General features: G+C 59.3%; 204 protein-coding genes and 6 pseudogenes (1 of these 210 only partly in view). 83 read left to right on the forward strand and 127 right to left on the reverse strand.

Annotated features, from left to right (window positions below):
- The first annotated feature begins 15 nt into the window (after positions 1-15).
- The 4 genes and pseudogenes from Q2T52_RS11205 to Q2T52_RS26830 all read left to right on the forward strand — a co-directional run bounded on the left by Q2T52_RS11205 (position 16) and on the right by Q2T52_RS26830 (position 4704).
- Positions 16-573, forward strand: coding sequence for a TRAP transporter small permease (locus Q2T52_RS11205; RefSeq protein WP_436799522.1), 558 nt, complete (start codon positions 16-18; stop codon positions 571-573).
- A gap of 4 nt (positions 574-577) precedes the next feature.
- A complete protein-coding gene (locus Q2T52_RS11210; protein ID WP_302076825.1) occupies positions 578-1876 on the forward strand; it encodes a TRAP transporter large permease in 1299 nt (432 codons plus the stop codon).
- Positions 1877-1898: 22 nt separating this feature from the next.
- A complete protein-coding gene (locus tag Q2T52_RS11215) occupies positions 1899-3611 on the forward strand; it encodes a thiamine pyrophosphate-requiring protein (protein ID WP_302076826.1) in 1713 nt (570 codons plus the stop codon).
- A gap of 95 nt (positions 3612-3706) precedes the next feature.
- A pseudogene (locus tag Q2T52_RS26830) lies at positions 3707-4704 on the forward strand (alpha-hydroxy-acid oxidizing protein).
- Between the two features lie 937 nt (positions 4705-5641).
- Here the strand turns inward: Q2T52_RS26830 and Q2T52_RS11240 are convergent.
- The 7 genes from Q2T52_RS11240 to Q2T52_RS11270 form a co-directional block, all read right to left on the reverse strand.
- Positions 5642-6925 carry an MFS transporter gene (locus Q2T52_RS11240; RefSeq protein WP_302076828.1) on the reverse strand — a complete coding sequence of 428 codons (1284 nt, stop codon included), beginning with the start codon at positions 6923-6925 and terminating at the stop codon, positions 5642-5644.
- 213 nt (positions 6926-7138) lie between these two features.
- Positions 7139-7480, reverse strand: a complete 342-nt coding sequence (locus Q2T52_RS11245; RefSeq protein ID WP_302076829.1) for a YciI family protein — start codon at positions 7478-7480, stop codon at positions 7139-7141.
- Positions 7477-8361 carry an intradiol ring-cleavage dioxygenase gene (locus Q2T52_RS11250; protein ID WP_436799534.1) on the reverse strand — a complete coding sequence of 295 codons (885 nt, stop codon included), beginning with the start codon at positions 8359-8361 and terminating at the stop codon, positions 7477-7479. The genes Q2T52_RS11245 and Q2T52_RS11250 overlap by 4 nt, the downstream gene beginning before the upstream one ends.
- Positions 8362-8393: 32 nt before the next feature.
- On the reverse strand, positions 8394-9449 hold the full coding sequence (locus Q2T52_RS11255) for a maleylacetate reductase (RefSeq protein ID WP_302076831.1): 1056 nt from the start codon (positions 9447-9449) through the stop codon (positions 8394-8396).
- 2 nt (positions 9450-9451) lie between these two features.
- Entirely contained in the window at positions 9452-10435 is a 984-nt protein-coding gene (gene tsdA, locus Q2T52_RS11260) for a gamma-resorcylate decarboxylase (RefSeq protein ID WP_302076832.1), read from the reverse strand.
- A gap of 32 nt (positions 10436-10467) precedes the next feature.
- On the reverse strand, positions 10468-11697 hold the full coding sequence (locus Q2T52_RS11265; RefSeq protein ID WP_302076833.1) for a flavin-dependent monooxygenase: 1230 nt from the start codon (positions 11695-11697) through the stop codon (positions 10468-10470).
- A gap of 19 nt (positions 11698-11716) precedes the next feature.
- On the reverse strand, positions 11717-12256 hold the full coding sequence (locus tag Q2T52_RS11270) for a flavin reductase family protein (RefSeq protein ID WP_302076834.1): 540 nt from the start codon (positions 12254-12256) through the stop codon (positions 11717-11719).
- Positions 12257-12445: 189 nt separating this feature from the next.
- Between Q2T52_RS11270 and Q2T52_RS11275 the strand changes: the two genes are divergently transcribed.
- The 3 genes and pseudogenes from Q2T52_RS11275 to Q2T52_RS11285 all read left to right on the forward strand — a co-directional run bounded on the left by Q2T52_RS11275 (position 12446) and on the right by Q2T52_RS11285 (position 13563).
- Positions 12446-12877: a MarR family winged helix-turn-helix transcriptional regulator gene (locus Q2T52_RS11275; RefSeq protein ID WP_302076835.1), complete on the forward strand. Its 432-nt coding sequence runs from the start codon at positions 12446-12448 to the stop codon at positions 12875-12877.
- Between the two features lie 89 nt (positions 12878-12966).
- A pseudogene (locus Q2T52_RS11280) lies at positions 12967-13332 on the forward strand (transposase); the annotation flags it as partial.
- A 105-nt stretch (positions 13333-13437) separates the two neighbouring features.
- On the forward strand, positions 13438-13563 hold the full coding sequence (locus Q2T52_RS11285; RefSeq protein ID WP_302076836.1) for a hypothetical protein: 126 nt from the start codon (positions 13438-13440) through the stop codon (positions 13561-13563).
- Between the two features lie 319 nt (positions 13564-13882).
- Here the strand turns inward: Q2T52_RS11285 and Q2T52_RS11290 are convergent, their stop codons facing one another.
- From Q2T52_RS11290 to Q2T52_RS11300, 3 genes and pseudogenes are all read right to left on the reverse strand, one after another.
- Positions 13883-14515, reverse strand: a complete 633-nt coding sequence (locus tag Q2T52_RS11290; RefSeq protein ID WP_302076837.1) for a Rossmann-fold NAD(P)-binding domain-containing protein — start codon at positions 14513-14515, stop codon at positions 13883-13885.
- A 121-nt stretch (positions 14516-14636) separates the two neighbouring features.
- Positions 14637-15374, reverse strand: a pseudogene (locus Q2T52_RS11295) (IS6 family transposase).
- Between the two features lie 48 nt (positions 15375-15422).
- Positions 15423-16097: a GntR family transcriptional regulator gene (locus Q2T52_RS11300; protein ID WP_302076838.1), complete on the reverse strand. Its 675-nt coding sequence runs from the start codon at positions 16095-16097 to the stop codon at positions 15423-15425.
- Between the two features lie 475 nt (positions 16098-16572).
- On the opposite strand from Q2T52_RS11300, the gene Q2T52_RS11305 reads away from it, so the two are divergent.
- The 5 genes from Q2T52_RS11305 (at position 16573) to Q2T52_RS11325 (ending at position 22032) form a co-directional block, all read left to right on the forward strand.
- Positions 16573-17673 (forward strand): ABC transporter ATP-binding protein, encoded by a 1101-nt coding sequence (locus Q2T52_RS11305; RefSeq protein ID WP_302076839.1) that lies wholly within the window; start codon positions 16573-16575, stop codon positions 17671-17673.
- 84 nt (positions 17674-17757) lie between these two features.
- Positions 17758-19035, forward strand: a complete 1278-nt coding sequence (locus tag Q2T52_RS11310; RefSeq protein WP_436799535.1) for an extracellular solute-binding protein — start codon at positions 17758-17760, stop codon at positions 19033-19035.
- Between the two features lie 5 nt (positions 19036-19040).
- Complete coding sequence (locus tag Q2T52_RS11315; protein ID WP_302076841.1) at positions 19041-19946, forward strand: carbohydrate ABC transporter permease; 906 nt, start codon at positions 19041-19043, stop codon at positions 19944-19946.
- Positions 19943-20866: a carbohydrate ABC transporter permease gene (locus Q2T52_RS11320; protein WP_302076842.1), complete on the forward strand. Its 924-nt coding sequence runs from the start codon at positions 19943-19945 to the stop codon at positions 20864-20866. The genes Q2T52_RS11315 and Q2T52_RS11320 overlap by 4 nt, the downstream gene beginning before the upstream one ends.
- Positions 20867-20946: 80 nt before the next feature.
- Positions 20947-22032, forward strand: coding sequence for a sialidase family protein (locus tag Q2T52_RS11325; RefSeq protein WP_302076843.1), 1086 nt, complete (start codon positions 20947-20949; stop codon positions 22030-22032).
- Here the strand turns inward: Q2T52_RS11325 and Q2T52_RS11330 are convergent.
- Positions 21981-22409 carry a transposase gene (locus Q2T52_RS11330; RefSeq protein WP_302076844.1) on the reverse strand — a complete coding sequence of 143 codons (429 nt, stop codon included), beginning with the start codon at positions 22407-22409 and terminating at the stop codon, positions 21981-21983. The two genes, Q2T52_RS11325 and Q2T52_RS11330, sit on opposite strands and share 52 nt — an antisense overlap.
- 63 nt (positions 22410-22472) lie before the next feature.
- Between Q2T52_RS11330 and Q2T52_RS11335 the strand changes: the two are divergent.
- A pseudogene (locus Q2T52_RS11335) lies at positions 22473-22731 on the forward strand (transposase domain-containing protein); the annotation flags it as partial.
- A gap of 50 nt (positions 22732-22781) precedes the next feature.
- Here Q2T52_RS11335 and Q2T52_RS11340 read toward each other — a convergent pair.
- The 12 genes and pseudogenes from Q2T52_RS11340 to Q2T52_RS11395 form a co-directional block, all read right to left on the reverse strand.
- Positions 22782-23144 carry a hypothetical protein gene (locus tag Q2T52_RS11340; protein ID WP_302076845.1) on the reverse strand — a complete coding sequence of 121 codons (363 nt, stop codon included), beginning with the start codon at positions 23142-23144 and terminating at the stop codon, positions 22782-22784.
- A gap of 460 nt (positions 23145-23604) precedes the next feature.
- A protein-coding gene (locus Q2T52_RS11345; RefSeq protein WP_302076846.1) for an IS3 family transposase occupies positions 23605-24817 on the reverse strand; the annotation gives its coding sequence in 2 pieces (ribosomal slippage) (positions 23605-24478 and positions 24477-24817; 1215 coding nt in all).
- Positions 24818-25034: 217 nt separating this feature from the next.
- Entirely contained in the window at positions 25035-25247 is a 213-nt protein-coding gene (locus Q2T52_RS11350; protein ID WP_302076847.1) for a hypothetical protein, read from the reverse strand.
- A gap of 73 nt (positions 25248-25320) precedes the next feature.
- A pseudogene (locus Q2T52_RS11355) lies at positions 25321-25599 on the reverse strand (transposase family protein); the annotation flags it as partial.
- A gap of 167 nt (positions 25600-25766) precedes the next feature.
- Complete coding sequence (locus Q2T52_RS11360; protein ID WP_302076848.1) at positions 25767-28124, reverse strand: penicillin acylase family protein; 2358 nt, start codon at positions 28122-28124, stop codon at positions 25767-25769.
- A 33-nt stretch (positions 28125-28157) separates the two neighbouring features.
- Positions 28158-29135, reverse strand: a complete 978-nt coding sequence (locus Q2T52_RS11365) for an ABC transporter ATP-binding protein (protein ID WP_302076849.1) — start codon at positions 29133-29135, stop codon at positions 28158-28160.
- Positions 29132-30127, reverse strand: a complete 996-nt coding sequence (locus Q2T52_RS11370) for an ABC transporter ATP-binding protein (protein ID WP_302076850.1) — start codon at positions 30125-30127, stop codon at positions 29132-29134. Before Q2T52_RS11370 ends, Q2T52_RS11365 begins: the two co-directional genes overlap by 4 nt.
- Positions 30128-30137: 10 nt before the next feature.
- Positions 30138-30923, reverse strand: a complete 786-nt coding sequence (locus tag Q2T52_RS11375; protein WP_302076851.1) for an SDR family NAD(P)-dependent oxidoreductase — start codon at positions 30921-30923, stop codon at positions 30138-30140.
- A gap of 27 nt (positions 30924-30950) precedes the next feature.
- The gene (locus tag Q2T52_RS11380; protein ID WP_302076852.1) at positions 30951-31808 is read right to left on the reverse strand and encodes an ABC transporter permease; all 858 of its coding nucleotides are present in this window, start codon (positions 31806-31808) and stop codon (positions 30951-30953) included.
- Between the two features lie 11 nt (positions 31809-31819).
- Positions 31820-32740 carry an ABC transporter permease gene (locus Q2T52_RS11385; RefSeq protein WP_302076853.1) on the reverse strand — a complete coding sequence of 307 codons (921 nt, stop codon included), beginning with the start codon at positions 32738-32740 and terminating at the stop codon, positions 31820-31822.
- A gap of 30 nt (positions 32741-32770) precedes the next feature.
- Positions 32771-34264 carry an ABC transporter substrate-binding protein gene (locus Q2T52_RS11390; protein ID WP_302076854.1) on the reverse strand — a complete coding sequence of 498 codons (1494 nt, stop codon included), beginning with the start codon at positions 34262-34264 and terminating at the stop codon, positions 32771-32773.
- 99 nt (positions 34265-34363) lie between these two features.
- The gene (locus Q2T52_RS11395; protein ID WP_302076855.1) at positions 34364-35287 is read right to left on the reverse strand and encodes a polysaccharide deacetylase family protein; all 924 of its coding nucleotides are present in this window, start codon (positions 35285-35287) and stop codon (positions 34364-34366) included.
- 106 nt (positions 35288-35393) lie between these two features.
- Here Q2T52_RS11395 and Q2T52_RS11400 point away from each other — a divergent pair, with 106 nt between their 5' ends.
- A complete protein-coding gene (locus Q2T52_RS11400) occupies positions 35394-36167 on the forward strand; it encodes an IclR family transcriptional regulator (protein WP_302076856.1) in 774 nt (257 codons plus the stop codon).
- Between the two features lie 598 nt (positions 36168-36765).
- Here the strand turns inward: Q2T52_RS11400 and aroQ (Q2T52_RS11405) are convergent.
- The 8 genes from aroQ (Q2T52_RS11405) to Q2T52_RS11440 all read right to left on the reverse strand — a co-directional run bounded on the left by aroQ (Q2T52_RS11405) (position 36766) and on the right by Q2T52_RS11440 (position 42761).
- Positions 36766-37221: a type II 3-dehydroquinate dehydratase gene (aroQ, locus tag Q2T52_RS11405; protein WP_302076857.1), complete on the reverse strand. Its 456-nt coding sequence runs from the start codon at positions 37219-37221 to the stop codon at positions 36766-36768.
- 28 nt (positions 37222-37249) lie between these two features.
- Positions 37250-38296, reverse strand: a complete 1047-nt coding sequence (locus Q2T52_RS11410; RefSeq protein ID WP_302076858.1) for a Gfo/Idh/MocA family protein — start codon at positions 38294-38296, stop codon at positions 37250-37252.
- A 27-nt stretch (positions 38297-38323) separates the two neighbouring features.
- On the reverse strand, positions 38324-39151 hold the full coding sequence (locus tag Q2T52_RS11415; RefSeq protein ID WP_302076859.1) for a shikimate dehydrogenase family protein: 828 nt from the start codon (positions 39149-39151) through the stop codon (positions 38324-38326).
- Positions 39152-39204: 53 nt separating this feature from the next.
- Positions 39205-39933 (reverse strand): amino acid ABC transporter ATP-binding protein, encoded by a 729-nt coding sequence (locus Q2T52_RS11420; RefSeq protein WP_302077265.1) that lies wholly within the window; start codon positions 39931-39933, stop codon positions 39205-39207.
- A 93-nt stretch (positions 39934-40026) separates the two neighbouring features.
- Positions 40027-40668: an amino acid ABC transporter permease gene (locus Q2T52_RS11425; protein WP_302076860.1), complete on the reverse strand. Its 642-nt coding sequence runs from the start codon at positions 40666-40668 to the stop codon at positions 40027-40029.
- 10 nt (positions 40669-40678) lie between these two features.
- The gene (locus tag Q2T52_RS11430; protein ID WP_302076861.1) at positions 40679-41347 is read right to left on the reverse strand and encodes an amino acid ABC transporter permease; all 669 of its coding nucleotides are present in this window, start codon (positions 41345-41347) and stop codon (positions 40679-40681) included.
- Complete coding sequence (gene aroQ, locus Q2T52_RS11435) at positions 41344-41817, reverse strand: type II 3-dehydroquinate dehydratase (RefSeq protein ID WP_302076862.1); 474 nt, start codon at positions 41815-41817, stop codon at positions 41344-41346. The genes Q2T52_RS11430 and aroQ (Q2T52_RS11435) overlap by 4 nt, the downstream gene beginning before the upstream one ends.
- Positions 41818-41930: 113 nt before the next feature.
- The gene (locus Q2T52_RS11440) at positions 41931-42761 is read right to left on the reverse strand and encodes a transporter substrate-binding domain-containing protein (RefSeq protein WP_302076863.1); all 831 of its coding nucleotides are present in this window, start codon (positions 42759-42761) and stop codon (positions 41931-41933) included.
- 202 nt (positions 42762-42963) lie between these two features.
- Here Q2T52_RS11440 and Q2T52_RS11445 point away from each other — a divergent pair, with 202 nt between their 5' ends.
- The 3 genes from Q2T52_RS11445 to Q2T52_RS11455 all read left to right on the forward strand — a co-directional run bounded on the left by Q2T52_RS11445 (position 42964) and on the right by Q2T52_RS11455 (position 46310).
- Positions 42964-44856 carry a bifunctional sugar phosphate isomerase/epimerase/4-hydroxyphenylpyruvate dioxygenase family protein gene (locus Q2T52_RS11445; protein ID WP_302076864.1) on the forward strand — a complete coding sequence of 631 codons (1893 nt, stop codon included), beginning with the start codon at positions 42964-42966 and terminating at the stop codon, positions 44854-44856.
- A gap of 80 nt (positions 44857-44936) precedes the next feature.
- Positions 44937-45608, forward strand: coding sequence for a GntR family transcriptional regulator (locus Q2T52_RS11450; RefSeq protein ID WP_302076865.1), 672 nt, complete (start codon positions 44937-44939; stop codon positions 45606-45608).
- A complete protein-coding gene (locus tag Q2T52_RS11455; RefSeq protein ID WP_302076866.1) occupies positions 45609-46310 on the forward strand; it encodes a GntR family transcriptional regulator in 702 nt (233 codons plus the stop codon).
- 78 nt (positions 46311-46388) lie between these two features.
- Here Q2T52_RS11455 and Q2T52_RS11460 read toward each other — a convergent pair whose 3' ends face one another.
- The 16 genes from Q2T52_RS11460 to Q2T52_RS11535 form a co-directional block, all read right to left on the reverse strand.
- Positions 46389-47108: a hypothetical protein gene (locus tag Q2T52_RS11460; RefSeq protein WP_302076867.1), complete on the reverse strand. Its 720-nt coding sequence runs from the start codon at positions 47106-47108 to the stop codon at positions 46389-46391.
- Positions 47105-48139: a zinc-dependent alcohol dehydrogenase gene (locus Q2T52_RS11465; protein WP_302076869.1), complete on the reverse strand. Its 1035-nt coding sequence runs from the start codon at positions 48137-48139 to the stop codon at positions 47105-47107. Before Q2T52_RS11465 ends, Q2T52_RS11460 begins: the two co-directional genes overlap by 4 nt.
- A 40-nt stretch (positions 48140-48179) precedes the next feature.
- Positions 48180-49031, reverse strand: coding sequence for an ABC transporter permease (locus tag Q2T52_RS11470; RefSeq protein WP_302076871.1), 852 nt, complete (start codon positions 49029-49031; stop codon positions 48180-48182).
- The gene (locus Q2T52_RS11475) at positions 49024-49791 is read right to left on the reverse strand and encodes an ABC transporter ATP-binding protein (protein WP_302076872.1); all 768 of its coding nucleotides are present in this window, start codon (positions 49789-49791) and stop codon (positions 49024-49026) included. The genes Q2T52_RS11470 and Q2T52_RS11475 overlap by 8 nt, the downstream gene beginning before the upstream one ends.
- 52 nt (positions 49792-49843) lie before the next feature.
- Positions 49844-50866 carry an ABC transporter substrate-binding protein gene (locus Q2T52_RS11480; protein WP_302076873.1) on the reverse strand — a complete coding sequence of 341 codons (1023 nt, stop codon included), beginning with the start codon at positions 50864-50866 and terminating at the stop codon, positions 49844-49846.
- Positions 50867-50999: 133 nt separating this feature from the next.
- Positions 51000-51956 carry a LysR family transcriptional regulator gene (locus Q2T52_RS11485; RefSeq protein ID WP_302076874.1) on the reverse strand — a complete coding sequence of 319 codons (957 nt, stop codon included), beginning with the start codon at positions 51954-51956 and terminating at the stop codon, positions 51000-51002.
- Positions 51940-52854 (reverse strand): alpha/beta fold hydrolase, encoded by a 915-nt coding sequence (locus tag Q2T52_RS11490; RefSeq protein ID WP_302076875.1) that lies wholly within the window; start codon positions 52852-52854, stop codon positions 51940-51942. The genes Q2T52_RS11485 and Q2T52_RS11490 overlap by 17 nt, the downstream gene beginning before the upstream one ends.
- 190 nt (positions 52855-53044) lie before the next feature.
- Positions 53045-54445: an FAD-binding oxidoreductase gene (locus tag Q2T52_RS11495; RefSeq protein ID WP_302076876.1), complete on the reverse strand. Its 1401-nt coding sequence runs from the start codon at positions 54443-54445 to the stop codon at positions 53045-53047.
- A 94-nt stretch (positions 54446-54539) separates the two neighbouring features.
- Complete coding sequence (locus tag Q2T52_RS11500; RefSeq protein ID WP_302076877.1) at positions 54540-55745, reverse strand: pyridoxal phosphate-dependent aminotransferase; 1206 nt, start codon at positions 55743-55745, stop codon at positions 54540-54542.
- A gap of 44 nt (positions 55746-55789) precedes the next feature.
- A complete protein-coding gene (locus tag Q2T52_RS11505) occupies positions 55790-57184 on the reverse strand; it encodes a M20 family metallopeptidase (RefSeq protein WP_302076878.1) in 1395 nt (464 codons plus the stop codon).
- A 30-nt stretch (positions 57185-57214) separates the two neighbouring features.
- Positions 57215-58366 (reverse strand): acetylornithine deacetylase, encoded by a 1152-nt coding sequence (gene argE / locus Q2T52_RS11510; protein WP_302076879.1) that lies wholly within the window; start codon positions 58364-58366, stop codon positions 57215-57217.
- A complete protein-coding gene (locus Q2T52_RS11515) occupies positions 58356-59378 on the reverse strand; it encodes an ABC transporter ATP-binding protein (RefSeq protein WP_302076880.1) in 1023 nt (340 codons plus the stop codon). The genes argE (Q2T52_RS11510) and Q2T52_RS11515 overlap by 11 nt, the downstream gene beginning before the upstream one ends.
- A gap of 4 nt (positions 59379-59382) precedes the next feature.
- On the reverse strand, positions 59383-60378 hold the full coding sequence (locus Q2T52_RS11520) for an ABC transporter ATP-binding protein (RefSeq protein WP_436799523.1): 996 nt from the start codon (positions 60376-60378) through the stop codon (positions 59383-59385).
- Complete coding sequence (locus Q2T52_RS11525; protein WP_302076881.1) at positions 60375-61298, reverse strand: ABC transporter permease; 924 nt, start codon at positions 61296-61298, stop codon at positions 60375-60377. Before Q2T52_RS11525 ends, Q2T52_RS11520 begins: the two co-directional genes overlap by 4 nt.
- A gap of 3 nt (positions 61299-61301) precedes the next feature.
- A complete protein-coding gene (locus Q2T52_RS11530; RefSeq protein WP_302076882.1) occupies positions 61302-62279 on the reverse strand; it encodes an ABC transporter permease in 978 nt (325 codons plus the stop codon).
- 72 nt (positions 62280-62351) lie between these two features.
- Positions 62352-63935: an ABC transporter substrate-binding protein gene (locus tag Q2T52_RS11535; RefSeq protein WP_302076883.1), complete on the reverse strand. Its 1584-nt coding sequence runs from the start codon at positions 63933-63935 to the stop codon at positions 62352-62354.
- Positions 63936-64050: 115 nt separating this feature from the next.
- Between Q2T52_RS11535 and Q2T52_RS11540 the strand changes: the two genes are divergently transcribed.
- From Q2T52_RS11540 to Q2T52_RS11550, 3 genes are all read left to right on the forward strand, one after another.
- Entirely contained in the window at positions 64051-64818 is a 768-nt protein-coding gene (locus Q2T52_RS11540) for an IclR family transcriptional regulator (protein ID WP_302076884.1), read from the forward strand.
- 265 nt (positions 64819-65083) lie between these two features.
- Positions 65084-67237 (forward strand): ferredoxin family protein, encoded by a 2154-nt coding sequence (locus Q2T52_RS11545; protein WP_302076885.1) that lies wholly within the window; start codon positions 65084-65086, stop codon positions 67235-67237.
- Between the two features lie 10 nt (positions 67238-67247).
- Positions 67248-68795: an indolepyruvate oxidoreductase subunit beta family protein gene (locus Q2T52_RS11550; RefSeq protein WP_302076886.1), complete on the forward strand. Its 1548-nt coding sequence runs from the start codon at positions 67248-67250 to the stop codon at positions 68793-68795.
- Positions 68796-68811: 16 nt separating this feature from the next.
- Here the strand turns inward: Q2T52_RS11550 and Q2T52_RS11555 are convergent, their stop codons facing one another.
- The 4 genes from Q2T52_RS11555 to Q2T52_RS11570 all read right to left on the reverse strand — a co-directional run bounded on the left by Q2T52_RS11555 (position 68812) and on the right by Q2T52_RS11570 (position 72171).
- On the reverse strand, positions 68812-69321 hold the full coding sequence (locus Q2T52_RS11555; RefSeq protein ID WP_302077267.1) for a MarR family winged helix-turn-helix transcriptional regulator: 510 nt from the start codon (positions 69319-69321) through the stop codon (positions 68812-68814).
- Positions 69322-69535: 214 nt separating this feature from the next.
- Positions 69536-70321 (reverse strand): cyclase family protein, encoded by a 786-nt coding sequence (locus tag Q2T52_RS11560; RefSeq protein ID WP_302076887.1) that lies wholly within the window; start codon positions 70319-70321, stop codon positions 69536-69538.
- A gap of 297 nt (positions 70322-70618) precedes the next feature.
- Entirely contained in the window at positions 70619-71293 is a 675-nt protein-coding gene (locus Q2T52_RS11565; protein WP_302076889.1) for an amino acid ABC transporter permease, read from the reverse strand.
- Positions 71294-71367: 74 nt separating this feature from the next.
- On the reverse strand, positions 71368-72171 hold the full coding sequence (locus Q2T52_RS11570; protein WP_302076891.1) for an ABC transporter substrate-binding protein: 804 nt from the start codon (positions 72169-72171) through the stop codon (positions 71368-71370).
- Between the two features lie 372 nt (positions 72172-72543).
- On the opposite strand from Q2T52_RS11570, the gene Q2T52_RS11575 reads away from it, so the two are divergent.
- The gene (locus tag Q2T52_RS11575) at positions 72544-73248 is read left to right on the forward strand and encodes a hypothetical protein (protein ID WP_302076892.1); all 705 of its coding nucleotides are present in this window, start codon (positions 72544-72546) and stop codon (positions 73246-73248) included.
- A 59-nt stretch (positions 73249-73307) separates the two neighbouring features.
- Here Q2T52_RS11575 and Q2T52_RS11580 read toward each other — a convergent pair whose 3' ends face one another.
- The 4 genes from Q2T52_RS11580 to Q2T52_RS11595 form a co-directional block, all read right to left on the reverse strand.
- On the reverse strand, positions 73308-75170 hold the full coding sequence (locus Q2T52_RS11580; RefSeq protein WP_302076893.1) for an ABC transporter ATP-binding protein: 1863 nt from the start codon (positions 75168-75170) through the stop codon (positions 73308-73310).
- On the reverse strand, positions 75170-76027 hold the full coding sequence (locus Q2T52_RS11585; protein WP_302076894.1) for an ABC transporter permease: 858 nt from the start codon (positions 76025-76027) through the stop codon (positions 75170-75172). Before Q2T52_RS11585 ends, Q2T52_RS11580 begins: the two co-directional genes overlap by 1 nt.
- Position 76028: 1 nt before the next feature.
- Entirely contained in the window at positions 76029-77045 is a 1017-nt protein-coding gene (locus Q2T52_RS11590; protein ID WP_302076895.1) for an ABC transporter permease, read from the reverse strand.
- 80 nt (positions 77046-77125) lie between these two features.
- Entirely contained in the window at positions 77126-78661 is a 1536-nt protein-coding gene (locus tag Q2T52_RS11595) for an ABC transporter substrate-binding protein (RefSeq protein ID WP_302076896.1), read from the reverse strand.
- A 404-nt stretch (positions 78662-79065) separates the two neighbouring features.
- Here Q2T52_RS11595 and Q2T52_RS11600 point away from each other — a divergent pair, with 404 nt between their 5' ends.
- The 6 genes from Q2T52_RS11600 to Q2T52_RS11625 are packed head-to-tail and all read left to right on the forward strand — an operon-like array spanning position 79066 to position 84786.
- Positions 79066-79494: a hypothetical protein gene (locus Q2T52_RS11600; protein ID WP_302076897.1), complete on the forward strand. Its 429-nt coding sequence runs from the start codon at positions 79066-79068 to the stop codon at positions 79492-79494.
- A 9-nt stretch (positions 79495-79503) separates the two neighbouring features.
- Entirely contained in the window at positions 79504-81117 is a 1614-nt protein-coding gene (locus Q2T52_RS11605; protein ID WP_302076898.1) for an AMP-binding protein, read from the forward strand.
- Between the two features lie 36 nt (positions 81118-81153).
- The gene (locus tag Q2T52_RS11610; protein WP_302076899.1) at positions 81154-81579 is read left to right on the forward strand and encodes an organic hydroperoxide resistance protein; all 426 of its coding nucleotides are present in this window, start codon (positions 81154-81156) and stop codon (positions 81577-81579) included.
- Positions 81579-82754, forward strand: a complete 1176-nt coding sequence (locus Q2T52_RS11615; RefSeq protein ID WP_302076900.1) for a thiolase family protein — start codon at positions 81579-81581, stop codon at positions 82752-82754. Before Q2T52_RS11610 ends, Q2T52_RS11615 begins: the two co-directional genes overlap by 1 nt.
- The gene (locus Q2T52_RS11620; RefSeq protein ID WP_302076901.1) at positions 82754-83998 is read left to right on the forward strand and encodes an SDR family NAD(P)-dependent oxidoreductase; all 1245 of its coding nucleotides are present in this window, start codon (positions 82754-82756) and stop codon (positions 83996-83998) included. Before Q2T52_RS11615 ends, Q2T52_RS11620 begins: the two co-directional genes overlap by 1 nt.
- Positions 83995-84786 (forward strand): cyclase family protein, encoded by a 792-nt coding sequence (locus Q2T52_RS11625; RefSeq protein ID WP_302076902.1) that lies wholly within the window; start codon positions 83995-83997, stop codon positions 84784-84786. The genes Q2T52_RS11620 and Q2T52_RS11625 overlap by 4 nt, the downstream gene beginning before the upstream one ends.
- On the opposite strand, the gene Q2T52_RS11630 is transcribed toward Q2T52_RS11625, so the two are convergent.
- Positions 84765-85295: a winged helix DNA-binding protein gene (locus Q2T52_RS11630; RefSeq protein ID WP_302076903.1), complete on the reverse strand. Its 531-nt coding sequence runs from the start codon at positions 85293-85295 to the stop codon at positions 84765-84767. The two genes, Q2T52_RS11625 and Q2T52_RS11630, sit on opposite strands and share 22 nt — an antisense overlap.
- Positions 85296-85398: 103 nt before the next feature.
- Between Q2T52_RS11630 and Q2T52_RS11635 the strand changes: the two genes are divergently transcribed.
- Positions 85399-86205 (forward strand): aspartate/glutamate racemase family protein, encoded by an 807-nt coding sequence (locus Q2T52_RS11635; RefSeq protein WP_302076904.1) that lies wholly within the window; start codon positions 85399-85401, stop codon positions 86203-86205.
- Between the two features lie 24 nt (positions 86206-86229).
- Here Q2T52_RS11635 and Q2T52_RS11640 read toward each other — a convergent pair whose 3' ends face one another.
- Positions 86230-87156, reverse strand: coding sequence for an NADP-dependent oxidoreductase (locus Q2T52_RS11640; RefSeq protein WP_302076905.1), 927 nt, complete (start codon positions 87154-87156; stop codon positions 86230-86232).
- Between the two features lie 19 nt (positions 87157-87175).
- Complete coding sequence (locus Q2T52_RS11645; RefSeq protein WP_302076906.1) at positions 87176-87931, reverse strand: HpcH/HpaI aldolase family protein; 756 nt, start codon at positions 87929-87931, stop codon at positions 87176-87178.
- Between the two features lie 177 nt (positions 87932-88108).
- On the opposite strand from Q2T52_RS11645, the gene Q2T52_RS11650 reads away from it, so the two are divergent.
- The 3 genes from Q2T52_RS11650 to Q2T52_RS11660 are packed head-to-tail and all read left to right on the forward strand — an operon-like array spanning position 88109 to position 90413.
- Positions 88109-88813, forward strand: a complete 705-nt coding sequence (locus Q2T52_RS11650) for a GntR family transcriptional regulator (protein WP_302076907.1) — start codon at positions 88109-88111, stop codon at positions 88811-88813.
- Positions 88813-89907 carry an LLM class flavin-dependent oxidoreductase gene (locus Q2T52_RS11655; RefSeq protein ID WP_302077268.1) on the forward strand — a complete coding sequence of 365 codons (1095 nt, stop codon included), beginning with the start codon at positions 88813-88815 and terminating at the stop codon, positions 89905-89907. Before Q2T52_RS11650 ends, Q2T52_RS11655 begins: the two co-directional genes overlap by 1 nt.
- Positions 89904-90413: a flavin reductase gene (locus Q2T52_RS11660; protein WP_302076908.1), complete on the forward strand. Its 510-nt coding sequence runs from the start codon at positions 89904-89906 to the stop codon at positions 90411-90413. The genes Q2T52_RS11655 and Q2T52_RS11660 overlap by 4 nt, the downstream gene beginning before the upstream one ends.
- Positions 90414-90521: 108 nt before the next feature.
- Here Q2T52_RS11660 and Q2T52_RS11665 read toward each other — a convergent pair whose 3' ends face one another.
- The 3 genes from Q2T52_RS11665 to gcvA form a co-directional block, all read right to left on the reverse strand.
- Positions 90522-91574, reverse strand: coding sequence for a D-2-hydroxyacid dehydrogenase (locus Q2T52_RS11665; RefSeq protein ID WP_302076909.1), 1053 nt, complete (start codon positions 91572-91574; stop codon positions 90522-90524).
- Between the two features lie 154 nt (positions 91575-91728).
- Positions 91729-92139, reverse strand: coding sequence for a VOC family protein (locus tag Q2T52_RS11670; RefSeq protein WP_302076910.1), 411 nt, complete (start codon positions 92137-92139; stop codon positions 91729-91731).
- A gap of 246 nt (positions 92140-92385) precedes the next feature.
- Positions 92386-93285 carry a transcriptional regulator GcvA gene (gcvA, locus tag Q2T52_RS11675; protein WP_302076911.1) on the reverse strand — a complete coding sequence of 300 codons (900 nt, stop codon included), beginning with the start codon at positions 93283-93285 and terminating at the stop codon, positions 92386-92388.
- Positions 93286-93491: 206 nt separating this feature from the next.
- On the opposite strand from gcvA, the gene Q2T52_RS11680 reads away from it, so the two are divergent.
- From Q2T52_RS11680 to Q2T52_RS11725, 10 genes are all read left to right on the forward strand, one after another.
- On the forward strand, positions 93492-94676 hold the full coding sequence (locus Q2T52_RS11680) for a hypothetical protein (RefSeq protein ID WP_302076912.1): 1185 nt from the start codon (positions 93492-93494) through the stop codon (positions 94674-94676).
- An 11-nt stretch (positions 94677-94687) separates the two neighbouring features.
- The gene (locus tag Q2T52_RS11685) at positions 94688-95770 is read left to right on the forward strand and encodes a ketopantoate reductase family protein (protein WP_302076913.1); all 1083 of its coding nucleotides are present in this window, start codon (positions 94688-94690) and stop codon (positions 95768-95770) included.
- Positions 95767-96876 carry a Gfo/Idh/MocA family protein gene (locus Q2T52_RS11690; protein WP_302076914.1) on the forward strand — a complete coding sequence of 370 codons (1110 nt, stop codon included), beginning with the start codon at positions 95767-95769 and terminating at the stop codon, positions 96874-96876. The genes Q2T52_RS11685 and Q2T52_RS11690 overlap by 4 nt, the downstream gene beginning before the upstream one ends.
- A gap of 4 nt (positions 96877-96880) precedes the next feature.
- Entirely contained in the window at positions 96881-98503 is a 1623-nt protein-coding gene (locus Q2T52_RS11695; RefSeq protein WP_302076915.1) for a DUF885 family protein, read from the forward strand.
- Positions 98500-99510: an ABC transporter ATP-binding protein gene (locus tag Q2T52_RS11700; protein WP_302076916.1), complete on the forward strand. Its 1011-nt coding sequence runs from the start codon at positions 98500-98502 to the stop codon at positions 99508-99510. The genes Q2T52_RS11695 and Q2T52_RS11700 overlap by 4 nt, the downstream gene beginning before the upstream one ends.
- Positions 99503-100486 carry an ABC transporter ATP-binding protein gene (locus Q2T52_RS11705; protein ID WP_302076917.1) on the forward strand — a complete coding sequence of 328 codons (984 nt, stop codon included), beginning with the start codon at positions 99503-99505 and terminating at the stop codon, positions 100484-100486. The genes Q2T52_RS11700 and Q2T52_RS11705 overlap by 8 nt, the downstream gene beginning before the upstream one ends.
- A 367-nt stretch (positions 100487-100853) precedes the next feature.
- Entirely contained in the window at positions 100854-102458 is a 1605-nt protein-coding gene (locus Q2T52_RS11710; protein WP_302076918.1) for an ABC transporter substrate-binding protein, read from the forward strand.
- 70 nt (positions 102459-102528) lie between these two features.
- Positions 102529-103482: an ABC transporter permease gene (locus Q2T52_RS11715; protein WP_302076919.1), complete on the forward strand. Its 954-nt coding sequence runs from the start codon at positions 102529-102531 to the stop codon at positions 103480-103482.
- Complete coding sequence (locus tag Q2T52_RS11720) at positions 103475-104371, forward strand: ABC transporter permease (protein WP_302076920.1); 897 nt, start codon at positions 103475-103477, stop codon at positions 104369-104371. Before Q2T52_RS11715 ends, Q2T52_RS11720 begins: the two co-directional genes overlap by 8 nt.
- Before the next feature lie 309 nt (positions 104372-104680).
- Positions 104681-105472 (forward strand): SDR family NAD(P)-dependent oxidoreductase, encoded by a 792-nt coding sequence (locus tag Q2T52_RS11725; RefSeq protein ID WP_302076922.1) that lies wholly within the window; start codon positions 104681-104683, stop codon positions 105470-105472.
- Here the strand turns inward: Q2T52_RS11725 and Q2T52_RS11730 are convergent.
- Positions 105469-108102, reverse strand: coding sequence for an ATP-binding protein (locus Q2T52_RS11730; protein WP_302076923.1), 2634 nt, complete (start codon positions 108100-108102; stop codon positions 105469-105471). The two genes, Q2T52_RS11725 and Q2T52_RS11730, sit on opposite strands and share 4 nt — an antisense overlap.
- Before the next feature lie 204 nt (positions 108103-108306).
- On the opposite strand from Q2T52_RS11730, the gene Q2T52_RS11735 reads away from it, so the two are divergent.
- From Q2T52_RS11735 to Q2T52_RS11745, 3 genes are all read left to right on the forward strand, one after another.
- Positions 108307-109239: an alpha/beta fold hydrolase gene (locus tag Q2T52_RS11735; RefSeq protein ID WP_302076924.1), complete on the forward strand. Its 933-nt coding sequence runs from the start codon at positions 108307-108309 to the stop codon at positions 109237-109239.
- 86 nt (positions 109240-109325) lie between these two features.
- Positions 109326-109937, forward strand: coding sequence for a hydrolase (locus tag Q2T52_RS11740; RefSeq protein ID WP_302076925.1), 612 nt, complete (start codon positions 109326-109328; stop codon positions 109935-109937).
- Positions 109938-109977: 40 nt separating this feature from the next.
- Complete coding sequence (locus Q2T52_RS11745) at positions 109978-110487, forward strand: hypothetical protein (RefSeq protein ID WP_302076926.1); 510 nt, start codon at positions 109978-109980, stop codon at positions 110485-110487.
- A gap of 64 nt (positions 110488-110551) precedes the next feature.
- Here Q2T52_RS11745 and Q2T52_RS11750 read toward each other — a convergent pair whose 3' ends face one another.
- On the reverse strand, positions 110552-111316 hold the full coding sequence (locus Q2T52_RS11750) for an SDR family oxidoreductase (protein ID WP_302076927.1): 765 nt from the start codon (positions 111314-111316) through the stop codon (positions 110552-110554).
- Positions 111317-111439: 123 nt separating this feature from the next.
- On the opposite strand from Q2T52_RS11750, the gene Q2T52_RS11755 reads away from it, so the two are divergent.
- Entirely contained in the window at positions 111440-112351 is a 912-nt protein-coding gene (locus Q2T52_RS11755; RefSeq protein ID WP_302077269.1) for a LysR family transcriptional regulator, read from the forward strand.
- Positions 112352-112764: 413 nt separating this feature from the next.
- Here the strand turns inward: Q2T52_RS11755 and Q2T52_RS11760 are convergent, their stop codons facing one another.
- The 12 genes from Q2T52_RS11760 to leuC form a co-directional block, all read right to left on the reverse strand.
- Entirely contained in the window at positions 112765-113373 is a 609-nt protein-coding gene (locus tag Q2T52_RS11760; RefSeq protein ID WP_302076928.1) for a cysteine hydrolase family protein, read from the reverse strand.
- Positions 113373-115445, reverse strand: coding sequence for a hydantoinase/oxoprolinase family protein (locus tag Q2T52_RS11765; protein ID WP_302076929.1), 2073 nt, complete (start codon positions 115443-115445; stop codon positions 113373-113375). The genes Q2T52_RS11760 and Q2T52_RS11765 overlap by 1 nt, the downstream gene beginning before the upstream one ends.
- Complete coding sequence (locus Q2T52_RS11770; RefSeq protein ID WP_302076930.1) at positions 115442-117178, reverse strand: hydantoinase B/oxoprolinase family protein; 1737 nt, start codon at positions 117176-117178, stop codon at positions 115442-115444. The genes Q2T52_RS11765 and Q2T52_RS11770 overlap by 4 nt, the downstream gene beginning before the upstream one ends.
- A complete protein-coding gene (locus Q2T52_RS11775; RefSeq protein ID WP_302076931.1) occupies positions 117175-118092 on the reverse strand; it encodes an isocitrate lyase/PEP mutase family protein in 918 nt (305 codons plus the stop codon). Before Q2T52_RS11775 ends, Q2T52_RS11770 begins: the two co-directional genes overlap by 4 nt.
- Positions 118093-118273: 181 nt before the next feature.
- Positions 118274-118972: an ABC transporter ATP-binding protein gene (locus Q2T52_RS11780; protein WP_302076932.1), complete on the reverse strand. Its 699-nt coding sequence runs from the start codon at positions 118970-118972 to the stop codon at positions 118274-118276.
- The gene (locus Q2T52_RS11785; protein ID WP_302077270.1) at positions 118965-119711 is read right to left on the reverse strand and encodes an ABC transporter ATP-binding protein; all 747 of its coding nucleotides are present in this window, start codon (positions 119709-119711) and stop codon (positions 118965-118967) included. Before Q2T52_RS11785 ends, Q2T52_RS11780 begins: the two co-directional genes overlap by 8 nt.
- Complete coding sequence (locus Q2T52_RS11790; RefSeq protein WP_302076933.1) at positions 119711-120679, reverse strand: branched-chain amino acid ABC transporter permease; 969 nt, start codon at positions 120677-120679, stop codon at positions 119711-119713. The genes Q2T52_RS11785 and Q2T52_RS11790 overlap by 1 nt, the downstream gene beginning before the upstream one ends.
- Positions 120676-121548, reverse strand: coding sequence for a branched-chain amino acid ABC transporter permease (locus Q2T52_RS11795; protein WP_302076934.1), 873 nt, complete (start codon positions 121546-121548; stop codon positions 120676-120678). The genes Q2T52_RS11790 and Q2T52_RS11795 overlap by 4 nt, the downstream gene beginning before the upstream one ends.
- 72 nt (positions 121549-121620) lie before the next feature.
- Positions 121621-122844: an ABC transporter substrate-binding protein gene (locus Q2T52_RS11800; RefSeq protein ID WP_302076935.1), complete on the reverse strand. Its 1224-nt coding sequence runs from the start codon at positions 122842-122844 to the stop codon at positions 121621-121623.
- Positions 122813-123697, reverse strand: a complete 885-nt coding sequence (locus tag Q2T52_RS11805; protein ID WP_302076936.1) for a GntR family transcriptional regulator — start codon at positions 123695-123697, stop codon at positions 122813-122815. Before Q2T52_RS11805 ends, Q2T52_RS11800 begins: the two co-directional genes overlap by 32 nt.
- Before the next feature lie 85 nt (positions 123698-123782).
- Positions 123783-124403 (reverse strand): 3-isopropylmalate dehydratase small subunit, encoded by a 621-nt coding sequence (leuD, locus tag Q2T52_RS11810; protein ID WP_302076938.1) that lies wholly within the window; start codon positions 124401-124403, stop codon positions 123783-123785.
- Positions 124404-125849, reverse strand: coding sequence for a 3-isopropylmalate dehydratase large subunit (leuC, locus tag Q2T52_RS11815; RefSeq protein WP_302076939.1), 1446 nt, complete (start codon positions 125847-125849; stop codon positions 124404-124406).
- 134 nt (positions 125850-125983) lie between these two features.
- Between leuC and Q2T52_RS11820 the strand changes: the two genes are divergently transcribed.
- Complete coding sequence (locus Q2T52_RS11820; protein ID WP_436799524.1) at positions 125984-127390, forward strand: FAD-dependent oxidoreductase; 1407 nt, start codon at positions 125984-125986, stop codon at positions 127388-127390.
- A gap of 20 nt (positions 127391-127410) precedes the next feature.
- Here the strand turns inward: Q2T52_RS11820 and Q2T52_RS11825 are convergent, their stop codons facing one another.
- From Q2T52_RS11825 to Q2T52_RS11850, 6 genes are all read right to left on the reverse strand, one after another.
- The gene (locus Q2T52_RS11825; protein ID WP_302076941.1) at positions 127411-127755 is read right to left on the reverse strand and encodes a hypothetical protein; all 345 of its coding nucleotides are present in this window, start codon (positions 127753-127755) and stop codon (positions 127411-127413) included.
- A gap of 104 nt (positions 127756-127859) precedes the next feature.
- Entirely contained in the window at positions 127860-129044 is a 1185-nt protein-coding gene (locus tag Q2T52_RS11830; protein WP_302076942.1) for a M20 aminoacylase family protein, read from the reverse strand.
- Positions 129045-129120: 76 nt separating this feature from the next.
- Positions 129121-129900 (reverse strand): amino acid ABC transporter ATP-binding protein, encoded by a 780-nt coding sequence (locus Q2T52_RS11835; RefSeq protein ID WP_302076943.1) that lies wholly within the window; start codon positions 129898-129900, stop codon positions 129121-129123.
- A complete protein-coding gene (locus tag Q2T52_RS11840) occupies positions 129897-130823 on the reverse strand; it encodes an amino acid ABC transporter permease (RefSeq protein ID WP_302076944.1) in 927 nt (308 codons plus the stop codon). The genes Q2T52_RS11835 and Q2T52_RS11840 overlap by 4 nt, the downstream gene beginning before the upstream one ends.
- A complete protein-coding gene (locus tag Q2T52_RS11845; protein WP_302076945.1) occupies positions 130820-131710 on the reverse strand; it encodes an ABC transporter substrate-binding protein in 891 nt (296 codons plus the stop codon). Before Q2T52_RS11845 ends, Q2T52_RS11840 begins: the two co-directional genes overlap by 4 nt.
- A 60-nt stretch (positions 131711-131770) precedes the next feature.
- Entirely contained in the window at positions 131771-132733 is a 963-nt protein-coding gene (locus Q2T52_RS11850; protein WP_302076946.1) for a substrate-binding domain-containing protein, read from the reverse strand.
- Between the two features lie 99 nt (positions 132734-132832).
- Between Q2T52_RS11850 and Q2T52_RS11855 the strand changes: the two genes are divergently transcribed.
- Positions 132833-134158 (forward strand): aminotransferase-like domain-containing protein, encoded by a 1326-nt coding sequence (locus Q2T52_RS11855; RefSeq protein ID WP_302076947.1) that lies wholly within the window; start codon positions 132833-132835, stop codon positions 134156-134158.
- Between the two features lie 91 nt (positions 134159-134249).
- Here Q2T52_RS11855 and Q2T52_RS11860 read toward each other — a convergent pair whose 3' ends face one another.
- A complete protein-coding gene (locus Q2T52_RS11860; RefSeq protein WP_302076948.1) occupies positions 134250-134978 on the reverse strand; it encodes a ribonuclease activity regulator RraA in 729 nt (242 codons plus the stop codon).
- A 16-nt stretch (positions 134979-134994) separates the two neighbouring features.
- Positions 134995-136725 (reverse strand): L-arabinonate dehydratase, encoded by a 1731-nt coding sequence (gene araD / locus Q2T52_RS11865; RefSeq protein ID WP_302076949.1) that lies wholly within the window; start codon positions 136723-136725, stop codon positions 134995-134997.
- A 212-nt stretch (positions 136726-136937) separates the two neighbouring features.
- On the opposite strand from araD (Q2T52_RS11865), the gene Q2T52_RS11870 reads away from it, so the two are divergent.
- Complete coding sequence (locus tag Q2T52_RS11870) at positions 136938-137687, forward strand: GntR family transcriptional regulator (RefSeq protein WP_302076950.1); 750 nt, start codon at positions 136938-136940, stop codon at positions 137685-137687.
- A gap of 122 nt (positions 137688-137809) precedes the next feature.
- On the opposite strand, the gene Q2T52_RS11875 is transcribed toward Q2T52_RS11870, so the two are convergent.
- The 4 genes from Q2T52_RS11875 to folE are packed head-to-tail and all read right to left on the reverse strand — an operon-like array spanning position 137810 to position 141951.
- Positions 137810-140233, reverse strand: coding sequence for a putative bifunctional diguanylate cyclase/phosphodiesterase (locus tag Q2T52_RS11875; RefSeq protein WP_302076951.1), 2424 nt, complete (start codon positions 140231-140233; stop codon positions 137810-137812).
- Between the two features lie 37 nt (positions 140234-140270).
- Positions 140271-140771: a putative pterin-binding protein gene (locus tag Q2T52_RS11880; protein WP_302076952.1), complete on the reverse strand. Its 501-nt coding sequence runs from the start codon at positions 140769-140771 to the stop codon at positions 140271-140273.
- Between the two features lie 51 nt (positions 140772-140822).
- Entirely contained in the window at positions 140823-141329 is a 507-nt protein-coding gene (locus Q2T52_RS11885) for a 6-pyruvoyl trahydropterin synthase family protein (RefSeq protein WP_302076953.1), read from the reverse strand.
- Between the two features lie 22 nt (positions 141330-141351).
- A complete protein-coding gene (gene folE, locus Q2T52_RS11890; RefSeq protein WP_302076954.1) occupies positions 141352-141951 on the reverse strand; it encodes a GTP cyclohydrolase I in 600 nt (199 codons plus the stop codon).
- Between the two features lie 845 nt (positions 141952-142796).
- On the opposite strand from folE, the gene Q2T52_RS11895 reads away from it, so the two are divergent.
- Both Q2T52_RS11895 and Q2T52_RS11900 read left to right on the forward strand, forming a co-directional pair.
- On the forward strand, positions 142797-143930 hold the full coding sequence (locus Q2T52_RS11895; protein ID WP_367187304.1) for a cyclic nucleotide-binding domain-containing protein: 1134 nt from the start codon (positions 142797-142799) through the stop codon (positions 143928-143930).
- Between the two features lie 285 nt (positions 143931-144215).
- Positions 144216-145706: an aldehyde dehydrogenase family protein gene (locus Q2T52_RS11900; protein ID WP_302076955.1), complete on the forward strand. Its 1491-nt coding sequence runs from the start codon at positions 144216-144218 to the stop codon at positions 145704-145706.
- Between the two features lie 403 nt (positions 145707-146109).
- On the opposite strand, the gene Q2T52_RS11905 is transcribed toward Q2T52_RS11900, so the two are convergent.
- Both Q2T52_RS11905 and Q2T52_RS11910 read right to left on the reverse strand, forming a co-directional pair.
- Positions 146110-147237 carry a glycosyltransferase gene (locus Q2T52_RS11905; protein WP_302076956.1) on the reverse strand — a complete coding sequence of 376 codons (1128 nt, stop codon included), beginning with the start codon at positions 147235-147237 and terminating at the stop codon, positions 146110-146112.
- Positions 147234-148628 carry a GumC family protein gene (locus Q2T52_RS11910; protein ID WP_302076957.1) on the reverse strand — a complete coding sequence of 465 codons (1395 nt, stop codon included), beginning with the start codon at positions 148626-148628 and terminating at the stop codon, positions 147234-147236. The genes Q2T52_RS11905 and Q2T52_RS11910 overlap by 4 nt, the downstream gene beginning before the upstream one ends.
- 233 nt (positions 148629-148861) lie before the next feature.
- Between Q2T52_RS11910 and Q2T52_RS11915 the strand changes: the two genes are divergently transcribed.
- A complete protein-coding gene (locus tag Q2T52_RS11915; protein ID WP_302076958.1) occupies positions 148862-150163 on the forward strand; it encodes a VpsF family polysaccharide biosynthesis protein in 1302 nt (433 codons plus the stop codon).
- Here the strand turns inward: Q2T52_RS11915 and Q2T52_RS11920 are convergent.
- Positions 150118-151551, reverse strand: a complete 1434-nt coding sequence (locus tag Q2T52_RS11920) for a glucosamine inositolphosphorylceramide transferase family protein (RefSeq protein WP_302076959.1) — start codon at positions 151549-151551, stop codon at positions 150118-150120. The genes Q2T52_RS11915 and Q2T52_RS11920 overlap by 46 nt on opposite strands.
- A 292-nt stretch (positions 151552-151843) precedes the next feature.
- On the opposite strand from Q2T52_RS11920, the gene Q2T52_RS11925 reads away from it, so the two are divergent.
- From Q2T52_RS11925 to Q2T52_RS11935, 3 genes are read left to right on the forward strand one after another with little or no spacing between them, the layout of a single operon-like run.
- Positions 151844-153115, forward strand: a complete 1272-nt coding sequence (locus tag Q2T52_RS11925) for a nucleotide sugar dehydrogenase (protein ID WP_302076960.1) — start codon at positions 151844-151846, stop codon at positions 153113-153115.
- Between the two features lie 47 nt (positions 153116-153162).
- Positions 153163-154392, forward strand: a complete 1230-nt coding sequence (locus Q2T52_RS11930) for a glycosyltransferase family 4 protein (protein ID WP_302076961.1) — start codon at positions 153163-153165, stop codon at positions 154390-154392.
- Positions 154393-154417: 25 nt separating this feature from the next.
- A complete protein-coding gene (locus Q2T52_RS11935; RefSeq protein ID WP_302076962.1) occupies positions 154418-156358 on the forward strand; it encodes a heparinase II/III family protein in 1941 nt (646 codons plus the stop codon).
- 16 nt (positions 156359-156374) lie between these two features.
- On the opposite strand, the gene Q2T52_RS11940 is transcribed toward Q2T52_RS11935, so the two are convergent.
- On the reverse strand, positions 156375-157826 hold the full coding sequence (locus tag Q2T52_RS11940) for a lipopolysaccharide biosynthesis protein (RefSeq protein ID WP_302076963.1): 1452 nt from the start codon (positions 157824-157826) through the stop codon (positions 156375-156377).
- 115 nt (positions 157827-157941) lie between these two features.
- Between Q2T52_RS11940 and Q2T52_RS11945 the strand changes: the two genes are divergently transcribed.
- The gene (locus Q2T52_RS11945) at positions 157942-159072 is read left to right on the forward strand and encodes a glycosyltransferase family 4 protein (RefSeq protein WP_302076964.1); all 1131 of its coding nucleotides are present in this window, start codon (positions 157942-157944) and stop codon (positions 159070-159072) included.
- Positions 159073-159081: 9 nt separating this feature from the next.
- The gene (locus Q2T52_RS11950) at positions 159082-160497 is read left to right on the forward strand and encodes a phenylacetate--CoA ligase family protein (RefSeq protein WP_302076966.1); all 1416 of its coding nucleotides are present in this window, start codon (positions 159082-159084) and stop codon (positions 160495-160497) included.
- Here the strand turns inward: Q2T52_RS11950 and Q2T52_RS11955 are convergent.
- On the reverse strand, positions 160491-161747 hold the full coding sequence (locus Q2T52_RS11955) for a glycoside hydrolase family 5 protein (RefSeq protein ID WP_302076967.1): 1257 nt from the start codon (positions 161745-161747) through the stop codon (positions 160491-160493). The genes Q2T52_RS11950 and Q2T52_RS11955 overlap by 7 nt on opposite strands.
- A 252-nt stretch (positions 161748-161999) precedes the next feature.
- Positions 162000-163325 (reverse strand): NAD(P)/FAD-dependent oxidoreductase, encoded by a 1326-nt coding sequence (locus tag Q2T52_RS11960; protein WP_302076968.1) that lies wholly within the window; start codon positions 163323-163325, stop codon positions 162000-162002.
- A gap of 228 nt (positions 163326-163553) precedes the next feature.
- Here Q2T52_RS11960 and Q2T52_RS11965 point away from each other — a divergent pair, with 228 nt between their 5' ends.
- On the forward strand, positions 163554-164036 hold the full coding sequence (locus Q2T52_RS11965; RefSeq protein WP_302077272.1) for an Lrp/AsnC family transcriptional regulator: 483 nt from the start codon (positions 163554-163556) through the stop codon (positions 164034-164036).
- Between the two features lie 17 nt (positions 164037-164053).
- Here Q2T52_RS11965 and Q2T52_RS11970 read toward each other — a convergent pair whose 3' ends face one another.
- The 6 genes from Q2T52_RS11970 to Q2T52_RS11995 all read right to left on the reverse strand — a co-directional run bounded on the left by Q2T52_RS11970 (position 164054) and on the right by Q2T52_RS11995 (position 171775).
- Positions 164054-165709 (reverse strand): ABC transporter ATP-binding protein, encoded by a 1656-nt coding sequence (locus Q2T52_RS11970; protein ID WP_302076969.1) that lies wholly within the window; start codon positions 165707-165709, stop codon positions 164054-164056.
- Position 165710: 1 nt separating this feature from the next.
- Positions 165711-166565 carry an ABC transporter permease gene (locus tag Q2T52_RS11975; protein WP_302076970.1) on the reverse strand — a complete coding sequence of 285 codons (855 nt, stop codon included), beginning with the start codon at positions 166563-166565 and terminating at the stop codon, positions 165711-165713.
- Positions 166565-167515, reverse strand: coding sequence for an ABC transporter permease (locus Q2T52_RS11980; RefSeq protein ID WP_302076971.1), 951 nt, complete (start codon positions 167513-167515; stop codon positions 166565-166567). The genes Q2T52_RS11975 and Q2T52_RS11980 overlap by 1 nt, the downstream gene beginning before the upstream one ends.
- A gap of 182 nt (positions 167516-167697) precedes the next feature.
- Positions 167698-169299: an ABC transporter substrate-binding protein gene (locus Q2T52_RS11985; RefSeq protein WP_302076972.1), complete on the reverse strand. Its 1602-nt coding sequence runs from the start codon at positions 169297-169299 to the stop codon at positions 167698-167700.
- A 227-nt stretch (positions 169300-169526) separates the two neighbouring features.
- A complete protein-coding gene (locus Q2T52_RS11990; RefSeq protein ID WP_302076973.1) occupies positions 169527-170900 on the reverse strand; it encodes an aspartate aminotransferase family protein in 1374 nt (457 codons plus the stop codon).
- A gap of 38 nt (positions 170901-170938) precedes the next feature.
- Positions 170939-171775 carry a GNAT family N-acetyltransferase gene (locus Q2T52_RS11995; protein ID WP_302076974.1) on the reverse strand — a complete coding sequence of 279 codons (837 nt, stop codon included), beginning with the start codon at positions 171773-171775 and terminating at the stop codon, positions 170939-170941.
- A 311-nt stretch (positions 171776-172086) separates the two neighbouring features.
- Between Q2T52_RS11995 and Q2T52_RS12000 the strand changes: the two genes are divergently transcribed.
- Positions 172087-172755: a haloacid dehalogenase type II gene (locus Q2T52_RS12000; protein ID WP_302076975.1), complete on the forward strand. Its 669-nt coding sequence runs from the start codon at positions 172087-172089 to the stop codon at positions 172753-172755.
- 16 nt (positions 172756-172771) lie between these two features.
- Positions 172772-174046: an NAD(P)/FAD-dependent oxidoreductase gene (locus tag Q2T52_RS12005; RefSeq protein ID WP_302076976.1), complete on the forward strand. Its 1275-nt coding sequence runs from the start codon at positions 172772-172774 to the stop codon at positions 174044-174046.
- 109 nt (positions 174047-174155) lie between these two features.
- Here Q2T52_RS12005 and Q2T52_RS12010 read toward each other — a convergent pair whose 3' ends face one another.
- From Q2T52_RS12010 to argE (Q2T52_RS12035), 6 genes are all read right to left on the reverse strand, one after another.
- Positions 174156-175613, reverse strand: a complete 1458-nt coding sequence (locus tag Q2T52_RS12010) for an NAD-dependent succinate-semialdehyde dehydrogenase (protein ID WP_302076977.1) — start codon at positions 175611-175613, stop codon at positions 174156-174158.
- Positions 175614-175623: 10 nt separating this feature from the next.
- On the reverse strand, positions 175624-176673 hold the full coding sequence (locus tag Q2T52_RS12015; RefSeq protein WP_302076978.1) for a tartrate dehydrogenase: 1050 nt from the start codon (positions 176671-176673) through the stop codon (positions 175624-175626).
- A 10-nt stretch (positions 176674-176683) separates the two neighbouring features.
- On the reverse strand, positions 176684-178147 hold the full coding sequence (locus Q2T52_RS12020; RefSeq protein WP_302076979.1) for an aldehyde dehydrogenase family protein: 1464 nt from the start codon (positions 178145-178147) through the stop codon (positions 176684-176686).
- A 168-nt stretch (positions 178148-178315) separates the two neighbouring features.
- Positions 178316-178669, reverse strand: a complete 354-nt coding sequence (locus tag Q2T52_RS12025; RefSeq protein ID WP_302076980.1) for a cupin domain-containing protein — start codon at positions 178667-178669, stop codon at positions 178316-178318.
- Positions 178670-178695: 26 nt separating this feature from the next.
- Positions 178696-179616 carry a 2-hydroxyacid dehydrogenase gene (locus tag Q2T52_RS12030; RefSeq protein WP_302076981.1) on the reverse strand — a complete coding sequence of 307 codons (921 nt, stop codon included), beginning with the start codon at positions 179614-179616 and terminating at the stop codon, positions 178696-178698.
- 12 nt (positions 179617-179628) lie between these two features.
- Positions 179629-180753 (reverse strand): acetylornithine deacetylase, encoded by a 1125-nt coding sequence (gene argE / locus Q2T52_RS12035; protein WP_302076982.1) that lies wholly within the window; start codon positions 180751-180753, stop codon positions 179629-179631.
- 233 nt (positions 180754-180986) lie between these two features.
- Between argE (Q2T52_RS12035) and Q2T52_RS12040 the strand changes: the two genes are divergently transcribed.
- Positions 180987-181877, forward strand: a complete 891-nt coding sequence (locus Q2T52_RS12040; protein WP_302077273.1) for a GNAT family N-acetyltransferase — start codon at positions 180987-180989, stop codon at positions 181875-181877.
- Positions 181878-182152: 275 nt separating this feature from the next.
- On the opposite strand, the gene Q2T52_RS12045 is transcribed toward Q2T52_RS12040, so the two are convergent.
- The 11 genes from Q2T52_RS12045 to Q2T52_RS12100 all read right to left on the reverse strand — a co-directional run bounded on the left by Q2T52_RS12045 (position 182153) and on the right by Q2T52_RS12100 (position 193031).
- Positions 182153-182905: an SDR family NAD(P)-dependent oxidoreductase gene (locus Q2T52_RS12045; RefSeq protein WP_302076983.1), complete on the reverse strand. Its 753-nt coding sequence runs from the start codon at positions 182903-182905 to the stop codon at positions 182153-182155.
- Between the two features lie 38 nt (positions 182906-182943).
- A complete protein-coding gene (locus Q2T52_RS12050) occupies positions 182944-183978 on the reverse strand; it encodes a transketolase family protein (RefSeq protein WP_436799525.1) in 1035 nt (344 codons plus the stop codon).
- Positions 183975-184829, reverse strand: coding sequence for a transketolase (locus Q2T52_RS12055; protein ID WP_302076984.1), 855 nt, complete (start codon positions 184827-184829; stop codon positions 183975-183977). Before Q2T52_RS12055 ends, Q2T52_RS12050 begins: the two co-directional genes overlap by 4 nt.
- 113 nt (positions 184830-184942) lie before the next feature.
- Positions 184943-185929 carry a LysR family transcriptional regulator gene (locus tag Q2T52_RS12060; protein ID WP_302076985.1) on the reverse strand — a complete coding sequence of 329 codons (987 nt, stop codon included), beginning with the start codon at positions 185927-185929 and terminating at the stop codon, positions 184943-184945.
- Positions 185930-186054: 125 nt separating this feature from the next.
- Positions 186055-186948 (reverse strand): amidohydrolase family protein, encoded by an 894-nt coding sequence (locus Q2T52_RS12065; RefSeq protein WP_302076986.1) that lies wholly within the window; start codon positions 186946-186948, stop codon positions 186055-186057.
- 77 nt (positions 186949-187025) lie between these two features.
- Positions 187026-187988 carry a substrate-binding domain-containing protein gene (locus tag Q2T52_RS12070; protein ID WP_302076987.1) on the reverse strand — a complete coding sequence of 321 codons (963 nt, stop codon included), beginning with the start codon at positions 187986-187988 and terminating at the stop codon, positions 187026-187028.
- 32 nt (positions 187989-188020) lie between these two features.
- A complete protein-coding gene (locus Q2T52_RS12075) occupies positions 188021-188992 on the reverse strand; it encodes an ABC transporter permease (RefSeq protein ID WP_302077275.1) in 972 nt (323 codons plus the stop codon).
- Positions 188993-189009: 17 nt separating this feature from the next.
- Positions 189010-190473 carry a sugar ABC transporter ATP-binding protein gene (locus Q2T52_RS12080; RefSeq protein WP_302076989.1) on the reverse strand — a complete coding sequence of 488 codons (1464 nt, stop codon included), beginning with the start codon at positions 190471-190473 and terminating at the stop codon, positions 189010-189012.
- A gap of 506 nt (positions 190474-190979) precedes the next feature.
- On the reverse strand, positions 190980-191708 hold the full coding sequence (locus Q2T52_RS12090) for a pyrimidine 5'-nucleotidase (protein WP_302076990.1): 729 nt from the start codon (positions 191706-191708) through the stop codon (positions 190980-190982).
- Positions 191709-191763: 55 nt separating this feature from the next.
- Positions 191764-192288, reverse strand: coding sequence for a GNAT family N-acetyltransferase (locus tag Q2T52_RS12095; protein WP_302076992.1), 525 nt, complete (start codon positions 192286-192288; stop codon positions 191764-191766).
- Entirely contained in the window at positions 192285-193031 is a 747-nt protein-coding gene (locus tag Q2T52_RS12100; RefSeq protein WP_302076994.1) for a TetR/AcrR family transcriptional regulator, read from the reverse strand. Before Q2T52_RS12100 ends, Q2T52_RS12095 begins: the two co-directional genes overlap by 4 nt.
- A gap of 317 nt (positions 193032-193348) precedes the next feature.
- On the opposite strand from Q2T52_RS12100, the gene Q2T52_RS12105 reads away from it, so the two are divergent.
- The 14 genes from Q2T52_RS12105 (at position 193349) to Q2T52_RS12170 (ending at position 208457) form a co-directional block, all read left to right on the forward strand.
- Entirely contained in the window at positions 193349-194548 is a 1200-nt protein-coding gene (locus Q2T52_RS12105; RefSeq protein ID WP_302076995.1) for an ABC transporter ATP-binding protein, read from the forward strand.
- Positions 194532-195449: a carbohydrate ABC transporter permease gene (locus Q2T52_RS12110; protein WP_302076996.1), complete on the forward strand. Its 918-nt coding sequence runs from the start codon at positions 194532-194534 to the stop codon at positions 195447-195449. The genes Q2T52_RS12105 and Q2T52_RS12110 overlap by 17 nt, the downstream gene beginning before the upstream one ends.
- The gene (locus Q2T52_RS12115; RefSeq protein WP_302076997.1) at positions 195449-196285 is read left to right on the forward strand and encodes a carbohydrate ABC transporter permease; all 837 of its coding nucleotides are present in this window, start codon (positions 195449-195451) and stop codon (positions 196283-196285) included. Before Q2T52_RS12110 ends, Q2T52_RS12115 begins: the two co-directional genes overlap by 1 nt.
- Before the next feature lie 89 nt (positions 196286-196374).
- Positions 196375-197661: an ABC transporter substrate-binding protein gene (locus Q2T52_RS12120; protein WP_302076998.1), complete on the forward strand. Its 1287-nt coding sequence runs from the start codon at positions 196375-196377 to the stop codon at positions 197659-197661.
- Positions 197662-197753: 92 nt separating this feature from the next.
- On the forward strand, positions 197754-198656 hold the full coding sequence (locus tag Q2T52_RS12125) for a CehA/McbA family metallohydrolase (RefSeq protein WP_302076999.1): 903 nt from the start codon (positions 197754-197756) through the stop codon (positions 198654-198656).
- Between the two features lie 467 nt (positions 198657-199123).
- Positions 199124-199897 (forward strand): DeoR/GlpR family DNA-binding transcription regulator, encoded by a 774-nt coding sequence (locus Q2T52_RS12130; RefSeq protein ID WP_302077000.1) that lies wholly within the window; start codon positions 199124-199126, stop codon positions 199895-199897.
- A gap of 50 nt (positions 199898-199947) precedes the next feature.
- A complete protein-coding gene (locus Q2T52_RS12135) occupies positions 199948-201513 on the forward strand; it encodes an ABC transporter substrate-binding protein (protein WP_302077001.1) in 1566 nt (521 codons plus the stop codon).
- 57 nt (positions 201514-201570) lie between these two features.
- The gene (locus Q2T52_RS12140) at positions 201571-202512 is read left to right on the forward strand and encodes an ABC transporter ATP-binding protein (protein ID WP_302077002.1); all 942 of its coding nucleotides are present in this window, start codon (positions 201571-201573) and stop codon (positions 202510-202512) included.
- The gene (locus Q2T52_RS12145; RefSeq protein ID WP_302077003.1) at positions 202509-203543 is read left to right on the forward strand and encodes an oligopeptide/dipeptide ABC transporter ATP-binding protein; all 1035 of its coding nucleotides are present in this window, start codon (positions 202509-202511) and stop codon (positions 203541-203543) included. The genes Q2T52_RS12140 and Q2T52_RS12145 overlap by 4 nt, the downstream gene beginning before the upstream one ends.
- Positions 203540-204457: an ABC transporter permease gene (locus Q2T52_RS12150; RefSeq protein WP_302077004.1), complete on the forward strand. Its 918-nt coding sequence runs from the start codon at positions 203540-203542 to the stop codon at positions 204455-204457. Before Q2T52_RS12145 ends, Q2T52_RS12150 begins: the two co-directional genes overlap by 4 nt.
- Position 204458: 1 nt before the next feature.
- Complete coding sequence (locus tag Q2T52_RS12155) at positions 204459-205337, forward strand: ABC transporter permease (protein ID WP_302077005.1); 879 nt, start codon at positions 204459-204461, stop codon at positions 205335-205337.
- A 16-nt stretch (positions 205338-205353) separates the two neighbouring features.
- On the forward strand, positions 205354-206154 hold the full coding sequence (locus Q2T52_RS12160; RefSeq protein WP_302077006.1) for a glycerophosphodiester phosphodiesterase: 801 nt from the start codon (positions 205354-205356) through the stop codon (positions 206152-206154).
- A gap of 185 nt (positions 206155-206339) precedes the next feature.
- Positions 206340-207353 carry a sterol desaturase family protein gene (locus Q2T52_RS12165; protein ID WP_302077007.1) on the forward strand — a complete coding sequence of 338 codons (1014 nt, stop codon included), beginning with the start codon at positions 206340-206342 and terminating at the stop codon, positions 207351-207353.
- 3 nt (positions 207354-207356) lie between these two features.
- A complete protein-coding gene (locus tag Q2T52_RS12170; protein WP_302077008.1) occupies positions 207357-208457 on the forward strand; it encodes a GNAT family N-acetyltransferase in 1101 nt (366 codons plus the stop codon).
- 402 nt (positions 208458-208859) lie between these two features.
- Here Q2T52_RS12170 and Q2T52_RS12175 read toward each other — a convergent pair whose 3' ends face one another.
- Positions 208860-209549 (reverse strand): GntR family transcriptional regulator, encoded by a 690-nt coding sequence (locus Q2T52_RS12175; RefSeq protein WP_302077009.1) that lies wholly within the window; start codon positions 209547-209549, stop codon positions 208860-208862.
- A 240-nt stretch (positions 209550-209789) separates the two neighbouring features.
- On the opposite strand from Q2T52_RS12175, the gene Q2T52_RS12180 reads away from it, so the two are divergent.
- The 9 genes and pseudogenes from Q2T52_RS12180 to Q2T52_RS26890 form a co-directional block, all read left to right on the forward strand.
- Positions 209790-211343, forward strand: a complete 1554-nt coding sequence (locus Q2T52_RS12180; RefSeq protein ID WP_436799526.1) for an ABC transporter substrate-binding protein — start codon at positions 209790-209792, stop codon at positions 211341-211343.
- Positions 211344-211484: 141 nt separating this feature from the next.
- Entirely contained in the window at positions 211485-212450 is a 966-nt protein-coding gene (locus Q2T52_RS12185) for an ABC transporter permease (protein WP_302077010.1), read from the forward strand.
- Between the two features lie 12 nt (positions 212451-212462).
- Positions 212463-213419: an ABC transporter permease gene (locus Q2T52_RS12190; protein ID WP_302077011.1), complete on the forward strand. Its 957-nt coding sequence runs from the start codon at positions 212463-212465 to the stop codon at positions 213417-213419.
- A gap of 9 nt (positions 213420-213428) precedes the next feature.
- Positions 213429-214622: an amidohydrolase family protein gene (locus tag Q2T52_RS12195; protein WP_302077012.1), complete on the forward strand. Its 1194-nt coding sequence runs from the start codon at positions 213429-213431 to the stop codon at positions 214620-214622.
- Entirely contained in the window at positions 214619-216124 is a 1506-nt protein-coding gene (locus tag Q2T52_RS12200; protein ID WP_302077013.1) for an amidohydrolase family protein, read from the forward strand. The genes Q2T52_RS12195 and Q2T52_RS12200 overlap by 4 nt, the downstream gene beginning before the upstream one ends.
- 20 nt (positions 216125-216144) lie before the next feature.
- A complete protein-coding gene (locus tag Q2T52_RS12205) occupies positions 216145-217134 on the forward strand; it encodes an ABC transporter ATP-binding protein (protein WP_302077277.1) in 990 nt (329 codons plus the stop codon).
- Complete coding sequence (locus tag Q2T52_RS12210) at positions 217131-218099, forward strand: ABC transporter ATP-binding protein (RefSeq protein ID WP_302077014.1); 969 nt, start codon at positions 217131-217133, stop codon at positions 218097-218099. The genes Q2T52_RS12205 and Q2T52_RS12210 overlap by 4 nt, the downstream gene beginning before the upstream one ends.
- Before the next feature lie 18 nt (positions 218100-218117).
- Positions 218118-218759, forward strand: a complete 642-nt coding sequence (locus Q2T52_RS12215) for a flavin reductase family protein (RefSeq protein ID WP_302077015.1) — start codon at positions 218118-218120, stop codon at positions 218757-218759.
- Between the two features lie 361 nt (positions 218760-219120).
- Positions 219121-219521 (forward strand): annotated as a pseudogene (locus tag Q2T52_RS26890) (hypothetical protein); the annotation flags it as partial.
- A gap of 25 nt (positions 219522-219546) precedes the next feature.
- Here the strand turns inward: Q2T52_RS26890 and glpK are convergent.
- From glpK to Q2T52_RS12265, 10 genes are all read right to left on the reverse strand, one after another.
- Complete coding sequence (gene glpK, locus Q2T52_RS12220) at positions 219547-221046, reverse strand: glycerol kinase GlpK (RefSeq protein ID WP_302077016.1); 1500 nt, start codon at positions 221044-221046, stop codon at positions 219547-219549.
- Positions 221047-221216: 170 nt separating this feature from the next.
- Complete coding sequence (locus Q2T52_RS12225) at positions 221217-221975, reverse strand: TSUP family transporter (protein ID WP_302077017.1); 759 nt, start codon at positions 221973-221975, stop codon at positions 221217-221219.
- A gap of 2 nt (positions 221976-221977) precedes the next feature.
- Positions 221978-223969, reverse strand: coding sequence for an alpha-glucosidase (locus Q2T52_RS12230; protein ID WP_302077018.1), 1992 nt, complete (start codon positions 223967-223969; stop codon positions 221978-221980).
- An 11-nt stretch (positions 223970-223980) separates the two neighbouring features.
- Positions 223981-224745, reverse strand: coding sequence for an SDR family NAD(P)-dependent oxidoreductase (locus Q2T52_RS12235; RefSeq protein WP_302077019.1), 765 nt, complete (start codon positions 224743-224745; stop codon positions 223981-223983).
- A gap of 8 nt (positions 224746-224753) precedes the next feature.
- On the reverse strand, positions 224754-225638 hold the full coding sequence (locus tag Q2T52_RS12240) for an SMP-30/gluconolactonase/LRE family protein (protein ID WP_302077020.1): 885 nt from the start codon (positions 225636-225638) through the stop codon (positions 224754-224756).
- A gap of 10 nt (positions 225639-225648) precedes the next feature.
- The gene (locus Q2T52_RS12245; protein ID WP_302077021.1) at positions 225649-226455 is read right to left on the reverse strand and encodes an HpcH/HpaI aldolase family protein; all 807 of its coding nucleotides are present in this window, start codon (positions 226453-226455) and stop codon (positions 225649-225651) included.
- A gap of 12 nt (positions 226456-226467) precedes the next feature.
- Entirely contained in the window at positions 226468-228204 is a 1737-nt protein-coding gene (araD, locus tag Q2T52_RS12250) for an L-arabinonate dehydratase (RefSeq protein WP_302077022.1), read from the reverse strand.
- A gap of 5 nt (positions 228205-228209) precedes the next feature.
- Entirely contained in the window at positions 228210-229058 is an 849-nt protein-coding gene (locus Q2T52_RS12255; RefSeq protein WP_302077023.1) for a carbohydrate ABC transporter permease, read from the reverse strand.
- Positions 229059-229063: 5 nt separating this feature from the next.
- Positions 229064-229933 carry a carbohydrate ABC transporter permease gene (locus Q2T52_RS12260; RefSeq protein ID WP_302077278.1) on the reverse strand — a complete coding sequence of 290 codons (870 nt, stop codon included), beginning with the start codon at positions 229931-229933 and terminating at the stop codon, positions 229064-229066.
- A 186-nt stretch (positions 229934-230119) separates the two neighbouring features.
- Positions 230120-230686, reverse strand: partial view of an ABC transporter substrate-binding protein gene (locus Q2T52_RS12265; RefSeq protein ID WP_302077024.1) — the 3' end only. 669 nt of this gene lie beyond the right edge of the window; 567 of the gene's 1236 nt are visible here — the last part of the coding sequence; its start codon lies beyond the right edge, outside the window; it ends in the stop codon at positions 230120-230122.

Genomic DNA, 230686 nt, shown 5'->3' on the forward strand with positions numbered 1-230686 from the left:
TGAGAGGAGGAACTCATGACAACCGAAACAGCCGAGGCGCCGCAACCCGGCCCGCCGCTGCCGAAAATGAATGCGATGGACAGCTTCATCGCGGGAATTGAATGGATTGCCGCCGGCTTTGTCGGTCTCGTCGCGGCCGACATCTTCATCTCCGTTATGCTTCGCTATTTCTTTTCCTACTCAATCCCCGACGGTTATGATTTCGGCCGCCTGTTTCTTGGCATCCTGATCTTCTGGGGCATTGCGGCGACAAGCTATCGCGGCGCTCACATCACCGTGGATCTGGTCTGGGAAAGCGTCGGGCCGAGGCTCAAGCGCTTCATAGACGTCTTTGCGACCCTGGTTTTGCTGCTCGTCGTTACCGTCCAGACAATCATGTTGTTCGATAAAGTCGCGCAGACCAAGGCGCAGAATGTGCTGACCTATGATCTGCAAATTCCGACCTGGCCCTTCTTTCTCGTTGCCTGGCTCGGTGATGTCGCCGCCGTGCTCCTGATCGCCGTGCGCACGTTCCGCCTCGTCTTCAATCCCAAGAGTGTGAACGAAGAGCACTCCACAGCTCCGGTGGAATAATCCCATGACACAGAATTTCGTTGCCGTTTCGGGCTTCGTCCTGCTGTTTGCTTTGATGCTGTTGCGCGTGCCGGTCGGCATGGCCATGGGTCTCGTCGGCGTCACCGGTTTCGGTCTTTTGGCAGGCTTCGGCCCTGCCTTGAAGCTGATCGGCCAGACCTCGATGCGCACGGTCACCGACTACACATTCGGCGTCATCCCGATGTTTTTGCTAATGGGTGCCTTCGTCACCAATTCCGGCATGAGCCGGGAGCTGTTTCGCGCGGCCAACACATTCATCGGGCACTTGCGCGGCGGACTGGGGCTTGCAACGATTGCCGCTTGCGCCGGCTTCGCGGCCATCTCGGGATCATCAGTCGCTACGGCGGCAACCTTCTCGACCGTCGCCTATCCGGAAATGCGCCGCTTCAACTACCCGCAATCCTTTGCCGCCGGCACGATCGCTGCCGGTGGAACGCTGGGCGCCATGTTCCCGCCATCGACCGTTCTCGTCGTCTACGGCATCATCACCGAGAAGGATATCAGCCGGCTTTTCATGGCCGGCATCGTTCCCGGTATCCTGGCAGTGCTGATGTACATGGTGACGATCATGGTTATCGGCATGGTGCGTCCGGACATGCTGCAGGTCGCTCCGAAAAGCAACTGGGCGGAGCGTGTGCGCGCCATCAAGGATGTCTGGGCACCGCTCTTGTTGTTCTTCTTCGTGATTGGCGGCCTCTATGGTGGCCTGTTTACCCCGACGGAAGCAGGTGGCGTCGGGGCCGGTGGCGCCTTCATCATCGGTCTGCTGCGCGGTAAGCTGAACCGCGAAAAGATCCTGATGTCGCTGCTGCAGGCGACCCGCACGGCGGCTGCCATCTTTACCGTGCTGATTGGGGCGTTGATATTCGGCTACTTCCTGACGATCACCGGCACGCCGCAAAAGATCACGGCCTTTCTGGGCGATCTCGGGCTTGGTCGCTATGGCGTGCTGCTCTTGATCCTGCTGATGTATCTCGTGCTCGGCTGCCTGATGGACGCCATGGCGATGATCATCCTCACCGTCCCGATCGTCTATCCGGTCATCGTGTCGCTGGGCTTCGACCCGATCTGGTTCGCAGTGATCATCGTGATGACCGTGGAGCTCGGCCTCATCCATCCCCCCGTCGGAATGAATGTGTTCGTGATCAAGAGCGTCGTTCCCGAGCTCACCTTTTCCAAAATCTTCAGGGGCGTTGCGCCCTTCATCGTCACCGACCTCGTGCGTCTCGGCCTGCTGATCGCCTTCCCGATCATTGCCACATGGCTGCCGAGCCATCTCTGATCCATTGCAAGCGAGCCAGACCATGACAAAATCTACAGGCGAACACATCACGGCGGGCGGCGCGATCCTTGCGCGGCTGAAGGCAGTGGGTGTCGATTACATCTTTGCCAATTCCGGCACGGATTTTCCGCCGATCATTGAGGGGCTCGCGGAGGCCTCTGCCAAACAGATCCCGCTGCCAAAGGCCATCGTCATTCCTCACGAAAACGCCGCCATGGGAATGGCCTATGGCTATTACCTGGCGACCGGCAAGGCACAGGCCGTGATGGCGCACACCAATGTTGGCCTCGCCAATTGCGCCATCGGTGCGATCAACGCCGCAACGGAGCATATTCCGATGCTGTTGTTTTCCGGCCGCACACCTGTCGTGGAGCAGGGCAGGCTCGGCGCCCGCACCGTTCCGATCGGCTGGGGGCAGGAGATGCGCGATCAAGCCGCCATGATCCGCGAGACGGTCAAATGGGACTATGAACTGAAATTTCCGGAACAGTCCGTTGATATCATCGATCGCGCCTATGCCATCGCCACCTCGACGCCGCGTGGCCCCGTCTATCTCAGCCTGCCGCGGGAAGTGCTGTGCGAGCCATGCCCTTCCGACGAGCTGGATGCGCCGCAGAAGATTGCCGCAACGACATCCGCGCCGCGTGCGGCCGATCTGGAGCAGGCCGCGAGGATGCTGAGCGAGGCAAAGCGTCCGTTGATCATCTGCCAGCGCGGCGCCGGAAGCGATGAAGGCTTTGCTGTACTATCCAAGTTCGCGCTGGATTGGGGCATTGCCGTCAACCAGTACTGGGCCATCCAACTCGGTGTGCCGACCGACCACCCGATGGCGGTCGGCATGGATCCGGCTGAATGGCTGGCTGCGGCGGATCTTGTGCTTGTGATCGACTGCCTCGCCCCGTGGTCGCCGGATATCCATACACTGGCAGAGGGCTGCAAGGTCATCCATATCGGACAAGACCCCCTCTATTCCCGTTTCCCTGTGCGCAATTTCCGCTGTGACCTAGCGCTTCCAGGCGATACGGCCGAGGTGATCATTGCGCTCGCGAAAGCAGCCTCCGGCTATCTCGGCGGGACCGCCGCCAGCCGCGACGCCCGGCGTGCCGATGTGGCAAACGCGGCGGCGAGCCGTCGGGTCGACGTGACCAGGCAGGCGGAGGCCGGCGATGGTGAACTGATGACCAAGGCCTTTGTCAGCCTCACGCTATCGAAAGCCATTGAGGGCTGCAACGCATCGATCCTTTCCGAGCTTGGAGCCCCGCTCGAACCGATGACGCTTCGGCAGCACGGTTCCTGGTTCCAAGAACCGCATTCGGGCGGCCTCGGCTGGTCATTTCCGACGGGGCTCGGCATGAAGCTTGCCGATCCCGACCGCCTGGTGATCGCCACCATGGGCGACGGATCCTACATGTTCTCCAATCCCGTTGCCTGCCACCAGATTGCCGAGGCGCTGGAAATCCCGCTTCTGGTTCTGGTGCTCAACAATCTGGAATGGGGCGCCGTGCGCCAGTCGGTGCTGGGCGTTTATCCGGACGGCTATGCGGCGAAATCAAACGCCATGCCACTGGTATCCCTCACCCCCACGCCTGACTTCACCCAGGTCGCTGCCGCCAGCCGGGCCTGGACTGCCAAGGTCGAGCGGGCCGATGATCTCCTGAACGTTCTTCAGGCCGCGATTACCCATGTGACCACGAAGAAAACTCAGGCACTCGTCGAAATCCGGATTGCACCCTGATAGTCCTGCGCAACGTGGAGGATTATCGCAGGGAGGCGCGGCGGAAATTGCCGCGCTTCGTGTTCGACTATCTCGATGGCGGAGCTGAGGACGAGGTGGCGCTCAGGGAGAACCGCGCCGCCTTCAAAGCCATCAAGTTGACACCCCGGCTGCTGAACGACGTCTCGGCCCCCGACCAGAGGGTGGATTGGTTCGGGCAGCGGCTGTCGACCCCGATGATTATCGCACCGACCGGGCTGAACGGCCTGTTCCACCGCCGGGGCGATATCGCGCTTGCGCGCGCCGGAGCTAAACTCGGTATTCCCTTTACGCTCTCCACGGCCTCGAATTGCTCGATCGAGGAGGTCGCATCAGCATGCGACGGCGATCTGTGGTTCCAGCTCTACGTCATGGACCGGACGATTGCAGATCAACTGGTAGACCGAGCCTTTGCCGCTGGCTATTCGCATCTGGTGCTGACCGTCGATGTACCCGTCGGCGGCAAGCGGGAGCGCGATGAACGCAACCGCTTCACCATGCCCTTTCGCTTCCGGCCGAAAACGCTGGCAGACATTGCTTCGCATCCGCGCTGGCTTTGGCAGGTCGCGCGTTATGGAGCGCCACCCATGGCAAACCTCGCCTCGACAAGCGCAACCGACCAGAACACCCAGGCTGCCTTGCTGTCACGCAAGATGGATGCCAGTTCAACTGGGATGACCTCAAACGCCTTCGCGACCGCTGGCCGCGTCGCCTTCTGGTCAAGGGGCTGCTGCATCCTGACGATGCTGAACGCGCGGTGTCGCTCGGGGTGGACGCCGTGGTGCTCTCCAATCACGGCGGACGCCAGCTTGACGCGGCCCCGGCGACGATCGATGTGCTTCCCACGTTCTCCGCTCTTCCAGCGCCAGTTATTCTCGACAGCGGCATTCGGCGGGGGAGCGATGTCGTCAAGGCGCTGTCGCTTGGTGCCAGGGCCGTCATGGTCAGCCGGGCTGCTCTTTACGGACTTGCGGTCGGCGGCGAGCAGGGCGTCATCGAGGTGTTGCAGCTTATCAAGAGCGAGATCAACCGGACCTTGGCTCTGATGGGACACAGCAGGATTACGACGATGTGATTTCAAGTTCGCTCGGCCGCATACGTTTTCGGTATGCTGTTTGGTGTGGAGATTTGAGTCGTGTTTCAGCGTCAGTCGATAAGGCGGTCGTCTGCCATGTCGATATGGAATGAGCCCGAAGCTGGCGATGGCCTGACCAAAACGTGCGCCAACAAGCAGGAACGTGGCAGGGATTATCAGAACCGTATGGCCTGTCGCACTCGTCCGCTCACGTGCATTGAGGGGCGCTCGTATGCCGGCTGCCATCCTCGCGTCAGACCGCGGCTCATTGCACCTTCGTGGAGCTCGAGTTGACTGCGGACAAATTTCAGATCTTCCAACAACGTAGCGATCGTCGCGCGGGCGTCGCCCTGATACGACGCCAGAGCATCCTCAATCTCGTCATGCTCTTGCATAGGTACGGCCTGTTCGCTGGCAGACATGGCGGGATGCCTCACGCGAAGCATGTGGAACGGACAATAAGGCGATAGACGCCGCACGAATGCGACGTTCGCTCCTATTATTATGTTCTTGCGTGAGCGAGAGGCCCCCAAGGGCGTCTTCAATGCCGCCCGAAATACGGTAATGCCACGTGCAGGACTTTCCGAAGTTCACGGTCAAGAATTCGAAAGACTTTTCCCGTGGCCCCTGGGCCTAAATACTGCGTCATGCCCGCAAGCAAAACAGTGACACAAGTGATTAGCGCCGAGCGCGGACGCAGGTTCGTGGCCGACCTACTCAAGCATGCCGATCATTGCAAACAAGTCGGCAATTCGCAGTCCTTGTAATCGAATCAATGACGCCGTTACATACTCCTTACCAATTGAGCAATTAGATCAAATTCCACGTATCGCTCTTGATCTGTAGAAACCGTCCGATCCAAAACTCGCCCGAGCGAATAGTCGCCCGAGCGAATAGTTGCCCGGGCGGAATCGCTCGATGACTGGATGATTAGATTTCAACCACGGTGATCACTGGCCGTGCGATAGAGCATGGTCAGCAAAGTCAGAAGCAGGCCGGCAAGAGCAACCACGGCGAAGATATAGAAATTCCATTCTGGGCTGAAGCCGCTTTGCAGTACTGCACCGCCGATCATCGGTCCGGCAATGCCGCCGAGGCGGCCGATGGCCAGCGAGAAGCCGAGGCCTGTTCCGCGGATTTCAACAGGATAGAGGCGGCCGACAAGGACGTTGGCGAGGATCTGCGTGCCGATCGTTCCGGCACCGGCTAGGGCGACAAGCAGATACATCACCGGCCCCTTGTTTATGGCAAGCGCCCAGATGGACAGCGCGCCGATCGCAAACAGAGCCGCAACCGCAGTTTTCACATGTCCCTTGTCGGCAAATTTTCCGGCGACGATGATGCCAATCGCCGCCCCCAGATTCAGCACGACGGAAAAGCTGAGTGCCGAACTGATATCGTACCCCATCTTATTCATGAGTGTCGGGAGCCAGTTGACCATGCCGAAGGTGAGCAGCAGGGAGCAAAAGTGAATGCCCCAGGCGTTCAAGGTGGACGCCAGACGGCCCTCGGTGAAAAGCGCACCGACCCCTCCTCGCACCACGGGACGGGGCGCGATGCGCGGCAGGCCATAGCTATCATTGATGGCATCAGCCTCCGACTGGCGGTTTTTGCTGACGAGCCATTCCGGAGATTCCGGGAGGGCACGCATGAGGAACGGCAAAAGCAGCAGAGGCAGGCCGCCGATGAGCATCATCGGGCGCCAACCATAGTTTTCCAGAAGCAGGATGCCGATGACGCCAGACAGCATGCCCCCGAAAAGATAACCCAGAAAGGTCAAAGAGTTGGCAAACGCCCGACGCGCAGGCGGCGAGAATTCCAGGACGAAGGCAGTCACTGTCGGCAAGAGCGCACCAAGCCCAAGGCCGGCGAAGAAACGGGTGATTTCGAATGTCAGGAAGTTGGGGGCAAGCGCCGACCCAATCATCATCACTGAGAAGCCCGCAAGGCTCAAAAGCACGATCTTTTTGCGGCCGATGCGGTCCGCCATGGTTCCGGCAAACAGCGCCCCCAGCAGCATCCCAACGAGCGTCAGGGCGGCAGCCCGACCAACCATGGCAGGGCTAAGCGACCAAGCGCCCTCTTTCAAAAGAGCTGGCGCAACAGCTCCATAGACGATCAAATCGTAACCGTCGAACAGGATCATAAGGCCGCAGGTGGCAATCACACCGGCGGGATTTTTTGATTGCGCCTGCGCGGCGCTTGCATAATTGATGGACATGTTCCTCCCTTTCCCGCACGAACGCACCCTTCGAAACTGAATGTGCCTCCTTGCTCGTGCGATGTCCTCTGCCGTGCCCAGCGCCCGCTACGTCGATGCAGACCCTCTCCTCCAGTCTGCACCGCTGTACCGCACGCCTTCGATTAGATGTTCCATCTGCAAAACTTGCAAATGCAATTTTTATGCTGCCAATCCGCTTGTTGTTTCTTTCCTTCAGTAAACCGCAAAGCCGGGCACAGCCACCAATGTCGGCGTCCAGCGAAGGAGACGTATGCGGTTGTAGATCCCGTGGACGACAAAGGGATCGCGCTCGCTGAAGTCGGCAAAGACCGACATTGATGGCGCTTCGCCAATGACGAGCGCAGCAGCATTGCCATCATCACCAGGCTGCGTCGGGCCGGACAAAAGGATCCTAAAGCCGTCTTTGTCCGATTGGCGTAGATGCAGCTTGTGCGCCTCGATCCACGTCGCGCGCCGGTCCGCCGCCTCTGGATCGCTTTCGGCAAAGCGAACGAACAGGCCTCTCTCCAATGCGGGTGCAGCGTTACTCTTCATGATGAGCGCGCCAGCACGAAATCGTGGGTCACAGACCAGAACCAGGAGCCGGCAAAGCCGAGTTCACGCGCCCGTTCTGCATCATCCACACGTTGGAAGTCAGCCAGCAAGCTTTCCTTCACGCCGAAAACGGCATCCGACCGAATGTAGGGGTCGTGGGGATCGAAGATATGCGTCACCAGGTTCGCATAGCCGGGGGCCGAGACGATGTAGTGAAGATGAGCGGGGCGATAAGGATGCCGCCCCATAGCACGCAACAATTGCCCTACGGGACCATCATCTGGGATCGGATAGAATTTTGGTTTCACCGCACGAAACCAGTAGCGGCCGTCATCTCCCGTCACAAAAACGCCGCGCAGATTGAAATCGGGCTGGATCCCCTTCTGCTGCACGTCATAGAAGCCTTCATCGTTTGCCTGCCAGACATCGATACGCGCCCCCTCGACCGGCTGACCATCCGGATCGAGAATGCGGCCTGTCACCAGCATGTCTTCGCCCTTGCCATCCCGGCAAATATTGGCGCCCATCGGCATTTCCGGGGCGTCTGCAACGTGGAAAGGTCCAAGAACGGTGGATTCCGAGGCGCCATTCGGTTTGCGATGATTGATAGCATCCACGAGCATGGAAACACCGAGGATGTCGGAAAACAGGATCCATTCCTGCCGCCATTCGTTGCAGATCTGGCCGGTTGCCGTTAGAAAGCGAATGGCATCAAGCCACTCGGCTTCGCTCGGCTCGATTTCCTTCACCGCCTCGTGAAGCTTGCGGATTACAACCTCCATGACCTGCTTCAGGCGCGCGTCCTTGCAGTCGTGCATACGGGCGATCACCGTCTCAGCGGAATGCTCTTCCGTGAAATATCCGTTTTCAGCAACGTGCATATTCATCGTTTCCTCCGTCCTTCGGTCTCTCGTCATTCCGGCCGTCGGCCAGAAAAGGCGCGTTGCAAAAGCGCTCGCAGCGGCGCAGCCTCAAGCGGGCGCGGACACCAGTAGGGATTGGCCATCGCAAGCTCCACCATGGGATCGAGGTCCGCCTCCTGCATGCCAAGATCGGCAAGACGCATCGGCGCGCCGAGGTTGGCCGAAAAGTCCCAGAGGCCGGTTCCTGCCCGACCGCCTACAAGAGCAGCAAGTGGCGCCAACAGCTCGGGCACAGCCTGTTCGACATAGGCGATGGTATGCGGCAGAAGCACCGCGTGGGTCTCCGCATGCGGCAGATCAAGGCTGCCACCCAGCGTGTGGCACAGCTTGTGATGCAGCGACATGCCGACATTACCCAGCACCGTGCCGCACAGCCATGAGCCGTAAAGCGCGGTTTCGCGAGCGTGGCTGTCTGTCGGCAATGCACGCAGAACCGGCAGAGCTTCGATCATGGCGCGCAAACCTTCGCGTGCCATCAAGGTGCTGACGGGATTGCGATCCTGCGCATAAAGCCCTTCCGCGGCGTGCGCCATGGCATTCAAACCACTGGTGAGGCTGATGCCAATAGGCAGGCTATAGGTCAGTTCAGGATCGTAAATGACAACCTCGGGCAGGATTTCCGGCCCGCGCAGTGTCGTCTTGAGACCATTTTCCGTTTGCCCGAGGATCGGCGTGACCTCGGACCCTGCATAGGTTGTTGGAAGGACGATCTGCGGTGCCCCCGTGCGTAACGCGATGGCCTTGCCCAGTCCGGTCGTCGATCCGCCACCTAGCGAAACGACACAATCTGCCTTCGTCTGGCGATAGCAGTCGACCGCATGCTCCGTGACCTCAACAGGTGTGTGCATCACCGCACCAGCAAAGATACCAACGGCAAGATCACCAAGTTGCGCAGAGAGTGTCTTGGCTTCAGCCTCCTGCTGCGGTGTTGCCAAAACGAGCGCCTGCGAGAGACCCAGACGGCGGATTTCATCCGCTGTCTGAGCAATCTTCCCCGCACCGAATACGATGCGGGAGGCAAGGGTCGTGCAGACGAAAGCATCCATGGTCATTGCCCGTCGAGCTTGAACAGCCGCCTGGCATTGGTGCGGCCGATCTTGAGACGATCGGCCTCGGCAATGGTGGTCACATCGAACCAGTCCGCCGCGTGATCGATGTTTTCGAATGGCCAGTCGGTGGAGAAGAGAATGCGGTCTGCACCGATTTCCAGAATGGCATCGATCAGTGTTTGGGTACGGAAGTTGCCGGAGGTGGTGATGTGGAAGTTCTCGTTAAAGTAATCCACGAAACGACGCTTGGCGGGATAGCGTGGCGGCACCTTCACCCAGGCGTTGCGATGGTCGATACGCCACATCATGTAGGGCAGCCCTTCTCCCATATGCCCCAGAATGATGTTAAGGCGTGGATGTTCGTCGAACAGGCCGGATGCCATGAGGCGCAGCGCATGAACCGCCGTTTCCTGCGCAAAAGCCCAGGTGGGGCCGAGCAGCCAGGGATGGCCGTCATAGATGCGCGCGTCCTGCGGCAACGGATTGCGCGGGTGCAGATAGAAAGGCACGTCGAGTTTCGCGACCTCGCCCCAGAAGGAACGATATTGCGGGAGGTCGTAATAGAGCGGCGTCTGGCCATCGCCATCCTGGCTGAAGCCGTTGACCAGGGCACCGACGAAGCCGAGGTCCTTTACGCAGCGGTTCAACTCCTCGGCAGCCGCGTCTGGATCCTGTAGTGGCAGTGCGGCAAAGGCGAGGAAACGATCTGGGCGCTTGGCGCATTCTTCTGCCAGAACGTCGTTGGCCCGCTTTGCGATTTCGATGGCGCGTTTGCGATCGGGAATGGCCTGTACAGCTGGCGCATTGAGCGACAGGATCATGGTTTCGATACCGTGCGCATCCATGAGCTTAAGACGTGTGTCTTGAATATCGAGCAGTCGGTGCGACAGTTCCGTCCAGTAGTCGCCGGGCACGAAGCCGGCAGAATCCTGCAATGTTTCGGGAATTGCGAAATGCTCTTCGAGAGCGACTTTGCCTTGCATTGTCGTTTGCTTTCTGTGTCTGAAGAAAATGGTCAGTACTGACCCTTGGGCTCGAGCCCCAGCAGGCTCTGGCCGATCATTGTGCCGACAGCATCCCAGTTCATGCTGATGTGACGGCCAACCGCATTGGCATCGCGCCAGGCCCGCTGAACAGGATTGGCAAGGTCCAGGCCAACACCACCGGTCGAGTCATTGAGCGCTTGCACTGCGCGTAGCGCCAAAGATACCGCAAAGGACTGGCCGCGACGGCTGAGCAGCCGATCTTCGACGCGGAACTCGGTCCTACCCTCGACCCGGGCCTGAGCGAGAGCTTGTGCACGCGCGACATCTCGGAGCAGAATTTCGCGTCCGGCATCGACGCTCGCTGCCGCTTCCGCAACGCGCAACTGGATCGTCGGAAATTCGGCCATCCGGTTGTTGCCGCCTGCTACTGCGCCGCGCGTAACCCGTCCACCGACGTGCTCGATGTAGGAGGAAAGCGCTCCCTCGGCCGCCCCGACGCCGGCAGCGGCCAGACAAGAGGGAATTCCAGTCAGCAAAGGCATGTTGAACAACCCTTGATCGGCATAAAGCCGCCCGCCCGCTGTCTTTCCACTTGTGGCATCCGGGAAGGTCAGGATGCGGTGTTCGGGTACGAAGACTTGGTCAAGCACAAGGGTCTTCGAACCCGTCCCGGCCAGTCCAACCACATGCCACGTATCCTTGATCGAGTAAGCGCTCGCGGGAACCAGGAGGAATGCGGGCGTCGGCTTTCCTTCTCCCGTCGCAGGAAGAATGGCTGCGCAGAGCGCCCATTGCGCATTCTCGCAACCGGAAGCGAAAGCCCAATCGCCGGTCAGTCGATAGCCACCGGGCACCGCTTCGGCCATACGGACAGGAGCATAGGAGCCGCAGATAAGAGCATCAGGGTTTTCGTTCCAGACATCCACCTGAGCCTGATGCGGAAACATGGCGAGCAGCCATTGATGCGCTGATAGCAGACCCGCAACCCAACCCGTGGAAGCACAGGCGGCTGCGACCTCGATGTTGGCCTCGACGAGTTCGGCAAAATCGCCAGCCATGCCGCCGAAGGCCCTCGGCTTTACGATGTCGAAGTATCCAATGGCGCGAAGGGCATCGATATGCTCTGCGGGAACGCGACGCGTTTCCTCTGTGTGACGGGCATTGGCGCGAAATCGCTCGACAAGGGATGCGACCCGCTCAGGAAGGCGGGCATGGGTTCTTAGTTGCGCCGGCTGCGGCGCATGGCTCATATCGTTCATCTTTTCCTCCCGGGACGTTTCAGGCGGTCAAAACCGCAGGGCTCGATGCGCAATACTGTGCATTTTCGTAGAGAAGCGGCCGTGTTGATTCCTGCACTTCCGCAGAAATGACCTGACCAATAAAGACCGTGTGTGTGCCGTAGGGCATGGCGGCAACCCGACGGCAGGCGATAGCGGCATGTGCGTTGGGCAAATAGAGAACGCCATTTTCATGCCTCCTCCAATTGCAGCCTGCAAAACGCTCCTCAGGGGCGACCTTGCCGCTGAATGCATCCGAAATGGCAACCTGATCCTGCGTCAGGACATTGACGACGAAATCCGGGCGACCGAGCAAAAGCTCGTGCAAAAGCGACCGATTGTTGAGGCAGACGAGCAGTGATGGCGGATCCATCGAAACTGATGTGACCGCAGTCACCGTCATTCCGTGATCGCGCCCGTCGCCGGCGCCACAGGACGTTATGACCGTCACCGTGGCAGGGAATCGCCGCATTGTCGTACGAAAGCTTTGCCCCACGCCTGCGGGCGTGGAGGCGTTAACCTCAATGGCTGTGGCTGTCATGAGATCCTCCCAAATCCTGAAATTGATATTTGTTGCTTCCACAATGGTTGTCAATGCAAATGTTTCCTATGCAATGAAATAGTCCTCCTGTCCGCAAATGTTGCTGGAGCAACAATTGAAAACGAACCAGTCAGCCGCTACAGCCGTAAGGCTCATGAGATTGCCTGCCATGTGACGAGGAGTTGCGTCGTGCCCTATCAGTTCACCGACTCGGTGCCCTACCTGCTCAACTGGGTGGGCGTGCGGCTCGGGGAGCGTTTCTCGCTCCGCCTTGCCTCGTACGACATAACACTTCCCATGTACCGCGTCCTTGCGACCTTGCGACAGCATGAAAGCAAGATGCTGACGGAACTGTCCGAGATGGTGTCAGTCGAAATCTCCACACTGTCACGTCTGGTCGGTGTTCTTGTACGACGAGACCTCGTCACGAGAGTACGACCGGAAGACAATGCTCGCATTGTCCAGATTGCTCTGACGGAAAAGGGCGCGGAACTGGCCGACGAACTTATGCCGATCGCTGCCATGTTCGAGAAGACCGCCATAGAAGGGTTGAAGCCCGAGGAAATCAAAATGTTCAAGACGTTTCTGCGCCATATCGGGCGCAATATTGGAAGCTTGTAATCGGTGACGCGCTGAAGAGCGTTGGTGCACGGATCCTTCATCTGCGGTGGCGTAGTTGGCTGGGCCAGAAACAGCGCGACTGACTTAACGTGCCTTTCAAGTACAACGCTTGCCGCCGTCATCGTACCGGCAAGAGGAAGTTCAAAGTGACGAGCTGGGCAGAATACGAAGTAGGCCTTCGTCGGCGTGGCAGCCTGACCCTATGGATGACGCCGGAGGCGCTATCGTCATGGCCAGCGCCGAAGCGGACGGCGCGCGGTGGACACCCGCGCTACTCCGATCTGGTGATCGCAACTGCCCTGACGTTTGGGCCTGTGTTCGGTCTTCGACTGCGTCAGACGGAGGGCTCTTTGACCTACTTGCTGAAGCTGATTGGGCGTGATCTCGCCGCTCCCGACAGCGCAATCCTGAGTTGTATTGCAAATAAACCAAGAGCGCCGAACAGGCGCCCAGATAGGGGCATCCCTCGGGAAAGTCCAGAATATACCGAGCGCAAGGAGGCTGGCCGGGCGCTGATGAAGGAGATACTTGCGCTTCTACAATAGCAGCAAGAAGGCGAGGTGCATCTGGGAACGATCGGCGGCTTCGACCTCGCCTTCACGGTAACTACGCTTGGCGGCTTCTACGAGGAACAGCGCCAGTATCGCCGGCGGCTCGAAGACGCCGAGCGGCGATTGGTTTCCTAGCGTCCCGAGACGGGGGCGCTTTCGCGTTCGCAGACGACCTCCAGGAAAAGCAGCTGAGGCTGCGGGTAATCGAGGCTCAACTGCCGGCAGATCTAGACGATGCGACCGTCGCGGCAGCTGCATAGCTGCGTTGCGCAGTAAATGTTTTCCAGTTGATCAAAATTCAGACATAACGCCTCCAGCTGATGCACATGGCGGTCACCTCCCAGTTCCGTCGCAGCAGCTGTTCCCCTCTGGAGATTTTAGATCTCCACACTTCATGGGCCGCGGCTTTTGCCGGCGGCCCTTTTTTTGTTCTTCGTCGAGATCTAACCCGGCATTATCTTTGCGAGCTCCAAGTCAGGAAGGTCTCCGGTTTGGGGGCCTCTGTCCGCGCCTTCTCGATCAGCGGTATGAGGGTGTCGTTGACGAAGTCTTCCATTGTCGTGGGCAGCGCAGGCCGATCATCGCGGAACTTGACCCGCCCATCGTTCAGAGCTGCCGTGGTGTTCTTGTCATAGACCCACCGATCTAACGTCCCAAACCTCTCCCTGAATACCCTCTCGACCTCGCGATTGGTCGGATCGACGAAGCGATAGTCCACCTCTCGGCCGAGCGCCCGGCCGACGATCGCGGCGATTTCTGCCATCGTGTAATCGATGCCCAGCTGCTTGACCGACCGATGCTGGTCAGTCGGCGCGTCGAACTCCTTCGCTGCGAAATCGGAGAGGTCTGGAATAGAAACCCAAGGCGCTTTGACATCGGGGGCAAGTGTAAAGCCGATCCTGTCGTGCTGCGCGGTCGCATCCGCCCACCTGGACAGGTCCTCCATGAACCAGCCGCCCTGAAGATGCACCAGATTGATGTCGTGTAACCGGTTGAGGATCTGATTGAGGATATGGAAGCCTTGGAAATGACCAGTGTTTCCGCTGACCTCCGACCCCATTGCGGTCAGGCTAACGGCAAATTTCACCGGGGAATCCCGAAGTGCGTCGAAGAAGCGAAGCGCTACCGCAGGATAGTGCCCATGAAAGTCCTCCGCCGGTGATGTCACGTTGTTCGGGAGAGGTCAGGCGAAGGGTTTGCGGCTAAAATCAAGCAACCGCGTCGGTCGCAGCCTTCCACTGCACCATTGCGCGGATACGATGGAGGTGAGTGGCAAGGGCGGAGTGCTTGTGGTGTGGCGGGACGAAGTGATTTCTGATTGCTGAAAAGACCGAAATGAAACGTTGCAATCCGCCGGCCGATGGAAAGCCTAGCATCACCCGCTCTCGCTTTCGCAGAGATAGATGTGACTCTTCCGAGCGATTGTTCAGTCCTTTGCGCGACCGATGTTCAACGGTAGGCATCACGTCGCGCTTTGCCGCTCGTTCTAAGCGCGGCTTGTCGGCGATAATCCGCTTCGGCGCGAGGCTTGCTTATTCAGCAGCCGGACCAGTACTCGCTTGGCAGCCTTTGTATTGCTACGCGCCTCAAGGATTTCGTAGTCTTGGTCGACCGCTCGCCAAAGCCAGTGCTTCCGGTCGCCAATGGTGATCACCACCTCGTCCAGATGTCAGATATCCTTTCGCGACGGACGTTTTCTGCGTAGTTGCATGACATAGGCTGCACCGAATTTGTGGCCCCAGCGCCAAATCGTTTCATAGGAGACGACGATGTCGCGCTCCAACAGCATCTCCTCGACCAACCGCCAGCTAAGGGGAAACCGGAAATAAAGCCACACGGCATGGGCGATGATCTGCGGTGGAAAACGGTGGTTCTTGTAACTGATCGTCGAGGTGTTCATCGCGCCTGATTAGCCTGCAACAGCTAAGCCACCAACAACGTGACATCACCCATCCAAGCCATAGAGCTCCTGCACATGGCCGACCCTGCCCGGCTCAGAACTCGATCGCTCTTTCGCGTGCGTTCATGATGTGCCGATCCATGGCATCCGCCGCCCGGTGCGGATCACGAGATCTGATGGCTTCGATAACGGCGAGATGGTCTGCAAAGGCGGCGGGAAGAACCCATTCCGAAAGGCTGATCTTGTCCAATTTGATCAGCCGCATGCGGATCGCATTGACCGCATAGGCCTGGATCAGCAGGTCGTTCTGCGTTGCCTTGATGAGCAGCGTGTGAAAGCCGTCATCGATCTTCTGGCCGGCATCGAAAACCTGCGCGGTTGGCCTTTCCTTGACCTCCTGCAGGATTGAGAGATGCAAGGCCTTCTGCTCATCCAGGACCGTGTCGGGCAGTCGGCGGACAGCGCTCAGCACGGCTTCGCGCTCCAGCGCCATGCGCAGTTGAAAGGCCTGGCGGATCATCGGAAGATCGATCTGCGTGATCTGAATGCCTCGCTGGGGCATGACGGTCAGCAATCTCTCGAATTGCAGGCGGGGCAGCAATTCGCGAAGCGCCCCGATCGAGAGGCCAAGAAGCGCAACCAATTCCCGTTGCGAGACGAACTGCCCCGGACGCAGGCGACCATCGAACAAGGCCTCACGAAAACGATCATACGCGACCTGCTTGACGGATCTGAGTTCCGGATCATTGCCCGTTGTGCTGTCGCTCATCTCATCCCCGTGCCATCCAGTCGAACGGTCGCCATGCCATGTCTTCCCCCGCTTGTACAAGTCGTCCCGACAAAGCTGGCCACTCGTTTCATCTGATCAATCAGTCATCCATTCATTGATATAGTCAACCTCGAAATCAGAAGTCAAACCGGACGCTGATCAGAAGACGGCGGACGGTGCCCGGGATTCGCGTCTCTTTCCTCACGCGGGTCAGCAACGCGCGAAGTGCGCCAATTTTCCGGGTCCCCATCTGTCATCACATTGAAGTCTCAAGCGTTAGGCGACATACGCCACGCGAGGGTCAAGATAGTGTTCGCTTCGAAGCGATCTCTAAGTTAGCGAAAACTCATACAATCAGACCGTCGATGAATGATACAATAAGGGGTTTACAAGTGCCGGAATGGGAGTCAAATTCCCTTCGCTGCCTTGTCCACGTCACTACAGGCCGGCTTGACATTGCGCTTGGAGGGTCTTGGTGAGCGGACTTGAACTCGTCGGTGTAAGCAAGAGCTATCAGTCGCAGTCCATCCTGACGGATGTATCGCTTTCGATCGAGAGGGGCGAATTCGCGGTATTCGTCGGGCCGTCCGGGTGCGGCAAGTCCACCCTGCTGCGGCTGATTGCTGGCCTTGACCCGGTCACACAGGGCCAGATCAGTATCGACGGTCAGGATGTCAGCCATGCAGCAGCGGGGCGCCGCAGCGTGGCAATGGTTTTCCAGAGCTATGCGCTCTATCCCCATATGAGCGTATTTGAAAACATTGCCTTTCCCCTGCAGATGGCGCGGCTAAGCAAGTCCGATGTCAAGCAGGCTGTCCAGAAGGCGGCTGAGATCGTCAAGCTGGACGGGCGATTGGGCGACAAGCCCGCAAAGCTCTCGGGCGGTCAGCGACAGCGCGTGGCCATTGCCCGTGCGATTGTCCGCCAGCCAGCTGTCTTTCTGATGGATGAACCGCTTTCCAACCTGGATGCCGCCCTGCGCGCAGAGATGCGGATGGAGCTGACGCAGTTGCATCGGCGTCTTGGGACCACCATGGTTTATGTGACGCATGACCAGCTCGAGGCCATGACGATGGCCGACCGGATTGTCGTTCTGAATGGGGGGCGCGTGGAGCAGGTCGGTCCGCCGATGGAGCTCTACCACCATCCCAGCAACACTTTTGTCGCGCGGTTCATCGGCTCGCCGCCTATGAATCTTGTTCCGTGCAAGGTGACGGAAAGCGACGCAGCCCGTGTGAGGGTGTCGTGCGAAGCGGTCGGCGATCTTGTCCTGCCTTTTTCAGGAGAGCGGCTGAAGGCGGGAGACCACTGTGTGATCGGCATCCGACCGGAGGCCTTCAGGATCGGTCCTCCGGACAGTCGTGAATTTTTCTCGTTCCAGCTCGTGCCGCAGGTTTTGGAGCGCCTGGGCGTACACTTGATCGCCCATGCCCAGCTTAGTGCGCAATCGGTGACTTGCCTGTTTGATGGAGACCCCACGGTGATCGTCGGGCAGCCGATGACCGTGCACGTGGCCGCGCATCAGGTCCGGATTTTTGATGACACGGGAGCCGCACGCACGCCCATTTCTGGATGATAGCACCTGCGACCGCCACATAGTTCCATAATAATGAGGGAGAACATGGCAATGACCACAGGCAATGCAAACAGCATGACAGGCATGAAAACATCGCGACGGCGGTTTCTCGCCGGCGTGGCGGCAGGCGGACTGACACTCTCCGTTCCAGGACTTCGGCAGGCGTCGGCTCAATCCACATCGGGTGATCTGGTTTTCTGGTCGCAGCTCGCAGGAAGCAAGAAGGCCGCCGGAGACGATCTGGAAGCGGGCTTTACAAAGGCCTTTCCGTCGATCGCGCTGAAAAGTTCTCTTTATGCAGATCCGTCCCAGCTGAACGAAAAGCTGCTGACGGCCATCAGCGGCAACACACCTCCCGATCTCTTCGTACAGCATTGGGATTACACGCTGAATTACGGTTCCGGCGGCAAGCTCTTGGCGATGACCGATACGGTTGCCGCTTTCGGTGCCGGCGCTCTGGATGAGGGATTGCTCGCCTACAGTTCTGCAGGGGGGCCGCTCATATCAGTACCTCTTTACGGCACGTCGCGGGGGCTCGGATTCAACAAGGCGCTTGCCCAGGCTGCCGGTCTCGATCCGGCCTCTCCTCCGAAGACCTGGGAAGAGATCCGTCATTGGGCAATGGCGATGACCAAGCGGACCGGTTCGCTGTTGCAATGTGCGGGCTTCAATCTCTTCTATAACGATCTCGGCAGTTTTGAACTTTTTACCCTCTTCCTGCAAAGTGCGGGTGGCTCCATGCTGAGCGACGATCTGAAGGCGCCCGCCTTCAACGGCCCCGCCGGTCTGAAGGCGCTGCAGTTCCTGCGGGATCTGGTTCTGGTCGACAAGGTGACCGATGTGGGCTTTGGTCTTGGGACCGGGGCGGCCGCCGACCCCTTCACCCAGAAGCGCGCCGGGCTGATCGTTGCCGGCAATTACAACATCAACAATTCGCTGAAGGCCGGCATCGATTTCGGGGCATCCGCCGTGCCCTTGGAAAAGGGTGGCGGCTATACATCCTATCTCGACCCTTTCTGTTTTGCGGTACCTGCTGCGGCAAGCGGGCGCGCCCAGGCGCTGGAATTCATCAAATTTGCGCTCTCCGAGGCCGAGCAGGTCAAGTTCGCTCTCGCCAGCAAGAATGTTCCCGCTCTGAAGGCGGCCCAGCGCGATCCCGCCGTCCAGGCGGATCCCCTGCTCGCGCGCTTTGTCGAGTTCGCCAAATATGCGCCGACAAAAGTCCCGGCCCTTCCGGTCTATTCGCGCATCGTTCCCATCGTTGCCCGTGCCGTCCTGGAAACCATGTATGGGCGCAAGGAAGCTGAAGCGGCACTGGCGCAGGCGGATGTGGAAGTCCGCGCGGTTCTGAAGGGAGCCTGATCCTCATGACAGCGCCCCAGCCGCAGGTGTCCTCGCGAACGCATCGTTCCCAGTCCACCAGAAACTGGGGCGCATTTGCCTTCCTGGCGCCGGCCCTGCTGATCCTCTTTCTCACGCTCGTCTTGCCGGGACTTCTGACCCTTGGCATGAGTGTGACAGACGTGTCCTTTCTCAGGCCCACCAGTTTCGTCGGTGCGGCGAACTATCTGAAGCTGCTGAGCGATCCGCATTTTCGCGATGCCATGGGCAATACTCTCTATTATACGGTCGGAGTCACCTTTCCTACCATGGCGGTCGGGCTGCTTGCGGCCGTTGCGCTCAACCGGAATTTTCCAGGCAGGATCGCTTTCCGGACGATTTTCTATTTGCCCGTCCTCACCTCGCTGATCGCCGCCTCCGTGGTGTGGATGTATATCTATGAACCCTATTCCGGTCTGCTCAATGGTGTGCTGGTAAAGCTGGGGCTTGATCCTCAGCCCTGGCTGCAAAGCCCGGGGCTTGCCATGCCCGCCCTGATTTTGATGGCGATCTGGCGTGACTTCGGCACGGCCATGATCATCTATCTCGCCGGCCTGCAGGATATTCCGAAGGATATTTACGAAGCGGCGCGTCTGGACGGTGCAGGGCGGCGTGATATCCTGTTGCGCATCACCATCCCCATGCTGTCGTCGGTCAGCTTCTATCTGATGATCATCCTGATCGTTCAGACCTTCCAGGTCTTCGGTGCAATCTATGTGATGACCGGCGGCGGTCCGCTCGGTTCGACGTCTACGGTCGTGTTCCAGATGTACCAGACGGCCTTTGCCTATGCCGATTTCGGCTATGCGGCGGCCATGTCGACGGTGCTCTTTCTGTGCATCCTGCTGTTTTCCATTCTTGGAACACGTCTGATGCCAAGGAGCCGCGCATGACCGGGCCAAATTCAGGCACTCCGTTGCGGGCCGGTTCCAACAGCAGCAACCTTCGCATAGGTCCGATCCTCGAATCTCTGATCGGCTATGCCACGCTGCTGTTTTTTGCACTCCTCTGCATTGCTCCCTTCATCTGGATGATCGGCACCTCCTTCAAGGCCGATGCAGAACTCTACGAATTCCCGCCGTCTTTCCTGCCGGCCAGCCTGCAGTGGCAAAACTACCTCGATGCCATCCACTCGCCAAACGCACTGCGACAATTGATCAACAGCCTGATTTATGCCTGTGGCTCGACGCTCTGTAACCTCGTCTTCTGTTCGCTTGCCGGCTACGCGCTTGCCCGTCTGCAGTTTCCCGGCAGGACAGTGATCTTTGCCGCCGTCGTCGGACTGTTGATGGTGCCGGCACAGAGCCAGATCGTGCCGGTATTCCTGATCGTCCAGAAAATACCATTTGCAGGCGGAAATAACTGGCTCGGGCAGGGCGGTACGGGCCTTCTCAATACCTATTGGGGGATGATACTTCCCTCGGCTGCGACACCCTTCGGTATCTTCCTGATGCGCCAGTTCTTCACGCGGATCCCGATGGAATATGAAGAGGCGGCGAGACTGGACGGCGCCGGTACCTTCATGATCTTCTGGCGGGTCATCCTGCCGCTTGCACGTCCGTCCATGGCCGTCCTCGGTATTCTGAGTTTCCAGGCTGCCTGGAACGACTTCATCTGGCCGCTGATCCTCACCTCCTCCCGCGATATGGCAACCTTGCAGCTTGGCCTGCAATTGCTGCAGACGGGACCCGACGCGCGCTGGAACGTCGTCATGGCAATGGCGACACTGATCACCCTGCCGGTGATTCTGGTCTACATCGTCGTCCAGCAATTTGTGGTGGATGGCGGCGTGTCTACGGGGATCAAGGGTTAGGAAAATCAACGCACTGCGGATTGCCTCCGCCGTGGCGGGACATCCATCGTTTCACGGATCAAATAAAGGTCACCAGCATCATGGAGCACGTCGAAATCTATCGCCGCGAAGGTGAGTATCCCGCATGGCCAGCCAATTACGGTCTGTGGGCATGGGGAAGGGAAATTGTGGCGGTTTTCTCGCTGGGCTTTCGCGGTGCGCAGGAAGGTCTGCATGCAAGGGACATGAACCGCCCGTTCATCGGCAAGCAGGCGCGCAGCCTTGACGGTGGCCGCACATGGACGGACGAGCCGTTCAAAGGCGTCATTCCAGGCGGTACCAGCCTTTCCGGCGATGAACATGTTGTTCCGGCACTCCAGTGCCAGCCGAACATCGTACCGGCAAGGGACTTGCCGCCGCTTGACGAGCCGATCGATTTCACGGATCCCGAGACGGTGGTGATGTGCGCCCGCACCGGGCTGGTTGAAGGTGCGATCAGCTGGTTCTACGTGAGCCGCGATCGGGCGCGAAGCTGGAGCGGTCCGTTCCGGCTCGGTGATTTCGGCCAGAAAGGGGTTTCGGCCCGGACCGATATCGTTCCCCTGTCCCAGCATGAAGCCCTGTTCTTCCTCACCGCGGTCAAATCCAACGGCCAGGAAGGCCGCGTGTTCTGCGCACGCACGGTCGATGGCGGCCGGACTTTCACGATGCATTCCTTCATCGGCGAGGAGCCGGAAGGTTATGCGATCATGCCAGCCTCGCTGCACCTCTCGAACGGGGACATTCTTTCGATGGTCCGGTGCGCTGGCCGGGTCAACGGCGAGCGGCGGGCATGGATCGAGCAGTATCGCTCCAGCGACGGGGGCCTCAGCTGGCAATATGAAGGACACAGCGTTTCCAACACGGGCTATGGTGGCAATCCGCCAACACTAAACGGTCTTCCCGATGGCCGGCTTCTGCTGGTGTATGGCTATCGCGATGCGCCATTCGGCATCCGTGCCCGGGTCGGCGATTCCCTCGGTCATGGCTGGGGTGATGAAATCATTCTGCGAGACGACGGTGGCATGTCGGATCTCGGCTATCCCCGCACGGTAGTCCTCGAAGACGGCTCCGCTCTGACGGTCTACTATTTCAACTACGGGCCAGACACTGATCGCACCATCTCGGGCACCCTATTTAGACCATAGTCTACTGAATCTGAAGTCCGTTCATTGTCTTTTGGCGGAAGCGCCTTGACGGATGCGAGGATCTGGTCCAGCGATTTGGGCCGCTGGTATGGGATTGGGCTGAACCGCGCCGGGTTTGCCGGAGACCCCAACTCGTAAGAAGTAGGGTCTATGACAAGCAAATTGCCCTGCCGCGCCATCGTCCGCCAGGTGGAGAGGCTGTTGGCTCGCAATCCATATCCCTGGGCAACTTCCTTGACCGTCGCGCCAAGCCTAAAGCTTTCCGAAACGATCTTTGCCTTGGTCTCATCAGACCAATGTCGGTGAACCTCACGTCCAGGCTTTCTGGTTGTGAGAAACTCCAATGAGGTCTCCGTGGGGAAACTCCCGTTGTTCATCCATGGAAACCTCGATCACAAATCAGGCGGCAACGAGCGACGTGGGAATGGAACGGCGGATACGCAGAACTACAGACTTGGCTGATCTATCACCGTGCCCGTGTCGCGACGAAGTCTCCACTCGGCGAGGCGTTGGCCTACATCGCCAAATACTGGGATGGTCTGAAGCTCTTCCTGACCGACGGCCGCATCGAGGTCGACAACTATCGCCTCGCTGATCGAAACCTGCGAACTCAATGCCGTCGATCCGCTTGGCTACATGACCGCCACGCTCACCGCCAACGGTCACAAGCAGAATCGCGTCGATGAGCTTTTGCCTTGAAATCACCAGGGCTTATGTCGCAAGTGCCGCCAATGAAGGCTTATGTCTAATCAGCCATTGGCTCCGGCGCGAATAATCCCAGAGATTTCCGGCTTTTGTGCGTCCAAAAACATATACGCTCGACCCAACAGTGCCTGCTTTCCAAACGTGTCGAATTTGTTCGGGCCCAATGGAGTGATAAGAACTTCCGATGGCGTGAGGCCATCTAAATGGCGGGCTTCGATCTCCGACCAATGAGCGTGTGCTACGTCATGTAACACAACGTTTAGAGCGGGATGGTTGTACTGGACCAAGATATTTCCATCGTCCATCGGTGTCGGATTCATATCAGGATGAGAGCTGAGGATATCGGACAAGACTTTTAATGAAACTTCGGCTGCCTCTTTTTCTGTGAGTCCTTCGTCCAAAAGCACACAAGTTCCGTTATGGAACACAACGAAGTCTTTGCGCCGATCTAGATAATAGGAAATCCGTGCCTATGACTCGGTCAAGAGGCTGGGAAAACGATGGATGCCAAGAAGGCACTGGCGGAAAGGACGCTTCGGGCGTCTCAGCTTTCTTTTTTTCGAGCCCAGGAAGCCAAGAAGCACTGCTAGGAATGAGCGTATTGTCACCTGTTCTATTCACCATCATCACTGAGTGAGCAAGCTTGCCAAAGGCCTTGCATCAGGCCGCGACGCTCGCCGTCGTAGGTCTCGCCGATACCAACAGGTATAAAGATAACGCCACCACAAAACTACTATGATCGCGATTCGCGCAAAGTCGCCACAGTTCTCCATGGCTGATGGGCATTTTGCTATCGATTCCGAAACCTTGGCGCAGGTGTGATTGGCACACCGCTTGGAGTGCCCCTCGTTTCACCGGACATGTCGGCTAGTTTGATTTAGCCCTGATGAACTGCCGTGGAGAAGCCATCTTGAGCGCGGAATGGGGATGGATTTCGTTATAGTCCTCGATCCATCCGTCGATGAGCCGGAGCGCTGTTTCGGCGTCCGGTAGTGCTGAGACGCGGATATAGTCCCGCTTCAGGGTTTTGACGAAGGCCTCCGACATGCCGTTCGACTGCGGACTGGCCACCGGCGTGAAGCAAGGCGTCAGATTGAGCGCCTGGGCAAACAGCCTCGTGTCCCTCGCGGTGTAAGCCGAGCCATTGTCCGAGAGATGCTCTATTGCGTGCGGGGCTCTCGTTGCTGCGAAGCGCTTCTGGACCGCCTCCAGCATCATGTCGCGCACGTCCGAGCCGGAGATGCCCGCGTTGGCGACCGCCGTCCAGGCGATGATCTCGCGGTCGAAGGCGTCGATGATGAAGGCGAGACGAATGACCTTGCCATTCCAGCAGGTGAATTCTAGCCCGTCCGAGCACCAGCGCAGGTTCGAGCGCATGACCATCACCTTACCGTCGTGGAGGCGGCCCTTGCGAACGGCCGTGTGCTTCTCCAGCAGCATGGCGTGGTTGCCCATGATGCGATGAACCCGTTTGGCGTTGACGACAGGCTTATCGGCGGCTCGCCTCTCGCGATTGAGGAGAGCTGCGATCCGCCGATAGCCATAGTTTGGCCTTTGATCCACCAGCCTGCGGATGATGGGCAAGAGCTCTGCATCCTCGGCCTTGTGATAGGAGCGACGCGGCTTCGATCTGCCTTTGAGCCGCTCGATGAGGTTGGAACGGGATACGCCCAGCGTGTCGGCGACGGTCTTCATCGGGAACCGTCCTTCGGCAACAAGATCGGCCGCGATATCCGTTTTTTGAGTCTGCTTTGGACAAGGCTTCGCGGAGGGTTTCGACCTCCATCGTCTTGCGGCCGAGCATGCGCTCCAGCTCGCGAACACGATCCTCCAGCTTCTTCACTTCCGAATTGCCGACAACCGGCTCGTCAGAATCCACGGCTGCAGCACCTTTCTCACTCAAGAGCCTGCGCCAGCGGTAAAGCAGATTGGGCGCGACGCCATGGCGGCGAGCGGCCGAAGACACCGTCTCGCCTGGTTCGAAACTCTTCTCGATGATTGTCAGCTTCTGCTCGGTTGTCCACCGTCTACGGCGGACATCACCCGTCAGCAATTCAACATGTCGATACTCGTTAGACATAAGCCTGTCCTCAAGCCTGCGCTTGAGCCTTTCTGCTTATGCCGAATGTCCGGTCGAAATGGGGGGGCAGTTCACCGCTTACGGTGAAAGCCTTTTACAGTGCCAGTTCGCTAGTGATATTTAAGTTGCGATCAGGTTGGTCGCGCGCGTTGGTGTTGGCGCACAGATCACTGAGACCGCGGAGTTTTTGGGCCTCGGCTATGACGTAGCTGGTCTGCTATTTCATCCGACTATCGGCGGTAATCGCAGTGATGACTCGGTATCGCTGACCCGGGTGATCACTGCCCAGCGCATTGGCGCGGGGTAGCATGGCCACCGCCGCGGCAGGACCAAAATTGGTAACGGCGTCGTGGGTCGAACTGCCATCATAAGCGCCATCGGCCTTGAACTGCATGATCGGCATTTCGATCCAGTCGAGCAGCGGCGCCACTTGGGAAGCGCCCCCGGGGCATCATAAACTTAGCGGTACCGCGACCGGCGGAAATGATCGGCTTCGCGGATGGTCATACCGGGATTATTTTCCCCCACAAGCTTTTTGGGGCCGTCCGCAGTCTGCGATGGTGGCTGGCGGAAATGTTGCGTCTTGGGACGTGGAAGATGTTGAAAAATGGATCGTGAATGGAGATGAAGCGCTGCAATTGTCGCTGTGACCTGAAGCGCTTCATGTTCCGCGCAGGTCGTCAGGTCGGCTTATGCGAATTCCCGACTCGATTGCTGAGGCCTTTGTGTGAACGGCGCTCGACCCCGGGCATGACGTCTCGTTTTGCGGCCTCATAAGATCGCTTGCCTGCGGCATCATGTCCGGAGTGGCTACTTGCTTACACCTCCGCCAAACAGATCAAAGCGCTACAATGCAGAACACCCTACGAAGCAATTGGCAAGGCGGGTCAGGTGTGTAGAGCGGTAACCACTGCACCTGTTCCGTTCCTGGGTATGCGCTGATTTGAAATTACCACTTGGGAGTGAGCGCAATATAATGCGCAGTCTCGGTTTTGATGCGATCGGCACTGAAGAGTAATGGCACATATTCTCCTTCAGACCACGGTGCAGCCAGATCTCTATAATGGACCGAGCGCGGATCACCCGACTGTCCGGGCGCATTGATGCAGACACTGTTGTCCCAATCGCCGACATCCATGACGAGGCGCACGGAAGCGCCGGAATTGACGCCGAAATCACCAACGCGGTAGGCCGCATGCATCGGCGTGGAACGGCTGCCGCCAACCGAGAGCGGGCCAACATTCCATGCGCCGCGGGCCTCCGTCTTAATCCGGTCCGTCGCGTGTTCGAACAGGGCCTGATGCAGATCCCCCCAGCGCCATGCTTCGGGATCGGTCCCGAGCCGGCGCTCGCAATCGGCAAAACCGGCAGAAAGGGTCGAGAGCAGCAGGGTGTCACGCTCCGATGCCGGCCAATGCGCGCCCGGTTCGGCCAGAAGCGACAGCATGCGGTCGACATCGCCGGGCAGCAGTAATTGCCGCACGACCGGATCGGGTGCAAAACGTGCTAGAAGGCCGGGGCGAAGATGCTTCATCCACCAGACTTCGAAGAGCAGCGCCGGTGCGCTTGCTGATTCCAGCCGGTAATTCCAACCATCGAGGAGCGCAGAAGCTTGCGAATGCACGGCATCGAGCGCATGCGTTTTGGTGATCTCTCCCAGAAGACCGCAGATGATGCCTGCAGGCCGGGAATAGACGTCTGTCTGCAGATCCATCGAAGCCTTCAGCGTGTGCTGCGGATCATTGGCCAGAACGGTTTTGATCCGCTCCGCGCGGCTGACCTCGGCCCATTCATGGCCGATCGATGGAGCAGCCGGATCGCGATCTTTCGGCAGGTTCATCTCATTGGCGGAGGCGACAAACCCTTCCGCCGGATTGTATTTGCGCGGCAGCTGGTCGGGGGGCAAAAAGCCGTCCCATTCGTAATTGCCGTCGCCGGGTACGGGCAGCAAACCCTGCCAGTTATGCCGCACTGGCGTAAAGCCAGCGGTAAACCAGCCGATATCGCCGGTCACATCGGCGCTGACATGGTTGACCGAAGGCGTGCCCCAGGACCCGAGCGTTTCGGCAAACTCTTTGACCGAGCCGCTGCGCATGTAGGACAGGCTGCCGAGATAGGCGGCCGAACCGGGTGAAAGCCAGACCGAGCGCATGGCGATGACAAGCCGCTTTTCCGGGTTTTCATGCAGGATCGGGCCATGGCGGGTGAAGGACAAGGTCAGCCTCTGGTCGGGATGACCCTTGACGCCAAAGCTCTCTTCGATCCGCTGGATCGTCTCGTATCCCTCGCAATAACGATAGTATTCCGGGTCGCCGTCCTTCGTCTCGTAGACATAGACGTCTTCCTGGTCGGCACCAAAAATTGTTAGGCCGAAGGCGTTGCGGTCGTTATGACCGAGCGAGATGCCGGGCGCGGTCGGCTCGCCGGTGCCGATCGCATTGAAGCCGGGGGCTTCGAGATGGACAAGGTAACGCAGCGAAGGGACGGCATGGGCACGGTGCGGATCGCTGGCGAGGATAGGGCGGCCGGTTTGCGTGCGTGAACCATGGACGGCCCAGTTATTGGAGCCTTGTTCGGCGACGGCCTGGACAATGTCGCCAAGATCGGTGACTTCGGTCCATTTCCAGACATCGTTGATACCGGCGGCAAGGCGAGCCTTGTCGAAGGTCACAGCGGCGGTTGCGAGCTTGAACAGGCGTGTCGCGGCCATCGGGATATCGGCAAGCACGATGCCCTCGGCGGGTTCCGGTGTTACCGGCGGGTCGAGTTCGAAGCGCAGGAGATCGGTTTCGGCATCGGTGCGGGCCATGATATTGGCGCGCAAAATTTCCGACAGGCCGTTGCGGGTCAGCGCATGGCTGCGGATGCGCACGACATCCGATGGCTGCCAGCGGGCCGGCTTCGTGCAGAAGACCGCAAATTCCGGCGGCAGGCGGGAAGGTTCGGCTTCGCAAAGCGCGATATAGGCGTTGATGCCGGCTGCAAAAGCGGTGCAGATCTCCTCTGTGTCCGGCGCGTACGAAACCCATTCGAACGCCATGTCGCCGCGGTAGAGGAAATGCCGGGCGGCATGGTCCTGCGCAAGATAGCCGGGACCGAAATCGGCGGCTAGCAGGCCGAGGCCGCGCTTGCGCCAGAGGTCGAGCTGCCAGAGCCGGTCGCGGGCGGCATTAAAGCCCTGCAGGAAGAACAGGTCCTTTTCATTCTCCGCCCGGATGTGCGGAATGCCCCAGCGGTCGACGCGGATTTCTGCCGCGGCATCGAGACCCGCAAGTTCGATCGTTTCGTTGACGGGTGCATCGCTCATGGCAGTCTCTTTTCGTTGCGGCGTCTTGGTCGTTCAGGCGTGATGGCAGGCCACACGGGCGCCGTCGTCCCGCACAGTCAGTTCTGGCCGCTCTCGGCCGCAGATTTCTGTCGCTAGCGGACAGCGGGTATGGAAGGCGCAGCCGGAGGGAATCATGGCCGGGCTCGGCAGTTCTCCGCCGAGGATAAGGCGTTCCTTGGAGCGCTGCACCTCCGGATCGGCCTCCGGCACGGCCGACATCAGAGCTTTTGTGTAGGGATGTTTCGGATTGGCGAAGAACGTGTCGCGGTCGGCGATTTCCACGAACCGGCCGAGATACATGACGACGACACGGTCGCAGATATGCCGAACGACACCGAGATCGTGGGACACGAACAGATAGGAGACGCCGGTGCGCTTTTGCAGCGCCACAAGCAGGTTCAAAATCTGGGCGCGCACCGAAACGTCGAGCGCCGAAACCGGCTCGTCGCAGATCACGAGATCCGGTTCGAGCGCCAAAGCGCGCGCGATCACCACGCGCTGCCGCTGACCGCCGGAAAACTGGTGCGGATAACGATCCGCATGTTCGGGCCGTAGGCCCACCTGCTGTAGAAGTGCGCCCACGCGTTCCTTCAGCGCCTTGCCCTTGGCGACGCCGCGCACGATCAACGGCTCGCCAATCGTGGCTCCGATCGTCGACCGCGGGTCTAGCGACAGAGCCGGATCCTGAAAGATCATCTGCACCTTGCGGCGGATGTCGTTCAGCTTTTTGCGGTCGGCGCCGACCACTTCCTCGCCGCCGATTTTGACGCTGCCGGCGACCGGCTGCTGCAGGCCGACGATCGTGTTGGACAGCGTGGATTTTCCGCAGCCGGATTCCCCGACCAGCGCCACCGTCTCGCCACGCACGATATCGAGCGTGACGCCATTGACGGCCTTCACGACCGCACCGGTCTTGCCGAAGAGGCCGCCATTGCCACCGAAATGCACGGCGACATCACGGATTTCGAGAACGTGCTTTTGCTCGCTCATGCCCCCACCTCGCGGATTTCCGCCATGCGGTCGATATGCCAGCAGGCGGAGCGGTGACCGTCGCCGCAATCGAAGAGCGGCGGGGCCTGGCTGCGACACTTGTCGGTCGAGAGGGGACAGCGGTCATGGAAGCGGCAACCGACACCGAATTCGCTCGGTGTTGGCACCATTCCCTCGATCGTCGCAAGGTCCGCCTTTGGCGCATGATCGAGTTTCGGAACGCTCGCAAGGAGAAGCGCCGTATAGGGATGCTTTGGTTCGCGGAAGAGCGTATGGACCGGGGCGATTTCTGCCATCCGGCCGGCATACATGACGGCCACGTCATCGGCGATATCTGCCACGACGCCCATATCATGGGTGATCAGCACGATTGCCGTGCCGCGTTCGGCGACCAGCTTTTTCATCAGGTCGAGGATCTGCGCCTGGATGGTGACGTCGAGTGCCGTTGTCGGCTCGTCGGCCACCAGCACGCGCGGGCCGCAGATCAGAGCGATCGAGATCATGATGCGCTGGCACATGCCGCCGGAAAGTTCGAACGGATATTGGTGCAGACGCCGGTCCGGATCGGGAATGCCGACATCGACCAGCATCTGCCGCGCCTTTTCGAACGCTTCTGCCTTCGAGGCACCGTGGTGAGCGCGAAACGCCTCGGCGATCTGCGTGCCGACCGTCGAGAGCGGATCGAGCGAGGCGCTCGGTTCCTGGAAGATGATGGAAATGTCCTTGCCGCGGGCCTTGCGGAACTGCCGTTCCGTGAGGCGCGCGAGATCGGTGTTTTCCAACATGATGCGGCCGACGGTGCGTTTGGCGGCGGGCGGCAGAAGGCCGAGCATGGCATAGGAGGTGAGCGACTTGCCGCAGCCGGATTCACCCACCAGCGCCATCACTCTGCCGGGGGCGACGGTGAATGAGACGTCGTCGACGACATGGGCGCCAGCGATATCGATAGTCAGGCTGTCAACGGTCAGAAGCGGGCTTGGCGAAACCTCCATCAAGTCCTCCTCAACCGGCCTTAGCAGCGTCGCGCTCTGGGCGCTTGTAAGTGCCGATCGAATTGCCGCCATCGACGGCAAGCGTCGCGCCGGTGATGAAACCGGCCTTTTCGGAGCAGAGATAGGCGATTGCCGCCGGTGCATCCATCGGCCCACTGGAACGGCCGAGCGGGATGTTCTTCAGCATGTTGGTGACGTAATCGTCCGAAAGCTCGCTGACCTCGCTGCCCGGCGCAAAGCCCGGCTCGACGACATTCACGCGGATGCCATATTCCGCGAGCTCCATAGCAAACCCCTTGGACAGCCGGTCGATGGCGGTTTTTGAGGTGCAATAGGGCACCCCGTTCTGCGTCATCTTTCGCGAGGCGCCGGAGGAAATGTTGACGATCGAGCCGGCCTTGCCTTCGGCAATCATCAGCTTGGCCATTTCGCGGGAAATTAGGAAAGGGGCGCGCAAATTGACGCCGAAGACGCGGTCCCAGTCGGCAATATCCATGTCGAGCAGGCTGAAGCGGGTATAGATGCCGGCATTGTTGACGAGAATGTCCGGCGCCTTCCACTCGCGCTTCACCAGATCGACAAGCTCCAGCATCGAGGCATCGCTGGTCAGCTCTGTCGCGTGCAGCAGAAGCTTGGAGCGGTCGAGGCCGAGTTCGCTTACCGCCTTTTCAAGTCCGTCCATGCGGACGTCGCTGAGACACAGGCGGGCGCCTTCCTTGGCAAAATAGGCAGCGATCCAGCGGCCGAAAATACCGGCGGCCCCGGTAATGACGATGGTCTTGTTCTCAAATTCCATGATGAAAGCCTCGAAATTGCGGAGAAATCAGCGGCTGCGGGAACGCGGATCGAGCTGGTCGCGCAACCAGTCACCGAGCACGTTGACTGAAAAGACGAGAAGGAAAAGACAGGCACCGGGAAAGGCGACGATCCACCAGGCGCGCTCGATATATTCGCGCCCGACGCTCATGATCGCACCCCAGCTTGCAGCCGGCGGCTGGATGCCGAGGCCGAGGAAGGAGAGGCCCGCCTCCATCAGGATCATCAGGCCGAATTCCGCCGTCGCCACGATAAGGATCGGGCCGGCGATATTCGGCAGGATATGGCGGAAAAGGATGCGGGCAGCCCCAGCACCGGCCAGTTCCGACGCCTTAATGAAGGGCAGATTGGCGACCTGCAGGGTCTGGGCATAGGCGACACGCGTATACCGCGGCCAGCGGGTGAGGCCGAGAACCAGAACGAGTTTCAGAAAGCCCGGTCCGAGCACGGCGACTGTCAGCACGGCAAGCAGAATGGCCGGGATCGACATCATGATATCGACCAGCCGCATGATGACGATCTCGACCGCGCCGCGGAACCAGCCGGCGACCATGCCGAGCGTCACGCCGACCAAGGTCGAGACGACGACGGAAAGGCTGGCGACACCCAACGAAACGCCGGCGCCATAAAGTGTGCGCGACAGGAGATCGCGGCCGAGATCGTCGGTGCCGAACCAGTAAGTGATGCCGCCGCGTTCGAAACCCGGCGGTTTCAGACGGCCGAGCAAGTTCTGTTTCGACGGATCGACCGGCGCCACGTAAGGCGCCAGGATGGCGAGCACGACGATGATCGTCAGGATGAGACAGACGATCATGACGGAAATCGGCACGCGGCGTAGGCGGGTGGTCAGGAGAGCGTTGTTCATGAAATTCTCTCCTATCGGGCTAGACGGATGCGCGGATCGACCAGCGCATAAACGAAGTCGGCGGCGACCGATGTCAGCACGTAGACGAAGGAAATCAAAAGCACGATCACCTGCACGACGAGGAAGTCGCGCGACTGGATCGACTGGATGGCAAGCTGGCCGATGCCCGGCCAGGCGAAGACTGTCTCGACGATGACGGCGCCCGCAAGCAGATTACCGATCTCAAGCGCCGCGATGGTGATGACCGGGATTGCCGCATTGCGAAGGACATGGCGCGTGACGACCGAGCCCATGGAAAGGCCGCGGGCACGGCCGGCCCGCACGTAATCCTTGCCGAGTTCGTCGATGATCGAGATGCGGGTCATGCGCGCGAAGGTCGACATGGAGAGCGCCCCAAGAGCGACTGAGGGCATGATCAGTGAGGCAAAATCGCCCGAGCCTGAAGTCGGCAGCCAGCGCAGGGTTACGGCGAAAACGAAGATCAGCAGGATGCCGGAGAGAAAAGTCGGCACGCTCTGGCCGGTGACGACGATTGCCGTCAGCACTCGTTCCAGCCAGCCTCCTCGGCGGGTTGCCATCATGATGCCAGCCGGAATGCCGATGCCGACCGCAACGACGATCGCCCCACCGGCCAGCATCATCGTATAGGGCACGCGCGACATGACGATATCGATCGCCGGAATGCGCTGCACGACGGACTGGCCGAAATCGAAGCGGATAAGTCCGCCGAGGTAATTCAGATATTGCACCCAGAGCGGCTGGTCGAAACCGAGCTGATGGCGCAGTTCGGTAATCATTTGGGCAGAGGCATCCGGCGGCACGAGCAGAAGCGTCGGGTCGCCGGAAAAGTGCATGACGACGAACACGATGGTAAGCACGCCGAAAATCGCAATGACAGCCTGAATCAGTCGCTGGACGGCATATGTCAACATCGTATTCGATCCGCCTTTGTCCATTCGCGCTTACTGTTGCCAGCTCATGTCGGTGACGAACATCGCCTCGTTGGCGGTGGGCGTCCAGTTGAGCTTGGCGTTGGCGCCATAGATCGCAAAAGCCTGGTAGAGGCCGATGCCGGGCACGTCGTCCTTCAGGATCTGGTAGGCCTGTTCATACTTGGCCAACCGCTCGTTCTTGTCGAGCGTCACGCGGGCGCCGTCGACGAGAGCGTCATATTGCGGGTTCTTGTACTTGGCCCAGATGCTGCCGCTGCGGAACAGGGGGAAGATGATGCCGTCCGCATCCTGGCAGGCGCAGGACCAGGCGCCGAAGGCCATGCTGCCGGCATTGGCCGGTTCGCCCTGGCGGCGCTTGAGGAAGGTCGCCTGATCGCTCGACGCGATTTCGACATTGAGGCCGACTTCGTTGATCATCTGCTGGATGGCTTCGATCGTCGCGCGGTTATAGGCGGGCGAGGTCAAGAATTCGAGCTTGGCACCTTCTGCACCGGCTGCCTTGACGAGGGCCTTTGCCTTTTTCGGATCGTAGGCGTAACCTTCGACCTTGTCAGTGTAACCGAAGATCGGCTTGGCGCCGACGATATTGACCGGGTTGCCGTAACCAGCCAGCAAGGCATCGACCAGCGCGCTGCGGTCGATAGCGTAGGCAATCGCCTGACGGACGCGGACATCCTTGGTCGGGCCTGCCTCGGCGTTGATATAGAGGTAACCGACGCGTTCGGTCGGAGCCGACAGAACCTTGATCGCGGTTTCGCTCTTCATGCTGGCGGCCTGGTCAGGCGTGACGCCGCTGATCAGATCAGCCTTGCCGGTCTTCAGGTCGGCGAGGCGGGTGGAGGCGTCCGGCACGGTGCGGAAGGCCACCTTGGCGAAAGGCGGCTTGACGCGCCAGTAGTTGCCATAGGCTTCTAGCTCGGTCTGAACGCCCTTCTGCCAGTTGGCGAGTTTGTAAGGCCCGGAGCCGAGCGGTTTGGCGTTGAATTCCTGGTCGCCGACCTTTTCGACATAGGCTTTTGGCACGATCGAGAGCTTGACGAGCTGGGCGAGCAGCGCCGGATAGGCGGACTTGGTCGTCATCGTCACCTTGTTCGTACCAGTGACTTCAGCCTTGGCGATCTGGTCGAACTGGGTGAGCTGTGGGCTCTTCAGCCTAGGGTCGATGATGCGGTTGATCGAGAAGGCGACGTCTTCGGCGGTCAGCTTGCTGCCGTCCTGGAAGGTCACGTCATCATGAATCTCGAACTCGATCGTCTTGTCGTCCGTATATTTCCACGACTTGGCGATCTGCGGCACGATCTCGCCGGCCGGATTGCGGGTCAGAAGATTGTCAAAGATATTGCGGTAGATGCTGTAGCTGTTGGTGTCCCACTGCAGGTGAGGATCGAGCGTCGCGGCATCGCCGGAGAGATCGATCGTCAGCGCGTCCTTGGACTGTGCAAAAGCGGCAGACGATGCAAGCGTCAGAAAAACCGCGGCGATGGATGTTAATCTTACAGACATGTCCCTTACCCTCATTGTTGTTTGTGCTGATTAAATATCTGAAGACAAATAGAAATCGGCGCCTGCAGCCTCCCATGGCACGGGCGCCCGGATCTTCGATCAAGACTTGAAGAGTTCGGCCTCCTCGGCGCAGTAGCGGGCAAGCTCCGCATGCGTGGTGAACCAGACATCGCCCTTGGATTGGGCGAGCTTGATGATCTCTTCGAGAATGAAGATGCGCGAGCGGTGGCCGATATGATGCGGGTGCATGGTCAGTTGGAAAAGCCCGCCTTCTTCATAGGAAGCTTCCAACTCGCGGGAAAATATGTCGAAGACCATGGCCGGGCCGCCATAGGGGCGGGTGCCCGTCATCCGGTCCATCGCCACATAAGGCGCGTCATCGCGGATCCATTCGACCGGGATTTCGACGATACCGGTCGGCTCACCATCTTCCAGCAGTTCGTAAGGCTCGTCATCGGCCATCAGGGAGGAGTCGTAGAGAAGGCCCATTTCGCGGGCGATTTTTAGTGTATAGGGGCTGAAATCCCATGATGCGGTGCGCATGCCGACCGGGCGCACGCCGGAAAGCCGCTCCAGCTCGTCGGCCGCGCGCAATGCCAGATCGCGTTCCGTCCCTTCGTCGAGGCGGGAGTTGAATTCGTGGATCCAGCTGTGGATCGCCAGTTCGTGGCCGGCGGAAATGACGGTCTTCACTTCTTCCGGATTGATCATGGCCGACACGGCCGGCATGAAAAACGAGGCCGGTACGCCGTATTTCTCAAGCAGGCGCAGGATGCGCGGCGAGCCGGCGCGGGCGCCGTACTGACCCTGGCTCATTTTGCCGAAGGAGACGCCGCCATTGCGCAGTTCCACCGTCTCATGATCCGAATCAAAGGAGATTGCCACTGCCATGCGCGCGCCGTTTTTCCATTTTGCGGGTCGAAGCGAGCGGCCTGCGCGCACTTTCTGTACCTTCTGCTGCCAAACAGTATTTGGCCAGGTCCAGGGTTCGGAGATATTGTTTTGCGTATTGGCTGCGTTCATGGAAACATTCGCCCTTTCGGCATGCTGTCTTGGGTTGTGGCTAGTTTCTGGGCAGAATTGTTATGAGCCGAACCGGTAGTCAGCAATGGGGGTTTCGTTCACATATATGAACTCCGAGATAAAGAGCGCAGGACGCATTCTCGATTTGCTGGAATATCTCGCCACTCAGCGGGATGCCGTTTCTCTGGCTGACATTGTCCACAGCCTGTCCTTCCCGAAAAGCAGTGCTCACGGTCTCGTGCAGACGTTGGTCGCGCGTGGACATGTGGTTTGCGACTCTTCCGGCCGTTATGTGCTGGTCGAGGCGAGCCGACACGGCTTTCCCTTCCGGCGGCATGAGGAGCCGCTCGTGCTGACCGCACGCCCCTTCATGGAAAAGCTGCGCGATGAATCGGGCGAGACGATCATTCTGGCGACCATGAACGCCCATTGCGACATCCGAAGGCTCGCAAAATGCGTCAGCCGACAGGGCGTGCGTTACGATATCAACCTGGATGCGGCGATCGCGGCCTATTGCACCGCGACCGGCAGGGTCCTGCTTGCCCATGCCTCGAAGGACGCGCTGGACAATTATCTGGAGCGAGTCCAGTTCCTCTCCTACACGCGCTACACGGTGACAGATCCTGCCGTCATTCGCGACATGCTGGCGCGGGTGCGCCGAGATGGTTATGCGATCAACGACCAAGAATTCGTCACCGGATCGACGGGCATCGCCGCGCCCGTTTTTGAAGCCAATGGAAGCATAACGGCAGCGCTCAACCTCGGTGCCCCGACGATCCGTTATCTCGATCGACGCGAAGCGATGCTGCTGATGCTACGCAGTGCAGCCGACGAGATAAGCCGCGCTTTAGGTTATCGTAGAAATGAGACAGTAAGGTAACGCGATTTGCTCCTCGTTTGGGGGAGGGCGCAGCAATCGCTCGCAGATCATTAGTTATTGGTTTGAGATAGCCGCCAATGCGAGAACTGCCACCGACGGGAAAACGCAAAGCCGATTGAAGTTGGCATTTCTACGCCAGAGGAGCGCGAGGTGGCGCAGCAGCTTTTTGATCTGACAGCTGATCTGCCAGGCCTCGCCGACAGGGATGCCGAGTTCAAGCCGCCGGATGTCTGGTTTTGGCCTCATGCGCTCATTGCTCGGTGGAATATTCCGAGCCGCTGCCCTTGAGTTACGTGAAATCTCGGGCTTTGGGAATGCGCTCGGGATAAGATCTTGATCTTCGAATTGAGACGCTGAAGGGGAAGGCTTGGAGTTTTCAGTGAAACCTGATCCGGATAGCGGGTTCGATATGGTTCAAGAGCATCGGGCATTACTTTGGGCGCCTATGGAGAGGATCGCCTTATTGCCGTACTGGACGCTAAGGGTATTGTCCGCGTCGGATCCTGCTGATGACTTTCTCGCGCCGCGCTGCCTCTGAGATTGTAATCAGCACAGCCGTGCTTCATCGCTCAGCCTCCCGACATCCGCTGATTTTGCTCTATGAAGGCATTTTCTGCTGCAGCCTCAGGAGCGACGCAACCCTTCTGACGGCCAACTCGTAGCCTTCGATGCCAAGCCCCGCAATCACGCCATCGGCGCGAAGGGAAACATAGGAGTGGTGGCGAAAGCTCTCACGCTTGTGGACATTGGAGATGTGCACTTCGATCACCGGCCCCTCGAAGGCGTTGAGAGCATCCAGTATCGCGACGGACGTATGCGTGAAGGCAGCCGGATTGATGACGATGCCGTGCCCCTCGTCCCGCGCCTCGTGGATCCAGTCGATGATCTCGTATTCCCGATTGCTCTGGTGAAAGCGGATGTCGTGGCCTAGTTCGCTTGCGAGCGCACGGCAGGCGTTCTCAACATCCTGCAGCGTTTCATGTCCGTAGATGTGCGGTTGCCGTTTGCCGAGCAGATTGAGGTTTGGGCCGTTCAGGATGTAGACCGTGCTCATTGCCGTTTTCCTTGATGTAATTGCTGGTTCACCCCAGCATGTCCGCTACGTTGATGATCCGGCCCTCTTTGCCGGCTTTGGTGATGGCAAGGATGGTTGCCAGCGTCAGCATTCCATCCCTCACTGAAACAATCGGCTCCGCCTTGCCTTCGATAACATCGAGAAAATGATGCAGCTGATTTTCATAGGCGCGGCTACCATCGAGCGTGATGTGCTGACGCAGGAGAGGGTGCTGCCAATGGCTGTTTTCATTTTCGTGTCGCCAGAAATCCATGAGTGGAAGGGCAAGCGATGCTTTCGTTCCCGCAAATACGTAGGTGTTCTCGGGTTGGTGCGGAAAATACAGGGCCTGGCCGGCGGCCGTATCCCAGTTGTAGGGCGAAACGGCGGTGTCGCTCATGAGCAGCGTGCCGAGAGCACCATTGGTGAATTTCACGCTGATGCTTGCCGTGTCCTCCACCTCGAATGACCTGACCTCGTTGGACGAGAAAGCCATGACACTTTCGATCTCGCCGCAGATAAAGCGCAGGCAATCGATATCATGGATGAGGTTGATGAGAAGCGGGCCGCCCCCGGGCTGGCGTCGCCAGGCCGCGTCGAAATAGTTCGTTGGCTTATCCGTCAGCCACATTGCGTTGACAGCCACGAGGCGACCAAGCGCACCTTCGTTCATAAGTTGCCGGGCCTTGGCAATGTCGGGACTGTGCCGGCGCTGGTGACCTACCAGAACGGGCACACCCTTGCGCTCGACGGCTTCCGTCAACTGCATCGCTGCTTCCAGGGTGTCGGCAACCGGCTTTTCGACAAGACTTGGAATGCCGCGTTCGATGCAAGCCATGGCCGCCTCTGCATGAAAGGCGTTCGGCAAGGCGATGATCACGCCATCGGGCTTTGTTGCATCGAGCATTTCCCGCACATCGAAAAAATAGCGGGTGCCATATTCATCAGCCAGAACCTTTCCGGCCTCGGAGATATCGGCGACTGCTTCCAGCTGCACTCGAGGATTGGAGCTGATGAGTTTTGCATGCTCGCGACCAATCAGGCCTGCGCCAATCAAGGCAATCTTCAGTACCATCTTCGGTCCTCCCCGGATCCAGAAAATTCACACCCGCGCGATTTCGCGAAGATGCTCTGCGGTTGTCGTCGGAAAGCCGAAAAACTCGAGATAGGCAGGGATCTGCTCAAACAGCATGTCGATGCCGATCTGGAACTCGCATTCGCGGGCGCGGACCGCTGCAAGAAAAGGAGTAATTTCTTGGCTTAGGACGACTTCACCAACGAAAGCGGAGGGAGAGACCCTGTTTACGTCGAACGGAAGCGGATCGTCATCCCGCATACCGAGTGGTGTCGCATTAACGACGATATCGTAGCCGTCAGGGTCGGTTACACCGGTGACAACCGTAAGGTCGGGGTAATGATGACGGAGGCGTTGCGCGAGATCGTTCATCATGGGGGGATGAGCGTCATGAATGGCCAATTCCGCGATGCCGGCTTGTGCCAGCGACGCGGCAATGGCGGATCCTACACCGCCAGCACCGGCCATGATGGCGCGTTTGCCCTTGATGACGCGTCCTCGACGCAGGACACCGCGCACAAAGCCCTCACCGTCGAACATGTCTCCGATCAATCTTCCATCAGCACTGAGCCGAACGGCGTTGCAGGCACCGGCGACCGAAGCGCTCTTGGAAATCTCGTCAAGGAGCCCGGTCGTGACGATCTTGTGCGGCATGGTGATAAGCGCGCCGTGGATGTTGGAAAGCTTGAATAACAGCGGAAGGAAGGAGGCGTAGTCTTCCGCGCGACACCCCATGGGCACGACGGCCGCGTCTATGCCGGTCTCTTCGAAGTAGGGGTTGTAGATCAGCGGCGCCTTGAACGTATGGGTGGGATAGCCAAGATGCGCGATGAGTTTCGTGTTGCCGTTGATCATCGGCTTCACCTTCCATGAGATGACAATTCAGGCGGCGGCCAGCAAGACGCTGGTCAGTGTCCAAGGATTTCGCCCAGAAACTTGCGCGTGCGTTCGTGCTTGGGATTGGAAAAGAATTCGGCAGGCGGCGCTTCCTCGACGACGGCGCCGCTTGCCATGAAGATGACGCGGTCGGCCACCTGCCGGGCAAAGCCCATTTCGTGTGTAACGCAGATCATCGTCATGCCTTCCTCGGCAAGTCCGATCATCGTATCCAACACCTCTTTCACCATTTCCGGGTCGAGCGCGGAGGTCGGCTCGTCAAACAGCATGACCTGCGGGCGCATGCACAGCGCGCGGGCGATCGCGACGCGCTGTTGCTGGCCACCGGACAGTTGCGCCGGATATTTATCCGCCTGTTCTGCGATCTTGACCCGCTCCAGAAGTTGCCGCGCGCGGCCTTCCGCTTCTTGCCTGCTGAGCTTCAGCGCCCGTAGAGGCGCGAGCATGCAGTTCTCCAGCACTGTCAGGTGCGGAAAGAGGTTGAACTGCTGGAATACCATGCCGACTTCCCGGCGCACCGCATCAATGGTCTTTGCCTGATGACCAAGGACAGTGCCGCTCACGCGGATCTCGCCCTTCTGGTAGGTTTCAAGGTGATTGATGCAGCGGATCAGCGTGGACTTGCCACTGCCGGATGGGCCGCACAGAACGATCTTCTCGCCTTTTGCAACGGAGATGTTGATGTCCTTCAGCGCTTGAAAGGCGCCATACCACTTTTCCACGCCGGTCATGCTGATCATGGGGTGAGTGTTGCCTGCGGTGGTCGCGATGTCGTTCATGAAAAGAACTCCGTATGGCTCTGCAGGGAGAAGAAGAGGCTGGAAAACATGGCGCTACCTCGCAGATGCCGCGAACTTGCGTTCGAGATAGGCGCCGTAGATCGTCAGCGGGCAGCACATGATGAAGTAGAGCATGCCGACGATGCCGAAGACGGTCAGTGGCTGGAAGATCTGATTGGAGATGATGTTGCCCGCGCGGGTAAGCTCGGTGAAACCGACGATCGAGGCGAGCGATGTACCCTTGATGAGCTGCACGAGGAAGCCGATCGTGGCAGGCAGCGATATGCGCAGCGCTTGCGGCAGGAGGACGTCCTTCATCCGCGAGCTGTAACTGAGCGCGAGTGCCTTCGACGCTTCGGTCTGCCCGCGCGGGACAGCCTCGATGCCGCCGCGCCAGATTTCGCCCAGATAGGCGCTGGCGTGAAGGGTGAGGCCCACGGCCACAGCCGCCCAAGCATCCATCTTGATGCCGATCAGCGCAAGGCCATAATAGACCACGAACAGCTGCATCAGGAGCGGTGTTCCCTGGAAGAGCGCTATATAGCCGGCGGTCGCGCGCTCGATGGGGCGCATGCCCGATGTCCGCAGCAGCGCAATAACAAGTCCCGCCAGGCAGCCACAGACGAAGCCGATGGCAGAAAGCGCAACCGTCCACTTCAAGCCAATGAGAAGGAAGAGAAATTCATCGCGTCCCATGCTCACGCCCTCATTTGACCGGATAGGCAAAGTACCGGGCGGAGAAGAGCGCGAAGAGGCGCATCATCAGCCAGGAGATCACCAGGTAGAAGATCGTAACGGTGAAGTAGACTTCGAAGCTTCGGAAGCTATCCGACTCGATCCGCTGGGATACCGACGTCAGTTCGTAAGCGGAGATTGCTGATGCAATGCTGGTTGTCAGTGTCAGCAGTACAAACTGGCTGGTCAGCGAGGGAAAGATTGCTCTCAGCGCCGGCTTCAGGATGATAAGGCGGAAGACCTGACCCTTGTGAAGACCAAGCGCCAGCCCTGCCTCCATCTGCCCCTTCGAGATGGATTGGACGCCGCCACGGATGATTTCAATGGCATAGGCACCACCATTGATGCCGAGCGCAATGATGGCGGTCGGCGTTGGGTCCAGCCGTATGCCAGTCAGGGGCAGGGCGAAATAGATGAAGAAGATCTGCACGAGGAACGGCGTGTTGCGGATCAATTCGACGAAGACGATGACCAGCCAGCGCAAGGGGGCAATCTTCGATTGCCGGAGAACGACCCCGCCGATGCCGATGACCGTTGCGAGCAGCATGCCGCAGATGGCCAGCGTAAAGGTGCCAAGGCAGGCCGTCAAAAGACTTGGCAGGCCCTCGATGACCGGAGTGAAATCAAGCGTATAGTTCATGACGCCTCCTGTCGCAGCGTGTCCGTGCGAGCAGCGCTTGCCATATCGGCCATGGCCTCGATCGCCAGTTCGTAGCCACGGGCGCCGAAGCCAATCATGATGCCTGTCGCAACACGGGAGATGAGGGAACTGTGGTAGATGCTCTCCCGGGCGTGGACATTGGATATGTGCAGCTCGATTTTCGGCCCATCGAACATCTTCAACGCATCCAGCAATGCGACCGAGGTGAAAGTGTAGCCAGCCGGATTGATGATAATGCCGCAGGCTTGGCTGCGGGCCTGATGAACGGATTCGATCAGCTCACCCTCGAAATTGGTCTGGCGAAAATCGATCTCGAAGCCGAGCCTGGCCGCACGCGCGACGCAGTTCCTGTGGATGTCGGACAGAGTCGTGGTGCCATAGATCGCGGGCTCACGCTCTCCCAAGAGGTTGAGATTGGGGCCGTTCAGCACGAAGATCGTCTTGCTCATGGTGATGCTCCGAAGTCAGAAAACGAAGGCAGCGGGCCGCGGGTCTGCATTGCCGACACCGCTTCACCCGGTGTCGGCTTGCAGAACTGCTCGGCAAAGGCCGGACCGTTAGGTCACTGCGCCGCGAACGGGATGCCTTCGAGACTTTGCGGGAATTCGGGCACAGGAACTTTCATCCACTTGTCGTAGATGGTCTTCAATTCGCCGTTGGCCTTGATCTTGTCGATAAAGGTGTTCAGCGCGGCATTCAGTTCCTTTTCGCCGAGACGGGTGCAGGCACCGTTGTAAAGCTTCTGAAACTCCAGCTTGTTTTCAAACTTGCCCGGTGCCGCTTTCTCTACGCGGTCCATGTAGAAAATGTTGCCGCCCAGCGCCTCGGCCTGACCGGAAATCAAAGCCTGGACGCTTGCTGCATCACCATCGTATCGGCGAATGGTTGCCGATGCCGGCGCATTCTTGGTGACCTGCGTATCCTGGGCCGCGCCCTTGGCAACCGAGATGGTCATGTTGGCCATGTCTTCATTGGTCTTGATCGACTTGGCCTTAGGGCCGATCAGAACAATGGCGTTTGCATTATAGGGCTTGGAAAATTGGACGGCCTTTGCGCGGTCGGGCAGCATCGCCATTGTGGCAAACAGCACGTCCACGCGACCGGAGGTCAATGCCGGGATACGGTTGTTCACTTCGAGCGGTACGAACTCGACGGTCACGCCAAGCTCCTTGGCAAACAATGTCGCCATGTCGGCGTCAAAGCCGTCCTGCTTGCCAGCGCTGGTGACAAATCCCCACGGAGGATTGTCACCCTGGATGCCGACGATCAGCTTGCCACGCGCTTTGATCTCCTGGGGCGTAATCGCAGCGGCCGATCCTGCAAATGACGCTGCAGCCAAGAGAGCCGCTGCTCCCATCAAGGCACGACGACGCGTAAACTCCAATCCGAACATGTTGCTCCTCCTAGCGTGTTCAGCCAGCACTCCCGTTGCTGTCGTCATAGAACTGCCACGGACAAGCGCATCGATCAACATAGAATTTTGAAAATCTATGGCATAAATGATTTCAGCATTGAATTTGACGTGCGGTATCCGGATTCGATATGCTCGGATTGCCGCAGCCGGTGCCAAGGCTGATGCTCAGGGAGGAGCGTGCATGAAAACATCGATCGCTACCGTATCCATCAGCGGCGAACTGCCGGAGAAACTTGCAGCAATCGCCGCTGCGGGGTTTGACGGTGTGGAGATCTTCGAGAACGACTTCCTCGCCTTTGATGGCAGCCCTAAAGATGTAGGTCGGATGGTGCGAGACCTCGGACTTGAGATTACTCTGTTCCAGCCGTTTCGCGATTTCGAGGGCATGCCTGCTTCCCATCGACAACGGACGTTTGATCGCGCAGAGCTCAAGTTTGACATCATGCAGGAACTCGGCACGGATCTTGTGCTTGTCTGCTCCAATGTATCGCCGGTCTCCCTGGGCGGGGTCGATCGTGCGGCCGCCGATTTCCATGAGCTTGGCGAAAGGGCGGCCAAGCGAGGATTGCGCGTGGGATTCGAAGCGCTCGCCTGGGGGCGCCATATCAATGACCATCGCGATGCTTGGGAAATCGTAAGGCGCGCCGATCATCAGAATGTCGGCTTGATCCTTGACAGTTTCCACAGCCTTTCCCGCAAGATAGACATCAATTCGATCCGGTCCATCCCGAAAGACAAGATCTTCATCGTTCAGTTGGCGGATGCACCGTTGATCGACATGGACTTGCTTTACTGGTCGCGCCACTTCCGAAACATGCCGGGTGAAGGAGACCTTCCCGTCACGGCTTTCACGGCAGCCATCGCGCAAACCGGTTATGATGGCTATTTCTCCTTGGAAATCTTCAACGACCAATTCCGCGGCGGATCCACCCGCTCCATTGCGGCAGACGGTCATCGTTCGCTGATTTACCTGGGCGATCAGGTAAGGCGGGTGCCGGGCGCCGAGGGTTTGACTGTCCCCGCGATGCCGGATCGCACCACCGTTGAGGGCGTCGCCTTCGTCGAATTTTCTGCCGATCAGGAGGACGCGCGGAATCTCGTCGCAATTCTCAAGACGCTGGGGTTCAGGAAAACAAAGATCCACCGAACAAAAAAGGTCGAACTTTTCGAGCAGGGCGACATCCGTCTTCTGGTCAACACGGAGGACAGCGGCTTCGCCAATACATCCTTCGCCGTGCACGGCACCTCGGCCTATGCAGTTGCATTAGCGGTAGACGATGCTGAAAAGGCGTTGGTGCGGGCGATTGCGCTGGGTGCGGAACCCTTCGGCCAACCGGTTGCCGAGGGGGAGGTGGAGATACCGGCTATCCGCGGTGTCGGCGGTGGCCTGATTTATCTGATCGATCATAAGAGTGACCTTGGTCGGTTTTCGGAAATCGATTTCCGACCGTCTGAAGAGGCCGATCACGCTGTCGTCTCTGCGCATTTGCAGCGCGTCGATCATATCGCCCAGACGGTTGCCTATGATGAAATGTTGACATGGCTGCTCTTCTACGCCTCGATATTCGAGGCTCATAAAACGCCGATGGTCGATATCATCGATCCCTCGGGGGTGGTGCGAAGCCAGGTTGTCGAGAACAATAGTGGCGCCTTGCGTATCACGCTGAACGGTGCGGAGAACCGACGCACGCTCGCGGGGCATTTCATCGCGGAAAAATTCGGCTCGGGTGTACAGCATCTTGCCTTCGAAACCCCTGATATTTTTGCCACGGCGGCTGCCCTGCGCGAAAACGGCTTCCGGGCACTGCCGATTTCGGCAAACTATTATGGTGATGTTGAAGCCCGCTTCGGTCTTGACCCGGAGCTCAGTGAGCGTCTGAAGGCGGAAAACATTCTTTACGACCGAGATGACGGCGGCGAGTATTTTCAGCTCTATAGCGGCACCTTCGGTGAAGGGTTCTTCTTCGAGATTGTCCAGCGAACCGGATATCGCGGCTATGGTGCGCCCAATGCCATATTCCGCATTGCTGCCCTGAAGAAGCAGATGCGCCCTGAAGGCATACCTACAGTATAACTTTGGGGATGCACGGGTTGGTGTTGAAGTCCCCGCCAGTGCTGTTACATAGGACGATTTCCAAAACATCCGAGATATCCGTGGTTTCCAAAAATCTTTCAGAGTCGGTCGCCGAGGTCAGCTATAAGCGCATTCGCGCCGACATCATTTTTGGTCGGTTGGCCCCGTCGCAAAAGCTGAAGCTGGAAAACATGAAGGAGACCTACGACACGAGCGTCAGCACGCTGCGGGAGATCCTCAACCGCTTGTCTTCTGAAGGCCTGGTCGTGGCGGAAGGGCAACGGGGCTTCGAGGTCGCACCGATCTCCGAATCTGATCTTCGCGAAATCGCAGCCCTCCGTCTTCTTCTGGAGACACATGCGCTGGAGCAGTCCTTCGCGCGTGGAGATGTCGACTGGGAGGCACGCCTCGTTTCAGCCCATTACAAGCTATCCCGCATGGAGAGCGTGATGGCGAGCGGCGATACAAGCGAGGCTGAGACATGGAAGCGATATGACTGGGAATTTCATCAGGCACTGATTTCCGCCTGCGGCTCAAGGCTTTTGATGGACACTCATTCCGGTGTTTTCGACAAGTACCTGCGTTACCAGATGGTCGCCCTGTCTTATCGTGGTGATATCGCCGCCAAGGAGCATCAACAACTGCTGGACGCTGCACTGAGGCGGGATGAGAAGACGGCGAAATTGATATTGATAGAGCATATCCAAGGCGGGGTGGAGCATGCCCTGACCCGTAATCGCTTGGGAAAATAGATGGCGAGGGGCACGCAAGAAAGAGCGGCGGATGCCGTGCCGGAGCGGACGGGCGAAACGATCGGCGATGTCGTCTTCCGTCGGGTGAGGGCGGATATCATTGCCGGCGTTCTTGCGCCCGGCAGCAAGATCAAGCTTGAGCAGGCAAAGGAGCGCTATTCCATCAGCGTCTCCTCCTTGCGAGAAATCCTCAGCCGCCTGACGGCTGAAAATCTGGTGAGGGCCGAAGGCCAAAAGGGTTTTGAAGTCAGCCCCGCATCCGAGCAGGAATTGCGAGAGCTTGCCGATCTGCGCATCGTACTTGAGGTCCATGCCATGGAGCGAGCCTTTGCTGCCGGTGATCTGGAATGGGAGGGGCGGGTGGTGGCGGCGCACCACAAACTGGCGGCTGCGGAGCGCAGTATTCTCTCAGGTGATGCTTCGCGCACTGTCGATTGGGTGCGCTCTGATTGGGAGTTCCATCGCTCCATCGTTTCGGCCTGCCATTCAGAATCCTTGATGATGAACCTCTCCTCGGTCTTCGATCGCTTCCTGCGTTACCACCTCCTCGCCAAAAGCTTCCGCGGGCAGGCTGTCGCCGATGATCATCGCGCGCTTTTCGAATTTGCGCTGGCTAGGGATTCGAAAGGGGCAAAAGAGATCATCCACCGGCACGTCATGAGCGGCGTGGAGCATATCCTTAAAGAGATGAGGCTGGCATAAGAATCGTGCTTCCGCTCTTCGGGAGAAAACAGCTGGAAAATTCTAGGAGGCGCCAAACTCACTCGTCACTGAGGGGCTTCAGAATCGCGATCTGAGAGCCGGTGACGCGGTCAGCAGTTCGCGATTGGGAGAGAATTTTGCAGCGTCATACGTCACTAAGAGCGTGAATATGCCGTCACGAAGGCAGCTCTGAGGCTTGAGGGCGGTGGTCGCCGCATCGCTTACTGCGTCGTAGACCATTTCCAGTCCCGCGCGGGTGGTCCCTTCGACCATCACGACAACATTCAGACAATTCGGATCGGTGATGTCCGTCTGCTCGAACACCTCGTATCGCTGATTAGGCTCAGCAAGGCCGATGCTGTATCCGAGGATGCGGCCGGATGAGGCCATTTGCTCCAAAGCGGCTGCCAACGCTTTTGATCTCGAAGCAGCGTCTTTTCGTCCAACCGCGTATACTTGGGCGATAAGGCTTCCGCCTAGGCCGCATCCGCCACTGGCGAAATCGCTTGCCGGGATGCGTAGGACGTTCAGGAAATGCCGACGCATGGACAGCGACCAGTCTGTCGGCCGCCGCACAAGATCGAGATAAGACGGCTGATCCAGAACCTGCAGGGTTTCCAGGGCGTAAAGGGTAAAATAGCGATTGTCCGGCTGCGCAAAATCTGCGTATCGCCGGGCCCATAGCATTCCCGGCGTCGTCAATCGCTCGGGCACATGCTCATAGGTGTGCCAGGCCTCATATTCATCAGTCAATGTCGCGGGGTAATCGTTCCAAAGGGCAAGGAAAGCACCGCTCATGACGGTTCACCGATCTGCAATAGGACTTTCGAAGCAATGCGCTGATGCGAGACTTCAAATCCTTCCAGTGCGGCGTGAAGCGGAAACCGGTGCGATATCAGCTTGCGCATGACATCCTGATTGTCGTTCAAAAATGCAATTACGGTATCCCAGTCAGCCGGGCTGGCACGATAGGAACCTCGGATCTGCTGATGCATGCGCACAAGCTGCGTCAGGTTCACCTCTGCCGGACGCGGATGGATGCCAACGATGGTGAAAATGCCCCGCTTCTTGAGAAAGGGAAGTGTCGCATTGACAAGGGCCGGCACCCCAGCCGCCTCGATGATGGCGTCGAACGGCTCATGTTCCGCAAGCGCCTGTTCGATCGGCGTGTCCTTGCCGTCGATCAGGAACTCGAAGCCGAGGTCGCGCAACAGCTCCAGTCTCGGGTGGTCATCGCGCCCTGCAACAACGACCTTTGCGCCGCGACTGCGGGCAAGAATGGCAATGCCTTGTCCAATGAACCCAGGGCCAAGCACGAGGATCGACTGGCCCTCGCGAACCTCGGCCGTATTGACTGCCTCAAGGCAGACGGTCATCGGTTCCGTCAGTGCTGCAACATCCATGCCGAGGCTGTCTGGGAGAGCGTGGCAGTTGCCAGCGGGGGCGCAGACCCGTTCTGCGAAAGCACCGCTTCGTCCAATGCCGATCCCTTTGCGGTTGGTGCAATCGTCCTCCCGCCCCGCAAGGCAAGCAGCACAATGACCACATGTGGTGGATGGACGGACCGTGACACGTTGGCCGATAAGGTGATGCGAAACTTCGGCGCCGACCTGTTCGATCACGCCGGAAAATTCATGGCCGAGCGTAACGGGCATGGCCTTCTGCATGCTCTCATAACCCGGCGTCCAGGCTGCAATATGCAGGTCAGTGCCGCAAATTCCGGCGGCCGCCACCCTGATCAACACCTCGTTTGAAGAGGGTGCCGACGGAATTTCGACCTCACGAAACTCAAGACCGGCTTCAGGACGCACCTTCTGCAGTGCCAACATTGTCTTGCCTCCCGCGGATTGACTTAAAGATGGCGCAGCGTCAGCCACGCCATGCCAGAAAGCGCCGTTCGATCAGCCCGATCACATAGCTGACAATGAGACCCATGACCGAGAGGATGGTCACGCCGGCAAAGAGCTTCTCAAGATCGTAAAGCGAACCGGCCTCGAGGATGTAGGATCCAACGCCATATTGCGCGCCGAGCATTTCCGCTGCGACCAGCAGAATGATGGCAATCGATATCGATACCCGCAGGCCGGACAGGATGGCCGGAAACGCGCCAGGAAGTACAATTTTACGGACGATCGACCACCATGAAAGACCGAAGCTCTGCCCCATGCGGATCAGCGAGCGATCCACATTGTCGACAGCGCCGTAGGTCGCGACGACGGTTGGTGTGAATGTGCCAAACGCGATCAGCATGTATTTCGACATTTCATCAATGCCGAACCATATGACAAACAACGGAAGAAGCGCAATTTTCGGGATTGGAAACAATGCAGCAACCAGCGGCACAAGGCCGGCACGCACATAACTGAACAGGCCAATCATGACGCCAATCACGATACCTAAGGAAATCCCAAGGCAACCTCCGATAAACAGACGCTGCAATGAAGGCAGCAGATGCTTCCACAATAGCCCGGTGTTCCAGAGCTGAATGAAGGTCTCGACGACGGCTGAAGGTCGCGGCAGGGTCAGGTTGGAGATGATGCCAGTGCGTGTGCCGATCTCGGCAAGTGCAATCAGGATAATGAACAGCAGGATCGCGATTCCGCGGACCGGGGTTGGCGCAAATCCGCCGCCACGAAACTGAACGGCGCGCACCGCATTCTGCGACGCATTATCCGTGTTGCCCTTGATCGGAAGAGGCGAATTTGAAGTCAGATCAGACATCGACCAGCTCCTTGTCGGCGGCCATGGCTTCCTCCCTCATCAGGGCCCACAGTTGTTTCTGCTTTTCCTCAAGCAGCGGATCACCAAGCTCCCGTTCACTCAGAGGGATATCGATATCCACAATTTCGCGAATTCGCCCGGGTCGGCGAGAAAGGACCACCACCCGGTGACCCAGCCGTACGGCCTCGTTGAGGTTGTGGGTCACGTAGACGGAGGTAAAGGGCTGTCGCGTCCAGAGCGCCACAAGGTCGTCCATCAGGAGTTCGCGGGTCTGGCTATCAAGCGCAGACAGGGGCTCGTCCATCAGCATCACCGCCGGGCGCACGGCAAGAGCCCGGCTGATGGCAACGCGCTGGCGCATGCCGCCAGACAGCTGCTTGGGCAGCGCCTTTCGAAAATCCGAAAGGCGGGTGCGCTCCAGAACATCGGTGACGATGTCATTCATCTCGCCGCTGCTCAAACCATGATCTTCGAGCACCAGCTTGATGTTGCCTTCGACGGTACGCCACGGCAGCAGCGCAAAGTGCTGAAAGACATAGGTAAGTGGGTTCAAAGACCCCGCAGGCGGATTTCCGACCTGCAACACCTGCCCGGACGTCGGACGCTCAAGTCCGCCCAAAAAGCGGAGGAGCGTCGACTTCCCGCAGCCTGACGGACCGATAAGACAGATGATCTGGCCCTGCGGAATGTCGAGCGAAATGTCCTTCAGGACCTCGACTGAACCATAATAATGGCTGATGTTATCGACTTTGAGGTCCATGGGAGCCCTTCGAATGGGGGCGGATTTTGCCTCCCCATGCTGATGTGATCATTCAGATCGTCTTGACGTAGGATGTGTCGAACAACTGTTCGTTCGTGACGGCATCTTTGACCATGCCTTCAGTCTTCATCCATTCAACCTGTTCGGTGCAGCTTGCGACCGAAAGCGCCAGATCCTTATTGATGCGCATGGCACCGTCGATCAGGTTCTGCTTGGCTTCCTCGAACGGGCTGTCGCTTTCAACATATTTATGAACGATGCGGGCGAGCTTTTCACGGCTCTCATCATCGGTGGTCTTATCGACAAAAGCGGCATTGTAGTCAGCAATAGCGCGGGAGTAGGCCTTGACGAAGGCTTCCGTCATCGCCCGTTCGTCCGTCGCATTCTTTGTCGAGGTGAAGGCTGTCGTGACCTGGTAATTCGGTGCGTAGTCGGAGACCAGTCCGATCTGTTTCGCTGCACCATCATGTATCAGTTTCTTGGCAACGTTTGCTTGGATCGCCCAAGCATCGATCTGCCCCGACGAGATTGCACCGACAATGGCGCCAAGCTTCTGCAGCGGGCGCAATTGTATCTCGGACATCGCGATATTGTTGGCCTTGGCAATCTTGTAGGCCATGAAATGGAAGGAGGAACCTGCCGTCGTGATCCCGAAGCTCTTGCCTGCAAGCTTCGAGGCATTCGTAAGGCCTGCCTCGTAAGCCTTGTTGGACGCCAGAATGACGGAGCCAACCGTTCCCTTTTCCTCCGTCAAGGCACCGCCAATAATCTTGATGGCACCTTTCTGTGCGAGGCTGACAAGGCCGCCGGTGATCGACGTGACGCCGAAATCTGCGTCTCTGGATGCGATGGCAACCGACATCGGTTGAGCTGCTTCAAAGAACTTTAGCTCGATATCAAGCCCTGCTTCCTTGAAGTATCCTCGCTCAAAGGCGATAAAACTCGGCGCATGGCTGGCGAGATGAAGAACGGCCAGATTACGGGTCGTAGCGCGGGCAGGGATGCCGAACGCTGCAGCGGCGCCGGTTGCGCCCATGCCAATAAGCGCCTGACGGCGTGTCAAAGAAAAATTCACGGCTTGCCTCCAATCCTCAACGCCTCCTCCGGCGTCACAGAACCTCTTTGACATCCGTAAGGCGGGAAAACAACGAACAATAGTGATGCTTCTTATGCCCTGAGGGCATGAGAGGAAAGACAAATTCCAGCGATCACACAAGCTTGGGGAGGGTCGCCAATTTGCCGTTGAGGATCTCGACGAGTTTTCGCAGGTTCGCAGAATGGGGACGCTGCCGGTTCCATAAAACGGACACCTCAAATCGCGGCGCGTGCTCGATTGGCAGGATCACCAAATTGTCCCCCACCGGCCCCAGCGTCGTCAGATAGTCAACCAGAACGATTCCCATTTCTTCATTGGCAAGTGCGAGGGCCGTGTCCGAAAATCGCGCAACAGCTCTGATCTGAACATTGACGCCTGCACGAGACAGAAAGCGGTCGACCACTCTTTGATGTGCGCCGCCCGGCTCAAAAGAGATGAAATCGACGCCCTCCAGATCATCAGCCTGAATCATGTTGCATGCCGCGAGCGGGTGTTTCCTCGGGATGGCTGCAACGAGATCGGCCTGCCCCACTTGCTCCATCACCACCAACGGATGATTCGGTGATGTGATGGTCACAACGCCTTCACCGCGGCCGCTGAGGAGATAATCTTCGATCTGATTAACCGAGAGAACGTCAAAAAACAGCTCGATGCCTTTGACCTCGATGGAGAGCTGCTTAAGCGCCTGTGGCACCAAAGCTCTGGCCACACTTGCCGTCGCACCGACCCGAAAGACCGCCGTTTCACCGCGAGCAATGCGACTGATCTGAGCACCGATCCCTGAAATCTGACGTATCAACGGATCGATCTCAGCGTAGATCTCCAGAGCCTCTGATGTGGGGACGAGGCGGTTGCGGTCCCTGGCAAAGAGCGCGATCCCCAACAGGTCCTCCATCCGGCGGATGGTACGGCTCAGGGACGGTTGTGACACCGCCAGAACCTTCGAGGCGGCGGTAATCGAGCGGGTCTGCATCACGGTGTGGAATATCTCAATCTGCCTCAGACTGAGCAGCGCCTCTGCCGTGGCCCGGCCGGCATCCTTCTCGTGCCCCTCAGGCTGACGGTGCATGCCACACCCTCCGTAAAAAGGGCAGGAGTATCTCAAGGATCTCCCCAGGCGCGGTTTCCGGCAGCATGTGCCCGCCTTCAAGGCCCTTGCCCGAGACGTCGTTCGCCCAATCTGCCCAGATATCAAGGGGCTCCCGCCCTCCGCCGTAGCGACGGCCCGCCTCCCAGAACACGAGCACCGGAACCGTGATCTTGCGCCGCTTGGCACGGTCAACCAGATCGTCCGCTTCATCCACCGTCGCGCCTGCCCGATAATCCTCGCAAATCGCGTGACGCACGGAAGGGTCGTCAAAGGCAATGCGATAGTCTTCAATCGCTAACGGATGTAATCGCGCGATGCCCTGCGCCATTTTGTTGAGGCTCGAATCGAGGATCATGCGCGGATTGCCAGACAATAATGTTTCCGCCAACGGCTCTGGCTGCGCCAGCGCAAACCAGTGCCACGCGCCCATGCCAAAGGCCTTGCTGGAGCCCTCCCACATTTCCGGCGTTGGCACAACCGTCACTGAAACATAGGCTGTCACCGCCTCTGGGAAGTCGAGGGCCAGCCTGTACCCCACCCGGCCACCGCGGTCATGACCGACCACGGCATAATGGTGATGACCCAGTTCCCGCATCATGGCATGCAGCTGGTTGCCCATCCATCGCTTCGACCCGCTGCCCGTTGAGGTTTGCAACACCCTGCTCCATCCGTAACCTGGGAGATCAGGCACCACAACCGTGTGGGAGCTGAGAAGATGCGGTGCGATCCTATGCCAGGCTGAGCGCGTTTCCGGGTATCCGTGAAGCAAAAGTACGGGTGGGCCGGAGCCGCCAACGAGCACTGCGAAATCTGTTTGAGGCAGCGTGACGCGCCGTTCCTCAAAGCCACTAAAGAGTGAGTTGGCGAGGCGCTTCATGGCACGATATCCTCCGTTTGACTTGCTTCCTCCGGATTTCGGAGAGCCTTCGTCTTGCTATGTCGCTCCAAATGCCTTGTTTTTCTACAGCCTTCTTCGTCGGGAATTTGTTGGGCGTAATGTTGCCACGCGACCCGTTGAGAGGGCGCGTTGGGGGGCGGTTCCTTAATGCCGATTCTTTATTGCTGCCTCAGTATTCGCTGCCGGGAAGAACCTTGCCCGTGTTGAGGACATTATGAGGGTCCAGCGCGTGCTTGATCTTCCCCATTAACGCAAGTTCTTCCGGCGTTCGGGAGAGCTTGAGGTAGGGTTTCTTCACGAGACCAATGCCGTGCTCGGCGGAGATCGTGCCACCTTCCTTGGCGACGAGGTCGAACACAAGTTCGGTAATTGCCTTGTACGGCTGGTTCGTGCCTGCAGACGGGATGTTGCAGACGAAATGCAGGTTGCTGTCACCGATATGGCCATAGCTGAGACCGATCGCGTCCGGCCATCGCTCGCTCACCGCGGCCTCGACCGCTTCGACCAGCCGTCCGGCTGCACTGGTCGGCACCCCGACGTCGAAGGCCGTCGTCGGTCCCATCAGCTTTCCATATTCGGAGACGCTTTCCCGCACCGCCCAGAGATCACGCGCTTCCCGATTGGAGGCTGGAAGGATCGCATCAGAAACCCATCCCTTCTCCAGTGCTTCACCGAGCACGGTCTCCAGCAGCATCCTGTTGTCCTCTGCGTTTCGACCGCCGTTCTCGATGAGCACATAGATGCCGTGTTGTTCGCTGAAGGCGCGGCGAAGGCTCGGCAGACGACCCGTCATGAAGTCATAGAAGCTGGGCCACATGACTTCGAACGAGGTGAGCGCGGCGCCGAGATGCTGCCGCGCACTTTTCAGCAGTTCGAGCATGGACGGAAAATCGGGGCAGCCACAAAAGGCGGTGGCGAGATCGGCGGGCTTTGCCTGCAGGCGCAGGACTGCGCGGGTGATCACGCCCAGCGTTCCTTCCGAGCCGATGAACAGTTGCTTGAGGTCATAGCCGGCATTGTTCTTCAGCATCTTGTTGAGCGATGTGATGATCGTGCCGTCCGGCAGCACGACTTCCATACCGAGCACGTGTTCGCGCGCCATGCCGAAGCGGATAACGCGGTTGCCACCGGCATTGGTCGAGAGGTTGCCGCCGATCAGGCAGGAATCGCGGGCGCCAAGATCGAGTCCGAGGAACAGCCCGGCATCTTCTGCAGTCCTTTGTGCGACGCCGAGCGGGACGCCGGCCTGCACCGTCATCGTCGCCATCACGGTGTCGATCTCCTCGATCGCGTTCATGCGGTCGAGCGACAGCGCCACGCCGCCTTCGATGGGCCTTGCCCCACCGGCAAGACCCGTCAGGCCACCCTGCGGCGTCACTGGCACCTTGTGCTGATGGCACAGACGCAGTGTCTTGGACACATGCTCCGTTGTTCGCGCACGCACCAGTGCCAGCGGCCTGACAGGCGTCATGCCGGACCAGTCGTTGTGATACCGTGCAGGGATGTCATCACCGAAGAACACGTCAGGACCCAGCTCGTTCTTCAGGCTTTCCAGGAAGTCATGCGTCATGGTCGTCTTCTCCCGAATTCCGACGAAGTTGATGCTGGGATCGTTCAGTAATATCTAATTACCGGCTGCAATCTGGCTGCAGCCGGCGTGAAGACTAACGCAGAGCCTCGACCATGCGGTCAACGGCGGTCTTCAAACGTTCCTGGTCGCGGAAGACGCAAAGCCGGATAAAGCCCGCAGACGAACTGCCGAACAGATGCCCCGGGGCGAGGCCGACACGCGCCTTCTCCAGTATCATCGAGCAGGCTTCGCGCGCATCCGGCACGCCCGCCAGTCCGAAGAAGGCATACATGCCGCCCTTGGGCTTTTCCGGAAGCGTGATGGAATTGATCTGCGACAGGCCATCATAGACGATATCGAGACCTGTCTTTATACGCTGACGGATATCGGCCACCAGCGGCTCGCCCTGTTCGAGGGCTGCAACCGCTCCCGCCTGGATCATCGCTGCCGTGCCGCTGTTGATATACTGGGTCATCGCGGCGATCTGGTCCGCCACGCTGTTCGGGTGCGTCAGCCAGCCGACGCGCCAGCCGGTCATCGCCCAGGCCTTGGAGAAGCTGTTGATGGTCATCACGCGGTCTTCGTCGTCGGCAATGGGCATCATCGACGGCGCCACGTCGCCGTTGAAATAGATGCGGCCATAGACCTCGTCGGAGATGATCCAGATGCCGGTGCGGCGGCTGAATTCGAGCAGCGCCGCCATTTCTTCCGCACTGGCGGTCCAGCCGGTCGGGTTGGAGGGTGTCGACAGGAAGATGGCGCGGGTGCGGGCGTCGCAGGCGGCAAACAGCCGGTCGAGATCGAGCTTCCAGTCCTTGTCGAAATCCAGCGCCACCGGGCGCGGTTCGGCACCCAGCAGGTGGATGGCATTATGGATGTTCGGCCATTGCGGCGCGACATAGACGACATTCGTGCCGACTTCTGCAATCAGGGCCAGTGCGATGTAAAGCGCCTGCATGCCGCCGGGCGCCACCGTCGAGCGGGTCATGGCGATTGGCTTGCCATAAAGGCGTGATTGGTAATCGCTGATCGCCGTCTTCAGACGGTCGGCGCCACGCATGTCCGGCACGTAGAAGGTCTCGCCATCGTCTAGCGACTTTTTGGCGGCGTCCCGGATGAAGGAGGGCGTTATCATGTCGCCTTCGCCATACCAGAGCGCGATGACATCTTCGAGCGACCGTGCCCGCACAGCCATGGCTGCAATGTTTTCCGTATGCAGGTCCTTGATCTGGTCACGAATGCCGCTGAAGGCGGTCAGCGCCTGGTGTTTGGCCACGATCTTGTTGTCCATCAAAGACATGTTCTTCTCCCTAGTCTTGTTGTCTGCCCGCTGTGGGACATTGTTCATGTGTTTGGTTGTCCGAGGTCGTGGTACAGCCCTGCCATGATGGCGAGTCCCTCGCGGACGATCGAGACAGGCAGGTGCTCGTTGGCGGCATGCTGCAGGCAACCCGGATAGGAATGCGGTATCCACACGGTCGGCAGGCCGAGCTGGTCCGAAAAAATGTTGTTGGGCAGTGAGCCGCCGAGGTTCGGCAGGATGGCTGGCGCTTGGCCGGTGGTTGCCTCGATTGAAGCTGCCACACGTTTCACCCATGGGTGATCCGGATCCAGGCGGCTTGCGGGGAAGATCGCGTCGGAGGGGTCGGTCACGACGACGCGGTCATAGCCTGCCTCCTTCAGAACGCGTCGCACAGCCGGCACCACGGCCTTGTAGTCAACGTTGACCGGAAACCGCAGCTGCATGCGCGCCCGGGCGCGCGGTGGTATGGCATAGAGCGGCTGAGCAAGGTTGCCGCATTCCATTTCCATCACCTCGAAGGATGACCAGGCAAACACTTTTTCCTCCGCCGAAAGACCAGGTTCGCCCCACCAGTCTTCGATCGCAGGATCTCCGGCGGCAGGCTCGATATGGCAACGCGACAAGGCATCGCGCACATTCTGCGGGATGTGGCCCGGTGCCATTTCCGGCACCTTGATCTGTCCGGTACGGCTGACGAGTTCGGTGATCGCGTGGCAAAGCTCAATGCCGGGATTGGCGAGCAGCCCGCCCCAGTTGCCCGAATGCTGGAAATCTTCGCGTGCATTCACTTCCATGTGGAAAGAAAGGCCGCCGCGTGCGCCAAGAAAGATCGTCGGCTGGTTCAGCGCCAGTCGCGGCCCATCGGAGGCGATCAGGACGTCGGCTTTCAGTAGGTTGCTGTTGCGGGCGCAGACCGTATCTAGCCCCGGCGAGCCGGATTCCTCGCCCATCTCAATCAGGTATTTGAGGTTGAAGCCTAGCGCGCCGCGCACCGCCAGCACGGACTCGATGGCCGCCATGTTGATCGAATGCTGGCCCTTGTTGTCGGCGGTGCCGCGACCATACCAAAGGCCGTCGCGTTCGGTCATCTCGAAGGGCGAAAGTCCCTGCGCCCATTTCCCATCGAGACCGGCAACGACGTCGCCATGGCCGTATTGCAGGATCGTGAGGAAAGACGGGTCCTCGATACGTTCGGCGAGCAGGAAGGGGCCGGGCGCCGCCTCGTCCTCCAGCAGGCGTGTGGTAAAGCCCATGCGGGCGAAATGCGGCTGCATCTCATCTGTCAGGTAGCGCACAAGATCAGGCTTGTGATCGGCTAGGCGGCTGGCTGAGGGAATGGCGACGCGCCGACGCATCACGGCTTCGAACGTGCCGTCCTTAAGTTGCCCGATGGCCTTCGCAATTGCCTCCTGTCGGGTCGAGGTCACGGCGTTCATTGCATTCTCCATGTCAGTCTTCTCGTGTCATCAATCATCGCAGCAGCTTTCGGCAAGGCGGTCGAGGAAGGTGACGCAGCGCTCCAGTTCGGCGATCTCGATTCCCTCGTCCGGCTGGTGCGCGTCGGCGATGTCTCCGGGGCCGATAACGAAGGAGGGCGTGCCGTTGATCTGGAAGATGCCGGCCTCGGTGCCATAGGAGACATAGCGGGGAGCTGGCCTATCCAGGAGGTCGAGGAGCTGCCGCGTCTGTGTTTCGGCTTCGGGCTTCAGACCGGGAATGCGCGCCTGAACCTCGATCGAAATGCCGCAATCCGGGTCAACCGCTTTCATAGCCGGCTCGATCACCTCGCGCGCATAGCGCTTGATACGCTCCAGCACGGCAAGATCATCCTCGCCGGGAATGATGCGCATTTCCCAGAAGAAATCACAGGCCTCGGCGACGATATTGCCGTGCAGGCCGCCCTTGATCTGGTTGACCTGGATCGTCGAATAGGGTGGATCAAGGCCGTCGAACTGTGGCCCGCTGCGCATATCAGCACGGATACGGTTGATCTCGCCGATCAATTCGGCGGCCGCCATGACGGCATTGACGTAGCGATCGGGCTGCGACGAATGGCCCGGCTTGCCGCGGACCCGCGCCCAACCGATCAGGCCGCCCTTGTGCGCCGAAACGAGATCCATGCTCGTTGGTTCGCCTATGATCGCCATGCGGGGGGCAAGCTTGCTCTTGCCGATCCACTCGGCCATGTCGCCGACGCCGGTGCAGCCCACCTCCTCGTCATAGGAAAAGGCCAGATGGACGGGGCGTTTCAACGGGCGTGCAGCGATGCCGTGCAGAGCGGACAGGCAGCAGGCCAGAAACCCCTTCATGTCCGTTGCGCCCCGGCCGATGACCCGCGAGCCGCTCGTCCTTAGGATCCAGGGATCGCCCGTCCAGGCCTGACCGGCGGTCGGGACGACATCGGTATGGCCGCTGAACACAATGCCCCCCGGCGCATCTGGACCGATGGAGACGAGTAGGCTTGCCTTGTTCCCTTCGGCATTTGGGAAGCGCCGCAGCCTTGTCCCGAAAGGAGAAACAACCGCTTCGATGTGGTCCAGCAGGGCGAGATTGGATTCGGCGCTGACGGTTGGGAAGGCGACAAGTTGGGCAAGTTGGCGGGTCAGGTCAGACGACATGATTCAACTCCTGAGCCTTCAGTTCCTCGGCAAAATGGCAGGCGGAGAAACGCATCTCTCCCGTTTCGCGCAGCATTGGTCGTTCAGCGGAACACAACTCCCGCGCCATTCCACAGCGCGGGTGAAAATGGCAGCCGGACGGTGGATGCAGTGGCGAGGGCATCTCGCCCTTGATGGCCGTAAACGCGCGCTTCTTGGGTTCGAGAGTCGGGATCTCCTTGAGGAGCGCGCGCGTATAGGGATGATGCGGATTGGCAAACAGAGCCTCGGTCTCCGCCAGTTCCACGATGCGGCCGAGATACATGACGGCAATGCGATCGCAGAAGTTCTCGATCATGCCGAGATCGTGGCTGACGAAGATGTAGGTGAGATCGAGATCGCGCTTCAGCTCGACGAACAAATTGAGGATCTGCGCCTGGATCGAAACGTCGAGCGCGGCCGTCGATTCATCGCAGACGAGAATGCGCGGCTTGACGGCAAGCGCCCGGGCAATGCCGATGCGCGCCCGCTGGCCGCCGGAAAACTGATGCGGATAGAGGTCACGGCTGGCAGGGTCGAGACCGACGCGGCGCATCAGATCGCAGACATAGGCGAGCATGTCGCCCGCCCGTATGATGCCATGCACGACGGCGGCTTCCCCGATGATCTCCATCACCCGCTTGCGTGGATTGAGCGATGCCGTTGCATCCTGGAACACCATCTGGATCGACAGGCTTGCCTTGCGGCGTTCCGCTTCCGACATGGTGGCAACATCCCGGCCTTCGAGCAGGATGCGGCCTTCGGAGGGCCGCAGGATGCCGGAAATGATGCGGGCGAGGGTAGACTTGCCGCAGCCGGATTCACCGACCAGGCCGACGATTTCCCCCGGGCGGACGTCCAGGTTGACGTCGTCTACCGCGCGGACGACCTGCTCGGAATTCTGTCGGGTGAGCATGTCGGCGATGCGCTGGGCGAAATCCGGTGTATTGCGGAACTGGCGGGACACAGCGTCGAGTTTCAGGATCGGCTGCATGATCTTACGCCTCCTGTCGTGGATGATGGCAGCGCAGGAAGCGGCCAGACGGATCATGGAGGATCGGCGGAAGCTCTGCCGAGCAGATCTCGGTTTTGGCCGGACAGCGCGGGTGGAAGGCGCAGCCGGAGGGCATGTTGGCGAGGTTGGGTGTGGAACCGGGAATTTGCGCCAGCGGTTGACCGCGGCGATTACGGCTTGGAACCGAGGCGATCAGTCCGGCGGTATAATGGTGGCGCGGCGCCGTCAGCACTTCGGCGACCGTTCCGGATTCCACGATCCGCCCTGCATACATCACGGCGATACGGTCAGCGAGGCCGGCAACGACGGAGAGATCGTGCGTAATCCAGACGAGCGCCGTACCATTTTCGGCTGCCAGCTTCTGAACCTCACCGAGGATCTGCGCCTGGATGGTGACATCGAGCGCCGTTGTCGGCTCGTCGGCAATCAGCACGGCTGGGCGATGCAGGAGCGCGATGGCAATGGCGACGCGCTGGCGCATGCCACCGGAAAATTGATGGGGATAGGCCTCCAGCCGCGATTCCGGCGAGGGTATGCCGACCGCCCTCAGGGCCTCGATGGCCCGCACGCGCGCGGCGGCGGGCGAAATCTTCTCATGTGCCGTGATGGCTTCCATGATCTGCGTGTCGATGCGCAGCACCGGATTGAGCGTGGAGATCGGGTCCTGAAAGATCATCGCGATGCGGCTGCCACGGAGGCCTCGCATGGCCTTGTCGCCGATGCCGGCTATGTCGCGTCCTTCCAGCGCCACCCGGCCGCCCGATATCCGCCCGGGCGGATCGATCAGGCCCATGGCGGCAAGACCCGTCACCGACTTGCCCGAACCGGATTCGCCGACAACACCCAGAACCTCGCCGGGATTGACGTGGAAGCTGACATCATTGATCGCCGTCACCAGCCCCTTGCGGGTTTTGAAGGTGACGCTGAGATTTTCGACCGACAGCGCCGGCACCTGATGTGTCTTTTGAAGCTGTATCAATGGGTGAACCTCGGATTGAGCACCGCCCGCAGGCGGTCGCCAACCAGGTTGATCGATACGACGATCAGAACCAGGGCAATGCCGGGGTAGGTGGAGATCCAGTAGTTGCCGGAGAGCAGAAAGCTATAGCCGGTGGCAATCAGCATGCCGAGCGATGGCTGAGTTACGGGAACGCCGACGCCCAGATAGGAGAGTGTCGATTCGAGCGTGATGGCGTGCGCCACCTGTACCGTGGAGACGACGATCAATGGCGGAATGCAGTTGGGTAGCATATGCCGCACAAGGATCCGCCATTGCGGCATTTCAAGACAGCGGGCAGCGGCAATATAGTCCTTGTTCTTTTCGACCAGCGCGGAGGCGCGCACGGTTCGGGCGTAGTAGGCCCATTGCACGAAGACCAGCGACAGCACGACCTTGTCGAGACCCCGTCCGAAGACAGTCAAAAGGACGAGCGCAATCAGGATCGAGGGGAAGGATAGTTGCAGGTCAACAATGCGCATGATCAGTGCATCGAAGCGCCCGCCGATATAGGCGGAGAGAACGCCGATCAAAGCTCCGATCACGCTGGCGATCAGGACGGAGGCGATGCCGACCCCGAGCGAGACGCGCATGCCGTACATGATGGTCGACAGCATGTCGCGGCCCTGATCATCGGTGCCGAGCCAGGCGGTTGCGCCGTTGCCGAGCGCCGAGCCGGGCGGCAGCATGTTGTCCATGATGTCGAGCTGCATCAAATCATACGGGTTTTGCGGCGCAATCAGCGGTGCGAGAAGCGCGATTGCGACCAGCGTGATCAGGACAGCAAGTCCGATGGCCGCTTCCGGGCTCGCCACGAGATCGCGAACTTGACGCAGCAGCAGGCGCTCGCCTTTGGCAACGGGCGGCAAGGTCAGCGGTGTAGTGGGGGTGATTTCGCTCATGGCTTACTCGTTCGGGCCGCTGAGCCTGACACGCGGATCGAGCGCGACATACAGGAAATCGACGATGAGATTGATGACGACAAAGATCACAGTGGTGACCATGAGGTAGGCGACGACCACAGGTCGATCGAGGCGGTTGATCGACTCGATCAGAAGCTTGCCCATGCCGGGATAGGCGAACACCGTTTCGATGACGACGGTGAAGGCAATCATCGCGCCGAACTCCATGCCGAGAATGGTGACAACAGGGATCATCATGTTCTTCAAGAGGTGCAGCCGGATAATACGGAATCTGCTCAAGCCCTTGGCGCGGGCAAAACGGATGTATTCCTGCGTGATGATCTCACGGGTGCCCGCTTCGCAGAGTCGGACCACGAGAGATGCCTTGTAGAGCGCCAGGGTGAGGGCAGGGAGGATGAGATGGCGCCAGCCTTCGACCGAGAAGATCGACAGCTCCATGCCAAGGACATTCGTCGTGGGTCCGCGTCCTCCGGCCGGCAGCCAGCCGAGATAGACGGCGAAGAACAGGATCAGCATCAGGCCAATCCAGAAATTCGGCAGCGAAAAGCCGAAGATCGATGTCGACATGATCGCCCGGCCGGCGATCGAGTTCGGCCGCAAACCGGCGATGACGCCGAGCGGGACGCCGATCAGCACTGAAAAGACAAGCGCCAGCACCGCCAGTTCGATGGTCGCGGGCAATCGTTCGCCGATCACGGCCAAGGCCGATTTGCCGTAGACGAAGGAGGCGCCGAGATCGCCGTGCAAAGCATTGCCGATGAAGGTGGCAAACTGGACGGGCAGCGATTTGTCCAGCCCGAAACGGACGGCCAGCGCTGCCCGCTCCGCCTGATCCGCATCCGGACTGGCCAGCATGTCGACCGGGCTTCCGAGCGCGAAGACCGCGAAAAATACCAGCACAGCCATGGTGAACAGCACCAGCACAGACTGTCCCAGTCGGCGTATCAGATAGGCGATCATTTGTTTCTGGTCCGGTATAGGTGTCGCAGAATGCCCGCAGCCAATTCGGCGGCGGGCTCGCAGGAGGCGCGGTTACGGAGCCGGCTCGAAGGTAAAGGCCGAGGTCCGCTCATCCATGCGCGGAATGATCTTGATGCCCTTCTTTGCCGCCCAGGTCATGCCCTGGAAGTAAAGCGGCACGATCGCCATGTCATCGACGACCGTATGAACGGCAGCCTTGAGCATGTCGTTGCGCTTGGCATCATCCATTTCCGAGGTAAGCGCGATGAGCTGCTCGGTGAGCTTCGGATTGCAGTAGTTGCTCCAGTTGACGACGCCCCAGCCGCGCGCCTTGTCCGGGCAGGCCACCATCATGCGAATGCCAGAAGATGCTTCGGCCGTCTGCACGCCCCAGCCCATCATGACAGCGGAGAACTCGCCCTTGTTGCCCTTTGTATTGATGGCGGAGAAGGGAACCGCGTCCACATCCGTCTTGATGTTGACGCGGGTCAGCATCTGAGCGATCGCCTGGGCGACGCGGGCGTCATTCAGGAGGCGGTTGTTCGGCGTGCCGAGCGTCAGGGCAAAGCCGTTTGGATAGCCTGCCTCGGCCAGTAGCTTCTTGGCGCCTTCTGGATTGTAGGGCACCGTTTCCAGTGTGGGATCAAAGCCCATCATCTGGTCGGTGGCCAGATTGTTGGTCGGATAGGCAAGGCCCATCATCAGGCGCTCGCTGATCGCCTTGCGGTCGATTGCCATGTTGATGGCGCGGCGGACGCGGACATCCTGCAGCGGGTTCTTGCCGTTGTCTGCCTTGACGCCCGGTGAGCTTTCGCGGCCGCTGTCCAAAAAGAGGAAGATCAGCCGGTGGCTTTTCTTGGCGGCGTAGACCAGATCGGGATTGGCCTTGACCTTCTCGATATCGGGCGTCGGAACGTTTTCGATGGCATTAACGTCACCTGAAAGCAGCGCTGTCATGCGAGCGCCGTCATTCGGCATGAAGCGTATGGTCACGCTGTCCCAGGCCGGCTTGCCACCCCAGAAGCCATCAAAGCGCTTCATCACCACACGGTCGTCCGGGGTATAGCTGACGAACTGGTAGGGACCGGTGCCGATCATGTGCTCGGGTGTGGCGAATTTGTCGCTGGTGACGCCTTGGCTCGCCTTCTTGCTGACCATGAAGATCGATGTCAGGTCTGCCGGCAGCAGCGGATAGGGTGTGGAAGTGGTGATGCGGATGGTCTGCGGATCAATGATCTCTGTCTTGGTGATCGAACCGGTATAGATCTTGAAGGAGGAGGGGCTGTTCTCGATTGTCCCGGGGCGGGCGAGAGAAAAGGCGACATCTTCGGCGGTGAAGTCGCTGCCGTCCTGGAACTTCGCCTTGCGAAGTTTGAACTCCCAGGTCGTGTCATTGATCTTCTTCCAGCTTTCCGCCAGGTCCGGCACGATCCGGCTGTCCGGGTCCATCTGGGTCAGCGTCTCGAACATATTGCGTGCGACCGCAATATTTTGGCTGGCATTGTGGAAATGCGGATCCATTGAGGTCGCCGACGAACTATAGGCGAGTTTCAGTTCCGCTGCCCATGCGCTAGCCGTTGGCAGGAGTGCCGTCAAAACAAGAGCGGTCGTGAAACGACGTATGGATAGGCGAGGCGATTTCGCTGCTGCTTGCATGGTCTGTTCCCTTATTGATTTAGATCTTTCTTTGTCCACTGTAGTGGACATGTGATCTTTATAAGGTAATTTAGAGGTCAAAATTTCGGGCATGTCAAGGCGAGGGTATTTGCAAATGCATATGAGGGCGCGCGGAACGGATCGTTTGCTCGACGTGCTGGATCTGCTGGCGGCGCAGCAACGCCCCACCACGCGCAATTCGATTGCGGCAGCACTCGGCGCCCCCCGCTCGACCGTCTACAGCATCATCGACACATTGCTCGCCCGTGGTTTTCTCGACCAGACTGAGCCGGAGGGGCTAATCGTGCCGGGGCGTCTCTGCGGATTGCTGGGACAGGTCTATGATCGCAGCGCCCCGCTGGCGCGGCAGGCAAAGGAGGTTGTCACCGATCTTGCGAAAGCGACCGGGGAAGTGAGTGAACTCGATGTCCTGCAGGATTGGAAACAGTTGATCCTGATTTCTCGGACCGGCCGCGGACACGGCTATCGTACAGCCGTTGAAGGCTCCCGCTTTCCGCTCCCGGCAACCGCGGCGGCGCGCTTCCTGCTGGACGGTTATAGCCTCGATGACCTGAGACGTTCGATCCCGGCCGAGGATTACGTCTCGCCGACCGGCCGCACCTCAACGCCGGAAATTCTCCATCAGGAAGTGGCCGAGGCTCGCCGCCAGGGCCACTGGGTGACAAAGGGGCTCGTTGATCCCTATGTTGCCTGTGTGACCGCGCCGGTTCGCAGCTGCGAGGGCCGCTGCATCGCCGTCATCTGCCTCGTTGTGCCGCTGCAGGAAATCGACCGGCGGGAGGCCGAATATGTCGCCGCCACCACACAAGCGGCGGCAAAACTGAGCAGCGATTGCGCGCTTCTGGAAAATCCCGCCTTCTGATCGACTCTTGTTATCAACGCGGCCGGAAGTAGGCTTTTCGTCCTTTGCAAGAGCGGGCGCCGCCGACTTGCGAGCACGTTCGCGGCGCCATGGCTGTTCTTCCATATATTCGCGGGCGCCAAAGAGTCGTCCGCGACAGGGCCGACGCTTCGACAGTGCCAGTGTTTGATGCATCTGCGCCGATTCCGAATTGACAAATGTCGCGCGGCAAAAATATGCTTTTGCAAATGATTACGGTAAGCCGAAAAGGCAAAGGGGAACGACCATGGCCGAGCGATCGTTTGCGCGGGAAGTCGAGGATCTGAAACTCGGCGAGGGAGAGATCTTCCGGGGCGAGGGTATTCTTGCCATCACCAAGGCCCTGCTGCAGTCGGGCGTATCATATGTCGGCGGGTATCAGGGGTCGCCCATCTCGCATCTGATGGATGTCCTGGCCGACGCCAAGGAGATCATGGAGGATCTCGGCGTCCATTTCGAAACCTCCGCTTCGGAAGCGGCGGCGGCGGCGATGTTGTCGGCATCCGTCATGTATCCCGTCCGCGGTGCAGTGACGTGGAAATCGACAGCAGGCACCAATGTTGCCTCCGATGCCCTGTCCAACCTGTCTTCGGGCGGTGTCAATGGTGGCGCTCTGATCATCCTCGGAGAGGATTTCGGCGAAGGTTCCTCCATCATGCAGGAGCGCAGCCATGCCTTTGCGATGAAGTCGCAGATGTGGCTGCTTGATCCGCGCCCTAACCTGCCTTCCATGGTGCAGGCAGTTGAGGACGGCTTCCAGCTCTCGGAAGCCTCCAATACGCCGGTCATGCTGCAGGTGCGCATCCGAGCCTGTCACGTGCATGGTCAGTTCGTCGCCAAGGACAACAAGCGGCCTGAGTTCACATTGCGCCAGGCGCTTGAAAATCCGGTTCGCGACGTCAACCGCATCGTGCTGCCGCCGGCCAATTTTGCGCAGGATAAGGATAAGCTGGAGCGCCGCTGGCCGGCTGCCATCAATTTCATCAAGGAGCGAAAGCTCAACGAGTTCTTCGGGCCTGATGAGGGTGAGATCGGCATCATCACACTGGGCGGGCTCTATAACGGCGTCATGCGCAGCCTGCAGCAGCTGGGCCTTGCGGATGTCTACGGCAATTCGTCCGTGCCGATCTACGTGATGAACGTCGCCTATCCCACAATCGATGAAGAGGTCGTCGATTTCTGCCTCGGCAAGAAGGCCGTGATCATGATTGAGGAGGGCGCGCCCGAATATATCGAACAATCGCTGCATACGCTGATGCGCCGCCGGGACATCCAGACGCGCCTCCACGGCAAGGATATCCTGCCACGCGGTGGCGAGTATACGGCGCCGGTCATGCTGAAGGGGCTGACAACCTTCATCGAGATGTATAATCGCCTTCTGCTCGGCAATCAGCCACCCGTGCCCGACCCGACGCCGGTTCTCAATGATCCCAAGGTAAAGGCCCTGGCTGACGTGGTGCCGGCACGGCCCGCGGGTTTTTGCACCGGCTGTCCGGAACGGCCGATCTTTGCGGCCATGAAGCTGGTCGAGAAGGAACTCGGCGAACATCACGTCTCTGCCGATATCGGCTGCCACCTGTTTTCGATCCTGCCCCCGTTCAATATCGGCGGCACGACGATGGGTTATGGTCTGGGTCCGGCGTCTGCTTCCGCCTTCAATGTCGATGCGGACAAGCGCTCGATCGCTGTCATGGGCGATGGCGGCTTCTGGCATAACGGCCTGGCGACTTCTGTTGGCAATGCTGTGTTCAACAAGCAGAATGGCGTCATCCTTGTTGTCGACAACTACTATTCAGCAGCGACCGGTGGGCAGGACATCCTGTCATCGCGGGCCATCAATCCCAACCGCAAGACGAACAATTCCATTGTGGATGCGGTGAAGGGGATCGGCGCCACCTGGGTGCGCCAGATCGACCGGACCTATGATGTCGCAAAAATGCGCGACACGCTGAAAGAGGCGCTGACCACTGACGAGACGGGGCCGAAGATCATCGTCGCCTCGTCGGAATGCATGCTGAACAAGCAGCGTCGGGTGAGGCCGCAATTCGCCAAGGCGGTGAAGGATGGCAAGCGCATGATCAAGGAGCGCTTCGGCGTGGATGAGGATGTTTGCACCGGCGATCACGCCTGCATCCGCCTCTCCGGCTGTCCGTCGCTTTCGGTCAAGCATACCGATGATCCGCTGAAGGATGATCCTGTGGCGGCCATCGACAATTCCTGCGTCGGCTGTGGCAATTGCGGCGAGGTGTCGGAGGCGGCCGTGCTCTGTCCGTCCTTCTACCGGGCGGATGTCATCCACAACCCGACCGGCTGGGACAAATTCCTCGCCAAGCTTCGCGCTTCTGTCATCGGCTGGCTGCAGGCGCGCCGTGCCGCTGGCCGCATTGTCTTTGCAGATTGAGGGGTTGACGATGAACGAGACCGTGAATCCCAAAACCTTGCTGGTTTCAGACAAGCCGCTGACACTCGCCATCATGGCCATGGGCGGTCAGGGCGGTGGCGTGCTCTCTGACTGGATCGTCGGGCTTGCCGAGGCGCAGGGCTGGATGGCGCAGTCGACCTCTGTGCCGGGCGTTGCCCAGCGGACGGGTGCCACGATCTACTATATCGAGATGCTGCCGGCCCGGGGCGGTGTGTCGCCGATCTTCTCGCTGATGCCGACGCCGGGCGATGTGGATGTCGTGCTGGCCTCCGAACTGATGGAGGCGGGCCGTTCCGTTCTGCGCGGTCTGGTGACGCCCGACCGGACGACGCTGATTGCCTCCACGCATCGATCCTTTGCCGTTGGCGAAAAGGAAAAGCCCGGCGACGGCATCGGCGATCCCACGGTGGTGGTCGGCGCAACCGATTTTGCCGCTAAGCGCACCATCGCCTTTGACATGGAGACCCTCGCCACAAAGAACGGCAGCGTCATTTCCGCGTCGATGTTCGGCGCTCTGGCAGGCGCCGGTGTCCTGCCTTTTGCGAAGGAGGCCTTCGAGGCGACGATCCGTGGCGGCGGCAAGGGCGTGGAGCCCAGCCTGCGTGCCTTCAACGCTTCCTTCGAGCGGGCGCAATCAAAGCCACGAGATGAGGTGAGTGCGACACCCGTCAAACGGTATGATGCCCTCCCGGAATCCGCCGCCCACCCAGACCTCGATCGATTGGTTCATCGCCTGCGTGCCGAGTTTCCCGAAGTCGCCTGGCCGCTGCTGTTTGCGGGTATCAAGAAGCTCACCGATTTTCAGGATGCTGCCTATGCCGGCGAATATCTCGATCGGGTCGGCAAACTCTACGCTCTGGACAGGACGCACGGCGGCGAAGCCAAGGATTTTGCCTTCACTGTTCAATCGGCAAAATATGTGGCTGTCGCCATGGCCTATGACGATGTCATCCGGGTAGCGGACCTCAAGACGCGGGGCAGCCGCTTTAATCGTGTTGCCAAGGAAGTCGGGGTCAAGGATGGCCAGATCCTCTACATGACGGAATATATGCATCCGCGCATGGAAGAGATCTGCGGCATGATGCCGAACGGGCTTGGGCGCTGGATCGAAAGCCGTCCATCGCTATTTGCCTGGCTGGACCGGCGCATCAACAAAGGGCGACGGGTGCAGACGGGCACACTGTTCTGGTTCCTGACGCTCTATTCGATCGCCGGGCTGCGCCGCATCCGCCGAGGGACGCTACGGCATGCCCAGGAGATCGAGCATCGCGAGGCCTGGTTGAGTGCGGCCGTAGCTCAGCTGGCGCGCAATTACGATCTTGCAGTCGAAGTGATCAACAACCGCCGCCTGGTGAAGGGTTACTCCGATACCCACGCGCGCGGACTGTCGAAATTTGACCGGGTGATGTCTGCGCTTCCGTTGCTTCAGGATCGTGCCGACGGAGCCGCCTGGATGAAGCGGCTGAGGCAAGCGGCGCTGCTCGATGAGAGCGGAATTGCACTCGATGGTGCGTTGAAGACGGTCGCGACGTTGTAAGCGCTTCGCCCCGTATTCAAATCTCGTGCTTGCGGATGTTGACGAGGATCTTGTGCAGGATGCCGGTAAAAGTCCGGTATTCGTCCTCGTCGATCGCATCGAACATCCGCAGCATGGAATCATACATCGTCGGCCAGAAGGTGGCGAAGGCGGTGCGACCTTCCTCCGTGATCGTGACGTCGCGGATACGCATGTCTTCTGCCCGCGGCGTGCGGCGGATATAGCCCTGCTCCTCCAGGGAATCGAGCGTGCGGCTCATGGTCGATTGCTCGATGACTGCAAAGACGGAGAGTTCGTTGATGGTCAGCGAGTCGGAAACGCTGAGGACGGCAAGGGTCCGCATCTTCGCCGTTGTCAGGTCGTATTCCCGCAGCTCTTCCGCCAGGTTGGCGTTCCAGCGCGCGATGATCCGGTTCATCAGATAGGGTGCGAAATGGTTGAGTCCGATCTCGCCCAGTGTCGGGCGATCGGGTTCGCCACCGTCCTTCGGTCTCCGCAACACGATACCTGAAAATCGCTCTGCCATGTAGCCTCTGTCGGTGGGATGACGGCTGACCCGCGAATACCCTCTGGTGATGGTCATCCAGGCTGCCGAACACCGGTCCTGCTTGTCTTGCGCGCTGGTTAACAGAGGATGCGAAGGGTCGCCAGAGAAAAGCATTGCCTATTTCGCAATGCGGTCGCCCGGGCGTCACCGGCCCACGCTCTTAGAGGCGGACCGGTGAGGTGTTGATTTGCTATCAGCCAGTGATCAGCGCGAGCGCCCGGACCGGAGAGCCCGTACCCTTGACGAACTTCAGCGGAGCGGCAATCAGGATTGCGCCCTTGGGCGGCAGCTGATCAAGGTTCGACAGCGACGCAAGGCCGTATTTGTTGTTCTTGTGCATCAGGTTGTGCGCCGGGAAGGGCGGGTTCATACCGCCAGCGGAACCGGCGTCGGTGCCTATGGTTTCCTGGCCCCAGCCGATAATGCCCTTGGACAAGAGATACTCGATAGCTTCCGCGGTCGGGCCCGGCGAATGCGGTCCGTTTTCGTCGGCGTTGAGGAAGGTCTCGGTCGAGCCATTGCGCTTGTACCAGTCAGAGCGCATCAGAACCCAGGTTCCGGCCTCGATCTCGCCGTGTTCGGCCTCCCACTCCTTGATGCTCTCAACGGTCAGCAGATAGTCGGGATTTTCCGCAGCTTCCTTGGAGCGGTCGATGACATTGACGGGTGCCACGAAATTCTGCGGCGGGATGGTATCCGTCGTATTGTTTGGATTGTCCTTGCCGGTGATCCAGTGACAGGGTGCATCAAAATGGGTGCCGGTATGCTCGCCAAGCTCCAGCCAGTTCCAGGCCCAGAATGGACCATCCTCGTTATACTCGGAAATGGTATGGACCGCGACCTTGGGCGTGTTCTTGCCGAATTGTGGCGGAAGGTACAGAACCGGCGTGTCTGGTCCGAGCGGAGCCGTCAGGTCAACGACCTTGACGGAGCCGGTGAGAAGGGCGGAGGCGAGCGTGGCGAGTGTTGGTGATGACATGGGCCGGGTTCCCTTATGTTGGCCAGTTTTCGTGAGCTGGGCGACGACCGGTTTCCTCTCCGGAGATCGCGTAGCGTGAGACGAGCGTATTGAAGAAAATATGGATATGCAAGCAATTCTCGGCATGCCGATAACGCAATTCCTCACCTCGCGGCGGCGTCGTTCCGGCGTCGATATTCCTAATCAAAGCGCGCCTTTCTGTGCGGCCGAGCTAACTCCACGGCATGCCGAGATTGTCCGCGCGCTTGATCGTTTCCAGGTGTTGTATGCGTTTGAATTTATGCGCGAGGAGATGCTTTACCGCGTTCTTTCCTTGCTGAATTTCCGCTCCAGCAGACCGACCAGCCGCACCATCGGCCAGAGGAAGGCAATGTAGATGAGAGCCGCGCCAAGCAGCGGCGTCGGGTTAGCGTAGAGCGCTTGAGCGTCCAGCCCCTCCTTCATGAGCTCGGCAAGGGCGACCGTTGAGGCAAGTGAGGTATCCTTGAACATAGAAACGCAGTTGTTGGTCGTCGGTGGGATGACGACGCGGATTGCCTGCGGCAGGATGACCTTGCGCAGCGTGACGACAAAGGGCAGGCCGAGCGCCGCGGCTGCCTCGAACTGCCCCTTGCCGATCCCTTCTATGCCGGAGCGGAAGACCTCCGCCATGTAGGCGGCCATGACGATGCCGAAGGCCATGATCGCGCAGGTCCATGAGGACAGGCGGATGCCGACGAAGGGGAGCGCAAAGTAGATGATCATCAACACGACGAGCATGGGCGTGGCGCGCAGGATGTCGATGTAGAACACAGCGAGATAGCGCACCGGCTTTGGCCCGTAGAGCCTGAACAGGCCGATCAATAGGCCGGCTGGAATGCCGACGCCAATGCCGGCAAAACCGAGGAGGAACGTGTTGATCACGCCACGTAGCAGTGCCGGAAAGGCGCTGCCAAAGACCTCGAGGTTGAAAAATGTGTCGAGGAGAGTCATGCCACTGGCCTTTGGATTGCATCCGTCGTGCACCCGGCGCCGGGTGATGACCGGCGCCGGTTCGCATTAAGGCCTCAGGGTTTCGGCAGTGGCTGTTCGACGGCAGAGGCAGAGCCAGCGGCGGGATCCGTGCCGAACCACTTCTTGTGAATGGCTGCCAGAGTACCGTCCTTCTTCATGGCCGTGATGGCGTCATTGGCCTTGATCAGCAGCGGATGATCCTTGGTCATCATCAGACCGTACTGTTCTCCGGTCTTGATGCGCACCTTAACGGCAAGATCTTTCATCTTGAGGAAGGCATATTCCATGCCGGGAACGTCGCTGACCGCCGCATCGGCACGACCAGAGGACAGATCCATCAGCATGTCCTGCTGGGCGTTATAGCTCTTGATGTCGCTAATGCCGTACTTGGCCTTGTTGTCCTTGGCCCATTTGTCGCCCGTCGATCCTGCGAGCACGCCGACGACTTTGCCTTTCAAGTCTTCAAGCGTGGCAATCTTGGCTTCCCTACGGGTGGCGACGCCCATGTCGGCGTCATAATAGGCCTGCGTGAAGGACTGGCTGCCGAGCCGTTCCTTGGTGATGGTGATCGAGGAGATCGCCACGTCGATCCGCTTGGAGGCGGTGGCGGCAAACAGTGCCTGGAAGCCAAGATCGGAAATATCGACGGTCATACCGAGACGTTTGGCGACTTCGGTTGCGATATCCACCTCGAAGCCCTCAAACGTGCCGCTGGCATTCTTGTATTCAAATGGCGGATTGCTGGGATAGGAGCCGATCACGAGCGCGGCTGCGGATGCCAGGCCGGTGGAGGCCAAGGACAAAACCAACGTTGCAGTCATGCTCATCAGGGTGCGGCGAAAAATCTGTCTGGCCATCGTTTCTGTTCCCTCTGTTTTTGTGGTGCGCATAGTGTTTGCGCCCGCTCAATTGTTCGGTCTGGTTGTCATTGAACTGTGTACGGGGTCGATGCGACGGCTCCTCCCAAAAGCGGTCGCCGTGGTGGATGTATCACCATGAGCGACATGTCAGCATTGACGATGGTGAGGCAAAATCGGCAAGGCTTCAAGCGAAAAGTTTGAAGCTTAAATGATAGCAGGCACGCGGCCGGTGGTACGAAATAGTTTATGTTTAAACTTGTTTTCCGGGCGGAGCGGACGGATAGTAGCATCTCATTTGCCGAGCGGATGTGAGCGCTGCCTCGACGGTGCGCTTGCAGGTGTCGGCCATCATAGAAGCTGGGAGCATACATGCGTTTCGCCTATCTTGCATTCTTCGAAAATCCCGAGGGTGGCCAACTTGCCGTGAGCGCTGCGGACGTCGAGACGGTCTCTGAAATCATCAAGCTGACACCCGGCCTGACCGGGGCCAATCTCTACACGCCGGAAACGACGCAGGACCTTTATAACCCAACGGAAGAGGCGCCAATTTTCGGCATGCAGCTCTATTTCGATGAGCTGTCTGCGCTGGAAGACGCGATGGCGCCCGCCGGGCATCTGCGCCAGTTGGCTGCCAGTGGTGTGCTGTCGAGCATTCGCGGTGCAAAGGCCACGCAACAGGCCATGTATGTTCGGCATTTTCCTGTGGATGATGCGGCGCTGGACATCGCCGCAAACGGCAATCCCTGCTCTTACGTCGTCCATTACGCGGGCCCGGCTCAGGATCTGAATGTGTGGATGCATCATTACGTCACGCATCATCCGCAGGTGATGCGGACCTTCCCGGGCATTCGCGGCATTGAGGTTCTGTCACGCGTTGATTGGACAGGTTTCCTGCCTTGGGAGCGGGTCAATCACATGCAGCGAAATCGGGTGATGTTCGACAGTCAGGCCGCGCTGACCGCGGCGCTGCAATCGCCGGCGCGCATTGCCATGCGAGAAGACTTCAAGACCTTCCCGCCATTCGAAGGCGGCAATTCACATTTCCCCATGGAGACACACATCATCCGCCCGTAGCAGTGCATCTGCGAAAAGGCCTGCCGCGTCACCTGCACGGCAGGCTTCACTTTGCGCCGTCAGTCGATCTGATACCCTGCTTCCGCCAGCACTGGTGACCACTCCGTCATGACATCATCAGGAGGAACGGCGGCCAACAGGCTTCGCGTATAGGGATGCTGAGGCGCAGCAAAGACAGTCTCTGTCCTGCCGCTTTCAACCACTTCGCCGCGGTACATTACGAGCACCCGGTCACAAAGATAGCGAACGACCGAGAGGTCGTGGCTGATGAACAGCATGGAAAAACCGTGCTCGTCGCGAAGCTTCAGCAGGAGGTCGAGCAATTGCGCCTGCACCGACACATCAAGCCCGGAGACGATCTCGTCTGCGACCAGGATTTTCGGCAGCGTACAAAGCGCCCGGGCAATATTCACACGCTGCTTCTGGCCGCCTGAAAGCTGTGAGGGAAAGCGCGAAGCGGCGTCGGGGGGCAGGCCTATCTCCTTCAGGAGTTCGGCGGCGCGGTCCATGCGTTCTCGCGTGCTGTTGTTGAGGCCCGTCGCCTCATTTGCCTGGGTGACAATGCTGCCGATGCGCCGCCGTGGGTTGAGCGCCGATTGCGGGTCCTGAAAGACCATCTGGATATTGTCCCGGCGGTAGGCCCGGTCTGGGGCATTGTTTGCCGTGACATCACGACCGGCCAGCGAAATTTTGCCGGATGTCGGCGTATCGAGGCCGACGACGAGGCGGGCGAGCGAGCTCTTGCCGCTGCCGCTTTCGCCGACAATGCCGACGAATTCTCCTTCACCCAGCGTGAAATCGACATTGCTGACAGCCTTGAAGGTCCCGCGCTTGGCGAAGGGGCTCCAATTGGTCGTGTAGGCTTTGGTGACCTTTTCGCCAGAGAGATGCATTTTGCCGGCCTCGATCTCGCGCGCCGCCACGGCTGGCGGCGGAACGATGTCCGGTGTCGCTTCCGGGCGAATGCAGGCGGCGATGTGATTGGCCCCTATGGATGCGAAAGGCGGCTCGGCCAGCGTGCAGGCTTCGACAGCATTGGGACAGCGCGAGGCGAAACGGCAGCCTTTGAGATCCTTCAAGACGCGAAGTCCCGGCATGCGTTCCGGCAGGATGAACAGGCCCCGGCGCTCGCCAGTGATCGTCGGATTGGCGAGCTGGAGACAGCGGGTATAGGGGTGCGCCGGTGCTGAAAACAATGCCTTTGCCGGGCCGATTTCTGCCGGTCTACCCGCATAGAGCACCATGATTTCGTCGCTGATCTGTGAGGCGAGACGCAGGTCGTGGGTGATGAAAATGACCGCTGTCCCATCACGCTTCTGCATTTCCGCAATCAGCTTGACGATGCGCGCCTGAATGGTCACGTCGAGTGCCGTCGTTGGCTCGTCGGCAATGAGCAGGCGGGGCCTGCTGGCAAAGGCCATGGCGATCAGAATGCGCTGGCACATGCCGCCGGACAGTTGATGCGGATACTTGTCGAGCAGGCCGGCCCCGTGCGGCAGGTGCACCGCGTCGAATTCCTTCAAGGCTCGCTCGCGCCAGTGTTCGCCGGGAGCCAGCCCGATGCGCAACAGGTGCTCCTTCATTTGCTGGCCGACGCTCAGCACCGGGTTGAGCCCGGACAAGGGCTCTTGCGGAATGAAGGCGATCTCGCGACCCAGCAATTGCCGCCTGCGGCCGGCCGGCATGGTCACCAGGTCCTCGCCGTCAAACTTCAGTGTTCCCTGCGTCACGGCAAAACCGTTGGGAAGATACTGTGAAATCGTCCGGCCGATCATCGATTTGCCGGCGCCGGATTCACCGACAAGGCCGAGAATCTTGCCGGGCTGCAAGGTGAAGTTCAGATCGGTCAGAACGGGGAAGCGTTCCTTCCCGCCCAGCGACTCCACCGACAGACCTTGCGCGGCGAGAATGGGATTGCTCATCAGGTACGCTCCGTCTGGGTCAGTCGCGTGTCGAGGGTGCGCCGTAGCCCGTCTCCGAGGATGTTGAAGCCGAAGACGGCGATGAAGATCGCGAAAATGGGGGCGATGAGGTTGAAGGGGGCTTCGTAGATGTTCTGGCGGGCATCTGCGATCATCTGTCCCCAGGCCGGCGTTTCCGAGCCGACGCTCATGCCGACGAAGGAAAGCACCGCCTCGACAATGACCGCGACACCCATTTCGAGGCTCATGAGCGTGATCAGCAGCGGCAGCGTACCGGGCAGGATCTCGCGTGTGATCGTTCGCCAGTGCGAGAAGCCGACGAGTTGGGCGGCCGCCACATAATCGCGCCGGCGCAACACAATCACCTCGCTTCGCAGCACGCGGCAGAAGCGCGTCCAGTCGACGAGAATGATGGCGAGTACCACATTGCGTAGACCGGTACCGAGGCCGACCATCAGGATCAGCGACAGGATGACCGGCGGGAAAGATAGCCAGATTTCCACCACGCGACCAATCAGCCAGTCGACCCAGCCGCCGAAATAGCCGGCGATATGCGCCAGGATGGCGCCGATCACCATGGCTCCGATGGCGGCGGAAAATGCGACGGTCAAGGCCACGCGCGTTCCGAAGATCAGGCGAGAGAGAATGCAGCGACCGAGGCTGTCCGTTCCGAGCGGAAACATGGGATCAGCACCTGCGCTCCATAACGGCGGCGTCAGAATGCTGAGCAGGTTCTGTTCGTTGGGGTCATTGGGCGCGAGATAGGGTGCGAAGATTGCAACGCAGCTCAGCACGAACAGGATGACGAGGCCGGTCTGAACGCGACCGGATTTCAGCCAAAGCGGAATTGGTCGCATGTTAGCGTGCCCTCAGTTTCGGGTTGAGGATCAGGTAGAGGCTGTCGACGATAATGCTGATGACAAGGACCGCGACGCAGTAGGTGAGACCGGCACCTTGAATGATGGGCAGATCCGCATTGCGGATGGCATCGACCATCAGATTGCCCATGCCCGGATACGAGTAGATGATTTCCACCAGCAGCGTACCGCCGAACAGGAAGCCGAATTGGACGCCCATGAGGCTCAGCGTCGGCAGGATGGCGTTCTTCAGCGCATGGCGGATGAGAATCCGTGCCTCCGAGAGGCCGCGCAGCCGTGCCTGATGAATGTAATCGTCTTGGTAGGCATCCATGAGGCTCGATCGCAGCACGCGCATCAGCGACGGCGAAAGCGCAATACCAAGCGCGAGGCAGGGCAGGATCATGTGTTCGAGCGCGTTGAAGAAGCTTGAGAACTTGCCGGTGATCAGGCTGTCCAGCAGGAGAAACCCGGTCACAACCGGGCGCTCGAAACCGGGGCTGAGCCGCCCGGTGAAGGGAAGCACTTCAAAGAAGACGCCGAAGATCAACAGCAGGAACAGGCTCCATAGGAATTCTGGCAAAGAAAGCAGCAGGATGGACGCGAAGTCCATCACGGCTTCGGCGCGGGTGCCGCGCACATAGAAAAGGAGGAGGCCACCGGCCAGTCCGAAGACGGTCGCGACCACCATGGCGATCACGGCAAGCTCGATTGTGGCGGGCAGGGTAGAACCGATCAGCGACGTCACGTCCTGGCGAAAATGGATGGAACGACCGATGTCGCCGTGCAGCAGTTTGCCGAGCCAGATGCTGTATTGATCATAGAGAGGACGATCGAGGCCCATTTCGCGGCGCATCGCCTCGACTTCCTGCACGGTTGCATTCGGCGGTAGCGACATGGCAGCAGGATCGACTGGAAGGATGCGCAGGATGCAGAACAGCAGGGCCGAGACGACAAACAGGATGGGGATCGCGGTGAAGATGCGTTTCACCATGAGCCGGGCAATGGTCGCAAACATGCGCATGCCTCATTCTAGAATTTCGAGGGGTGTGGGTCCGGCAAGATGTCGAACCCTGAATGCCAAGGGAGAGGCCCGCGTCAGGTCCAGGACATGGTGCTGCCAAGCACCCAGGCATTGCCATATTTGACGTAAGACAGGTTCTTCTTGCGAACCAGCGTCTGGACACTCTGCAGGATCGGGATATTGGCGCCGGTGTCGACGATTTCCTTCGCGAGCGCCTTGTAGCCGGCAATGCGCTTTTCGTAGACGGGCTCTACGAACAGCTGCAAGATCTTGTCGCCGATTTCCTGCCCCTTCCAGGCGCCAAACGGCATCTTCGGATTCATCAGGTAGCCGGAGAAGATTTCGGGGTCGCCGGTGGCGTTGTCGAAGCTGTAGAGGGTTGCCTCGGGCAGTTTACCACCGCGGTTCAATTCGAAATATTTCGAATATTCGATCTGCTCGAGTTCGACCTTGAGACCGACCTTCTGCCACATCTGGATCAGCGCGCGCGCGATATCGAAGTCGCTCGGAAACTGGCCGTTGGTGGCGGCAAGCTTGAAGGTTGCGGGCTTTTCCGCCGTGTAGCCGGCATCCGCCAGCAGCTTCTTGGCCAGCGCCGGATCATAGCTGAACTTGTAGTCGTCGATATAGCCGGGCGTGCCAGGGGTGGCCGGGATCGACAATGGCACGGCTGCACCGCCGTAAAACGCCTTTGAGAGGGCTGCCTTGTCGATTGCGTGATGGGCGGCGAGGCGAACGGCCTTGTCTGCAAAGCCCATATCATTGCGCATCTGCAGAAGGATCAACCGGGTGAAGGGGTTGATCTCCGCCACCAGCCCATCCGTCTTGCCCAAGCGTTCTGCCTCGCGCACAGGAATGTTGACGGTGAGGTCCACCTGGCCGGACTGGATGGCCGCAGTGCGTGCGGATGGGTCCTTGATAATGTCGATCGTGACGCGCTTGATCTTTGGCTTGGCGCCGAAATAGTCGTCGTTGCGCTCCAGCACGATGCGCGAATTCATCTGGTAGTCGACGAGCTTGTATGGGCCGGTGCCGACGGGCTTCTTGCCGAACTCTTCCGCTCCAACAGCCTCGATGTATTTCTTCGGCACCAGATAGCTTCCGAGGAAGGCGAGCCATTGCGGTGCGGTCGGCGTCGGCGCGGAAAATTTCATGACGCCTGACGTCCGAGACAGGATCTCGATATCGGTCAGGGTGCGCCAGGAGTTGGCGATATCGAGCTTCAGGCCGGATTTGACGCGGTCGACGAAGGTGTATTTGAAATCCTCCATCGTCATCGGATCGCCATTGTGGAACTTCACATCACTTCGGATCTCGAAGGGTAGCGAAAGCCCATCCGGCTTCAGCTCCCACTTCGTGATGAGATTGGGGATCAGCTTCAGATCCGGCGACTGGTCGAGCGGCTGGTCGAAGACCATCTTGAAAAGCGGCTGCGCGTCAGGAACGAAGCGCACATTGGGGTCCCATGTCGGCACGTCGCTCGGCCAGCCGATGGTGACGTTATCGGTGCCTTCTGCAAAGGCGAAGCTGGCCTGCGACAGAACGGAGCCGCTGACGGCGGCAAGCCCAAGCATCTGCAGGAGATTTCTGCGGTCGAGTTCAAAAGTCATGACGATCCCTCTGGTTCGTCCGTCGGCGCATAGCCGAGGGACCTGCGGCGGTTTTTAGAAAACGCGGGCCTGCATTCCTGCCAGGGGCTTTTGATCGTGTGGTTTCGCGCCGTTCTTTGCGGCGTCCCCTTAACAATTGGCAGAATGGTAAAACGGGGTATGGATTACTTCAAGCCTAAAATTTCATGTTGTGAAAATTCGATCATGGCCCGGAGGTCGCAACGGAAAAGCGCGCAAATGCGGGGCTTTCCACCATTTCGGGTTGTGTGCCCGTTTCCATCAGATGCCATGCTGGTGCAAATTTTCCTGACCGGAGCAAATACGTATTGACGTTCTTTCAGAATATTTTACGCTTAAATCACCTTTAAGGCAAAACCGCTTCCGACAGCGACAAAGGGCGTGTCATGATCGATCCCCATTGCCATTCCAGCAGCATCCTGGTGGAGCGTCCCGCCAAGGTCGCCTTCGGACTGATGGCTGATGGGGTGGAGCAGGGCCGCTGGGCCTGGGGTAGCGCGGAACGGATCGAGGTCGAACCTGGCCTTTATCGCGGGACATCAATCTTTACCGGCAAGCACACCTTCGTTCGTCTGCATGTCGATCACAGCCGTTTCCAGGTGGATTACGAGGTGGGACCGTCTCCTGAAGCCATGCTCTTCCGCAACATGTCGCGGGTGCTGCCGGGCGAGATGTTGCGCATGGCCGAGGGGAGTTGCGTCGTCTCGCTGATCACATGGCGGCTTGCAACGCAGACTGATGCCGAATGGAACCAGACCGGGACGATCCACGAGGCGGAGATGTTTCTGATCAAGGGCCTGCTCGAACGGAATTAGGAGCAAGACATGCATTCGCCCTATCTGCTTTTTGAACATCAGGCGTCCGTTCGTCCGCATGCGCCGCTGCTGATCGCGCCACGCAGTGCTGCTTTAGCCTATGCGCCGGATGGATTCCGGTATTCCTATGGCGATGTCTTTCAAAAAGTGACACGACTGAAAGCAGCCTTTGCCGATGCCGGTTACGGGCTCGGCTCGCGGGTGGCGTTGCTGCTTGAAAACCGTCCGGTCTTTTTCGACTATTGGCTGGCTCTGAACGCGATCGGTGCTTCCATCGTACCGATCAATCCCGATCTTCGCCGCGATGAACTTCTCTTTCAGCTCGACATGGCTGACGTGACGCTGATGGTTGTTGTCGCGGAGCGGTTGTCCGAGCTGCAGGATGTGAAGTCAGGCGTCGTCACTGTTATAGCTGAAGGGGAAGACATTCCGTCCTCTCCTGTTCCACGCAGTGCGGTGCATGGCGGGCCGGATGCCGAATGCGCGCTGCTTTTTACGTCGGGCAGCACGGGCAAGCCGAAGGGCTGCATTCTCTCCAACCTCTATTTCGTCACCGTCGCTGAGTGGTACACGGCGCAAGGCGGCGTTGCGACGATGACCGAAGGATCCGAAGTGGCGCTGACCCCGCTTCCGATGTTTCATATGAATGCTCTCGGCTGCACGGCCGTCGGCATGATGATGATCGGCGGCGCCGTCGTGCCGCTCGACAGATTTCATTCCAGCACCTGGTGGGCTTCGATCGCGGATTCCGGCGCCACCGTCATTCATTGCCTCGGCGTGATCCCGGCAATCCTGCTGCAATTGCCGGTGAGTGAGACCGAGCGAGCGCATCGGGTCAAGTATGCGCTGGGACCGGGCGTCGATGCGCGCCACAAGATCGAGTTCGAAGAGCGCTATGGCATCCCGATTGTCGAAGCCTGGGCAATGACGGAAACCGGGGGAGGGGCTGTCACCACCACTGCCGCGGATGATTATACGCCGGGCCTGCGCTGCATCGGTCGCCCGCGGGCCAGCATGGAGTACCGCCTTGTCGACGATGCCGGCAAAGAGGTCGAGCCGGGCACGCCGGGCGAACTTCTTGTCCGGGCGGCGGGTGCGGATCCCAGGCATGGATTTTTCAGCGGCTATCTGAAAGACGAGGCGGCGACGCAGGAAGCTTGGGAGGGTGGCTGGTTCCATACGGGCGATATCGTCTATGCCGATGCGCAGGGACTGCTCTACTTCTTTGACCGCAAGAAAAGCATCGTACGCCGCAGTGGCGAAAACATCGCTGTGCTTGAAGTCGAGGCGGCACTGGCAAAGGACTCTGCCGTAAAAGCCTGCGCCGTGACCCCGGTGCCGGATGACTTTCGGGGCGAGGAGGTGTTTGCTTTCGTCGTTGCACAGGAAGGCGTTGCGGTGGAAGCGGAGGCGGATCTTGCGCGCAGGCTGATCGAGGCGGCCGGCCGTCACATCGCCTATCACAAGCTGCCCGGCTACATCGCCTTCGTCGACCAACTGCCGGTGAGTTCAACGCAGAAGCTGCAGCGCGGCGAAATCAAGCGCATGGCAGCCGAGGCCGTTGCGGACGGCACGGCCATCGATTTGCGTAAGTTGAAGGCGACTATTCGCAAGACCGGCTGATGCAGGAATAACCACAATCCGACATGTGAGGATGGCATGACACCTGAGAAAATCCTGTATGAGACCTCCGTCACGGCTCAGGGCGGTCGCGAAGGCCGCGCCGAAAGCGAGGATGGAAAGTTTGCAGTCACATTGTCCGTGCCCAAAGGGCTGGGTGGCCCGGGCGGCGACGGGACCAATCCCGAACAATTGTTTGCCGCCGGCTATGCCGCCTGCTTCCTGGGCGCGGTAAAGCTGGTAGCGCGCACAAACAAGATCGCGCTGCCGGAGAATGTGACGATCACCGCCAAGGTGGGGATAGGACCGGTTCCCGTCGGTTATGCGCTTGCCGTCGAACTCGTGGCATCGCTGCCGGGTATTGATCGCACCGTCGCCGAAGAAATCGTCGCCGGTGCGCATGAACGTTGCCCCTATTCCAATGCGACACGTGGCAATGTCGACGTCAAGCTGACGGTTGCCTGATGGTTTCTCCTCGCGCGCGGCAGAATTATGATGGCGTCGTGCTGGCGGTTCCGGTAACGGTGCCCTATCAGCGCTATTCCATCGAGACCGCGCATTGGTGGATGGGCCGGGCGCTGCGTGCGCTGGCGGACGGAGCCGGTATCAGCCACCGCGACTTCGACGGATTTTCCACCGCAAGCTTTACCATGGGGCCCGATACGGCGATTGCGCTCACCCAGCATTTCGGGATCTCGCCGCGCTGGATCGATCATATCGCTTTGGGCGGGGCCGCCGGGATCGTGGCGATCCGCCGGGCAGCACGGGCGGTCCAGGCCGGTGATGCCGAGATCGTCGCCTGCGTGGCGGCCGACACCAACCAGGTGGATACGTTTCGCAAGACGGTCGCAAACTTTTCGCGGTTCGCTCAAGACGCTTCCTATCCCTACGGTGCGGGCGGGCCGAATGCCAGCTTTGCCCTGATCGCGCGCCATTACATGGATCGATACGGCGCGACACGCGAGGATTTCGGCAAGCTGTGCGTGGCCCAGCGCGAGAATGCCCTGAAAAGCTCGCACGCGCTTATGAAGAAGCCGCTGACGCTTGAGCAATACATGTCGGCCCGTGCCATTGCCGAACCCTTCCATCTTTTCGATTGTGTGATGCCTTGCGCGGGGGCCGAAGGCTTTCTCGTCATGCGCGAAGACAGCGCGCGCGGGCTTGGGCTGCCGTTCGTGCGGCTTCTTTCGGCGATCGAGCGGCACAATGCCTTCCCCGATGATCCTGTGCAGGAGCGTGGCGGCTGGCTTATGGATCGCGACGAGCTTTATGGGATGGCAGGCGCCCGCCCGGAGCAGATGGATTTCGTGCAGACCTATGACGACTATGCCATCATCTCGATGATGCAGTTCGAAGGGCTTGGCTTTTGCGGTATAGGCGACGGGCCGCAGTTCGTTCGGCAGCACACATTCACCACGGATGGTTCCTTTCCGCACAATACCTCCGGGGGCCAGCTGTCGGCGGGTCAGGCCGGTGCGGCGGGTGGACATCTCGGCATCACCGAAGCGATGCGCCAGCTGATGGGCATTGCCGGCGGCACACAGGTCAAGGATGCGAAGCTCGGTCTCGTCTCCGGCTTTGGCATGATCAATTACGACCGTGGACTTGCGTCTGCGGCGGCAATCCTCGCGAGGGCCTGATGACGGAACATGGGCCCAAACGGCATGCAAAGAACCCGCTTCAGAGGACGCGCCTGCCATTGTTGCCGCCATCGGCGCGCAGCCGCAGGGCGCATGGGTTGACGCTTGCCGCTGCCTCCGGGCGCTTCATGCTGCAATGCTGCGCGGAATGTGGTCGCTATGCCTATCCTGCGCGGGACGCCTGCCCCCATTGCTTGTCAGAGGATCTGCCGTTTCGCGATGCGCCGCCGCGTGGTGAACTTCTGTCGGAAACCACGATTCAGGTCACGAGCGATCCCTATTTTCGCGACCACATGCCCTTCCGCTCCGGCCTGGTAAAGCTGGATTGCGGACCGGTTGCCGTAGTTGGCCTTCATCGCGCCTGTGGCGGTCCCGGAAGCCAGCTCGAGCTTTCGCTGCAGATCGACCGGGCGGGACAGGCCGTCTTGTTTGCCAAGCCTTTGCTGGAGACACCTGACATGGAAAACGATCCCCAGTGGCGAGAGCTGACGGCCCATCCGAAGGACCGGCGCGTGCTGATCTCCGATGGCCGCAGTCCGGTTGCACTGCCCTTGGCGAAGGCACTTGCAAGGGCCGGCGCCAGCAAGATCTTTGTCGGCGTTTTCGATCGCTGGAAGCCGTTTGAGACGGAAGTCGCATTTGACGCGATCGACGGCGTTGAATGCGTCGATCTCGATCTGACAAGCGAACGCTCGGTACAGGATCTTGCGCGCGATATCGGCGCGAAGGTGGAGATCCTGGTCAACACCGCAGATCACGTGCGTCCTTCCCACCTCTTCGATGCCGGTTTGACCAACTCTGCGCGGGAGGCGATGGACGTGACAGTCATGGGTCTGATGCGCCTTGCACAAGCCTTTGGGCCGATCATGCGAGTACGCGGTGCCGATGGGTTTGCGGGCGCCGTCGCCTGGGTCAATGTCCTGTCGGTCCATGGCCTCAGCAGTCAACCGAAGTTTGGCGTCCAGTCCGCGGCGCATGCGGCCTGTCTTTCCCTGTCCCATTGGTTGCGGGGGGAACTGCGCCAGGGCGGCATTCGCGTGATCAACAGCTTTTGCGGCCCGCTCGATACGGAATGGTACCAGACCGTGCCACCACCCAAAGTCGATCCGCGATCTCTCGCCGATGCGATTGTGGACGGTCTGATCCGCGGTCTTGAAGACATCTATGTCGGCGATGTCGCCAAGGATATCGAGGCGCGCCTGTTCGATAATCCGAAGGCGGTCGAGCGGGAGGCAGGCCGATGAGCGGCTATATTCTCGGTGCATTGGCGGCTGCACTGGCCCACGGTTCGGTTCGCGTCGTCGATCTGACGCTCACCCTGTCGCCCGACTTTCCAACCATCGTCATGCCGCCGGAGCTTGGTCAATCGGCACCATTTCGCATGGAGCGGATATCGCATTACGATGTGAAGGGCCCGGCCTGGTACTGGAATAATATCTCCTTCGGCGAGCATACGGGCACGCATTTCGATGCGCCGATACACTGGTTTACCGGCCGTGATCTGCCGCTGAATTCGGTCGATACCCTGCCACCAGCGGATATGATTGGGCCGGCCTGCGTGATCGATTGTTCGAAACAGGCAGACGAGGACGCTGATTTTCTGCTGGGCATTGACCATATTCTCGCCTGGGAGCAAGTTCATGGGCGCATCCCTCAGCGTTCCTGGGTTCTGCTTCGCACGGACTGGTCGAAGAAATCAGGCGCAGCCTATGCCAATCTGCAGTCCGATGGCGCTCATACCCCGGGGCCAGAGGTTGAAGGGATACGTTTTCTTGTCGAAGAGCGTGGCATCCTCGGCTTCGGCACCGAAACGATCGGCACCGATGCCGGCCAGGCAGGCCATTTTTCGCCACCCTATCCCGCACATCACTATTTGCACGGGAATGGGCGCTACGGCCTGCAATGCCTTGCCAATCTCGACCTTCTGCCGCCGACCGGTGCGCTGATCTTCGCTGCGCCGCTCAAGATCCAGAACGGCTCGGGTAGTCCGCTTCGCGTGCTGGCGCTGGTTCAGGAGCGCTCGACGGGATGAGAACCGCTTGCCACGCGCCTGGCTGCGGTATCGTAGAAGCTCGTCAGCAATTCGAGCATTTCCGTCGTTTCCCCCAGCCCTTTTTCCGCACGGTCCATTTTCTGAATCAGCGAGATGAGCAAGTCGCGGCGCAGCGAACGATAATCCTGGGTCAATTTGCTGCCCTTGCGCGTCGGCGTATAGAGCGTGTCTTTCCGCGACCGTCCTTTGACGCGCTCTATGCATTGCAGCCCTTGAAGCTTCTTGATCGCGTATTGGATATTGGCGGTGTCGTCGCGACCGAGCAGGCGCGAAATTTCGCCGAGGCCCTTCGGTTTGTTGCGGTAGCGGATGGTATGAAGCACCGCCGTGTCGAGCCCGCTCAGGCTTGCTCCCGCCAGTTCACTCGAACATTCGGATTGCCAGCGCAGGAAGGCCGCCGAGATGCGCCAAAGTGACCACTCGAATTCCGTCAGCGCCGCCTCGGACAATTCCAGGGCTGGGTCCGCTTTCGGGTTTTCGGGCGTCAAGGAACTCATGCTGTTCTCCGCAGTCGTTTTGTAATGCGATTAAAGCTGTAAATTGTCGTCCTGACGAGAGCAAACTCCAAACCAATTGAGCGACGAGGGTCCTATGCGCATCTTCTGGCAAAGCTTTATCGATGCGACCGCGAGTGCCGCTTACATGACGCGGCTCTCCGACTATTTGAACGGGATCGCTGAGCCGGGAACGGTGGTGGATGTTTTCGGCATCAGCCCTCCGGATCGACATTTTGGTCGGCTGGCGGAGTTCCGTTGCGCCGCGATTGCCATCGACAATGGGCTTGAGGCGGCCAGCCGTGGATATGACGCTGTCGTCATCGGTCATTTCCAGGATCCAGGTCTCTATGAGCTGAAGTCGGCTGTGACGATCCCGGTCGTCGGCGCCGGCGAGGTGTGCATGCATTATGCCGCGCGTCTGGGGCGGCGCTTAGCGCTGGTGACGTTGGACGACGTATTTCAGGCCTGGCACTACGAGCAGGCGGATCTGTATGGCCTCGGCAGCCGCGTTCGGCATGTCGTTGGAATGAACTGTACACCGGCGGATTTCAGCGCGGCCTTCGCCGGTGACAGTACGGCGCGTGAACGGATGTTGGCCGATTTTACCGCCTGCGCCGAGCCGTTGGTGCGCGACGGAGCCGACGTCGTGGTGCCCGCCGGTGTGCTGCCGGGACTGCTGGTGGGCGGGGAATTCGGGTTCAAGATCTTGCATGCGCCTGTTGTCAACACGGCGGCTGTCACCCTGAAGACTGCGGAAATGGATGTCCGCCTTCGGGCGATGAATGGAATCGAAGTGAGCCGCGGTCCGTTCTGTTCGCTTGCGAACGAGCACGCGATCGAAGATTTTCGAAGCTTCATCACACATGGGCGAGGGGCGCCGCTCTTTCCCTCTGATGTCTGATCTTTGCCGTTCTCTTCCGAACGATCACATCGTCAGAATGAGGCGCCCACGCGAGATCTCGCCACGCTCCATCAGGCGGTGGGCTTCGGCCGCTTCGTCCAGCGGCAGGGTCCGGGCCACTTGCGGCCGCAAAACGCCGGCTTCCGCGAGATCCATCATCGATTGCAGTGCAACCTTGTCATCTGTCACCATGGCACGTGTTACCGAGACCCCGAACTCTGCACCCCGGTCGATGATCGGGTCCGCGACGAGCCAGACAAGGCGACCGCCTTTTTTCAGGGTCATATAGGATTTGTCGTGAACCGCGCCGCCCATCAGGTCGAAAACCACGTCCTGCTCGCGGACGAGTTCGGAAAAATCCTGGCGATCATAAGCAATGACCCGATCTGCACCGAGGCCTCGAACATAGTCTTCGTTTGACGACCGGCAGGTGGTGGTTACCTGGGCGCCCAGGTGATGGCAGAGTTGGATCAGCAGCCCGCCGACCGCACCGGCGCCGGCGTGGACGAGAACCTTTTCGCCGGATTGCACCGCTGCGGTTTTGATGGCGATCCAGGTGCTCAGTCCGGCATTGGTCAATGCTGCCGCTTCCATCATGGAAAGACGAGAGGCGATTTTGACGGCATGTGAGCAGTCCACGGCAATCATCTCGGCATAGCCGCCCTGGGCAAAGACGCCCGCCATGACAGACACGCGGTCGCCGATCGAAAATTCGGTCGTTCCGTCGCCCACGGAAATGACGGTACCGGCGCCATCGCGGCCGGGCACGCTTGGCATGGGCAGGGTGAAGTGGTTTTTGAGGAGGCCAGCGCGTAGCTTCCAATCGAACGGGGTGACGCTCGCCGCCTCCAGCCGCACGAGGATCTGGCCCGGGCCTGCAACCGGGTCCGGCAGATCGACACAATGCATGACATCGGCTGATCCATGTTCGCTGTACTGAATGGCTTTCATGGGCCGATATCCTCCACTCTCAGGCGTTGCGTGCCGTTGCGATGCCTGCGGCGAGGCTTGCGCCAAGAAACATCGTGTCGCTGGCTAGCAGGTAGAAGCTGATCCCCGCGTCAGACCACTTGCCGATGTCATCGGGAGAGGGGCGGAAGAGGCCGACGGTTTTTCCCGCCTTTCTGGCCGCCGCGGCAATCGTCAGAATTGCGTCTTCGACGCGCGGTGCGCCATTAGGCCCAAGCGCATTGAGCGACACGGACAGGTCGCCGGGCCCAATGAAGATCACATCGATCCCTTCGACGGCAACAATTTCCTCGACATTGGTCAGCCCTTCCGCGGTCTCGATTTGTACCGCGAGAACCAAATCCTCATTGGCGCTCTTCAGATAGTCGGGAATGCGGTAGCCGTAGCCGGCCGCACGGCCTGGGCCAACGCCCCGCTCGCCAAGTGGAGGATAACGGGTTGCCGCGACAGCGGCCTTCGCCTGTGCGGCAGTCGAGACGCGCGGCACCAGAACGCCTGCCGCACCGGCATCCAGCACGCCGGCAACCGATTCCGGGGCATGGCCGGGCACGCGGACCATTGCCGGAACCCGGTGCACATCGGCGGCGCGGATCAGGTTTTCGATGAGCTCCCGGCCGATCTGTCCATGCTCGGCGTCGATGCAAAGGAAATCGGGTCCGGCGGCCGCGGTCACCTCGATCGCGACAGGGTGGGGAATGGCCGCAAAGGTGCCGATCAGGCGTGTGTGTTGAAGGCACTTCTCACGAAAACTGCTCATCGCCCCTCTTCCTACGATATGCGAGGCGTCATGCGCCCGAAGAATTACTTTAGGCCTAAGATGAAATTTGGATCAAGCGCTTTAAACGGTATACGGAAAACCGCTATTTTCGCCGACTAATAAACTTTAAGCTTGAAATACGCCAAAATCCGTATACCGTTTATGCAGGAGGCGGTGATGCAGAAGCCCAGCGACAACCTCGTCGAAACCATCTATGCCGAGCTCAGGCTGCGGCTGCAGCGCAGTGATGTAAGCCCGTCGGATCGCCTGGTGGATACCGAGATTGCCGGCCGCTACGGTGTCTCGCGGGTGCCGGCGCGTGAGGCCTTGTTGCGGCTTGTGGCGGAAGGATATTTGGTCGGAACGACGCGCGGGTTTGCACTGCGCCAGCTGTCGCTTGAGGATATTGCCGATCTGTTCGAGATGCGGCGGCAACTGGAGCCAAGGGCGGCGGCGAACGCTGCCCGCGACATGACGCCTGACATCGAAGCCGAATTGACAGACGCGATGACCCGCATCGAGGCCGCTTTGGCGGATGGCGATCTGCGCGTTCTGATGGACGCCAATGTCGATTTTCGCAATGCCTGGCTGAATGCGGTGCGCAATCGGCACATGGCAGACACGGTGGCGCGGTTCATGAACTATTTCCAATCGGTGCGGCTCGACAGTTTCACCGACAAGGACATGCTGAAGCAGTACATCGATGGCCTGAGCCGCATTCATGCAGCCTTTGTTGCGCGCGATCCGGTCCGCATCGCCGAATACATGACCCTCTATATGTTTGCCGCGGAACAGGCATTTCTTGCCGTGCGGCAACGACAATTGACAGAGTCCGAGACGGCGCGTCCGTCCCGCCGGAAGAAAGACAAGCAGGGAAGATGATCATGAAGCCGCATCCTCTGAAGGGACCGAACGCACTCAAGCTCGGCATTTTCTCACCCAATGCCGATGGTGGCCTTGCCATCACCGATGTGCCTGAACGCTGGCAGGCCCGCTGGCAGGACAATCTCAACGCCGCCCAGATCGCCGATCGCGGCGGGCTCGATTTCCTGCTGCCGATTGCGCGCTGGAAAGGTTTTGGCGGCAAGAACCGCGTGCGTGAATGGTCCTATGAGACCTTCACCTGGGCAGCGGGTCTCGCTTCGGTGACAGAGCGCATTGCGCTGTTCATGACCGTGCATGTGCCGCTCATTCATCCGCTCTATGCGGCCAAGTCTCTGGCGACGGTGGATCATATCAGCGGTGGTCGTGCCGGTCTCAACATCGTCTGCGGCTGGAACCCCAAGGAATTCGGCATGTTCGGCGTGCCGTTGGTCGAGAAGGGTTATGACCAGGCAGCCGAATGGCTCGACATTGTCGAGCGCGCCTACGCATCCGATGCGCCGTTTGACTTTGATGGCACCTATTACAAGCTGAAGGACGTGGTGAGCCGTCCGGCAAGCCTGCAGTCGCCGCGGCCGGTGACGATGAATGCGGCCTTTGGCGGCCCCGGGCGCGACTTTGCGGCGAAGAACTGCGATTACCTGTTCACCACCTTCACCGAGATTGCCGAGGCAGGAAAGCACGTCGAGGATATTTGTGCGCGCGCAGAGGCTCAGGATCGCGAAGTGGGCGCCTATACGGTCTGCCACGTCGTGTGCCGTGAGACACAGCAGGAAGCTGAAGAGTATTACGAGCGCTACGCCGTGACGCTTGCAGACCATGAGGCGGTCGATGCGCATATGGCCGGCAAGAAGGAGTTTTCCCAGTCACATGACCGCGACAGCTATGATCGCTATCGCAAGCGGTTTGCCGGCGGCGCCGGCGGCTATCCTTTGGTCGGTACGCCGGAAAAGATCGTGGAAGACATGATCGCCATTTCGCAGCAGGGATATGCGGGGATCGCCATGTCCTTCGTGAACTATACCTATGAACTGCCCTTCTTCTGCGACCGGGTTTTGCCGCTTCTCAAGCAGGCGGGGCTGCGGACCGAATGACACCCGAACTGACCCCGGAAGAAGCAGAGGCGATGCGGCTTGCTTTTCGCCAGGGCATGTCGCAGTTGGCGGCGGCAGTCCATGTGGTGACGACCGATGGTTCCGCAGGGATCGCTGGCTTCACGGCGTCCGCAGTCTGCAGCGTCAGCGACAGCCCACCGACATTGCTGGTCTGTCTCAACAGGTCGAGTTCAGTCGCTACCGTGTTCGAACAGAACCGCGTGCTCTGCGTCAATACACTCACGCATCAGCACGAGGCGCTGTCACGCGCATTTGGCGGTACAACATCGCAGACCGAGCGTTTTGCGGCCGGAAAATGGGTAACCGCTGCAACCGGTGCACCACGTCTAGTTGACGCCCTCGTTTCATTTGATTGCGAGGTGGTCAATATCGTAGAAGCGGGCAGCCATTGGGTGCTTCTCAGTCGCATTGTCGATATTGCGCATGGCAATGCAGATCAGGCGGCGCTCGTTTACTTCCGGCGCCGCTATGCAGCCATTTTGTAACAATCGGTCAAATGAATGAAGGAAACTACAGATATCGTATTTTGTGCAGGATGTTGATGACGGTAACCGCTTTGAAGTCCTCACTGGAGCTGATCAGAGCTTGATGCATCAGTAGCCGCGCTCCCGGTCATAGAGATTGCGAAGTGGCTGTCCCGCAGCGAAGCGCCCGAGATTGTCCAGAAAGATGTCAACGATGCGCGTGTTCTCGAGATGAACCGTGCTGGCTGAGTGAGGTGAAATCAGCACGTTCGGCAGGTCCCAGAGCGGGCTTTCATTCGGCAAGGGCTCGACGGCAAAGACGTCCAGAGCTGCGCCCTTGAGATGGCCGGAGGCCAAAGCCTCGATCATCGCCGCCTCATCGATCACGTGGCCACGCGAGATATTGACGATGACGGTGCCCGGCTTCATCGCCTGGATCTCGGCGGCGCCGATCATTCCGCGTGTTTCTTCGGTCAGCGGGCAGCAGAGGATGACGGCATCGACCTCAGGCAGTACGCTCTTGATATCACGCTGGTCGATCACACGGCTGACGCCATCCGGCGCCACGACATCGGAGCGGCGACGGGTGCCCCATACCTCCACACCAAAACGCGAACAGTCCTGCGCGATGGTTGCGCCGAGCGAACCAAGTCCGACCACCAGAGCGCGCGCGCCTTCCAGTCCTTGCGCGGTGTATCTCTCATAGCGATGCGCCTGCTTTTCCGCATTCAGATAGGGGACGTCCCTGAAGAAATAGAGCAATCCCAGCATGGCGAATTCTGCCAGGGGGCGCGCATGCACGCCCGATGCCGTTGTGAAGAGAATATCGCTTTTGTCGAGGCCCGTGCGACGCAGAAACTCGCCAATGCCGGAGCTGGTGGCCTGTACCCAGCGCAAGTTCGGTGCATTTACCGGCATTCCTGCGGCATCCAAGCGGTCGAAATCGAAGAAGATATCGGCGCGCTTCAGGCATTCCGCCCAGCGTGCCTTCTGGCCTTCGTCGAAATTGCGCGGCTCGCCTCCGTGATCGGCAACGTAGCGAGGTTTGGCCAGCAATTCCGGCTCATGGATCACGTCGAATCGATTCGGGTCGAAAGCCTTGATCCGTGCAACATGTTCATCCTCGAGCGGCGACGCGATCAGGATGGTCAGTTTACCGGCGGGATCAGGCAGAGCATTCATGTCTTTCTCGCTTATGGATTCGGCAGAGGATATCGGAATATGAGCCGTGCGGCGTTCTGCGACAGCCGCGCACAAACCTCCCATGGGCGTTACTTCATCGCCCGCGGTATACAGCCGTGATACAATGCGTCTTTAAGCCCGCTAGCTCTGCCGATCAGTGTTCGAACAGGCCGTCCGGGTTCTTGAACGATTTGAATTCAAGCGCGTTTCCAGCAGGATCCTTGATGAAGAACGTTCCCTGTTCGCCAGGTTCGCCCTGAAATCGCACCTTGGGTTCGAGAACGAAGGGCCAATTTGCCCCTCGAAGACGGTCAATCAGTTCGTTCCAGGTATTCCAAGGCAAAACGGCACCGAAATGATGCAGGGGTACGAGATCGCTTCCGACCTTCGAAGTCGCTGGAGACTTGGGATCACTGTTGAGATGGGCCGAGATCTGGTGGCTAAAAAAGTCGAAATCAATCCAGTTTTCGGCTTCGCGGCCTACCTTGCAGCCGATGAGCTCGCCGTAGAAACGGCGCGCCGTCTCTTTGTCATCGATTGCAAACGCCATATGAAACGGGATCATGCGGACCCTTCCGGAAATCTAGTAGATGCCTCTTAAGGCCTTGGGTGGTTTCCAGACTACCGGCTCTCCATCCCCCTGCAAGATGCATAAATATCGCCGATTGATGACCTGAAGGAATGCACCAGTGGCAAATTGCAGCCGCACCCTTCGCTGAACGCATTGTAATTGGAGCCGATCGATCGGAGGTTCCTCACACTCCATCGATTGCTTTTCGTCGCTCCCGTCCTCTGTGGCGAGCGCGAACCCTCACGCCATTTCGCCGATCTGCTCGAGCATCCACCGCCGGAAGATCTTTACGCGGCTCAGTTCGGATTTGGCCGCAGAAGACACAAGGTAATAGGCGCCGGGTCCGGAAATCCTGGCCGGGAAAGGTGCGACAAGCGCCCCGGATTTCAGCTCGTCCTGAATGAGGTAGCTCGGAAGGAGAGCGACCCCGAGGCCGGAAATTGCTGCCTGAATGATCATGAAGAAATGTTCCAGGCTCGGTCCCCATTTCACCACATCGCGCGGCGCACCGACAGAACGAAACCAATGATCCCAGCCGCTCGGCCGGGTGGAGTGGCGGATCAGCGGATGGTGCCTCAGCGCCGCATAGTCCGTCAGTGGAAATGCGCCCGTCATCACCTTCGGGCTGCAGACAACGACGATTTCCTCCGACATCAGCGGGTCGATGATGGCGTCAGGCCAGTTGCCGTGGCCGAAGCGGATGGCAACATCGATCCGCTCCTTGGTAAAGTCGAGGTCGCCATCGCTGGAAATGATGTTGAGGGAGATGTCGGGATTTTTCTCCTGGAACGATGGCAGCCTTGGAAGCAGCCAGCGGGTTCCGAATGTGGGCAGCATGCCGATCGACAACGTACCCTTGCCGCGCGCTGAATCAATCAACTCGACCGTCCCGGCCTCAACGAGGTCTAAAGCTTCGTGTATGAGCTTGCTGTAGAACCTTCCTTCATCCGTCAGCTCGATATGGCGGCTTTGTCGCGTGAAGAGAGGCAATTGCAGATAGTCTTCCAGGCTTCGCACCAGGCGGCTGGCAGCGCTTTGCGTAACATTGAGCTCCTCGGCTGCACGGGTAAAACTCCCGTAGCGTGCGACCGCCTCAAAAGTCCTCAATGCGTTCAGGGAAGGCAAAAGGCGGCGGGGCATATCTATCCATTCGGAAAACTCATCCCTTCGCAATTTTTATGCGCCTTGCGCCCGCCTGGCAAGCGGATAGCCTTTCGTTATCTAAGCAATTGAGCACGTACCCAGATGACATCATCTCACCGAGCCTTGGCGATTGATGACAAGCCCTCCCAAAATCGAAACGGCATGCGTGGTCAAACTGCCCGCACGGCAAAAGGTGAACAGCAATGAATTCCTTTGAGATCGGACGCGAGCTGACAGCGGTGACGATGGGGATCGATGCCTTCGAGCGCGGCAAGGCACGGGGGCAAAGTCTGCTCGATGGTGAGGGGCTTGTTCCGATCTACATGGGCTCGGACATTATCGGTCCGCGGATCTATGAAGACTGGGAGAGTTGCCGGGCAGATCTGACAGCACTGGATGAGGCAATCGAGGACCTTCCGGAAGGCGCTCGCAAGGTATTCCTGAAAGACATGGTGATGTCCTTGCAGGTGGCGACGCGTCTGTTTTCCGGGCTGACGCCAAGTTTCGAGGAGAAGGTGGAAGTTCTAGTCGGCGCGCAGAAGGGCCGGGAGCCGGAATCGGTCATTCACGCCGCCACCAGCAATCTTGATCGACTGCTGGCGAGCAGCGGCTTCGTCACCGGTACGCTGAAGCAGCGCGTCCATGCCTGGGAGGAAGCGCGCGCCATCCCGGTGGAGAAGATAGAGACCGTCTTTCGCGAATTGATGACGGAAGCGAAAGCCCGAACTGACCGTATGATATTCGATACCGGCAGTTATGATATGACCCTCAACCCCGTTCGGGATACCCATTATACGGCGCGCTGCGGCTTCAATGCTGGCAAGATGGACCTGAACCTCGACATTCGCTTCACCCGCGCAGCGTTGAAGCATCTTGTCTGCCATGAGGTTTTTCCCGGCCATTCTACCCAGCTTCTCTATACGCGGGCGGAGGTCGATGCCGGTCGCGCCCCCGCCGATGCACTGCTGATCACGGCCAACGCCGTGACAGGCTGTGTTCAGGAGGGGATTGGCGACCAGGGCGTCCACCTCATCGATTTCATCGAAGATGCGGACGACATGATCCACATGGAGCTTCGCCGCCTGCGCAGCGCTTCCCAGACCAGTGCCGCCTGGATGTTGATGGTGGAGGGGCTTCCCGCCGATCAGGTGGCAGACTTCCTGCGAAATGTGGCGATCGGCCAGGAGGCATGGATCACGGGGCGGCTGCGGATGGCCGCGCATCCCTTCCGCGGCCCGTTCATTTCGTCCTACTTCGCCGGCAATGAAAGCGTACGTCGGGTGCGTGAACGTGTCACCGCGGAGCAGTGGCCGGAATTTCTCGTTCAGCTCTATGGGCGTGCCAACAGCCCGGCCAGCCTCGAAATGTTCCCGCAAACAGCCAATTGAGGAGAGGGGCCATGAAGATCACCGTGATTGGAGCTGGGGCTATCGGTGGCCTGGCGGGCGCGCACATGGCAAAGGCCGGTCATGACGTGCTGCTGGTGGACCCATGGAGCGAACATGTCGACGCGCTGAACCAGAGCGGGCTTCGGATTGATGGGGTGCGCGGAGACATGCGCATCCCCGTCAAGGCGGCGACACCAGATCAGCTCTCCGGTGATCTTGGAACGGTGTTGATCGCCACCAAGTCGCAGCACACGCTGGAAGCTCTCAAGCAAATCATCCCGCTGCTGAGGCCGGACAGTCTCGTGGTGTCCTATCAGAACGGCTTCAACGAGCCGGGCATGATCGACATGTTGAACGAGCACGGGTTGCCGGGGGAGCGGATGGTCATGGGTTCCATCCCCAACTACGGCGGAGCGCTGGTCGATCCGGGTTATATCGAGTTCGTCCATGAGGGCGCGATCCAGCTGGGGGAAATGAACGGTCAGATGACGCCGCGGCTGAAAGAGCTGGGCGATGCCCTGACGGCGCTGACGGAAGTGCAGTATTCGGATCGCATCTGGGGGCAGATCTGGGCCAAGGAGGTCTATTCCGCGCAGGTGGTATTTTCGGCTCTCGCCGATGCGCCGTTGCGCACCACGCTCGGTGTCGAGAAATATGCGCGCACCGCCGGGGCCGTTGTGAAGGAGGCGCTCGAGATCGCCGACGCCAACGGCATCGATGTGCAGGCTTTCGACTTCTTCGACCCCGCCAACTATCGCGTGAAGACGCCCGAAGATACGCAGAAGCTGCTTGCGAACATCAACCATGCGATCTGGCTTCTCAAGAAGGACCAGGACAACAAACCCCAGCATGACTTCAAGAAGAAGGGTTCCGGCATCTGGTGGGACATCGTCTACCGCAAGCGTCCGTCCGAAACCCGCGCCTTTGCCGGCAAGCTGATCGAATATGGCAAGACGGTCGGTGCCGACACGCGCCTGAACGAGAAGCTGACGAGCATGATCTACGAAATCGAAGACGGGAAGCGGGAACTCGGCTTTCACAACTTCGATGAACTCGCTGCCTACGCTCACTCCATTGGAAAGACATTGCCATGACCAAAAAATTGGGCGTCGGCCTGATCGGTGCACATACCTGGGCGAACAAGGCCCATCTCCCCGGATACCATGCACATGAACGCGTGGATCTTGTTGCCGTTTGCGACGTCGATCCGGAACGGGCCAAGGCGATGGCCGAAAAATTCGGGGCGCGGAAAGTCTATGTCGACGCAAATGAGATGATCGCCGATCCCGAGGTGGAGATGGTCGATGTCTGTACGCCGACCCATACGCATCTGCCGCTCAGCCTGGCAGCGATTGCCGCCGGCAAACACGTGCTTTCGGAAAAACCGCTGCATACGGAAGCCGGCCCGGCATTTGATGCCTCGGCCAAGGCCGATGCCAAGGGCGTACGCACCAAGCTCGGCTTCACCTTTCGTTATTCCCCGGCGATCCGCCAGATCAAGACTTGGATCGACGATGGCACACTCGGCGAAATCTATCACATCCACGGCTTCGAGCAGAATTCGCAGTGGCTGGATCCGAATGTGCCGCTGCGGCAGATCGCGCCGGGCATGGCCCGCGACAAGCTGATCCCATCCTCGATCATCGGCTATGGCTCGCACCTGATCGACCTGATGCGTTGGCTGGGCGGCGAGTTCCAGTCGGTGACATCGACCATGAAGAACTTCGTGCCGGCGCGTGTGGTGCGCGGCGAAGAAGGCATCCAGAAGATTCCGGTCGAAGATGGTACGGTGGCGCTGGTCGAATATGCCAATGGCACGCAGGGTCTGCTGCAGACGAGCTATATCGCTGTCGGCAATTATCCGGGCGTCGAGCTTCGGGTTTACGGCTCCAAGGGCGCAGCCGTTGCGCGGCTGATCTCCGAATTTGGGGTCGCCGAAACGCTCAAGTTCGCGACAGCGGACTCCGTGGAGTTCAAGCCGGTCGAGATCGGGCAGGAAGCGCTGCCGCCGGGCACGTCGCTGAACACGCCCTGGCCGGAGCTCTACTATCGCAATCTGGTCCGCTTCTTCGTCGATGAAATCCTCGAAGATCGCCCGCAGGAATGCACCTTCTTCGACGGCGCCAAGAGCCAGGAGATCGTCGATGCGATCATCAAGGCGCATTTCGAGCGACGCTGGGTGGATGTCGGGCAGGGATGAGGTGATGGCGGTTCCCTACGATCCCGGACTTGTCGACGCGTTTCTGGCGCTGCACTTTGCTTATCGTCCGGTTGACGCCACCTTCATGGGAGACAGACGACACGATCACCGTCTGCCGCCTGCCAAGGCAGAGACAGAGGCGGAGGAATTGGCTGAACTGGCGGCTTTGAAAGCGCGGCTTGAAGAGACTGAGGAGCCGGAGGATCTCGGCCAACGGCTCGACCGCCGTCTGATGCTGAGCGAAATCGTCATCCGCGAACGGGCTGCAGACACCTGGTCGCGCTTTGACAATCCTGCCTGGTTCAGCGGCGAAGCCGCCTTTTCGATTGTCTCATTGCTGCTGCCGCAATCGGCGCCCGTGCGGGAGGATGCCCTGCTGGCGCGCCTGGGGAAAATCCAAGGCTTTTTAAGCGACTCAGCAGAGCGCTTGAAGGACAAGTCTGTGCCGTCAGCCTGGAGCGCGCGCGCCCTTCGCGAATGTCGGGCAATGGCAGGTTTCCTTCGCGAAGACATCACTCTTCATGAAGCCTTCGCCAAGAGTTGGTCCGAGCCGGCGGCGCGTGCGGCGGACGCGTTTGACGCGTTTGCGCAAACGCTTGGGCGACATGCTGACCGGCCAGCGCGATGCGGCGAGGCCTATATGGCCGAGCTGATGCAAACCCTGCATGGCCTTGATCTGTCGCCGCGTCAGGCGGTTGCTCTTGCTGAAGATGCGTTCCTGCGGCTGGGGCGCGAGTTGGAAGAGATGGCTGCGGCCATCGATCCGTCCAAAACTGCCGAGCAGCTGATAGGTGAGCTCCTGCAGAACCGCCCCGCTTCCGCTGAGGACGCATTCGAAAGTTATCGGGCCTGGGATATCAAGGCGCGCGAAATGGGCCGCACGCTTGTCACACCCGCCGAAGATTATGGCCTGGACTATCGTCTGCAGGCACCCTGCTTTCGCCGGCTGGCAGGCAGTCTCTACTTTTTGTTTTACCGATCTCCGCCAGGCCTCAATCCCGGTACCGGCAGCGTCTATTGGGTCACGCCTCCGGGAGACGACGCGGAGGCATATCTCGCCGCCAACGCGAAAGCCGTCGTCAAAACGGTGCACAGCGTCCATCATGGCAGCATTGGCCACCATACGCAGAATGCAAGGGCGAGAATGGCTGCCTCGCGACTGGCTCGAATTGCCGGAACGGATTGCGCCCTTGGTTTGGCTTTCCTTGGTTCCGGTACACTGATTGAGGGCTGGGCCTGCTACTGCGTCGATCTTCTCGCAGAAGCAGATGGCTTCTATACCCCGCAGGAACTTCTGCTTCTCAAGCAGTCAGAGCGGCGCAACGCCGCCAGTGTGATGGTCGACATCAAGTTGCATCTGGGAGACTGGACGATCGACGAAGCCGCCGCCTTCTATCGTGATCGGGCTGGGTTTGCGCCGGCGCGGGTCCAGAACGAAGTCGTCCGAAATTCGATGCTGCCGGGATCACGCCTGATGTACTGGCTGGGCGTTGAAGGCATCAAGGCCCTGCGTGCACGTTGGCCGGGTGAAACCAAAGATTTCCACGATACCCTGCTGAGCTACGGCCATCTGCCATTGGCCTGGATCGGTGAGGAAATGCAGCGGGCGGGGCTTCTGAGGACATGACGGACCCACTCCTCGACATCCGCCATCTCACCACGGAGTTCCAGACGGAAAGCGGCACGGTCCGCGCTTTGAAAGGTGTCGATCTCACGGTCGAATCGGGGCAGACGGTTGCGCTTGTCGGGGAGAGTGGATCGGGCAAATCCGTGACGAGCCTCTCTGTCATGCGACTGCTTGCGAGGTCCGGCGCGTCCATCAACGGCGAGATCCGCTTCCGCAGGCGTGACGGCGTGGTTATCGACTTGGCGGGCGAGAGTGAAGCCGGCATGCGGCGCGTGCGTGGCAACGAGATCTCGATGATCTTCCAGGAGCCGATGACGAGCCTCAATCCCACCGTAAAAGTGGGTGCACAGATTGCCGAGGCAGCGCGGCTGCATTTGAAGGTCGATCGTCGCGAAGCGCAGCGCCGGGCCATCGACATGCTTGCGCTCGTGGAGATACCGGATCCCGAACTGCGGGCTGAAATTTACCCGCACCAATTATCGGGCGGTATGCGCCAGCGCGTGATGATCGCCATGGCCCTTATCTGTCGCCCGGCGCTGCTGATTGCCGATGAGCCGACGACAGCGCTCGATGTGACGGTGCAGTTGCAGATACTGTCGCTGATCCGCCGGTTGCAGAAGGAGATCGGCATGGGCGTGCTGTTTATCACCCATAATCTCGGGGTCGTGGCAGAACTCGCCGATCGCGTCGCCGTCATGTATGCGGGCCGCGTCGTCGAGCAGGCGGAAACGAGCGAGATCTTCAAACGTCCGAGCCACCCCTATACGCGCGGTCTGCTCTCGAGCATGCCCGTCATCGATTATGAAGCGCGAGAAAGAGGCCAGCTTCCGCGGCTGCGGGAAATCCCCGGCAGCGTGCCAGATCCTGCGGTCCCGCCACCCGGCTGCGCATTCGAGCCGCGGTGCTCCTGGCGCCTTGAAGCTTGCAGGGCTGAGGTGCCGCCCTTGTTCGATGTTGGCGGCACGCATCGCTCGCGATGCCTTAGATGGAGTGACCTCGATGGCTGAACCGCTGCTTGAGGTCCGGGACCTGAAGGTTCACTTTGCCGCCCGCGGCAAGGGAAGGGATGCCTCCGTCAAGGCGGTCGATGGCGTCAGTCTGACGGTCGGTGCGGGTGAAGTCGTTGGGCTGGTGGGTGAATCCGGTTCGGGCAAATCCACTCTCGGCCGGGCGATCCTGCGGCTGATCGACCCCACGCACGGTTCCGTCCGTTTCGAAGGGACAGAGGTGACGACGCTTTCGCCCAATGCCCTGAAGGCAATGCGCAGTCGCATGCAGATCATCTTCCAGGACCCGTATGCCAGCCTCAACCCTCGCATGAGCGTCGGGCAGATCATTGGCGAGGCGCTTTACCTGCATGGCATCGGCTCCAGGCAGGATCGCCCCCAGCGCATAGGCGACATACTGGAAAAGGTAGGCCTGCACCGCTCGGCTGCCGCGCGCTTCCCGCATGAGTTTTCCGGCGGGCAAAGGCAGCGTATCGGGATTGCGCGGGCTCTTGCCGTCAATCCGCGCTTTATCCTGGCGGATGAACCGGTATCCGCGCTCGATGTCTCCATCCAGGCACAGATCATCAACCTTCTGCAGGATCTTCGCAAAGAGCTTGGCCTTTCGCTGCTGTTCATCGGGCATGACCTGTCGGTGATCGAATATCTGTGCGACCGCGTGGTGGTGCTTTATCTTGGGCGGGTCATGGAGATGGGGACAGCGGAGGAACTCTATCGCGCTCCCCGCCATCCCTATACGAGGGCGCTGCTCGATGCCGCACCCGTGATCGACCCCAGCAAGCGGCGCGACCGGATCGCATTGAAAGGCGACCTGCCGAGCCCAGTCGATCCGCCATCGGGATGCGTGTTCCGCACGCGCTGCCCATTTGCCGTGTCCGAATGCGCGTCACGAGTGCCGGACCTGCGATCCTTTTCCGCCAGCCATTCGGTCGCCTGCATACGTGCTGACGAACTGCAGTTGAGGGTGGAAGCATGAGTTTTGCGACACACAAATGCGAGAATTTCGCCGATTGTCCAAAGGGGAGGGAAGGCTGACACTGTTGGGATGAGATGCATCCAGATTGCAGCGAGCGGCAAGCGGGAATGTTTTGCTTCTTTCTTTGGGAGGAGGCGGCCGACCAGCGATGGGCTCCAGGCAACATCATAAAATGCTGATCAATGCGCACTTGGTATCGCTGGCTCACAGGGCGGCTGCCATTCAGGAAACTGCGATAACGATCCCGAGATTAGGACATGAGACGCCAGCTGCGCATCTCGTCGACTGACCCTCGGGCTATTGAGAGCCGGAACAACCGGCCGCGACGCATGTGAAAATCGTCATCATACGTTCAAGGGGAACGACAATGAAATTGACACGCCGAGCTACCCTGCAGACCTTCATCGCTGGTTCTGCCGCCTTTGCCACCCTGAGAGCCTTTCCCGCCGCGGCGCAAGCCAAAGGCGGAACGCTGAGGGTTGGGCTGACCTATGAAATCGACACCATGAATGTCTATTCGACCGGGTTTCTGGGCGATGCCCAGGCAGCTGTCGTGGAAGGACTGCTGGCGCCCGATACACACGCCAAATACGTGCCCGTGCTGGCGACGGAAGTGCCGACGGTTCAAAACGGCGGTATCGTGCTTTCGCCCGACGGCAAGACGATGAAGATCACCTACAAGCTGCGTCCGAACGTCAAGTGGCATGATGGCAAGCCCTTCACATCCGCAGACGTGAAATTCACCTGGGAAGCCGTCAAGGACCCCAAGTTCATCGCGGAATCCAAGGATGGCTCCTCCCAGGTTGAGAGCATCGAAACGCCTGACGATCTGACCGTCATCGTCAATTACAATACGGTGCTGCCGACTTTTGCTTCGACGCTGTTCACCTTTGGCATCATGCCGAAGCACCAGATCGAGGGTACCGATATCAACACGTCGAGCTACAACGAAATGCCGATCGGCACCGGCCCCTTCAAGGTGAAGGAATTCAAGCGCGGTCAGTATTGCGCCACCGAACGGTTCGACGATTACTGGCGCAAGGCACCGAACGGTGACAAGCTTCCCTATCTCGATGGCATCGTCTTCAAGATGATCAAGGACAGCAACACGCTGATCACGCAGCTGAAGTCCGGTGAAGTCGATCTCGTCGTGCAGACGCCGTACAACCAGGCCAAGCAGGTTGAAGGCATTGCCGCAATCGAGATCGTCAAGGGGCAGCTCCTTTCGTGGCAGCACCTGGATTTCAACTTCAAGCGCAAGTCTTTGGCCGACCCTGCGGTGCGCAAGGCGATTGCCCATGGCATCAACCGCCAGGTCCTGATCAAGGCTCAGGGTGGTTTCCCTGAACCGATCAAGTCGCCAGTCGTCCCTGTGTTTGACTTCTACGATCCGAATACGCCGGACTATGCTTATGATGTCGAAAAGGCCAAGAAGATCCTGGACGATGCCGGCTATAAGGCGGGCTCTGACGGCGTCCGTGAGAAGGATGGAGAAAAGCTGTCCTACTCCTTCGTCATCCAGGCCGGTCGCGCCGATGACGAGCTTGCACAACAGGTTATCATCGCGCAGTTGAAAGCCATCGGCATCGAGGCCAAGGCCGATAACAAGACCGGCGTTGCTTTCCGTGATGCACGCTACAAGGGCGGGTATGACCTTCTCTATAGCCGCTGGATTACCTCCGCGGATCCGGTCTACTCCGTCTTCTGGGGAACGGGCGGTGCCAATAATGGCCAGTCCTATTCCAACCCGACGCTCGATGCGGCATTCAAGAAGTTTGAAGCCTCTTTCGATCCGGCGGTTCGAAAGGCAGCGGCTGCCGAGTTCCAGAAGATCCTTGCGGAGGATCTGCCGTCCATTCCGCTGACGACCAATGTTGCCGTCATTGCCAAGTCGAAGAAGCTCAAGAATTTTGTGCCCAACCCGACAAATATGACCAACTTCGTCGATACCAGCGCATGGTATATGGCTTGATGGACATGAAGGACGACATCCCCTGCCGGCAGCACCGGCGGGGGGCCTTGCCGCGACCGGGAACGTCATCATGAGCCTCAGCTATATCATCCGGCGCGTGCTCGGTACGATCCCGCTTCTGTTCGGCATTTCGCTGATCCTGTTTGCAATCATCCATTTTGCACCGGGAGGTCCGCTCGATGTCTACGCCGACAACCCCTCGGTCAGCAAGGAAGCGCTGGAGCAGATCGCCAAGGCCTACGGCCTCGACCAGCCGGTGCATGTGCAATACGTGCTCTGGCTGAAATCGATGGTCATAGGCGACTGGGGGTATTCGATCCGCACTGGGCGACCGGTCCTGACCGATATCGTCGAACGCTTGCCTCCGACGCTCGAGCTCGGGGGGCTGGCGCTTGTGGTGTCGCTGTTGCTGGCGGTGCCGCTCGGCGTACTGGGTGCCGTCCGCCGCGGCACCAAGGTCGATGGAACCGTAACGATTGCCTCCTTCATCGGCATCTCCACGCCTGTGTTCTGGCTGGCACTTCTGCTGCAGCTCGCCTTCTCCGTCTGGCTCGGCTGGCTGCCATCGGCGGGCTACCAGTCCATCGGCAACGGCAGCTTCCTTGATCGTCTCAGCCACATCGTGTTGCCGGCCAGTGTGCTCTCGCTTGCCACCATCGCCAGCTGGAGCCGCTTCATCCGCGCCGGCATGGCCGATGTCCTGAACCAGGATTATATCCGCACCGCCTATGCCAAAGGCCAGACGTCGTTTGGTGTGATCTTCTTCCATGCCTTGCGCAATGCCATGATCCCGGCCGTCACGGTGATTGCCGTGGATTTCGGAACGGTGATTTCCGGCGCCGTGATCACCGAGACCGTGTTTGCCTGGCCTGGCATCGGCCAGCTTTTCATGGAAAGCATGAACGGGCGAGACTATCCAATGCTGATGGGCCTCATGATGATGGGGTCGGTTGGCATTATCATCGCCAATCTGGTGGCGGACCTGACGTATACGGCGCTTGATCCGAGAATCCGCTATGCATGAAGCTTCCATTACCCAGCCAATCACATCGAATGCACTAGTGCGGCCTCCGCAAAGCTACGGGCGCAGGGCACTGAAACGCTTCCTGAAGCGTAGGCTGGCAGTGATTGGCCTGGTGTTTCTCGTGTTGATGGCGGCCGTTGTGCTGCTGGGGCCGATGCTGTCACACTACGCCTTTGACGAACAGGATTTCGAGATCATTGGCGAACCGGGGGCGATCACCGGCGCCCACTGGCTCGGCACGGACGAACTCGGCCGCGATGCCCTGACACGGTTGATGTATGGCGGGCGGATCTCGCTTTGCGTCGGCCTTGCCGGTGCCGTGCTTTCCACCATCGTCGGCACGCTGGTCGGTGCGGCCTCCGGCTTTTACCGGGGCTGGACGGATACGATTCTCATGCGGTTCACCGATGTGATGATGTCGATCCCGACGCTGCCGATGATCCTGCTTTTGTCCGGCATGTTCCGGCCCGAACCCTGGCTGCTGGTGGTGATTGTCGGGGTACTTATATGGATGGGTACGGCGCGCTTGGTGCGCAGTCAGTTCCTGAGCCTGAGGGAGCGCGAATTCGTGGAGGCGGCCCGCGCTTTGGGAGCAGGCAATCTGCGGCTTATGTTCCGCCATATCCTTCCAAATGCCGTGGGTCCGATTACGGTTGCGGCCACATTGGCAGTCGGCAGTGCGATCATGCTGGAATCGGCACTGTCCTTTCTGGGTTTCGGAATTCAGCCACCGGTACCGACCTGGGGCAATATGCTCAACAGCGCCAGTTCGTGGATCACGGTTGCGCCGTGGCTCGCCTTCCCACCCGGCCTTTGTATTCTTGTCACCGTTCTGTCGGTGAATTTTCTGGGTGACGGTCTGCGTGATGCGCTTGAGCCAAGGGATTGAATTTAGCGAGCTTCTTCCATCTCGGTATTGGCGCGCAGCCTAACCTTGATCAGCCCTGCCTTCGCAGGTTCTTCTGGAACTCAACAACCGGCTGTTCGGTAGACCTCCCAGGTGGATAATTTCCTTTGGTTCCAGAGGAAGCGATCAACGCACATTGAACTTTTCAGAAAAATTTCAGCCTGCGCTCAGGACTTTGACGGCCACCCTCATCAGGATGGTTGCGGATCGAGGATAATACGCGCCGGGTAAATCGAGATCGACCTCGAGGGCCCCTCGGTCATCCTGCCTCCTCAAGATGGATGAAACAGCATGGACCTGAAACTTCAAGGAAAGTCCGTCATTGTGACGGGTGCCACTGGCGGCATTGGACTGGAAATCGCCCGCACATTCTCAAAGGAAGGTGCGACTGTCACCATTCCGGGGCGCTCGCAGAAGAAACTCGATGCGGCAATCGCCGATATCCTGGCATCCGGCGGAGCCGGCGTCAGCGGCGTGCTGGCCGATCCGGCGACAGAAGCGGGCGCCGCAGCCCTGGTTGCCGCCGTGCCGCAGATTGATGTGCTTGTGAACAATCTCGGCATCTACGAGCCGAAGTCCTTCCAGGACATCAGCGATGCCGAGTGGCGGCACATGTTCGAAGTGAATGTCATGAGTGGTGTCAGGCTGTCGCGCGCCTATATGCCGGGCATGCTTGAGCGCAACTGGGGCCGTATCGTCTTCATCTCCAGCGAATCCGGCCTGATGACACCAGGGGAAATGGTTCATTACGGCATGACGAAGACGGCGCAGCTTGCCGTCGCTCGCGGCCTCGCCATCACGGCCAAGGGAACCGGCGTCACGGTCAATTCCGTGATGCCCGGGCCCACCCGCTCCGATGGCATTTTCGATTTCCTGCGGGGCATATCCACAGATCCGAATGCGACGACAGATGAACTCGAAGCCGACTTCTTCCGGTATCATCGGCCAAGTTCGCTCCTGCAAAGGCTTATTCACCCAGAAGAGATCGCAAGCCTCGTTGCCTATGTCGCAAGCCCTCTCGCGTCGGCCACGAACGGAGCAGCGCTTCGCGTCGACGGTGGGGTGACACCGACAATCGTCTAAAGCGTTGCTCGCAGGCGCTCCTGCCAGAGAAGAGCACCTTGCCGCTCCGCCAGACTGCACGCGTCGTCCCAGATCGAACGCGCGTCCAGCAGCACTCCCGGCCCTCGCCGCGACAAGGCGAGGCCCTTCAACCGCAGAAGTTCCGGCAGGCACCACAACTCCTTCGTCCGGCCGGCACGATCAATGGCCTCGTTGAGGATCGTAAGCGCCGCCATCGCGTCACCGGCCGAAAGGTGAGCCCTGGCAAGCTCACCCATCAGACCGCTGTGATACATGGAAAAGGGCACATCCCGGCTCTCGGCGAGCGCCGACTGCAGCTTGATGATACCGCTTTTGAGCGAGCCGGTTCGGGTTTCCAGGCAGGCTCGATAGGCCTCGGACCAAGTCATCCACACTGACAGTCGGTGAGCCTTGGAAACCTCCACGAGTTCCTGGCTATAGAGCGCTGCCGCCTCAAGATGCCCCTGGTCAAGCGCCAGCGGGATCGATGCTTGCGCAAGCGCGTGGCAGATCGAATAGGTATGATCAAGTTCCACCGCGCGTTCGATCGCCTGCCTCGCCACGTCGAGAGCACGCACGGCATCGTTTCTCAGCCAGAGGACGCGCGCATAAAATGCCAGACCTGCGACCTGCTGATCAAAATGGTATCGGCTGGTCGGCAAGTTGCCGGTCGGTTCCTCATAGCCGCCGAGGAACTCCTCCAGTTCTTCTTGTGCCAAATGCTGTTCGCCGACGAGATGATGAATGGAGCCCCGCACACGGCAAGCAATCAGACTGTCGATCCTGCTCCCCGAGGCGGCGGTGACGTTCGTCAGTTCTGCCATGCAGCGCAGTGCATCGTCGTTCAGCCCCGCATTGACGCTCGCGACCCCTAGAGCCCAAAGCGATCTGGTTTGCGCACCACCATCACCGATCCGCCGCGCCTCCGCCAGACCCTGCTGAAGAACCTCTCGCGTCGAGGGCGTCGAGCCGCTGACATAGAGAAGTGCGCAGCCACGCGCGACCGCCAGCTTGACCAGTTCATGCGAAAGATCCGGATGATCCAGAACATGACGACTGGCCTCGTCGGCAAACTCCAGCAACTCGGTGACCAGGGACAAATGCAGCCAAAGGGGTTCGGCAGCGACAACAAGACGGACGGCTGTCACTGCATCATTTCCCTCGCCCAGCGACCATTCCAGGGCCTGCCGGAGGCCGGGCAGGTGCGGCCTGTAGCGTGCGAGCCATTCCACGGTCGTCAGCTTTGCAATATCTGCCTCCAGACGCCCGAAGATCCCCAGCATAAGAGCGGCCTGCCGGGACGCCACGGCGGCATATTCACCGGCATCATCGAGACGTGCGCGCGCAAACTGACGCATGGGTTCAAGCAGATGAAACAGGCTGCCCTGCTCCGTCGCCTCGACGGTCAGCAGGGATTTGGCAACCAGCGAGGACAGAACGTTCACCAGCTTGCCCCTCGGCATGGCGGTGACTGCCGCCGCCGCCTCGGCTGTAAACTGCCCGGATAGCAGGCCAAGCGCCCTGAACACCATCTGCTCCGGCGGTGTCAAAAGCCTGTAACTCCATTCGATGGTCGCCTCCATCGTCTGCTGCCGCGGAGCCGCTGCGCGGCGAGAAACGCCGAGAATGGACAGGGAGGTCGCAAGTTCACGCAACACCTCTCGCACGCCCAATGTGCGTGCTGCCGCTGCGGCCATTTCGATGGCCAGAGGAATGCCATCGACCCGGCGGCAGATCTCGACCAGTTGCGACAGCTCCCTCTGGAGCACCAAGGGACCGCCAGCGGCGAGGAGACGTTGCACGAAAAGCTGAACCGCCGTGGACGAAAGACACTCCTGCAGCGGCGCCCCCTCTCTCGGCAGGCCAAGTGCCGGAATGCCGATGATACGCTCGCCGTCGACCTCCAGCGCCTGCCTGCTCGTTGCCAGAATGCGGACGCCCGGACACCCCGACAGCAGCTCAAGCGCTATTGCAGCCACAGCGTCCAGAAGATGTTCGCAGTTATCCAGCAAAATAAGACATGTCTTGCCGGATAGGGCCTGCACGAGAGACCGAACATCACCCGGATCGCTCAGATTGACGTCCAAAACACCGGCGATCGCGGGACTAATAAACCGCTCACTGTCGACGGGGGCAAGTTCCACCATCCAGACGCCATCCGGGAACTGCTCAAGCACGGCCGAAGCCGCGACCCGCGAGAGCCTGGATTTTCCAAAGCCGCCGGGGCCGATCAGCGTGACAAGCCGATGCTGGTTGAGCGACGCGCAAATTTCGGTCTTGAGGTCATCCCGAGCCACAAGACTGGAAAGATCCGGTTTAAGGTTGGTCGGCGGCGGCAGGCGCGACGCTTCCACATCCACAAGACAATAGCCCCTCCCCGCCACGGTCTTGATCAGGTTCCGGTCGCTGCCGAGGGAGCGCCTCAGGGCGTGAATCTGAGCCTCGATGGCATTGTCATTGACAAAGCGCCCCTCCCAGACACGCTCGATCAACGTGTCCTTTGTGACGATCGCACCTTTTGCCTCCACCAAGGCAACGAGAACATCGAAAGCACGACCGCCGAGCGAAATGACGTCATGGCCGTTGACCAGACATCGGCGCTCCCGGTCGATCGCATAACGGCCAAACATCGGAACGACCATCTCCATCGGTTAGCGCAGCAGTTGCCAATGCGGCTTGTTTTTCAGAAGTTTTAAGATCCTCATAAGGACTTCAACCTCCGGCACCGTCAAGATGCACCCGCACCCGGAAGATGAACCGCGTTCTGGGGCATAGCTTTACCCATCACAGGCGCGCAGTTCACGCACGGAAATTTTGCTGCCAGGAGTTGATAAATGAAGTTGCCTTCCATCCTCGCGCTCGGCGCCACGCTCGGCGCCACGCTCGTTGCCGCTCCAGCATTTGCGGATGTTGAGCCGTTCCCGAAAGACTTCCAGACGAAGATGATCAAGGTGGAAGACGCCGAGCTTTACGTACGCGTCGGGGGGCAAGGGCCGGCAGTCGTCCTACTGCATGGATATGGCGAGACGGGAGACATGTGGGCTCCCTTGGCCGCACGTCTCGCCGCCAGGCATACGGTGATCGTCCCGGACCTGCGGGGCATGGGTCTGTCGTCGCATCCCAAGGGCGGCTTCGACAAGGCAAATCAGGGGCATGACATCACGTCCGTTGTTGATGCACTGCATGTCGACCAGTTCGATCTTGTCACCCACGACATCGGGAACATGGTGGGTTTCGCACTTGCCACGCAAATTCCCAAACGCGTGACAAGCTTTACGCTGATGGATGCGCCGGTCCCCGGGGTTGGCCCCTGGGAGGAGATCCTCAAGAACCCGCTGCTCTGGCATTTTCGCTTTGGCGGCCCGGACATGGAGCGGCTCGTCGCGGGACGTGAACGGATCTACCTGGACCGGTTCTGGAATGAATTCTCCGCCGATCCGAAGCGCTTCGATGAGGCCTCGCGAAAGCACTATGCCAAACTCTACGCCCGGCCTGGCGCGATGCATTCCGGCTTTGCGCAATTCGCGGCCTTCGACCAGGACGCCATCGACAACAGGACATGGCTGGCCAAGGGCGAAAAGCTGCCCATGCCGGTGCTCGCCATTGGCGGTGAGAAATCTTTCGGAACAATGATGGCCACGGTCATGCAGCCGGCCGCGTCCAATGTCCAAGGCGCGGTGATCAAGGCCTCCGGCCACTGGCTGATGGAGGAACAACCGAAAGCCACAGTCGATGTCATCGAAAAATTCATCGACAGCAAGAAGTGACGGCAGCCAAGCCAGCTTCGTCCCAACCGGCCACGCCCTGGCTGCATGAGCGCGTTTCCGAATTCTCTTACAGAAAGGTCCTGCCCATGACCTCGCCTGCCAAAATCCGCAATCCGGTGGAAGATCATATGCTCACACCGGAAAATGCCGCCCTCGTCATCATCGATTTCCAGCCCGTGCAGGTCGCTTCCGTTGTGACGATGGAACGCCGGCAGCTCGTTGCCAACGTTGTGGCGGTCGCAAGGACCGCAAAACTTTACGGACTGCCGATCGTCCTTTCGACCGTGAATGTGGAAACCGGGCGCAACCAGCCGACCATTCATCAGCTCAGGGAAGTCCTTCCCGATGCTGTGGCGATCGACAGGACATCGATCAATGCCTGGGAGGACACAGAGTTCGCAGATGCCGTGCGCGCCACCGGGCGCCGCAAGCTGATCATGGTGGCACTCTGGACTGAAGTCTGTCTGGTCTTTCCCGCTCTCGACGCGCTGAAAGAGGGTTTCGAGGTTTATCCGATCGTCGATGCCGTTGCAGGAACCTCTCATGAAGCGCATGCTGCAGGTCTTGATCGGATCCTGCAGGCAGGGGCCAAGCCGATCAGCTGGATACAACTTGCCTGCGAACTGCAGCGAGATTGGGCGCGGGAAGCCACTGTGCCCGGCTTCGCCGAAATCGTCTTCGCAGCAATCCATCCGTAATGACCAACGCATCATCAAGTCATGGCTCGAGGGGGTTCACATGTCTGCAGTCCTGGTGCTTACTCTTTTTCATGTACTGATCAGTCTTGTTGCCGTTGTCGCAGGTGTCGTCCTTATCCGCCGCCTGATCGAAAACGGTGATGATCGCATTCTGGCCCAGTGGTTCCTGGTCACGATCGCGGTGACGCTCGTGACCGGCTTCCTGTTTCCGTTCAACGGGATTACGCCGGCGATCAATGTCGGCATCCTGTGTACGGTCATCCTCATGGTGACGCTCTATGCCCGCTACCGGGGAAGACTGGCTGGCTTCTGGCGGCCCGTCTATGTGGCGGGTGTCACGCTCCTGATGTTCTTCAACACACTGGTGCTGATCATCCAGTCGTTTCAGAAGATCGGGCCCTTGCACGCGCTGGCGCCGCTGGGCAACGAGCCTGCGATCTTGGCCTGTCAGGTCATCCTTCTGCTCGTCTCTCTGGCTGCCGGCATTTTTGCGGTATGGAGGTTTCGTCCGTCCTTGTCGGTCCCCGGCGCCACGTTTCCGTCGGCCTGATAAGGCTTGCCGGCTGAACGGATAGGCGGACGACAGCCATCGCCCGCCTATCTGGCTCAAAAGTTCAGGTCCGCGTGATCGATGTGCCGCCATCCACCAGCGATGCGGTGCCGGTGACGAAGCTCGCATCGTCGGAGGCAAGATACAGCACGGATTTCGCAATTTCCTCGGCCGTTGCAACCCGCTTCAGCGCATGCAGCGCGGTGATGAAGGCCTGCTTTTCCGGCGTGTCGTTCATTTCCCGGTACATATCCGTGTCGACTGCTCCGGGCAGGATAGAATTGACGCGGATGTTCTTCGAACCGAATTCGGCAGCCAACGCTTGCGTGAGTCCAATCAAGCCAGACTTGCTGGCGGAATAGGCTGCGACTCCGGGGAAGGAATAGCTGTAGCCGACAAAGGTCGAGGTAAAGATCATCGAGCCCGCGCCATTCTTCTCCATCGCGGCTGCCTGGTGCTTGGCTGCGAGGAACGACGCTGTCAGGTTGATGGCCAGCGTATCGGCAAAACCGTGTTCTGAAACACCTGTCGTCGGCCCGGCTTCGCCCAGAGTGCCGGCATTGTTGAAGGCGATGTCGAGCTTTCCATAGCGCTCGACAGCGGTCGCCACCAGGCGCCGATGATAGTCTTCCTCACGAACGTCTCCGGCGACCGCAATCGCCTGGCCGCCTGCGGCCTCGATCTCGGCAACGAGTGTGTCGAGTTCCGCCTGTCGGCGGGCACCGACCACCACCTTCGCTCCCTCGGCAGCAAAGAGCTTTGCCGTTGCCCTGCCAATGCCGGAACTTGCGCCAGTGACGATGGTAACCTTGTTCTTCAGCCGTGTCATTTTCTTTGTCTCCATTCGGGAGCAGCACCTGCCGCTCCGTTCGATGGACTGAAGATGGCACCTTGCCATTGTTCGGATTAGGCGGCAGATATTGGAACTGAAATCCGGAGATGCGGAACGATGCTGATGCGAACGGAAGGGATTGTGACCTTTGTGGCCGTTGTGGAATGCGGCTCCATCAGCGAAGCCGCACGGCGGCTGAGGCTATCAAAATCGGTCGTCAGCGAGCGGCTTGCCGAACTTGAGAAGACCCTCGGCGGCATGCTTCTGCAAAGGACCACCCGGAAGCTCACCTTGACCGAAAGCGGCCAAGCCTTTCTAGAGCGTGCACGCCGTATTGCCCAGGAAATGGAAGCGGCGGCAGAAGAGATGTCGGAGCGACGGGGTGAGATTGCAGGCCCCTTGCGCATCGCAGCTCCCGTCACCTTCGGCCGAATGCATCTTGGCCCCGCGCTCTATCCGTTTTTGGTTCAGCACCCAAACCTTGAACTCACGCTTGATATCGACGATCGCAGGGTGGACCCGGCCGCCGACGGCTACGACGCCATCATTCGCCATGGTCCCATATCCGAGTCACGCCTGATCGCCTGGAAGCTGGCACGAAGCCGCCGGATGCTGACTGCCTCAGTCGACTACCTCACGCGGTTCGGCACGCCTCGCACACTGCAGGATCTCGAAAATCACAGGGGCATATTCTATACAAACCGCGGGATTGCCGACTGGCGATTTCAGACGACCAGGGGCAATGTCATTGTGCGGGCAAAGCTCGGCCTTGCGATCAACAATGGCGACATGATGCGCGACGCCGCGATAGCGGGCCTCGGTCTGGCGCTCTTGCCGGCATTCATCGCCGGCCCCGCCATCCGGGATGGATTGCTGCAGGAAGTAGAGGTCGATCACAAGCCGGAACCGGAATTCATCTTCATGGCCCATCCGCAGGGGCGCAAGCCACCTGCAAAGCTGCGCGCCATCGCCGATCACCTGAAAACCGCGTTTGGCAATCCGCCCTATTGGGATCCTCAGGCGGAAAATTGAGTATCGAGCCTCAACGGCCGGGTATGTGCGGACGCCATACTCCAAAAGGTTGTGTCCAGCCGGATATGACATCATACATAGCCAGAGATTGTGGTGGAGCAGGCCCAAGTGACGCTCGGCCTCGGTCGTGAGCCGAGCTTCGGCGATCGGTTGCGTTGCCGGTCATGAGCGCTTGAAGAAGCCAGCATTGCCAAAGGCAAGGGTTCACCTCTGATACCAAGTGTCGACGATAGGCACCGATTGCTTGGGAGCGAAGACCTTCATCCAGAACCGGCACTTTGCTGTTCGGATTGAGGGAACGGAATTCCCGTGCTTCTATTCGCCTTTGCCGACGTTTAGCTGCTTCAGTTCATAGGGCAGGCCCGGTTCTTGCAAGGCAATCGCGACCTTGGCATTATTTGTGACAGAGCAGATCAACGCGCCAACTCGTTCTTTACCTCCGCAATGGTCGCGACCCGGCAGACAGGCTTCAGCGCGGCAATTGCGGTGTCATGCACCTCGGGCGAAAAGGCGGCGCAGCCGTCTGAGAGAACCGTCACGTCGAAATCGCGCACATGTGCATCCCGGACCGTCGAGGCGACACCGCCATTGGTGACGATGCCGCAGATGATGACCTTGCGGATATCGCATTTGCGGAGCACCCACTCCAGCCGCGTCATGTAGAAGGCGGAATAGGCGACCTTTTCGATGCTGATATCGGCGGGTGCCAGCCTGTCCACCAGACGGTGCCCCCAGGAGCCCGGCGCGAAATCGCCCTTTGCCAGGAAGGGCCTCAGCGTCTTCAGATGCGGGGAGATCAGCGGTTCGCCGCCCTTCAGCGGCACCAGCGTGAACTGGGTCGAGATGATCCAGCCACCGGCCGCCCGGATCTGCTCGGCAAGCGGTGCCAGCCGTTCTGGTAGCGCCGCAATCTCTGGAGATGTCTGACCCGCTCGGCCATAGGCGCCTTGCGGGTCGAGAAAATCATTCTGGAGATCAACGATCAGGAGCCCGGTCTGGGCCGCAGAAATATGCTCTTCCATCAACGCCTCTCGATGATGACATTGCCAAGTTCATCCACCCGCGCAGTCAGATCCGGATCGACAAGCACCGTGGCATCCGGCTGTTCGAGGATGGCCGGACCATTGATCAGGGCGCCAACCGGCAATTCCAGGCGGGCATAGATGGCTGTGTCGTGCCAAGCTCCGTCAAACCAGACCGGACGGCTGCCGCGCGCTGCCTTTTCCACTGAGCATTCTGCATCAGGTGCAAGCGCCTTCAGGCTGAAATGCGGGCGACGGCCGATTGCGGCGGTGCGCAGGTTGACAATCTTCGCCTTCAATCCGGGCAGAAGCCGGCTGAAGGAGGCACGATAGGCGGTATCGAAGGCGTCCTGCACGAGTTGGCGGGTGACACCCGTGGACCCGTTGGCAATCGAGAGCGGCAGCGGCACGGAGACGGTATGGGTCTGGCCGACATAATGCATGTCGAGTTCGAACAGGATGTCGACGCGGTCCATCTGAAGGCCGGCCTCATGCACGATACGACCTGCAGCTTCCGCCTCCGCAACCATGCGTGCGTCAAGCACGGCTTCATCCAGGGCATCCACCGTGAGGTTCACCGTCTGCACCTGATCATGTCTGATATCGGCGATCACGCAGCCGAGTGCCGAGGTGACACCCGGATACCGCGGCACGAGTGCCGCCTGCAGGCCAACATCCTTGATCAGCGCACCCGCATGCAGCGCGCCGCCGCCGCCGAAGGGCACGGCCACGAACTTTGCCGGGTCGTGCCCACGTTCGATGGAGACAAGGCGGATGGCCCCCGCCATGCGTCCGTCAGCCACGCGCACGATCGCTTCCGCCGCTTCCATGACGCCGAGGCCACATGGCCCAGCCACATGCTCCGCGATGGCAGCCTTTGCGGCTTCGACGTCCAGCCGCGACAGCTTGCCGCCGATCGGACGTTCGGCATTGATACGGCCGAGAACGATGTTGGCGTCCGTCAGGGTCGGGCGGGTATTGCCCTGTCCGTAGGCGACCGGACCGGGACGGGAGCCTGCGCTTTCCGGCCCGACCTGCAAGAGGCCACCGGCATCGACATGCGCAATCGAGCCGCCGCCAGCGCCGATCGTGGTGATCTCGATCATCGGCGTGCGGACGACAAGACCGAAATCGATCGTGGTCTGGGCGGCAAGCGAGGTCTGCCCGTCAACGACCAGCGACACGTCGAAAGAGGTGCCGCCGAGATCGCCGGTGATGATGTTGGGATAGCCTGCCGCCTTGGAGATCGCCGCTGCTGCAATAACGCCCGCAGCCGGGCCGGATAGTGCGGTTCGCACCGGCAACCGGCTGGCGGTTTCGGTCGACATGACACCGCCATTTGACTGAACGATATGGAAGGGACCGGCAAAGGCCTCGCCTTTCAGTGCATCCTGCAGCTTGCCGAGATAGCCGCCCACGACGGGTTGGAGATAGGCATTCAGTGCCGTGGTGGAGGTTCGTTCGAACTCGCGGATTTCCGGCAGGATCTGCGCCGACGAGGCGAGATTGCCATTCGGCCAGACGGAGCGCGCCGCCTCCAACGCTGCCAGTTCATTGGCGGGATTGGCATAGGCATTGATGAAGCAGATGGCGAGCGCCTCGGCACCAGCGGCGAGCGCTTTCAGCGCCGCAGCGCGAACTTCCTCGGGATCGAGCGCCTCTCGCACCGTTCCGTCCGCAAGCACGCGCTCGCTGACCTCGAAACGCATGTCGCGTTCAATGACGGGAATGAAATCCCCCCACAGGCCCCAGGTGTTCAGACGGTCGCGGCGGCGCATTTCAAGCACGTCGCGGAAGCCCTTTGTGGTGATCAGCGCGGTTCTCGCACCCTTGCGCTCCAGAAGCGCATTCGTGCCGACGGTCGTGCCGTGCACGATGGAGCCGAGATCGGCAATGGCGCCGAAGGATTTCAGCCCTTCGATGAAACCGACCGCTTCGTCACCACGATTGGAGGACACTTTCGCGGTGCGAAATTTGCCGGTCGCCTCTTCATAGTAGAAGAGATCGGTAAACGTGCCGCCGACATCGACGCCGACGACCGCGCCGTTCAAGCTCTTGATATGGCTGTTCATGCGGCTTTTCCTTCACGTAAGATATTGGTCGCCGTCACATCGACCTGTCCGTCCTTGTCGATCTCGACGCCATAGACTTTCCGGGCATTCTCGCGGTTGACGAAGCCGAGGCGGACGTCGCGCGCAACCTTTTCCGGTGCGCGGGTCAGCGGATTGCCGTAGCCGCCGCCGCCAGGCGATTCGATGCGCACCTTCTGGCCGGCGCGAACCCGAACGTCTGTAACCTTGGAGGCGAGCGGCGGCGAGCGCTCGCCATCCTCGCTCTCCCAGGTGAAGCGGTTGAGGCCGCCTTCCATGCCTCCGGCAACGCCCGGCGGGGCATAGACACCGCGTTCCCCCAAGAGAAACACGTCGGCATCGGTCAGCGTCTCGACTTCATAGACGGAGCCAACGCCGCCGCGATGGTAGCCTGCACCAGCGGAATCCGGCCGCAAGGCCCATTGCGTGAAGACGACGGGATAGGAGGCTTCCAGGATTTCCGCGGGCGGAATGGTCGCCATCGAAATCGGGTTGTTGGCGTGGTTCAATCCGTCGCTTTCCGGATTGCCGCCGAGCCCACCGCCGAAGAAGGAGAACATCACATAGCGGGAGCCGTCGCCGCGGTAGCCTGCGATCGACAGCGCATTGATCGTGCCGAAGGGCGCCGCTGTTGCGCGGGAAGGATCGGCCTTGGCAAGCGCACCAAACACGACACCGATGACGCGCAGGATGGTTTCCGTGTAACCGCCGACCGGCTTCGGCGGCTTCACGCCGAGCAGTGTCGTTTCGGGGATCACGAAGGTGATCGGGCGCAGGCAGCCGGCATTGGCCGGCACGGACGTGAAGACGTGTTTCAGCGCCACGTAGCAGCAGGCGGCAGCGGTCGAATAGGCGATGTTGAGCGGACCGGCGCAAGGGGCGGACGAGCGCGAGAAATCGAGCACCATCTCATCGCCATTGATGGTGAGATCAAGTGCGATGGTGAGGCGTTCCGGCGTGATGCCGTCATTGTCGAGGTAATCCTCGAAACTGTAGGTGCCGTCCGGTAGCGCCCGGATGGCATCGCGCATCATGGCGTCAGCGCGATCAGAGAAGACATCGAAGGCCTGCGCGACCGTCTTGTCGCCATAGGCATCGAGCAGTTCCGATAGCCGCCGCTCGCCGAGATCAAGCGCGTTCAGTTGCCCGTTCAGGTCGCCGTAATTGGAGGTGGGCACGCGGGAATTGGCGGCCAGAATGTCGAGGAGGTCGCGGTTCATGACGCCCTTTGACACCAGCTTGACCGGCGGGATGCGGACGCCTTCCTGGAAGCTTTCGGTAGCCTTGGCGTTGAATCCACCAGGCACGTTGCCGCCGATGTCCAGCCAGTGGCCGACAGAGGCGATCCAGCAATAGAGCGTGCCGCCGCGAAACACCGGGCGTACCAGGCGGAAGTCGTTCAGATGCGTGCCGCCGGCATAGGGGTCATTGAAGATGTAGGTGTCGCCGGGGTTGAGGTCGCCATCGACGGCGACCTTGTCGATCACGGCCTTCACGGCGAATGCCATGGCACCCACGAAGATCGGCAGGCCGCGGGTACCCTGCACCAGCGTTGCACCGGTCTCGGCATGATAGAGGCCGTGGCATGCATCGCGGGCTTCGGCAATGATCGGATTGAAGGCGGAGCGGTAGAGCGTGGCGTCCATCTCGTCGGCAATCTGCTCCAGACGGCCGTTCAGGATGGTGAGCGTGACGGGATCAAGAGCGCTTTTCATGCGGCGTCGTCTTTCGTGTTGCCCTTGGAGGATGGAGATGGACGAGCTGCGTCGAACTGTTCGTAGCGGCGGCCAAGGTCCAGCATTTGCGGCGTGCCAATGAGATCGTTCAGCATGCCGAAATCGAACATCCGGCTGGAGAAGGGGGCATTGGTGCCGTGCTCGTGCAGCGATGCGTAATAGTCCTGCGCGGTGCGGGCCAGCGCGCGCACAATGCCACCGGGGAAGATCACGATGCTGTAGCCCATCTGGCCCAACTCGGCGGCGGAGAACATCGGCGTATTGCCGCCTTCCACCATGTTGGCCAACAGCGGGCGACGACCGGCAAGGGCGGTGCTGACGGCGGTCAGTTGCTCGGCGGAGCGCGGCGCTTCGACAAATAGTATGTCGGCGCCTGCCTCGGCATAAAGCGCGGCGCGGTCGATCGCTGCCTCCAGTCCTTCGATGGCGACTGCGTCGGTGCGTGCGATGATCAGGGTGTCCTCGGAGGCTCGCGCATCGACAGCCGCCTTCACCTTGCCGGCCATTTCCTGGGCTGAGACGATGCTCTTATCCTGTAGATGGCCGCAGCGCTTCGGCAGCGTCTGGTCTTCCAGCTGGATGGCGCTGGCACCGGCCCGTTCAAAGGTCTTCACGGTGCGCTGCACGTTGAGCGCGTTGCCGTAACCATTGTCGGCGTCGACAATCAGTGGCGTTTCCACCCGCTGGCGAACGAGGCTGATGACATCAGCGACTTCGGTCATGGAAACGAGCCCGATATCCGGTCGACCGAGCCGGGTGTAGGCAATCGCGGCGCCTGAAAGATAGAGCGCGGAAAAGCCGGCATCCGTGGCGATCGATGCCGTCAGCGCATCGAAGACGCCGGGTGCGACGATCGTTCGGCCATCCGAGAGATGTTTTTTGAGAGGCGTCATGTTCTGTCCTTCATCGCGAGAGCAACGGCAAAGCGTTGCGATCCGGCGGATTGGTCGCGGCCGCGTTTGTCGCGACGGCGGGCGGTGTCGGCATCCGGTCTTTGTCGCGTTGCCAAACTTCGGCGACGCGATCGGAATGGCGGTGCAAGGAAAGGGGCTTGAGGGGTGTCATCCGTCTTCCTCAAAGCCCGAGGTAAGCGCGCTTGAGATCCGGATCGGCTGCGATATCCGCTGCGGAACCGGACATGGTGACGAGCCCGTTTTCGATGATGTAGGCCCGGTGGGCGATCTCCAGCGACTGGACCACGTTCTGCTCGACCAGCATGATCGGCAGTCCATCGGCGTTCAGTCGCTTGATCAGTTCGAACATTTCCTCGACCAGCAGCGGCGAGAGGCCGAGTGAGGGTTCGTCGAGGATCAGGAGCTTCGGTTCAGCCATCATGCCGCGACCGATCGCCAGCATTTGCTGTTCGCCGCCGGAGAGCGTGCCGGCCATCTGCGTCATGCGCTGCCGCAGCTTGGGAAAGGTCTCGTAAACCCGCTCCATGTTGCGGGCACGGCTGGCGCGTCCGCGCCGGTAGCTTCCCAGCTCCAGATTTTCCTGGATACTCATGTTGGGGAAGATCTTGCGACCCTCCGGCACATGGATAAGCCCCGCTTCAACGGCTGCGATCGGCGAGCCGCCGAGCGGCTTTCCGTCAAAGGTGATGGAGCCGGAGGTCAGCGCAAGAAGGCCTGATAGCGCCTTGTTGAGCGTCGTCTTGCCGACGCCGTTGGCGCCGAGGACGGCGACGATCTCGCCCTGGCCCACCGAAAGGTCGATGCCGCGCAGCACTTCCACGCCGCCATAGCCGGTGCGGATACTCTTGACGTCAAGCATGGGCGCCTCCGAGATTGGCGATGCGGGCGGCGGCGCCCTTGCCGAGATAGGCCTCGATGACACCAGCATCATTGCAAACGGCTGCAGGCGATCCCTCTGCAATCATCTGGCCCTGCGCCAGCACATAGACCTCCTCACAAAGGTTCATTACCGCCTGCATGACATGTTCGATCATGAAGATGGTGACGCCGTCGTCGCGGATGGCGCGGATGACCGGGATGATGTCGCGTATTTCCGATGGGTTGAGACCGGCCAGCACTTCGTCGAGCAGCAGAAGCTTGGGTTCGGTCGCCAACGCGCGGGCCAGTTCCAGCCGCTTGCGGCCTGCCACTGTCAGGTTCGAGGCCGGCTGTTCCAGTTCCCCGCCAAGTCCGACCCGTTCGGCGACCGCCCGGGCTTTGGCAATGGCGTCGTCTGTGTGGGGGTGGCGCAGATAGCTGCCAACTGTGATATTCTCCAGCACGTTCAATCCTTGGAAGGGCTGGACGATCTGGAAGGTGCGGGCAATGCCGAGCTGCGCACGTTGATGCGGCTTGAGGCGCGTGATGTCGTTTCCCTGCCAGAGCACCTGTCCACCGGTCGGCTGCAGGAAGCCTGCAATCACGGCAAACATCGTGGTCTTGCCGGCGCCATTGGGGCCAATCAGACCCGTGATCGACCCTTTCCGAACGGCAAGGGAGGCTTGGTCCACGGCGGTCAGGCCGCCGAAACGCATGGTGATGGTTTCCGTCCTGAGCATCATGCGGCGATCCTCCGTGCAAGACCCGGAGCAAAACGGCGCAGCAGGCCAAGTACGCCTCCAGAGGCGAAGGCGACGACGCCGATCAGCACGACGGCAAACACCATCAGGTCGATGCCGGGCGTTCGTCCGGCGAAACTCTTGGTCAGTTCACCCAGCCCGTGCAATGTGACGGTGCCGATCAGGGGTCCGAGCACCAGTCCGCGCCCGCCTACCAGTGGTGCCAGAAGAGCTTCGATCGAGATCCACACGCCGAAGCCGATATTGGCATCGATGTAGAGAAAGTTCTGCACGTAGAGAACGCCGGCAGCCGCCGTCATGGCGCCGGAGAGGCTGATTGCCTTCAACTTGACGGCCAGCACATCGACGCCCAACGCCCGTGCGGCATCCTCGTTTTCACGCACCGCCACCAGCTGGGCGCCAAACCGCGAACCGGCAATGGCACGGCTGATGACGAGCCCGACAAACACGAAAGCGAGTGCCAGCCATAGGAAGGAGGCCCGACTTTCGAACTGCATGTTGGCAAGACCCGGTTTCAGCTTGAGCAGCAGGCCGGCCGCTCCCCCGGTCCATTCGGAGGCATTGGCGAGAATGCGCATGAGTTCCGCGAAAGCGAGCGTGATCAGGGCGAAATAGGAACCGCGCAGGCCGGCCCGGAAGCTCAGGAAGCCGAGAATGAAGCCGGCGCCAGCCCCTGCCACCAGCGCCAGGATGAACGCAACCCAGGCATTGATGCCGAAATGGAACTGCAGCATCGCCGCTGTGTAGCAGCCGATGCCGAAGAAGAATGCATGGCCGAAGGAGGTCTGACCGGCAACGCCGCCCAGAATGTTCCAGCCTTGCGCAGCCAAGGTGATGATCAGCGCCATCGCCATGAAGTTGGCGAGGGCGTTGGAGGAAAAGACCAGCGGCACCAGCGCGAGCGCTGCGGTGACCAGTATGATGGGAATATAATTGTTTAGCTTCATGCCTTTGCTCCGAACAGGCCGGTCGGCTTCAGGAGCAGAACCAGGATGAAGATGATGAAGATGCCGATCTGGCCAAGGCTTTCGCCGAGGAGCAGGCCGCTCAGGCTTTCCACCAGGCCGATCAGCAGGCCGCCGATCATGGCGCCTGGAATTGAGCCCATGCCGCCGAGGACGACGATGGTGAAAGCGATGTTGACGAAGGCGCCGCCGATCCGCGGGTTGACATAAAAGGTCGGCATCAAAAGGCCTGCCGCGACGGCCAGCGCCGCACAGCCCAGACCGAACGTCAGTGCGTAGACATGGCCGACATCAATGCCCATCAGGCTCGCGCCCAGTTTCTCGCGCGCAACGGCGCGGATCGCCTTGCCGGCATCCGTGCGGCTCATGATGAACCAGAGCAGGGCGGTGACGATGAGCGATCCCGCAAAGCCGACGAGACGCGGAGAGGAAATCAGGAAGGGACCGGCTTCGACGATCGAAAACGCGAAGTCGGAGTTGATCGAGCGCGTATCAGAGCCGAAACCTGCCAGCAGCGCATTTTCGATGAAGATTGAAATGCCAAGCGTGATCAACAGGATGTTGCCGTCTTCGCCTTTGGCGGCCGGGCCTATGATCAGCCGCTGAACGCCATAGCCGAGGCAGAAGAAGACCGTTGCCAGCACGAGAATGGAAAGATAGGGGTCGATGCCGAAGAGCGTCTTCAGGCCCCAGACGGCGAACATGGCGCTGGCCAAAATCGCCCCATGGGCAAAGTTGATGATGTGGAGCACGCCGTAGACGAGCGTCAGCCCGAGCGCGATCAGCGCGTAGATCGCGCCGGTCAGCAATCCGTTGATAACAGCCTCGATGAGGATGGTGGGGGAATACATTTTCCAGTCCGAGCGGTTGCGTTGCAGGTGGGCAGATCCCGCGTAAACGGGATCCGCCGCGGATCGGCAACCTCAGCGATTGGCTGGGAATATCGGCTTCGCGTCGGAAAAGTCCGTGGGATAGACGACCTTGATCTGACCCTTCTGGACCTGCGTCGAAACAGGCGCCGCACCCATGTTCTGCCCGTTGACGAACTTGGTCTCGCCATAGGGCATCAGGTGATCCTTGAAGGTCGAGGTGTTGAGCGCCTCAATGACCTTGCCGCGGTCTGCCGCACCCGCCCGTTCCAGCGCATCCGCCAGGAGCGCGACGGAGGAATAGTTGAGCGGAATGTTGTAGTTGTACGGTTTGCCGACCGCTTCCACGCGCGCCTGGACGGCCTTGGAGCGCTCGTTGCGCGGATCGTACCAGTGATTGCAATCCATCACGCCTTCTGCGGCTTCCGGGAATTCCGCCACGAAGCGGCGGTTGGATGCCGCGCCGTTCAGGACCGAGTAAACGGCCTTCGGGCGTACGCGCTGCTGCTGCATGGTGCGGGCGAGCAGGACCGTTTCGCCGTAATAGGTGCTCGGGATGATGAGATCGGGATTGAGGCTGCGCAGTCGCAGCGTGACGTTGGAGAGATCGCGCGAGGGCGTCGGTACGGCAATCTGTTCCAGGATCTCGAAGCCGTATTTCGGTAGTTCGGTTGCCATCAGCTTGGCAAGGCCGGTTCCGAAAAGGCCGTCTTCATGTACCAGTGCTACGGTCTTTGCCGGCTTGCCGGCAGCTTCGTTGATGCGCACGAGGTTCTGGATTGCTGCCGCGGTGCAGATGGAAAAGCCCGGTGCAAAGCGGAATGTGTTCTTCAATCCGCGTCCGGTGATCTGGTCGGAGACGCCAACATCGACCAGGTACGGCAGGTCGTAACGGGAGGCTGCCTGCGAGGCGGCAAGGCAGATGGGGCTTGCAAAGCCGCCGACGATCGCAACGACACCCTCCTCCTGCATGCGCTCGACTTCCTGCGTGCCCGCTTCCGGCGTGGAGCGGGCGTCGCCGAAGACCATCTGCAGCTTCGCACCGCCGAGCGACTTGATGCCGCCGGCCTTGTTGATGTCTTCGATTGCAAGTTCTGCACCGAGGCGGCCATATTCGCCATCCTGGGCCAGCGCCCCGGTCACCGGCTGAAGAATTCCGACCTTGATCGGAGCAGGTTCTGCGGCCCGGAGCACGGCGGGGGCAGAGAGTGTTGCAAGGGCTGCAGCGCCGCCTTTGAGGACGGTTCTACGGTTCAGATGGGTCTCGACCAGTTTCATTTTTTGTTCTCCTCTTGAGGGGTGGCCGCTTCTGGCGGGCATTCTTCTTTTCGTTATTTTCGTTGGCCTCGGTCAGGCCGCGGCTGTCGGCCGCCGTCCAGCGGCGCGCTCCGTGGTCGCCTGTACGGGCAAGTTCCATGTGGAAGGAATAGCGGTCGGGGCGATAGAGCGCCTGCAGATGCTCGATCCCGCGCCCTGACGCCTCATAGACCACGCGCGTCATGGAAAGGAGCGCAGCCCCGATCTCGACATCAAGAGCTGCAGCGACATCGGGACTTGCCAGTGTCGCACCAATGATCTGCTGGGCCTTGTCGGCGACGAGGCCGGAGCGCTCCAGAAGCTCGAGCAGCGGCGTGGAAGCCAGATCGGCTTCCGAGTAGGAAATGCCGATGCGCTCCGGAACATGGGTCACGAGGTACGAAAAGGGCTGGCCATCGATCAGACGCACGCGGATCGAGCGTTGCAGCCTTTCGCCTGGTTCCAGTTTCAATTCCTCGGCAAGCGTCGGGGTCGCGTTGACATAGGAAAAGGCGATCAGGCGCACACCCGTCTTGCGGCCCATCTCGACCAGATGAGTCAGCGCGTTGGCGAGATCCGCCACAACCGGCATGCGAGTCTGCCCACCGCTGACAAAGGTGCCGGAGCCCGGCCTGCGTTCGATCATGCCGTCGCTTGCCAGCTTGTCGAGCGCACGGCGCACGGTCACCCGCGAGACCCGATGTTCCTGCGCCAGCTGCGGCTCGCTCGGCAGCTTCGCCGAATCCGGAACCTCACCGCTCAGGATCTGTTCCCGGAGCAGGAGGTAGAGCCGGTGGGCCTTCATAGGCTCTGCAGTCGCGGCGGTTCGAGTCATCGTTTGTCTTTCCTGAAAGACATTTATCTGTCCTATAAAAGATACAGATTTTGGTCTTGTCAAACGATTTTCGAGATTCCCGATTTCATGACGCGCGCACGCTCGGTACAAGCCAGGGACGGGCGCTGGAATCTTTTGCCTGAAAGGCTTCGATCGTGGCCGCGTGGCTCAGCGTCAGGTCGATATCGTCCCAGCCGTTCAGCAGTTTCGTGCGCCAGACGGGATCGACACGGAAGGGGATGACGAGGTTTGCCGCCCGGATCTCGCAGGCCTCGAGATCGACACGAGCGGTGCCGTCGCCGTCTTCAAGTCCGGCAAGCAGCGCCTCGCAATCTTCCTCGGATACGGTTGCCGGCAGAAGCCCGTTGTTGACGGCATTGCTGGCGAAGATATCGCCGAAGGATGGCGCGATGACGCAGGCAAAGCCGTAATCCACGAGCGCATAGACCGCCGCCTCTCGCGAGGAGCCGCTGCCGAAATTGCGCCGCGTCACCAAAACGCGGGCGCCCGCCCACCGCGACGCATTGAGCGGGAAATCCGGCTTCGGTTGGCCACTCTCGTCGAAGCGCAGGTCGTGGAGCAGGTAGTCCCCATAACCATCGGCACGCGAGCGCTTCATGAAGCGCGCCGGAATGAGCTGATCCGTGTCGATGCCGGAAAGCGGCAGTGGACAGGCGATCGCATCGAGAATTCTGAAGGCTTCCATTTATCGATCTCCCGTCAGGCCGATTTCGCGACCGGCAAGCAGCGGGCGCATATCGGTCAAATGTCCCGTGACAGCAGCCGCCGCGGCCATGGCTGGCGACATGAGATGCGTGCGACTTCCCGGCCCCTGGCGTCCACGGAAATTGCGATTGGTGGTCGAGGCGCAGCGTTCGGCAGGCGGCACCAGATCACCATTCATGCCGACGCACATCGAACAGCCTGCGTCGACCCATTCGAGCCCTGCCTCCATGAAGATGCGATGCAAGCCTTCTTCCTCCGCCTGTCGCTTGACGAGCGCAGAACCCGGCGACACCAGGCCCGGCACCCGAGCCTTGCGACCAGCCAGGACTGCCGCCGCGGCGCGCAGATCCTCGATGCGGCTGTTGGTGCAGGAGCCGATGAACACGCGATCGACGGCGATTTCGGTGAGCGGCTGGCCGGCGCGGATCCCCATATAGTCCAGCGCTTCCCGAACATGGGCCGCCCGTGCCGGATCGCTCATCCGATCTGGGTCGGGTGCATTCGCGGTAATGGGCGCGGCATCCTCCGGGCTGATCCCCCAGGTGACGATCGGCGCAATCTCGGCTGCATCCAGCACGACCTCACGGTCGAAGACCGCATCTGGATCGCCAGCCAGTGCCATCCAGTTGTCGACACTGCGCTGAAATTCGTCGCCGACCGGCGCGTACGGCCGATCCTTGATGTAGGCGAAAGTGGTTTCATCCGGCGCAATCATGCCGCAACGCCCACCGGCTTCGATGGAGAGGTTGCACAGGGTAAGCCGGCCTTCCATTGAGAGGGCGCGAACTGCGCTTCCGGCATATTCGATCGCATGGCCCGCTGCACCGTCTGCGCCGATGGCTGCAATGATCGACAGGGCCATGTCCTTGGCGAATACGCCGAGCGCAAGCTGTCCCTCAACGCGAATGCGCATGCGCTTCGGCTTCTTCTGCCAGAGCGTTTGGGTCATCAGCACATGCGCGACTTCAGAAGCACCGATGCCGAAGGCGATCGCACCGAAAGCACCGTGCGTTGCGGTGTGGCTGTCGCCACAGACGATGGTGAGGCCGGGCAGCGTCAATCCCTGCTCGGGACCCACCACATGCACGATGCCCTGTGCGGGATCATTGAGGTCGAAAAGGCGAAGGCCATGCGCAGCTGTGTTGTCGCGCAACTGGCGGATCATCTTTGCGATTGCCGGGTCGATCGCGCCGAGATCCCGCGTCCTTGTGGGCACGTAATGATCTTCGATGCCGAAGGTGAGATCTGGCCGCGCAATGCGCGCACCGCGGGCCTTCAACTTGTCGAAGGCGTGGAATGAACCTTCATGCAGCAAATGCCTGTCGATGAAGAGGAGACATTGCCCGTCTTCCCGGGCGGTGACGACGTGCTGATCAAAGACCTTGTCGAACAGGGTGCGCGGACCCGACGCAGCTGAATGAACCATTCCTGTCTTCCTTAATGGGTGACCGGATTTAGGCATGGGCCAGACCAAAAATCAAATGTTGTTTTAAAAATAATACAGCTTATTGTTCTCGAAAAATGGCAGATAACTGTCTGGTGCGGGGAATGGAGTCAGTCGTGTCTCAATGTGTTCGACTTGCGGGAAAAACCTTCGACTATCGTGTGCCACTCATCGTGATCGGTGCCGGTGCGGCGGGTCTTGTGGCCGCCTTATCCGCCCACGAGGCAGGTGAGGAGGTTCTTGTCCTGGAGCGCGATCCGCTGCCGCGCGGATCGACCGCGCTGTCGGCCGGGCTCATTCCAGCCGCTGCGACGCGCTGGCAGGCCGCGGCGGGTATTTCCGACACACCGGAATTGTTCAGCGGAGATATTCTTCGAAAGGCACATGGAGAGCCAGATCCCGCGATCGTGGATCATGTCACCCGCCTTGCCGGGCCGACGCTCGAATGGCTTTCAGACCGTCACGGGCTGAATTTTTCGGTGATCGAGGATTTCAGCTATCCCGGCCACTCCGCACGTCGCATGCATGGCCTTGCCTCCCGCTCCGGTGAAGAACTGATCGATGCGCTGCGTGCGGCAACCGAAGCCTGCGACATTCCGGTGATCTGCGACGCCCATGTCACGACGCTCTTCGCCGATGATGAAGACAGGGTTCTTGGCTTGGCGTTTGCGCGACCCGACGGAAGCGTCGAGGAGATCGGTTGTGATCGATTGATCCTTGCCTGCAATGGCTATGGCGGCAACCGAACACTTGTCGCCGCCCATATCCCATCGCTGTCAGAGGCGACCTATTTCGGTCATGCGGGCAATCAGGGCGATGCGCTGCTGTGGGGCGAGGCGCTTGGAGCGGCAACCCGACATTTGAATGGCCATCAAGGGCATGGTTCGGTTGCGCATCCCGCCGGTATCCTGATTTCCTGGGCCACGATCACCGAAGGCGGCTTCCAGGTGAATCTTCTGGGCGAGCGATTTTCCAACGAGGGAAAGGGTTATTCGGAACAGGCGGCGGAGGTGCTGCGGCAGCCGGAGGGTATCGCCTGGTCGGTGTTTGATGCGCGCATTGCCGACATCACCCGACAGTTCGAGGACTTTCGCCGTGCCGAGGCGATGGGTGCAATCGTGACTGCGCAAAGCCTGGAAGATCTGGCCGTCCGCATGAACGTCCCCCCGGACGCATTCCGCCGCACATTCGAGCAAGTGGAGGCATCCAAGCGGAATGAAATGATGGATCCGTTCGGTCGTGATTTCGATGGATCGCAACAATTGACCGAACCCTTATGCGCCGTGCGCGTAACGGGAGCGCTGTTTCACACACAGGGTGGACTGGTGATCGACACGAAGGCCCGTGTTCTGCGTGCCGACGGCACGGCACTGCCGAACCTTTATGCAGCAGGCGGAGCAGCCTGTGGTGTTTCCGGCAATGATGCGTCCGGCTACCTTTCCGGCAATGGCCTGCTGACGGCAGTGACGCTGGGAAGAACGGCAGGGCTAAGCTTGTCGCGCTCTATTGGCGAAGGCAAATAATGCACAGCAATTGCGGATGATCATCGCAGCCACACGCCCAGCAAGAGTGCCAACCCGACAACGAAGACCGCCAGCACTGGAACGAGGGCCGGGAGGCTTGGCTTACGGTTCCTGGTCCCTTTGAAGGACGAGCCCATCGCGACATCGAAATTCCTCGACTGCTGTTGCAAGCCGTCCTTTCTTTGAGTTTCGATCGCTGTCTCAACCTGTTCGGATGACATCGGCACACCACCTGCCTCGGCGTCGGTTTCGAGCGGAGCCAAAGCAGGATCAAAGCCGGGGCGCTTATCTCCTGTCAGGCCTCGCTGGATGTCACCTCTGATTTGCGCAGCGTTCGGCGTGGCGTTGTCTCTATTGCCTGACATGATGTGAAACTCCTTTCGACACCAACTTGTGGTGCCGAAGCAAGTTCCCACCTTTTGCTGGGTGCAGGTTCGTGCGTCAGGAAATCGCGTAAGTCATAGCGGCATCAATCCGCTTGAAGAAACTTCTCCGCCAGCCGCGCCCACATGGCGGCACCGACCGTCAGACTGCCGTCCGCGAAATCGTACTTCGGGCTGTGCAGGATCGCGGAGTTCATGCCGTTGCCAAGGCGCAGGAAGCTGCCGGGCTTATGCTCCAGGAAGTAGGCAAAATCCTCGCTGCCGGGGATCAGCGGGCAGGTTGCGACCTTGTCCGCGCCGATCAGTTCTTCTGCGACGATGCGGGCAAAGGCGGTTTCCGCTTCCGAATTCACGACAACCGGATAGCCGTGGTCATAGTCGATGTCGATGGAGGCATCATAGCCTTCGGCGACGGACTGGGCGAGTTTCGTGATGCGCGTTTTCAGCAAGTCGCGGATATTGGGTTCGAAGCAACGCACGCTGAGCGCCAGCTTTGCGTATTCCGGGATGACGTTGACAGCCTCACCGGCATGAATCGTGCCGACTGTCACCACCGCAGTCTGGGTCGGATCGATGTTACGGGAAACGACTGTCTGCAGTGCCACGACCAGATTGCAGGCAACGACGATCGGATCGATCGTCAGATGCGGGCGGGATGCATGGCCGCCTTTCCCCTTGATGGTGATGTTGACCACATCCGACGACGCCATGATCGGACCGGATCGTAACAGGATCGTTCCCTCCGGTGCGCCCGGGTGATTGTGCAGGCCAAAGATCGCATCGACAGGAAAGCGTTCGAACAGGCCGTCCTCGATCATCAATTGAGCACCGCTGGGGCGTCCGTTCTCTTCCGCTGGCTGAAAGATCAACGTGACGGTGCCATCGAAACGGCGGGTGCGGGCCAGATATTCGGCAGTACCCAGTAGCACCGTGGTGTGGCCGTCGTGACCACAGGCATGCATCTTGCCCGGTGTCTTGCTGGCATAGGGCAGGCCGGTCTCTTCTAGGATCGGCAGGGCATCCATGTCGGCGCGAATGCCGATGCTCTTCTTGCCCGTGCCATTGGTAAGTGTCGCAACGACGCCATGTCCGCCCACATTGCGGGTCACCGTATAGCCCCAGGCTTCCAGCTTGTCGGCCACGAAACGGGCGGTTTGCGCCTCTTCCTTCGAAAGCTCGGGATGGGCGTGCAGATATTGACGCGTCGCCTTTAGTTCCGCCTCCATAGCTTCGAAGTCGGAAACGCGGGCGAATTGATTGTCGTGGAGCATGGCTGTCTTCCGGCTGAGAGAAAAGAACGCCGGCGGTGAGGCCGGCGTCAAGGTGGGGAGGAAACCAGATGTCCGCTTACAGGAAGCGTGACAGGAAGGCCTGTGTACGGGGATGTTGCGGGTTGCCGATGACGTCTTCCGGCTTGCCCATCTCGATGATGTGACCGCCATCCATGAAGACGACGCGATCGGCTGCCTCTCGGGCAAAACCAATCTCGTGGGTGACGACGATCATGGTGAGGCCTTGCTTTGCGAGATCTCGCATGGTTGCGAGCACTTCGCCGACGAGCTCCGGATCGAGCGCGGATGTCGGCTCGTCGAACAGCATCAGCTTCGGCTTGATAGCAAGGGCGCGGGCAATCGCAACGCGCTGCTGTTGTCCGCCGGAAAGCTGCCGCGGATAGTTCTCGGCCTTTTCCGAAAGGCCAACTCGTTCCAGAAGGCGCATGGCATTGGCGATGGCGTCCTTACGGCTTTCGCCGTGAATGCCGATCGGGGCCTCGATGATGTTCTGCAGCACCGTCATATGCGGGTAGAGATTGAACTGCTGAAACACCATGCCGATCTTGCGGCGCTGTCTGGCGATGCCGTTCGGCGAGAGTTTTTCGAGCCGTCCCTTGCGCAGCGCATAGCCGATCTGCTCGCCGTCTACCTGGATGTAGCCCCTCTGGATGGCTTCCAGATGATTGATGCAGCGAAGAAAGGTGGATTTGCCGGAGCCTGATGGCCCAAGGATCACCACCACCTCGCCGGGCATGACATCCAGATCAATGCCCTTCAACACTTCCAGCTGATCGAAGGATTTGTGGACATTGCGCGCTTCCACGAGCGGCTTTTGGGATTGGGAAGCGGTCAATGGCTTGCCTCCTCGGTCACGGCAGCGGGTTTGACTGCGCCGGCATTGCGGCGGTCGCTGCGGCCGTAATAGGCTTCGATATAGCTCTGGCCGATGTTGAGGACAGTTGTGATCAGCAGATACCAGATGACCGCGACAAGCAGCATCGGGATGATTTCGAAGGTGCGGTTATAGATCGACTGCACCGAGTAGAGCAGGTCGGCCATGGCAATGACGCTGACGAGCGAGGTTGCCTTGATCATGCTGATCAACTGGTTGCCGGTTGGCGGCACAATCGAGCGCATGGCCTGCGGGATGATGATGCGCCACAGCGCGCGAGCCCGCGTCATGCCGAAGGCCTGAGCGGTTTCAGACTGGCCGCGATCGACCGAGAGAAGCCCGCCGCGAATGATTTCCGCCATGTAAGCCGCTTCGTTGAGTGCCAGCCCCACGATTGCCGCCGTCATCGGGGTGATGACCGAGTTGGTGTCCCAACTCATGAGTGTGGGGCCAAAGGGAATGGAGAGCGACAGCCGTGGAAACAGCGTCGACATGTTGTACCAGAAGATCAGTTGCACCAGCAGCGGCGTGCCCCGAAAGAACCAGATGAACAACGAAGCGAAAGAGCTGGCAAGCCGGTCACTGGACATGCGGGCAATCGCAATCAGGAGCCCAAATACAACGCCCAGGATCATGCCGATGACGGTGAGGCCCAGGCTGACATAGAGACCGCTGATCACGACGGGATCGAAGAAGTACTTGGCGACAACAGGCCAGCCGAAGTTTTCGTTATTGGCAACGATCCAGGCAAAGTTCGCGACCACGAGAATGACGACCACCCAGAGCATCAGCCGTCCCGTCTGAAACGGAGTGTGGGCAGTGGCCACATCGCGGAATTCCGCACCGCCCGAAGGCGGTGCATTCGAGGCGGTGCGATCACTCATTTCGGCAGCTGGCCCCCGAGGTTGATGCCGGGCTGCTTGATCATGTTGTTCTCAAGTCCCCACTTCTTCATGATGGCCGCATAGGTGCCGTTGTCCATCAGCACCTTGATCGTGTCGTTCAGAAGCGGGCCAAGCTCTGAACCCTTCTGCACTACGGCACCCTGGAAGAGATCTTCAAAGCCGTTCTTCTGGCCGACGCCCGTGAGTTCAAGCTGGCCGTTGGCTTGGGCGACGAAATAGGTCAGTGGGGCCTGGGAGGAGAAGAACGCATCAGCGCGTTTGGAACGGACAGCGAGGATTGAGCTTGGCTGATCCGTGTAGGACTGGATTTCGATGGGTTTCTTGCCGTCGGTCTTGCACTTTTCCGCCTGCACCTGAATGACGCGTTCCGCCGAACCGCCAGACATCACGGCGATGCGGTTGCCACAGGCGGTATCGAGAGAGGTAATGCCCTGCGGGTTACCCTTCTGGACCGCAAATACGACGAATTCCTGAACCCAGTCCACGAAATCGTTAGCCTCTTCACGGCTCTTGAAATCGCCGACCGGTCCGATGGCGAACTGGTACCGGCCGGCATTGATGCCGGTCAGTTCCGCCGGCAGGCCGCCGACCGTCGCGTGTTCGATCTTAATGCCGAGAAGCTGGGCGATGGCCTGAGACAGGTCCTCGCTGGCGCCTTCCATCTTCGTGCCCGTCACGATTTCGTAAGGCGGGAACGAGCCGTTGTTGACGGAGATCATCTTGCCTTCGGTACGGATCTTTTCCGGCAGACGGGCGCGAAGCTGCTCGTTCACGGTCTGCTTCGGAATGGCTGCATCTTGGGCAAGAGCGTGGCCGCCGACCAACAAGCTCATCAATGCGGCGGAGGCAATCAGTTTGGCATTCATGTGCTGTTCCCTTTTTCTATGCCTGAATTGTCGTGTCCCGGTTCTGGGGCGAGGATAGGGTCAGTGTTTCCCCGCCTGCACGGGGAAGAGGTCCGCAGGCGTCAGTCGCCGGCTCAGGATCTTCTGTTCGTAAAGTTCGGTGGCGAAATCGGAAATCATCGTCTCGTTTTCGGCAAGCCCGCTGACATTCCAGTTCGGCGGCAAATCGGAGGCGCAGCGGCGCAACTCATCGATCATCCAGGGCGTCGTGTCGGCGTATTTCTCACGCTTATCGAGCCACAAGCGCTGAGACTCATCGATCAGCGAACTGACTTCATCCATGATCCAGGGATGTTCCTTGACGAGTTCAGCCTTGAAGCCAATCAGGTGCATGCCCGGAACGTAACCGACATCGTTGAAGTAGGCGACTTCCGAGGCGCGGTAGTCGTCCAGCACCTGCCGGAAGGGCGACTCCTGATCGAAAAAGCCCTTGGGCATGAAGGGTGTGAAGACGGCATCAAGGCCACCATCCAGCAGAAGGTCCACCATAGGGCGCTCGCCGGGTGCAGCCTCGATACGGCCGGGTCGTCCGAAACCATCGAGGCGATCGGTGATCGGGTGGGCTTCTGTCAGGCGGCCAGCATACCACATGGCATCCTCGACGCCGACCCCTTCGCGGCGGAGTGCGGCGCGGGTCCAAGTATTTCCGGAGTCGCGCCAGCCGGTCACACCGATCTTCTTGCCTGCGAGGTCCGAAAGCGTGCGGATTGGGCTCGTCTTCGCAGTAATGATGCAGCGATGACGAAAGCCGCGCATGATGAAGTTGGGAATGCCGACAACACTGTCGTCTCCGTCATGGCGCAGTTGCGCATAACGGCTGAAGGACATTTCTGCTGCGTCATGCGCTTCGTCCTTGGCAATGTTGGCGACTAGCGTTCCGACCCGGTCCACTTCTATGTCCAGGCGAGGGGAGGCGACGTCTCCCAGAACCAGAGGGGTCATATAATCCCAGTCACGCAAGGCAAGGCGCAGTTTCAGAGGCATTTTCGGTGCTCACTACAATGTCGATGAATGGAAATTAAATGTTCATCCATACGCTGACAAATGTTATTACGTTATTGAACATTTATAGGTGGCATAAAAATGGGCGATATTGCGAGTGCGAACTGGCTTGCCAAAAAAATCACCAATCGAACGCAGCGGGGAATCGCCTTGGAGACCAGCGCCCTCGTACGGGCGGGTGTGTTGCCAGTTGGCTCACGGCTGCCGCCGATCCGTGATCTCGCCTATGAACTGAAGGTGAGCCCAGCCACCATCTCCGAAGCATGGAGCGAACTCAGGCGACAGAAGATCATCACCGGTCGCGGGCGAAACGGCACCTGGGTGAGTGGCGAGCGCTTCGTGGCAAAGCCGGAGCGTTTGGCGAGCTCCGGTAATTATGCGGCGGGGGTTCTCGACCTTTCCATGGCCGTACCTGACGTCACGCTGTTGCCACCGCTCGGCAGGGCCCTCGCCTATGGAGCTACGATCAGTGACCTCAACAGTTACGAGCGAAGCCGCATCGTGCCGGAACTGCGCGATGCGGTCGAGGAGACCTGGCCCTACGTACCCGAAGCCTTTCTGGCCACAAATGGTGGGTATAATGCCGTCTATGCAACAGTGCGCGCGTTGCTGCTGCCGGGTTCTGTGGTAGCCGTCGAGCATCCAACAGCAATGCGCATTCTCGATATTCTCGAAGATCTGGGCGTTCGGATCGTGCCTGTCGTTTCGGATCAGGAAGGACCGACTCCCGAGAGCCTGCGCCAGGCTTTGGCCGAACGCCCGGCGGCCTTTCTCTTCCAGTCGCGCCTGCATTCCGTCACGGGGCGAACGGTCAGCGCTGAGCGAATGAAGGCATTGGGTGACCTACTTGCGGAGAGCGACACATTGATCATTGAGGATGACGGTATCGCCGACATTTCCTCTGCAACACCGACCTCCTTAGGCGGACGCTTTCCGGACCGGACGGTGCGAATTTTGTCTTATTCGAAGACGCTTGGGCCGGATCTCCGGCTTGCCGTTCTCTCAAGCTCGCTGTCGATCGTCGAGCAGATCCAGTCCTATCGTGCCTTCAGCGCCGGCTGGACAAGTCGCCTGCTGCAGGGTGCCGTCGCCTGGCTGCTTAAGGATGCTGAGACCACGGATCTTGTGGCGAGGGCGCGGGAAATCTATCAGTTGCGGCGAAACCGCCTGGCCGAAGCATTGTCCAGTCGTGGTGTCGAAACAGAAGCTGGCAGCGGATTGTGCCTTTGGGTCCCCGTGGAGTCTGAGCCGTTTGCCATGGTTACGCTGGCTGCTCGCAATATCGCTGTGGTGCCGGGAGCCAAGTTTTCTGTCCTGCCAAGCCACCATCTGCGTGTGGCAACCAGCAGGCTAACCGACCGTTGCGAAGAAGCGGCGGATGCCATTGCCCTTGCCCACCGGATGTAGATAATCCGCACTTGTCTTTGCTGGCCACCCGGACCATACGATCCGGGTGAGCGTAGATTATATGATTTTGTGCCGGAAGCAGCACGTTTAACTAGCGACCGTTCTTCTCACGCCAAGCCTTGTACATCTCCTGATATTCATCCTTGGTGCCGGGGTAGAGCCCGATGATCCCCGCTCCAGCCTTGACCTGCTCCAGCACAAAATCCTCGTAGCTTTCCATGCCCGTGCATTCCTCGGCGATCTCTTCCGCCAGATGAGCGGGGATGACCATCACGCCATCACCGTCGCCGACCAGAACATCGCCGGGAAAGACGGCGACATCACCGCAGGAAATCGGCACGTTGATGTCGATTGCCTCATGCAGCGTCAGATTGGTCGGAGCTGATGGCTTGGCGTAATAGGCGGGCATGTCGAGCGCGCCGATGCCTTCGGCATCACGGAAACCGCCATCGGATACGACACCGGCAGCGCCACGCAGAGCCAGCCTTGTGATCAGGATCGAACCTGCCGTGGCAGCGCGCGTATCCTTGCGCGCGTCCATGACCAGCACGTGACCGGCCGGGCAGGTCTCGATGGCAACGCGCTGCTTGTGATCCGGGTTACGGAACACGGTGATCGGGTTCCGATCCTCGCGGGCGACGATGTAGCGCAGGGTAAAGGCCTGACCGACCATGGTTTCGCGCTTTGGCGCCACCGGAACCACGCCCTGAATGAACTGGTTGCGAAGCCCTCGCTTGTAAAGTGCCGTCGCGATAGAGGCGGTGGAGATCTTCTTGAACTTGGCGCGGGTAGCGTCTGAAAGAACGTAATCGGTCGTCATAGGAAGAGCCTCTGAATTAGTAGATGTCGGGTTCGCCGGCCGTTTTGCCGAAGTCGCTCTGCAGGAAGTCGAAGTCGCAGCCCTGATCGGCCTGGGTCACGTGGCGGGAGAACAGCCAGCCCCATCCGCGTTGGAACCGGGGTTCCGGAGCCTTCCAGGCCGCCTTGCGCGCCGCCAACTCTTCGTCGCTGACCAGCATGTCCAGGTTGCGGTTCGGAAGATCGAGACGGACGATGTCACCGGTCTTTAGAAGAGCAAGCGGCCCACCGATGAAACTTTCCGGCGAGACATGCAGCACGCAGGCTCCATAGGATGTTCCAGACATGCGGGCGTCCGAAATGCGCAGCATGTCGCGGTGGCCTTGTTTGATCAGCGCCTTCGGGATCGGCAGCATGCCCCATTCGGGGAAGCCGGGCCCTCCGAGCGGTCCGGCATTGCGCAGAACCATGACATGGTCAGGGGTAATATCCAGGTTTTCGTCGTCCACGGCCTTCTTCATCTCGGGATAGCTGTCGAAGACGAGCGCTGGTCCTTGATGGATATGGTATTTTGGATCGCAGGCGGCCGGCTTTATGACGGCACCATCGGGGCAGAGATTGCCGCGCAGCACGGCGAGCGAACCTTCCTCATAGACCGGGTTGGAGAGTGGCCGGATGACGTCGTGGTTATAGACCTGCGCGCCTTCCAGGTTTTCGCCCATGGTCTTGCCCGTCACCGTCAACGCCGTGCAATCCAACCGCTCCCGGATCTGGTGCATCAACGCACGCAAACCGCCAGCATAATAGAAATCCTCCATCAGGTAATCTTTGCCGGAGGGGCGGACATTGGCGATCAGTGGTGTGACGCGACCCAGCGCGTCGAGGTCGTCAAGCGTCAGGGGCACGCCGGCGCGACGGGCAATGGCGATTAGATGAACGACGGCATTGGTGGAACAGCCGGTGGCCATGGCCACGATCGCGGCATTGCGACAAGCCGCTTCCGTCACGATCTGGTCGGGTGTCAGATCCTCCCACACCATCTCGACAATGCGGCGGCCACAGGCAGAGGCCATGCGCTGGTGACCGGAATCGACGGCCGGTATCGAGGAGGCACCCGGCAGCGTCAGACCGAGCGCATCGGCAATGGCTGTCATGGTGCTGGCGGTCCCCATGGTCATGCAGGTGCCGGCCGAGCGGGCAATGCCACCCTGGATGCCGATCCATTCGGCCTCGGACAGATTACCGGCGCGGCGCTCGTCCCAGTACTTCCAGGCGTCGGAGCCTGAGCCCAGGATCTTGCCGGCATAATTGCCGCGGATCATCGGTCCGGCCGGCAGATAGATCATCGGCACACCGGCCGAGATCGCGCCCATGACAAGACCGGGCGTGGTCTTGTCGCAACCGCCCATCAGAACGACGCCATCGAGCGGATGCGAGCGGATCATTTCCTCCGTCTCCATCGCCAGCATATTGCGGTAGAGCATCGAGGTCGGCTTGGTGTTGCTCTCGTCCACGGAGAGCGACGGCATCTGCACCGGGAAGCCACCCGCCTGCAGCACGCCGCGCTTCACTTCCTTTACCCGTTCCGGAAAATGGGCGTGGCAGGAGTTCAGCTCCGACCAGGTGTCGAGGATGCCGATGATCGGCTTGTCGCGAAAATCCTCCTCGTCATAGCCAAGCTGCATCATACGCGAGCGGTGGCCAAAACTTCTGAGGTCATCCGGCGCGAACCACCGGGCTGATCTCAATTGGTCTTTTGTCTTTGTCATGTCCGTGTTCCGAATCTAAGCACCGCCGGTGGCTAAGCCAATTCCCTGTCGAGGAGTGGGCGGCGGATAGCATCCTCCAGGAGCCATGTGCGAACTGCTAGATCGCCAAAGATGTCGCGCCCCTCCTGCGCCGGGACATTGATACACTAAAACATCAGTGCATCAATGATGAAAAGCTGCTAGGAGAATTCGGTCTCAATCGGAGTGTTCGAATGGCGGTTAAAGCCGGTCCTCTTGTCCTGGATAGATCGCGACAGGTCGCGGTTCAGGTCTATGAGATCCTGAAGGAGCGGATTCTCTCCGTTTCACTGGAGCCGGGTGCGGTGCTGTCCAGGTCGGTACTGCAGGAGGAATTCGGTGTCAGCCAAACTCCGGTGCGTGATGCGCTTCTGCGTCTCCAAGAGGACGGGCTGGTCGATATCTTTCCCCAATATGCAACGCGGGTGTCCCGCATCGACGTCAACCATGCGCGACAAGCTCAGTTTCTGCGGCTTTCAGTCGAGCTTGAGGCGATACGTCGTTTGTCTTTGCAGGCGCCAAAGGAAACCGCGGACGCGATGGAGATGGTGCTGCGGCAGCAGGAGGCCGTGGCGGATCAAAGCACTTACGACAGGTTTGATAGCCTGGACCGCGAGTTCCACCGTATTCTTTATGAAGGCAGCGGCAACTCTCTCCTCTGGAGGGTAATTCGGGACCAGAGCGGTCATTTGGACAGGCTGCGGCGGCTCAATCTTCCAATGCCTGGCAAGATGATCTCCCTTCTGGCGGATCATCGTCGTATTATAGATGCGATCCGGCTGGGGGACGTCGAAGCAGCAGCCAAGGCGCTCCGGGTGCATCTTTCCGGTACGCTCTCAATCATTGATGTGATCAGGGAAAAATATCCGGATTTCGTGCAGGACGGGATGCCCCTGAGTTCGGGATTGGTAATGCACGGGGACAGATCGATTTCGGCGAAATAACGATATCGACTCCGCTATCCCGACGCTTGAGTGAATGCGAAACTCACGTGATTGCCAGCTTGGAATTAGCCGGCGCATATATAAGCAGTTGCCGCGCGCCACTCTCTGAACTAAGCGTATTGTTATGCTGCGGACACATGCGGTCTGTCGGGCCCAGACGGTGCGTTGAGAGGCATAGGACGGCCAATCAGGTATCCCTGAACGAGTTCGCATCCGATGGACGCTAGCAGGTCGAGTTGGGCTTGCGTTTCAACGCCCTCGGCGGTGGTGCCCATTTTGAGGATGCCGCACAGGCGCACGATAGCTTCGACGATAGCTAGACAGTCTGGGTTGTCGTTGATTTCGTCAATGAATGACTTGTCTATCTTTACCTTATCGAACGGGAAGTTCCGCAGGTAACTGAGAGACGAGTAGCCTGTTCCGAAATCGTCCAAGGCCAGACACACGCCGAACCTTTTCAGTTCCGTCAGAATTTTGAGGGTATCTGCATTATCGCCCACGAGTGCGGACTCGGTGAGTTCGAGAATGAGCCGCGACGGTGCCAATCCGGAACTCTCCAGCGCACCTTCCACGGTCCGTGCGATGTGGCCATACTTCAACTGCACGGTCGAAACGTTGACGGAAATGCTGACTGTGTCCGACCAATTTGCCGCGTCACTGCAGGCACGACGCAGAACCCATTCCCCAATGGCTGTAATGAGGCCAATTTCCTCGGCCATCGGAATGAAGATCGCTGGCGAAATATATCCTCGAACAGGATGCAGCCATCGTACAAGTGCCTCATAACCAATTGTCTTACCAGACGAAATCTCAGCAATTGGCTGATAGAAGACTTCGAGTTGATCCTTGGCCAAGGCTTGACGCAGGTCGAGTTCCATCGCCAGCCGCATCTCTTCGCTCTGATCCATCTTGGGTTCGTAGAAGCAATACATTCCCTGCCGGTTTGCCTTCGCCCGGTACAGAGCAAGATCAGCATTTTTCAAAAGTTGCTGCGGATCGATGCCGTCAAGCGGCGCAAGCGTCATCCCGATGCTGCAACCCAGTGGAATTTCGCGCCCTTGCACAATGAACGGTTTCGATAGCGCCTCCATGACGCGCTCGGCGAAGGCCGCCATGTCGCCGCTATCGCGTACTCCGCGCCTTAGGATTGCGAATTCGTCACCGCCAAAGCGTGATACGGTATCGTGTTGATCTGCGCACAGTCGAAGACGATCGGCCATAATCTGCAGCACTTTGTCGCCGGCATCATGGCCAAGGTTATCGTTCACGGCCTTGAAGCTATTGAGATCCAGCCACAACAACCCAAACTGCACCTCGTTGCGATCGTCCATCTTTGACAAGGCATCCTGCAATACCTCGATAAAGGTTGCTCGGTTCGGCAAATCGGTGAGAACATCGAAACGTGCCATGTACTCGACACGCGCTTCGACGCGACGCCGTTCGGTGACATCCTCAAACGTCGCGATCCATCCGCCGTTCGGGAGACGTTCGCAAAGTGACAGCAAAGTTCTGCCATCTTCGCAGTTGTGGAGAAAGCGGGTTGCGCCGCCTTCGGTGGCATGTTCGGCTGTGGCCCGCATGACGGCTTGGAAAACACGAATGGATTCGGCAAATTTGCTTTGGATGCCATCCCTTAGTTCGACGAAGCTGATGCCGATTCTCAGGTCGTCGCGTTCAAGCTCCATAATTTCGCAAAAACGTGAGTTACAGACGTCAAGCCGGCCCGCGCTGTCGAGCATAAGGAGCCCGTGGCTCATATTGTTCAATGCGGCATCAAAACGATCGTTTTGCGTACGCAACTGAATGTCTCGAATCAGCAAAGTCTGGTTTTGGATTTTGAGATCGGTGTTGCGTGCTTCAAGGTCGGCCTGCGCTTTTACGAGTTCATCACGAGAGACGCGCAAGTCGCCTGTCAGTAGTTCCAGTGCGCGAGAGGCTTTGTTGGCCAGACGATTTTGATAGACAAGGAATACAATCAACCCCAAGCCGCAGGCGATGAGGCCGCCAACCATGTCAATGAACAAAATCTGCAGGCTTTTCAGCGTGAGTTGGTGCTCGACGAGCGTGTCGCTTGTGTAGGTATAGGCCGCAGACGCCAAGTTCGGCGCGCGCCGATCAAGCGGATCAATCAGTTTCACTATTTCGACCGATACCTTCGGATCCGCAATGGAAGGCATCAGGCCATCAATCTTTCGGACAGTCTTGTCCAGATCGTCCACGAACTTCCGTCTTTGCGGATCGGCGTCAAGAAAGCTCTGCAGGGCCGCAGATTTTAAAGTCTCGATCCGGTTGACAAGGATGTCCAATCGCAGCTGGACTTCGTCTTCATCCACATCTCGGTTACCAGAGCTGAAGGCTGTCACCCGCTGAGCGAAGCGGGTGATCTCGACGGACGCCTGACTGGTGATCCAGGCAATGTTGTAATTGGAAAGCTGCTGCGTCTCGTTTTGATGCTCGCGAATGAGAATAATAACGTAGATCGCCAGGGTGAAGAAGACAACGACGAGGCCAATAAGGAGAGATCTAATGACTCGGTTTGGCCCCATAACGCCCACCTCCGCGTGCCTGTCTGGGACAGTATTATTATTTTACAGTCATTCGGGCAACTTGCCAGGCAGATCGCTTGTAGTATAACTGGCTCTGCAATTCAGGGTCGCTGTCGTAAGGGTAGACAATGAACAACGGCCCCTTGTCGCGCACCGGCATGTACTCCCCGTCACGTTTCATTGCCAGGATGACGCGAAATCGCTTGAAGTCCTCAATCGGAATTTCGGTCGAGTAGTCGTTCAAAGCTTGAACGACTAGCGTCTTGCCGGTGGCGCCGACATGATCGAGCACACGCGACATCAGCGGCCCTTCGAACTTGACGGGGCCAGTATACCAGGGACATTTCGTCTCAAAGGATTCAACGCCAAGCGCTTCAAGACCTGCTCGATCAAACGTCGCGGTTCCATCGACGGTATTCTTGCTGATCAAGCCATCAATGGTCAGGATGGGTTTCGACTGGGAATGTGCGGTGCCGCTGAGGAAGAGGCCCGCAGCTCCGAGGAGGCCGACATTGAGTGTGCGCCGTGTGATCTTCATCTTTTCAGTCCTTTATACAAACGGAACCGGGGGAGGTGAGGCGGCCGGCAATTATCGCGAGACGGAAAAAATCGCCGAATTGCCACCGTGCTCGCTGACCTCGACGGACTCCAGCCATACGCGCCCTTTCGTCTCACGCTCTATCAGTGCTGCGACATATTCATAACAAAACCGTGCAGTCTGTTCGCAGCCCACCGCCGGAAGGATGCGCAAGTCGACGAGCCCCTTTTTTTCGAGTTCCACGAATGTGGCTAGTTCGGGATCATCTTCCGACACAACAAGCGTGTGATCAAATTGTGCGTGAAGCCATTTACGCACTTCCTTCAAGCCCCCGAAATCATAGCACCAATTGTGCTGATCAAGTTCGTATGTTGCGAATACGAACTTGAACGCTAGCGCGTAGCCGTGCAGCAATTTGCAGTGTGAATGTTCCGCGCGCCATTGGCGAAAGCAGCAGGACAGCCCTTCTGAGTGGTCGTACGTTTTCGTTGACCGATAAATCGCAGACGGTGAACCTCGCAAAGGTGCGGTCAGGTCAGCCATGGTCATCTGGCGCATGCCTTGTATCCCTGGATATTCTTCATCGTTGCAATCCAACGCATTCCTGCAAGAACTCGTTCTTGAGGTCACGGTCTTCTGCCATGCTTCCATAATAGCTTGTGGTAACCATTCGCGCATTATGGCTTGCGCGCACACCGCGATGCGTCTTGCACATATGAACTGCCGATATGCGGATTGCGAGGCCGCGTGGCGCCGTGGCTTCGACAATATGGCGTTCGATCTGTTTGACTAGCTCTTCTTGGATCTGGAACCGCGAAGAGAAGTAGTCGACCAGTCGATCGTACTTGGAGAGACCGATGATCTTTCCATCCGGCGAGGGAACAATGCCGATGTAGCACTCGCCATAGATTGGCATCAAGTGGTGCGCGCAGGTCGATCTTACTTCAATCGGCCCTGTTACGATGAGCTGATCACACTTCTCGACATTCTCAAATTCCGTGATTGCCGGTGGCGCTACGAAGCGACCATGCAGAATTTCCTCGACAAACATCTTTGCGACGCGCGTCGGCGTGTCGCGCATATTGTGATCGTTACGATGGTCGATCTGGAGGACGTCGAACAGTTCCTCAAGCTTCTTGGCAGCCTCCTCCATCACCTTGGCGCGCTCTGCCTTGGTCAAGAACCCCTCCACGGCTTCGTTACCAAAACGGGACGCATTTGCCCGCGGCTCAACCCGCCCGCTCTTCATTGCTTGACCCGACATCATCATGCTCCGGTGAAATACATAGCACAAATCACATACAACTGTTTTCATTTCGTTAAATGATTGAGGATGAATGAATCTCTCGGGGTGCTTAATTAACCATCCTTAATCGGGCCTTGTCATCAGGAACCTGAAGACCGAGTCTCCCTCCATATGTCAGCCTTACTAAACGCCGTTTTTTTTAGAGAGAGAACAGACCTACTTCCGTTACGAGCCTTCTCGCTAATAGCGGCCTGCCAACACACTCCTCGCCTGGTCGCCGCGGCAAACGCGCTCAGTGTGACAAACTCACAGTGAACTTACTTCCGTTAGTTTGGGAAAATATTAGCGTGACAGCAATTTCGTGGCCGATTTGGGAGTGTAAAGCGCTCAGGCCGCGCTCAGCTCATTCTTCGCAGTAGGTGGGACTGTCTCTGATCGACTTAGTCAATAACGTCGGGGTCCAGCTGGTCGGCATGTTGTTGCTGTTCACAGGCGCGAATTGGATCCTCTTCCAGAACCTTAGGGTCCTACGGTTGCTAAACCGTGCCATCCTGTTTGCTTGTCTGAGCGTTTTCCTATTTGCCCATGGCAGCACACCCTTTGCGCCTGCCGCGGTCGCGCCGATGTCGGTCGATACGATCGCACTGTCGGTCGCAAAGGCTGCCTGGTGGCTGGTCGGTTCTGCCTGCTTGGTGGGCCTTGTCCGTATCTTCCTGATCTTCGAGCGTAAGCCGCGCGAGGCCCGTCTTCTGCAGGATCTGGTCGTCGCACTGATTTATGTGGGAGCTTTCCTTTCGGGCATCTCCTACGTACTCAGCGTGCCTGTTGGCACTCTCGTTGCAACCTCCGGCGTCTTTGCCATCATTTTGGGGCTGGCGCTGCAGAGCACCCTAAGTGACGTTTTCTCCGGCATTGCCCTCAATATCGGTAGGCCGTATTCGGTTGGAGACTGGATCGTTGTCGACGACGGTTCCGAGGGGCGTGTGGTTGAGACCAATTGGCGCGCGACCTACCTGATCAACGGCGCCAATGATCTGGTCACGATTCCGAACAGCAGTCTTGCAAAGGCCAAGTTGGTCAATCGCAGCAGCCCCGATGTCAGCCATGGCGTCTCCGTTAAACTGAGATTGGCGGTCCTAACAACTCCAGCCGCGGCCGTTGACTTGATGGAGACGGCATTGAAGGGCGCCAACTTCATTCTCAAAACTCCCTCTCCATTCGTGAAAATTTGTAGCATTGATGCACAGGCGATCGAACTCGAACTGAGTTTCAGGATCGCCAGTTTGAGCGATGGGGTAAGGGCGAACAACGAGGTCTTTGATCTCGCCTTTCGTCATGCCAAAGCTCAGGGAGTGAAATTGGCAGACGCGGCGGGTTCGGCTGCTGCCTCCGCGGAAGGCAGCAGCGCATCGCAAACACCGCATCCCAGTACGGCATGGCGGCTGCTGAACTCTCTGCCTCTTTTGGTGTCTCTGACGGAGGACGAGAAAGAAGCGCTGAGCTCTGCGATGGTGCGGCGGACCTTTCGCAAGGGCGAGGTGCTTGTCCGTCAGGGCGACATCATGAAGAGCATCCTCATCCTGCGTTCTGGCATCGTCTCCATCAATCGCGAAGGTTCGGAATTGATGCGACTTTCGCCCGGCGACTGGCTCGGCGAAGGCGGCTTGTTGACCGGTACTGAAGAGAAGGGAAACATCACCGCTTTGACCCCATTGGTCGTCTATGAAATTGGGCAGGACGCCATTGCTTCACTTCTGAAAGATCGGCCTGCGATCGCTGACGAAATGAGTACGATCCTCTCGCGGCGACTGATCGAGGAGAAACTGCGTCTTTCGCCCCAAGACGCCACAAAACCTCAGATTTCGTTGGCTGCGAAGATAAGGCAACTTTTCAACGTTCAGGATCTTGCATAGAGCATTGGCGCTGCCCTCAAACTCCTGCGTGTGTCGTCACAACATCCCACGAAGTTGCCTAACGGCATTGATCGAAGAAAGCAGATTCTGCAGTCATTTGCTTGGTCTTGACGGAAGATACGGCTGCCGTTTGTTCTGTTTTATCCGAAGTGAAAAGCGCATAATCTTGATGTATGGCCAAATGAACATCGAAGATCCTTGACCGGAATTGCATTGTGGATGTCGCGCGGGTCGAATGACTGTCCAACGCATGCCACCCGGTATTTCGAGAAAGAGGAGTGTCTCGTGAGCTTGGCCTTTTCCCGACCCTTGCACCTTGAAATTGCGCCCCTCCTACTGGAGCGTAGCAGGACAGTATTCATTGATGGCGAATGGTTGAGCGGCAAGGGGAGCACTCCGATCCAAGCGATTGATCCGTCAACCAGCATGGCTTTTGCCCGGTTTGCACCAGCCTCCCTCGAACAGGTTGCTGCCGCTGCCGAGGCGGCCTCGAAAGCCTTCCTATCCTGGCGACGAAGCAGCGGCATTGAGAGAGGTCGTTTTCTGAGATCTTTCGCCAGTGGGCTCCGGGATAGGAAGCCCGATCTGGTAAACCTCCAGATGCTCAACAATGGAAAGCCAAGGATTGAAGCGGAAATCGACATAGACGATGCCGCAGGGACTTTCGATTACTACGCAGAACTCGCCGAAACTCTGGATGACGAACGGAGCAAGCCGGTCATTCTGGGCCATGATGGGTTCGATGGTGCGACGTACTTCGAGCCAATCGGCCCGGTTGGGCTGATTGTGGCCTGGAATTTTCCGCTGGTTACCACTGCATGGAAACTCGCGCCGGCCTTGGCGGCCGGCTGCACAGCTGTTCTAAAACCATCTGAATTTACCTCTCTGGCGGAGCTCGTGTATGGCGATATTGCTGCTGAAATCGGGTTGCCAGCGGGTGTGCTGAATATCATCCCGGGTGCTGGTGATATCGGCGCGGCGCTATGTGCTAATCAGCGTTTGCGCAAAATTTCCTTCACCGGGTCGAACGCCACTGGCGCCCAAGTGATGGCGGCCGCGGCGAAACGAACCATTCCGGTGGCCCTTGAGCTCGGCGGAAAGTCGCCGATTATCATCCTTGAGGATGCCGACATTTCGCAGGCCGTGGAAATCGCCGCTGCGGGCATATTTTACAACTGTGGCCAGATGTGCTCCGCAACATCAAGGCTCTTGGTTTCGAGTAAAATTGCTGATCGCTTTACCGATGCTTTGGTTGCAAAGACAAAGGCGATCGTGGTTGGTGGGCATGATATGCCCGAAGCACAAATGGGTCCGCTGACGACGGAGGCACAGTTCACAAAGGTTAAGACCACGTTTGAGACGGCGCGCAGCACCGATCTGCATTGCCTTACCGGAGGAGAAGTGCGCGAGGCGAGGGGAGGCTTTTTTGTAGAGCCGACTGTCTACAGGGACGTACCTGTGGAGCATCCCATTTGGCGCGAAGAGATCTTTGGGCCCGTTTTGGCGATAAACGAATTCGGCAGCACAGAAGAGGCAATACTCATGTCGAACGATACGGAGTTCGGCCTTGCGGCAACTGTGGTCGGAAGTGATCCTGACGAGGCCAACGCCGTTGCGGAGCAACTGGATGCCGGACACGTGTGGGTTAATTGTCCGCAGATTATCTTTCCCAATACGGCTTGGGGTGGCTTTAAGGCGAGTGGAATTGGTCGAGAGCTCGGGCCCTGGGGGCTGGATGCCTACCGCGCAGTCAAGCACCTAACGCGCGCCACCTAGCTATACCGGATAGGACAAGATTGGGCCGGCGCCACGGTTCGCAATGACCTTGTCTACCGGATTGATTATGTGTCTCAAACGTTTGCTCCACTCATCACGAAGCATTCGCTTTCGCTCCGTCACTCGTTAAGGAAGCACCGAACCAACGGGCTAGAGCATATCCGGCAAACTCGGGATCATTCTGACGGAGCGATTTTGTGACGAGATCAAGCCGAGATAAGAAAGGCATATCCCTTGATACGGTCGAGTGGCTCGGCGCCGATATCGGTGCAAAAGCGTCTGTCCTTGCGGGTTTCCGATTGGCGGACGCCCGATGCTGGAGCATCGAACTTCACCCGTTTCACCACCGGATCGTACGCGCCAATCGAGAAACAGAATTGACCCGGTGTTTGCCGGAAATGCTCTAACCGCGCACATTGAAACAAAGGCGTTCGTACTGTTCACCAATGGCAGTGATATCGAAGTCACGTGCGCGTGCTTTGAGCGCCTCGCGATCATGAGATGCTTCAATTGCTCTATCGATTGCCTTTGCCAGTGCGTCTGCATCACCCACGGGCACAAGTTCGCCAAACTTGCCATGATCCAGAATTTCGCGTGGCCCATAAGGCGCGTCCGTGGAAACCACGGACAATCCAAATGTCATGGCTTCGACCAGTGCGTTACCGAAACCTTCTGTTCTGGAAGACAGAACGAATATGTCCCCGCATGCATAGCAGGCAGCTGGATCGTTGACATAGCCGGCAAAGAGAACCCGATCAGATATGCCCAAAGAGTAAGCGAGGCTCTCTAGGTTCGAAAGTAGAGGACCCTCACCAAACACCACAAGTTTCGCCGCCCTTGAAGGGGCTAGCCTGCTGAAGGCCCGGAGCAGAGTTTGATGATCCTTGACTGAGACCAATCGACCAAGCGTGATGATGACCGGGCCAGCGCCGAAGGCTGCCAGTGCGGCTTCCCATGCGTAAGGCTCGGGGTTCAGTCGCGCGTGACAAGTGACGGGGTTATGGATGACAACCACGTTGCCTGGATCGAAGCCCCGTTTCACAAGGTCGCGTCCAATACCCGCTGAGACGCCGATCGCCCTGGTTGCCCGTTTTATCGTGAGCCGATCAAATAACTTGATCACCTTATAAGCCAGCCCACGCACTTGCAGTTCGGCAGCCGCATGATAGGACGGAAAAAACAAGGCCCGCGATCCTGCAGCAAGCAGGGAGATTGCAGTCAGCGCATTGGCGAACTCCAAGTATGCGAAGACAGCATCCGGACTTTCGCGACGCAAGAACAAACCGGTTTTCAGGACCCCCAGTAGCGTCCGGATCTTGCCGAACTTGCCATGATGCGCTGCGAGATCCAGGCTTACCAATCGGACCTTGTGATCCACCATGTCTGCATTAGGACCGTCCTTGTTCCAGACCAACAATGTCACCTTGTGGCCTCGGCGCGCCATCTCGTTCGCCATCAGAACACAGACTCTTTCTGCGCCGCCTCCGATCAGCGCGGGGACATGAAAGACAAGATGGCGGGACGGCTTCACTCTTCGACTCGAGTAACGGATTTGGAGTTGATGTCGCCGTAGAGTCCGCGGATGAGGGAAAGGCCGATCCCGATAATCAGGCCGAGCACTGCACCAACCACGAACAGTAAAGGAGTGCCGGGGGGCCAGGAACGACCGCTTGGCGGCAATGGTGCGGTAACGACTTTGACGGTATCCGTCGTAATCATCTCGCGCTCAGAAATCTGGCGAACCCGCACAAGGAAATTTTCGTAAATCTCCGTTCTTGCCTGCGCTTGTCGTTGAAGATCCCGCAGTTCGACCTGCGATTGTGCATCGTTGAACGTCGATTTCTCGAGGTCAGCCATGTTTGAACTGAGGCTTTTCAATGCCTGATTGGCTCGGTCCAGCTCTGTGCGCGCGGTGTTGGTCGCACGTTGAAGCTCGTTCTTGATTTGCTCGCGAACCGAGTTCAATTCGCTTTGCGTGCGCGCAATCGACGGGTGACGTAAGCCGTAAACCATCTGCAGTGAGCTTAGCTGTTGTTCAAGAGCGCCCGCCCTCAACTTCAGTTCCCTGAGGCTGTCGGATGTCACCGGTATCGTCGCTGCGGCACTGTCGCTTGCGTGAAGCAGCGTATTGTAATTCGTCTGAGCTTCGATGACTCTGTTACGCGCCGCCAGGATTTGGGCGTTGGTTTGAGACATGGTTTGCACGCTGACGAGCTGTCCGTTCTCCCCGGTTGCCAGGCCATGGGAGCGCTTGTAGGTTTCAACAGCTTCTTCGGCCGCCAGTGCGTCTTTCTTCAGGTCAGTAAGACGATCATCGAGCGCCTTTGCAGCTCTGCTTGCCGTCTCCGATTCCGTATTCGCCAATTCTGCATTGAAAGCCTCAATGATCGCCTTGGCAATTGCTATCGCTTTATCGACCGATTGGGCGGTGACGGAAAGTCTGACGATGAAGGACCGGTCATCTAAATCTAGGGAAATCTTCGTCTGCAACACCTTGAGAGCGGCAAGATTGACATCCGGCGCTGTTCGCGGGCTGCTGCTTCCTAAAAGTGATGAAATGAACCCCTGGCTTGCGGGTTTGTAAAATTCCGGGTCCTCTCCGAGCTTGAGGTTTTGCACCACGCGCATCAGCACGTTACCTGAGGTCATAAGGCGCGCACGATTGGAAACTGCTAGCCTTTGCCCCTCACCTTGCTGCGTTGGTTGCGCATAAAGATCATTGTTGATCACCTGCATATTCACAGGGCCAACCATCACATCCGTGCTGACAGAGTAGTAGCGGGGCGCAAGCAGGCCATAGGCCGCTGCCGCAAATGCGCATAATAAGCTGATTACAATGGTAAACTTGAAACCGGACTTCAACCACACGAAAATGCGACGCAGGTCAACTTCCAGAAAATCGCCAACCCGTTCAATGGTCACGGGTGTGTCCTGTCCATGGGTTCTTATGTCTGGGGCGCCTGTGGGATTGGCGCCTGTCTCATAGTTGAGCAAGGAGGAAGCGTGCGGTTTTCGCACTATCGGATCTCCCTTGTGGACAGACATGGAGTTAACGCCTTATTTTCCTTGATGCGGTACCTTAAGTCCATGAGGTTAATGTCGTACTTATGGATGCGTGAGAAACCGGCCATGCATTTGCGACCGAGTGGCGCGATATGACCAAGGATCGGATCCTATCGGCAAACCGTAAGACCGCCACCGAACTCGCTCTCTTTCTTGCGACGATCGTGGCCCTTCTGTTGCGTCTTTTTGTCCCCAATTTGCTACTCGATCTGTTCGTGAGCTACACAAGCGATGGGGGATTGTTTCTGGTGAAGTTTCACCTGGCCGCCTATGCGATTGTGCTTGCATTGTTTGTAGCGCTCTTTACCCGTCCTTTTGTTTTGGAAGGCACAGATATTTCCCTTTTTGGAAATATCCTTTTCTGCAGCGGTCTTATCGTTTTGCTGACCGCTTTTATCGTGGCAACAAACGGGTTCGGTGCCACAGGGTTTCTCATAGATACCTATCTTGTCGCAATGCTCGCCGGCTTGCTTTTGCTGACACAGCGTCGGCAAGCCCGCCATAAAGTTGGCGAGATCATCTTGATCGTCATGATCCTGAGTGCCTTTCTTGGCATTGCCGAACTCCTGCTGCAAAAGCGTCTTATGCCCTTCGTCGAAGGCGAGCCGGTTTTCCGTCCGACTGGGTTGACCGGCCATCCCCTCTCTCTAGGCGCACAAACCGTCCTTGCCATGGGCTTTGTGCCTCTGACGAGATGGCGGCTTTGGCTGAAGATTGTGATGAGCATAATGCTCTTCATCGGACTTGCGGCATCTGGTGCTCGCCTTGCAACACTTGCAGGCGCGTTTCAAATTATACTCCTTCTTGCCTATTCACCCTGGACTGGCTTGTCGAAAGTTCAGCAAATAAAGGCAAAAATATTCGCTCTTCTATTTGTCATGGTACTGGGCTTGATGGTGATCGCGGGCCTGTTCGCCGCAGGCTTTCTCAGCCGGTTCGGAACTAATCTTTTCGATGATAACTTTATGGCCCGCGTTAGAATTTATCAGGTGTTCAGTCTGGTCAGCTGGCAAGATATTTTTACGGGTATGGATGCGCCGACCCTGCTCGCCTTGGTCCGCACCAGGCTTGATCTGCCCTACATAGAAAGCGCGCCGGTTTTCATCATTCTAACTTTGGGCCTGCCTGCAGCCGTTGGCTTTACCTACATTGTCGTAAAATACTTCAACGCTCTTTTGGCGGGTGTCCCAGTTCAAGCAAAGATAGCCGGCATCATGTATATCGTGGTGAACCTATCGAATAACGGTCTTGCAACGAAAAGCCCGGACATCATTTTTCTGACTGTCTTGATCATCGCATTCCGACGCGTCGCTCCAGCGGTCCAGATGCGAAGCGGCTTGACGGGACCTCACCACGTACTGTCGACGACCTCGAGTAGGCCGCAGCGATTATAGGTGTGAATGCCCTTTTTCGACCAAGCTGAACCAGGTTGGATTTGGATGACATTTCCGAGAATGACGTTCTCATCATCAAGGCACAGGATTTCACGCATCCCAAGTCCGCCACCATACACCTCGCTTCCGTCCTGCACTGGCAAAAATAAGCGCTCATCCTCTTGAATGACGTGGCCTCCCGGACGCGCACCGCTCTTGTCGATCAGGATCGGGTTAAGCTTATGCGGCAACCAGGGGCCCTTCAACTGTGTCGCGCTGAAGACGACAAGCGTATCGGAGGCGCTGCCTTTACCGATCTTCTCGGTTGCAAACATCCAGTAGCGACCATCACGCCTGACCAGGGTTGCGTCGTTGATGTTGTGGTCGCGGATCAAGACGCAGTCTCGTACCCACCGATCCGGGAATTTTTCCGCCCTGTACAATACGACTTCATGAATGCTCCCCGACTCCGGGATCATGAATATTGAACCTTCGTCCTCGAAAACATTGGGATAGGAGAGGTGATGGTCTTCGCGAAGTATAACGCGAGGCGGTGACAAGGATCCGTCCTCTCCCAGCTCTGTAACGCTTATCACGCCTTTTCCTTCCTGATAGGGAAATTCTTCGAGAAAGACGTAGGTGCGGCCCATGTACTCGAATGGGAAGGGGTCTGCGTAAAATCGCGCTCCATCGTCCCCCAATTCGTTGAAAAGCGTTGGCACCGTATCTGGAGCATGGCTTGTCAATGTCGCTCCGTTCGTGAGCCGCCAGGCGGTTTTCCAGTAAAACGGTCTTCGATTTCGGGAAAGCTGCCCACCAATCCGCCGGAAGGCGGCATCGGCAAAGTCATGGATATAGCGCAACAGGAATGACGGATTCTGTACGCGGTTGGGAGCATGAACAATTGTCTCGCTATGCCCGGCCGAAAGCCTGACAACGGCGGAAAGTAAAATCGTCTCGACAGCAGCATTAAGCTCGTCTCTTGTCTTAGACAGATAAGCCTGCCTTGTCATCATCGGGCGCCCGGAAGCTATAGCTCGTCCGTCAAGAAGCACGACCACGTCCGCATGGCGAGACTTGGTTTTGACGCTGGCCAAGGCCGTTGCAAAATCAGTATGGCCGTTAATCTCGATCGTCATTCTCGGAATGTCCGTCCGACTGACTTCATTCGTCAAGTCAATGATGAGATCGGGCTGGAATGCTGCTGCAGGTTCCTTGCTGACGATGTTTTGATCTTGGCTCCACAATATCTTGTCTTCCAAAGCCAGAATGAACCTGGCCAATGGGCTGCCGTGTGGCGCCGTCAGGCTCCGCTCTAGATGAATGCTATGACCGACCGCCTCCAGACGCTCTTTCACGGTGATCAACGAGCCGTTTAATCCCTCTCTCACTTTCAGAAGTATCTTCATCGAATCCTTAGCCCATCGCGCAAAATTCTAACAGTATTTCAGTATCTTGCTAACGGAGCTTGATCCGAGTATGTCTCTCAACGTGGCCAATTTAAAATTGTGTCCACCGTAGATTGAAATTATCCATATCTCTCGCAGCGATTTGCTCGATAGATTTCACTGTTAGGCGACCATATAGGTCATCGATTAGAGTGGATTATGATGTTCATCACACACTTCACAATCGAATTATGGCACGCGACAGCGAAACACAGAGATCAGGTTTCGTGAGCTTGCGTTGAATGAGGCTGTGATGAAGGTAGCAGTTTTTGGTCTGGGCTACGTCGGCTTTACCGCCATGTGCTGCATCGCTACCGAGGGGCATGTTGTTGTCGGCTTCGACGTCAGCGAAAAGAAGGTTCTGGGCATTCGTTCCGGGCAGCCCCCCATCATTGAAGATGGGCTTGAAGAACTGCTGCAAGCCGGACTCGCCAAAGGCTTAATCTCCGCACATACCAAGATTGGCAACCGTCTTGATGACATAGACTTGGCGATCGTCTGCGTAGGAACCCCGAGCGCTCCCGACGGCTCTCACAACATGACCTATATCGCTGAGGTTTCTCGCCAGATTGCGACAGCCTTGAAATCGGGTTGCCGAAACGCGCCTCTTGTCGTTGCTTACCGATCGACAATCCGGCCGGGCTCGATCGAAGGTCTCATCGCTCCAATTTTCCGTGCTGAATTGGGGAGCGATTTCGATAGTCTGGTCGATATTGTCTATCACCCCGAATTCTTGCGAGAGGGGTCTGCAGTCCAGGATTATTTCAACCCTCCTAAGATTGTCGTCGGAACTTCGAACGGACAACCCAACGAGTGCCTGGCCGAGCTGAACAGGAACATCGTTGCTCCGACTTTCGTCGTAGACTATGGCGAAGCAGAGATTACAAAGTTCGTTGATAACACCTGGCATGCCGTCAAGGTAGCCTTCGCCAATGAGGTGGGGCGCGTCTGCCTTCAACTCGGGCTCAGTGCATCCACGGTCAGTGAGATCTTTCTCTCAGACACCAAGCTCAATATTTCGAGCTATTACTTGCGGCCGGGAGGCGCGTTTGGCGGATCATGCCTGCCTAAGGACGTCAGGGCTTTCCAATATATTGCAGACGACTGTGGTGCTCACACCCATTTGGTCAACTCCCTTCTGCGGTCAAATGATGAGCACAAAACCCGCCTTTACCAACATGCGGCCAAAGGTCTGAAGCCAGGAGCAAAGATTCTCCTTGTCGGGCTCGCATTCAAGGCCCATACCGACGACCTACGCGAGAGCCCAAATGTGGACATCGCGCGAGCATTTCTGCGCGATGGCTTCGCGCTGGAAGTTTTCGATCCCGCAATCGACGCCAAGAAGCTGGTCGGCGCCAATCTGGGTTACGCGTATACGCAAATTCCCACCCTATCGAAGCTGCTCGTCGACAAGGCCACTGCGGAAACTAATCCCTATGACCGTATTGTTGTCACCAACGCTACCAGCAAGCTGCTTGATCTTTCGGGCAAGGAAAATATCGTCGACATCGGCCAATTGGCCTGAGCAGACGCGTAGTGTTTGCTTCCAACGAAGGGCGCGGTAAGATGAACATGAACAAGTCTCTTGAGACTAGCTCTGGCTCTGGATCGGCTTTGAAGGGTCGCAAAGTCCTGATCATTGTTGAAAATCTGCCCGTCCCATTTGATCGGCGCGTTTGGCAGGAGGCACGCGCTCTGCAGACGTCCGGCGCGCAGGTGTCTATCATTTGCCCGGTAGGAAAGGGGTATACAGAGCGCTACCAGCTGCTTGAGGGGATCCACATCTATCGCCATCCCATGCCGCACGAAGCGCATGGCGCTATCGGTTATCTGATGGAATATGCGGCAGCACTGTTTTGGGAAACCGTGCTCTCGTGGAAGGTGCTCTTCAAGCACGGCTTTGACACGCTGCATGGATGTAATCCTCCGGATCTTATCTTTCTGATTGCCTGGCAGTTCAAGCTTCTGCGCAAACGCTACATTTTCGATCATCACGACATCAACCCGGAATTATTCGAAGCAAAGTTTGGCAAGAGGGGGCTGTTCTGGCATTTGCTGCGCGTTTGCGAATGGCTGACGTTCAAGACTGCCGACGTTGTGATTTCCACCAACGAAAGCTATCGCAAGATTGCCATAGAACGTGGCCGTAAAAGACCGGAGGATGTCTTTGTCGTTCGCAGTGGGCCGGATCTAAAGCGGGTAAAAGCTGTCGAGGTAAATCCTTCCCTGAAGAAGGGCCGTAGCTACCTTGTTGGTTATCTGGGTGTCATGGGTGACCAAGAGGGCATTGATCTGCTTCTGGAAGCGGTTGCACATCTGGTGCATGTGAAAGGGCGGCAGGATATCCATTTCGCCCTTGTGGGAGGCGGTCCCGCGCTGGAAAATCTGAAGCACCTCGCCGAAGGTCTTCGAGTTGCCAATTACGTCACTTTTACGGGGCGTGCACCAGATAGTCTTCTATTCGAAGTGCTGTCGACGTCGGACGTTTGCGTCAATCCCGATCGCGTCAACCCGATGAACGACAAGTCGACTATGAACAAGATCCTCGAATACATGGCCATTGGAAAGCCAATTGTGCAGTTTGAAGTAACCGAAGGCCGCTATAGCGCCCAAGCAGCTTCGCTTTACGCAAAGGCCAATGACCCGATCGACTTTGCCACAAAGATTGAGGAATTGCTGTCCGATCCCGCAAAGCGCGCGTACATGGGCGACTTCGGTAAACGCCGTGTTGAGAGCGAGATGGCCTGGTCCTATGAAATTCCAAAGCTTCTGAATGCCTATCAAGCCGTAGCACGCACGTAGTCCTGTATCGGGGAAATCTTTGTCCATGAACCTTGTCTGGCTCGTTAATCGGCTTCGCTCCATGAGCCCGGCCGAAGTCGTCTGGCGGGTTCGAGAGCAAGCTCTGCGAAGGCTGGCAAAAGGGCGGCTGGATCGCTGGGGTCGATACGAGCCTTCGGGCTCTCGGGCCCCGCAATTGCCTGGGCTATTGGCATCCGTACAGCGTGCCGAACCACAGCTGCGCTCGGCAATCCAAGCCGCGGCAGAGCGCATTCTTTCGGGACATTTCTCGGCCTTGGGAGTGACATGGCCGAAACTCTGTTGGGATGGGGGATTTCCAGCGAATGTTTGGAGACTTGATCCGGTCACCGGCAAGAACTGGCCAGGTGCTGACACCTTTACTTTTGATATCGGTTACCGTCACGCCAAGGATTACGGAGATATCAAATATGCTTGGGAATATCAGAGACTGCAATTTCTGCAGCCGGTTGCCGCCCATTACGCCCTAACGAAAGATGGTAGGGCATTGGCCTTCATCGAAGCAGCGATTGAAAGCTGGTTCGCACATAATCCACCCTATCATGGAATTGGTTGGAACTCTGGCATCGAACTCGCGCTTCGCTCGATCAGTCTTCTGATCGTCAGCAGCTGTTGCGAAGCTGATCTTTCGCTGGATACACAGAGCCGCATTCGGCGGATATTGGTCTCGCATCTGGCCTGGATGCGCAGATTTCCGTCGGGCTATTCTTCTGCAAACAATCATTTGATTGCCGAATGTGCGGCAGAATTTCTTGTAGCACTTTGCATGCCAGAGTTGCCGATATCCGCTTTGACGTTGGAGAAGGCTGGCCGTACTCTGGAGCTGGAAGCGGATAAGCAGATCCTGAGAGATGGAGTTGGAGCCGAACAATCTCCCACTTATGGAGCCTTTACCGCTGAGTTTCTACTGCTCTGTGCCGAAATGGCGCGCCGCGCGAACCGACCGCTTGACGGGAATGTCGATAAGTCATTGGCGAGGTTCGCGAAATTTATTAGCTGGGTGACGCTTCCCGACGCCACGACACCGCAGATAGGCGATGATGACGAAGGGCGCGTCATTACGCTGACTGAAGGTGAAAATTGCTACCCAGCTTCGGTGTCCGCTTGCATCTGGGGATATCTTGGCATGGAACCGGAAGGTGTGGTGCCCGCCCGCAACACGTTGAGGGACGCGATTTTTTCAAGCCAGGATGCCGGGGGCGCGCTTCCAAAGGGCGTTCGCGTTTTCGAAGCTGGAGGTTACAGTGTTTTTCGGGGGGAGATCGCGAACAGGAATGCGTTCTTACTTTTCGACCACGGCCCGCTTGGATACTTGTCTATCGCTGCGCATGGTCACGCTGATGCCTTGGCGTGGATTCTCTGCCTGAACGATCAACCTGTGCTCGTCGATCCCGGAACCTACCTCTATCACTCCGGTGGGCCGTGGCGTGATTGGTTCCGGGGAACCGCAGCCCACAATACCTTACGACTTGGCGCGCGCGATCAGAGCATCATTTCCGGCCCTTTCAATTGGTCGCATAAGGCAAATGCTCGGCTCTTGGATTGGGCGGGTGACGGCAAACCAGATTTTGAGGCTAGTCACGATGGCTACTTGGAGCAATTCGGCGTTGTTCACAGACGCCGCCTCATCATCGGTCCTTCGTCCATTCGCGTCAAAGACCGGCTGGTAGGAGAACGCATGCCGCCATTGGTCGAGATGAGTTATCAACTGGCTCCCAACCTGCGTGCTCGGATCGAAGATAACGCGGTGTTGGTTTGGGCAGAGGACGATCAGCTCCTCAGGATTACGTTTCCCGATAGCGGTTCTCTCTCGATCGCTGAGGGCGAAGGACCGGATAGAGGAGGGTGGGTATCCAGGAAATTTGGGACCAAGACGCCTGCGCCCCGAATTATATGGACGACTACCAATTTTCCAGCAGAGGCCGCTACAGAATTTCACATGCTCTGACGAGCGCCCCAGGCGCTCAGACAGATTTGCGGCGTGAGGATAGGAACGCCAAGGCCGCCGCCGTTTTCTCCAGCGTCGCCTTCGGGTGCAGAGCGGCGTTCAAACTCAGAAATACGACGCCTCCTGCGACGCTCGCAAGAGCGAGGCGCCATGGCGCCGTAAGGAAATAAAGTTCCTGCGTAGCCAGCATTGCGGCGCCGGCTGTACCCAGCGAAACAAGAACAGCGGATGCGATTGCTCGCCAAGGAACCGCGATCGGTGTCAGGCGATTGCTGATGATGACTGAAACAATCAGGTTGCCAATGGCGCCACCGGCAAGCGCAAGCGCGGCACCCACTTCGGACAGGGTCGGGATGAGCAAGGAACAGAGAGAAAGACCCACCACTGATCCGATAGCGGTATTGATGATCAAAAGCTGTGGCCGTTTATGTGCGTGAACCATGGCGTTAAACACAAAACTTGTCACATTGGCGATGATCACGTTCAGGCTAATGATGGCAAACAGGACGGCATGCTGCCCGCCATAATCCGGAGGCAGAACAAGCTTCACCAAATCGCCACTCAGAGCGATGAGCAGTGCCGCTGCCGGAAGGCTGAGTGAGATAATCAGCGCCATAACTTGTGTAAAAAGGGCGCTTGCGGCTTCCGGCCCGATTTCGTCGAAACGACTTACGGCCTCAGGAAAGGAGCCCGTATTTACAGCGTTCGCAATCGTGTTGATCGGCTGACGTGCCAGTGAAAAGATTGCAGCAAACACCGCGACTGACGCAGCACCGTGAAACTCGTTAAGGACAACCCGTTCGACGCTGTGCAATCCGAAGCTGACGAGGACTATGGCGATGATGGGCAGCCCAAGCGCGAAAAATTCCTTGCTGGTAAAGCGCGATGGGCCGTCAACCACCTGTCGCATCGCAATGACGCCTGCAGCCAAACCAGCAACGAAAGTACCCAGATTGGAGGCAATTGAGACCGCAAGGAAAGAGTTGTGATGCGTTATCATCGTCACCAAAGGGAAGATGAGCTGTAAAAGAGCACGCAAGAACTCGAACAGCATGTAAGCTGCGTGACGTTGCTGCAGTTGGAGAACGAGCAGCGAGAAGCGGGACATGGCGCTGGCGAGCAGGTAGACGCATATCGCGATAAAAAATTCTAGCCAACGCTCTGGCAGGACGAACAGCGATGCGGGAGCTGCCAGCAGAAACGCCAGAAAAGTCGTTCCCCCAAGGATACGTCCTGCCTGCAGAAGGCTGCGGCGACTTATTTCTCCCTTGCCGCCCAGCCGCAAAAAAGCAATGCGCATCCACTCGGTGACGGCGAGGTCGATCAATTCGCCAACGGTGACGACGAGTGTTAATATTCCATACTCGTTCTGGTCGAGCAGGCGGGTCGCAACGACAACAAACAGAAGACCACCGAGACGCGTAAACAGGGTAGCCGGGCCGTAGATAAGTGTCGAACGCAACAACATTGGCAATTCCTTGAGGAGAACGATCCACGCCTCCCCTTGTGTTTTACCAAATCCTCAACGTCGAAACCTTAACAATAGCAGGGGATGCGCGATCAAATTCAAGTCGAGACACGGAATGATCCAAGACCAGCTGAATATCAGACCGCTGAAGATCATGATCGCAACTCCCGGCGGGCGCTTGGGGCAGGGGGGCATCGATCGGATGATGATGTCGCTTCACGACGAGCTCCAGAAAGAAGCTGCTCAGGGAGGCGAACCGGGATGCAAGGTTGAGGCCACCTTTGTGCCGACGAGAGGCACCGGGCACATTGCTTTTTCACCCCTTTACCTGCTTGCCTTTTGCATTCGCATGATCTTTGAGCGCCTTTGCGGTCAACTCGATGTCGTTCATATCAACCTGGCAAGCGAGGGCAGCACATACCGCAAATTGATTATTGCCGCTTTCGCCCGCCTGATGAAGATCCCGTATGTGATCCATCTCCACGGCGCAGAATATATGATCTTCTGGTCGGATCGCGATAGCTTCATCAATCGGCAGATCAAAATGATGTTCGAAAGAGCCGGCGGCATCATCGTACTCGGCCGAGCCTGGCGTGATTTTGTACTTCGTAAAGCTCCTGCTGTTTCGGAGCGAGTTTTCATCATTCCAAATGCAACCGCGGCGCCCGACCGTGCGCATGTGGGCGGGGGAGACAAGGTTCACATCATTTTTTTGGGTCGCGTTGGAGAAAGAAAAGGCGTCCCGCAACTCTGCGAAGCTCTGGCCGATATGAAGGACATGTCTGGCTGGAAGGCAACGATCGCTGGGGACGGTGAAGTAGATTGGCTCCGCCAGCATTTGAGGAAATTGCAACTTGAAGATCGCGTGGCGGTATCGGGCTGGCAAGGTCCAGAGGAAGTCGGGCATCTGTTGTCTAACGCGGATATATTGGCTCTTCCGTCCTTCGCAGAGAACTTGCCGGTCTCCGTGATCGAAGCAATGGCCGAGGGCCTAGCAATTGTGGCAACACCCGTGGGGGCGGTTGAAGATATCATCAAGAACGAGGACAACGGTCTGTTGATCCAACCCGGAGATGTTGCTGCCCTGCGAGGCGCCTTGCAAAGATTGCTGGACGATCCCTTGTTGCGGAAGCGTCTGGGCGATTGTGCGAGACAAACCCATCGACAGCGGCTCGATTTGCCCCACTATGTCCACGACATTTGCTCTGTGTGGATGAGCATTTCGCAATCTGCGCATGACCGTTGAGGATTGACGATGAAGGCAATGGATATTCTACGGGGCCTTTATGTTCGTAGTCCTCGTTTCGTGCAAAATGCAGCACGCCCCTTGGTTTCGCTGGTGCCGACACAATTGAAGTTCGGACGCAGCTATGCGGATTGGCGGCAGCGAATTTCCAGAGCTGCGGTTGATCCTGCTTTCGCGGCAGACCAGCATCTCGTTTCGTTGCGAAAGGTTATCGCGAAAGCGCAGGCGGGAAGCCCATTCTATCGGGACCAAATGGAAAGTGCCTTTGGTAAAGCCTTCGATCCGTCACGGCTAATGCCCGAAGATGTGCGGCGGCTTCCCGTACAGACCAAGTCGAGCTTCAAAGCGGCTGGCGATGCAGTTCTGGCAGTCCCCCGGCGCCAGTTGGATAGGGCGGAAACCAGTGGATCCAATGGGGAGCCGAGCTTCGCCTTTTATCTCGACAAGGATCGCAGCCCGCGCGAGATGGCCTTTGTCTATGACGGCTGGTCACGGATCGGCTTTGACGAAAATACCCCACGCGCGAGTTTTCGCGGTTTTGCATTCGACAACGAAAGTCAAGTCTACGATTGGGATCCGGCTCTCAAGGAGCTTAGGTGTGCCGTTTTTCCGTTGGGGGAACAGGAAGCCGCCCGTTATGTCGATGAAATTGACAGGCGGCAGATTCAGTATTTCTATGGCTACCCATCGGCAATAGAGCTGTTTTGCCGTCGGCTTGTTCAGATCGGGCGCAAACCTCAACGACCCATACTGGGGATTCTACCCATCTCCGAGCCCCTCTATGATCATCAACGCAGATTGATGCGCTCGGTGCTGGGGCCGGTTCAGCTGGCACCATTCTATGGACTTAGCGAGAAAGTTGCATTTGCCATTGAGCTTGAAGGGGATGAAGGTATTTATGAGTTCAATCCTCTGTACGGCCTAACCGAGTTGCTCGACGAGGACGACAACCCTGTGACGGAGGCGGGTCGCGAAGGACGGATCGTGGCCACCGGCTTTCTCTCCACTGGCATGCCATTCATCCGCTATGATACCCGGGATTTTGCGCGGCTGGTTGAGCTTCCGACAGCTGACAACGGGTACAGGCTGCGCATCGCGGGGCTCGCGCCACGCCGCAAACCCGGCTTTCTGATCAGCTTCGAGGGGCAGCGCATCGCAGCTCTCGATATCGCACCGGAAGATCCTGAATTCTTCAAAGGTATAAGCGAATATCAGTTTTATCAGAACCAACCCGGCATAGTGATCATGCGCTACATTCTTAGCGAGGGCGGTTCAGTTGCAGATGTAGAGAGGATGGCCAATCATTTCGCCGAGAAAGTGCGCCACACGCTTTCTTTTGAGCCTCAGCAGGTGACAAAGATCGCAGGCGGCAGAAGTGGGAAGCGGGCCTTTATCGACCAGCAGCTAGATCTGGAATTCTACTGAGGTGCAGATAGACCAAGTGCTTCCAACATCCGCTGGTCGGGCACCGCCGGCCCCTTTGGCTCTATTACAGACATCCCATAGGGATTGGAATACTCCCAGACCGACCAAGGTATTCCCTGCTTCTCGGCTATACTGCGAAGTGTCTGTAAATAGGATAGCCGATCGGCATCGTACGCACCCGATCGCCCATCCGTAGACATGCGCATTACCCCAAACTCGCCCATAAATAGTCTGTGGGGAGCAATCCCATGACGGTCAGCCCAGGTTACGGCCTCTTCAATCCGCGCTTGCATCGTTGCAGCGCTCCAGTCCTCCTTGAAGTAGTCGTCGATTTCGGGCTTAAGGCGCGTGATATTCGCTTCCTGCTGAAGAGGGCTTAGCCCTTCCGCCAGCATGTGGGCACGCAGACCCTCGATGACATTTGCCGGTGTTCCGGTCTTGGCTGGCCAGGGAAAACCGGAAAAGAATCCGTTCTCCCAATCTGCTTTCTGATGCGTGAAGCTGTGTGGCTCATACATATGAAAGCTGTAGTAGACGTTCTCGTCGTCAAATTTTGGATCGAGATTGGTTAGGCCCGTGATGCTGCCGCCACAGGCGCCCGTTACAACTATGGTCAAGGCGCGGTTTATGCTTCTGATATCGGCCACCGTTGCAGCCATGATGCGCTGCCAGTCATCTGTCCCGTTCGCATCGCAAGGATAGTAGGCAGGTTCGTTATACGGTTCGAAGGCAACTTTATCTGCTCCGTGCTTAACCAACATGGCCGCAACGTCCTTCACCATGGCGCGATAGCGAAAGACACCCTGGCTGTTGGCGCCGCCATAGAGGATCGTCATGTCATAGGCCGGCACTTGGCTGACACCGTGGAGATTGAAAACGACTTTCAGGCCTGCGCGTGTCAACCGCTCGACAGCATCACTCAGTAGCTTGAGAGCCTGTTGGCGGCGCGGTCCGTTACTGTCTAACAGGGGGCCGGGATCGACCGTCAGTCGCACGAAATCAAAGCCTAACAGGCGGATCTTTTGAAATGGGTCGCCTTTGGGCCAATCCGCAAGGGGGCGTCCGCCCGACAGCCATTCTCCCACGCTTCGATAGGGCGGCCACCGATAGGATCCATCCTTTTTGAGCGGCGACCAATTCAGCCACTCATGCAATCCGACGCCGCGTTTTAATGGCAATGGAGCCGCTGACGATGGCGAGGGTACGACCTGCAACAGCACTGCGAAAAAGAGAAAAATTATCCGGCACATCCTTTGTTACCACCTGAGAGAGATCCGTAACGTTCGGTTGAAGCAGTTGGCCCATAGAGTGTGCCTCTGTGATCGCGATAATGATACGCCATCACACTGTGGGACTAAACACCTGGTGCAAGGATTAATCCGGCTCTGTGATATGCGTTCAATGACCGATCCGCGATATGAAATCGAGCCAAAAGCCGTCTCCTGGTAAGCACCAGTGCACTCCGAGAACATCGTCCAAGGTTTGCCGTAGCTTTATTGCCCTCAGAACTCTGCCACCTTGCCCCAGGCCGAGGCCTTGAAGCGAGAGGGGTGATAGGGCTTGGGATCGACGATGGGTTCGGCGGCAGTCACGATATCGGCAATGAGATGACCGGCACCGGGACCAATGCCGAAGCCGTGGCCGGAAAACCCGGCCGCGAGGATGAAGCCCGGCAGGGTCTCGATTTCGCCGATACCCGGCACGCCATCCGGCGTGGAATCGATATAGCCGGCCCAGCTTGCGGTGATTCTCGTCTTCTTCAATTCGGGAAGCAGCGCCAGCGCGCGTTCATGCGTGAGCCGGATGGTCGCCTGATCTGGGGCGGGATCGAGGATGCGCATCCTTTCCATCGGCGTCGGCCGGTCGAGCCGCCAGCGGGTCAGCGTTTCATGACCGCTCTTGACGCCTTCCAGCCCGCCCGGCGCGAGGCTCTTCCAGCGCTTGACAAACATCGGCAGGAATTGCGGCGCGAAGCGCAGTTGCTGCGGCGTGATATCGACACTGCCTCGCCCGCTGATCGCCAGCGTATGGCCGCCATCGCCGCGCGCTGTCAGTGAGATCTCGGCCGTATGCAGCGCCGGGGGAATGCCGTCGGCTCCACCCGAGACCGAGAGAATGGACGAGCGGATTGAGGCCTGCGGAAAGCGGATACCGAGCTGCCGGCAAAAGGACGAGGCCCAGGCCCCGCCGGCCAGGATCGCAGTCTTGGTGCGGATCGTCCCCAGTTCGGTCACGACGGCGCTGAGGCAACCGCCTTCCGTTTCGACGCCGCGCGCCGCGCAATTCTGGATGACCGTGCCGCCCAGCTTGACAATGGCGCGGGCCACGGCTGGGGCGGCACCTGCCGGATCGGCAATGCCATCGGTCGGTGAGAAAACGCCACCCTTCCAGTTGCGACCCGTCGCGCGGCCCTTTTCGGCCGCTTCCGCTGCGGAGAGCATGTGGGTCGTTACACCGACTGTTCTAGCAAAATCGCGCCAGCGCGCCCAGCCGGCAATCTCGGCTTCGTTGTTGGAGAGATAAAGCAGGCCGCAGCGGCGGAAGCCGGTATTTTCGCCCGTCTCGGCGGCAAAACGCTCCCAGAGATCGAGGCTCTTCGTTGAGATCGGCAATTCGCGCGCGTCGCGGTTCTGCTGGCGGCACCAGCCCCAGTTACGACTCGATTGTTCCGCACCGATCCGGCCCTTCTCGACCAGCACTGTCTTCAGCCCCCGCTGCGTGAGGTAATAGGCCGCGAACACGCCGACAATGCCGCCGCCAATCACGACGACATCGGCGGTCTTGGGCAAGTCGGAGGCGGTTTCGATGAGGGCAAGCGGCGCGGGCATGGCGATCTCCAATTCTTAAGCCCAGACTAAGCGCAGGTCTCACGCAGGGGAAACCGGAGTGACTGTGGCAACGGCAGAATATTCCGGGCACCGCTTGCGCATCGAAATCTTCTGCGCCGTTTCCGGTTTGGGCCCTTGATGGACAATGAAGGCGGGTGTGCTAACCTCGATCAAGATAGGCGGCAGAATTTTATGCTGCAGAAAGTTGGGGAAGATTGCAGGCCGATGATGAAACTCGACCGGACGGACATAAAAATCCTCTACGAGCTGCAAAAGAACGGCCGCATCACGAATGTGGAACTGGCCGATCTCGTGCATCTTTCGCCGAGCCCGTGTCTCATGCGCGTCAAGCGCCTGCAGGCGGAAGGCTATATCGAGGGCTATTCGGCACAGATCAATCTCAGCAAGCTCGGCCAGACTCTGACCGTCTTCACAGAAATCACGCTGAAGAACCACCGCCAGGTCGATTTCGCCCGCTTTCTTGCCGTGGTCGACAAGATCGATCAGGTCATCGAATGCCACCTGGTTTCGGGTGGCTACGACTATCTCCTGAAATTCGTCACCGCCGGGATCGGTGAATACCAAACGATCATGGAACGCCTGACCGACATGGATATCGGTATCGACAAATATTTCAGCTTCGTGGTGCTGAAGTCGCCGATCGTCAAGGCGCATCTGCCTCTGACGAGCCTGTTTCCGGTGTCAGGTTGAGTTTGATGGGCGGGGCGTCACGCCCCGCCATACTGCCGCACCAGCTCCGGCTCCAGCACAAGCGTATCGAGCCAGGTCGGGTCGAGTTTCGGTACGGAGGAGAAGAGGAGCTTGGAATAAGGATGGGTCGGTGATTTCACGTCCTCACGCGTCAGGTGCTCGACCTTCTCGCCGCGATACATGACCATAATCTCGTCGCAGATCGCCTCGACCACCGACAGGTCGTGGCTGATGAAAATGTAGGAGAGGTCAAGTTCGCGCTGCAATTCCTTCAGCAGTTCGATGATGGCGGCGGCGACAACCGTATCAAGCGCCGAGGTTATCTCGTCGCAGATGATCAGCTTCGGATTGGCCGCAAGTGCGCGGGCGAAGTTGATGCGCTGCTTCTGGCCGCCGGAAAGTTCGGACGGATGGCGATAACGCAGCGCCTTCGGCAGGCGTACCATGTCGAGAAGTTCGTTGACGCGGGTGTCGCGGGCCTTGCCCTTGAGGCCGTGATAGAAGCTTAAGGGCCGGCCTAGAATGTCCTCGATGGGCTTGGCGGGGTTGAGCGCCGTATCGGCATATTGGAAGACGATCTGCATCTCGCGCAGCGCCTCGCGCGAGCGCCGGCGTGCATCATGATGCAGTTCCTTGCCGTCGAAAATGATATTGCCGGCACTCGCTGGGAGGATGCCGGCGATGGTGCGTGCGAGCGTCGACTTCCCGCAACCGGATTCGCCGATAATGCCGAGATTGCGGCCCTTTTCGACCGAGAGGCTGACAGTGCGCACGGCCGTCATGAAGGGCAGGCCGTCCGCCTGGATCGGACCATAGCCGGCAATGACGTTTTCGATCTCAAGGAGCGGGCGCGCCTTGTAGGTTCGTTTGCCGGCAAATTGGGTTTCCTTCGGCTCGAAGGCGGAAAGCAGTTCCTGCGTATAGGGATGTGCCGGCGTCGAAAGAATGGCTTCGGTCGTGCCCTCTTCCTGCACCTCGCCGCCCTTTAGCACGACGATGCGGTCGGCGATCTGGGCGACGACGGCGAGATCGTGCGAGACATAGACGCCGGCAATCCCGCCGGCCTTCATCACCGACTTGAAGGCTCTCAGTACGTCGATCTGGGTCGTTACGTCGAGAGCCGTGGTCGGCTCATCGAAGATGACGAGCTTCGGCCCGCCGATCAGCGCCATGGCGGCGGCAAGCCGCTGCAACTGACCACCGGAGACCTGATGCGGATAGCGTTCGCCGATGGTTTCCGGCCAGGGGAGCGACAGGGCCTTGAAGAGTTCTATGGCGCGTTCGCGCGCCTTGTCGGACGTCATCAGGCCGTGGATGCGGGTCACTTCGATGACCTGGTCCATGATCGTCTGCGAGGGGTTGAAGGCGGCAGCGGCACTTTGCGGCACATAGGCGACTTCGGTGCCGCGCACTTTGGCGCGCTCACGCTCGGAGAGCCCGGCCATGTCCTTGCCGTCGACCAGCAGCGCGCCGTCGGCGATGCGGCAGCCGGGACGGGTATAGCCCATCAGCGTCAGCGCGATCGTCGTCTTGCCGGACCCGCTTTCGCCGATCAGCGCGACGATCTCGCCCTTGGCGATGTCGATATTGACGCCCTTGATGATCTCGATGCGCCGGCCGGCATCCGTGGTTGCCTCGACATGCAGGTTCTTGATTTCGACAAGCTTGCTCATATCAGGCGCTCCGGTCGCGGATCTTGCGGGGCAGGTTGTCGATCAGCAGGTTGACACTGATCGTGAGGCTGGCAATGGCAATCGAGGGCGCGATGACCGCGGCCGAGCCGAAGGAGAGGCCTTGAATGTTTTCATGCACCAGCGCGCCCCAGTCGGCGAGCGGCGGCTGCACGCCGAGACCGAGGAAGGAGAGGCCGGACAAAAGCAGTACGATGAAGACGAAGCGGATGCCGAAATCGGCGAGCACCGGCCGGATAATGTTCGGCAGGATTTCCGAGATGGCGAGATAGAGCGTGTTTTCACCGCGAATGCGGGCGACCGTGATGAAATCCATCGTGTTGACATTGACCGCGAGCGCCCGGGCGAAGCGATAGGAGCCCGGCGTGTAGATGAAGGCGAGCGTCAGGATGAGCGCCGGCAGCGACGAGCCGACGGCGGCCACGACGACGAGGCCGAAGAGCTTGCTCGGGATCGAGATCATCGCATCCATGAAACGGCTGAGCGCGGTATCGAACCAGCCACCGACCACGGCAGCGGCCATGCCGAGAATGACGCCGGAAGATGAGGCGATGAGCACGCCGGCGAGCGCGATGCCGAGTGTGTAGCGGGCGCCGAAGATGATGCGGGACAGCATGTCACGGCCGAGATAGTCGGAGCCGAGCCAGAGCTTGGAACTCATCGGGCCGAAATAGTCCATGTCGACGATCTTGCCGATCGGATAGGGCGCGATCTGCGGGGCGAAGAGGGCGACCACGGCCCAGAACAGGATCACCGCGAAGGCGAGAATGCCGACAAAACTGAACGTGTAGCCGAAAATGCCGGGAGCGGCGGAGGTCGATGGGGCGCTTTGCGTCATCAGCGGAGCCTCGGATTGGAGATGATGGCGATGATGTCGGCAATCGTGATCAGGATCAGATAGCCGGCACAGAAGATCACCGCGCAGGTCTGGATCAGCGGCAGGTCGCGCGTGGCAACCGCATCGACCATGAGCTTGGCGATGCCGGGATAGTTGAAGATCGTCTCGATGATGATGACACCGCCGATAAGATAGGAAAGCGAAAGCGCCAGAGCGTTGACGATGGGGCCGAGCGCATTGGGCAGCGCATGGCGCAGCACGATGCGGCTGCGCGAGGCACCCTTCAGAAGCGCCATTTCGACATAGGGCGTCGACAGCGTCTCGATGACGGCGGCGCGCGTCATGCGGATGATCTGGGCGGAAACGACGAAGGTCAGCGTCACGACCGGCATGGCATACATGCGCAGCAGGTCGTAGAGCGAATGCACCTCGTTGACGAAGGAAATGGCCGGCAGCCACTTGAGATAGACCGCGAAGATGAGCACCGCGGTGGAGGCGACCATGAATTCCGGTACCGAAATCACGCCAATGGTCAGCACCGTGACGACGCGATCGTAAAGCGTGCCGCGCAGGACGGCCGAGGTGATGCCGAGCGTCAACGCGAAGGGAATGGAAATGAGCGCCGTGATCCCGGCAAGTTTCATCGTGTTGACGAAGCGCGCAGAGATCAGCTTCGAGATCGGCATGTTGTTGGCATAGGACGTACCGAGATCGCCCGTGACCAGCCCTGCGATCCAGCGCAGGAAGCGCAAGACGGCCGGTTCGTCGAGATGCATGGCATGGCGCAGACCCGCCACGGCGTCCGGGGTCGCGGCCTGGCCGAGCAGGATGGTTGCGGTGTCGCCCGGCAGCATGCTGGTGGCGAAGAAGACCGCGAAGGAAACGATGATAAGCGTGATCACGGCAATCACCAGCCGCTTTCCGATCATGCTTGCGATTTCAGAGTTCATGAGAGACCTCCAGCCGCGTTGTCCTATGACGGCAGCCAAACCACTGTTTCATCAAATGGTCATTGAAAAAAGAGCCGTCTGCGGCCGGCATGCGCGTGTCTCGCGGGGCCGGGTCGATGCGCAGTATCAAAACGGCGGTCAGATCCGGGAGGCACAGGGCCTCCCGAACCGGTTTGAGCCAATCAGGCTTCGAGCCAGAGATATTCTGCCATGGCGAAGCCCATCATGCCGCCCAGCGGATTGGTTTCCAAGCCCTTGACCTTGGAGGAGAGCGCATCCGCATTGGTGATGTAGGCGGGGATGATCGTGCCGGCATCGTCGGCGATCATGGTCTGCATCTCGTTATAGATCTCGCGGCGCTTGTTCTGGTCCAGCATGCCGCGGGCTTCGAGCAGCAGGGAGTCGAACTTCGGCGACTTGTACTGGCTTTCGTTCCACGGTGCGTCGGACGAGTAGAGCAGCGAGAAATAGATGTCCGGCGTCGGGCGCGGGTTGATATTGCCGAAATGGATCGGCGCCTTCAGCCAGTACTTGTCCCAGTAACCGTCGGAGGGTACGCGCTGCACATCGAGCTTGAGGCCGATATCGGCGCCGGCTGCCTGCATGATCATCGCCATGTCGATGGAGTTGTTGGCGGCTTCCGAGGCGATGACCGGGATCGACTGGCCGAGAACGCCGGCCTTCTCGAAATAGTGCTTCGCCTTGTCCGGATCGAAGGGCTTCGGCTTCAGGTTGGCATTGTGGAAGAAGTTGGCCTTGGAGATCGGCTGGTCGTTGCCGACTTCGCCGAAGCCGCGCAGCGCTGCGGTCACGATCTGCTCGCGATCGACGAGGTGCTTCATGCCCATGATGAAGTCCGGCTTGTTCGAGCCGAGCTGGATATTGAGGTTGGTATAGTTGCCTGACGTCGACTTCGAGATCCGGTAACCGCTCTGTGCCTCGACAAGCTTGGCCGAACGCGGGTTGATTGCATAGGCGTAGTGAATGTCGCCGGCGAGCAGCGCGTTGACGCGGGCATTGTCCTCGCTGATGGCGAAGAATTCGAAACTATCGAGATGCGGCAGGCCCGGCTTCCAGTAGTTCTTGTTCTTCTTGACGATGGAGCGGACGCCCGGCTCGAACGTGTCGAGCACGAAGGCCCCCGTGCCGTTGCCCTTGGAGAAATCAGTCGTGCCGTCCTGCACGATCATGAAGTGATGCAGCGCCAGAATGAAGGGGAGGTCGGCATTGGCAGCCTTCAGAACGATCTCGACCGTGTTCGTGTCGATAGCCTTGACGTCGGAAATCTGCGCGGCGATCTTGGCGACCTTTGAGCCGACTGCCGGGTCGAGATGGCGCTTCAGCGCGAAGACGACGTCGGCAGAGGTCAGCGCCTTGCCGTCATGGAAGGTCACGCCCTTGCGCAATGTGACGGTCCAGGTCTTGGCATCCTTGGTGTCGAGCTTTTCGGCGAGTTCCATCTGCGGCGTGCCGCTTCCGTCAAGGAAGGTCAGGCGGTTGTAGAGGGAGCAGCAGCGGACATAGTCGGTTGCGGCGGACGCCTTGGCCGGATCGAGCGTGTCGGCGTTGGACGAAGAGAGGCCCGCGACCTTCAGGTGTCCGCCGGAGACCGGCGTTGCCGCAACAGCGCGCTCGGCGCGGCCGAAAACGGCGCCGCCGGCAGAAAGTGCTACACCGCTGGCCAGCATCATCTTCAGAAGATCGCGGCGCGAGGCACCACGACGGATGGCATTCTCGACGCTGGCGTCGTCGGACTTTGTCCAGTTGGTGATCTTGTCGGTCATGTCATTCCCCTTTTGCTTCGGTTTGGGTGGGTATCCGTCTTGCGCGGACTTTCCGGCCCTGGTGAAATTTTGCGCTCGCGGCCTTTCTGGCCTTTTTCTACTCAGCAGTCTTGCATGCCCGCCGGGGGCGTATCGTTCGGTTTGGCTTGGGGCGGCAGCATAAAATTGCGAACTTGCATCCCCCGGCGACATTTCGGTGAAATGCCGCCAGGAGCTCATCGGGCCGCTCAGGCCATGGCCTGGCGGATATCCGGGTCCTGCAGCGTCTCGTCCAGTGTCTTGCGGGTGCGCTCGACAATCGCGTCGATATCGGCGTCCGTGCAGCAGAGCGGCGGCGCATAACCGAGCACGCCTTGCGGGAAGGCGCGGATGACGAGACCATTGTCCCAGGCGCGGTCGAAAATGCGGCGCGCCGGCTGGGCCGCTGCCGGGAGCGGCGTCTTCTTCACCTTGTCGGTGACAAGCTCCACGCCATAGAGCATGCCGCGGCCGCGGATTTCGCCGACCAGCGGGTGGTCGCTCAGGCTCTGAAGACCGGCGAGCAGGCGCTGGCCTGCCTTCACGCCGTTTTCGAGAAGCCCGCCTTCATAGAGTTTCAGCACTTCCAGGGCGACAGCGGCGCTGACCGGGTGGGCGGAATAGGTGAAGCCATGGCCAACGGCCGCTTCGCCGGCGCCATCGGCAATCACGTCATAAACGTGATCGGCCATGAAGACCGCGCCCATGGGCACATAGCCGGAGGTCAGGCCCTTGGCGACCGTCATCATGTCCGGCACGATGCCTTCGTCGGTTGAGGCAAAGAGCGGGCCGGTGCGGCCGAAGCCAGTGATGACCTCGTCGGCGATGAAGAGAATGCCGTAGCTCTTGCAGAGCTCCCGCATCGCCTTGATCCAGCCCCTGGGCGGCACGATGACGCCGCCCGACCCTTGAATCGGTTCGGCATAAAATGCTGCCACACGGTCCGCGCCAATCTCCTCGATCCTGGCCTTCAGCGCCGCCAGCGAGGAGGCGATGATCGCCACATCGTCTGAGCCTACCGGGTTGCGGTAGGGATAGGGGGACGGGATCTTATGCTGCCAGTCGAACGGCAGGCCGAAGCCGGCATGGAAGGCCGGAAGCGCGGTGAGCCCTGCCCCGACCGTGGTCGAGCCGTGATAGCCCTGCTGGATCGAGATGAACTGATCGCGCTGCGGCTCGCCCTTGGCATTCCAGTAATAGCGGACGAAGCGGATGGTGGAGTCCACCGCATCCGAACCGCCCAGGGTAAAGTAGACGCGGTTGAGATCGCCCGGCGCGCGTTCGGCCAGTTCTGCGGCGAGCCGAATGGCTGGTTCCGAGCCCAGATCAAAATAGCCGGTGGCATAGGGCAGCTCGCGCAATTGCTTCGTCGCCGCCTCGATGATGCTTTCATGGCCATAACCGGCATTGACGCACCAGAGGCCGGCAAAGCCGTCGATCAGCTGATGGCCATTGGCCTCGGTGACGGTGGCGCCGGAGGCGGACTTCAGCACGCGCACGCCCTGCCGCTCGTGACCGCGATAGGAGGCGACGGGGTGAATGAGGTGGGCGCGATCGAGTTCGATCAGGAAATTGGCGAGCATTTCAGTCTCCGATGTGCTGTTTTTCAGCCAGATTGGGTTCAGCCGAGCGCCTGATTGGCCAGTGCATAGACTTTGCGGCGGGCCTGTTCGGCGTCTTCCTTGGCCGGCCGGCGCATGGCGATGCCGCCGCCGACATGGAGAAGGCCGATTTCGGAAAGCCAGTGCGCAATGCCCGTTTCGCTGCCGGTATCGACACGCAGGAAGGCGCCGGGACGCGAGGCGGCATGAAAGGCGATCAGCGCGCAGGCAGTCCTGGCATCCGGCGCGATCACCGGGCCGATCACCTCGCCACGCCCGAAGCGACGGATCGCGGCCCAGGCTTCGATTGTCCCGCCCTTGCGGATCACGGCAATCTGCCCGTGTTTCACCAGAGCATCGATCAGCGCGGATCGATCCGCGCCATAGGCTTCCCGGTCCAGCGCCTTGAGCGCTTGCAGATCGCCGGCCAGCATCGCCTCTACACCGTCGGGCCGCTCCAATGGGCGAACCTCGCCCTGATGCTGGCGGATAAGTCCGGTGGTCGTGAAGCCGAGCTTTTCATAGAGCGGCAGGCCTTCCTTCGTGGCGACGAGGCGCAGCGGCCGGTCTTCGGCGAGCGCCATGGCGCGCTCCATAAGCTTGCGTCCGACGCCCAGACCCCGCATCGACTTGTCGACGATGACCATATTGATCGTGGCGCAATCGTCGCCATAGGGCGTGACCAGCGTCGTGCCGGTGACACGGCGGTCGGCATCCATGGCGACAACGCCGCCGCTCAATTGCTGGACCAGTTGCCAGTCCTCGCGGCGATGCGGCCAGCTTTCGGCGCGCGAAAGCTCAACGGCTCCGTCAATGTGCTCAGGCCCGAAGGCGACGATGTCGATCTGATTCTGCATGGGCATTCCCTTTCATGACCTGAAGTGTCGGCGAGGACAGGGAAGCTATTCATCTGAATGGCGAGGCCGGCGCACTATCTTTCGCCGAAGCGAACGGGCAGCGCCGCATCTTATGCTGCGGCCTCGCAAGAACAGGGGTTTGAAAGGTCCGATTACGAGTCCGGGGAAGGCTCTGCCGTGCAATAGTGTGCCAAACGGGATGGCAGATTAAAAACTTTGTGCTTCGGGGACGGGTGAATTCGCGCAATCGAGGCGGAAGAAGCCGGCTTATGATCTAGGCAATGAAACATGAAAGCCAGAGGAAGAACGTCATGGCCCCCTTTCGCCCGAAATACATCTCCTTCGACTGCTACGGCACGCTGATCAATTTCGACATGGCGGGTGCCGCCCGCGATCTTTATGGCGATCGCCTCGATGCCGAGGCCATGGACAAGTTCATCCGCAACTTCTCCGCCTACCGTTTGGATGAGATCATGGGCGCCTGGAAGCCCTATGCAGAGGTCGTTCACTACTCGCTGTCGCGCACCTGCAAGGCCAATGGCGTGACCTTCAGGGATGAAGACGCGAAGATGGTCTACGAGCGCGTGCCGACCTGGGGTCCGCATGCCGACGTGCCGGCTGGTCTCGCCAAGGTGGCGAAGGAAATTCCCCTCGTCATTCTTTCCAACGCCATGAACTCGCAGATCATGTCGAATGTCGAAAAGCTCGGCGCGCCCTTCCACAAGGTCTATACCGCGGAACAGGCGCAGGCCTACAAGCCGCGCTTCAAGGCCTTTGAATACATGTTCGACATGCTCGGATGCGGCCCGGAAGACATGCTGCACGTCTCTTCTTCCTTCCGCTATGACCTGATGTCGGCGCATGATCTCGGCATCAAGAACAAGGTCTGGGTCAATCGCGGCCATGAGCCCGCCAACCCGTACTACGGCTATACCGAGATCGCCGACATTTCCGGCCTGCCGGGTGTGGTCGGTCTCTGACTAGAAAGCGATTACGATGAAATTCGTCTCCTATTGGCATGACACCGCGCCGGCATTTGCCGGTGCAGCACAGGGTCCAGTTAGCGGTCACTATGATGTTGCCGTCATCGGCGCGGGCTTTACGGGTCTTGCGGCGGCGCGGCAGCTTGCCAGGTCGGGGGCGAAGGTCGTCGTGCTGGAGGCGGAGCGCGTCGGCTTCGGCGCCTCCGGCCGCAATGGCGGCCACCTGAACAACGGGCTCGCGCATAGCTATCTCGGCGCCAAGGCCGAGCTCGGCAAGGAGCGCGCCATCGCGCTCTATCATGCGCTGGACGATTCCATCGACACCATAAAGGCGCTGATTGCCGAAGAGGGCATAGACTGCAATTTCCGCCGCTCCGGCAAGCTGAAATTGGCTTCGAAGCCGAAGCATTTCGAGGCGATTGCGCGCAATTTCGAGGCGTTGAACAAGGAATGCGATCCAGAGACGGCGCTGCTGTCGCCGGAAGACCTGAGAAGCGAAGTCGGCTCGCCCTTCCATGGCGCGATGCTGTCGAAGAAGAGCGCCATGATGCATATGGGCCGCTATGTCGTCGGGCTTGCTGACGCCGCCGTCCGCCATGGCGCGACGATCTTCGAGGGTACGACCGTCACCGGGCATCACGAGCTTAACGGGACGCACACGCTGCAAACCTCCCGCGGCAGCGTCACCGTCGCCAATGTCATCATGGCGACCGGCGCCTACACGACGAAGAACTTCACCTGGTTCCGCCGCCGCATTATCGCCGTCGGCAGCTTCCTGATTGCCACACGGCCGCTGACGAACGCAGAAGCTCAAGCCGTCATGCCGGGCAACCGCACCTGCGTCAACACGATGAATATCGGCAATTACTGGCGGCTTGCGCCCGACAATCGTCTGATCTTCGGCGGCCGCGCGCGCTTTTCAGCGACGTCGGACCAGCGCTCCGATTCCAAAAGCGGGGAGATCCTGCGCGACAGCATGGAGCGTATCTTCCCGCAACTGAAGGGCATCGACATCGACTATTGCTGGGGCGGTCTCGTCGACATGACGGCGGACCGCTATCCACGCGCCGGCTTCCATGATGGTCTCTGGTACGCCATGGGCTATTCTGGCCACGGCGCGCAGCTCTCGACCCATCTCGGCATGACGATCGCCGATGCCATTCTCGGAAAGGCCGATCGCAACCCGATGCAAAACTACCCCTGGCCCGCCGTCCCTGGCCATTTCGGCAAGCCCTGGTTCCTGCCGCTGGTGGGGCAGTACTACAAGATGCTCGACAAGTTTCAGTGAACGTCCTCCCAGGACAAAAAGACGGCGCGGATTGGAGACAATCCGCGCCGTCTTCGTTTTCACAGCAGGCATGAAAAAGGGCGGCCTCGCGACCGCCCTTTGTCTATTCTCAAGCCAGCCCACCCATATGAAAGCTCTTCGTTTCCAGATATTCCTCGATCCCAGCTTGCGCGCCCTCGCGGCCGAGGCCGGATTGCTTGACGCCGCCAAAGGGGGCGACTTCCATGGAGATGAGGCCGGTGTTAAGCGCCACCATGCCGAATTCCAGCGCTTCGCCAACGCGCCAGGCGCGCTTCATGCTCTCGGTATAGAAATAGGAGGCGAGACCGAAGGGCGTGCCGTTGGCAATGGCAATCGCCTCGTCTTCCGTCTCGAAGCGGAAGAGCGGGGCGACGGGGCCGAAGGTTTCTTCCGTTGCCAGTTCCATTTCGGTCGTCGCGCCCGTCAGCACGAGCGGAGCCGTATACTGGGGGCCGTTCGGCATGGCGGGCGTCTCGGTGATGATCTTTGCGCCCTTGGACAGCGCATCGGCCACATGGCGCTCGATCTTTTCGATGGCGGCGGCGTTGATCATCGGGCCGATGGAGACACCGGCCTGTGTGCCCGGACCGACCTTCATCGCATCGACGCGGGCCTTCAGCTTCGCGGCGAAGGCGTCATAGACGCCTGACTGCACGAGGATGCGGTTGGCGCAGACGCAGGTTTGGCCGCCATTGCGGAATTTCGAGGCGAGCGCGCCTTCGATGGCCAGATCGAGATCCGCGTCATCGAAGACGATGAACGGCGCATTGCCGCCGAGTTCCAGGCTCAGCCGCTTGACGCTGTCGGCGGCGCCTCGCATCAGGAGCGAACCGACGCGGGTCGAGCCGGTGAAGGAGATCTTCCGCACCGTTTCGTTCGCCATCAACTCGTTGCCGATCTCCGTCGGCATGCCGGTGACGATGTTGATGACGCCGGCCGGAATACCGGCACGTTCGGCGAGAACGCCCAGCGCCAGCGCCGAATAGGGCGTGAATTCCGACGGCTTGATGACGACCGTGCAGCCGGCGGCGAGCGCAGGCGCCACCTTGCGGGTGATCATCGCATTGGGGAAGTTCCACGGTGTGATGATGCCGCAGACGCCGACCGGCTCCTTCAGGACGATGATGCGGCGATCGCGCGTGGGGGCGGGGATCGTGTGGCCGTTGATGCGGCGGGCTTCCTCGGCAAACCATTTGACGAAGGAGGCGCCGTAGCGGATTTCGCCGCGCGCCTCATCCAGCGGCTTGCCCTGTTCCGACGTCAGGATCAGCGCGAGATCCTCGAGGTTTTCGATCATCAGATCGAACCACTTTTCGATCAGCACCGCGCGCTCGGCATTGGTCTTCGCCTTCCAGACCTTGAAGGCGGCCTCTGCGGCGGCGATGGCCGCGCGGGTCTCTTCGCCGCCCATGTCGGGAACGGTGCCGATGGCGGTCTGCGTAGCCGGGTCGATGACATCGACGGTTTTCCCTGAGCGGGCGGCGATCCATTCGCCATTGATGAGGCCGGCCTGGCGGAGGAGGCTCTGGTCCTTGAGGTTCAGCATGGGTCTGTCCTTATTCAGCGGTGAGCGCGGCGATGACCGCAGCGGTGATCGTGTCGGTCGAGTCCTTGCCCGGAGTGGTGCCGATGCCCTTCGCGGTGACGGCGGGAAGAGCTTCCATGATACGGGCGGCGGCGTCCCTTTCGCCGAGATGGTCGAGCATCATTGCGCCGGACCAGATCGTCGCCATGGGGTTTGCAATGCCCTTTCCGGCAATGTCCGGTGCGGAGCCGTGGACGGGCTCGAACATGGAAGGCGCGGAGCGGTCGGGGTTGATATTGGCGGAGGCCGCAAAGCCAAGCCCGCCCTGGATGGCGGCACCCAGATCGGTCAGGATATCGCCGAAGAGGTTGGAGGCGACGATGACGTCGAGGCTTTCGGGCGCCATGACCATGCGGGCGGCAAGCGCATCGACATGATAGCTCGTGACTTCGACATCCGGGTATTCGGTGGCGAGTTGTTTCGTGATCTCGTCCCAGAAGACCATGGAATATTTCTGCGCATTGGACTTGGTGACGGAGGCAAGCTTGCCGCGCCGCGCGCGGGCCTGCTCGAAGCCGAAGCGGATGATGCGCTCGACGCCCTTTCGGGTGAAGATCGAGGTCTCGACGGCGACTTCGTTGTCCATGCCCTGATGGACACGCCCGCCGGCGCCCGAATATTCGCCCTCGGTGTTCTCGCGAATGCAGAGAATGTCGAAGCCTTCTGCCTTCAGCGGCCCCTGAACGCCAGGCAGCAGCCGGTGCGGGCGGATATTGGCATATTGCACGAAGGCTTTGCGGATCGGCAGTAGCAGGCCGTGGAGCGAAACCGAATCCGGCACCTCCGCCGGCCAGCCGACCGCGCCGAGAAGGATGGCGTCGAAGGAACGCAGCGTCTCGATCCCGTCTTCCGGCATCATCCGACCGGTCTGCTTGTAGAAGGCGCAGGACCACGGGAATTGCGTAGACTCCAGCGCGAAGCCCGAATTGGTGGCAACTGTTTGCAGCACAGCCCAAGCGGCGTCCGTGACGTCGCGGCCAATGCCGTCGCCAGGGATGAGGGCTATCTTGTGGGTTTTCATCTGTTCATCCTCAAAGACTGATGAGTACGCTCTTGCTCTTGCGATTGGCTTCATAGGCCTCGCGGCCGAGGTCCTTGCCGATGCCGGAGCGCTTGTAGCCGCCGGTCGGCAGGATATGGTCGCGCGACCGGCTGTAGCGGTTGACCCAGACCGTTCCGGCTTCCAGCGCGCGGGCGAAGCGCAACGTGCGGGAAAGGTCGGACGTGAAGAGGCCGGAGGCCAGGCCGTAGACCGGGTGGGTGGAGAGAGTGAGCGCTTCATCTTCCGTCTCGAATGTCTGGACGGTCAAAACGGGACCGAAGATTTCCTCGACAATGGCCGGATTGTCCTGCGTCACGCCGGAAATCAGCGTCGGTGCGTAGAAATAGCCGGCACCCTCCATCTCCTCGCCGCCCGTTAGGCATTCGCCGCCGGCGGTCTTCGCGGCCTCGACGATGCTGGCGATGCGGCCGCGCTGGCGGCCGGAAATGATGGGCGAATATTGCGTGGCTGCATCCCAGGTTGGACCGGGGCGTGCAGCCTGCATGCGGGCAATAATTGCGGCGATGAGTTCGTCGGCGACGGATTTCTCCACGATCAGCCGTGTTCCGGCGACGCAGGCCTGGCCGGCGTTGAAGATGACGCTGCCGGCAATCGCGGCGGCAGCCTTGTCCAGATCGGCATCGGCAAAGACGAGCTGCGGGCTCTTGCCGCCGAGTTCCAGCGTCATCGGCTTCACGCCGGTGCGGGCGATGTTTTCCATGATCGCCGAGCCGGCGCGGGTCGAGCCGGTGAAGCTTACCTTGGCGATATCGGCATGGCCGGTCAGCGCATTGCCGGTCGTCGGGCCGTCGCCAAGAACGACATTGATGAGACCCGCCGGAATCCCGGCCCTGACGGCCAGTTGCGCTATGTAGACGGTCGAAAATGGCGTCATTTCGGATGGTTTGATGACCACGGCATTGCCGGCGGCAAGTGCCGGGCCTAGCTTCCAGCCGGCCATGGAAATGGGGAAGTTCCACGGCGTGATCGCACCCACCACGCCATAGGGCTCGCTGATCGTCATGCCGAACGTCTGGTCGTCGGTCGGCACGACATCGCTGCCTTCCTTGTCGGCGAATTCAGCGAAGAACCGGATCTGCTCGGCGGTGACGGCAATATCGCCGGCCACAAGCTGGCCGACGGGACGCGTGGAGGACAGTGCCTCGATCTTCGCCAGCGTCTCGGCTTCCGCTTCAATCAGGTCGGCCCAGGCCTGCAGCGCCTTCGTGCGCTCGCGCGGGCGCACACCGCCCCAATTGCTGGATTTCAGCGCCGCCCTGGCATTTTCAACCGCATGGTTCACGAGTTCCGCATCGGCGACCGGGCAATGCACATAGGTCTTGCCGTCCGACGGGCGATGCATGTCGAGCCCGTCCGTCGCTTCAATCAGCTTTCCACCGACGAAATGGCCGATCGGCAGGGCAAGCGTGTCCGGGTTGAAGCTCAGGCTCATGGGGCGGTTCCTTTCGGTCTTTAGAGGAGACTAGTCGGAACTGCCGAGCACGAACGGTTGCGTGAGCCACGCTCCTCCGTCGTTTCTTGCGTTTTGAGGGCGGGCGGCAGACAAATCTTTTGCGTTGCCGCCCGGCTGGTAGCGTTGAGGAGGAAAACGCAATGCGCGTCAGTTGACGACGACGTAGATCTTGCGCACCGTTTCGATCGTCTTCCAGACCCCGGTAAAGCCGGGCTTCATGACAAAGCTGTCGCCGGCCCTGTAGATCACCGGTTCGCCGCCATCGGGCGTGATTTCGACGACGCCCGACAGGATATGGCAAAACTCGAAGACCTCGCCCTTGATAGACTTGGTTTCGCCAGGCGTCGCTTCCCACACGCCGGAGAGAACCTTGCCCTCTTTGGCCTCGTCCATGGCCCAGGTCTTGAAGGCCGGCGATCCTGCAATCAGACGCTCCGGCAGCGGTCCGGATTCCTTAGGGTTGAAGGTCGGGTTCGGGTCGAGCGTTTTCAGGAGAGACATGGTGTTCCTTTCGAGGGTTGCTTGGGTCAATAGCGTGCGCGGTCGACGAGACCGATGGGATCACGGCCGGAGAGATGCAACCGGATATTCTCTATGACGGCACGGGCCGCCGTTTCCGGCTGGGTGACACTGGCGATATGCGGGGTGAGGATGATCTTGGGATGCCGCCAGAGCGGATGATCGGCTGGCAGCGGCTCCGGATCCGTGACGTCGATCATGGCCGCCGACAAGTGCCCGCCGTCCAGCGCTTTGAGAAGCGCCGCCTGATCAAGCTGCGGGCCGCGCCCGGTATGGATCAGCGCAGCCCCTTGCGGGAGTTTCGCAAAGAGATCGGCGTTCAGGAACCCGCGCGTTTCTTCCGTCAGCGGCAGCAGGCAGACGAGTATGTCGGTTCGCGTCAGCATGGCCTCAAGCCCGGCCGCACCGTGATGGCAGGTGACGCCATCAAGCTCACGCGGGCTGCGGCTCCAGCCGGAGAGCGGGAAGCCGAGCGGCTTCAGCCGATCGAGCACTGCCTGCGCCAGCATGCCGAGGCCCAGAATGCCGACGCGACGGTCTTGCGCCTGCATCTGCGGCATGGGTGACCAAACGCCCTGCCGCTGCCGGTCGAGATAGGCGGGCAGATTACGATGCAGGGCAAGCGTGGCGAGCAGCACATATTCCTGCATCATCCGCACGATCCCGTCCTCGACCATGCGCACGATCTTCACATGCTCGGGAATGGCCGCGATATCGAGCTGGTCGACACCCGCCCCGATCGAAAAGAGGATTTCGAGATTGCGGTAGCGCGCCAGATCGGCGGGCGCCGTCCAGGTGATCATATAGCGCACGGCGTCAGCATCGACGCTCCCCGCATCCATGCTGAAGGGGATGTCGGGCAGGGCCTGTGCGAAGGCATCGGCAAAGATTGCCCCGCGCTTTGCGTCCGAATTGAAGAGAAAGGTCATCGGCTTGTTGTCCTATGCCGTGCAGCGTTGCCCCAGCGCCTCGATGAAGCGCTGGCAGGCGGCAAGCTCGCTTTCGAGAATGAACTCGTCCGGCTTGTGGGCGCGGCCAATGTCGCCGGGGCCGCAGATCAGCGCGTCGATTCCGGCGGCCTGATAGAGCCCGGCCTCGGTTCCGTAGCTGACGGCACCGAGCGGCGTTTCGCCTGTCAGGGATTCCACGAGATGGACCAGCGGGCTTTGTGTCGAGAGCGCCAGCGCCGGATAGGCGCTCATCTCTTCCCACTCGATGGCAAAGCCTTGGCCGCGCAGGCCTTCCGCCACCTTGCGGATGGGCCCGAGAAGATCTCGGGGATCGACGCCGGATATGGCCCGCGCCTCCATCTCCAGCGTGCAGAGATCGGGAACGATATTGATGGCCTTACCGCCCGCAATCACGCCGGCTTGCAAGGACGAATAAGGCGGCTCGAACGCCGCATCGAAGGGGCCGCGCGCCATGCTTGCCGCCTGATCGATCACGGCATTGAGTATGCCCGCCATGGCGTGGATGGCATTGAGCCCCAGATCGGGCCGCGAGGAATGCCCGGCCCGCCCCCGGATCGTGACCCGCGCGGCCGCCTTGCCCTTATGGGCAAGTACAGGACGCATGTTGCTCGGTTCTCCGATGATGGCCCCCAGCGGCGGCGCGCAAAGCGCTGGCAACCGGGCGATCAGATGCGGCACACCGCGACAGCCGGCCTCCTCGTCATAGGAAAAGGCAAGGTGGACCGGCCGCCTGAGCCCCGCCCTGGCGAGCTGCGGGACGGCGGCCAGGGCCGCGGCCAGATAGCCCTTCATGTCCGTCGTTCCGCGCCCGAAAAGCTTGTCGCCGTCACGGCGCAGGCTAAAGGGATGGGTGGTCCATTCGCCGGCCTCTGCCGGAACGACATCCATATGGCCGGAGAGGATATAGCCGGGGAGATCGTCCGGCCCGATCGTGGCGAAGAGATTGCTGCGATCGCCTTCCGGCCCTGCAAGGACATGCGCGGTTACGCCATGGTCGGCGAGATAGTCGCTGATCCATGACGCGATCGCGCCGTTCGGCGTGCCGACGACGCTGTCGAAGGACACGAGCTTTTCCAGAATTTCCGTCGCGTTCATGAATTCCCCGGTGCAGCCTGCGGTAGATTGTGACATGGTTCGGCAGTGTCTCAGAATGGCTGTTTTCAGCGGGATTCCATGCCGAACCTGTCGGCCATTCGGTCGAATGTTGTGATGTGAACGAATTTTCGAGCAAAATCTGCGGTGGCGCCGGTTTATGATTGTTTTGCTGCCTTGCAATGGTCTTGCAGCGTGGTCTGAAATATTTCGAGGATTGATCGGTGGCCGAAACAATGATTCCCGGCGAAAGACTGCAGATTGACGCCTTTGCGATGCAGATCGGCGATGTCGCGGATGCCGATCTCGAACAGCTTCATGCCCTGTCGATTTCGGTTGGTTGGCCCCATCGCGGTGCCGACTGGCAAATCCTGCGCGAGGTTGGCAAGGGCGTCGTCGCAACCGATGACATCGGCCGGATCATGAGTTCAGCCATGTGGTTCCGCCAGTCGCCCGAGCTTGCGACGATTGGCATGGTGATCACGTCCCCGCGCCTGCAAACGCAAGGCACGGGCCTCTGGCTGATGGAATATGCCCTGAAAGACCTTGAGGGCGTGAATCTCCGCTTGAATGCAACGCGCGCCGCTCAGCGGCTCTACCTCTCCCTCGGCTTCAAGCCGGAGAAAACGGTCTATCAATGTCAGGGTGTCGTTACCAATCCGCCGGCAGACCGGGCGGTTTCTGGCGATCTGCGCAGTTTGACGGACGACGATCTTGCCGCTGCAATCTCGCTGGATGCGGGCGCCTTCGGCGTTTCGCGGGCAGGCCTAATGGAAAAGCTCTTCCAGCATTCACGCGGCTATGGCCTCTTTCGCAATGGCGCGCTGCAAGCCTTTTCGCTCTGCCGCCGCTTCGGACGCGGCCATGTGGTGGGTCCCATCGTCGCGGCGGATGATGAGGACGCGATCGCTGTCGTCTCACCGCATATCCGCGATCATAAGGATACGTTCCTACGTCTCGACACCCATTTTGAGACGGGCGACTTCGCGTTCCATGTCGTACACAGCGGCTTGTCGGTGTTTGACACTGTGCTGACCATGTCATTCGGCAAGACACTGGCAGATTACATATCGGACGCGGCGAACCCACCACGAACCTATGGTCTCGCCAGCCAGACGCTTGGCTGAATGCTCCAGTTAGTGATGCGGGCTGCTTTCGACGCCGGCGTCATCAGGAGTGCGGTCGCCGTAGATACGGAAGGGGAGGGGAAGGATGTCGATGACGCCCCGCGTCGACTGCCGTGAGACGGCCAGCCGTCCGAAAAGGATCCGATGATCTATGATGTCGAGTCGGGGAGTATGCCCGGCTTGACGCACGCTGTTGACCGGCCAGATATCGCCGCCGCCGGTCCCTGCCACGCCTTCCGGTGCCGGTGACGGAGACCGTTCCTGTCGCGAAACGTCTAATGGATAAGCGAACCGCCGTTCACATCGACCTCGGTTCCCGTGCAGTAAGCAGCGAGTTCGGAGGCCAGGAAGAGGGCACAGCCGGCGACATCCGAAGCTTCGCCGGCGCGGCCCATGGGAATGCCCTCGACGATCTTTTCCAGCATGTCGGGTGTGAGTTTCCCCGCGGTGATGTCAGTGGCGATGAAGCCGGGGCAAATGGCGTTGACGCGGATGTTCGACGGTGCCAGTTCACGGGCCATCGCCTTGGTGAGCCCCAGGATGCCGGCCTTGGCGGCTGAATAATGCGGGCCGCCGAAAATGCCGCCACCGCGCTGAGCTGACACGGAGCTGAGATTGACGATCGAGCCGGACTTGCGCGCGCGCATGCCGGGAATGACGGCCTGGCTCATATAGAGCGTGCCGCGCAGGTTGACGTCCAGAACCGCATCGTAATTGGATGCGCCGATCTCCATGATCTTCAGCGGCTGGGTGATGCCGGCATTGTTGACTAGGATGTCGACGCTGCCCCAAAGCTTTTCAAGCTCGGCAGCTGCCGCATCGCACGCGACCTTGTCGGTTACGTTGCAGGCAAGGCCGACATGATGCGGGCCGAGATCGGCAGCGGCGGCCTCGGCAGCGGCGGCATCCAGATCGAGAATCGCAACCGTCGCGCCATGCTCGGCAAACAGTTTTGCCGTGGCCTTGCCGAGCCCTCGCGGCGAGGCTGCGCCGGTGACGATCGCAAATTTACCTTTCAGCAGACCCATGGGTCTCTTGCCTCCCTTTCAGATGTTGGAATTCGCCGTCAGAGCCAGGCCCGGATGCGGGCAGCGACCTTGTCGACGGAGATGCCGTACATGTCGTGTAGCGTCGGCAGCGCGCCGGCCTCCAGAAACTGGTCCGGCAGTCCGATCATGCGGAATTTCGGGGCGATGCCGCGCGACAGGAGACCGCCGGCCACCGCCTCGCCCAGCCCGCCCATGACAGTGTGATTTTCTGCTGTGACGACCAGCCGCCCCGACCTGGCGGCTTCTGTGGCGATCGTGTCCAGATCGAGCGGCTTGATCGTCGGGCAATGCAGGACGGCGACGTCCACTTTGTCTTCGGCAAGTTTCAGGGCCGCATCCAGGGCGCGCATTGTCATCAGCCCGGTCGAGATAACGAGGACGTCGCGCCCGTCGCGGATGAGCTGCGCCTTGCCAAGCTGAAACCGGTAGTCCGGTTTGTGCTTCTTGAGGACAGAGGGAACCTTGCCGCGCAGGAGCCTGGCATAGACGGGGCCCTCGTGGGCGCACATCGCCGGCACCATGCCGACAATGTCGTCGGCATCGCAGGGATCGATGATCGTCATGTTGGGCAGGCCACGGAAGATTGCAATATCCTCGGTTGCCTGATGGCTCGGGCCGTAGCCGGTCGTCAGGCCAGGCAACGCGCAGACGATCTTGACCGGCAGGTTTTCCTCTGCGATCGCCATGGCGATGAAGTCATAGGCGCGGCGCGAGGCAAATACGGCGTAGGTCGTCGCGAAAGGCAGAAAACCCTCGCGTGCAAGGCCGGCCGCGGCCGACATCAGCACCTGCTCGGCCATGCCCATCTGGTAGAAACGGTCCGGCATCGCGTTGGCGAAGACATGCAGGTCGGTGTATTTGCCGAGATCGGCCGTCAGGCCGACAATGCGATCGTCCTTGCGGGCGGCCTCGATCAGGGCGCTGCCAAAGGGTGCGTTCACCGTGTCATAGCCCTCTGCGGCGAGCGAGGCGATCATGGCGGAAGTCGCCTGACGTTCGCCTTCGGGACGCTTGCGGGCTTCGTATTTGCGGGCCATGGATGCGAGCGTCATGCGGGCTTTCCTTCTTCGAGAACTGCGAGCGCCTTGTCCCATTCATCCGCCTCGACGCGGACGAAATGGGTTATTTCGCGGCTCTCCAGGAAGGGTACGCCCTTGCACATGGTCGTATCGAAGATGATGACGCGCGGCTTTGCGTCCTTGAGTGCGCGAGCGGTATCAAAAGCTGTGACGACAGCGGCAAGATCGTTGCCATTCACGCGCTGTGCGTGCCAGCCGAACGCTTCCCACTTTTCGGGCAGCGGCTCGGAGCAGAGCATTTCAGTGGACTTTCCGTCGGCCTGCTGGTTGTTGAAGTCAACGAGGCAGATCAGGTTGTCGAGCCTGTGATGGGCACCCGACATGGCGGCTTCCCAGGTGGAGCCTTCGCCCAGTTCGCCGTCCGACATGAGATTGTAGACGAATGCCTTGTTCCGCTTCCGCTTCAGCCCCATGGCCATGCCGACGGCAATGCCGAGACCATGGCCAAGCGAGCCGCCGGTGATTTCCATACCCGGCGTGTAGGACGCCATGCCCGACATAGGCATGCGACTGTCATCCATGCCATAGGTTTCGAGCTCATCTTCCGGGAGAATTCCCGCTTCCATCAGGACGGCATAAAGCGCGATTGCATAGTGTCCGATGGATAGCAGAAAGCGATCGCGGCCTTCCCATTCCGGGTCCTCTGACCGAAAGTCGAGTGCGTGGAAGTAGGATGCGGCCAGAACATCGGCAATCCCGAGCGCCTGACCGATATAGCCTTGCCCCTGAACCTGTCCCATCAACAAGGCTTTCCGACGTATGTTCCAGGCTCTATTTGCCAAAGAAACGTTGGATCGCGCCGCGGAGCGGCTTGCCAGTTCCATGCTTTCCTCCCGACTTTCCATGGGTCGAGAAATAGCATCGACAGGGAGGGAAGGATTTTAAGAAAAGTGAAAGATATCTGAAGTCAGCCTTAAACCACGAGCGGTGGTTCAGGCTACAAACCCCAAGGCTTGACATCGATCAGGTCGGTGGGGGAACCGATACGGAAGCGGCAGCCCAGGCCTTCGAGATGCGCGCGCGCGGCATTGTCGTGCTTCTTGCTAACGGCAGTCATCCAGTTGAAAAAGCGCATCACGATACGCCGATTGAGATGCCGCGAGGGGCAGACAAACCAGTAGGCTGGAAAATCGATCACGTCGAACGCAGTCGAAAAGGGTACAAGTTCGCCGCGTTCCAGTTCGCCCAGACAAAGCGTGACGCTGTCGAGCGCAATTCCGGCACCCTGCTTAGCCATTTCAATAGACATGGATGACCGGTCGAACCGTAAGGGATAGCTGACGTCCGGAATGTCTATCTTGTTGTAGGCGAGCCAAAGGTCCCATCGATACAGCGTCTTTACGCTATCGATCAGTCGCGCCTTCGCCAACTGGCGTGCCGGGTCCGGGTCTATATCCCGCAAGCGCTCCAGATAGGCCGGGCTGCAAAGCGGAAGCACAAGATCGTGCATCAGCGGGGTGACCGAGACCCCGTTCCAGGTTCCGAGCCCGTAGCGCAGGTCCACATCGACATTTTCCGTTTCGAAGGCAGAGAAATCAGGCGTCGCGTCGATCCGCATGTTCCAGTCTTCGTTTTCGGCGGCAAACGCGCCGACGCGGGGGCCGAGCCATCTGACGCCGAAACTCGGACTGACCCTGATGACGAAATTACGCCTGTCCCGCTGCAAGGAAATGGCCGATCGGGCATTGCGTATGGCGCCGAAGGCTTGCGTTGTCGTCTGGAAAAGCCGGTCGCCATCGAGCGTCAGGATCAGCCGCTGCTTCTCACGGCGAAAGAGCTTGACGCCCAACTGCGCTTCGAGGAGCGACAATTGCTGGCTCACGGCAGAGGGCGAAATCCCGAGTTCCTCGGATGCCTTTGTCACGCTGCCCAGCCGCGCAACCGCTTCAAAATATTCCGTAGCTTTCAGGTTCAGATCGCGCATGCGCTCATGCTTATCTTAAGAGCACACGGCGATCCATGCCCTCGTCCGGCATAAAAGAAGGTGGTGCGCGAAACGCACCACCCAAAGGTCACGCTTGGGAGCGTGCAGTCAGGAGATATCCCGGTTCAGATACGGTAGAATTTTTCGGCATTGTCATGAAACAGCTTCATCCGGTCGGTATGCGGATAGCCGACGGTGATATTCTTGAATGCGTTGAAGATCGCATCGTATGACGAGAACAGCTTGTCGACGGGGAAGTTGGACGCGAACATGCAGCGGTCGATGCCGAAGATCTCGATGGCGGCTTCGACGTAGGGACGGATGGACTCCGTCGTCCAGGTGAAGTCACCCATCCCAAGGCCGGAAATCTTGCAGGCGACGTTCTCGGCCTGTGCGAGCTTGCGCATCCCCGCGCGCCAACCCTTAAAGTGGTCGGGTCCGTCAACCTGCATGCCGGTATGGTTCAGGATGATCTGCGTGTCGGGGAAATCTCTTGCCAGCTCGTAGAACTCTTCCATCTGCCAATAATAGAGCTGCAGATCGTAGGACAGATTACGCTTCGCCAGTTCCTTGAAGCCCCGCCGCCATTCCGGCGTCCGGCTTACTTCGGGCCTGTCGAGATAGGTCTTGGCGGGATCGGTATGATAATTCATCGATTGCCGGATGCCGCGGAAATTCCTGTATTCCATGTGTCCGTCAAGGAGATCGGCAACATCCGGCTTGCGGAAATCCGCATAGCCTACGATGCCATGTGGGAAGCCGCGCAGATCCGCGATCCCCTGCAGCCACCGCGTTTCTCCCACAGGGTCCTTCGGATCGTACCCGACATCGAGATGAACCGATTTGACAAGGTTCTGGTTTTTCGCGTCCTCCAGAAAATCGTCGATCAGATAATCAGAGATGATGGCGGAATAATCTCCGAAAGCCGAGGGCTTCGCGCCATCGCTCAGCCAGGGATAATAGTTGTTGGTGATGTCCCACAGATGATGGTGGGGGTCGATCAGCGGAATGTCAGTCATCGGAAAACCAGTCGGATGGAGTTCACGGGATCAAGATGAAGAGGCCGGAGACGGATGCCCATCTCCGGCCAGTTTGATCACTGCGGGAAGACGCGCGCAATAACCTTCTTGGCGGCATCCGAGTCGATATCGGCAGCCTTCACCAGCGGCATGACGAGCGCCATGTTCTGCGTGGTCTTTGCACCGGTCAGCGCATTGTAGACCTGCTGGGTCGCATCGATGCCCTGGCCAACGGCCTCCTGGAAGAAGATGCCCTGGATGGCGCCGTCTTTCAGCAGCTGGATCGTGGTCGGGCTGCCGTCTGCAACCGTGACGCCGACCTTGCCGGTCAGGCCGCGGGTGGCGAGAGCCTTGGCGGCACCACTGCCGGCCTGGTCATACATCCCATAGATCGCCTTGACATTCGGATGCGCGGTCAGGAGGTCATTGGCCTGCGTGACCGCCTCGTTGATCGTCAGGCCCTTGGTTTCGAGAATCTGCACCAGATCGCAGCCGTTAGCCGCGAATGCTTCCTTCGCGCCCTTTAGGTATTTCTGGGCGTTTTCACGGTCCTGCGGCAGCGACAGCATGCCGACTTCCTTGCCACCCCGCTCCTTGGCGAGTTCGCAGGTGTATTTGCCTTGGGCAAGGCCGGTCTCATAGTTGTTGGCAGTGACCGACGAGGTGAAATTCGTCTGGCCCGGCTGGGGGCCGATGCCGGCGAAGGCAACCGGGATCTTGTTCTGAGCCAGGAAGCTCAGAAGCGGCGGCGTGGAGGTCGAGCTGACCGGGCCGATGACAACCGCGTTGACGCCGCGCGTGACGGCCACCCTTGCATTGTCCATCTGCTTGGCAGGCGAGTTTTCCGAGGTGTATTCGACATAATCCATGCCGAGTTCCTTGGCCTTCTGCTGAACACCGTGCGCCACCCATTGCCAGTAGTCGATATCGAGCGACGGCGCGATATAGGCGACTGTGAACTTCTTGTCTGCGGCGTGGGCGCCCTGTGCGATCAGCACGCTGGCGGCTGCAGCCAAAATCGTCTTGACCAGTTTTTTCATAGTTCCTCCTCCTAGAGCGATATGATGCGTATTTATTGATGGCTGAATCTGTCGATGAGAACCGCGACGAGAATTGCGAGCCCCGTCACCGAGCCTTGCCAGAAGCTGTTGATGCCGATGAGGTTGACGCCGTTCTGGATGATGGTGATCATCAGAGCGCCGAGCACGGCGCCGATGGCGGATCCGGTGCCTCCGGACAGGCTTGCGCCGCCGATCACAACGGCTGCAATGGCCTGCAACATCAGCGACGCCCCGGCCGTCGCCTCGGCATTGAGGATATAGCTCACGGTCAGAAGCCCGGCGAAGGAAGCCATCGTGCCAGAGATGACATAGGCGGCAAAGCGGGTGCGCTTGACTGGAATGCCCAGCAGATAGGCGGCCACTGGCGAGCTGCCGATCGAATAGAACCAGCGACCTGCCGTGACCTTGCGCAGGACGAATTCCAGCACGATCGTGAAGATCAGGCAAAACAACACGAAATTCGGCAGGCCGGGGATCATCTCTCCACTGTTCAGCAGCCAGTAATCCGGCGAATTGACGCCCAGCGACCGACCGTTGGTAACAATGAAGGCAAGTGAGGCGGCGACCGCATAGGTGATGAGCGTCACGACAAAGGGGGCCAGTCCGACCAGCGTGATGAGGATACCGTTGATGCTTCCGAAGATGACGCCGACGGCGAGGCCGGCAAGGCTCGACGTAACCTCATCGAAGCCATTTGCCATGGCAAGCGCCGTGACCATGCCGGTCAGCGAGAAGATCGATCCCACTGAGAGATCGATGCCGCCCGTGATGATGACGATGAGCACCCCGAGAGACATGATTACCAACGGCGCCGATGCCTGCAGGATATTGGAGAAATTGCCTGACGACAGAGCGGCCGGGACAAAAATGCCGACGCCTACGAGGAGGACAACGCAGGCGGCGGCGATTGCCAGCTCCGATCGATAGACCGAGAAAATGGAGGGCATGCGCGGCGCGGATGCGTTGTCGCTTTTGGAAGTCATGTGCTGTACTTTCGTGTTCATGCCGCCATTCCCGTGAGGTCAGCCAGTGCATCCTCGTTAAACCGGTCGGGCGGGAGGAGGCCCTTGGCATGCCCTTCGGTGTCGAAGGCCAGGATCTCATCGCAGAGTTCCAGCAATTCGACATTCTCCGTCGACCACCAGACGACAGTCGTTCCCTGTTCGGCCATCGTCCGGATAAGCCCGTAGATATCCCGCTTGGTGCCGATATCCACGCCGCGCGTCGGCTCTTCGAAAACCACCAGTTTCAGCGGCATGGCCAACCAGCGGGCCACCAGCAGCTTTTGCTGATTGCCTCCCGAAAGTGTACCGGGAAGATCCCAGATCGATCCGGCCTTCAACTTCAATCGCTGGACAAGCTCCATGCACTCGTTGCGCTCCTCGCCGTGCACCCAATAGCGGCGTTCGCGAATGCGGCGGGAAGCCAGAACGTTGTCAACGATGGGCAGTTGCGCAAGAACGCCTTTCGTGTGCCGGTCGCCGGAGACGTAGCCGATGCCAAGATCAATGGCTTGTCGCGGCGATAACGGATGGCTCGGCCATCCCTCTGCCGCGATGCTCCATCGGCTGGCGCGGCCCGTGCCGTTGAGAAGTGCGATCAGCTGCGAGGGACCTGCGGGCGCACCGGCCAGCCCAAGAATCTGGCCCTTGCGCACAAGCACATCGCCGGTCGGCCCCTTGAGCATGATGCTACCTTCCGCAGTTGTGATATTGCGTCTCTTGCGCTGCTCATCGCGATGTGCCGGCTGGCCCATCTGATGGACGATTTCACTGTCTGTGAGTGTCGAAAGCGGCGCAGCATCGACTGCGGTGAGACCATCGCGGATGATGGTGCAGACATCGCAAAGCTGCCGGATTTCCTTCATGCGGTGCGAAACGAAAACGATGCCGATGTTCTTCTCGCGAACCAGTCGGCGCAGCACGAGGAACAGTCGCTCCGTCTCGCCGGCGGTCAGGTTTGCTGTCGGCTCGTCAAGCAGCAGAACTTCGGCGCCCGTCGAAAGTGCGCGTGCGATCTCGACAATCTGCCCCTCGTGCATCGACAGCTCGGAAGCTTTCAGATGAAGGTCGCGCGCAGCCAGTTGCGGGTCGATCAGAGACAGCGCCGCATGGGCAATCTCAGCCTGTTGTCGGGGCCGTACAATCGATCGGCCGGATGCGGCATGCACGAGCGCGATATTCTCGGCCACAGACAGATCGGGAAGAAGCGCCAGTTCCTGATGGACCACGGCGATTTTGGGTTCAGCTGCATTGCTGGAGGAAAATGTGATCTCGCCATCATCCTTGCGAATACCGCCTGTGATGATGCGGATCATCGTGCTTTTTCCGGCGCCATTCCCGCCGAGAAGGGCGTGGATCTGACCGGATCTGACCGTAAAGTTCAGCCCGCGAAGGACTTTGGTGACGCCAAAACTCTTGTGCAGATTTTTGACGGAAATCAATTCTATATCAGGCGGCGACATGCGAAACCCGCCAACCCAAGGGGATGCTTTTCACGCATCGATATCTGCAAAACTCGCTCGTCATGTTCCAACTCCTCCCAAAATCAAATTTAGAGAAGGGCCTTCATGCCGGAAAGTTACTAAAGTTAAAGATGTGTTTAGTCTGACTAAAGACCTCGCTGGGCTAACTTATCCGGCGGCCTGATGTGTCGGTCTGCATGCGCGGTCTCATTGGCCTCTCGGAGGATCTTGATATCCTGATATCGCGTTACGCGAATGATCCTGACAGTATACCAGGACTTCTCAATAAGACCGGGAAGACGATCCTGCCTGGCAGGATTTCATGCGGCCACATCCCCAGTTCCTGAGACGGCACCGTGAGAGATACTTCAATCAGTGAGCACCAGGGCAAGTCTTGCGCTGTAGCTTCATCCTGAACGGGTCTATTTCGGTCCGCTGGCACCTATAGTCGTAAATCATCCCGGTCGACACTCGAGCGGGTCACCGGTGGATGCGCTTTCTCGATGCTACCTCTTGTTGCGGTGGGCACGAACCACATCCGAGAGAAATCGAGCCAGATCGTGGGTCACATGGTTAATGTAGCCGGGGTTGACGTCTGATGAGGGCCTGCCCCGCTTGGCCTCACCGACAGTTGCGGATTTGACCAGAACAGTCTTTGCGCCGAGGGTAAAGGGAATTTCGAGATTACGGGGGACATCCTCGAACATCGCCGCCTTCTTAGGATCCGCCCCCATATGGGCGAAGAGGCGTTCATAGGGCGCACGATGGGGTTTGGGATCGAGATCGGCCCAGACGATGTCGAAGATGTTGTGGAAGAGGTCGGTAATGCCGAGGCGCGCCAGCACATTCTCGGCGTGGCTGACGGTTCCATTGGTGTAGATGACACGCTTACCGGGCAGAGACCTGATGGCTTCGGCAAGCTGGATATCCGGCACCAGCATGGCATGGTCGATATCGTGGACATAGGTGAGGAAGTGGTTCGGATCGATTCCGTGTTCGATCATCAGGCCGTTGAGGGCGGTGCCGTGAACAGCTTCGAAACGCTCATAAAGCACGGCAGCTCCGGTATGATCCGTATCCAGCAGGTCGCAGATATAGTCATAGGTCCTGTGTCTCATCTGGATCATCAGATTCAGTTCCTGCGGATAAAGGGTGTTGTCGAGGTCGAAGATCCAGACGTCGACATGTTCGAAATCTGCAGCAAGGTCTGCTGTCTCGGCGAGGAGTGGGTGCATTGACTTCTCCAGAGACGGGCGGGACCGGCGAGTCCGCGCGATCGTCCGACAGGGGTTAAACGGTAAGATCTTGGGAGCTTCGGGCCGATCCCCGCGCTTGCAGCCATTCAGCCCGCAGCAGCGACATCAGCAGCAGATCAGCACGGCGACCGTCGGGAAACCGCAACGCACTGCGCATCAGGCCTTCCTCGACGAAGCCGATCTTGGAATAGACGTGACGGGCGATATCATTGTCGGGCAGAACGTCGAGCCACAGCCGTTCCATGTGCGGATCCGCAAACACCAGATCGGTCAGAGCAAGGAGGAATCGGGTGCCAAGGCCCTTTCCGGACTGACGGACCGCGATACGGTTGAGATTGGCGATGCCCTTGCCATTATCCTCCTGTTTGATGACGGCAAAGCCGACAGCGCCCGTCGCAAGTTCGCCGATCACATATCTATAGTGCGGCAGGCTCATCTTGTGACGATGAACAGCCACATCATGGGCGCCGACAAGCTCGGGATAACCCGGCAGCCGCTCGATCGCCATGATGAGATCGATATCGGCATCATCGGCCATGCGAAGGGAAAGACTATTCAATCTGGCAGTTCCTGCGAGCGGTCTTTATGGGAGGGAAGCGCGGTCGGCGATGCGGCGTCATCGACCGGTCTGGCGAGGACCATTGCAAGGATTGTTTCGATGTTGAAAGCCAGACGTGCGTCGAGCGCTTCACGCGTCATTAGCTTACGTTGATAGACATGTGAGCTGGTTGCGTGATTCATGAGATAATAATAGCAGATCGCATTCTTCGTCAGGCACAGCTGGACCGGATCGATATCAGGCCGAAACGTGCCATCCGCCACACCGCGGGCGAGAATGTCCTCAGTCAGAAACTGCGACTTGTCCGACCCCTCCCGCAGCACTTTTGACGAACGGAAATGCCGCGCGCCAAGCATGTTTTCTTCATTGAGAAGCTTGGTGAATTCGGGATGCGCCATGTAATAGCGCCAGACGAAGGTGACGAGGGCGACGAGGGCATCGCGCGGCGGCATATTCTGGAGGTTGAGGTTCGCTTCGGCCTCCCATATGTCGGTATAGACCTTTTCGAAAACAGCCTGAAACAACTGCTCCTTGTTCCCAAAATACTGATAGAGCATGCGTTTGCCGATCTGCGCCTTGGCAGCGATTTCATCGACCCGCGCGCCGGCAAAGCCCTTAGTCGAGAACTCCGCGACAGCCGCCTCTAGGATCCGCGACCGGGACAGATCCGGCCGCCGCGGATGACGGCTGGTGCGGCCTTCCGCTGTCTCCAAAGTCGCCGTTGGCTTGACATCCTCTTCCATCAGGCGTCGCTCCCCTTCCGCTCATACCCTCGCCACAAGCGACGAGTTTTGCCGATGCCAGAGACGGCCTTGAACGGCCCGATTGTTTCTGCCGTTTTCCGTTGCACTTCAACCATTTGCCGGCGCCTCCCAGTACAGCGTTGTAACTATTCAGTCACTTATATCATCTAAGTACCTGTAATCAATATAATATTTTTCGAGAAATTTTCTGGGCCGTCATCAAGCTGTCAAGCACGAGGTCTATAGGCTGCCCGGTCGCCTGCTCCCGGCAATGGGCTCTCGCGATCATTTGGAAGCAATCCGGAGTGGTGCAACCCATGCATGGCAAGGACATCAGGATCGCCGGCCTCAGGAAAGATTTCGGCGCCACCAGCGTTCTGAAGGGCATTGATCTTGATGTGCGGCAAGGTGAATTTCTCACACTGCTTGGGCCGTCTGGATGTGGCAAGTCAACCTTGTTGCGCTTGATTGCGGGCTTTGACATCCCGACCTCGGGAACGCTTGAGATCGGCGGTCGCGATGTTACTTATCTGGTGCCCAAGCAGCGCCAGATTGCGATGGTGTTCCAGTCCTACGCGCTGTATCCGCACATGAGCGCCGGGAGAAACATTTCCATTCCGCTCGAGATGCAGCGGCTGTCATTCTCTCAGCGCCTTCCCGGTGCTGGCTTTCTGTCAAGCAAGGTTAGACGGATCCGTGAGGATATCGCCGCCGATGTGGCGCGGGTCGCGGACCAACTCGGGCTCGAAAGCCTGCTGGATCGAAAGCCGGCGCAGTTGTCGGGCGGTCAGCGGCAGCGAGTGGCTATTGGCAGGGCGCTTGTGCGCAATCCTTCCGTATTCCTTATGGATGAGCCGCTGTCCAATCTCGACGCCAAGCTTCGCAATCAGCTCCGTGAGGAAATTGCCGATCTCCACCGTCGCACAGGCATCACATTTGTTTTCGTCACGCATGACCAAAAGGAAGCGATGGCTCTGTCTGACCGGATCGCACTCATGCAAGGCGGCCAGATCGTTCAATGTGGCACCCCCGGCGAACTTTACGGTGCGCCGGCGCTTCTCTCCGTGGCACGGTTCGTCGGATCGGCGCCGATCAATGAAATACCTGTCACCGTCGGCAACGGGGATCTCCGCGCCGGACAATTGCGCCTGGGCCTGCGTGCAGAAGGTGTGGCTGACGGCCAATTCATCCTGGCCTTACGCGCCGAGGCGCTGGAGGCCGTGCCGCACGCGGACGAGACAGGGGTTCTGCGGCTGCCGGTCGCGCATGTGGAATATTCCGGATCGGAAATCATTGTGCGTTGCGGCGGACGTGAAATCGGCTCGGAGTGGATCCGCATCCAGATCCCGGCAGAACGTTACGAACAGCTGCGCAACAGCGGCAATCTGGGCGACACGATGACGTTTCGTGTACGCGCCCACGGCGTCCATCTTTTTGCGCTTTCAGGGGAAAGAATGCGTGTCTCCTTGGAGAACAACGCCGAAAAAAATGGGGTGCGCCATGCCGTCAGCGTCTAGCGCGACCAATCTTTCCTGCGGGCGCGCATTCCGCAGCCGCCATGAAGCGCTGGCCTACGGGTTCTCGGCTCCGGCCTTCCTGCTGCTGTGCGTCACGGTCATAGCGCCGATTGTCGTCGTCGTTGCCATGAGCCTGACCGACTACCGCCTGGGACGGACAACATTCCAGTGGATCGGTCTCGGCAACTACGCAACAATGCTGTCCTCACCTTACTTCTGGCAGGCCCTGAGAAACAGCGCTGTCTATACCGCATTTGTCGTGCCCCTCTCGGTGTTCCTGGGCCTGTTCGTGGCGATCCTCATTCATCATCGTACGAAATCCCGACGCTTTTACGAGATCGTCTACTTCCTGCCGGTCGCCAGCACGCTGACGGCGATGTCCATCGTCTGGAGCTATGTGCTGAACGGACGCATCGGACCGCTCGCCAACGTGATGGCCTCCATCGGATTGCCCCGTCTGGACTTCTTCTCAGATGACAACCTGGCCCTGATCGGACTTGCCATTGTCGGAATTTGGCGGTTGGTCGGATATAACGTCGTGCTGTTCCTGGCGGGCCTTACCATGATCCCGGAAGAAGTTCAGGATGCAGCCTCCCTTGATGGCATCGACACCTTCTGGGATCGGCTGAGATACATGATCTGGCCGCTGCTGGCCCCCACGACGGTGCTGGTCTTCGTACTGAACTGCATTCAGGCTTTCCAGGTCTTCGATACGGTCGCGGTTCTGACGAATGGTGGACCGCGCGGGACAACGAACATGCTGCTCTACGAAATCAATACCCAGTCCTTCGGTAGCCTGAAGATCGGCTACGGGAGCGCCTTGACCGTGCTCTATCTCATCCTGATCGGTGCGTTCTCCATCGTTCAGGTCGCTCTTTCCGATAGAAAGGCGCGTCCCTGATGCAACGCGGATTTGCTCCACTCCTGAGATCATTCGGTGTCCATACCATCCTGCTATCGGGTGCCTTCATAACGATTTATCCGTTCCTGTGGATGTGGAAGGCCTCGATCGAAAGCAGCGGCGAAGTCTTCGGTGCCATGAAGAACGCGCCTTCGACATTCGAGTCCGTCCTCTCCAATTACGGTCAGGCGCTATTTGCAACACCGGTCCTGCATTTCATGCTGAACGGGGTTCTGGTGACGGGCGGCATTCTGTTCTTTCAAATCATCACCACGGTGACCTGCGCCTACGCGTTGGCGAAATTCGAGTTCAGAGGCAAGCGGCTGCTAATGGCCATCGTACTGTTTGCCATTACCATTCCAGCCCAGGCACCGGCGCTGCCGCTCTATATCGGTCTTGCAAAGCTGCAACTGCTGGACACCTATTTCGCAATGATGGTGCCGCATCTCACCTCCGCCTTTGCGATCTTTCTCTTTCGCCAGTTCATCAGGTCATTTCCGGACGAGATCCTGCTGGCCGCGCGCCTCGATGGCATGACGGAGATCGAAATCGTCGCGCGGATCGTGGCACCGTCCATGCTGCCTGCCATTGCAGCCTTCTCGATCTTTTCGGTGACCTTTCATTGGAACGATCTCTACTGGCCGATGATCGTCATCCACTCCATCGATCTGGCGCCACCCACCCTGGGGATCCTGTTTTTCCGCAGTCAGGAAGGCGGGGATAGCTTCGGCCCGCTGATGGCCTGTGCCACCATCGTGACCGCACCCCTCATTCTCGTGTTTATCGCCGCTCAGAAGAAATTCGTGCAGGGAGTGACCATGAGCGGCGTCAAGTGATTTGAGCCCGCCCAGCGGCAACTGGACGGGCTCAAATGGGCAAGACCCAACGGCAAGACAAAGCCATTCCACATCCTAGGAGATGATCCATGAGCTTGATCACAAGATTGACTGCAGCGGCGCTCGCCTGCTGCATGGCTGCACCAGGCATCGCACAGGCAGGCGAGGTCACTTTGAATTTCTACCACTCCTATGCGAGTACGGCAGAATTTCTGAAGCCGATCGTTGCGGACTTTATGAAAGACCATCCCAATATCAAAATCAAGCTTCAGGTCCCAGCCGAAAGCTATTCAGCCGCCAACCAGACCGTGATCCGCGGCATCATGACCGATAACGTTCCGGACGTTTATTTGCCGTCCTATTCCACGATCGCCCCACTGATCGAGACGCTGAAGCAGAACGGACGTGATGTCGATCTCTCCGGTTTCTTGTCCACCGAAGGCAAGGATTGGGTGAACGCGAACTATTCGTCCAAACTGCTGCAACTCGGCCAGGTCGGCGGCAAGCAGTATGCCATGCCGTTCACCGCATCCTTGCCGATGCTTTACGTCAACCAGGATCTCGTCACCAAGGCAGGTGGCGACATGAACAATTTCCCCGCCACCTGGGATGGCGTCATTGCGCTCGCCCAGAAGATCAACGCACTGAACTCCGGCGCCAGTGGCCTCAGCTTCTCGGTCGGCGGCCTCAGCGACGACTGGTACTGGCAGATGATGGTGCTCTCCACCGGCTCAGGCATTCTCAACAAGGACAATACGGGCATAGCCTATGACAATGCCCAGGGTCTCGCAGCCCTCAAGGCAACGCAGGACATGGCCGCCAAGACCAACATGACGGTCAACACGACACCCGAGCCAACCACGCAGGCCTTCTTCGCGGGTAAGGTGGGCATGATCGTCGGCTCTCCCTCCAGCCTCACCAATTACACCAAGTCGGTCGGCGGTCGCTTCACGCTGCGGACGATGAAGTTCCCGATGCTCAACCCGAAGGACGGCGGCCTTCCGGCAGGTGGCAACGCTCTGGTCATTCTGGCCAAGGACAAGGAAAAGCAGGCGGCCGCCTGGGAATTCATCAAATACCTCACCGGACCGAAGGCTCAGGCTGAGGTTGGTCAGGCCACCGGCTACATGCCCACCAACAAGAAATCAGAAGAGATTCTGAAGGATTTCTACGCCAAGAATCCGAATTTCCAGACGGTCTTCGCCGAAATGGATTGGGCTGCTCCGTGGTACTCCTATCCGAACAACACGGCTGACGACATCTGGAAGGGTGTGGCCCTGACGCTCGACAAGCTCCAGCGCAACCAGATGACCCCCGAGGCTGCCTTGCCTGAAATTCGCGATCACGTCGCCAAGGTTTTGGCCGCCAACAAGTAATCAGCTTTCAGATTGTGCTGAACGAATTTGACGCTCCGGCGCAATCCCTGCGCCGGTGTGTCTTCAAGCATGGAAACCACAGGACATATGACATGTTGGACGCTTTTTCCGCCAAGGGGCAGTTCTACAAAGGCAATATTCACGGTCATTCCACCCGCTCCGACGGGCTGAAAACGCCAGAACAAGTGGGGGCCTACTACAAGTCGGCAGGCTATGACTTTATTGCCATCACCGATCACTTTCGGGAAAAATACGGCTATCCGATTGTGGATACGACGTTCTTGCGGGACGGCGGTTTCACCACTTTGATCGGCGCAGAATTGCACGCCCCGGCCTTGGCGAACGGCGAGATCTGGCACATTGTCGCACTCGGTCTGCCTTTCGATTTTGCCCCACCTGCACCCGATGAGACCGGCGCGCAATTGGCCGCACGCGCTGTTGAAGCCGGTGCCTTCGTTCAGATCCCGCATCCCGAATGGTATGGTCTGACGGTGGAGGACGCCGAGACGATTGCGGGCGCCCATGCCGTCGAAGTCTATAACCATGGCTGCGCGGTCGATAGCGCCAGAGGTGGCGGTTCCGAACTGATCGACCAGTTGCTCGCACGGGGAAACCGCATCGGCATCGTCGCTTCGGACGACAGCCATTTCTGGTTCGACTGGTTTGACGAGGGCTGCGGCGGCTGGGTCATGGTGAAGGCCGAGGAGAATACCCCCGAGAGATTGCTGACTGCGCTAAAAGCCGGGCATTATTATGCAAGCCAAGGCCCGGTGATCGATCTGATCGAACGGCGCGGCAACATGCTGCACATCGAAAGTTCGGATATCTTCGCCGCCGTTCTCGTCGGCCCCGCCTCTCTTGCCGCTCGAAAACTGGGTCCGTCGATGTCGTCCATTGATTTGCCGCTTGACCAGTTTGAAGGCACATGGTGCAGGCTCGTGCTGCGCGACACCAAGGGGCGGAACGCCTGGACAAACCCTCTTTGGCTCGACTGACAAAAGCCCCGTTGGTTTGTGGGACAGAAGAGCCCGCATAGAGATGTGCGAGCTTTCCGTCTGCCAAGTCCTTCAGCGAAATGTCCTGTTTCTGCTTTGCATCTAAAACTGAAGTATAGCCGGGGCCTGGTTCAGACAAAGAGCCTATAATTCGCACTGGCTCAGGGTTTTGAGGGTTTGGCACGTCTTTCGCCTTGGGTGATCGAGCATTGCATGTCCCGAATTTCTTCCCGAGTAAATCCGGTCCTTCTGCGTGCAGCTGTTTATCTTCATGTTTTGAGCAAGCGAGCTGAGCTGAAAGGCAACTGGCGAAGATTGATCGTTTTCGATCATTTTCCATCTGCGAAAGACTTGAGCGCTTGGAGCCCACCCCAAACGGGCTGAGCGTCACATCAATGTCACCGAGAAATGATAGATATCGCTCATCATTGAACGAATTCTATCATTTGCATGAGAAGGGGCGGGGGGTGTTGACGCAAGCGGAGGATCGTCAGGCGAAGATTGTAGAGCTGCTGCGCGAACAGAATTTTGTCGATATTCGTACGCTAACGGAGCGCTTCGATATTTCGGTAGCGACTGTCCGACGCGACCTTGATGAGCTAGAAGGTGCCGGTCTTTTGCGCAGGACGCATGGCGGAGCCGTGAATGTCAATCAGGTCGCGCAGGACGCAACAAACGCGGCTCGGCTTATCTCCAAGCAGGCCGAAAAAGCTGCCATCGCCGAGGTTGCAGCCGGCATGGTGGCAGATGGCGATACCGTGTTGCTTGATGCCGGCACCACCGCGCTGGAAGTGGCCAAGAAGCTTTCTGGGCGCAGCAGCCTGACGTTTATCTCAAACGGGCTAGACATCATAGCGGAACTGTCCCGTTTCGACGGGCAGAGCATCTATTCGGTCGGTGGCGAGTATACCGAAACGAACCGGTCCTTCCGGGGGCCGCTGGCCGAGCACTTCATTCGGCAGTTCAACGCGGACAAACTCATTCTCAACGCGGCTTCGATCGACGTCGATCGTGGGCTTATCTGCACGGGCTCGCCCCTGAACGCAAGTGTGGCCCGCGCCATGATCGAAATATCGAGGCGGGTGATTGTCGTGGCCGACCATTCGAAGTTTACGAAATCCAGCCTCTCGGTCGTCACCAGGATTGAAGACGTCGGCGTCGTCGTCACCGATGCAGGTGCAAAATCCATCATCGATGCCGCGCCCGACAAGCTGCGAAAGAAGTTCGTCGTGGCGAACTGATCCCCTTTTCTCGTTTTCATCAACAGCATCTTCCAATCAGGAGACAGCAGATGCTCAGGACCAACCGTAGAAAGTTCATGATCGGCGCCAGCGTTGCGGCGCTTTCTTCGACCGCCGGTGCCAGGTTTGCCTTTTCGGCGGAGCGGCGCGCGTTAAAAATCGGTGTCAACGGAATCCCGGTGACGCTGGAGCCAATCAACGCCATCAGCAATGTCGGTCCCCGCATCGTCAACCAGATCTTCGACACCCTGATCGTGCGTGATTTCTTCGGCAACGGCGCGCCGGGCAATGGCATCAATCTCATGCCGTCGCTTGCCGAAAGCTGGGAACGGATCGACGATAAATCGGTGCGCTTCAAGCTGCGCCAGAAGGTCATGTTCCACAATGGCGTGGAGATGACGGCTGACGATGTCGCCTACACCTTTTCGTCTGAGCGATTTTGGGGGCCGGATGCGATCAAGCTCATCCCGCTCGGCGGTTCTTACGCGCTCGATTTCGACGAGCCGATTGTGGAGGACAAATACACCGTCGTCATCCGCACCAAAACCCCCACACCGCTTACCGAGTCCTACGTCGCCTCCTGGATGGGCCGCGTCGTTCCCAAGGAATATTACAAAAAACTCGGGACGGTCGCCTTCGGCACCAAACCGGTCGGGACCGGTCCGTACAAGTTCGTCGAGTTCGTCGCCAATGACCGTGTCGTGGTCGAAGCCAATGACGACTATTGGGGTCTGAAACCTACCGCGTCGAAGATCACCTATCAGCTCGTCGCCGAACCCGCGACCCGCGTTGCCGGTCTCATCAGCGGCGAATACGACATCGTCACGACGCTCACTCCCGACGATATGAACCTGATCAACGGTTACTCCGATCTGGAGACACGTGGAAATATCGTCGAGAACTTCCATATGTTCACGTTCAACATGAACCAGCCGATCTTCCAGTCGAAGACGCTGCGTCGCGCTCTGGCGCTTGCCGTGAACCGCCAAGTGATCGTCCAGTCACTATGGCAGAACAAGGCGTCGATCCCGAACGGCTTCAATTTCCCGAACTACGGCAAGACCTTCGATCCGAACCGCCGGGCCATGGAATATAATGTCGAGGAAGCCAAGCGCCTGGTAAAGGAAAGCGGCTACGACGGTACGCCGATCACCTATCACACGATGGGCAACTACTACGCCAATGCCGTGCCGGCTCTGATGATGATGATCGAGATGTGGAAGCAGATCGGCGTCGACGTGGTGCCGAAGGTCTATGCTCCTGGTGCTGCGCCCAAGGACCAAGACAGCTACATTCGCAACTGGTCGAACGGCCAGTGGATGACTGACGCCTGGGCGACGATGATCTGCGAATTTGGTCCGAAGGGGCAGGTCCAGAAGCGGTGGGGTTGGAAGGCGCCGGCCGAATTCAATGAACTGTGCGTCAAGGCATCCCAGATGCCGGAAGGCAAGGAGCGTTTCGACGCGTTCAATCGCCTGCGCGACCTCTTCGAGGAAGAAGCACCGGCCGTCATTCTCTACCAGCCGTTCGACGTTTATGCCGCCCGCAAGAACGTCAAGTGGAAGCCTATCAGCTTCGAGATGATGGAATTCCGCAACAACCTCAGCTTCTCGTAACGCCAATCCAGCGAATTCGCGGTGCGCATTCGTGCGCACCGCTTCTGGAGGTCCACCATGTCCACACTCCTGACCGTTCGCGATCTCGTCGTCGAGGTCCCGGCTCGCAACATCAAGATCATCGACGGCATCAATTTTTCCCTGGATTCCGGTCAGACGCTCGGCCTCGTCGGCGAATCCGGCTGCGGCAAGAGCATGACCTGTTATGCCGTTGCCGACATGCTGCCGCGCGGTATCGCCCGCATCGGCGGCAGCGTCACCTTCGAGCAGGACGCCGGCGGCGGCAGGGCAACCCCGAAGATCGCCATGATCTTCCAGGATCCCACCAGCAGCCTCAATCCCGTTCATACGATCGGCTACTATTTGGAAACAGCGCTCTATCGCCACCAGGGTCTAAAGGGCATGGACGCCCGAATGGAGGCCGTGCGGCTTCTGGAGCGGGTCGGTATCGATCGCGCGGCAAGTCGGCTGCGCGCCTATCCGCACCAGTTTTCCGGCGGGATGAACCAGCGTGTGATGATCGCGCATGCGCTTGCGGCCAAGCCCCAGTTGCTGATTGCCGATGAGCCGACGACGGCGCTTGACGTCACCATGCAGGCGCAGATCCTGCATCTTCTCGAAGAATTGAAGGCCGAAACCGGCATGGCCCTGATGATCGTCTCTCACGATCTCGGCGTCATCGCGCGTCTCGCGGACAGGGCGGCTGTGATGTATTGCGGCAAGATCGTCGAGACCGCGCCCGTCGCCGAACTGCTGCAGAGGCCCGCGCATCCCTATGCCCGCGCGCTGATCGACTGCATGCCGAGCATAGATCCGCAGGATCTGGACCCGCCTGTGCCAATCCCCGGATCCGTGCCGCTTCTCGACAGCCTGCCGGAGGGATGTCACTTCCATCCTCGCTGTTTGCGCGCAAGCGTGGAATGCTCCGCTCATTTCCCGGCCTCTGCCGCTGTCGGGCTTGCTCATGAGGCGTCCTGCTATCATCCGGTGGCGGCATGAGCGCTCCCCTCCTGAAAGTCAGCGGCCTGACCAAGGCCTTCCGTCACAAGACCGGTTTTTTCGCCCGACCGACCAGCCAACTTGCGGTGAACTCTATCGATCTTGAACTTGCACCGCACGAACGGATCGGCGTCGTCGGCGAATCCGGCAGCGGCAAGTCCACGCTCGGCCGGCTGCTGCTCGGTTTGACGGAACCGACCGAGGGCGATGTCTGGTTCGAAGGCGTCAATCACAAGGAGCGGCGCGAACGCGACTGGAAAGCGTTCCGGATGCGCACCGCGCTCGTACAGCAAAATCCGCTTTCCGCCCTTAATCCGCAGATGACGGTCGGGCAGCAGATCGCCGAAGGACTGCTTGTCCATCATGTCTGCAACCGCAATTTCGCCTATGAACGAGCCGCAGCGATGCTGGAACGAGTCGGCCTGCCGGGCGCGATGATGAACCGCTATCCGCACCAGATGTCGGGCGGGCAAAGGCAGCGTGTGGTCATTGCACGCGCCCTGATCCTCGATCCAAGGCTGGTCGTCTTCGACGAGGCGGTCTCGGCACTTGACGTTTCAGTGCAGGCGCAGGTGGTCGCGTTGTTGCGGTCACTCTGGCAGGAACTCGATCTCGCCTACGTCTTTATCACGCACGACCTTCGCATCGTACGTCATCTCGTTGACCGAATCGCGGTGATGTATCTCGGTCGGGTCGTCGAGATGGGCGATATCCGGTCGGTCTACGCATGGCCGCGCCATCCCTATACGCGGGCGCTGCTCGCCTCCGTCCCGAGCTTGGATCCGGCGATCCGCAATATCGAGCCGCCGATCAAGGGAGAGCGCGACGCCTCGAAAGTCTCCACCGGCTGCGCTTTCCGCTCACGCTGTCCGTTCGCGATCGACAGGTGCGCCATCGAGACGCCCGAGCTCCGGCATGTCGGCGGCCAGCAGGTCGCATGCCATCTTGCCGATGAGCTTCCAAAATCGATTGCCTCACCCGGCGGAACCCTCTCGCCGAGGACGGCCGTCGCACAGGAGATGGCGCTATGACGGCCTTCATTCTTGCCCGCTTCCTCCGGGCAATCGCAGTGCTCGTGTTTACGGTCACGCTTGTCTTCATCGTTCTGCGTCTTACGGGCGATCCCGCCCAGCAGATGCTGTCCGATAACGCTGGTCCGGAGGCGCTGGCCGCGTTCAACGAAAAATGGGGCTTGGACCGGTCCATTCCGGAGCAGTACCTTTATTATGTAGTCAATGCGCTTCGTGGCGATTTCGGTGTATCCTTCGCAGATGGACGCGAGGTCTTCACCGTCGTCGCCGAACGCATTCCAAAAACCCTGGTCGTCACCGTCTCGGCCTTCATCCTTAGCCTGCTGATCGGAATACCTGCTGGCATTCTCGCAGCAGTGCGACGGGAAACGGCGCTCGACAAGAGCGTGATGGCTGGCGCAGTGCTGGGCTACAGCGTTCCGAACTTCCTACTTGGTCTCGTTTTCATCTTCGTCTTTGCTGTTTGGCTTCGGGTTCTGCCGAGTTCCGGGAGTTCGACCTGGAACCATGCGGTCCTGCCCGTTGCGACGTTTGCGCTGTTCAACGCAGCGGCCATTGCGCGCTTCATGCGCTCGACGCTGATCGATGTGCTCGGCCAGCCCTATATCGCAGCGGCACGCGCTGATGGCATTCCCTACTGGGATGTTATCCTCCGTCACGCTTTGCCCAATGCAGCTATCCCGATGGTGACGACGATCGGCTTCGTTGCCGGTGGACTGCTCGGCGGTTCGGCGTTGATCGAGCCGGTTTTCGCCTGGCCCGGGCTCGGCAGCGGTTTCGTCAACGCGACAAATACTGGAGATCTGCCGGTAGTCCAGGCGATGATCGTGCTGTTCACCGCCTTCATGGTTGCGATCAATTTTTCGGTCGATGTCCTCTATGCAGTTCTCAATCCAAAAATCAGGAAGCACTGACATGGCTTTCGCGACATCGTCCCGATCTCCCACGCGTGCCATCGGCAATCCATCGCGCGGGCCACTGCGCGGAATGCCCGTCAGCATCGGCCTTTGCTGCATGTGGATCGCCATCGTCATCTTCATCGGCCTGTCGGCCACCTGGCTGGCGCCCTATGACTACACGCATCAGGACCCGCTTGCCCGCTTTGCGCGGCCTTTCGTCTCCGCCGCGCATTGGTTCGGCACCGATTATTTGGGGCGCGACGTGGTGAGCAACCTGCTTGTCGCTACCCAGACCACGCTGATGATCGCACTTGCAGGATCGCTGATCTGCGCCCTGATCGGCACCAGTCTTGGTTTGATAGCGGCTCACTTCGGCGGGTGGATGGACAATGCGATCATGGGCTTTGCCGATGCGATGGCGGCGGTGCCTTTCATCATTGTCGCCCTCAGCGTGCTGGCATTTTTCGGCACCAGCCCGCTGCTGTTCGTTTTCCTCGTCGGTTTCGCCAACTGGGAACGTTATGCGCGCCTGACTCGCGGCCTCGTCCTCAGCGCCCGGGAGGAGGGGTATGCGGAAGCAGCCCGCATCGTCGGCGTCCCGGCAATGCGGATTTACCTGCGGCACATGTTACCCAATATCGCCGGGCCTCTCATCGTGCAGTTCACCGTCAATTTTCCGGAAATCATCCTGCTCGAAAGCGGCCTGAGCTTTCTCGGCCTCGGCATCCAGCCGCCGGAAACCAGTCTGGGGCTAATGGTCGCCGATGGCCGCACCTATCTCGCCATTGCCTGGTGGCTGGCTGCTCTTCCCGGCGCCGTCATCGTCCTCACCACGCTCTCCATCAGCTTACTTGGAGACTATCTGCGCGATCGTCTCGATGCGCGGCTCCGTTAAACCCAAAGGATTCCAGATGAACCCGCTCAGAATGACCATCGAGAACATGCGCCTTGGCGGACATCGCGGCCATAGCGCCGGCGCGCCAGAAAACACGCTCTCAGCTTTCCGCAAAGCATTTGAATATGCCGGTTCGCTTGTGACGTGCGAAACCGATCTCAGCATCACGAGTGATGGCGAACTGGTTCTGATGCACGACAAGACCGTCGACCGCACGACCAACGGGCATGGCATCGTCCAGCACATGACCTATTCGGAAATCTCCAGGCTCGACGCAGGCAGTTGGTTCAGCGAGGAGTTTGCGGGAGAACAGGTCCCGCGCCTGCGGGATGCGCTTGAATTGGGCCGCGAACTCGGCATCATCTACCAGCTCGAACTCAAGATCTATGATCGCAACGACGTCCTGTTTTCCAAGCTCAGGTCGCTGATCGACGAACTCGGCTGCGCCGATCTCCTACAATTCTCCTCTTTCGACTACGTCCAGCTGAAGGCCGTCAAAGCGGCTATCCCGGAGGTTCCGACCGTCGGCCTGATGCATTCCCGGATGATCGATCCAGCGGCAATTGCTCGGCAGGCTGATCTCGATGCGATGAACATCGAACTCTACCATTTCGCCAGCGGCGAGCCACGCCAACTTCATAACGAGGGCATTGCCGTCTTCACATATCTGCCGACCGGCTATGCAGAGAAGCTGATGCAATACGGTACTGATATCGAAGCGCAGATCGTTGAATGGGTTCGCGAGGGCCAGCTGGACCAGCTTCTCGGCGATGACGTGGCGCAGGTGACAAGGTTGAGGGATCGGGCCCGTGGCTGATATGCCAATCTCCACGTTGGCTGCTCATCATTTATCATCTTGCAAACAAAAATGGGCTCCCGATTTCATCGTATATATGAAACAGATAAAATGAGAGGGCGTGACGCCGATTTCGTTAGGGAAGCGGCTGTAGATTGCTTGTCATCGTCAGATGTGACTGAGAAGAGGCAAATCGGGGAGGGGCCATGTTGGTTGATGTGATGACAATGATCGCGGCCCGGATCGCCAAGGTGGACCTCATCACGCCGGGCATTATTCTTGGTACGGCTTTCATCTGCGCATTGGTCGCTTACTGGAAGGTGGTTGAGAAGAAGTCTTTGCGTGGCTTCTTCGAGTTTGCGTTTCCAGCCGAAGTGATGACGCACCCGTCGGCGCGAGCCGACCTTTTGTTCTGGATCACCAAAAAGCTTGCAATGCCATTTCTTGCCATTCCAGCAGGCGTTACGTTTGTCACCCTTATGGGTTATGCGACGAACAAGGTGGTCGGCGGCCTATTCGGGATTGAAACGCCTCTGATCGAGGGCCCAGCAGGCCCCATCACCGTCGTGATGTTCACCATCACAATGCTTCTTGCCTATGATATTTCCTACTATAGCTATCATTATGTGCAGCATAAAGTGCCGTTCCTGTGGGAGTTGCATAAGGTTCACCATTCCGCGGAAGTGATGGTGGGAATAACGAAAGATCGGGTACATCCGCTTGATGATCTCATTAACCGGGCTTGGGACGGCGTGGTCGCCGGGTTCTGCTTTGGACTTTGGACGCTCATCGCACTAGATCCTGTCGAGGTAACGGTGTTCGGGGTCAGCGTCTATCTGGTCCGAAATATCCTCATGATGGACTTTGTGCGCCACACGCACTTCAAGATCTCTTTCGGCCCTTTGAACAATATTATCCTTTGTCCCCACTGGCATCAGCTGCACCACAGCGTCGATCCGCGACACTACGACAAGAATTTCGGCCTGCTCTTCTCCTTCTGGGATCGTCTTTTCGGTACGCTTTTCGTTCCCGCGCCAGGGGAGAATTTCAAATTTGGTCTGATGGACCGCGATGTTCGCGACTATCAGTCGCTGCAGGGGCTCTGGATTCGGCCGCTCAGAAAGATGACATGGCAGCTGGCGAAAATTTCTCGCCGTTTTCGGGGACGAATATCCAACAAGGCTGACGCAGCACCCGCTGAACCTCAGCAAGGCGGATAGTTCATGACAGTTGAGCATCCATGCCCTAATGCTCGTTCGATGCGGACCGAAATCATTCTCACAACAGAATGCCTGCGAATGTTGGGCGCTGCCTGGCAGCGGCTTTGGCGAGACCAGGATGGCTCCATATTCCAGAGCCACGAGTGGATTTCGGCATGGTGGCACAACATTGATAATCAGCAATCACACCGGCTTAGGATTGGCGTCCTTTGGGAGGGCGAGCGACTGCTTGCCGTCATTCCGCTGGTCATATGTCATAGAAAAGGTTTTCGATTTCTGGAATGGGCGGGGATCGTCCATACCGATTACGGCGACATTCTAACGTCGACGGACTGCCCTCAATCCGAGTTGACCGCACTCTGGAAGACGCTCGTTGATTATGGTGGCTTTGACATCTACGCCATTACACGTGTTGCGCCTAACAGTGCGGCAGCCGATTTGTTTGATGATATCAGCAGGACTGCCCCCCAGATCGCTCGAGGAATGAAACCGGAGATCAGTTATCGGGTGCGTCGAGAGGGGCAAGATGGAACGGCTTGGTACAATTCTCTGTCGAAGAAAATGCGCAAGACTCATCGTCATGGCTACAACGTGTTGGAGAGGGCCGGGGAAGTGCAGTTCCGACGCGTCAGCGATGACGTCTTGGAGCCTGTGTTAACGCGACTGTCTAGACTCAAGCAAAAGTCTCTTAAAAATCGAGGTATATCTTCTCAGCTTTTTGTTGCCGATATGCGCCTGCTGACAGCATTCGTTGACGTGATCAGTCGCTTGCGAAAACTTCATATTTTCGTACTTGAACTCGACAACTCCGCCTGCGCGATTTCGGTCAACTTCGAGGAGCACGACACTATGATGTGTTGGGTAACGACGTTTGACGCGTCCATTACGCAGGCGTCGCCGGGACTTATGCTGATCGTAGAGTATATAAGGTGGTCCTTTGACCGGGGGATTTCCTGTGTCGACTTTCTGAGTGGCGGAGAAGCATTTAAAACTCGTTTTTCCAATCATGCCGAGGAGCTACAATCCTTTACAGGTCACCGAACACTGAAAGGTCTGTTAGGATTGAGGCTGCATAAATTGCGCGAAAGATTCACAAACTTCTGAAAAGGTTTCTTTTTTTGCAGCTGAAGCTGGAATTCCGGTGTCAACGCAACGGCAACAGCGCCGATGGCAGAGATCGATGACATCGGCCACCCGACGCATCTTCCGCTGCTGGTGGGCTTCGGCCTCATCGTTGCGTCGCCCCTCAAGTAGGCGGTCTCTGGTGAAAACCGGTGGAGTTGAGCCGTGCTCGCTCTTCCGTATCGCAGCGAAGCCTTTGCGGAGAACGGGCCGACCCGAAGGGCGGCGTCAACCGGCATGTATTGACGGCACTGGACCGTGATGGGGCGCCTTCCGCCATGATCTTCGTGCCTTGCCGCGATGGCCTCAGCCATACAAGGCGGAGCATTTAGAGTATTTCCTGCTGCAGGCAACCGCTGCTTTTTATCTCATTGCAAGACAGCCTTAATCGGACTTAGCCATATATCGGCTCAGGATTTCACTGATGTCCGGACCTTCCCGGTCATCGTCCGCCTTGGCGCGATCCTCCACTGCGTGCAGGTGGTGGTCCATGATTTCGGTTGCTCGCGCAAGATCCTGCCGCTTCAAGGCTTCGATCAGTTGGATATGCTCGTCGATCCCACATTCTGCCGAATGCGGTCGGCCAAAACGGGCAAGGATCAATGACGAGCGGGACACAACCTGGCTGATAAAATCGATCAGCAGCTTGGCCCCTGTGAGTTCGGCCAGGAGGATGTGAAACTCCCCCGCAAGTCGAATGGAGCGCGGAGACGATGCCTTGAGCGCCCGTTCCTCCTCGCGCACATGGCTGATGAGGGCGTCGATGCCGTCTCGCGGCATACGCTTGCAAAGCCTTTCGATCACTTCCCGTTCGAGGCAGCGCCGTAGCGCGAACACTTCTACGGCCTCTTCCAGGGTCGGCATGGCAACGGCGGCGCCGCGGTTCGGCTTGATTTCCACCAACCCATCGGATGCCAGCCGCAGCAGCGCATTGCGTGCACTCGTACGGCTGACGCCGAATGTGTCGCCGATCGAATCCTCCGGCAACTTGGTGCCGGGTTTCAGTGCCTGCTCCAGAATTGCCCGGCGCAGTGAGCCATAAATCGCATCACTTCTGCTGAGATTCGTAGACATCGCCCATGGTCTTTCGCCTGAATGCAGTTGAGCTCCCTATCGCACAGATATTGCATTAAATCCAGATGGCATAATTGCATTCAATTTTGTCTTGAGTTTGCATACGACCTGAGTTAGCCTCCGACCCAATCCACAGAGAATAGGGCGAAAAGCAGCCTGTGGGACTGGATTTTATCAACTTGCATTGGCTTTTCGCTCAAGAAAGAGCAGCCACTGCATGCAATCCTAGGGGAACTTTCAATGCGATTTACACGAATGACGGCAACCGGGATTGCGCTTCTGGCGCTCGCAATGCCGGCAATGGCCGAGACGCTGAAATGGGGTGCCTCGCGCGATATCAGCTCACTCGATCCCTATTCCTACGGTGACAGCTTCGCGCTGGGCGTGCTCAACCATGTCTATGAGGGCCTGGTTCGCTATGACCGCAACCTGAAGCTCGAGCCGGCGCTGGCCACGTCGTGGGAGATCATTTCGCCGACGACCTGGCGGTTTCATCTGCGCGACGGTGTCAAATTCCATAACGGCGCCGAATTTACTGCGGAGGACGTGCAGGCGTCACTGAAGCGCGCAAGCGATCCAAAATCACCGCTTCGCGGCAATATTCCAGCCTATAAGGGCTCGCACGTCGTCGATGCCCACACGATCGACATTGATGTATCCGCGAACTATCCGCTTCTCCTGAACGACCTGACCACCATCTATATCTTCGATGCCGGTTGGCTGAAGGATAACGGTGCCGAAGCACCAACCGATGTCGGCGCGGGCACTGAAGGCTATGCGACCTATCATGAGAATGGCACCGGCCCGTTCAAGGTTGAAAGTCGTCAGCCTGACGCAAAGACTGTGTTCACCAGGTTCGATGGCTGGTGGGACAAGCCGCAGCACAATATCGACCGGATCGAATTCACCCCGATTGCATCCAATGCAACGCGCGTGGCAGCACTTCTGGCCGGTGATATCGATTTTACCGATCAGGCTCCGGTGCAGGATATTCCGCGCCTGCAGGGATCGTCGCAGGTGAAGGTGCTGGAAGGCACCGATCTTCGCACGGTCATGATCGGCTTCAGTCAGCGTGACCAGCTGATCGATGGCAAGCCAAACCTGATGAAGGATATCCGTGTCCGTCAGGCCATGCAGATTGCGATTGATCTCGACCTCATCAACAAGAAGGTCATGCGCGGCAAGTCGCGCAATGCCGGTGCCCTTGTTGCGCCGCAGATCCCCGGCTACGACGCAGCCCTCGACACGCCTATGAAGGCCGATCCGGAAAAAGCCAAGGAGCTGCTGAAAGCCGCCAATGCTGACGGCTTTACCTTCAACTTCAACTGCGCCGACACTCTCGTCAACGAGGAACAGGTCTGCCAGGCTGTCGCGTCCATGTGGTCGCGCGTGGGCTTGAAGCCGCAGCTCGACCAGGGCACGCGCGCTGTCCAGACGCCGAAGCGCTCTTCGGGTAAGGTCGATGTCTATACGCTCGGCTGGGCGACGCTACCGATGCTCGATACCTATAGCCTCACCTCGCAGGTGCTGCACACGAAGGAAGGCTCGTTCGGCATCTTCAACTGGGGCGGCTGGTCAGACAAGGAGTTCGACAAGGTGACGGAAGCCTCCGCCGTCGAGTTGGACCAGGCGAAGCGTCTGGCCATGGAAGCGCAGTCGCTCAAGATTGCCAAGGAACACGTCCTGATGATCCCGCTTCACCAGCAGCCGCTGGCGTGGGCCACCAATTCCAAGATCAAGGACTTTCCACTCTTCTCTGACAACCTGCCCCGTTTGTGGCTGGTGAAGATGTGATGCCGCTTCCCTCGCCGTAGCTAAAGCGTGGCGAGGGGATAATTCCGGGCTCTGTGGGGTGTTCGAGGCGGTCCCGGCATTTAACGGGCAGGCTACGAAGCCTGAAAGCCACGCCCTTAAGGTCAAAATCAGGAACGTTTCATGCTCGCCTTTCTGGTCAAGCGCGTCGGCAATGCGATTCTCGTCATGCTGACGGTCGCATTCTTCGCCTTTCTGATCTTTCGGTTTCTCGGTGATCCCGTGGAGTTGATGGTCAACGAGAGCGCCACACAGGTGGAACGCGATGAGCTTCGCGCCCGGCTGGGACTGAATGACAGCTTCCTCGCACAATATGTGCGCTTTGTCGGGCATGCGGCACAGGGTGAGTTCGGCCTGTCCTGGCGCAACCAGCAATCCGTCGCTACGCTGATTGCCGAACGCTTTCCGGCGACATTCGAGCTGGTAATCATCGCGACGTTACTGTCCCTCCTGATCGGCATTCCGCTCGGAGTATTCACGGCGATCGGGCGGGGGCGGTGGTGGGCAGAAAGCCTGCAGTTGTCCTCGATCGTCGGCGTGTCGCTGCCGAGCTTTTTCGTGGGCATCATTCTCATTCTCGTCTTCTCCGTCAGCCTTGGCTGGCTGCCGGGCTATGGTCGCGGTGAGGTGGTAAAGCTCGGTTGGTGGTCGACGGGGCTTCTGACTGCATCCGGAAGAGCAGCGCTTGTTCTACCCGCTCTGTCACTCTCACTCTTTCAGATCACGCTCGTCATGCGTCTCGTTCGCGCGGAGATGCTTGAAACCTTGCGTGCGGATTTCATCAAGTTTGCCCGCGCCCGCGGCGTCAAGCACCGAGCCCTGTGGTTCCGCCATGCGCTCAAGAATTGTCTGATGCCCGTGATTACGCTGACAGCCATGCAGGTTGGCAACCTGATCGCCTTCGCGCTCGTGACGGAAACCGTCTTTCAGTGGCCGGGCATGGGGATGCTCTTCATGCAGGCGGTCACCTTTGTCGACATCCCCGTCATGGCAGCCTATCTCTGCATCGTATCCTTCATCTTCGTGACCCTGAACACGCTCGTCGACATTGCTTACGCGGTGATCGATCCGCGGCTGCGCGCCGCCTGACGGGAGCTCATCATGACAATCGTCGAACAGACCGCGAAAAAGCCCGCCCGCATCACGCCGTCATGGATCTCGCGCCTTCGCGAGACCGATCTGTGGTGGAGCTTCTGGCATCATCCGTCAGCGGTCATCGCCGCGGCACTGCTGCTTCTGCTTGTCGCCTCGGCCTTCTTTGCGCCGTGGATCGTGGTTCAGAACCCTTACGACCTCGCTTCGCTCGATCTCTTGAACGCGGAGATTCCGCCGATTTGGATGGATGGCGGCCAGTGGCGCTTCCTGATCGGAACCGATACGCAAGGGCGCGACTTGCTGTCGGCTGTACTTTATGGTTCCAGGGCTTCTATCATCATCGGTGCGGCATCTGTTGCCGTGTCGCTTGTCGTCGGCTCCGTTCTGGGTCTCATCGCCGGCTATTATGGTAAATGGGCGGACAGCCTGCTGATGCGGGCTGGCGACGTCCTCCTCTCGATGCCGACCATGCTGATCGCAATTCTCGTCTCGGCGCTGGCACGCCAGGCGCTGCCGGCATCGCTGCGCGAGATCGGCGCCTCGGCCGTCATCGTCTTTGCCATCTCGCTTTCCGCCTGGGTTCAATATGCCAGGACAGTGCGTGCGCTGACCCTGGTCGAGCGAAACAAGGAATATGTCCAGGCAGCGCGGCTGATCCGCGTGCCGACCTGGCGCATCCTCGTCAAACATATCCTGCCCAACACCACCACGCCGCTACTGGTGACCGCGACTCTCAATTTCGGCCTCGGCATCCTGATCGAGGCGACGCTGTCGTTCCTCGGCGTCGGCATGCCGCCGGAGCAGCCATCGCTCGGCACTCTGATCCGTATCGGCAATCAGTATCTGTTTTCCGGTCAGTGGTGGATCGTCCTCTTTCCGGGTCTGCAACTCTGTCTTCTCGTCGTGTCGATCAACGTGCTCGGCGACTGGCTGCGTGACGCCCTCAATCCCAAACTGCGCTGAGGTATTCCTATGAGCGATCTTCTGATCAAAAACGCCAGCTTGCTTGGCGGCGAACTTGCCGATATCCGCATAGAGAACGGCAAGATTGCTGCCATCGGAGCGTCGTTGACAGCCGAAGGCGTGCCGGTCGAGGATGCTGGCGGCCGCATTGCCATCCCAGGTCTGGTCGATGCGCACACGCACCTCGACAAGTCGCTGCTCGGCTATCCCTGGTACAAGAATGAGGTCGGCCCGCGGCTGATCGACAAGATTGATAACGAGCGAAAGGTTAAGCGCGACTACGGGCTCGATGCCCATGTCCAGTCTATGCGCCAGTCGCTGCAATCCGTCGGCTATGGCACGACGCTGATCCGCACTCATGTGGATATCGATACGGATCAGGGCCTGATCGCGCTTGAGGGCGTGATGGAAACCCGCAGGCAACTCGCCGGCATTGTGGAGATCGAGATCGTCGCGTTTCCACAGTCCGGCCTGATGCGCCGGCCGGGTACGGCCGAACTCATAGACCAAGGCATGGCGATGGGCGCCGATCTGGTCGGCGGTCTTGATCCTTGCGGCATGGATCGCGATCCGAAGGCGCATCTCGACACCATTTTCGCCATCGCCGAAAAGCACGGCAAGGGCATCGATATTCACCTTCACGAAGGCGGCGAGCTTGGCGCCTTTTCGATGGAAATGACGTTCGAGCGCATTCGCGCCCATGGCATGCAGGGCAAGGTCGCCGTCAGCCACGCCTTCTGCCTCGGCATGCCCGACTGGAACGCCTCGCAGGCGTTGATCGATACCTGCGCCGAACTCGACGTGCCGATCCTGACGACTGCACCGCCATCGCGCGAAGTTCCCTCTCTCAAGCGACTGAGATCTGCTGGTGTACGTTTCGGCGCTGGCGTCGATGGTTTCCGCGACACCTGGGGGCCCTATGGCAATGGCGATATGCTGGAGCGGGCAATGTTGCTCGGCATGAAGAACAACCTGCGCCGCGATGACGAACTGGCACTTGCTCTCGATGTCTGCACAACCGGCGGCGCGATTGCGATGGATCGCGCCGGACACGCGTTGGAGGTTGGCGGGCGAGGGGACGTCGTTCTCGTCGAAGGCGAGACCCTCGGAGAAGCGATTGTCACCCACGCGCCCCGGAAGCTTGTGGTGACAGCCGGAAATATCGTTGCCCGAGACGGCAAGAGCTTGCGTGACCGGCCATGACAAACGCGCCCCGTTGGTCTGACCTTCCCCTTGGTAAGCGGCCAGATGGCCGCTGGGCACTTCGCGCACGCTTCGTCATCGCCGACATGCCGCACGGGCGTCGCCTGATCGAGCACGGTGAGGTCGTCATGGAGCGCGATCGCGTCGTCTGGGTCGGGCAGAAATTCGAGGGCGAGGTTTCCGCGCGATACGACATGGGCGAGGCGTTGATCGGGCCGGGATTTGTCGATCTCGACGCGCTGTCGGACCTCGATACGACCGTGCTGGGCATGGATAACCAGCCCGGCTGGCGGAAAGGCCGTGTCTGGCCGACAGACTATGCGGCCCGCGCCTACGAAATGTACTCACCTGAAGAACTGGCTTTCCAGAAGCGGTATGCATTCGCGCAGCTGCTTCTGAACGGCATCACCTCGGCGCTGCCGATTGCCTCGCTCTTCTATCGGGCCTGGGGTGAAACCGTCACGGAGTTTGAGGCGGCAGCCGAGGCGGCAGAAGATCTTGGCCTGCGCGTCTGGCTCGGGCCTGCCTATCGCAGTGGCGGCGTTATCCTTGATGAGGCTGGCGCGATGCAGCCCATCTTTGATGAAGAACGAGGTCTGGCGGAGCTTGCCGAAGCCGCATCCTTCGCCGGCCGCGTTCACGGGCAGGCGCAGGGACTGATTTCCGGCATGCTTGCGCCCGATAGGGTGGAGACATGCACCGAGACGCTGTTGCGCCAAACGTTCGGGCACGCGCAGGACATGGACCTGCCGGTGCGCCTGCACATGGCCCAGGGCGACATGGAATTGCAGACTGTCCGACGGTTGCATGGTGTGACGGCCCCGGAATGGCTGGATGGCCTCGGCCTCTTGTCGTCGCGGCTGATCGCGCCGCATGCCACGGTCGCGACCGACGCTGATCTCGACCGCTATGCTGCAAACGGTGTCACCGTCGCCCATTGCCCACTGGTCTCCGGTCGACATGGCTCGATGCTCAAGTCGTTTTCCCGGCTCAAGGCCAAGGGGATCCGCGTCGGCATGGGAACCGACACGGCGCCACCGGACATGGTCTTGAACATGGCGACCGGACTGATCGTCAACCGCATTGCGGAAGGCCGCGGTGACGCAGGCTCAGCCGCCGATTTCTACGATGCGGCAACCATCGCCGGCGCCGATGCGCTGAAGCGGCCGGATCTTGGTCGTCTTTTCCCCGGTTCCAAGGCGGACATCGCCGTATTCGACATGGCCGACCGCATGATTGCGCCGCGTATCGATCCTATCCAGACCCTCGTCTATGGTGCGACCGGTCGCGTGACCCGCGCCACGATCGTCGACGGCCGCCTGTCGATGCGCGATGGCGCGGTGGCCGGTATTGATCTCCATGACGCGCGGAATCGGGCTCAGGCGCAGTTCGATGGCCTCGTCGCACGCTATCCTGAACGTACCTTCGGCCATCCGTCGGTCAGCGAGATTTTTCCACCAAGCTACCCCTTTCACTCCGTCTCCAGCGAGGTTCCCTCATGACTGTCGCAACCCATCCCTCCATGTCGGATGTGCCGGCGCTCGACGTCCGGGGCCTCTCTGTCGAGTTTCCGACGCGCAAAGGCGTTCTGACGGCGCTGTCCGAGGTGTCACTGACCATCCAGCGCGGCGAGATTGTCGGGGTCGTCGGAGAAAGCGGTGCCGGCAAATCAATGACCGGCATGTCTGTTTTGGGACTTCTCGAACCGCCAGGCCGGATTTCAGCCGGTGAGATCCGCATCGGCGGCAAGCGCACGGACAATCTGGGTGAATCCGAGATGGCGCATATCCGCGGCCGTATGGTGGGCGCCATCTTTCAGGACCCATTGACCTCGCTCAACCCGCTCTTCTCCATCGGCCAGCAATTGATCGAGACGATCCGCCTGCACTCCGATCGTAATCGCGCGGAAGCGAAGGCTCATGCGATCGACCTTCTGAAACAGGTCGGCATTCCCGGCGCTGATGAGCGAATTGATCACTACCCCCATCAGTTCTCCGGCGGCATGCGCCAGCGCGTTGTCATTGCGCTCGCACTGGCGGGCAACCCACAACTGATCATCGCCGATGAACCGACCACGGCGCTTGATGTATCCATCCAGGCACAGATCACGGCGCTGTTGCGTGAACTTTGCCGCGAGCACGGTACCGGGGTCATGCTCGTCACCCACGATATGGGTGTGATCGCCGAAACGGCGGATCGCGTGGCCGTCATGTATGCCGGCCGGGTCATCGAGGTCGGGCCGGTGGATGAGGTGTTGAGCAGGCCGAAACATCCCTACACACGCGGCCTGATGGGCTCCATTCCGGCACTTGGCGCGCGGGTGGAAAGGCTTGCGCAGATCGATGGCGCCATGCCGCGTCTCAATGCGATCCCCTCGGGCTGTGCCTTCAATCCCCGCTGTCTCGATGCCGGTCCGCGCTGCCGACAGGTGCGCCCGGCAATGGTCGCCGAAGGGAAGGGCGCAGCCGAGGGCGGCGTTGCCTGCCTGGTTTATGATGGAGGTGTGCAATGAGAAGCGCTGCCAATGCCTTGGAAGTCGATCAGTTGAGCCGTGTCTTCGACGTTTCGGCTCCATGGCTGACCCGGATGATCGATCGCAAACCGAAGCGCTATCTTCGCGCGGTGCAGGATGTCACGTTTGTCGTAGAAAGGGGCAAGTGCCTGGCGCTCGTGGGTGAATCCGGCTGCGGTAAGTCCACTGTGGCGCGACTTGTGACCGGGCTCTATCGCCCGAGTGAAGGCGCCATCGTGTTTGGGCCATCATCAGACGGCCGCCCGATGGAAGCGCAGATGATCTTTCAGGATCCGCATGCCAGTCTCAACCCTCGCTGGCGTGTCGGCGACATCATTGCGGAGCCGATCCGAGAGTTTGGCCTGCGCGAAGGCAATGACGCCATCAACGGCCGTGTGGCGGAACTGTTGCGCACTGTCGGTCTTTCGGCCGATGATACCAAGCGCTTTCCGCACGAGTTTTCCGGTGGCCAACGACAGCGCATATCGATCGCCCGCGCTCTGGCAAGCGAACCGGAATTCCTCGTCTGCGACGAACCGACATCGGCGCTCGATGTCTCTGTTCAGGCGCAGATCCTCAACCTCATGCGCAAACTGCAGGACGAGCTAGGTCTCACCTACCTCTTCATCAGCCATAACCTTGCAGTCGTCCGTCACATGGCGGACCGGATCGCCGTCATGTACCTTGGCCGGATTGTCGAGTCGGGGGAGACGGAGGCGCTCTTTGCCAACCCGCAGCACCCCTATACGCAATTGCTGCTTCAGACGATCCCGGACGTGACGTCGCCCAACCGCGACCGTCAGATGATGGGCGGTGAACCGCCAAGCCCCCTCGATCCTCCAAAAGGATGTGCCTTTCATCCCCGCTGTCCTGTCGCGAGCGAGATCTGCCGATCGGTTGCACCTGATGTGCGCCAGCGTCAAGGAGGCGGCTCCATTGCCTGCCATATGGCGCCGATAGACTGAGTCTTGAAGGAATTATCAATGACGATGACATTTGACGAAGCCACTGCGGGTGATCGCACCGGCTTCGATTTTACCGCACTCACGGCCCGTGAGCGCTACAAGCTGATGATCGGGACGATTATCCCGCGGCCGATTGCGCTTGTAACGACAGTTGACGAAAACGGCCGCGTCAACGCTGCGCCATTCAGCTTCTTCAATTGCCTGTCCGCTGACCCGCCAATTCTTGCGCTCGGCGTCGAAAACAATCCGGACATGTCATTCAAGGATACGGGCCACAATATCCGCATGACAGAGGTCTTCACCGTTAACATCGTCTCCTTTGCCATCGCCGAGGCGATGCATCGATGTGCTGCGAAATACCCGCGCGGGGTCGATGAACTGAAGGAAGCCGGGCTGACTTCTGTGCCGGGTACCAAGATCGCTGCTTCCTACATCAAGGAAGCACCGGCCGCTTTCGAGTGTCGCCGCCATATCACGCTTGAGCTCGGAAAGTCGCGCCAGATCATCATGGGCGAAATCCTGTTTGCGCATTATCAGGACGGTCTTGTCAATGATGCTCTGCATGTGGATCCAGTCGGCGTGGATGCCATAGCACGGCTCGGTGGCGATACCTGCTGCACGACCCGGGACCGCTTCGAGATGTTGACGCCGAAGTTGTGAAGTTTTGTTGGTTCTGCTGTGAGAAGGTGCAGGCCGAAATGCCGGACCATGTCGAACCGGAATATGACGGTCTGGCGTTCGAGGTCGGGATCCTGCAAGATCAATTGTACTCTCGGCGGAAGTTCAGCTCGCGACATCAAGCCATTGTTTTTTGGGCATGAGATTTTTGTTCCATAACTAAGCTTATGCAATTTTCGTTTTCGGCGACAAAGTTAGAATGTGCTGTTTCTGTTAGTTGGAATGTCACAATCCCCGCGCTTTTTTGCATGGGAGACAAGCAGATGGACTGATAGCGATGAAAAGCGCAAATTTGCGCGCAGGCGTATGGCCGGCTTGAGTGCCGAAGTGATTGCCGAGAAGCTTGGTCGACATCCGATCTCGGCCAGTCGCTGAACGATCTATAAGTTCGCCTATTCAGCGAGGGGGCAGGCTATCAAGCTGTTGCGCCATCTTCCTGCGCAACAAAGATAGCCACTCCCGGCCGGTCATGAACGGACTCATACGGGTCTGTCAGGCTCTCCCTCCCCTCGCCCGTCGATTGATTACCTTCGATCGCAGCACGGAGTTCACCGACCGGCACTATCCCCGGCAGGCATTGGCACGCAGACATGGTGAGGCACGCCGCGCAAACGCTTTGGCTATCGAACGCCAGCAGAAGTCTTTCGCAAGAAACCACTCGCTCAATTGAGGCATGCCTATGAGCCCCACCCTACCCGCAAGTCGCACTTCAGCGTCAACTCACAAACGCACACACAAAGATGAATCGCGTTTTTGCGAGTGCGGGCAATTATGGCTTTTTCCCAAAAGCCAGCGTGCATTGCACGGCGGAATCCCACCCCTTCAGCAGGGCGGCGCGCTCGGCGCCTTCCATCGATGGCGTGAACTGACGTTCGCGGTGCCAGTCCGCGGCAAAACCCTTTTGGTCCGGCCAGATGCCGGCACCATGGCCTGCCAGCCAGGCGGCGCCCAACGCCGTCACTTCCGTCGAGGCGGAGCGATCGACCGCAACACCCAGAATATCGGCGAGCCGCTGCATGATCCAGTCGTTTGCCGACATGCCGCCATCCACGCGCAGCAACGTATCCGCCTGGCCGGGCCAATCCTTGCGCATGGCACCCAGTAGGTCACGGGTCTGGAAGCAGACGGATTCCAGTGCGGCGCGGGCAAATTCCGCCGGTCCGGTATTGCGCGTCATGCCGAACATCGCGCCGCGCGCTTCCGCATCCCACCAGGGCGCACCGAGGCCTGTGAAGGCCGGTACCAGATAGACCCGCTGGCCGGGATCGGCCTTGGCGGCAAGTTCGGCGGTTTCGGATGCCTTGCCGATCATCTTCAAGCCGTCGCGCAGCCACTGCACGGCGGCACCCGCAATGAAGATCGAGCCTTCCAGCGCGTAATGGATCTCGCCGTTCAGGCGATAGGCGATCGTGGTCAGCAGCCGGTTGTTGGAGGCGACGCGGTCGGTGCCGGTGTTGAGCAGGGCAAAGCAGCCGGTTCCATAGGTGGATTTCATCATGCCAGGCGTGAAGCAGGCCTGTCCGATGACGGCGGCCTGTTGGTCGCCCGCCACACCCTTGATGGCGATTGCGCCGCCGAAGAGATCCGGTTCCGTCGTTCCGAAATCATCAATGTTGGACAGAATGTCCGGCAGTATGGAGCGCGGAATGTTGAAGAGCTTCAGCAGGTCCGCATCCCACTCCGCAGTGCCGATATTGCAGAGCATGGTGCGCGAGGCATTGGTGACGTCGATGACGTGGCGCTTGCCGCCGGTCAGCTTATAGATGAGCCAGCTGTCGACCGTGCCGAAGGCGAGATGCCCGGCCTCTGCCGCTTCGCGCGCACCGGACACATTCTCCAGCAGCCAGGCAATCTTGGTCGCCGAAAAATAGGGGTCGATCAGCAGGCCGGTCCGTTCCGCCACGAGCTCGGCATGGCCGTCGGCGCGAAGGCGTGCGCAATGTTCCGAGGTGCGACGATCCTGCCAAACGATCGCTCTGTGGATCGCCTGGCCGGTGCGGCGGTCCCAGACCACAGCCGTTTCGCGCTGGTTGGTAATCCCGATCGCTGCGACCTGATCGGCGGTGATGCCGGCCGTTTTCATCGCCTTTTGAGCGGTCTCAAGCGTCGTCGTCCACAGGTCTTCCGCCTCGTGTTCCACCCAGCCCGATTGCGGGAAATGCTGGGCAAACTCCATCTGGCCGGAGCCGCAATTCTGATAGGCGCGGTTGAAGACGATCGAGCGGGTCGAGGTCGTGCCCTGGTCGATGGAAAGAACAAAATCCTTCATGCGGCAAAATCCGTTTTCGTCATGGCATCATCATGCGAGGCAATACGAAGGGGGTTCCTGTGCCGGTGCCAACCGGATGATCTCAACTCCCCACCGCTCCCCCGGTGTCTGCAACTTGGTAACATGTTTGCGGCTGGACCCAAGCATTTTTTGGATCGGTTCGCATGGTTTCAAACGAGCCTCAGTATCGAGGGTAGCGCAAGCGAAAGCCCCGACAGAAACAGCATCAGAAAGGCGAGGCGCCGCATGGCGAGCGGCGAAAGCGGCGGCGGAAAGCGTTTGGCGAGCCAGGTTGCTCCGATCACCACGGGTATGGCCAGCAACCCCCACCAGAAAGAAGCCGAGGGCAGTTTCCCCACACCGGCCACGATGCCGAGCCGGACCACGGCATTCGTCGCGAAGATTGCCACCAGCGTTTCGCGAACGACCGCCGGCCTTAGCGGCTGTCGATAGAAATGATAGATCAGCGGCGGGCCGGCGGTTGAAAACATGCCGCCCATAACGCCTGCGATCGCGCCGAAGCCCGCAAAGGAGACCGAGGAGGACAGCTGTTGAAGAGCTTCCGGCTTCAGGGATAGCTGAATGCTGGATACGACGATGACCAGACCCAGAACCAGCTTTACCCAATCCAGCGAGGCGGATGCCATCAGGTTCAGCAACCAGTAGCCGATAGCCTGGAACACCAGGCTTGCCGCGAGCGCGGGTAAAAATTGCGGCCAGGCGATATCCCGCCAGCCGCGCGCCAAAACCTGTGCTGCATTGACGATCACGAGGAGGCTCACCAGCACCGCAGCGTCCGGCAATGGTAATAGGCCCGTCAGGCCGACCCCGCCCATCATGATCAGTCCGAGTGCGAAGCCCGTCAGCGTCTGCATATAGGCAGCAAGCGCCGCAATCAGCAGCAAATCTGCAAGGGCCGCTGCCGTCATGGTCAGAGATCCCGCAACCCGTCGAACAATGCCTGGTAGGACGTGCCCTTGCGATAGAAGACCGCAGGCTGGCCAAGAGGCGCAGGAATGGTGGCCGTCTCGCCTCCGGCATGGGCTTCACCCGTCCAGACATGCACCCAGCTTTCGCCCTTGGGCAGATAGATCGTGCGGGTCGTTTCTGCCGCCTGCCAGACCGGGGCCACCAGCAGGTCGCGGCCGTAGAGATAGGCATCCTGGATTGCGTAGGTATCGCGGTCGTCCTCGTGATGGAGGAAGAGCGGACGCTGCACCGGCAGACCCGTCTTTGCCGCCTCTGCCGATAGCGATTTGAGATAGGGCGCCAGATGCACATAGATCGCCGTCATGCGGGCGAAATGCGTGAGCACTTGCGGATCCTGGTCGATCTGCAGGTTGTCGCGCGGGCGGTTGCCCTCATGGCTGCGCATGACGGCAGTGAAGGCCGCCATTTCCGCCCAGCGCATGATGAGTTCCGGCGTGCGGACATTGCCGAACAGGCTGGTGTAACCGCCGATATCCGAATGGTGGTAGGCATTGCCGAGCAGGCCGGATGAGAGCGCGCCGCAGATGACGGTGACGAGACCGTCATGCCGGGTGAAATCGACCGACTGATCGCCGCCCCACAGAAGCGGGCAATACGCCTGCACGCCAGTAAAGCCCGCTCGCATGAAGAAGAGCGCATCGCCGGTCTTGCCACGGCTTTCCACGGCCTTGGCGTTGACCTTTGCCCACAGCGTCGGCCAGGCATTGTGCATCAGCTTTGCGTCGATGCCGTTGGCGAGCTTCACATCGATCGGCAGATATTCGCCGAAATCCGCCATCCAGCCGGAGAGGCCGTAATCCAGCATGTTCTTGCCGATCACCTCTTCTGCAAACCAGTCGGCGGATTGCGGATTGGTGAAATCCACCACGCCGCAATCGAACTCGCCGAAGTCGACAAGGGCGGTCTTGCCCTGTTCATCCTTGGCGAAATAGCCTTTGGCATCCGCGATCGGGAACAGCGGGCCGTCGACGCAGAGATAGGGGTTCACGTAACCGAGGAAGCGGATGCCTTCGGCATTCAGCGCGGCGATCTTTTCCTTCAGCTTCGGATAGCGGCTTTCATTCGCCTGCCAATCCCAGAACAGGCGAGCACCAAAGGAGGTGTGACGAAGTCCCACCCAATCCTCGCACCAAAGGCCGGAAACTTTCACGCCGGCGTCGCGCATCTTCTGCATGCGCGTGAATGAGTTCTCGCCGTCCTTCAGGCCGAGGATCGCGCCGCCATAGACCCATTCGGGCAGTTCGGGCTGGCGCCCGAAACGCAGCGAAAGTTGCCCGACGAGATCGGCGAAGGTCGACGCGGCAAAGAATTCCAGCCGCTGCGGTACGGCCCAGACCTCGATCTCATGGAAACCATCGCGGCGGAAGTCGAAGACGGAATAGGCCGTCGTTTCCACATGCAGCGCATATTTGCGCGACGAAATATAGGTCGGCTGCGGGTAGTTGGTGTTGTAGTAATCGCCGCCGGCCTTGCCGGTCACATCCGATTTGAAGGTGATTTCGGTGGTCTTGTCGCGTCCGACGCCGGGTTCGGACGTCCAGAGGGGGAACTTCCGGCCGCGCATGTCGAAATAGGACATCTGCTCGCCACCGCCCCAGACATGCTCGTCGGCCTCGGCTGCAATGCGAATCCAGACGCGGTTGATGGAGGCATCGAGCGATTCCGTGAGGACGTGGTTGCCTTTAATCGTCAGCGCGAAACGGGCAGGAAGCCACCGTGCCACGGCAAATTCGATCCGATTGCCGCTGATCTCCACGGAGGTCAGCGCGGTGCGCTCCACCACGTAATCCTCGATCTCGAAGTTGCCGCGATACATGTCCATCCGCTCTTCGCCGTGACCGACGAACAAAGCGGGTGCTGCTTCGGTATGGCGCAGGATTTCGCGACCGTCGATGGAGAGGATGAAGCCGCCGGGAATGAGATCGAGTTGCATGGAGAAGACTTTCAGTTCTGGGTCAGGCCGGCGTCGACGACGAAATTGGCGCCGGTGCAGCCATTGCTTTCGTCGGAGCCGAGGAAGAGGGCGAGGCGCGCCACATGGCTGGCATCGAGGCGGAATTTCAGGGCCTGCAGATCGATGAACTGCTGGTTCTGTTCCGGCGTCGTCCACAGCGCCAGCTGGCGTTCGGTGACGATGGCACCAGGTACGATGCAGTTGACGCGGATGCCGGACGGGCCAAGTTCGCGGGCAAGCGTCTTGGTCAGGCCGTTGATGGCAGCCTTCGAGGTGGTATAGCCCACCATGCCCGGGCGACCGCGCATCCAGGAAATCGAGCTGAACATGATGACGGAGCCGCCACCATTTTCGGTCATGCCCTTGGTCACCGCCTGGGTGACGAAGAACTGGTGGTCGAGGTTCATGGCAAGCGCGCGCCGCCAGTACTCCGGCTCCACCTCGTCCATGGCGTGCCGGTCATCCTTGCCGGCATTGTTGACGAGAACCGAAACGGGACCATGCTCTGCCTCGATTCTGGCGACCACGGCACGGGTCGCCGGAATATCGGTCAGGTCGCAAGCGTAGAAGGAAGCACCGGTCGCCGGTGCCGTGGCGGCCCCGGCCGCCTCGTTGATATCGACGAAGGACACGCGGGCGCCTTGCGCCCGATAGGCCTTGACCATTTCCTCGCCGATGCCGGACGCGCCGCCGGTGATGAGGACATGGCGGTTTTCGAGAGAACGGTAGTCAACTGTCTCGTAGGATGCGGACATGGTCTTACTCAGATGTCTGGATTGAAAAGCGGTTTGGAGAGGCCTGGTACATCCGTGCGCATGGCAAACAGCGCGCCGGAAAGCGGATATTGGGCAAGCTCCTCGGCGGAGCGTCCGATGCTGGCACTGGTGCAGTAGAGGGTCTTCAGGTCAGGGCCGCCAAAAGTCACCATGGTCGGGCATTTGGCAGGCACCGGATATTCGGCCAGAAGCCTTCCGTCCGGTGCATAGCACTGCACGCGACCGCCCTCGAACAGTGCGGTCCAGTAGCGGCCTTCCACATCCACGGCGCCGCCGTCAGGGCGGCCCTTGTCGGTCTCGGAGCCAAATTTCGCAAAGAGCTGGCGGTTTTCCGCCGCGCCCGTCGCCACATCATAGTCATAGGTGTAGAGCGAGTAGCGCAGCGTATCGGAATGATAGAGCCGCTTGCCGTCGGGAGAGAAGGCGACACCGTTCGAGGTCAGAAGACCGACGCTCAGCTTTTGCAGCCCTCGGCTGTCGTAGCGATAGAGGCTGGCAATGCCGCGTTCGCGGGTCTCGTCCACCGTTCCGGCGATAAAGCGGCCCGCAGGATCGACCATGCCATCGTTGAAACGACTGATGGATTGATCTTCCGGGTTGTCTGCCAGCTTGCGGGTGAGTTTGCCTTCGGCAGAGACCAGCCAAAGGCCGGAGCGAAGACCGGCGATGAAGCCGCCGCCCTGTGCAAGCCCAATGCAGCCGACTTCTTCCGGCAGTTCTAGCATACCGAGCGACCCGTCTGCCGGATCGAAGCGATGGATACGGCTTTGCTTGATGTCCACGAAGTAGAGCACCTGCTCGGCGACCGACCACAGGGGGCATTCGCCAAGGGCGGTCTTTGCATCGAGAACGAGGTCGAAACCGGCTGTCACCTCAACCACCTCAATAGGCTGCCGTGGGAGCCGCGACAGCGGGCTTTTCCTCACCCTTCAACTGGCCCAACCAATCATTGGCGCGGCCGGTCATCATGGCGATGTCGGAGGCTATGGCGGCATAGTCATAGCCATAGCCGATGAAGCGCTTCACCATGTCCGGGTTCGGACCGACAATGCCGATCGGCTTATCCGCGGCATGCGCATCCTTGGCGGCCTTCTCGATCAGCGCCTGCACCTCCGGATGGGCGATATTGCCGATATGGCCCATGGCGGCGGAGAGATCGCCGGGGCCGACGAACAGCGCGTCAATGCCCTCGACTGCGGCAATCTCCGGCAGGCGCTCGATGGCCTCAGGCGTTTCCAGCTGCACAATGGTGCAGACATCCTCATTGGCTTTCTTGAGGTAATTCGGGATGGTCCCGAACTTCGAGCCGCGATGAACGGCAGCGACCCCGCGAATGCCATGCGGGGGATAACGGGTAAAGGAGGCGGCGGCCTTTGCCTCTTCCGCCGTCTGCACGAAAGGCAGCATCACGGTGCGGGCGCCTGCATCCATGCAGCGTTTGACCAGTACCTGATCGTTCCAGGCGAGACGCACGACGGCATCGGCAGGCGTGCAGCCGATGGCGCGCAGGATATGGGCGAGATCGGATACCTCGATCGGCACATGCTCCATGTCCACCACAAGGAAGTCGAAGCCGGCATAGCCGAGCGCTTCGGCACTGGCAGGGGCTGCAGCCATCAGCCAGGTGCCGAGCGGCGTCGCGCGGTTCTTGTCGGAGAGCCAGGATTTGAAGGGGTTCAGCGTGCTCATTGGGCTCGTCCTTTAGAAAATGACCGGGTCCGGCACCTTGGCCGGGCCGCTCAGGAAATCGAAATCGCAACCTTGGTCAGCCTGGCTGACATGCTGCTGGTAGAGCGCCGCAAACGAGCGTTCGTAAATGCGCGCCGTCGGCTTCCACTCCGCGCGGCGGGCCGCCAGTTCCTCGTCGCTGACCTTCATGTTGATGGTGCCGGCCGCCACGTCGAGTTCGATGAGGTCGCCAGTCTTTACGAGCGCCAGCGGCCCGCCAATCGCCGCTTCCGGCGAGACATGCAGAATGCAGGTGCCATAATGGGTGCCGCTCATGCGCGCATCGGAAATGCGCACCATGTCACGCACGCCCAGTTTCAGAAGCTTTTTCGGGATTGGCAGATTGCCCCATTCCGGCATGCCCGGCGCGCCGACAGGACCGGCGTTGCGCAGGATGATGACGGTGTCTTCCGTTACATCCAAGTCTGGATTGTCGAGCGTCTTGTTCATCGTCGCCGGGTCATCGAAAACGATCGCCGGGCCGACATGCTTCAGGAACTTCGGATTGGCAGCGGAGGATTTCATCACCGCGCCATTGGGGGCCAGATTGCCGCGTAGCACCTCCAGCGTCTTGCCCTTCGAAAGCGGCACGACCGGATTGCTCTCGTCGCGAATGATCTCGTCGTTCCAGCATTCGGCATCGGCGATGTTCTCGCCGATCGTCTTGCCGTTGACGGTCGGACGCGACAGGTCGAGATGATGCGAAAACTTCTTCAAGAGCGCGTTGAGGCCGCCGGCGAAGTAAAAATCCTCCATCAGGTATTCGCCGGACGGGAAGACGTTCGCTGCGACCGGGATCTTTGCGGCCATGGCCGACATGTCATCTAGCGTCAGTTCGACACCGGCGCGGCGGGCCATGGCAATCAGATGCACGGCCGCATTGGTGGAACCGCCCATCGCCATATAGGCGACGAGACCGTTTTCGAAGCTTGCCTTGTTGAGGATGTCGGAGGGTTTCAGGTCTTCCCAGACCATCTCGACAATCCGTACGCCGCAGAGCGAGGCCATCCGCGGATGACCTGAGTCGACGGCGGGAATGGAGGAAGCCCCCGGCAGCGTCATGCCCATGGCATCGGCAATCGAGGTCATGGTAGACGCCGTGCCGATGGTGTTGCAGGTACCGGCGGAACGGGTCATCCGGCTTTCCAGATCCACCCAGTCATCCTTGGTGATGTTTCCGGCGCGCAGTTCGTCCCAGTATTTCTTGGTATGCGTGCCTGCACCCGTCTTGATGCCGCGCCACTGGCCATTCGACATGGGACCCGCTGGACAATAGATGACCGGAATATCCATGGAAAACGCGCCCATCAATAGGCCGGGCGTGGACTTGTCGCAGCCGCCGAGCAGCACCGCGCCATCGATCGGGTGAGAACGCAGCAACTCCTCGCATTCCATGGCGAGGAAGTTGCGGTAGAGCATGGTGGTAGGCTTCACCATCACTTCGCCGACGGAAAGCGCGGGCATTTCGACCGGGTAGCCACCCGCCTGCCAGACGCCCCGCTTCACCGCTTCCGCGCGGTCGCGCAGATGCGCGTGGCAGGGGCTCATCTCGCTCCAGGTGTTGATGATGCCGATCACCGGCCGGCCCATGAATTCGTCGCGGCGCATGCCCATCTGCTGGGTGCGCTGGCGGTGCGCGAAGCCGCGCATGTCGTCGGACGCAAACCAGCGCTGGCTGCGCAGTTCGGAAAGCTCTTTTCTTTTTGTCATTGTGCTTATCCCTTGATGCCGCCTGCGGTGAGGCCGGAAACCACGCGCTCCTGGAAGATCACGATCAGGACGGCGACCGGCACGATGCCGACGACGAGCGCTGCTGATATCACCGGCCAGGGGAAGGCGAATTCGCCCTGATAAAGCTGGATGCCAACCGGCAGGGTGCGCAGCGCCGGGTTGGAGTTGAACGAGAGCGCGAGCAGGAATTCATCCCAGGCGTTGACGAAGGCGAGGATGCCGGCGGTGAAGACGCCCGGCGCGCAGAGCGGCACCACGACTTTGAACAGCGCGCCGAGGCGCGTGCAGCCATCGATCATCGCGGCATTTTCGAGATCGCGCGGAATGCCCTCGAAGAAGGAGACGAGCATCAGCGTGCAGACCGGCAGCGACAGTACCGTATAGGGCAGGATCAGCGCGATCCATGTGTTGAGCAGGTTCAGCGCCCGCATGATCTCGAACAGCGGCACCAGCAGCGTCACCAGCGGGAAGGTGGAGACGGCAATGATGGCCGACAGGATCAGGCCGCGATATTTCAGGTTCAGCCGCGCGATCGCATAGGCCGCCAGCACCGAGATAAACAGCGTCAGGCAGGTGGAGAGAAGCGCGACCATCAGGCTGTTGAACAGGAACAGATGCAGCGGCTGGTCGGAAAAGGCCTGCATGTAATTGGCAAGCGTCGGCGCATGCGGAAACCAGCTGATCGGCTTCAGCGTCAGTTCGGCTTCCGTCTTCAGCGAGGTGAACAGGATCCACAGCGCCGGGAACATGCCGTTGACCAGCAGGATGATGGCGGCGATGGCGCGGAGCGGTTTGCCGGAAAGGGCGCCAGGCTGGGTGACAGTAGCGGTCATAATCTTTAGCCCTTCGTCCGGATGATTCTGAGATAGACGACGGTGACGCACATGGAGAGCAGGAACATCACCACGGCGAGTGCCGAGCCATAGCCGAGATCGAGGAAGGAAATGGTGTTCTGGTGGATGTACATGGCCAGCGTTGACGTGGAGGTGCCAGGCCCACCGCCGGTCATCATGTAGGGGATGTCGAAGGTTTGCAGCGCTGTGATCGTGCGGAAGATCAGTGCCACCACGATCGAGGGTTTCAGCAGCGGCAGGGTGATCTCGACGAACTGGCGAACGCGTCCCGCGCCGTCCACATCGGCAGCCTCGTAAAGCGAGCGCGGAATAGTCTGCAAGCCGGCCAGAATGATCAGGGCCATGAAGGAGGAGGTCTTCCAGATGATGGTGAGACAGATGGCGGCCATGGCCCAGTTGGGCGAGTTGAACCAGATGACGCCGGGCAGGCCAAGCCGCATCAGAACGTCGTTCACGACCCCATATTCGGAATGGAAGAACCAGGCGAAGATCAGGCCGGCGAAGGACAGCGGCAGCGCCCAGGGAATGAGGAGCGAGAGGCGCACCGGCCATTGCACACGGAAAGGCAGGTTGGCGAGAAGCGCCAATGCCATGCCCACGACCAGCGCACCGGGAACGGTGATCAGCGTGATCAGAACCGTGTTCCAGGTGGTTTCCCAGAAGACAGGATCGTCGATCATCAGCCGGTAGTTGTCCAAACCGACAAATTCAGCCGGCAGGCCCGATGTCAGCGACAGCGAGAAGAAGCTCGTATAGCCCAGCCGCAGAACGGGATAGACAATGATCAGCGACAGAAGCAGGGCCGCCGGTGCCAGCAGCAGAACGGCAAGCGCGCGGTCGCTGAGGTCGAGCATCTTCGTCCAGGCGGGCGGCTGCTTTTCGATACGATCTGTCGTGCTGAGGGTGGATGTCGTCACCTTGCGGCTCCCACGCTTGATAAACGGTTCAAGTCACCCCGCCGGCGGCGTTACGCGCGCTGGCTTGTGGGGCGGGGAGAGGGCGAGCAATCTCGTCCTCTCCGTTTCGAAGTCTGTTGCGGGTCAGCGCAAGATGCGGCGCAGACGCGACTCGATCTGTGCGGCACCGTCATCCGGCGTCATGACGCCGGCGAGAACGGCGTTGACCGTGGTGCGAACGATTTCGCTGACCTCGTTGTAGCGCGGCGTGACCGGGCGCGGCTTAGCGGTCTGGACGACCTGCAGCGCATCGGCAAACCACGGCGCGGACTTCAGGACGTCTTCATCCTTGTAGAGATCGGCATAGGTCGGCATCAGCGAGCCGTTGATGGCCACAAACTTGGAGACATCCTTGCTGGACAGGAACTCGACCAGCTTCTTGGCGTCATCCTGATGCTTGGAATAGGCGGAAACGCCCCATTCCCAGCCGCCGAGACAGGTGGAGGCGTCACCGCCCGTCAGTGCCGGAAGCCGCGCCACGCCAACCTTGCCGGCGACGGCGGAATCCTTGCCCTGCGCCTGCGCCCATGCATAGGACCAGTTAACGGCGAAGACCACGTTGCCGGCCTGGAATTCCTTTCGGGTATCGTCGGTCGCGACTTCGGAAATGTTCTTCTTGGAGACGCCTTCGTCCACGAAGCTCTTCCACAG

It is taken from the genome of Rhizobium oryzicola, from assembly GCF_030504645.1.
GTDB lineage: Bacteria > Pseudomonadota > Alphaproteobacteria > Rhizobiales > Rhizobiaceae > Neorhizobium > Neorhizobium oryzicola.

What these genes read in the sequence shown, in the direction of transcription:
- leuC (WP_302076939.1), bottom strand. Translation starts at nt 125,849, where the DNA reads ATGGTTCATTCAGCTGCGTCGGGTCCGCGCACCCTGTTCGACAAGGTC.
- argE (WP_302076982.1), bottom strand. Translation starts at nt 180,753, where the DNA reads ATGAACGCGACGGAAATTCTGGAAAAGCTCGTGTCCTTCGACAGCGTC.
- Q2T52_RS11310 (WP_436799535.1), top strand. Translation starts at nt 17,758, where the DNA reads ATGAAAACATCGCGACGGCGGTTTCTCGCCGGCGTGGCGGCAGGCGGA.
- Q2T52_RS11625 (WP_302076902.1), top strand. Translation starts at nt 83,995, where the DNA reads ATGAGCGGCTATATTCTCGGTGCATTGGCGGCTGCACTGGCCCACGGT.
- Q2T52_RS11460 (WP_302076867.1), bottom strand. Translation starts at nt 47,108, where the DNA reads ATGAGCGGTGCTTTCCTTGCCCTTTGGAACGATTACCCCGCGACATTG.
- Q2T52_RS11925 (WP_302076960.1), top strand. Translation starts at nt 151,844, where the DNA reads ATGAAGGTAGCAGTTTTTGGTCTGGGCTACGTCGGCTTTACCGCCATG.
- Q2T52_RS12170 (WP_302077008.1), top strand. Translation starts at nt 207,357, where the DNA reads ATGACAGTTGAGCATCCATGCCCTAATGCTCGTTCGATGCGGACCGAA.
- Q2T52_RS12120 (WP_302076998.1), top strand. Translation starts at nt 196,375, where the DNA reads ATGAGCTTGATCACAAGATTGACTGCAGCGGCGCTCGCCTGCTGCATG.
- Q2T52_RS11990 (WP_302076973.1), bottom strand. Translation starts at nt 170,900, where the DNA reads ATGCTCGCCAATTTCCTGATCGAACTCGATCGCGCCCACCTCATTCAC.
- Q2T52_RS11470 (WP_302076871.1), bottom strand. Translation starts at nt 49,031, where the DNA reads ATGTCTGATCTGACTTCAAATTCGCCTCTTCCGATCAAGGGCAACACG.
- Q2T52_RS11740 (WP_302076925.1), top strand. Translation starts at nt 109,326, where the DNA reads ATGACCTCGCCTGCCAAAATCCGCAATCCGGTGGAAGATCATATGCTC.
- Q2T52_RS12185 (WP_302077010.1), top strand. Translation starts at nt 211,485, where the DNA reads ATGCTCGCCTTTCTGGTCAAGCGCGTCGGCAATGCGATTCTCGTCATG.
- Q2T52_RS12005 (WP_302076976.1), top strand. Translation starts at nt 172,772, where the DNA reads ATGAAATTCGTCTCCTATTGGCATGACACCGCGCCGGCATTTGCCGGT.
- Q2T52_RS11445 (WP_302076864.1), top strand. Translation starts at nt 42,964, where the DNA reads ATGAAAACATCGATCGCTACCGTATCCATCAGCGGCGAACTGCCGGAG.
- Q2T52_RS12255 (WP_302077023.1), bottom strand. Translation starts at nt 229,058, where the DNA reads ATGACCGCTACTGTCACCCAGCCTGGCGCCCTTTCCGGCAAACCGCTC.
- Q2T52_RS11440 (WP_302076863.1), bottom strand. Translation starts at nt 42,761, where the DNA reads ATGTTCGGATTGGAGTTTACGCGTCGTCGTGCCTTGATGGGAGCAGCG.
- Q2T52_RS11945 (WP_302076964.1), top strand. Translation starts at nt 157,942, where the DNA reads ATGATCCAAGACCAGCTGAATATCAGACCGCTGAAGATCATGATCGCA.
- Q2T52_RS11545 (WP_302076885.1), top strand. Translation starts at nt 65,084, where the DNA reads ATGGCCGAGCGATCGTTTGCGCGGGAAGTCGAGGATCTGAAACTCGGC.
- Q2T52_RS11760 (WP_302076928.1), bottom strand. Translation starts at nt 113,373, where the DNA reads ATGGAAGAGCATATTTCTGCGGCCCAGACCGGGCTCCTGATCGTTGAT.
- Q2T52_RS12065 (WP_302076986.1), bottom strand. Translation starts at nt 186,948, where the DNA reads ATGACTGACATTCCGCTGATCGACCCCCACCATCATCTGTGGGACATC.
- Q2T52_RS12160 (WP_302077006.1), top strand. Translation starts at nt 205,354, where the DNA reads ATGAACCCGCTCAGAATGACCATCGAGAACATGCGCCTTGGCGGACAT.
- Q2T52_RS11880 (WP_302076952.1), bottom strand. Translation starts at nt 140,771, where the DNA reads ATGAAGATCACACGGCGCACACTCAATGTCGGCCTCCTCGGAGCTGCG.
- Q2T52_RS11660 (WP_302076908.1), top strand. Translation starts at nt 89,904, where the DNA reads ATGACACCCGAACTGACCCCGGAAGAAGCAGAGGCGATGCGGCTTGCT.
- Q2T52_RS11320 (WP_302076842.1), top strand. Translation starts at nt 19,943, where the DNA reads ATGACCGGGCCAAATTCAGGCACTCCGTTGCGGGCCGGTTCCAACAGC.
- Q2T52_RS11455 (WP_302076866.1), top strand. Translation starts at nt 45,609, where the DNA reads ATGGCGAGGGGCACGCAAGAAAGAGCGGCGGATGCCGTGCCGGAGCGG.
- Q2T52_RS11615 (WP_302076900.1), top strand. Translation starts at nt 81,579, where the DNA reads ATGGTTTCTCCTCGCGCGCGGCAGAATTATGATGGCGTCGTGCTGGCG.
- Q2T52_RS11840 (WP_302076944.1), bottom strand. Translation starts at nt 130,823, where the DNA reads ATGAGTGATCGCACCGCCTCGAATGCACCGCCTTCGGGCGGTGCGGAA.
- Q2T52_RS11300 (WP_302076838.1), bottom strand. Translation starts at nt 16,097, where the DNA reads ATGAGCGACAGCACAACGGGCAATGATCCGGAACTCAGATCCGTCAAG.
- Q2T52_RS11700 (WP_302076916.1), top strand. Translation starts at nt 98,500, where the DNA reads ATGACGGACCCACTCCTCGACATCCGCCATCTCACCACGGAGTTCCAG.
- Q2T52_RS11720 (WP_302076920.1), top strand. Translation starts at nt 103,475, where the DNA reads ATGCATGAAGCTTCCATTACCCAGCCAATCACATCGAATGCACTAGTG.
- Q2T52_RS11960 (WP_302076968.1), bottom strand. Translation starts at nt 163,325, where the DNA reads ATGCCCGCGCCGCTTGCCCTCATCGAAACCGCCTCCGACTTGCCCAAG.
- Q2T52_RS11500 (WP_302076877.1), bottom strand. Translation starts at nt 55,745, where the DNA reads ATGTCTTTGATGGACAACAAGATCGTGGCCAAACACCAGGCGCTGACC.
- Q2T52_RS11315 (WP_302076841.1), top strand. Translation starts at nt 19,041, where the DNA reads ATGACAGCGCCCCAGCCGCAGGTGTCCTCGCGAACGCATCGTTCCCAG.
- Q2T52_RS11665 (WP_302076909.1), bottom strand. Translation starts at nt 91,574, where the DNA reads ATGAATGCTCTGCCTGATCCCGCCGGTAAACTGACCATCCTGATCGCG.
- Q2T52_RS12200 (WP_302077013.1), top strand. Translation starts at nt 214,619, where the DNA reads ATGACAAACGCGCCCCGTTGGTCTGACCTTCCCCTTGGTAAGCGGCCA.
- Q2T52_RS11375 (WP_302076851.1), bottom strand. Translation starts at nt 30,923, where the DNA reads ATGGAATTTGAGAACAAGACCATCGTCATTACCGGGGCCGCCGGTATT.
- Q2T52_RS11485 (WP_302076874.1), bottom strand. Translation starts at nt 51,956, where the DNA reads ATGCACCGTCAGCCTGAGGGGCACGAGAAGGATGCCGGCCGGGCCACG.
- Q2T52_RS12050 (WP_436799525.1), bottom strand. Translation starts at nt 183,978, where the DNA reads ATGACGCTCGCATCCATGGCCCGCAAATACGAAGCCCGCAAGCGTCCC.
- Q2T52_RS12190 (WP_302077011.1), top strand. Translation starts at nt 212,463, where the DNA reads ATGACAATCGTCGAACAGACCGCGAAAAAGCCCGCCCGCATCACGCCG.
- Q2T52_RS11400 (WP_302076856.1), top strand. Translation starts at nt 35,394, where the DNA reads ATGAACTCCGAGATAAAGAGCGCAGGACGCATTCTCGATTTGCTGGAA.
- Q2T52_RS11775 (WP_302076931.1), bottom strand. Translation starts at nt 118,092, where the DNA reads ATGACGCCTCTCAAAAAACATCTCTCGGATGGCCGAACGATCGTCGCA.
- Q2T52_RS11965 (WP_302077272.1), top strand. Translation starts at nt 163,554, where the DNA reads ATGAAACTCGACCGGACGGACATAAAAATCCTCTACGAGCTGCAAAAG.
- Q2T52_RS12135 (WP_302077001.1), top strand. Translation starts at nt 199,948, where the DNA reads ATGCTCAGGACCAACCGTAGAAAGTTCATGATCGGCGCCAGCGTTGCG.
- Q2T52_RS12040 (WP_302077273.1), top strand. Translation starts at nt 180,987, where the DNA reads ATGATTCCCGGCGAAAGACTGCAGATTGACGCCTTTGCGATGCAGATC.
- Q2T52_RS11620 (WP_302076901.1), top strand. Translation starts at nt 82,754, where the DNA reads ATGACGGAACATGGGCCCAAACGGCATGCAAAGAACCCGCTTCAGAGG.
- Q2T52_RS11935 (WP_302076962.1), top strand. Translation starts at nt 154,418, where the DNA reads ATGAACCTTGTCTGGCTCGTTAATCGGCTTCGCTCCATGAGCCCGGCC.
- Q2T52_RS12110 (WP_302076996.1), top strand. Translation starts at nt 194,532, where the DNA reads ATGCCGTCAGCGTCTAGCGCGACCAATCTTTCCTGCGGGCGCGCATTC.
- Q2T52_RS11780 (WP_302076932.1), bottom strand. Translation starts at nt 118,972, where the DNA reads ATGCTTGACGTCAAGAGTATCCGCACCGGCTATGGCGGCGTGGAAGTG.
- Q2T52_RS11875 (WP_302076951.1), bottom strand. Translation starts at nt 140,233, where the DNA reads ATGGGGCCAAACCGAGTCATTAGATCTCTCCTTATTGGCCTCGTCGTT.
- Q2T52_RS11600 (WP_302076897.1), top strand. Translation starts at nt 79,066, where the DNA reads ATGATCGATCCCCATTGCCATTCCAGCAGCATCCTGGTGGAGCGTCCC.
- Q2T52_RS12100 (WP_302076994.1), bottom strand. Translation starts at nt 193,031, where the DNA reads ATGGAAGAGGATGTCAAGCCAACGGCGACTTTGGAGACAGCGGAAGGC.
- Q2T52_RS12245 (WP_302077021.1), bottom strand. Translation starts at nt 226,455, where the DNA reads ATGAGCACGCTGAACCCCTTCAAATCCTGGCTCTCCGACAAGAACCGC.
- Q2T52_RS11685 (WP_302076913.1), top strand. Translation starts at nt 94,688, where the DNA reads ATGAAGATCACCGTGATTGGAGCTGGGGCTATCGGTGGCCTGGCGGGC.
- Q2T52_RS11465 (WP_302076869.1), bottom strand. Translation starts at nt 48,139, where the DNA reads ATGTTGGCACTGCAGAAGGTGCGTCCTGAAGCCGGTCTTGAGTTTCGT.
- Q2T52_RS11385 (WP_302076853.1), bottom strand. Translation starts at nt 32,740, where the DNA reads ATGTTGACATATGCCGTCCAGCGACTGATTCAGGCTGTCATTGCGATT.
- argE (WP_302076879.1), bottom strand. Translation starts at nt 58,366, where the DNA reads ATGTCGTCTGACCTGACCCGCCAACTTGCCCAACTTGTCGCCTTCCCA.
- Q2T52_RS11215 (WP_302076826.1), top strand. Translation starts at nt 1,899, where the DNA reads ATGACAAAATCTACAGGCGAACACATCACGGCGGGCGGCGCGATCCTT.
- Q2T52_RS11795 (WP_302076934.1), bottom strand. Translation starts at nt 121,548, where the DNA reads ATGTATTCCCCCACCATCCTCATCGAGGCTGTTATCAACGGATTGCTG.
- Q2T52_RS11705 (WP_302076917.1), top strand. Translation starts at nt 99,503, where the DNA reads ATGGCTGAACCGCTGCTTGAGGTCCGGGACCTGAAGGTTCACTTTGCC.
- Q2T52_RS11390 (WP_302076854.1), bottom strand. Translation starts at nt 34,264, where the DNA reads ATGTCTGTAAGATTAACATCCATCGCCGCGGTTTTTCTGACGCTTGCA.
- Q2T52_RS12125 (WP_302076999.1), top strand. Translation starts at nt 197,754, where the DNA reads ATGTTGGACGCTTTTTCCGCCAAGGGGCAGTTCTACAAAGGCAATATT.
- Q2T52_RS11750 (WP_302076927.1), bottom strand. Translation starts at nt 111,316, where the DNA reads ATGACACGGCTGAAGAACAAGGTTACCATCGTCACTGGCGCAAGTTCC.
- Q2T52_RS11790 (WP_302076933.1), bottom strand. Translation starts at nt 120,679, where the DNA reads ATGAAGCTAAACAATTATATTCCCATCATACTGGTCACCGCAGCGCTC.
- Q2T52_RS11995 (WP_302076974.1), bottom strand. Translation starts at nt 171,775, where the DNA reads ATGCAGAATCAGATCGACATCGTCGCCTTCGGGCCTGAGCACATTGAC.
- Q2T52_RS11365 (WP_302076849.1), bottom strand. Translation starts at nt 29,135, where the DNA reads ATGAGCGAGCAAAAGCACGTTCTCGAAATCCGTGATGTCGCCGTGCAT.
- Q2T52_RS11595 (WP_302076896.1), bottom strand. Translation starts at nt 78,661, where the DNA reads ATGACTTTTGAACTCGACCGCAGAAATCTCCTGCAGATGCTTGGGCTT.
- Q2T52_RS11535 (WP_302076883.1), bottom strand. Translation starts at nt 63,935, where the DNA reads ATGCAAGCAGCAGCGAAATCGCCTCGCCTATCCATACGTCGTTTCACG.
- Q2T52_RS11800 (WP_302076935.1), bottom strand. Translation starts at nt 122,844, where the DNA reads ATGAAACTGGTCGAGACCCATCTGAACCGTAGAACCGTCCTCAAAGGC.
- Q2T52_RS12025 (WP_302076980.1), bottom strand. Translation starts at nt 178,669, where the DNA reads ATGTCTCTCCTGAAAACGCTCGACCCGAACCCGACCTTCAACCCTAAG.
- Q2T52_RS11370 (WP_302076850.1), bottom strand. Translation starts at nt 30,127, where the DNA reads ATGGAGGTTTCGCCAAGCCCGCTTCTGACCGTTGACAGCCTGACTATC.
- Q2T52_RS11395 (WP_302076855.1), bottom strand. Translation starts at nt 35,287, where the DNA reads ATGAACGCAGCCAATACGCAAAACAATATCTCCGAACCCTGGACCTGG.
- Q2T52_RS11425 (WP_302076860.1), bottom strand. Translation starts at nt 40,668, where the DNA reads ATGGGACGCGATGAATTTCTCTTCCTTCTCATTGGCTTGAAGTGGACG.
- Q2T52_RS11360 (WP_302076848.1), bottom strand. Translation starts at nt 28,124, where the DNA reads ATGAGCGATGCACCCGTCAACGAAACGATCGAACTTGCGGGTCTCGAT.
- Q2T52_RS11415 (WP_302076859.1), bottom strand. Translation starts at nt 39,151, where the DNA reads ATGATCAACGGCAACACGAAACTCATCGCGCATCTTGGCTATCCCACC.
- Q2T52_RS11785 (WP_302077270.1), bottom strand. Translation starts at nt 119,711, where the DNA reads ATGCTCAGGACGGAAACCATCACCATGCGTTTCGGCGGCCTGACCGCC.
- Q2T52_RS11980 (WP_302076971.1), bottom strand. Translation starts at nt 167,515, where the DNA reads ATGAACTCTGAAATCGCAAGCATGATCGGAAAGCGGCTGGTGATTGCC.
- Q2T52_RS11240 (WP_302076828.1), bottom strand. Translation starts at nt 6,925, where the DNA reads ATGTCCATCAATTATGCAAGCGCCGCGCAGGCGCAATCAAAAAATCCC.
- Q2T52_RS12080 (WP_302076989.1), bottom strand. Translation starts at nt 190,473, where the DNA reads ATGTCGCCGCCTGATATAGAATTGATTTCCGTCAAAAATCTGCACAAG.
- Q2T52_RS11585 (WP_302076894.1), bottom strand. Translation starts at nt 76,027, where the DNA reads ATGCGACCAATTCCGCTTTGGCTGAAATCCGGTCGCGTTCAGACCGGC.
- Q2T52_RS11690 (WP_302076914.1), top strand. Translation starts at nt 95,767, where the DNA reads ATGACCAAAAAATTGGGCGTCGGCCTGATCGGTGCACATACCTGGGCG.
- Q2T52_RS11855 (WP_302076947.1), top strand. Translation starts at nt 132,833, where the DNA reads ATGGGCGATATTGCGAGTGCGAACTGGCTTGCCAAAAAAATCACCAAT.
- Q2T52_RS12150 (WP_302077004.1), top strand. Translation starts at nt 203,540, where the DNA reads ATGACGGCCTTCATTCTTGCCCGCTTCCTCCGGGCAATCGCAGTGCTC.
- Q2T52_RS12180 (WP_436799526.1), top strand. Translation starts at nt 209,790, where the DNA reads ATGCGATTTACACGAATGACGGCAACCGGGATTGCGCTTCTGGCGCTC.
- Q2T52_RS11430 (WP_302076861.1), bottom strand. Translation starts at nt 41,347, where the DNA reads ATGAACTATACGCTTGATTTCACTCCGGTCATCGAGGGCCTGCCAAGT.
- aroQ (WP_302076862.1), bottom strand. Translation starts at nt 41,817, where the DNA reads ATGAGCAAGACGATCTTCGTGCTGAACGGCCCCAATCTCAACCTCTTG.
- Q2T52_RS11580 (WP_302076893.1), bottom strand. Translation starts at nt 75,170, where the DNA reads ATGAGCAATCCCATTCTCGCCGCGCAAGGTCTGTCGGTGGAGTCGCTG.
- Q2T52_RS11860 (WP_302076948.1), bottom strand. Translation starts at nt 134,978, where the DNA reads ATGACGACCGATTACGTTCTTTCAGACGCTACCCGCGCCAAGTTCAAG.
- Q2T52_RS12215 (WP_302077015.1), top strand. Translation starts at nt 218,118, where the DNA reads ATGACGATGACATTTGACGAAGCCACTGCGGGTGATCGCACCGGCTTC.
- Q2T52_RS12260 (WP_302077278.1), bottom strand. Translation starts at nt 229,933, where the DNA reads ATGCTCGACCTCAGCGACCGCGCGCTTGCCGTTCTGCTGCTGGCACCG.
- Q2T52_RS12070 (WP_302076987.1), bottom strand. Translation starts at nt 187,988, where the DNA reads ATGAAAAAACTGGTCAAGACGATTTTGGCTGCAGCCGCCAGCGTGCTG.
- Q2T52_RS11940 (WP_302076963.1), bottom strand. Translation starts at nt 157,826, where the DNA reads ATGTTGTTGCGTTCGACACTTATCTACGGCCCGGCTACCCTGTTTACG.
- Q2T52_RS11560 (WP_302076887.1), bottom strand. Translation starts at nt 70,321, where the DNA reads ATGTCATCACCAACACTCGCCACGCTCGCCTCCGCCCTTCTCACCGGC.
- Q2T52_RS12045 (WP_302076983.1), bottom strand. Translation starts at nt 182,905, where the DNA reads ATGGGTCTGCTGAAAGGTAAATTTGCGATCGTCACCGGCGCAGCCTCG.
- Q2T52_RS11565 (WP_302076889.1), bottom strand. Translation starts at nt 71,293, where the DNA reads ATGACTCTCCTCGACACATTTTTCAACCTCGAGGTCTTTGGCAGCGCC.
- tsdA (WP_302076832.1), bottom strand. Translation starts at nt 10,435, where the DNA reads ATGCAAGGCAAAGTCGCTCTCGAAGAGCATTTCGCAATTCCCGAAACA.
- Q2T52_RS11255 (WP_302076831.1), bottom strand. Translation starts at nt 9,449, where the DNA reads ATGGATGCTTTCGTCTGCACGACCCTTGCCTCCCGCATCGTATTCGGT.
- Q2T52_RS11970 (WP_302076969.1), bottom strand. Translation starts at nt 165,709, where the DNA reads ATGAGCAAGCTTGTCGAAATCAAGAACCTGCATGTCGAGGCAACCACG.
- Q2T52_RS12235 (WP_302077019.1), bottom strand. Translation starts at nt 224,745, where the DNA reads ATGTCCGCATCCTACGAGACAGTTGACTACCGTTCTCTCGAAAACCGC.
- Q2T52_RS11715 (WP_302076919.1), top strand. Translation starts at nt 102,529, where the DNA reads ATGAGCCTCAGCTATATCATCCGGCGCGTGCTCGGTACGATCCCGCTT.
- Q2T52_RS12115 (WP_302076997.1), top strand. Translation starts at nt 195,449, where the DNA reads ATGCAACGCGGATTTGCTCCACTCCTGAGATCATTCGGTGTCCATACC.
- Q2T52_RS11930 (WP_302076961.1), top strand. Translation starts at nt 153,163, where the DNA reads ATGAACAAGTCTCTTGAGACTAGCTCTGGCTCTGGATCGGCTTTGAAG.
- Q2T52_RS11590 (WP_302076895.1), bottom strand. Translation starts at nt 77,045, where the DNA reads ATGTTTGCGACCATTGCCCGGCTCATGGTGAAACGCATCTTCACCGCG.
- Q2T52_RS12000 (WP_302076975.1), top strand. Translation starts at nt 172,087, where the DNA reads ATGGCCCCCTTTCGCCCGAAATACATCTCCTTCGACTGCTACGGCACG.
- Q2T52_RS12155 (WP_302077005.1), top strand. Translation starts at nt 204,459, where the DNA reads ATGGCTTTCGCGACATCGTCCCGATCTCCCACGCGTGCCATCGGCAAT.
- Q2T52_RS11745 (WP_302076926.1), top strand. Translation starts at nt 109,978, where the DNA reads ATGTCTGCAGTCCTGGTGCTTACTCTTTTTCATGTACTGATCAGTCTT.
- Q2T52_RS11495 (WP_302076876.1), bottom strand. Translation starts at nt 54,445, where the DNA reads ATGACGCATGACTTCCTGGAAAGCCTGAAGAACGAGCTGGGTCCTGAC.
- Q2T52_RS12145 (WP_302077003.1), top strand. Translation starts at nt 202,509, where the DNA reads ATGAGCGCTCCCCTCCTGAAAGTCAGCGGCCTGACCAAGGCCTTCCGT.
- Q2T52_RS11975 (WP_302076970.1), bottom strand. Translation starts at nt 166,565, where the DNA reads ATGACGCAAAGCGCCCCATCGACCTCCGCCGCTCCCGGCATTTTCGGC.
- Q2T52_RS11475 (WP_302076872.1), bottom strand. Translation starts at nt 49,791, where the DNA reads ATGGACCTCAAAGTCGATAACATCAGCCATTATTATGGTTCAGTCGAG.
- Q2T52_RS11770 (WP_302076930.1), bottom strand. Translation starts at nt 117,178, where the DNA reads ATGAAAAGCGCTCTTGATCCCGTCACGCTCACCATCCTGAACGGCCGT.
- Q2T52_RS11420 (WP_302077265.1), bottom strand. Translation starts at nt 39,933, where the DNA reads ATGATCAGCATGACCGGCGTGGAAAAGTGGTATGGCGCCTTTCAAGCG.
- glpK (WP_302077016.1), bottom strand. Translation starts at nt 221,046, where the DNA reads ATGAAGGATTTTGTTCTTTCCATCGACCAGGGCACGACCTCGACCCGC.
- Q2T52_RS11635 (WP_302076904.1), top strand. Translation starts at nt 85,399, where the DNA reads ATGCGCATCTTCTGGCAAAGCTTTATCGATGCGACCGCGAGTGCCGCT.
- Q2T52_RS11250 (WP_436799534.1), bottom strand. Translation starts at nt 8,361, where the DNA reads ATGCACGTTGCTGAAAACGGATATTTCACGGAAGAGCATTCCGCTGAG.
- Q2T52_RS11210 (WP_302076825.1), top strand. Translation starts at nt 578, where the DNA reads ATGACACAGAATTTCGTTGCCGTTTCGGGCTTCGTCCTGCTGTTTGCT.
- Q2T52_RS11540 (WP_302076884.1), top strand. Translation starts at nt 64,051, where the DNA reads ATGCATATGAGGGCGCGCGGAACGGATCGTTTGCTCGACGTGCTGGAT.
- Q2T52_RS11245 (WP_302076829.1), bottom strand. Translation starts at nt 7,480, where the DNA reads ATGAAGAGTAACGCTGCACCCGCATTGGAGAGAGGCCTGTTCGTTCGC.
- Q2T52_RS11885 (WP_302076953.1), bottom strand. Translation starts at nt 141,329, where the DNA reads ATGCGCCAGATGACCATGGCTGACCTGACCGCACCTTTGCGAGGTTCA.
- Q2T52_RS11830 (WP_302076942.1), bottom strand. Translation starts at nt 129,044, where the DNA reads ATGCTCCACGACAATCAATTCGCCCGCGTTTCCGACTTCGAAGCTATG.
- Q2T52_RS11505 (WP_302076878.1), bottom strand. Translation starts at nt 57,184, where the DNA reads ATGAACGCCGTGACCTCGACCCGACAGGAGGCAATTGCGAAGGCCATC.
- Q2T52_RS11850 (WP_302076946.1), bottom strand. Translation starts at nt 132,733, where the DNA reads ATGCCTCTGAAACTGCGCCTTGCCTTGCGTGACTGGGATTATATGACC.
- Q2T52_RS11955 (WP_302076967.1), bottom strand. Translation starts at nt 161,747, where the DNA reads ATGTGCCGGATAATTTTTCTCTTTTTCGCAGTGCTGTTGCAGGTCGTA.
- Q2T52_RS12205 (WP_302077277.1), top strand. Translation starts at nt 216,145, where the DNA reads ATGTCGGATGTGCCGGCGCTCGACGTCCGGGGCCTCTCTGTCGAGTTT.
- gcvA (WP_302076911.1), bottom strand. Translation starts at nt 93,285, where the DNA reads ATGCCCCGCCGCCTTTTGCCTTCCCTGAACGCATTGAGGACTTTTGAG.
- Q2T52_RS11915 (WP_302076958.1), top strand. Translation starts at nt 148,862, where the DNA reads ATGACCAAGGATCGGATCCTATCGGCAAACCGTAAGACCGCCACCGAA.
- Q2T52_RS11920 (WP_302076959.1), bottom strand. Translation starts at nt 151,551, where the DNA reads ATGAAGATACTTCTGAAAGTGAGAGAGGGATTAAACGGCTCGTTGATC.
- Q2T52_RS12060 (WP_302076985.1), bottom strand. Translation starts at nt 185,929, where the DNA reads ATGCGCGATCTGAACCTGAAAGCTACGGAATATTTTGAAGCGGTTGCG.
- Q2T52_RS11680 (WP_302076912.1), top strand. Translation starts at nt 93,492, where the DNA reads ATGAATTCCTTTGAGATCGGACGCGAGCTGACAGCGGTGACGATGGGG.
- leuD (WP_302076938.1), bottom strand. Translation starts at nt 124,403, where the DNA reads ATGGAAGCCTTCAGAATTCTCGATGCGATCGCCTGTCCACTGCCGCTT.
- Q2T52_RS12225 (WP_302077017.1), bottom strand. Translation starts at nt 221,975, where the DNA reads ATGACGGCAGCGGCCCTTGCAGATTTGCTGCTGATTGCGGCGCTTGCT.
- Q2T52_RS11985 (WP_302076972.1), bottom strand. Translation starts at nt 169,299, where the DNA reads ATGACCGACAAGATCACCAACTGGACAAAGTCCGACGACGCCAGCGTC.
- Q2T52_RS11645 (WP_302076906.1), bottom strand. Translation starts at nt 87,931, where the DNA reads ATGAGCAGTTTTCGTGAGAAGTGCCTTCAACACACACGCCTGATCGGC.
- Q2T52_RS12165 (WP_302077007.1), top strand. Translation starts at nt 206,340, where the DNA reads ATGTTGGTTGATGTGATGACAATGATCGCGGCCCGGATCGCCAAGGTG.
- Q2T52_RS11950 (WP_302076966.1), top strand. Translation starts at nt 159,082, where the DNA reads ATGAAGGCAATGGATATTCTACGGGGCCTTTATGTTCGTAGTCCTCGT.
- Q2T52_RS11570 (WP_302076891.1), bottom strand. Translation starts at nt 72,171, where the DNA reads ATGGCCAGACAGATTTTTCGCCGCACCCTGATGAGCATGACTGCAACG.
- Q2T52_RS11605 (WP_302076898.1), top strand. Translation starts at nt 79,504, where the DNA reads ATGCATTCGCCCTATCTGCTTTTTGAACATCAGGCGTCCGTTCGTCCG.
- Q2T52_RS12140 (WP_302077002.1), top strand. Translation starts at nt 201,571, where the DNA reads ATGTCCACACTCCTGACCGTTCGCGATCTCGTCGTCGAGGTCCCGGCT.
- Q2T52_RS11670 (WP_302076910.1), bottom strand. Translation starts at nt 92,139, where the DNA reads ATGATCCCGTTTCATATGGCGTTTGCAATCGATGACAAAGAGACGGCG.
- Q2T52_RS11725 (WP_302076922.1), top strand. Translation starts at nt 104,681, where the DNA reads ATGGACCTGAAACTTCAAGGAAAGTCCGTCATTGTGACGGGTGCCACT.
- Q2T52_RS11765 (WP_302076929.1), bottom strand. Translation starts at nt 115,445, where the DNA reads ATGAACAGCCATATCAAGAGCTTGAACGGCGCGGTCGTCGGCGTCGAT.
- Q2T52_RS12175 (WP_302077009.1), bottom strand. Translation starts at nt 209,549, where the DNA reads ATGTCTACGAATCTCAGCAGAAGTGATGCGATTTATGGCTCACTGCGC.
- Q2T52_RS11205 (WP_436799522.1), top strand. Translation starts at nt 16, where the DNA reads ATGACAACCGAAACAGCCGAGGCGCCGCAACCCGGCCCGCCGCTGCCG.
- Q2T52_RS11695 (WP_302076915.1), top strand. Translation starts at nt 96,881, where the DNA reads ATGGCGGTTCCCTACGATCCCGGACTTGTCGACGCGTTTCTGGCGCTG.
- Q2T52_RS11640 (WP_302076905.1), bottom strand. Translation starts at nt 87,156, where the DNA reads ATGAAAGCCATTCAGTACAGCGAACATGGATCAGCCGATGTCATGCAT.
- Q2T52_RS11870 (WP_302076950.1), top strand. Translation starts at nt 136,938, where the DNA reads ATGGCGGTTAAAGCCGGTCCTCTTGTCCTGGATAGATCGCGACAGGTC.
- Q2T52_RS11845 (WP_302076945.1), bottom strand. Translation starts at nt 131,710, where the DNA reads ATGAATGCCAAACTGATTGCCTCCGCCGCATTGATGAGCTTGTTGGTC.
- Q2T52_RS11525 (WP_302076881.1), bottom strand. Translation starts at nt 61,298, where the DNA reads ATGAGCGAAATCACCCCCACTACACCGCTGACCTTGCCGCCCGTTGCC.
- Q2T52_RS11825 (WP_302076941.1), bottom strand. Translation starts at nt 127,755, where the DNA reads ATGTCAGGCAATAGAGACAACGCCACGCCGAACGCTGCGCAAATCAGA.
- Q2T52_RS12210 (WP_302077014.1), top strand. Translation starts at nt 217,131, where the DNA reads ATGAGAAGCGCTGCCAATGCCTTGGAAGTCGATCAGTTGAGCCGTGTC.
- Q2T52_RS12020 (WP_302076979.1), bottom strand. Translation starts at nt 178,147, where the DNA reads ATGAGCCTGAGCTTCAACCCGGACACGCTTGCCCTGCCGATCGGCCAT.
- Q2T52_RS12105 (WP_302076995.1), top strand. Translation starts at nt 193,349, where the DNA reads ATGCATGGCAAGGACATCAGGATCGCCGGCCTCAGGAAAGATTTCGGC.
- Q2T52_RS12055 (WP_302076984.1), bottom strand. Translation starts at nt 184,829, where the DNA reads ATGGAACTGGCAAGCCGCTCCGCGGCGCGATCCAACGTTTCTTTGGCA.
- araD (WP_302076949.1), bottom strand. Translation starts at nt 136,725, where the DNA reads ATGACAAAGACAAAAGACCAATTGAGATCAGCCCGGTGGTTCGCGCCG.
- Q2T52_RS11730 (WP_302076923.1), bottom strand. Translation starts at nt 108,102, where the DNA reads ATGTTTGGCCGTTATGCGATCGACCGGGAGCGCCGATGTCTGGTCAAC.
- Q2T52_RS11490 (WP_302076875.1), bottom strand. Translation starts at nt 52,854, where the DNA reads ATGAAGCGCCTCGCCAACTCACTCTTTAGTGGCTTTGAGGAACGGCGC.
- aroQ (WP_302076857.1), bottom strand. Translation starts at nt 37,221, where the DNA reads ATGAGCACGGTCTACATCCTGAACGGCCCAAACCTCAATCTGCTCGGC.
- Q2T52_RS11410 (WP_302076858.1), bottom strand. Translation starts at nt 38,296, where the DNA reads ATGGTACTGAAGATTGCCTTGATTGGCGCAGGCCTGATTGGTCGCGAG.
- Q2T52_RS11380 (WP_302076852.1), bottom strand. Translation starts at nt 31,808, where the DNA reads ATGAACAACGCTCTCCTGACCACCCGCCTACGCCGCGTGCCGATTTCC.
- Q2T52_RS12015 (WP_302076978.1), bottom strand. Translation starts at nt 176,673, where the DNA reads ATGAAAACCCACAAGATAGCCCTCATCCCTGGCGACGGCATTGGCCGC.
- Q2T52_RS11530 (WP_302076882.1), bottom strand. Translation starts at nt 62,279, where the DNA reads ATGATCGCCTATCTGATACGCCGACTGGGACAGTCTGTGCTGGTGCTG.
- Q2T52_RS12195 (WP_302077012.1), top strand. Translation starts at nt 213,429, where the DNA reads ATGAGCGATCTTCTGATCAAAAACGCCAGCTTGCTTGGCGGCGAACTT.
- araD (WP_302077022.1), bottom strand. Translation starts at nt 228,204, where the DNA reads ATGACAAAAAGAAAAGAGCTTTCCGAACTGCGCAGCCAGCGCTGGTTT.
- Q2T52_RS11650 (WP_302076907.1), top strand. Translation starts at nt 88,109, where the DNA reads ATGCAGAAGCCCAGCGACAACCTCGTCGAAACCATCTATGCCGAGCTC.
- Q2T52_RS11735 (WP_302076924.1), top strand. Translation starts at nt 108,307, where the DNA reads ATGAAGTTGCCTTCCATCCTCGCGCTCGGCGCCACGCTCGGCGCCACG.
- Q2T52_RS12030 (WP_302076981.1), bottom strand. Translation starts at nt 179,616, where the DNA reads ATGACCTTTCTCTTCAATTCGGACGCAAAGCGCGGGGCAATCTTTGCC.
- Q2T52_RS12230 (WP_302077018.1), bottom strand. Translation starts at nt 223,969, where the DNA reads ATGCAACTCGATCTCATTCCCGGCGGCTTCATCCTCTCCATCGACGGT.
- Q2T52_RS11515 (WP_302076880.1), bottom strand. Translation starts at nt 59,378, where the DNA reads ATGCAGCCGATCCTGAAACTCGACGCTGTGTCCCGCCAGTTCCGCAAT.
- Q2T52_RS11270 (WP_302076834.1), bottom strand. Translation starts at nt 12,256, where the DNA reads ATGACAGCCACAGCCATTGAGGTTAACGCCTCCACGCCCGCAGGCGTG.
- Q2T52_RS11550 (WP_302076886.1), top strand. Translation starts at nt 67,248, where the DNA reads ATGAACGAGACCGTGAATCCCAAAACCTTGCTGGTTTCAGACAAGCCG.
- Q2T52_RS11325 (WP_302076843.1), top strand. Translation starts at nt 20,947, where the DNA reads ATGGAGCACGTCGAAATCTATCGCCGCGAAGGTGAGTATCCCGCATGG.
- Q2T52_RS11555 (WP_302077267.1), bottom strand. Translation starts at nt 69,321, where the DNA reads ATGGCAGAGCGATTTTCAGGTATCGTGTTGCGGAGACCGAAGGACGGT.
- Q2T52_RS11575 (WP_302076892.1), top strand. Translation starts at nt 72,544, where the DNA reads ATGCGTTTCGCCTATCTTGCATTCTTCGAAAATCCCGAGGGTGGCCAA.
- Q2T52_RS11610 (WP_302076899.1), top strand. Translation starts at nt 81,154, where the DNA reads ATGACACCTGAGAAAATCCTGTATGAGACCTCCGTCACGGCTCAGGGC.
- Q2T52_RS11330 (WP_302076844.1), bottom strand. Translation starts at nt 22,409, where the DNA reads ATGAACAACGGGAGTTTCCCCACGGAGACCTCATTGGAGTTTCTCACA.
- Q2T52_RS11805 (WP_302076936.1), bottom strand. Translation starts at nt 123,697, where the DNA reads ATGACTCGAACCGCCGCGACTGCAGAGCCTATGAAGGCCCACCGGCTC.
- Q2T52_RS11265 (WP_302076833.1), bottom strand. Translation starts at nt 11,697, where the DNA reads ATGAACGATATGAGCCATGCGCCGCAGCCGGCGCAACTAAGAACCCAT.
- Q2T52_RS12010 (WP_302076977.1), bottom strand. Translation starts at nt 175,613, where the DNA reads ATGCTGAACCTCAAGGACCAGAGCCTCCTCCGCCAGGCCGGCCTCATC.
- Q2T52_RS12090 (WP_302076990.1), bottom strand. Translation starts at nt 191,708, where the DNA reads ATGCACCCACTCCTCGCCGAGACAGCAGACCTTGCTGCAGATTTCGAA.
- Q2T52_RS11710 (WP_302076918.1), top strand. Translation starts at nt 100,854, where the DNA reads ATGAAATTGACACGCCGAGCTACCCTGCAGACCTTCATCGCTGGTTCT.
- Q2T52_RS12075 (WP_302077275.1), bottom strand. Translation starts at nt 188,992, where the DNA reads ATGACTTCCAAAAGCGACAACGCATCCGCGCCGCGCATGCCCTCCATT.